We start from the raw sequence: 189,135 nt of genomic DNA on the forward strand, positions 1-189,135 counted from the left end.
AGTGTAGCTTTCTTCTTTAAAAGTATGCAAAAATAAATTGTTTTTTTAATGTTATACTTCTTCTACTGCATCATCAAGTGTGAATGTACTGATAGCATGTTTATAAATAAGATGTTGCTTTCCTTGTGTTAATAAACAAACCAAATTGTCATCATAATCTTCGATAATACCTTTCATTTGAAAACCATTCACTAAAAATACGATAACTTTCGTTTGATCAGCCTTAAATTGTCCTAGGAATTTATCTTGGATGTTTTCTGTTGTATTCATGTTATGTTCTCCTTTTCTTTATTTGGACTGAAACTTCATCTAACATCAATGAAAGTGACATTATCTCTCTATCTAACCATACTACGTCGAGCTTGTTTTTGAACCAAGTCATTTGTCTTTTAGCATAATTTCTAGAATGCTTTTTCAATTTATTTGTTGCTTCGGCTAGACTAGCCTCATTTTTAATTACAGGTAACATCTCTTTATATCCGATAGCTTGCATACTTTGACAAGTCTCAAAACCATCTTCAACGAGTTGTTTCACTTCATTTAGTAATCCGCGTTCCAACATTATATCTACACGTTTATTAATTCTTTGATATAAAGTTTCGCGTGACATTTCTATCCCTATTAATAATGTATCATAATTTTCTGTATATTGTTGATTTTTCTTGCGTGAACTTAAAAGTTTTTTTGTTTTTAAATAATATTCAATCGCTCTACGTACCCTTTTACGATTATTTGGATGAATAGTATCAGCTGAATCTTTATCTATCGAAACTAAATAATCATGCAATGCTTCATTTGATAATGAATCTAATTCATTTAGCGTATGGTCTACTTTAATTTGTTGCGCTTCAGATATCGTTTCATCTTCGAAAGCATAATTATAAATTAATGATTGGATATACAAACCTGTACCGCCTACGATGATGGGCATATGACCTCTAGCCGTAATTTCATCTATTAAATTTTGCGCTCTATTTTTAAAATCATACGCAGAAAATGTTTCATCAGGTTCAAGAATATCTATCATATGATGTGGAATATCCGCCATCTCTTTTCTATTTATTTTTGCTGTTCCAATATCCATATGTTTATAGACTTGCATAGAATCTCCGCTAATAATTTCACCATTAAATCTTTTAGCCAATTCGATGCTTAATTCTGTTTTACCAACAGCTGTTGGACCAACTAATGCAATTATAAAAGGTTTATCGCTCTGCACTTATATCAACTCTCTTTATGCTTTGTCTACTCTGTTATATTTTTTTAAAATTTGTCTTTCTATCCAATCATACATATGTTGCCACGTAGTCGTAGCATCTTTTTCAAATAATACTTCATGTCTTTTATTTTTGTATAAATGTACTGTAATATGATGAATTTTACCCTTTTTATATAGTTTTCCTAAATGTCTAATCCCTTTTCCATAATTGCCTATCGCATCATCTTTTCCAGAAATTAGTAAAATAGGAAGATCTGACTTCATTTTTTTTATGTTTTTTAATTTGCTTGTCTGTAACATATACTTTACTGTTTCAAAAATCAGTTGATTTGAGACTAAAAATCCAGTAAAAGGGTCTTTTTCAAATTTTTCAACTTCTTGGTCATCGCTGGATAACCAATCATTTTTCGATTTGTTGTTTTCTATATTTTTATTGAAAGTTTTATACATTATTTGGTTTAACCATTTCAAACGACGTCTTTTACCAGTTATTAAAGTGATAAGTTTTAAAATTATTTGTACGCATTTCCCTAAAAACTTAGGGTATTGCATTGTTCCTGATAGAATCATGCCTTGTGCAACATCTGGATATTTTTGGGTGAAAATTCTAGCAATAATAGAACCCATTGAATGCCCCAATATAATATATGGCGTATGCACAGTATCTGAATACAACGTCTGTGCAATTTCAAAAGTATCATCTGCCACTTGCTCCATACTATCAATGTGACCACGTTCATATGATGCTATATCTTTACCATGCCCTCTATGGTTGTGTCGTAGTACATCATATCCTTGTTGGTTTAATGAATCAATAAGTGCATCATATCGATCCATATGTTCTGCCATGCCATGAAGTAAGTGTATCACACCAATCGTGTCTTTTTTCGCCTTATTCAATTTCACTTCTAAAGTCGTTCCATCTGCAACAGTGATTTTAAACTCATTTCCACTCATGTTTTACCCCCAAATCACGTTTCATTTCATTCATCATACATTATACAATATACCTTCAAAATACACTGTTTTCAAATACAATGCTATTCGGCTTATCACTTGTTACAGCGCTATTATTGATAAAATTAAATGCAAAACCTCATTAAAAATATAAAAACCCCTCCAAAGTCTACATTTTTTAATGTCTACTTTGAAGGGAAAGAACTATTGTTCAAAATTTAAATCTACTAACTCATTATTGGATAAAGATCAAATGTTAGATTCGGACAATATTTAATTTATTCTTTAACTGCAGGTTGATTATTACCTGTTTGTGCTTCATCAATTGCAGTTTGAAGTTCTTTTGTAAACAAGTCTTTTTGAATATCTGTGTAACCTAGTAATTCAGCCATTACATCAATAACTTGATCTTTATAATTGAGAACGTCATCTATTTTGAAATAAAGTTTACCAGTACGACGAATAAAGAAATCTGTTGGACGATGAACCATTTCGTTTTGAATAGAATAAATCAATTCTGTATAAATATCTAATGGTAAACCAGATTCTTGATATTGTGCTGTTTGAGCAATTTTGAATAATTCTTCTACATTTGAACCATATTTCGTTGCAAAATGACGTGCTGTCGCATCATCTATTTGATAAGCTTTAGCATCTTCAACTTTTTTATCAATAAATTGATCAAAGTTTGCACTACCACCAACATCTCCACCAGAAATTGGTAAGTGTTTTGTAGCACATTTATCAAATTTCAAACCGTATTCTGATTTTAAGCGTTTAGATAAAAGGTCTACAATTTCTAATGCCATATGACGATAACCAGTTAATTTACCACCAGCAATTGTAAGTAGGCCTGATTTACCTTCCCAAACTTCATCTTTACGAGATATTTCTGATGGGTCTTTACCTTCTTCTAAAATTAATGGTCTTACGCCAGCCCATGATGACTCAATATCTTCATCAGCTACATTTACATCTGGGAACATATAGTTGATCGCATCAATTAAGTAATCTCTGTCTTCTTGTGTAGCTAATGGTGATGTTTTATCGTTATCGTAAAATGTATCTGTTGTACCTACATATGCTTTACCTTCACGAGGGATCGCAAAAATCATACGTCCATCTTTTTCAGTATCAAAGTATACTGCTTGTCCTAATGGGAATTTTGATTGATCAATAACAATATGAACACCTTTTGTTAAACGTAATTGTTTGTTATTACGTGCATAATCACCACTACGTACTTCATCTACCCATGGGCCACTTGCATTGATTACTTTTTTAGCCTTAATTGGATAAGTCTCACCAGAAATTTGGTCTTCTGCATGAATACCGTTGACCTTTTCATTTGAATCATATGTGAAATGTACTGATTTCGTATGATTGATTACTGTGGCACCTTTTTCAGCTGCACGTTTCATGACTTCAATTGTTAAACGCGCATCATCTGTACGATATTCAACATAAGATCCGCCACCTTTTAAGCCTGATTTTTTAACAAGTGGCTCTTTCGCTAACGTTTCTTTAGCATTTAACATTGTTTTACGTTCTGATTTTTTAACGCCTGCTAGTCTATCATACATTGCTAAGCCAATAGATGTAGTAAATTTACCCATAGAACCACCTTTATGCATTGGCAATAGCATACGTTCAGGTGTCGTTACATGAGGCCCATTTTCATATACAATTGCACGTTCACGTCCAGTTTCTGCTACAACGCCAACTTGCAATTGTTTCAAGTAACGCAAACCACCATGCACTAATTTTGTTGAACGTGAACTTGTACCTTGTGCAAAGTCTTGCATTTCTACTAACGCGACTTTCATACCTCTTTGTGTTGCATCTAATGCAATACCTGCACCAGTAATACCTCCACCGATAATGACAACATCAAAAGTATCATTTTTTAAATCTTGCTTAATCTGTTCTCTTTTCAAAGTTGATAAACTCATAAAATCTAGCGCCTCCTAGTAGTAATAAAAAAAGAGAGACCTATCCCATACATATATAATTGTACGAACAGTGTCTCTCAATTCTCATCTCGATAATATTAACTTACCCTTATTATAGCATAAGAAACTTAGATAAGTCTAATTCTTTTATTCTTCGTCTAGCTTAAAGACTTGAGTGGCCTCTACAGCTTTTTTCCAGCCTTTGTATAATTTATTTCTTTCTTTTTCTTCCATATCTGGATTAAATTCTTTTTCAAGTTTCCAACGGTTAGCAATTTCATCTTTACTATCCCAGAAACCTACAGCTAAACCAGCTAAATAAGCGGCACCTAAAGCTGTTGTTTCGTTAATTTCTGGACGTTCCACACTCACGTTTAATAGGTCTGATTGGAATTGCATAATAAAATTATTTTTAACAGCACCACCGTCGACACGTAGGTTATTTACTGTAATATCAGAATCTTTTTCCATTGCTTCAAGCACATCACGTGTTTGATAACACAATGATTCTAATGTAGCACGAATAAAGTGTTCTTTTTCAGTACCACGCGTTAAACCAAAGATTGCTCCACGTGCATCAGCATCCCAATATGGTGTTCCTAAACCTACGAATGCTGGCACAACATAAACACCTTCCGTAGATTCTACACGTTCCGCGTAATTTTCTGATTGTGGTGCAGAATTAATCATTCTCAATCCATCTCTCAACCATTGAATAGCTGATCCTGAAACAAAGATAGAACCTTCAAGTGCATAGTTAACTTTTCCGTCTAGTCCATAGGCAATTGTTGTTAATAATCCACTTTCAGATGCTACAGCTTCTTCACCAGTGTTCATCAGCATAAAGCCACCAGTACCGTAAGTGTTTTTTACATCTCCACGTTCAAAGCATGCTTGACCAAATAATGCTGCCTGTTGGTCACCTGCAATACCAGCAATTGGAATTTCTTGTCCGAAGAAATGATAATCAATGGTATTTGCATAAACTTCACTAGATTCTTTAACCTCAGGTAACATAGTATTTGGAATTTCTAATATATCCAATAATTCTTGGTCCCATTCTAAATCATGGATATTATAAATCAACGTACGGCTTGCATTCGTATAATCTGTAATATGTGCTTTACCACCAGATAATTTCCACACTAGCCAAGAATCAATAGTACCGAATAATAAATCTCCATTATCAGCTTTCTCTCTAGCACCTTCCACATTATCTAGAATCCATTTAACTTTTGTTCCAGCAAAATATGGATCTAGTAAAAGACCTGTTTTTTCTCTAAATTTATCTTCTAAACCTTGTTCCTTTAATTCTTGACAGATGCCTTGAGTTTGACGAGATTGCCAAACAATCGCATGATACACTGGTCTTGATGTTTTCTTATCCCATACTACCGTAGTTTCACGTTGGTTTGTAATACCAATACCAGCTATTTGATCTGCACCGATGTTTTCTTCATTTAAAACTTCCGCCATAACAGCTAAAACTGACGTCCAAATTTCATTGGCATCATGTTCTACCCAGCCTGATTTTGGAAAATATTGTTTGAATTCACGCTGTGCAACTCCTTTAATTTTTCCATCTTGATCAAATAGAATTGCTCTCGAACTCGTAGTGCCTTGGTCGATTGACAAAATATATTTTTCCATAATGATTAGCTCCCTCTTCAAATGTTCGTAATACGAATTACATATGTAATTCACATTGATATATATATTTCTCTGTACCCAATTTTTATTAGTTCACTCAACTAATAATTTTATATTAATACAATGACAATAATATCTAGTTATATTTTAACGTAAATACACTTAAATTAAACGTAATTAATATATAGTTTCTATACCTTTAGCATTTTTCGCTTTATTTAACGTTACGCCTAAAATAAGTGTGATAATTAATAATACGATAGCAACTACCGACATTGTATCAAATGCACCTTTGTAAAATAATCTGTAAATCACTGCACCAATCATACCACCAGTTACAGGTCCTAACACAGGTACAATTGCATATGACCAATTAGAATCACCTTTACCTGCGATTGGTAAAATCGCATGTGCAATACGTGGACCTAAATCACGAGCTGGGTTAATTGCATAACCTGTTGGCCCACCTAGACTTAATCCAATTGCAACGATTAAACTACCGACAATTAATGGATTTAAACCATCAGCAATTTTGTTCATACCAATGAATAAAAGCCCCATTGTTAAAATACCTGTACCAATAATTTCACTCATGAAGTTTGCAAAATAGTTTTTAATGGCAGGTGCTGTAGAAAATACAGCTAATTTTGTGCCTTGATCTTCTGTGGCTTTCCATTGTGCTAAATACATTAACCAAACTAATGCACCACCAACGATACCACCTAGAATTTGACAGATAATATAGCCTGGCACCATAGCCCAACTAATGGCACCATCCATGGCAAATGCTAAAGTAACTGCAGGATTTAAATGTGCACCTGAAATATTACCTACCGCATACACTCCCATAGTAACTGCTAATCCCCAACCTGTAGCAATAACAATCCAATCTGCGCCATTCCCATTACTTCTTTTTAAGTTGACGTTTGCAACAACGCCTCCCCCAAATAGTATAAGTATTGCTGTTCCCAAAAATTCAGCAAAATATTCACTCATAAAGACTCCTCCTAAAATAAGACAGGGAGACCCCTACAATTATATCCAGTTGTGAACCACCGGTTTAATTACTGTAGAAATCTCCCATCTCTGTTCTAAATATTAACTTGTGTACATCTTACACCGTTGTTGTAAGCGTTGTCAAATACTTTGTAAAAAAGTTGTCACAACTCAAGTTGACATCACACTATTTTCATCAATACTAAATTGACTAGTCAATGGGTCAATTTGTGCCGTTAACCCATAAGGAATCGCATGTTTGGGCTCATTATGACCAAATGATAAATTATAAAAAACTACCATTTTAGGATTATTGCTTTTTTTAATTATTTTTAATATCTCTTTTTTATAATTTTCATAATATACATTATTAAATGGCTTACCAAAAATCATACCATTCAGGTGATTTAAAATCCCTTGCTTCAGCAATTCCTCTAAATATTTAGCAAACATATCAGGTGTAGGTGTGTCTTCTGAGGTTTCTAAAAATAATATTGCACCATTAAATGCTTCAATTTCAGGAAATATTGATGTATGCATTAAATCAACAAAAGTTTCTAGATTTCCACCTAAAAGGTGTCCGCTCACTTTTTTATTTCCATTTAATATTTCGTATCCTTTTTGTTCTATTTTAGCTCTACATGTATATTTGTTTTGCTTATTCCATTTTAATCCATACGGTCTCATATAAAATGCTGGTTCTATTTTTCCTATTTTATTTGTATTAAACCAACACTTGTTAATATTCTCCACTGTATATGTATCCATTGCTATATTTTCTGCAAAGTCAGTAAGTAATGCCTGACCATAAAAACTAACTATTCCCATTTTATAAAACATCAAATGTACTGTTGTTGTATCTGAATAACCACTGAATATTTTAGGGTTGTTTGCAATTGCTTGGAAATCTACATAAGGTAAAATACGTATCGCATCTTCTCCGCCAATACAACTAATAATAGCTTTAACTTCTTGATCTTTTACTGCTTCATTTAAATCTTTAGCTCTACATTCTGGATGATTGTGAATAAACGCTACACCTTTTAAGGCATTTGGCATTACTTTGACTTTTAAGCCAAATTCATTTTCCAAACGTTGAATGCCTTGTCGAGTTCGCCATAACATATTACTTTCACCTGCTAAACCAGAAGAAAGAGACACAATTGCTACTGTGTCTCCTACTTTCAATTGCTTTGGTTTTATCATTGTCGTCATCCCCTTATACTCGTTCACAATGATTGATTACAAATAAATGAATCAATAATATGGAAATAGTTAAATTTTTATCATTTTAGTGACAATACATGATTCGATTACCATAGTGATCGGTCACTAGTTGTAATATATTTTGCACCATTTGAAACTGCAACATCTACTTCTTCTTTGCTATTTATGAGCCCACCTGCAATTACTGCAGTATTCGTTTCTTCGTTAATGATACGTATTGCTTTAGTAGCAATACCAGGTAAAACTTCCACAAAATCTGGTTCTACACGCTTAATCAATTCGATACTCCTAGATAGTGCATGACTATCTAATACAAACACTCTGAACACGGTTGTAGTATTTAATGATTTTGCTTTATTAATTACTTTTGTCTTAGTTGAAACGATGCCTTTAGGATGATAATTTTGAATGATATATTCACAAGCAAATTCATCATGGCTCATACCTTTGATTAAATCGATATGCATGTATGTTTCAATCTTATTCTTGTTTAATAGACCCATAATACTTTTAACATGTCCGATATGCGCATCTAACATGACACATGCCTTGTAATCGGTCATCGTTAATTTTTCTAAATCTTTCATTGAGCGAACTGCAGGCAAAATATGCGGTTTCAACATGAATTCCTCCTTAGACAATACGTTTAAATAGGCGTTCTAATTCATAATTTGAGAAATTAATAATAATGGGTCTACCGTGTGGACAGGTAAATGGGTCTTCAGTGTCTCTCAATTGATTAACTAAATCTGCCATCTCGTTATTTTTTAGATAGTGGTTAGCCTTGATTGATTTTTTACAGCTCATCATAATCGCAGCTTCTTCACGAATTTTTCTCACGTCAACTTTTTTATGTTCTAATACATATTCGATCATATCCTTGATGATTTCTTCAGCTTCTTCTTTAGGAAACCATACTGGATAGCTATCTACAATGTAATCATGTCCACCAAATGGTTCTAAATGCACGCCTACTTTATCTAATTCATCTTTATATTGATTAATTATCATTAATTCATCTTTTGAAAAATGGAAAGTTAATGGAATCAATAAATTTTGACTTTCATTTACAACATCACCAATTTTTTCTCTGAAATATTCATACTTTATTCTTTCTTGAGCTGCGTGTTGATCAATCATAAACATACCATTTTCATTTTGAGCGATGATGTAAGTGCCATGCACTTGTCCAACAATTTCCATATAAGGTATTCTACGTGTTGGCGAAGCACTCACGCGTCCTTTAATATCTTCTTCACCATTGTCTTGTAAAATGTTATCCGCGGTTGATACTTCGTTATCAGTAGAATCACTACTTGTCGTTTCTAAATCATAAAGCAAATCATTTTGTATTTTCTTATAATCATCATAATCATTTTGTGACTCTTGAATGCCGCTTCGTTCATTATCCGGTTGATTTATATAGGATGTTGAATTGTCTGCACTTGCGTTATTTGCATTATTCACGTTTGGTTCACTTGATTGCTCAACATTTTGCTCAAGGTTATTTTGTTGTTGCCGTTTTTCGAAGTCCATTTTCTGTTGCTCAAATTGGTCTAATACCTTGTTTTTCTTCGTCATTTTATCCATATCATTTTGAGGAATTAAAATACGATCTTTAAATGCTTCACGAATTTTTGTCACAATTAATTCAAAAAGCTGGTCTTCTTTTGATAACCTTACCTCTAGTTTGGTTGGGTGCACATTAACATCTACCAATATCGGATCCATTTCAATGTTGATATAGCATATTGGATAACGACCGACCATTAATAAAGTATGATAGCCCTCTAAAATTGCTTTATTTAATAAGAAGTTTTTAATATATCTGCCATTAATAAAGATAGAAATATAATGCTTATTACTTCTAGAATGTTCTGGCTTTGCAAAATAAGCATCTAAATGATAATCACTTGTATCACCCGTTACATGAACTAGATCTTTTGCAATTTTCATACCATAAATTTCTGCCATGACTTCATTTGTTCTACCTGATCCATTTGTTTTTAATATTGTTTTACCATCAGAAACTAGTGAAATACGAATATCAGGATGACTCATAGCCATACGGTTCACGATATCTGTAATCTTTCCAAGTTCTGTATAGAGACTTTTAATATATTTTAAACGTGCTGGCGTATTATAAAACAATGACTCTACCAAAATATCTGTGCCTCTTTTTGCTTTAGCTGGTTTTCGATTTAAAACTTCCCCATTTTCCACATAAATTTCTTGGCCTTCTTGATTATCTGTACATGTTTTCAATGTCACCTTAGAAACTGAAGAAATACTAGCTAAAGCCTCACCGCGAAATCCTAATGTGCGAATATGGAACAAATCATCATCTGCATCTAATTTACTTGTTGCATGGCGATGGAATACTAAGTCTAAATCATCGATTTCTATACCAGTACCATTGTCAACCACACGTATAGAAGCGACTCCTGATTGTTCAACCTCTATGTTTATTTCTGTCGCTTGAGCATCAATTGCATTTTCTAATAATTCTTTCACAACCGATCCAGGTCTTTCTACTACTTCGCCGGCTGCTATTTTATTTGCTAAAGATGTCTGTAATTCTTTTATTTTACCCATTGAATGACCTCACCTCTATTTTAACTGTTTTTGTAATTCACTAAGTTTTACTAGAGCTTCTATCGGTGTCATATTCGATAAATTTAATTGCTTAATTTCAGTCTCTACTTCACTTTGTACCGCAGGATAATCAAACAAATCAAAAGCTGCTTGTTCAAATTGGTGGCTACTTTGTGCTTGCTTGTCATCGTTATAGCTGTGCTCGTTTTCAGATACAAATGATTTTTCTATCGACGGTGCTTCCACGCCTGATTTAACAACGCTAATTTGTTCATTTGTCGCTTGTCCATGATTATTATTTTGTTCAAATGCATCTAGAATCACTTGTGCACGTGATATAACTGCTTCTGGTAAATGTGCTAACTTCGCAACTTGGATACCATAACTATCATCGACAGCCCCGTCTTTAACTTTGTGTAAGAAGATAAGCTCACCTTTGTATTCATTTGCTGCAACATGAACATTTTTCAACGAAGGCAACGACTGATCTAATGTTGTTAACTCGTGATAATGTGTAGAGAATAATGTCTTAGCATGAGAAGTATGTGCCACGAATTCAATCATTGCTTGTGCCAATGCTAATCCATCATAAGTAGAGGTTCCCCTACCTATTTCATCAAAAATAATCAAACTATTTTCTGTAGCGTTAGCGAGTGCTTTTTGTGCTTCCAACATCTCAACCATAAATGTACTTTTACCAGAAACTAAATCATCTGCAGCTCCAATTCTTGTAAATATTTGATCGAAAACTGGTAATACAGCTGTTTCACACGGCACATAAGCACCCATTTGTGCCATAATGCTTATGATTGCAACTTGCCTCATATAAGTAGATTTCCCAGACATATTAGGTCCAGTGATTAAATAGATAAACGTATCTTGATCTAAATTACAATCATTTGGCACATAGTCGTTGTGATCCATAACGCGTTCTACAACAGGATGTCTCGAATTTGTTAATTTAAGTGTTTTGTCTTCGCTAAATGCAGGTCTTGCATAATTATATTTTTGTGCTATCTCGGCAAAACTTTGCAAACAATCTAATTCAGAAATAACTTTTGCTTGTTTTTGTAAGCGTTCTGTATATGTCTTTATTTGTTCACGTAATTCAACAAATAATTGATATTCTAATTCAATCGCTTTATCTTCAGCGCCTAATATAATGTCTTCTTTTTCTTTTAATTCATCCGTAATAAACCGTTCTGCATTTGATAAGGTTTGTTTACGATGATAACCGTATGCAGAAGGGTCAAAACCTTGCAAGTTGGCTCTTGTAATTTCAATAAAGTATCCAAACACTTTGTTAAAGCTAATCTTCAGTGATTTAATACCAGTGCGTTGACGCTCCTTAGTCTGAAGTTCAGCCAACCAAGATTTACCATTCTTCGATGCTTCTAAATATTCATCTAGCTCCTGATTAAATCCTTTTTTGAATAATCCACCTTCTTTAACAGATATTGGCGGTTCTTCTTTCAAACTATTTTCTAATAATGCTAACAGTTCATCTAAAGGTTCAAGAGCTTTAAATTGCTCAGTAGTTTCTGTATCTAAACGATCTAATAATTGCTTAATATTGGGTATTTCAGAAATTGAATGTTTGAGTTGAATTAGATCTCTAGCATTTACATTACCATAACTCACTCGACCAACTAAGCGCTCGATATCATATACTTGATTAAGATGTTCTCTCAATGTATCTCTCTCTATAAAAAAGTCTATAAATTGCTCAACTGTATCTAGACGTGATTCAATTTGATTTTTGTGGATTAACGGTCTATCAATCCATTGTTTTAATCTTCTTGCACCCATAGGGGTCTTAGTTTCATCCATCAACCATAGCAATGTCCCTTTTTTACTTTTCAGACGAATACTTTCTGTCAATTCTAAATTTCTTTTTGCATAAAAGTCCATTTTCATAAAATCTACTGCTTCATATTTAACAACAGTTTCTATATGAGATAGATCTCGTTTTTGCGTATGAAAAATATAATCAAGTAATAACTGAGTCGCATTGTATAAAGATTGTTCATTACTAGTATTTACTGCATAATGTGCATCTGATATTTCATTCAATACTGTAATCGTTTCAGTTGTTAAACTTATTTGACGTTTTAGTTCTTCATCAATATGCTCATTTACCACGATTTCATTTGGATTAATGGTTGTTATTTCATTTATTAATGTAGCTTGATCGTTAAAGGAAGTTACTTTTAGTTCTCCCGTAGACACATCACAATAACTTAATGCATAACAGTCATTTATTTGTACAAAGCTCAAAATATAATTATTTTGTTTTTCATCTACGCCACCTTGATCCATAACCGTACCTGGCGTAACGATTCTAACAACTTCACGTTTCACCATTCCTTTTGTCTGTCTAGGATCTTCCATTTGCTCACAAATAGCTACTTTATATCCATTATTAATTAATGTTTCAATATAGCCATCTGCTGAGTGGTAAGGTACCCCACACATAGGAATAGGATTTTCTTTTTTAGCATCACGCTTTGTTAATGTAATCTCTAGAACTCTAGAAGCTTCTTTCGCATCTTCAAAAAACATTTCATAAAAGTCGCCTAATCTAAAAAATAATAAACAATCTTGATATTGTGATTTTATTTTTAAATACTGTTGCATCATTGGCGTTTGGTTAGTCATTTAATCTTTCACAATCCTTCTATTAGTTTCTTACTGTTATTTACAATACATTAAATAAACTATTATTTATGTATGTTATATCATTAAATCAGATGGTTGCTCACTTGTTTAACTGATTGCTATTTTTACTTTATAACTAGTTTCTATTCTTATATTATTTCGTACTTTTAAACCATATTTCGATATTTTTATTGTCCATTTAACTCTTAAATTTTAACATAACTTTAGTTTTTACGCTTATGCTTACAAATTAGGATTGATGTAAAATGTTGTCGTTTAACTACTTGATGAATGATATTTATAAAATAAAAAAGATTAAGCTTCATTTGCACATACAATTAGTTAATTACAAATCCACATTATAATTAAATCATTGATATGATAAAAGCAATGAAACTTAACCTTTTCATATTTATAAGAATCGTTTTAAGATGCCTTTTCTTTTCATAACCATTAAAATAACATAACTAATCATTGCACCAATCACACTTGAAGCAATAAAAGCTATCATTAAAGGCTTGACAGCAAAGTTAGCAAAACCTAATACCCAGGCTAATGGTATACACATAATACTACCAATGATGCCTGTACCTATAACTTCACCGATTGCTGCCATAAAAATATGCTTGCGATAAAAGTAAAAACCACTTGCTAATAATACACCTACCATACTTCCAGGAAATGCAAAGAAACTACCGGTACCAAACACCATTCTTAACAGCGAAGAAATAAACGCTTGTGCCAGACCAAACCAAGGCCCCACAAATACCGCACATATCACATTGATTAAATGTTGTATAGGCGCCGCTTTGATAGGCCCAAGTGGTATAACAACAATGCTACTTAACACTACATTTATTGCAATCAATATCGCAGTCAGTGTTAATTTTCTTGTTTTCATATTGCTCATTTCCTTTCTACATATGGATTATGTATTAATCTTTATCTTGTTGAATTTCATTTAAACGGTTTGACATCGTACTAATCATCATTTGCAATAAGTCATTTGCCTCTGCTTGTGATTCTCTAAATTCTTCAACAATAGGTATAATATTGAGGTTTTGCTCGATATCTTGAATTTTATCTTCAGACTGACGCAGTGCCTGCTGTTTACCATAATTTTGTAAATTAACAGACTGTTTCTGCGTTTTTTTCAAGTCTTTCATACGTGTTTCAATATTTTTATTTTGATGAATTTGCTGTTCAATCGCTTGATATTCTTTAACAGTGTCTAATGATTGAATACGTTGACTGAGTTTATCTGCCTCTGCCAATATTTCATCTTTTTCATACATTATTGTGTCACCACTGCTTTTTCACTAACGCCTAAAAACGTACCATTCAATGAAAACTGTTTAGCTTCATCAACTTTTACATCAACAATCTTTCCAATCATTTCTTTAGGTGCTTTAAAATTAACTAGTTTATTTTTATTCGTATAACCTGCAAGTACAGTATCATCTTTCTTACTAGCACCTTCACAAAGAACTTGTACTGTTTGGCCTTCATATTGTGCCATAGCTTGTTCAGAATAATAGGCTACTTTTTTATTTAACTGTTGTAATCTTGACTTTTTTTCCTCTAATGGTACATTATCTTTCATTTTAGCTGCTGGCGTGCCATCTCTTTGAGAATAAATATACGTATATGCATGTTCAAATGCTACTTCATCATATAAAGTCAATGTTTCTTCAAATTGTTCTGCTGTTTCATTTGGATAGCCTACGATAATATCTGTTGTTAAAGCAACATCAGGTATTTTTGACTTAATACGATTGACTAAATCTAGATAGCTTTCTCTCGTATATTTACGTCCCATAATTTTAAGAACAGCATTATTTCCTGATTGTACGGGCAAATGCACATGTGGAACGATGTTTCCACCGTTAGCAATCACTTCTATCATACGATCGGTGAAATCCCATGGGTGACTCGTAGTGAAACGTACTCTAGGAATATCTATTTTCGAAATATCTTCTAGCAAGTCGCCAAGTCCATATTCTAATCCATCAATATCTTTACCATATGAATTAACATTTTGACCTAATAGTGTAACTTCTTGATATCCTTGACGAGCTAAATCTCTAACTTCGTCTATAATATCTTGTGGTCTTCTACTTCGCTCTTTACCTCGTGTAAATGGCACAATACAGTATGTACAGAATTTGTCACAACCATACATGATATTAACCCATGCTTTTATATTACCTTTTCTGACTTTAGGTAAATTTTCAATTACATCGCCTTCTTTAGACCAAACTTCTACCACCATTGCTTTTGAGAGATAAGCTTCTTCGAGTATTTCAGGCAGTCTGTGTATATTATGCGTACCAAAAATCATATCCACATTTTGATATGATTTTAATATTTTATTCACGACTGATTCTTCTTGAGACATACAACCGCAAACACCAATAACTGTTTCAGGTTTTTCTTTTTTCAAGTGTTTTAAATTGCCAATCTCGCTAAACACTTTATTCTCTGCATTTTCACGAATTGCACAAGTGTTAATTAAAATAACATCCGCTTCATCGATTTCTTCTGTTGGCTGATAACCTAAAGCACTTAAAATACCTGCCATTACTTCTGTATCATGTGCATTCATTTGGCAACCATATGTTTTTATTAAAAATGTTTTACCTTTACCCATACCACGATATTTTTCATCGATTTGAAAATCACGGTTATAATGTACTTCTTCTTTACCACGTTTACGTGCTTCTTTTAAACTTGGTGGTTGGTATACATGCTCAAAATACTTACTATAATCTTTTGTCTTCTTATCGCGCTCGGCCAAAACATCTATAGAAGTTTGCTTTCTTTGTTCTTCATTCACGCTAACAAAACCCTTTCTATATCATAAAAACTATGAACAAACGCATTAAAATAGATCTTATCTCGCTGTTTTACAATCGAGTCGTTCAAAGTTCTATAACTTTATCTATAATCATTATTTCATTATATTAAATTTAGCAATAAAGTGCAAAAGTCATCTACAATAATGAATGTTGATTTCAAAAGTACATTTTACAATAAAAACCATCTTGATTAAATATACTTTGTCAAATAACAAACATTTTTAATAAAATAATGATACAAAAATAAGGCACTTACGTATCATTTAATAACATTTATTAAATAAACGATGTACCTTATAGTTACGACTTTAATTTTAATTTTACAATATCATAATGCAATACCTTACTATCAAGAAAACTACTTAGATTTCATCATATTTTCCAGTTAATGTTTCAATCGTTATACCTTCTGGAACATGATAAAATTTCACTTGACTGATAGTACTTGGTATTTCTAGTTCTACCATTCGCTCATTTAACTTTTGGATTAATATCAAACATTCATTCATCTCACCTTGTACAGTTGTTTCTAAAGGTCCAACGCGATATTCCAAACCAGAATCATCGATCACTTGAATTGCTTCATCTACGTAAAGTATAACATCTTCACCATTAGCAGTTTTAGGAATAATTTGTACACTCATTAAAGTATCATTCATACTTGTTCAACCCCTTAAATTTTACTTACCTTCAGTTTACCAAAACATTAACTAAAGGTATAGAAATCGAAAGCTTTGTTTATTTATTGATAGGTTTCGTTTATAAGTGACATCATCATATTTTTAGCAACGTTACCACCATTTGAAGCCGCATCGATTAATTGGCTAGGAAAATTGTCCTTAGTCTCTCCAGTTACATATAATCCATTAATATTTGTTTCTCCATATGGTGATGATTTGATTTTGCCCTGTTCATCACGTTCTAACAATATATTATTTAGAAAATTGAATTCGGTATCCCACCCCATTTGTGTAAATGCACCTTCTATTTTTATGACACTATCATCTTCTAATTCGACTCCTTTTAATTGTCCCTGCTCTCCTAATAGTTTTTTGATCGTTGTTGAACAGACCTCAATATGATGTTGTTCTAAAAATTTAATTGCCTCTGGCTCTAACGTTTCAATACCATTAGTAAATACAGTGATTTTTTTCGAAAAATTTCTCAATAATTTAACAATGTGTATTACATCTTTATCAGAGTAAAATACGCCTAATTGAGTATGTTTCATTTCAAAGCCATCACACCAAGGACAATAAAATACCGTTTTACCGTAAAAGGATTCAATATTATTTATTTTAGGTAAATGTTCTCTAACACCTGTAGCAACAAGTATTTGCTTGGCTGTATAGGATTTTGATGCTGTTGATACTTTAAATCCGGATTCAATTTGTATAATATCTACGACCCTTGCATTCACTATGGATACATCTTTGTATTTGGAGACATCTTCTATAGCTTGTTGTTTAAATTTTTGTGGCGAAATACCATCTTGCGTTAAATAACCATGTGATAATTGAGTAACTTTATTTCGTGGTTTATCTTCATCAATGACTAATGTATGCATCATTCCTCTACCAAAATTCAATGCAGCGCTCATACCTGCTGGGCCACCGCCTATGACAATTACTTCATATTCCATCATTCCACTCCTTTTAATTACACGTCTATTAAAGACTTTTAATATCTATAATAGTTTTAAAAAAGTGTATAGAAATAGTTTATGCTTTGCTATTTCTATACTATAAAATTATTTAACTACAGGTTTTAGCAGACTCGATAGTTTCTTTTGCTTCAAAGTTGTTACCAAAGTTGTTTCAGCATCTTCCATTATAGCTTTGATAGGGCAGCCTTCATCATGATTAAAAGTGTCTTCTAATAAACTTTGCTCCCCATCTATCGTAACAATGACTTCATAGATAGATACTGAATCCCATCCATTCTTTAATTGATATCCGCCTTTAGCACCACTACTAGCAGAAATGATATTACGCTTAACTAAACGTGTCATTACTTTTGATAAATAAGTTGTAGAAACACCTAAAACTGATGCTAAGTCTTGTACAGGAATCTTTTTTTGATCACCTTGATTATTAATCATAAATAACAGTGCATGTAAAGCATAATCAGTCGCTTTTGAAAATTTCATAAATTTATCATCTTCCTATTATAGATATAATAAATCTATAATAACTTATTTGTTTTTCTTTTTCAATATTACACTAAATTTTTAGTAGCATTAATAATTGCATCTGCAAAATCATACATAAACTGAGCCCAGTTACTACTGTTCTCTCTACTTTTTTTATTATAACGTTCATTTTCAAACAATTTCTTTCTTATTCCTGAGGTTAACTCGAGTTGGACACCTTTCTCAGTTTTACAGCAATTTACAATATTGTCATCATGCGCACCAGACATATGTGACGGGGCTTGTCTGACAATTATCCCTAATTTTTCAAATTCTGCCGTCATCTCATCCATTAATTGCTCATCCTTACCACCCATATAAACAATTTCATCTTCACCTTTACAGCCATGTATCGCGATGGCATATTGATTATTTGCAATCATTTTCATTAATTTAGGTTCATCATAATGTCTGGACGTCACATGTAATTCTGCATTACCTTTTGTTCTAATTGCTTTAAACGTAAAGTAGTCAAAACCACCTTTTTCAGCTGTTAATTCCGCCAATTCGGTAGTAGCAGGTTCTATTGCTCCGCCATGAATTGCAGTTATGATAACATTGCTATTTCGGTCAATTGAATTAATAATCCAATCCGTATTTTCCTCCGTTAGCTGCATTAATTCCGTCATAGATTTAAATCGATCAGCCATTGATTATCCCCCTCTATTTTATATGTACACTTTTTGTATACCACATTTTAGCGTCCATTATTTTAAATCACTGTTAAGTTTTTGATAATTTATTAACTCAATATTTACAGTTAACTATTGCTGATTATTGATTGCTTTAATCATTGCTTTTGAAAACGCTTCTAAATAGGTTGACCAGTTCGAACGATTTTCTCGGTCATTTAAATTAAATTTTTTATTAACAAAACAATGCTTCCTAAAGTTAACAGTCAATTCTAACTGTACCCCCATACCTTTTTGACCACAATTCACAAAGTTATCCTGTTGTTTACCAGAAATATGAGAAGGTGCATCCTTTGTAACGATTCCTGTTTCATTTAACGTTTTTTTTATCCGCGTAATTAGTGCTTTATCTCTACCACCGATATACACTTCATTTTTCTTACCCATGCAACCATGTATAGATATAACTTGAGCATGTTCAGTCACAATCTTTTGTAATTTTGGCTCATCAAAATGAATTGAAGTTACATGAAGTTCATTGTTTTTATTTTTTCTTACACCTTTAAAACTATAAAAACTATAATTACCTGTTTCACTTAAATGTTGTGCAACTTCAGTAGTTCCTCTTTCTATAGCACCGCCATGGACAGCAGTAATAAGTACTGGTGAATCTCTTTCACACGTTTGAATTTCCCAATCTTTATCTTCATTTGTGTAAGTTAATAATTCCGTCATTGTTTCAAAGTAATCAACCATATCTCTCTAACCTTCCATTTTTCGTATATAAATATAAAACTAGCTGATTCACAAATATAAAACAATGATTTTTTCTATGAAAATCATCTTTTGTGATCAGCTAGTTATTTTACGCTATTGATTCTTATTTAAGTAGATAAACGCTTATACAAACTGCTTTGTTAAGTCTTTAAATTGTTGTTCATCAAGGTGAATATCTTTATTGGCTAATGCTGTACCTTCTATTTCTTCAATTTGAGATTCATAAGAAGGTGTTTCCGTGTCTTGATATACAATGCCTTTAAGTAATGAATTATACTCTAAAACCTTTTGAGTAGCTTTTTGTTTGTCGGTCGCATCAAAATCTTCAATTTCATCAATACTTGTAAGATTTTCTTTAAACCAATCATAAGTGTTGACTTTATTATATGTTACACATGGAGAGAATACGTTAACAAATGAAAAACCGTCATGGTTAATTGCATCTTCCAACATTTTAGTTAATCCTTTAATATCACTAGAAAAACCTTGTGCAACAAATGTAGCACCTGAAGACAACGCAAGTTCTAATGGCGCAACATTTTTTTCAATATTACCTTTAGGCGTAGATTTAGTCACAAACCCTTGTGCTGATGAAGGTGATGTTTGTCCTTTAGTTAAACCATAGATTTGGTTATCCATCACTATATATGTCATGTTCATATTTCTACGCAACGCATGGATCGTATGTCCCATACCAATCGCATACCCATCACCATCACCACCAGAGGCAATTACGGTCAAGTCTTTATTAGCCATTTTCACGCCTTGTGCTAATGGTAATGAACGACCATGGATCCCATGTACACCGTATGAATTAACATAACCTGATAAGCGGCCTGAACACCCGATACCAGTTATAATTGCAACTTCTTCAGGTTCTAGCCCAACATTTGCAGCTGCTTTTTGAATAGCTGCTTGAACAGAGAAATCTCCACAACCTGGGCACCAATTGGGCTTCACATTATTTCTAAAATCTTTAAATGTTGCCACTTATACCAACTCCTTTAAATTTTTGGCAATTTCTAATCCTTTGGCTTCTATTTCATTTGGTAAGAATGGCGTACCATCATATTTCGTTTGATTAATTAATTTATCTCCAACGTTCACATTCATTTTTAATATATTAGAAAGTTGTCCTTGATAGTTATGTTCCACAACGACAACTTTTGAAGCTTTATCAACCGCTTCTTGTATCGTTTTGCTTGGGAAAGGATGTAGTTGTCTGATTTGTAAATGATTAACCTTCAATCCTTGTTGCTCTAACCTTTCTTTACCTTCTTGAATCGCACCTTTAGTAGAGATGAAACCTAAATAAAGTATGTCTGCTTCATCATGGACTGCATTATTTTCTACAGGTTGATTGATCAATAGATGTTCTGTTTTTCGCATCCGTTTATCCATTTGCTGTTGTCTGTTATCAGCTGCTTCACTTGTCTTACCTTCTTCATTATGTTCCACACCTGTGACATGGTGGATGCCCCCTTTAACTCCAGGGATTGGTCTTGGAGAGACCCCACTTTCAGTCAACGCATATCGTTTGAAGTATGTTTTATCATCTTCATCTCTTTCTATATCTGATTGAATCGTTTCTCCTCGGTTTATTTCAATTTTATTATAATCTAATGATTCTACAGTTTGTTTACCTAATGACAATTGTAAATCACTTAAAATAATGACCGGGCATTGATACATTTCAGCAAGATTGAAAGCTTCTATCGTAAGGTAAAATGCATCTTCAGCATCTGTTGGTGCTACAACTATTTTAGGTATATCGCCATGCGTACCGTAGATCATTTGCATAAGGTCTGATTGTTCTTGCTTGGTAGGCAATCCAGTGGACGGACCGCCGCGTTGTGTATTGATTACAACAAATGGCGTTTCCGTCATACCAGAAAGGCCAATTGCTTCCATCATGAGTGAAAGACCAGGACCAGCGCTCGCTGTAAATGCACGTACACCAGCATAGTTAGAGCCTATTGCCATATTTGCCGCAGCGATTTCATCTTCAGTTTGTACAACAGTACCCCCAACTTTGGGTAAATTTTCAATCATATATTCCATGATTTCAGATGCTGGTGTAATAGGATAAGCTGCCATAAATCGAGAACCAGCTGACAACGCACCTAGACCTATCGCATCGTTACCAATCATATATAGATGTGGTGTGCCTTCTGTTTTTTCTAAAACAAAATCACCATCAATATGACTTAATTGTTCGTTCATTAAACGGTAACCTTCATTCAATGCTTCAATATTCATTTCTACAACTTTATCACCTTTTTTAGTAAACATATTGGTGATAAGTGTCTCAAAATCTGAAATGTCTAAGTTCATTACTGCACATGTCGCTCCAACCGCGACCATATTTTTCATTAAAGTAGTGCCTAATTCTTTCGCAGTGGCAGTAAAAGGTAGCGCAACCAATTGTGCGTCACAATGTTCAGGTTTTTCTGGTTTAGCTTTACTATCAGCAATAATCACACTGTCTTTACGCATCTCATGGTGGTTCACTTCAATTGTTTCTTGATCAAATGCGATTAATATATCTAAATCATCACTAATTGCATGTACTGGTGATGTTGATACTCTAATTTTATTATTTGTATGACCGCCTTTGATTCTACTTGAAAAATGACGATACCCATATAAGTAGTATCCTTTACGGTTCATAGCAGTGGCAAAGATTTCACCTGTTGATTCGATACCTTCCCCTTGTTGTCCGCCCACTTTCCATGATACTTGAGATTTCATATCATCTAGCCTCCTAGTGGTTATAATAATTCATATTTCATCATACCAAAACAAACCACGCTTTTACTATGAAAAGAGCGGTTTATTTTAAAATTCATACTAATGGACGATTATTTAAAAGGATGGTCATCATTGATAAGGATACGTTCGATACGTTTTGTTTTACCATCTTTGTTTAAATCTATAATCACACCTGATAATACACTACGACCTTCGTCAGGAACAACATGTCTTTGTGGTAAGCTTGTGATAAAACGCGTAATCACCTCTTCACGATTAATACCAAGAATACCATCATAGTATCCTGTCATACCTACATCTGTTATATATCCTGTGCCTCCAGGTAATATTCTTTCATCTGAAGTTTGGATATGTGTATGCGTGCCGACAACAGCACTAACTCTATTATCTAAATACCATCCCATTGCATTTTTTTCTGAAGTCGTCTCAGCATGAAAGTCAACAAAGATATAATCTGTTTCTTTTTTTGCTTCAGTTACTAACGCATCAGCTTTTTTAAACGGATCATCAATATCTTGCATAAATGCTCGTCCCTGTAAATTAATGATAGCCAATTTGATTTCGTTAATTTGAATGTAGCGCATACCAACACCAGGTGCTTCATCTGGAAAATTGGCCGGGCGAACCATACGATTGGCATTTTCTATAAAATCATAAATTTGTCGTTGACCATATGTATGATTACCCATTGTCATAAAATCAACGCCTTCTCTTAATAAAGATTTGTATATTTTTTCAGTCAAACCTTTACCATGTGCTGCGTTTTCTGCATTTACGATTGTAACCGTAGGTTTATAAGTTTGTTTTAGCTTAGGCAAATAGTTTGAAATAGCTTCTCTACCTATTTTACCAACAATATCCCCAATAAATAAAATTCTCATTTACGTGTCATCCTCTCTTACTGTTAGTTTAATTGAAATTAGCGATGATGAAAAGGCTCTTTAATAAATATTCATAAACATTACTTTGTTTTAAATTTATGATTGGTGGTAATATTTATATTATAGTTATGTATCATTTCAAAAAAATAGGAGTTGTATGTAAGATATGTCAATTAATATTGATCCACAACATTTTGCTGATTTAGTTGTTTCTGCAAACCCTTCAAATAGTGACAATCCGGAGGAGATTGCTAAAGATAGCTTGGAGTTATATATCAATGCTTATAGACTTGCTGAAAGATATGCCAATATCTCCACGAATTGTTATGACACTGCCGAAGTAATTAAAGAATTAAGTAAAGTAGATTTAGAATTAAAATAACTTAACGTAATTCACAGTAATAAAAGAGACTGAAGTATAGTGTTTAGTTTCAAAACAAAGGAGTCTGGGGAACATTACATCCTAGACTCCTTTGTTTTTTTTTCAGATTTCTAACCTAGTCTTTTGAATTAAAGCATGTACGAGTGTGATTGTGCTGTAATATGGTTTACATAATCCGATCTTGCAATAGCTCTCACAAATAAATCATTCTATCCAATCCAAGTGTCAGCTGTTACGAGTGAAATATGTTAAATCGAAAAAGGGTGAAGTTAACCACAATGTATTTTTACTTTAACTATACTTCTTAATAATATCGGTTTTACAAACTAAAAATAACTGCTAGTAAAATTTTACATCTCTACTAGCAGTTATTCCGTAACTTAATTAAGTTCTTATTTATTATTTTGCGTATTCAATTGCTCTAGTCTCACGAACAACTGTCACTTTTATATGGCCAGGATATTGAAGTTCATCTTCAATCTGACTCTTAATATCTCTTGCTAAGCGGTGTGACTTTAAGTCGTCGATAGTTTCTGGTGATACGATAACTCGAATTTCTCTACCAGCTTGGATTGCAAATGCTTTTTCAACACCATCATAACTTTCTGAGAGTGTTTCTAGTCTTTCTAACCTTCTAATATAATTTTCTAGGGTCTCTTTACGAGCACCTGGTCTTGCAGCTGATAGTGCATCTGCTGCTGCAACTAATATAGAAATAATAGAAGTTGGTTCTACATCACCGTGATGTGAATGTATAGCATTTAATACTGTTTCACTTTCAGCGTATTTTTTAGCTAATTCTACACCAATTTCAACGTGACTGCCTTCAACTTCATGGTCGATAGCTTTACCAACATCATGAAGTAGTCCAGCACGTTTGGCTAATGTAACATCTTCTCCTAATTCAGCCGCTAACATGCCGCTTAAATGGGCAACCTCTATAGAATGTTTTAACACATTTTGACCATAGCTAGTACGATATTGTAAACGACCTAGAATTTTAACTAAATCTGGATGCATATTATGCACATTAATTTCAAATGTTGCTTGTTCACCAGCATCTCTTATAATATCGTCAACTTCTTTTCGAGCTTTTTCAACCATATCTTCAATTCTTCCAGGATGGATACGTCCATCTGAAACAAGATTTACTAATGCAGTTCTTGCAATTTCGCGTCTAATTGGGTCAAAACCTGATAGAATAACTGCTTCTGGTGTATCATCTATAATTAAATCAATACCAGTTAACGTTTCTAACGTTCTTATATTTCTACCTTCTCTACCAATAATTCGACCTTTCATTTCGTCATTTGGTAAATTAACAACTGATACTGTAGATTCTGAAGTATGCTCTGCAGCTAACCGTTGTACAGTAGTTGCTAATAATTCTTTTGCATTTTTATCGACTGCTTCTTTTGCTTCTTTCTCTTTTTCCTTAACAAGTATTGCAATATCATGTGACAATTCTTCCTCGACTCTTTGAAGTTGTTCGTTAGCAGCTTCTTCTTGAGTGAGACCAGAGATGCGTTCTAATTCTTGTTCATGCTTATTTATTAATGACTGAACACTACTCTCTTTTGCATCTACTTGTTGTTGTCGTTCTTCAAGTTTAGACTCTTTTTGCTCTAAAATCTCATCCTTTTTATCTAAAAGATCAGATTTTCGCTCTAAGTTTTCTTCTTTTTGAAGAAGTCGTGCTTCTTGCCTTTGAAGATCACCGCGTCTTTCACGAAGTTCATTTTCACTTTGCTCTTTTAAGATTTGATTCTCTTCTTTAGCTTCAAGGAGCTTTTCCTTCTTAATATTCTCTGCTTCTTTATTACCATGTTCGATAATATCTTCTGCAGTTTGTCTTGCTTGTAATTGCTTTTGATGCAATATATTTCGGGCAATAATATACCCTACAACAACTCCGAGAATAATACCTAGCAAAATGAGTAGGAGGTTTAATAAATTCACACAAACACCCCCTTTTTCTAGGATTTTGCTCTGTATATCAAATTCAATATGATTATATGAAGTTATATAAGAATCATACAATGTAATTGTACGGTTTCAAACTAAGAAGTGTCAAGGTGTGCAACTACATTAATTAAATATTTGAATAGCTTCTTTTACATTAAAATAGTTACAGTTACTGCTATTGCTTATTTCTTGTTGTTTTTTCATCATAAAAAATTTTTATTTAATAATTTTGAACCTATATGCAATCACAAAAAAATAAGTATGTATTTATAAATACATACTTATTTTATAAGGAAAACTATTATATTTTAATTTAAATTATAAGTTACTCATCTTTTTCATCAAAAAGTGTAGTTGGTGCATCTTCTTCCTCTTTTTCATCTACGTCACCATCAAAAATACCAAGTTTTTCTCGCAATTTCTGATCGATTTCTTGTTTAACTTTTGGATTTTCTTTTAAATATAATTTAACGTTTTCTTTACCTTGACCCATACGCTCACCATTATATGAATACCAAGCACCCGATTTATTAACGATTTCATTTTCTACACCAAGGTCTATGAGCTCTCCTTCTTTAGAGATACCTTTTCCGTACATCATATCAACTTCAGCCACTCTAAATGGAGGTGCTACTTTGTTTTTTACCACTTTGATTTTTGTTCTGTTACCAACAATTTCTTGACCTTGTTTCAACTGTTCAGCACGACGAACTTCTAAACGTACAGAACTATAGAATTTTAATGCACGTCCACCTGGTGTCGTTTCAGGATTACCAAACATAACGCCAACTTTTTCACGAATTTGGTTTATAAATACAGCAGTTGTATTTGATTTAGAAATAGCACCAGACAATTTACGTAATGCTTGTGACATTAAACGTGCTTGTAAACCGACATGTGTATCGCCCATTTCGCCTTCAATTTCAGCCTTCGGTGTTAACGCAGCTACTGAGTCGACAACGACGATATCAACCGCACCACTTCTAACAAATGCTTCAGCGATTTCTAAACCTTGCTCACCATGATCTGGTTGAGATAAGTATAAGTTTTGAATATCAACACCTAATGCTTCTGCATAAACAGGGTCTAAAGCATGTTCAGCATCAATAAATGCAGCGATACCACCATTTTTTTGTACCTCGGCTATGGCATGTAATGCAACTGTTGTTTTACCAGAACTTTCTGGCCCATATATTTCTATGATTCTACCTTTAGGGTAACCACCAACTCCTAATGCGTTATCTAGTGTTACCGAACCACTTGATACACTAGAAACTTTACGTGCTTTATTATCACCAAGTTTCATTACTGCACCTTTACCAAATGATTTTTCCATATTTTTAATTACTGTATCTAAAGCTTTTTGACGATCATTATCCAAAACACTGGACCTCCTAAATGAGATTTATCTCTGAAAAATATCTTAACCATACTATACATTGATTTAAAGTATTCTGCAAGCATTTTGCGAATATTTGTTCGCTACTAATAGAACAATTCTTCACAAAAAGGGAACCTACGTACTAATCATTGTTTGTTTTGAATTATTAATTTTTTTCTCTAAAGTAGTTTAATAATCTAATCAATGAATAGTTTTGTGATCTTTTTTTTATTAAATTTCTATTCTTCGTCATTTTAAATGATTTAATGGTTAGGTATTCGTTTTCTAAAATACCTAAGTATACTGTACCATTTTCATGTAATAATGAAATACCAATTTCAGCATTATACAAATCTTTGACGATACGGCATGAAATTAGTAATTGATGCTCCATATCCTCTTTAGAATTTATAAACTGTTGGTGATGGGGTAACATACCAAATAGCTTATTTGAATAATCATGATCTTTCATTCTAGAATATAATTCGCCATCTGTTACACCATCATAGATTGCAAATGATTGTTTCATATGTGCTAAAAAGGATGATTCTATGGAATTATCATCTGACCCGTAATAATATTTACCTATACGTGACAGGATTTCTTTTTTTACTGGTGCTATTAGTGCTTCACACTCTTGTTTAGAGTTACCATTCGCCGTCAGTCTTATATTAACTTCATGCGTACCAGCTAATGGTGCAATAGTAGGATTTGTTTGATTATCTATCAAATCAATTAAAATAGTTTCAACTTTAGATTCACCTATCCCTGCAAAACGCAATAATTCTGAAAAAATAATACCTTCTCCAGTTAAAAAATATGGTAATAAGCCATCTTTTGCCATCGGTTGCATTTCTTTAGGTGGACCAGGCAATAGAGCGATGTGTTTATCGTTATATTCAATCAGCATACCTGGTGCCATACCTACTTTATTTTCTAAAACTGTTGCACCTTCAATGACTAGTGCTTGTTGTTTATTGTTCGGAGTCATTTCAACATTTTGATCTTTAAAATAATGCTCAATATACATCAATGACTTTTCATCCGTTACTAAATTGCGATCTAATATTTGAGCTACCGTATGCTTTGTTAAATCATCTTTAGTAGGTCCTAATCCACCAGTAAGAATAACAGCATCATATTGTTCCAATGATGAATGTATTGCTCTTTCAAGTCTATTAGGATTATCTCCTACTACAGTGTGTTCTACAACACTATGTCCTATATCATTAAATAATTTTGATAGATATTGACCATTGGTATTTGCAATTTGACCCAGCAATAATTCAGATCCAACTGCTATAATTGATATATTCACACTTTCCCCTCCTTGTCCGAAAGAAAAATTTCGCTATTTAATTTGTTAAACTTATTATTTATATTATAAATCCAATTCTATTTAAAAACTAAAATTTCGTTTGAAGATTATTCTGTCTTAATTAATAACGATTCTGTATCAAGATATACTGTTTTAACAAAAAAACTGGAAAGGTGCTTAAAAACACTTTCCAGTTGAATTCATGTTTGTCAGAACCAAACTCATATTATTTAGCCTTAAATACATCTCTACCTTTATAAAAGTATTCAATACCAGATAGAATCGTAAAGAATACCCCTATGTATAATAGCACCTGACCTATTGGAAAACCAATCCATGTAGCTAATGGGTCGCCTAGTAAAATCCATACTAACGCAATCATCGTAACCGCCGTTTTAATTTTACCTAATTGGCCTGCTGCGCTTACAAAACCTTGTTCGATTTGTAATAAACGTAACCCTGTAACCGCAAATTCACGTGCAATAATAATAATCGCAACCCATGAGTTTGTTAACCCAATTTCAACAAGAGCAATCAAAGCACTTGAAACAAGTAATTTATCTGCTAATGGGTCTAAAAATTTACCCATATTTGTAACAAGCTGCCATTTTCTTGCTAAGTAACCATCTGCAAAGTCACTTAACGAAGCAACAATAAAGATAATACCACTAATCAATAATTCAATTCTAATTTCATATCCACCAATAAAAGTTACATTACCAAAACCAAAATCTACTAAAGCGAATAATAGAAATACTGGAATTAATATAACTCTAAAGACAGTTATCCAATTCGGAATATTCATTTCAAATCCTCATTTCTATATATATAACTTACAACAAAACTACAATAACATTTTTTATAAAAATAATACCGCTAATATCCACAGTATGGCAGTGATAATAATCACTAGACTTATTACTACTGCTAACTGCAGAGGTTCTTTGTTTTTACTACGATAAGTAGGTTGATGATCTGAAGAAAAAGCATCAATCGTTTCTTTCAAATTGTTATCATGATTAGGAATTTCATCTCTATGTGCATGAATAAGCTGTTCAGCATCAATATTTACAGCCTTTGCATATTTGCGAATAAAACCTTCTACATAATCTGCATTTTTAAGGGACTCAAAATCATTATTTTCAATGAGTGTTAAAGCTTGGCGTTTGATTTCTGTTCGGTTTTCTAATTCTGTTAATGTCATACCTAATCTTTCGCGACGTCCTTTTAAAGTTTGACCAACTAAACTCACGATGTTAGTCCTCCTCATCCATTATCTTTTACTATTCAAAAAATCCAAAACCACCACCGAAAACATCGTCACCGAAATCAAGATTATTTTTACTTTTTACGGTATGTTTTTTCATTTCTTCATAATGGATTTCTTGATTTTTATTTTCTCTTAGCTCAATGATATAATCAAAATCACTCATCTCATAATCACTAGTTTCCACAAATAAATCTGGATGTTCTACAACTTTAATCGCTGGTAAGCTCATAACTTCTTTCACTAATTCTTGATGTTTTTGGTTAGATTCTCTGGCTGTAACCGCACCATCAATAATATAGACATGATCAGAATCATACTCACCTTTGATGAGCGAACTACGAACAGTTTGTTTAATTAGCGTAGAACTAATAAATAGCCAACGCTTATGGGCACAGACACTACCAGCAACAATCGATTCAGTTTTACCTACTCTAGGCATACCTCTAATACCGATTAATTTATGCCCTTTTTCTTTAAATAATTCGGCCATAAAATCTACTAATAAACCTAAATCTTCTCTTTCAAAACGAAATGTTTTTTTATCAGCAGCATCTTGTTCTATGTATCTACCATGTCGTACAGCCAATCGATCTCGTAATTCTGGTTTACGCAATTTAGTAATAGAGATGTCATCAATTTCACTAACGATATTTTCAAATCTACTAACTTTTTCAAGGTTATCTGATTTAATTAATAGACCTCTTCTGCCTTCGTCAATGCCATTTATTGTAACAATACTAATACCCATCATACCTAATAAACTGGAAACGTCACCTAATAATCCAGCTCTGTTCATTGTAATTTCATATTCTAAATACCATTCTTTTTTTGTAGCAACTGTCATGGCATATACACCCCTTAGTTTATAAATCGCAACAATGCGCTTTGACTAAAATCTATCACATTTTCAGTTATTTATTTAATGAAAAAAGCATAGTACCACATAAATAATTTAAAAAGTAATGTAATGAATGATATTGATATTATATCATTGAATGATTCACAGGTGGTTTATTTTTTCTATTATATCAAAAATTATAAATACCAAGCACCATTCACTTTTTGTATTGTACCAGTGACACTTTTGGCTAATGGATTACAAAGATAACTACAAGTATGGGCAACTTCTTCTGGTTCAATAAATCTTTGTTGTGGTAAATCTTGAGATAAAGTTTCAAGATCATTTTCTCCCCAAGCTTTTAACATATTACCACTTACAAAACCAGGTGCGATCGCGTTCACAGTGACTGAAGTCAATGATAATTCTTGACTCAGTGCTTTTACGAAGCCAATTTGAGCTGACTTCATCGCCGAGTATACTGTTTCCATACTCGCACCTGTTTCTCCCCATATTGATGAAATAACTATAATCCGCCCATTTTGACTTTGTCGTAACTGATCTACAAAATATCTACACATTCTAATGAATTGGCGCACGTGAATTTGATAATGCTCATCAATCATTGCATCCGTCATATCTTGCAACTGACCATACAATGCAGTGCCACTCGCATAAATAAGACAATCTAAATTTTTTATAAAATGAAAATATTGGTTAAAATCATCTACGTTGCGCAAATCACATTGTACCAATTGCACTGAACTATGGTTGAACTGAAACTTTAATTTATTGATATCTGTATTATTATAATGAACGATGACTTCATACCCATCAGATAATAAGCGATTAACGATTGCAGAACCAATTGACCCTGAGCCACCTATAACTAAAGCTTTCATTGTTTATTTCATCTCCAAACGACTATCTACAATTTGGGATAAATTCAAACTCGATTGTGCCGTTTCATTTACGCTTTCCAATGTAATACTTTCAACAATATCTAATAGATCAAATAAACTTACACCTTCAAAATAAAGTTTTGTATATTGGTTCGCAATATATTCAGGCGAATTCAAACCAGATATAAACTCACCAATAAATTGCTTTTTCAATAAATTAAATGCTTCTGTATCAGTTAAATTGCCCTGTTTTGCTTCGAGTTCATCCAACAATAATTTTTTTAACTTATCTGGTTGTTGAGTCGCACTGGTAATCATGGAAAAACTATATGTAGGCTCTAATACAAATTGATACCCAAATGTTTCATCTATCAACTCTTCATTAAGTAACGTTTGATAAAAGTCAGTTTCTTCACCAAATAGTAATTCAAAAAACAAAGTCATTTCTAAATCTTTTTTTACCAATAATCTATCTGGCACATCAGTTAATGGCATATTTTTAAAGCCAAGCATAATTCGAGGTGATTGCAATTTCATCTTTTCAGTGACTACTTTTTCTTTTACACTATCCTGTTCTTTTAAAGAATCCCTAACTATTCGAGGTTGATTCGTTTTATCTCTTTGATTTTCATGGTCAGCAACAACATTGTAAATATGGTCTACATCTACATCTCCAACAACAAATAAAACCATATTAGAAGGATGATAGAATGTTTCATAGCATAGGTATAAATCTTCTTTAGTTATTTCATAAATACTTTCTACACTACCAGCTATATCTACACGAATTGGATGTGATTCATACATAGCTCTTAATGTATTAAACATTAATTTATATCCAGGTTGCTCTTGATACATTTTTATTTCTTCAGCTATAATACCTTTTTCTTTATCTACAGATGCTTCGGTAAAGTATGGTGTTTCAACCATGGTTAACAAGCGTTTTATATTGCTTTCAATATTATCTGTTGCACTAAACAAATAACTTGTTCGGTCAAAACTAGTAAAGGCATTTACTTGTGCATTATCTTCTGCAAATGCAGTAAACAAGTCTTCTTCCTCATTTTCAAATAGTTTATGTTCTAAAAAGTGCGCTACACCATCTGGTACAGTAACAAAATCTTCACTGCCATGTGGTTTAAATTTACGGTCTAAGGAACCAAATTGAGTTGTATATGTAACAAATGTTTTCTGAAAGCCAGTTTTAGGTATAACAAATAATTTCAATCCATTGTTTAACTCAGCTTCAAATACATTTTCATCTATTTGCTTATAGTATGTGCTTTGCATTAATAATTACCCCCTTTCGTTAAAACATAGATTGTATTGAGTTCTATATTTTTTGCTAAATCTATGATTTCAGCATGATCCACATCTTGAATGTGTTTAATGTACGCTTCCTCTGATATATCATGTTCTAATAGAATATTATTATTTAATATCTCTATGATACGTTTAGGACGGTCATATGACTCTTGACGCTGTGAAATAATAATCTTTTTAGCAAGTTCTAATTTTTCTTCGCTAAATTGACCTTGCTGGAACTTTTCAAATTCCGCAATAATTGTATCTTTCGCTACTTCATATTTGTCAGATGAAACACCACTAAGAACAAACATAAAACCATTTTTTGCATCTATTTGGGAATGAATTGAATATGCTAAACTTTGTTTTTCTCGTACTTCGTTAAACAAAACGGAAGATGGATCTCCGCCAAACATAGTATTAAAAACAACACTGGCATAATATTGTTTATCTCCAAATTGTACAGGCAATTTAAATCCAATATTTAATTTAGCTTGATCCACTTCATCTGTTTCAACAATTTCTTGTGGTACTTTATCTGCTTGTGGTACTGGCGTCGCATGAGATTGTTTGAATTGGAATGGTTTTATATCAAAATAAGTTTTGATTTGAGATTTTACTTCTTGTTCATCTACATTACCCACGACATAAACAGCACAATAGTCGTTGTGTAGCATAGATTGATATGTATGATATAAATTTTCAGGTGAAATATCTGCTATGTAATCTACTTGTCCTGAAGCTAGGTGACGATATGGTTGTTCACCAAACATATATTTCAATAAATTTAAAAAAGATATTTGAGATTTATTATCAACCATTGCTTCTAATTTTTTAGTTAATAAAGCTTTTTCCTGTGAAACGAAGTTTTCGTCAAAACGATCATTAACAACTAAAGGATTCCAAATCATTTCTCTCAACAAATCTAAACCTTTTTCAAATAATGGGGTTTGATCCGTAAGATAGCGTTCATTCACTAATTCCAATGATATTGTGATGACATGTTTGTCTTTAAATTTTGAGACAAAGCTATTAACATACGCGCCATACAATTCTGAAAGATGACGGTTAAACGCCTTGTCTGTTGGCCATTTTTTTGTAGCACGCACAAGTAACTTACTGAGAATCGATCGAGCTGTCATGGTTTCACTATCTAATGGTGCCATAAATTTTAAAGTAATTGTGGTCGTTTTGAACTTTGTTGTTGGTAACACATTAATATGCAAATTATTTTGTTGTTCATTAATTTTCAAATTGTCAAACCTCACTTTCATAATTTTGTTATTATATACTATTTCTAACCGTTTTAAATTTTACTAAACTACTTTTGAAATAATTAAAAGAATAAAGTATTGGTTGATCATTTTTATCATAATGAATTAATTTCAATAACATAAGTCCTTCATGCGGCGAAGCATCTAAAACATCCGAAATATGTGGTTCATAACCAATAGCTTCAATCTCAGTTTCTGCATATGCCACTTTTTTCGAAGCATAATATTCCAAAGCATTTAACAAAGATTCATCACTATTTTGATACTCTGCACATGTTAAATCTTCAGCTGGTAGCTTATCCAAACAATAAACAACTGGCATGCGGTCAGCCATTCTCACACGTTCAATAATTGTCACCAACGCCTTTTCAGGAAGATTTAATCTTTTAGCATCTAAAGAGGTCGCAGGTTTTTCGTCTAAATTTATAAATTCTGTACTCGCATGATACCCTTGATCTTCTATCATTTTACTAATACTAACCAACTCATCTAATGGATAGAAGAATGGGTGCAGCTTTTTAACACTTGCACCTTCTTCTAAATTATTAGATAGCACTTGCTCAGTAATTAGTTCATCAACTGCATCGTATACATCATCTGTTTTAACATTTAATTTTCTAGCAACCGCAAGATTACTAGGTAAAGCATCTCCCGGTTTCAATCCTCTCGTACTTATCTCTTGAATCAGCCATTCTTTTACTTTATAAACAGAAGTTAATTCCATATTTACACCTCATCACTATCTAAATCCACAAGTATTTGTCTAGGTTTACTACCTTTTTGTGGTCCAATCACTTGATTACGTTCTAAATCATCCATCAATCTAGAAGCACGGTTGTAACCAATTCTAAATTGTCTTTGCAATAACGATGTACTTGCCTTTTGTTGTTCAATTACAAATAAATACGCTTCATCATATAAGGCATCTTCACTCTTCATTTCTGATTTTTCAACTGGGGCATCAGGTTCCATTTCTTTTACATAATTCGCTTTTTGTTGCTCTACGACATAATTTACGATGTCTTGAACCTCTTGGTCACTTAAAAACGCACCTTGAACTCTTGTTCTAGTTGATCCACCATTAGCTACATAAAGCATATCACCTTTACCAAGTAATTTATCTGCTCCGCCACTATCAATGATTGTTCTAGAATCAGTTTGTGAACTCACAGCAAAGGCAATTCTAGACGGAATATTATTTTTGATTAAACCAGTAATTACATCAACGGATGGACGTTGTGTTGCGATTATTAAGTGAATACCAGCAGCACGTGCCATTTGTGTAATTCTTTGAATTGCGTTTTCTACTTCTTTACCAGCAACCATCATTAAATCTGCTAACTCATCTACAATCACGACAATGTATGGTAATTCTGATTGCTTTTCATCTAACGCTTCATTTTGTTTTCTAATCGCTTCATTATAACCTTCAATATTTCTAGTAGAAGAATGTTGAAACAAGTCATACCTTCTTTCCATTTCTGCAACTACTTTTTCCAAAGCTTGTGATGCTTTATGAGGATTGGTTACAACAGGTATGAGCAAATGAGGGATGCCATTGTATACGTTTAATTCTACCATTTTCGGATCAATTAACATAAGTTTAACTTCATGTGGCTTTGCATTTAATAGGATACTTGTAATAATACCATTGATACAAACAGATTTCCCGCTTCCTGTAGAACCTGCTACAAGTAAATGAGGCATTTTGTTAAGTTCTACTGTGATTGGGTCACCTGAAATATCTCTACCTAGTCCTACTTCTAATTTATTCGAAGCTGGAAATTTTTCATCTAACACTTCTTTTAAAGAAACAAGTGAAATCTTATCATTTGGTACTTCTATACCAACAGCAGATCGGCCAGGTATTGGTGCTTCGATACGTATGTCCTTAGCTGCTAATGCTAACGCAATATCATTATGAAGATTAACAATCTTACTTACTTTAACACCTTGAGCGGGTTGTATTTCATATTGTGTCACTGCTGGACCTATTTTAATTTGAGTGACTTTAGCATCTACACCAAAGTTTTTTAAAGTGTTTTCTAACAACTGCCCTTTTTTCTGCACTTCAGCTTTAGAAGTTGATTTCTGTTTAGCTGGCTGTTTCAATAACGTTAATGGCGGTATTTTATAGGCTTCGTTTTCTACTTCTCCTGCCTCAGATATAGAATTTGAAGCTGCATCTTCATCATATGCTTCACTTTCTTCTAATTCGTTTAATGGTTGCTCTGTAATTCCATTATCTTCTTGATTCATTTGCTGCGCCGCACTTTGATTATTTTGATCAAAAACGCGTTTAGACCTTTTATTTTGAGGTTGTGCTTGTTGAATATCTTCATCTTTATAATCGTTATGACCATAAATCGGAATTGATTGTTGCTCAGTCGTGTTGCTGCTAATCTCAGGTAAATCAGTGACATCTTTAACGTTATTTTGAGATTGTGATTGCTCAGCTGCTTTTTCAGCTTTTCTTTCTGCTTTTATACGTGCTTTAGCATCTTTCTTAATTTTATTTTCTTTGCGACGCTCTTTAAGATTTGCAGAAGCATCCTGACTTTTTATTTTCATTTTTTCAAAAGCAACTTTAGATACATCTCTATGTCTTTGTTTTGTCAATAAGATAAAACTAGAAGCGATTAATAATATCGTTACAATAATAACTCCGACAATTGAAATAAGAGGTATCAATAATGCCAATAAGTAATGTCCAAATAAGCCTCCACCAAAATTTGGAAATGTCGTATGTTCATAAGATTTATAAACATATGATAGCACAGGCTCTCTGAGCGATTGTGCTCTATGCATGAAATAGTATACTATTTGAGTCACAAGTAACAATGCAATTTGTAAAACAAATGCGCCAGTGGTACGTCTTGTCTTTGGTAACGCTTTATAATAAGTAATGAATACAGTACTAATCAAGATTAATATATAAGTTAAATACCTACTTGTACCAAATAAGTAATTGAAGAAACTATCTATCATGGTGCCTATAATACCCAATTGAAAAACACCAAGGATGATAGCAATAAAAATCACTATCGCAATAATATATCTTAAAGGACTATCACTTTTCTTCTTTTTATTATTTGCGGTTTTCTTTTTCGTATTCGATGTTTTTTTCTTTGTTGTTGAGCTCTTTCTTGTTTGTGCCAACATTCACACCTTCTTTTCAACTCTGTTTTTTCAATATGTATATGAACCATAAATGTGTATTTTAATTACAAGTGAAAATACACATAATAAATATGCTTTTAAATACTATAAAATCATTTTATTACATACTTATAATAACATAAAAGAGGTAAGACATTATTCGCTCCAGTATATTTAAAGGTTGTATATAATTTGTTTAGATATAACATATATACAATGTACTTTTAAATAACTTTACCAAAGCGTCTGTCTTAACCTCTTTATTTTAGAATAGAAATTATTAAATTTCAGAAATTACCGGAATAATCATCGGACGGCGTTTTGTATTTTCAAAAAGTAGTTTGCTTACTTGATCACGCATATTTTGCTTGATTTCTGACCATTCAATACGTTTTTCTTGTAAACCTAATTCAACGATTTCACGTACTTTTTCTTCAGCTTCATTTAATAAAGCCTCACTTTCCCTTACGTAAACAAAACCACGTGATTGAATTTCTGGACCAGCAGCAATTCTACGATTCTTAGGATCTAGCGTTACGACTGCGATAAAAATACCATCTTCAGCAAGTAAATGACGGTCACGTAATACGATGTTACCAACATCACCTACACCTATACCATCAATGAGCACATTGCCAGAATTAACTTTCTCATTTAAAATCATTTCTTCGCCATCGTAGTTTACTACATCGCCTTTTTCCACTAAGAATATTTTTTCTGGTTGGACGCCTGCCTCATTAGCTAACTTGGCATGGGCAATTTGCATTTTAAATTCACCATTTACTGGGATGAAATACTCAGGTTTCATGATATTAATCATCATTTTTAACTCTTCCATACAACCATGACTTGATGTATGAATTTTTTTACTGTTTGGAATGATTTCTGCGCCTGCTCGAACGAGTTCATTTAACGTATTTCCAACAATCACTTCCATATTAGCAGATGCAGTAATTGCTAAGAAGACGGAATCTCCTTCTTCAATATTCATGATTTTATGTTTCTTTTGAGCCATTTGACTTAAAGCTTCAACAGGTTCTCCTTGCATACCAGTAGCAATGATAATCACTTCGTTTTTGGGATAATTTTCCACTTCATTAATTGGTATTAGTAGATCCTTAGAAATATCAAAATAGCCAAGCTTTCTAGCGATATTAAACGAACTTTCTAACGAACGACCTAGGAAAGATACTTTTCTATTTAACCTTTGTGCAATGTTTAAAACTTGTTGAATGCGAATAAAATTAGATGCATAACATGAAACGATTAATCTACCTTTCACCTTTGTAAACGCATCATACATATGAGATTCTATCACGTTTTCAGGTGTATTATAACCTGGTTTTTCTGCTTCAGTAGAATCACTGATTAACGCAAACACACCATCTTGTCCAATCTCAGTCATCTTTTTCAAATCTGGTGCATAATGACCTTGTAAACTTTGATCGAATTTGAATTCTCCAGTGTAAACAATCGCACCATATGAAGTGTGTATACAAACACCTAAACTATCTGGAATACTATGAGTAGTATTAAAGAATGTGACATTAACACCCTTAAAGCGCATAATTGATTCATTATTAACAGTATAATATCTAACTTTCTTATTAACATTGCGCGCCTTCATATTTTCCTTGATTAATGCAATTGTTAATTTCGATCCATAAACAGGTGCATCAACTTGTTCAAGCACATAAGTTACAGCTCCTATCGCATGCTCATGCCCGTGCGTTAGGAATATACCTTTTAATCTCTCTTTATTTTCTATCACATATTGAATATCAGGAATAACAATATCTACACCTAACATTTCATCTTCTGGAAACATCAGTCCCGCATCTAACATAAACATTTCATCGTCTACTTCAACGATATACATATTTTTCGCAATTTCCCCAACGCCTCCGAGAGGGATAATACGAATATTTTTATTTTTTTTCTTAATTAAACTCAAAATGTTACCTCCTATTTAAATTACCCGTCCATATATAAACTCATAGTTTATTATAAGTGAAAATAGGCCTTATGTACACTATTAAAGTAGTTCTTTAGTTGTTTTAAAATATATCATTGGAGGATTTGTATTTATGTAAAAATTTTTCTCAGGAGCGTAATGTCGTATTAATCGCACTTTTTAATGTGCATTTTCAAATATATATTTAACTTTTGACTTAATATTTTTTATTAGACTAGCTCAAACATTAAAAAAAGAAACCAGTGAACTGACTTGAACTTTTCTACAATAGAATTAAAGTAATTCTATTGTAAGCAGTTCTCATCATTTTACCAGTCTCTAGCAATAAACATTATTTAGAATGATTAGATAGTAATGCTTTATGCGAAGCATTTACTCTACCTTGTTTATCAATTTCTGTAACTTTAATTTTAAATGTGTCTCCTACTTTCAACACATCTTCTACTTTATCAATGCGCTCATTAGCAATTTGCGAAATGTGTACAAGTGCGTCTTTACCTGGGAATAATTCAACAAAGGCACCATATTTTTCAATACGTTTAACTGTACCATTGTATACCTCTCCAACTACCGCTTCTCGTGTGATTTCGTCTATGATACTACGTGCTTTTTCAATCGCATCTTTATCTACTGCACCAATAAATATCGTTCCATCTTGTTCGATATCTAATTTAACACCCGTTTCATCAATGATTTCATTGATTTTTTTACCACCAGGACCAATGACATCTCTAATTTTTTCAGGTTTAATAGACATCGTAACAACCTTAGGTGCAAAAGCACTAAGTTCACTACGTGGCGTATCAATTGTTTTTAACATATGATCTAATATGGCTAAACGACCTTCTCGAGCCTGTTCAAGCGCTTCTTTAATTATTTCTTTAGTTAAACCATCAATTTTGATATCCATTTGTATAGCTGTAATACCTTCAGATGTACCTGCTACTTTAAAGTCCATGTCTCCAAGCGCATCTTCCATGCCCTGTATATCTGTTAAAATCGTATAACTATCGTCACGTGTCACTAATCCCATGGCAATACCCGCAACTGGGGCTTTGATTGGAACACCTGCGTCCATCAACGCTAGTGTGGACCCGCAAATAGAAGCTTGTGATGATGAACCGTTTGATTCTAATACTTCACTCACTATTCTCACAGTATATGGGAAATCTTTAACGTCTGGAATGATGTGGCTAAGCGCACGTTCTCCCAACGCACCATGTCCAATTTCACGTCGACCAGGTGAACGAACTGGACCAGTTTCACCAACTGAATAATTTGGGAAATTATAGTGATGCATAAAACGTTTTTGTTCTTCTTCACCAAGACCATCTAAGATTTGGTATTCACTCATTGACCCTAATGTTAATACTGAAAGTGCTTGAGTTTGTCCTCTTGTGAATAAACCTGAACCATGTGCTCTTGGTAAAATACCTACTTCAGATTCTAATGGACGAATTTCATCTGTTTTACGACCATCTGGTCTAATTTTTTCTTCTGCAATGAGACGTCTAACTTCTTCTTTAACCAAGTCATCTAATATACTGTAGACCTCTTTGATTAATGCTTCATTTTCGTCATCATTTTCATCAACAAATTCTGATGCAACCTTCTCTTTAAGTTCATCTAAATTAATATCTCTTTGTTGCTTGTCAAATGTTAATACGGCCTCTTTCAAACCATATGATTCAGTTAATGATTTTACATTGGCAACCAGTGATTCATCTTTTTCAACAGGAATAAATGCTTTTTTCTCTGGTTGAATATGGTCGATAATTTCTTCTTGGAAGCTAACTAGACGTTGAATTTCTTGATGTCCAAAGAAAATCGCTTCAAGCATTTCATTTTCTGTAATTTCACTTGCACCAGCTTCTACCATATTCACCGCATCTTTATGACCAGCTACTTCTAAATCGAGTCTAGATACTTCTTTTTGTGCAACGGTAGGGTTAATCACATATTCACCATCTATATAACCAACGTTTACACCTGCTATTGGACCTTGAAAAGGTATGTCAGAAACACTTAATGCCATTGACGAACCTATCATTGCTGCCATTTCAGGAGAGCAATCTGGATCAGCACTCAATACTGTATTCATAATTTGAACGTCATATCTGTAACCTTTAGGGAACAGTGGTCGAATGGGTCTATCAATTAAACGTGCAGTTAACGTGGCTTCATCACTTGGACGTCCTTCGCGCTTTTTAAAGCCACCAGGTATTTTACCTGCAGCATACATTTTTTCTTCATAGTTAACCATTAATGGGAAAAAGTCACCATCTCGTGGTTCTTTTGATGCTACTGCAGTAGATAAAACGACTGTATCACCATATCTAACAAGTACTGCACCGTTTGCTTGTTTGGCTAATTGTCCCGTTTCAATCGTTAAAGATCTATTTGCCCACTCGGTTTTGAAAACTTTTTTTTCTTGAGACATTACGAATCTCCTCTCATTTATCTGTTAATCCTATCATATCATTTATCAATAAAGATTTATATTAGTATATAGTTTAATGTATAATTATAAATGCAAAAATTATAAAAAAGGGAAAGACCCCAAAGGTTCTTTCCCGATAAATATACGTCTAAAGATTAACGACGGATACCTAATGATTTAATTAATTCACGGTAACGTTGAATATCTTTGCTACGTAAGTAGTTTAATAGGTGTCTACGACGACCTACCATTTTTAATAATCCACGACGTGAATGGTGGTCTTTCGTGTGTTCACGTAAGTGAGTGTTTAATGCAGTGATTTCTGCAGTTAACACAGCGATTTGTACTTCTGGAGAACCAGTGTCCGCTTCGTGTGTGCGATATTCTTTAATTAATTCATTTTTACGTTCTTGTGAAATTGCCATAGTCAATTTCCTCCTTTTTATTTTTATGCGCCTTTATCCGAGCAAAACGTCGGAGTCTCGAACTGCCAAGATAAAGGTGCCTAGTATGTGTGTTTAACACATCAGACTTAAATATTATATGATATTTCGTCACCAAAATCAACAGAAAGTAAATATTTCGCTTTTTCTTTATCTTTATTCATTTGTTCAACCAAAGGATCTATACCATCAAATTTAACTTCTGGTCTTAAATAATGATGCCAATAAACGATAACACGCTCACCATATATGTTTTCATGAAAGTCAAACAGGTTAACTTCTATTACAACTTGCGCTTTAGACGGATCATGAAATGTGGGTTTGACGCCAACATTGGCAGCTCCACGATAAACTTTATCATCTGCACCTATTTTCATACTCACAGCATAAACGCCATTTTTAGGCAAAACGTAATCTCCACTTGGCTCTACATTCGCAGTGGGAAAGCCAATTGTTCTCCCACGTTTTTCGCCTTGTACAACCATACCTTTAATTCGATATCGATATCCAAGTTCATCGTTAGCTTTTTGTAAGTCTCCTGTTTTGAGTGATTTTCTAATATCTGTTGTAGAAATTTTTTCCGATTCGAGCTCTTGTTTACTCACGATAGTCGTATTAAATTCCGTCATTTCATCTAAAATCATCATGTTTCCTTTTCCAAATTTGCCGAAAGTGAAGTCAAATCCTGCAACCACTTCTTTTACATGATTATTAATGATATATTCTCGTATAAATTCTTCGGCACTTACATCGGCGAATTTAGATGAAAAATTAATAACGATACAATAATCAATACCATATGATTCTAATATTTCTATTTTATCTTGAATCGGTGTTAAGTAATCTGTACGTTTAAGTTCAGGGTTTAAAACAACAGAAGGATGTGGATCAAATGTCATTACAGCTTTCTTTAAATTCGATGCCTCTGCCTTTTTTTCTAAAGTATCAAATACCTCTGCATGTCCCTTATGCATGCCATCAAAAAAACCAAAAGCCATTGCTACATCTTCTGATATATACTGATTTTCTTGAATCGGATGAGTTACTTCAATTACTTTCATGGTTATTTCTCCTTTAGTTAAATACCTTCTTTGGTTTTATTTCATATGGTTTATCAGGATGTGGTGTGTAAATTGCTAATGCCTTATTTTCTTTTGTGTCAAACATCACAACCAACGTGTTAATAGAATGATCAAATTCATTCTTACTAAACTTTTGACCATTCAATATTTTATTTTTCTGATTTTCGTTTGAAATATTGACTTTTTTCAAACCTCTCAAACCATATTCTATCGGAAAAAGATTTTCTTGTAATGTTTCGTGCTCATGTAGTGATTGTACATGTTCGATTGAAAGGCTATCTTCAATATCAAACCCACCGCTTTGTATTCTTGTTAACTTTGACATATGTGCTGGTATATCAAGCATCTTTCCTATATCTGTTGCCAACGTTCTAATATAAGTACCCTTACCACACTTTACTCTGATATCAAATTGACAACCTAGATTTTCAAATCTTAAATCAGACGCTCGTTTTATATCGTAAATCTCAACTTCTCTTGAAGGCCTTTCGACTGTTTCATTTTTCCTTGCATATTCATAAAGCTTTTTACCATTCACCTTTACTGATGAATACATTGGAGGAATTTGCGTAATGACACCTTCAAAACGTGCTATTGCGCTATCAATCTGCGCCTCTAAAAGTGTATTTTCCTCAATGTGCTTTTTTTCTAAAATTTCACCTGTCTGATCTTCTGTAGTTGTACTAAACCCTAAATATACAGTTGCAAAATAAGTCTTTCCCATTTCCATAATATAATCGCTTACCTTTGTTGCTGAACCTATACATATGGGTAATACACCTGATACTTCAGGATCTAATGTACCAGTGTGTCCAACCTTTTTTGTTTTTAAAATCTTCCTTAATTTAAATACAACATCATGGCTTGTTAAACCACGTTCTTTATAAACAGGTAAAATACCGTTATACATTTTAATGTCACCTTCAATCGTCCTTTTAATATCATTCCTTATTTATATTAACACGTCTCAATAAATAAATGGTTATAAAAAAGCTGAAACAAATATCTCAATAGGTATTTGTTTCAGCTTTTAAAATTAATCATTTTTGTGTAAATCTTGAATCATCTTTTCAATTTTATTACCGTAGTCTATCGATTCATCGTATTCAAATTTTAAATCTGGAACAATTCTTAAGCGCATTCTTGAACCAATTTCAGATTTTATAAAACCTTTCGCTTTCTCTAAACCTTTAAACGTATCATCAATTTGTTTATCATTTCCAAGTACAGTTAAATAAATTGTTGCAATAGATAAATCATTCGTCAATTGAACTTCTGTTATTGTTAGGAAACCAATTCTAGGGTCCTTGACTTTATTATTAACAATATCCATAATTTCTTGTTTCATTTGTTCGCCAACACGTTCAGCTCTCATATTCATATTATATTTCACCTCACAAATATCATTCATACATGTATATTTATCTTACTTAAAGATTATATGACAGTTCATTTCACAACGTCAAACAAACTTCCTTCTTTTTTACGTTTAAAAATTTAATTACAAATTCATTATAACTCAAAAAGGTAATAGCTCTGAAACAATTAAACATGATTTCATAACAGTTAGGCACAATTATATTTCCAAAGTGTTATAAAATGAAACTTTATTACATTTTTGTTTTTTAAATACAATGATCATTTATGAAAAACTAAGTTTAATTTTATAAAAAATCACTACTTTAATATCATTTAAGTTTTTAATTTATTTTATAATGTTTTACACATTATAGAAAGTATCATGCTATAATTCAAACTAATAAAAAATGAATTTTTCTATTGAAATGATAAGGAGCGTGTATACTTGGATAAATCAGAAAGACTACTTTATATTTTCACTCGTCTATTTAACGGAAAAAAATTAAGCAAAGAAGAACTTGCACAACAATTAAACGTTAATGTAAGGTCCATACAACGAGATTTTAGTGATATAAATAACTTTTTATATGAAGACCATGAATGGGAAGGGCTAAATGCAAGGATTGTTTATGAAAATAATATAGGCCGACATCGCATTAGTATAGATCGCTATAAATTTAAAAATAATCGGTTACTTAACTTGCTATTTAGGATGAAAAATTTCACACCTCACATTCATATCGATACCTACAATTTAATTAGAGGGCTAAACAGTAATTCGAATCTAGCTGAAAAATTTTTATCTAATACATTACTTAATCAATTTACAATCAATCACGAATTAACAGAATCAACACTTATTTATAAAATTCAACTTGCTATACAAAACAAACAGATTATATTGCTAAATGATGTTGACAATCAAACGTATAAAGTCGTACCGGTATACACAAGATATTTCAAAAATAAATATTGGATTACTTATATATATCAACACGAAATTTTTACACAAGATTTAAACTCAATACATGATATCGAGCAATATGATGAAGCATTTGATGAAAATATCTTTCTGCAAGTTCCAACAGTCATTATGAAATTTCTCCCTTCCATATGGGAACAAATTCAACGGCAATTTATAGTACTAAATTCACAAAATAATGAAGCATTTATTGAAGCAGAACTCATAATCTCAAAAAACGAATGCCTAAATTTAGCATATGAATATCCACAAGAAATCATTTTATTAAAACCAGATCATTATGTAGAAGATTTTAAAAATCAAATCAAATCATTATTCAAGCATTATCATATTTAACTACATATTAAAGGTAACTTTCATATCATTTGAAATGAAAGTTACCTTTTTAGTCAGTTCAATTTTACTAACGCGGTAATGCTTCTTTATATTGAATAGCTTTAAGCTTTCTTATAAAATCTGAATTCCCTAGCTCTCGCTCTTTCTTTTGTTGCTGATTCCACTTATAATAATCTATTTTATTCAATGACTCTTTCTTTTTTAAACGTCTAATATGCTCTTTATAACTCAATACATTACATGCTGTGATGTGTCTATTCTGTTTAGATGACAGCACAAACAAATTGTCAACAAGATATTGATGTAAATCACTACTAGTAAAATTTTTAAAGATTGAAATAAATAGTTCTTCTTCACTAACAATATAAATTCGACGCTTATCATCATTTATAATTTTTAGTAAGAGTTCAAAATTCATAACTTGTGACGGTAGATAATGGTTAAATGTTAAAAAATCTTTTGGTATACCTGCTGTATGACCAGTTTGATATGGGAAGAAATTCATAACCATCACTCTATTGGGATTAATATTGAATTGCTTCAAAATGGATCCGTTACTATATATATATTTCTTAAACCAACAATGATGATCTATATAAGGAATAAATACCTTATGACCGTTTAAATCCAATTTACCTTGTATGTCTTGCAATATTCTATTACGATAATGTACCACCATATCATCTGGTAAGGTAGGATCATTAATTATAAAATCATTTTCCGCCTTTTTTTTCAATATTACAATATCTGCTCTTTCAGGATTTCCAAAATACGGTCTTGCTATGGCTGGACTTAATTCTGCTTCATTTTGGACAATTCGTTGTCTATGCTTATTGATTTTTACTTTTCCATTTGCAAAATCAATCAACTTTTTAAATCTTGGTATGTTACTAAAATCTTCACCAAAATTTCTTTTTAAATATGCTAAATCTTGAGGGTGTAGAAAAGCAGTTATGTCATGTCTTTCTCTTATTTCATTTAAAGTTTCTAAGTCATAAATAGAGTTATATTGATCCAAATATTCTTGCCAAAATTCATTTATTTCTTTTAAATATTCACTCATCACTTATAACCTCCTATTTATGCTAAGTTTAATTAAGTACATAGACAGTTAGTGTCCATATTAAAATAACAAGCAATTTTACTAAAAATTTTTTAACTGGTTTACAATGCTTAATAAATAGCTAATTTTATGAGTAACTATGCACTTAAAACAAAACATTATATTAAATTATAAAAATAAACATTTTTTTCAAATGCTTCAAAGCCACACCTTCTCTTACCCAAAAGATAACATATTTAAAAGAAAAAAACCGTAAGCTAACATGATAAATTAGCCTACGGTTTAAAATTTTTGTATTTTCTTAAGATAACTGTCTTTATCTTTTAATTTCAACCATTTCGAAAGCTTCTATTATGTCGCCTTCTTTTAGGTCGTTATATTTTTCAATCGTGATACCACATTCATAGCCTTGAGCTACTTCTTTTGCATCGTCTTTATAACGTTTTAATGTGTCCAGTTCACCTTCAAATTGGACGATACCATCTCTGATAACACGGACACCCGCATTTCTCGTAATCTTACCATCTGTAACATAACTACCGGCTATTGTACCCACTTTTGAAACTTTAAATGTTTGACGCACTTCTGCTTGGCCAATCACTTGTTCTTCATATTCTGGATCTAGTAAGCCTTTCATTGCAGCTTCTATTTCTTCAATAACACTATAAATAACACGGTGTAATCTCATATCTACACCTTCTGTTTCGGCTGCACGTTTGGCACCAGTATCCGGTCTTACGTTAAAGCCAATGATGATACCATTTGACGCATTCGCTAAAGTTACATCAGATTCATTAATCGCACCTACTGCAGTATGAATTATGCGAACATTAACGCCTTCTACTTCAATTTTCATTAGTGAAGCTGCAAGTGCTTCGACAGAACCTTGAACATCACCTTTAATGATGACATTTAAATCTTTCATTTCACCTTGTTTCATTTGTTCAAATAAATTATCTAGTGAAACGCTCTTACTTTCTTGACGCTGTTGTAAAACATTAGCTTCATGACGTGCTTCACCAATACGTCTTGCTTGTTTCTCATCTTTAAACACAACAAAACGATCCCCAGCTTGTGGTACATCATGAATACCTGTGATTTCAACAGGCGTAGACGGTTCTGCAGATTTAATTCTTTGTCCTAAGTCATTAACCATTGCACGAATTCTACCATACGTATTACCAACAACCAAAGCATCTCCAACATGCAGTGTACCATTTTGCACTAGAAGTGATGCAGATGGACCACGTGACTTATCTAATTCTGCTTCTATCACTGTACCTACTGCTTTTTTAGCAGGATTTGCTTTTAGTTCTTGAATTTCAGATGTAAGCACAATCATTTCTATTAAATCTTCTATACCATCGCCACTTAAAGCAGAAAGCGGTACGAAAATTGTATCGCCACCCCAGTCTTCTGGAATTAAACCGTATTCTGTCAATTCTTGCATTACTCGATCAGGGTTAGCAGTCGGTTTATCAACTTTATTAACTGCTACAATCGTTGGTACATTCGCTTCTTTGGCATGGTTGATTGCTTCTATCGTTTGAGGCATTACACCATCATCTGCTGCTACAACTAAAATTGTAATATCAGTTACTTGCGCACCACGTGCACGCATTGTTGTGAATGCAGCATGTCCTGGTGTATCAAGGAAAGTGATTTTTTTGCCATCATTTTCAATTTGATAAGCACCGATATGTTGTGTGATACCACCAGCTTCACCTGCTGTTACTTGTGTGTGACGGATAGAATCCAATAACGTTGTTTTACCATGATCAACGTGTCCCATAATAGTAACAACTGCTGGTCTTTCTACTGCATCTTCATCTTCAGATTCATCATCAAAGTAAATTGATAAATCTTCTTCATCAACAACAACTTCTTTTTCAACTTCAACACCATAATCATCAGCAATTAATTCTAAAGTTTCATCATCTAATGCTTGATTAATATTAGCCATGATGCCTAATAAAAATAATTTTTTAATTATTTCTGAAGAATCAACATTGATTTTTTCAGCAAGTTCTCCAACTGTGATACCTTCTTGATAAGTGATGTGTGAAGGTATTTCTTTTGGTTCTTCTTGTTTAGTTTGTTTATTTTTGTTGTTATTTTTGCTGTTTTTGCTGTTTTTCTTATTTTTGTTGTTATTTTTGTTGTTATTTTTGTTGTTTTGATTATTATCTTTTTTATTAGCATTAGACTTGTTATTTGATGGTTTTTGTTGATTTTGACCTTGTTGTTTATTTTCTGATGCATTCGATTTCTCTGGTTTATAAACCTTATCTAATGCCTTGATTTGGTCATCTTCTAACGTTTGCATATGGCTCGTTACCTCAACGTCCATTTTCTTTAACTCATCTATAATATCTTTACTTTTTAATTTTAAATCTTTGGCGTATTCGTAAATTCTTATTTTACTCATATAGTCACTCCTTACGATATTCATCTATCATTGACACTAACTTTTTAGCAAAGCCTTGATCAGTGATTCCAATGTTAACTCGTTCTGCTTTACCTAAAGCTTGTCCTAATTCAGCTCTTGTTCCAAATATGCGAAATGATATATGGTAACTTTCACACTTGCTCTGAAACTTTGTCTTTGTATTTTCAGAAGCATCAGTTGCAATAATTACGAGCTTTAACCTATTTTTCTTAATGTCATTTAAAATGACCGATTCACCTGTTTTTACTTTTCCAGCACGCATTGCTAAACCTAAAAAATTTACGATTTTCTCTATAGTCATTTAGGTATCTCTTCGCGATAAATAAGACGTATAATTTCCTTGTATACAGGATCTAGAGTTTCTGCATCAACTTTAAAGTATTTTTCTAATACACCTTGTTTTTGTGCATCTTCTACTAATTTAACATCTTTTGATACATATGCACCACGACCTTGTTGTTTTCCTGTAGCATCAGCAAAAATTTCGCCTTCTTTATTAATAACAACTCGAATCATATCTTTTTTTGGATGCATTTCATTTGAAAGTATACATTTACGCATTGGAATTTTTTTCTTTTTCATAAAAGCTCACTCCAAATTATTTTTCAGCGTCATCTTCATCTATGCTATCTGTTTCATCATCCGTTTTTAAGTCATGCGTTTCAATATTCACATCTTCCAAATCAATGTTTGTATCCTGTTCAATATTTTCATCTTCTTCTATTTCTAGTGCTTCGTCTGTCGGATAAACACCTTCAGCTCTAGCATCACTTTCTGATTTAATATCAATTTTCCAACCAGTTAATTTCGCAGCTAAACGTGCGTTTTGTCCACGCTTACCAATCGCTAACGATAATTGATAATCAGGCACAACTACAATAGTTGATTGGTTTGCTTCATCAACAATCACTTGTAGTACTTGAGATGGACTTAAAGCATTTTTAACAAAGACCTTCGGATCTTCATTCCATTGAACAATGTCAATTTTTTCGCCACCTAATTCTTCTACAACCGCTTCAACACGAGAACCTTTAGCACCCACACATGCACCTACTGCATCGATATCTGGGTTATCTGAATGAACACTGATTTTAGAGCGGTCTCCTGCTTCACGTGCCACAGATTTTACAATGACTGTACCGTCAAAAATCTCTGGTACTTCTTGTTCAAATAAACGTTTGAGTAATCCTGGATGGCTACGAGAAACGTAAATTTGCGGTCCTTTTGTCGTTTGCTCTACTTTATTGACATACACTCTAATTCTTTCATTAGGAATATAACTATCATTAGGGCTTCTTTCAGCCTCAGATAATACAGCTTCTGTACGTCCTAAATTAACATAAACATAGCGGTGATCTACTCTATCAATAAGACCATTAACAATATCATCTTCTTTATCGATAAATTCATCATATAATATTTCACGTTCAGCATCACGTAAACGCTGCATTACTGCTTGTTTCGCAGCTTGTGCACCTACACGCCCAAAGTCACTTGGTGTTACATCTTCTTCGTATATATCACCAACTTCATATGCTGGGTTTTTAACTAGCGCTGTACTTAAGTCAATTTCTTCTCTATTATCCATTACTTCTTCTACAACTTGTTTACGAGCAATTACATGAAATGTACCTTCATCCATGTTTAACTCAACGCGTACACTTCTTGCACTGTCATAGTTCTTTTTATATGCAGTAATTAGCGCTGCTTCAATTGCATCAATTAATACTTCTCTTGGAATCTTTTTTTCTTTTTCTAAATATTCAGTTGCTAATAATAATTCATTACTTGACACGACTTATCATCCTCCTCATCACATTAAAGCATTACAGCATGACGTGCTTTAGCGATTTTATTTCTTGGAATTTCAACTTGTTTCTTCTTTGACTTTTCTTTTACTTCCATAATAATCGTTTCACTTGTTACTTCTTTTAAGATACCTAACCATTCTTTTCCACCTTCAATTGGCGCATATAAAGAAACGTATATTGGTTTTGTAACAGCATTTTGGAAATCTTTTTCTTTTTTTATAGGTCGTTCAGCACCTGGAGAAGCTACATCTAAATAATACATTTCTTGAATAGGATCTTCTTCATCCATAATTTCACTAATCTTTTCAGAAGCTAAGGCACAATCGTTTAAATCGACGCCACCTTCTTTATCAATGGATACTCTTAAGAAGTAATCTTTTCCTTCTTTTGTGTATTCGACTTCAACTAATTCAAAATTTAAGTCGTTAAGGACGGGTTGAATAATTGATTCAACTTGCTCAGTTACTTTACTCATACTGACCTCCTTTTTTGGCAAATAGAAAAGAGCGGGTATAACGCCCACTCTTCCTGCCTGAGTCTAATTTTTTAAGCAATATTATTATACCATATGTTCATTTCCTATACAAACAACTATATATTTTCATATAGTATGACAATAACTAATATCAAAATTTTATACATTTAACATTTTTTATTCCATACCTACTAATATATTGCTCGATTACATATCAAATATTGATAATTGTGCTTTATCTGGCAAGTTAGGTAATGAACCAAGTTCATCTAAATACTCGATGACTTTTTGTGACAATCCAGCTTTTTTATTTAAATCTTCTTTTGATAAAAACGGTCCTTCTTCACGTGCTTCAACGATACGTTGTGCAACGTTTTCGCCTAATCCAGGAACAGCAATAAATGGCGGAATCAAACTATCATCTTCAATGATAAAATCAAATGCTTTACTTTTCTCTAAACTAATTGGTTGCATACGATAACCGCGTTGCGCCATTTCGTTCATGATTTCTAATACTGTTAAAGTATCTTTTTCTTTTTTGGCTAAATCCATATAACGTGAATACATATCGTTTACTGTATTTCGAATACTTTCTTTATCCTTAATCATTGAAATTAAATCAAAATCAGATGCACGTACCGTAAAGTAACTTGCATAATAATAAAGTGGATAATGAACTTTGAAATACGCAATACGTACTGCCATCAATACATATGCTGCCGCATGGGCTTTAGGGAACATGTATTTAATTTTTCTACATGAATCTAAATACCAATCTGGCACTTCATTGTCTACCATTGCTTCAACCATATCGTCAGTTAACCCTTTACCTTTACGTACAAATTCCATTGTCTTGAAGGCGAGTGAAGGCTCTAAACCGTTATACATTAAATAAACCATAATATCATCACGACAACAAATAACACTTGATAAATCACAAGTTCCTGAGCGTATTAAATCTTGTGCGTTACCTAGCCAAACATCCGTACCATGTGATAATCCAGATATTCTAACTAACTCTGAAAATGTAGTTGGCTTGGTATCTTCTAACATTTGGCGCACAAATCCTGTACCAAATTCTGGCACACCAAATGTTCCAGTTTTACATAAAATTTGTTCTGAAGTTACACCTAAAGGTTCTGGCGAACTAAAAATACCCATAGTTTCCTTATCATCGACAGGTATCGTTTTAGGATCAATACCTGATAAATCCTGCAGCATACGAATCATCGTCGGATCATCATGTCCTAATATATCCAGTTTCAAAACGTTATCATGTATTGAATGGAAATCAAAATGAGTCGTCATCCAAGCCGATGATTGATCATCTGCCGGAAATTGAACAGGTGTAAAATCGTAGATATCCATATAATCTGGTACAACGATGATGCCTCCAGGGTGTTGTCCTGTTGTACGTTTTACACCAGTACAACCTTTTACGAGTCTATCAATTTCAGCGCCTCTTTTGTGAATACCTTGATCATTTAAAAATCCTTTCACAAAACCGAAAGCTGTTTTTTCAGCCACCGTACCAATTGTACCTGCACGAAAGACTTTATCTTCACCAAATAATTCTTTTGTATAATTATGAGCTTGTGGTTGATATTCACCACTAAAGTTCAAGTCGATATCAGGAACCTTATCACCTTTAAAACCTAAGAAAGTTTCAAAAGGAATATCCTGGCCTTCTTTAATTAAATCACATCCACATGTGGCACATTTTTTATCTGGTAAATCAAAACCAGAACCAACGGATCCATCGTTAAAGAACTCACTTTCTTTACATTCTGGACAAATATAATGTGGAGGTAATGGGTTAACTTCTGTAATTTCAGTCATTGTCGCTACAAAACTCGAACCTACAGAGCCACGTGATCCAACTAGATAACCGTCATCTAATGATTTTTTAACCAGTCTTTGTGAAATTAAATATATCACAGAAAAACCATTCCCAATGATACTTTCAAGCTCTTTCTCTAATCGGTCAATTACAATTTGTGGTAAATCTTCACCATACAATGCTCTGGCGTTAGCATAACTCATATCTCGTATTTCATCATTAGCACCTTCCATGCGGGGCGTATACAATTCATCCTTTATCGGAACTACGCGTTCAATACGGTCTGCTAAGTCATTTGTATTTTTCACAACTAATTCATGTGCTTTTGCTTCACCTAAGAAATGTAATTCATCTAACATTTCATCCGTAGTTCTAAAGTGCGCCTCAGGTAAAGTACTACGATTTAACGGGTTACCTGGCTGTGATGCTATTAAAATTTTACGTGCAATACCATCATGTTCATTTAGATAATGCGCGTTTCCTGTTGCAATAACAGGTATATCATTCACATCTCCAGCTTGGATGAGACGTTGATAAATTTCATGTAATGTTTCATTATCTCTCACCAATTCTCTATCTATTAAATCTTGGTATAATGCAGGTGGTTGTACTTCAATAAAATCATAGTATTTTGCTATTCTTTCCACTTGAGATTGGTCTTTTTGCATTACTGCAGTAAATACTTCACCTTCATCACATGCGGAACCAACAAGAATACCTTCTCGATATTCATCTAAAAGTGAACGTGGAATTCTAGGTGTTCTATAATAATATTTAACTAAAGATGCGCTGACTATTTTAAATAAGTTCTTTAAGCCCTGTTGATTTTGCACAATAAGTGTTACGTGATTTGGGCGAGCACGTTTATAAGCGTCTTCATTTGATAAAGACTTATTAATATCTTGATGATTATAAACTTCTGCTTCTTCTAATTGTTTTAACATCTTTATAAAAATATAAGCTGTTGCTTCAGTATCATAAATCGCTCTGTGATGTTGTGTTAAATCTACACCATATTTTTTAGCTAAAAAGTTCAGACCATGTTTTCCATATTCAGTGTTGATGGTTCTAGAAAGTTCAAGTGTATCTATCACACCGTTAGTTGATGCGCCTAGGCCAGTTTTTTCATAACCGGTATCAATGAACCCCATATCAAATGATGCATTATGTGCTACAAATATCGCGTCACCGACCCACGCTTTAAACTCGGTTAAAACAGTTTCAATTTCAGGTGCATTGACGAGCATATCGTCTGTGATATGCGTTAAATTCTTGATTGTTTCAGATAAACGTTCGTGTGGATTACTAAAACGTTCAAACTTATCAATAATTTCTCCTTCTTGTACTTTTACAGCTGCGAGTTCGATAATTTTATCATACTGATTAGATAGACCTGTTGTTTCAACGTCAAAAACAACATATGTTGCAGTTTTTAAATCAATGTCTTGAGGCTTATACGCTATGGGCACACCATCATCGACCAACATGCCTTCCATGCCATAAATCATTTTAATATCATTTTTTTCTGCTGCAGCATGCGCATCTGGAAATGCTTGAACCACATTATGATCAGTAATTGCAATAGCTTTGTGGCCCCATTTAGCTGCTTGTTCTACATATGCACTTATATTCGGAATGCCGTCCATCTGACTCATGGACGAATGCAAGTGAAATTCTACGCGTTTTTCGTCTGCTTTATCTTGTTTAACTGCTTTTTTTATTTCTTCTATATCAGACATCATCATGACTAAATCACGTACGAATGTATCTTCTTCTATTCTGCCTTGTGCTCGAACCCATTTACCGACACTGAGAGCTTTAAAATGAGCTAAATCATCTTTATTTTTTCTAGTGAACATTTTCAATACTAAGGAGTCTGTATAGTCTGTAACTTTTAGTTCTACTATATGGCGTCCACTTTTCAATTCTTTTAAATTAATATCAAAGATAACACCTTCAACTGCAACTTTAAATTCTTCTTCAATAATCGATTCAATAGGTTTTACATTTTCTACTTGAATTGGTTTTCCAATTTGACATTTAGCTACAGTACTTTCATTATTATCTTGTTGTTTAGCTTTTTCAGCACGCATCTTTTCTAACTTTTCAGTGGCTTCACGTGCACTTTGCTCATCTTCTTGTTGAATGTGTGCTTCTAACGATGCCAAGTCGTCTCCATTCGATGTATGGTCTGTTTCAAAAATGATACTGCTGATTGCAAAACCACATTGTTGAAATGCTTTAATCAAACTTCCATTGCACGCTTTGTCAAAATGATCTCGCTCTATATCATTCTGACACATGACTTTGAGCACATCCCCTGACATAATTAAGCGCTTTTGCTTAAGCTGACCTTTTACTTTAGGTGATAATTTTGTTTGGTCAATGCAATAACTAAAGTATTTCAATGCATATTCATCTTGATTCGCTTTATTTGTGATTGTAAAATTACAATCGACTTTAGCGATTGTTTTAAATTCTTCAGTAATTGCATTCATAAATAACAGATAATCTTCAATTGGTAAAAAATATGGAAATGTTATCTGAAATACCCAGGTACGATCAGTTGTTTTAACATCTACACGCGTTAATTCACTTTGTGCTAAAATTTCTGGATCCAAATGATCTGCAATTTTAATTTGATCAGCTAAAATCTTGAATTTTTCTTGATTTGTCATTGACATGACGATAACCACCTTACTATTAATTACACTACGTTACTATTTCATATAATTTCTTTAACTGTCGCGTTTGTATTTTGTACATTATCTATCTTATAACGTAAAACCTTTAATTTCTAATACTTAAACTTTACTATTTTTACATTATGGTTTCTTATCATAAATAAGAGCGGGAATGAAATCAAACATGATTCATTCGATTTCGCTTTCCCGCTCACTAATTAAGGATGATCAAACATTAAAGTACAGGTTAAACTAAAAGTTTCATCTAATACTTTTAGCAATGATTTGCATTTATATAAAGTATATGCGTATTAATGTTTTAACTTACATCTTAATTTTAGCAACGTATATGAGAGCAATCATTTTGTTAAAGTTGACTGTTGACTTATATACTTAGGTATAAATCATTAATAAAACTATTTAAGTTATCAATTTGAACATCTTCACTTTCACCTGTATCACGTCGTTTAACTTCTACGATACCTTCAGCAGCATTTTTACCAACTACTACTCTAATTGGTAATCCTATTAAATCGGCATCATTAAATTTAACACCTGCACGTTCTTTACGGTCATCATAAAGTACATCATATGTTTCTTTTAATTGTTTATATAATTGATCAGCCAATTCACGTTGTTCTTCTTTTTTAGGATTGATTGTAATTAAATGTAAATCAAATGGCGTTACTGATTTAGGCCATATAATACCATTTTCATCATTATTTTGCTCAACAATCGCACTTAAAGTCCTAGAAATACCTATACCATAACATCCCATTAATAAAGGTTTAGCTTTACCTTGATTATCCAGGAATGTTGCATTCATTGCTTCAGAATATTTAGTACCAAGTTTAAATACTTGCCCAACTTCAATTCCTTCGGCAAATTTAGCATCACCTGATCCATCAGCTAAAGGCTCTCCTTCTAAAATAAATCTAAAGTCTCCATAAGCTTCGATTTCAAAGTCACGCCCTACGTTTGCATTCAATAAATGGTAACCATCTTCATTAGCACCTACAACAATATTATTTAAATCTTTTATAAAATTATCAGCATATACTTTGATGTTTTTATCGAAAATAGGACCAAGTGAACCAGGAGATGCACCTAATAAATTTTTAATTTCATCTTCTGTAGCTAATTCGATGTGATCCGTACCAAAGAATGCTTTTAATTTCACATCATTAATTTCATGGTGACCACGTACAAGTACCATAATAAATTCACCATCAACATTAAATACCATGGATTTTGTAATTTCATCCAGTGGTTTTTCTAAAAATGTTGCTAATGCTTGTGCTGTGTGTACTTGAGGTGTTTCTATTTTTGTTAATGACGCTATCTCATCATGCTTTTCATTGGGATGATATACAACCTCAGCTTTTTCAATATTAGCTGCATAATCACTATTTTCACTATAAACTATTGTGTCTTCACCAATTTCACTTAAAGCCATAAATTCATGTGTATGACTGCCACCAATAGCACCTGAATCTGCAACTACTGGTCGCGCATTTATTCCGACACGTTTAAATATGCGATCATATGCGTGATACATATCTTGGTATGTTTCATCTAATGAAGCCTCATCAGCATGAAATGAATATGCATCTTTCATAATAAATTCACGACCACGTAACAATCCAAAGCGCGGGCGTTTTTCATCTCTAAATTTAGATTGTATTTGGAATAAAGTAAGTGGTAATTGTTTATATGATTTAAGTTCATCTCTGATTACAGATGTTATAAGTTCTTCATGTGTTGGTCCAAGTGCAAACTCACGACCATGTCTGTCTTTCAAACGCATCAATTCTGGACCATATGCACTCCAACGACCGGATTCTTCCCATAGTTCAGCTTTTTGTAACGCTGGCATTAAAATTTCCACAGCGTCGATACGTTCCATTTCTTGTCTTACAATACTTTCAATGTTATTCAAAACTTTAGCAGCTAACGGTAAATAGCTATAAATACCACTCGTACTTTGTTTGATTAATCCTGCTTTTAACAAAAGTCTATGACTCAAAGCTTCAGCTGCTGCAGGTACCTCTTTCATCGTTGGTATAAATACTTTAGATTGTTTCATTTACATGCTCTCCTTTTATAAGAAATAACGTTGAATGTCATTCCACGTCACTAAGACCATTACAATTAATACAAATACTGCACCAATTGCAATAATTGTCGTTTCTGCTTTTTTGTTTAATGGTTTTCTGAAAATCGCTTCATATATTACAAATAAGATTCGTCCGCCATCAAGTGCTGGGACTGGTAATAAATTCATTAAACCTAAATTGACGCTTAGTAAAGCTGTCCAAGAAATCAAATTAATAATACCTGTTTTAACAACAGAGTCAACTGTATGATAGATACCGACTGGACCATTTAACATATCAAATGAAAATTGACCGGTGAAAATGCTCGCAATCATGCTTAAAATCGCGGTAAATATCAGTTTTCCAGCTACAATTGTTTGCTTTACGCCTTCAGTAATCGGTTTAAATACCGTATGTTCTGTAGAAGCAGTATAACCTAACAAATATTTAGTTTCTGAATGTGTTTTAGTTACTTTTTGTTCATATTTTTTTGGTTTTACTTGCAAGGTTTCTGTTTTACCATCTCGTTCTACTTTAATTTGTGTCTTTTTGTCTTTAACCTGTGATATTGCTTGATCTATATCAGATTTACTATTGATAGATTTGTCAGCAATTTTCACGATAGTATCACCTGTTTTTAAGCCTGCGTGTGCTGCTGGGCTATCTTGCGCCACTTTATCAACTGTATTTGTTGGTGTACCTTGATAATAAGCTAAGCCAATAAATAATACTAATGTAAGTAAAAAGTTAAATAATGGGCCAGCAAACAGTGTTAAGAATTTTTGATAAGGCTTTTTGTGTGTGAATTGTCGGTTTTTGGGAGCTATTTGAATTAAACTACCATTCTCAACAAAATAGGCTTTGTCAGCAATTTGATAATGATGTCTTTGCTGATCATATGCAGTTACACCTTCAATGTATAAATCTTCTTTAAAATCACATTGTTTAACTTCCATTGCTTCAATTTGTTGGAACTTATGTTGATCATCTAAAATGATATGTGTGATTTCATCTTTATCATTTAATTTTATCTTTACATGCATACCTGGTTGAACGGGTGGTTCCTCCAACCCGTCACCTGCCATTCTTACATATCCTCCAACAGGCAATAAACGAATGGTATATAAAGTTTCATTTTTTCTGAAACTAAAAATTTTTGGCCCCATTCCAATTGCAAATTCTGGACACATAATGCCAGCTCTTTTTGCAAAAAACATATGACCGTATTCATGAACTGTTACAAGAACACCAAATACGATTATAAAAGAAATAATTGTCACTAGAAAACTCAAATTGATACACCTCATATTTTCCGTAAGATTGTTCCATTATTTTTTATATTGCTATAATATATAAGCTATTTTAATGCTTTTGATTATAAAATTATAACATAACAATACTAGCTGATACACGTAACTTTATGCAGTAGAAAAAATTATCATGACTTAACACTTAATTTCTCTGTAACATATTTTAAAAACTTATGAAAAGGAGTTAAAAACTTAAATGTTTCATTTGATTTCTCATCGACATTTAAATTCATAACTCCTTTTATTGTTCAATTATACAATTTTATTGGCACTTCGTTTACCTTAAAATCACTTATATTAAGAATATGTTTAATAATGGTAAGACAAACATAAAACTATCAAATCGATCTAATATACCACCGTGACCAGGTAAAATGCGTCCAGAATCCTTCACACCAAAATGACGTTTAAAGCCTGACTCTACTAAGTCTCCTAACTGACCAAACATACTTAAAATAACCGTACATAACAGTAGTAACCATATTGCAATATCAAAATCTATAAACATCATCATTACAAGCGGAACTATCAAACTACAAATAATGCCGCCAATAAACCCTTCAATTGTTTTATTGGGACTGATGACAGGCCATAATTTATGTTTACCCATTAATCTACCAAAAATATACGCCCCAGTATCTGTAGACCACACAATTAAGAAAGCTAAAAGTATGTAATGTAATCCTTCTGATCTAGTTTCATATAGATACATGAAGCCTATCCCTACATAAGCTATAGACATTAAACAAAAGGCAGCATCCATAAAACTAAATCTATTTTTAGAAAGTACTGTATAACTGAGTAAAATAAAACTCATTGCTATTAAAGATTTTAATTGTAAATCGTTTACCCATGTACCTGCTTCTTGCGGTATCATAATAATTAATATTCCTAATGCACTTATAATTCCTGGGATGGATAGGAACTTTATCATATTCATATTCAACAATTCTTTGAGACCTATAAATGCTAATAAATAAGAAAAAAGCATTAGTACAAGGCCACCCTTTAACAATACAGGTAGAAAAACAATAAGTGCTATTATTGCTGTTAAAGTTCTAACTTTCATACTATTCTCCTAACTATTTATAATCCCCCAAAACGTCTTTGACGAGATTGATAAATTTTAATACAGTTTATTAATTCTTCTTTGTCAAAATCTGGCCAAAATTTTTCATTGAATATAAATTCACTGTAAGACACTTGCCAGATAAGAAAGTTACTAATTCGTTGCTCACCTGAGGTTCTAATTAAAAGGTCTGGATCAGGATAATCGTGGGTCATTAAATGTTCGTTAATCAATTGCTCTGTAATATGATCACTGGATAAGCCTTCTGAAGATAATTTTTCATAAATTGATTTTACACTATGGACAATTTCAGCACGTCCGCCATAGTTAATTGCAAAAATCAATTTTAAACCTGTGTTTGCTTTGGTCTGTTCTTTTGCCTTATTAATCGCTTCAAGTGTTGCAGTTGGTAAATCATTTAAAAAACCAATCGTTTCTACTTTAACATTATTTTCTATTAATTCAGGTAAAAAGGTTTTTAAAAAGTTAACCGGCAAATTCATGATATAATTGACTTCATTTTTAGGTCTTGTCCAATTTTCAGTTGAAAATGCATACAACGTTAAATATTTAATACCTAAATCACTAGCTTCTTTAGTTATTTTTTTAATCGTTTGCATACCTTCATAATGGCCTTTGATTCTAGGCAATTTTCTTTGTTTAGCCCAGCGTCCATTGCCATCCATAATAATTGCTATATGATTAGGTACATTATGTAGATCCAACTCATTGTTGGATGCATTAGGCTGGTTTTTTTTCTTGTTTAGCTTTTTAAACATGGTATTTCCTCCGAGCGTTATCATCTCTGCTTATTAAATTAGCTTCTAAATGCAATTATCTATCATTTTATCATACTAGATAAGCGCAATGAATAAACAAATAAAAAAACTGTACCAAAGTCTGATTTGATACAGTTCAGATAAATTTATAATATGCTTCATTTTCAATACCAAACAACTTAATGTTGAGTATTTACTCACAAAAAACATATCATAATTACCATGTTTATACTGACATAATATCTTGTTCTTTTTCTTCTAATAATTTATCAATGTCATTTATAGAATCGTCAGTTATTTTTTGTACTTCATTCGTTTGAGTTCTTAAGTCATCTTCAGTGATGTCACCGTTTTTCTCTTGCTTTTTAAGTTCGTCATTCGAATCACGGCGTACGTTTCTAACTGCAACTTTAGAATCTTCACCAATTTTTTTAACTTCTTTTACAAGCTCTTTACGACGTTCTTCTGTTAATGCAGGCACACTTATACGAATGACCTCACCATCACTAGATGGGTTTACGCCTAAGTTTGCTGCATTAATTGCTTTTTCAATATTAGCCACTGATGTTTTGTCGTATGGTGAAATGACTAAAAGACGAGCTTCTGGTACATTGATACTCGCTAATTGTTGAATAGGTGTTGGTGCTCCATAATAATCAACAGTAACACCGTTTAAAAGGTTTGAATTTGCTCTACCAGCACTAATATTAGCTAACTCTCTTGAAAGACTATCAATTGATTTTTTCATCTTTGTTTTCGTGTCATTAATTATGTCACTCATTTTATACACCTCTAAATTATTTTGTAATTAATGTTCCTATTTTTTCACCCATAACAGCGCGTTTAATATTTCCTTCTTCTGTGATAGAGAATACATTCAACGGGATATTGTTATCCATACAGAAAGAAGATGCTGTTGAGTCCATGACTTGTAAGCCTTCTTGTAACATTTGAATATGTGTTAAATGTTCATATTTAACCGCATTTTCATCTTTTTTAGGATCTGCAGAATAGACACCATCAACATTATTTTTGCCCATTAAGATAACATCTGCTTCAACTTCAGCAGCACGTAAAGCTGCAGTTGTGTCAGTTGAGAAGTATGGATTACCTATGCCAGCAGCAAATATAACAACACGCTTTTTCTCTAAGTGTCTAATTGCGCGACGACGAATATAAGGTTCTGCAACTTGTTTCATCTCTATAGAAGTTAATACACGTGTATCACACTCTAATTGTTCCAAACTGTCTTGTAGTGCTAAAGCATTCATAACAGTAGCTAGCATGCCCATATAATCTGCTGTACCACGATCCATACCTAGATCACTACCAGTTTTACCTCTCCAGATATTACCTCCGCCAACAATCACTGCAATTTCACAATCCATTTTTGCTACCTCAGCTACTTGTTGAGCAACACTTTTAATAATTATGGGATTTATCCCGAATCCATCTTCACCTGCTAGTGCTTCACCACTTAATTTTAAAACGACACGTTTATATTTAGAAGTTTGAGCCATTGTCTTATCCTCTCTATTGTGAAAATATGTATTTGATACAAGTAAAGAAGACACAGTAGAACTTCCAATATAAAAGTAAGTCTTTCATACGGAGCACAAAAAGGTGTCTTCTTTCTTGTTCAAACTATGAAATATTATTTCATTTGTCCTTTTACTTCGTCAGCAAAGTTTTCTTCACGTTTTTCCATACCTTCGCCTACTTCATAACGTACGAAGTCAACTAGTTTTCCACCTTTTGATTTTAAGAAAGCTTCAACTGTTTGATCAGGATCTTTAACAAAGTTTTGGTCAACTGCACAAATTTCTTGTAAATATTTACGTAAACGACCTTCAACCATTTTTTCAACAATTTTTTCTGGTTTGCCTTCGTTTAAAGCTTGTTGTTTCAATACTTCTTTTTCATGAGCAATTTCATCTTCACTTACTTGTTCAGATGAAACATATTTAGGGTTAATCGCAGCAATATGCATAGCTACATCTTTAGCAGCATCGCTATCAGTAGTACCTTCAACAACTGTTAATACACCGATACGTCCACCCATGTGTAAATATGAACCAAATGCATCATTATCTGATTTTGTTCTAACAGCAAAACGACGGATACTTAATTTTTCTCCGATTGTAGAGATTGCTTCTTTCATGCGTTGGTCTACAGTTTTACCGTCAGCTAATTCAGATTCTAATAAAGCTTCAACAGTATCAGCTTTACTCTCTAACACTTGTGTAGCAATTTCTTTCACTAATTCTTGGAAACCTTCGTTACGTGCTACGAAGTCAGTTTCTGAATTAATTTCTACGATTGCCGCTTCATTTCCTTTTTCTTCTACATGTACTAGTCCTTCTGCAGCGATACGGTCAGCTTTTTTAGCTGCTTTCGCAATACCTTTTTCACGTAGGTAATCAATAGCTTTATCAATATCACCATCAGTTTCTGTCAACGCTTTTTTACAGTCCATCATACCAGCGCCAGTTTTTTCACGTAATTCTTTTACAAGTTTAGCTGAAATTGCCATTTCATATTCCTCCATTATTTAATGAATTTTAATATATTTATTTTAAAAAAAGGTGATAAGCTTAAATATCTTATCACCCATTTTACATTATTCTTAGTTTGATTCAACAGAAGTGTTTTCTTCAGTTGTTTCTGCTTCAGTAGCTTCTTCTTTTGATTCATTTAAATCAATGTTTTGTTCAGCCGCTACTTCTTCATTTGATACACCTTGTTGACCTTCTAAGATTGCATCTGCCATTTTACCTGTTAATAACTTAACGGCACGGATAGCATCATCGTTTGCAGGGATAACATAATCGATCTCATCTGGATCACAGTTAGTATCCACAATACCAACGATTGGGATGTGTAATTTACGTGCTTCAGCAATTGCGTTGCGCTCTTTACGAGGGTCAACTACAAATAATGCTTGAGGCATAGATTTCATATCACGAATTCCGCCTAAGAATTTAATTAAACGGTCATATTCTTTTCTTAGTTCTACTACTTCTTTTTTAGGTAATACTTCGAATAAGCCATCTTCTTCCATTTTTTCAATTTCAGAAATACGTTTGATACGTTTTGAAATTGTTTTATAGTTAGTTAAAATACCACCTAACCATCTTTGGTTAACGTAGAATTGACCAGCACGTTCAGCTTCAGCTTTCACTGATTCTTGTGCTTGTTTTTTCGTACCAACAAATAAAACTTTTCCGCCATCTTCTGAAATTTGTTTTATAAAGTTGTAAGCTTCTTCTACTTTCTTCACTGTTTTTTGTAAGTCGATAATGTAGATACCGTTTCTTTCAGTAAAGATGTATCTTTTCATTTTTGGGTTCCAACGGCGTGTTTGGTGACCGAAGTGAACACCTGCTTCTAGTAATTGTTTCATTGAAATTACTGCCATAAATAAAATCCTCCTATTGGTTTTTTACCTCCATAAAAAGCTCATATAAACACGATAACAATTTATCGCACCCTTTATACTTCCGCTCTCTATGTGCGTATTGGCTTAATAGCCGTGAATAAATATATCATATTCATACATATAAAGCAATAGTTCAGCTTATAATTTCTCATTTATAATAGTGAAGATTCAAGTCATATTTTTATCAATTCAAATATCACTGTAACACTTTATATAGTAAGCAGTTTCCATTATAAAATGATATTGTATTTATTTTTTACATATTCACTAAATAAACGCATAACGCATGGATATACTAAATGGTATGAAAGCGTATATAGCAATCACATTTAAAAGTGATTCTACATTTTATTTTATTCTATCTAATTCATCTAAGAATTTTTCTTTTTTAACTTTAATAAACGTACCTTTCATACCTAATGAACGTGATTCAATAACTCCTGCGCTTTCTAACTTACGCAATGCATTAACAATCACAGAACGTGTAATTCCAACCCTGTCAGCTACTTTAGAAGCAATCAACAAGCCTTCTTTACCACCTAATTCTTCAAAAATATGTTCAATCGCTTCACTTTCTGAGTATGATAATGAATTGATTGCCATATTAATCGCAGCTTTATCTCTAGCTTCTTGTTCAACTTCATTATGTTTTTCACGCAGAATTTCCATACCAATAACTGTAGCCGCATACTCACCTAAAACAAGATCATTTTCAGAAAAGTCGTCTTGTACACGTCCTAGCACTAACGTACCTAGTCTTTCTCCGCCACCTAATATTGGAAAGATAGTTGACTTACTATCTTTAAATACATCTTCGTTTTCAGGTGGAAAAACTGAAAGATCACTTTCGATTCCAATATTGGATTCTGTTTCTTTTACATCCATTAACTTATCTGTATATTCCACAGGTATGTGTCTATTTTCTAGCATTTGAATAATACGTTCATTTTTTAACAATTCATTTAAACTTGATCCTAAAATTTTACCTTTTCTTGACACAATGAAAACATTTGTCACTGTTACACTACTTATCGTTTGTGCGACGTCTTTAAAGTCTACAGCGATTCCTTTGTGCTTTTGCAAAAGTGTATTTAATTCTCTTGTTTTTGATAATAAGCTCATATTACTTCTCCTTTTTGTTTATATTATAAAATAAATGCACTTAAATCTTTATTTGTTGAAATTGATTTCAACTTATCATCAACATATTGAGGTGTGATATCTACAACAGCATGTGGCATGCTCGGTGCTTCGAACGATAAATCTTCTAACATTTTTTCAAGTATTGTATGCAATCTACGCGCACCAATATTATCTGTATCTTGGTTAACTTGAAAGGCAATCTCTGCCAAACGTTTAATCGCTTCTTCAGTGAAATTCACCGTTACTTGTTCCGTTTGGAGTAGCGCTTCATACTGTTTAATCAATGATAATTTGGGTTCAGTTAAAATGCTTACAAAGTCTTCCACAGACAGGCTTTCTAATTCAACACGAATTGGGAATCGACCTTGTAATTCAGGTATTAAATCACTTGGTTTTGAAACATGGAATGCACCAGCACCAATGAATAGCATATGTTCAGTATTAACAGTACCATATTTAGTTTGAACCATGCTACCTTCAAGTATAGGTAAAATATCTCTTTGTACACCTTGTCGTGAAACATCTTGACCTGAATTTTGATTGTTAGTAGCCACTTTATCTATTTCGTCAATAAAAATAATTCCCATTTGTTCGGCTAGCTCAATAGCCTCTTGATTGGCAGTTTCTTGGTCAATCAGTTCATCCGCATATTCATCAGTCAAAATATTTCGAGCAGTTTTGACAGGGACTTCTCTTTCCACTTTTTTCTTAGGCATTAGTTGGTTCATCATATCTTGCATTTGTTGGTTTTGATTTGTACCTAACATACCTAAAGCACCTGGGTCCTGTTCGACTTTTAATCTCACTTTTTCTTCTTCAAGTGAACCATTTAATAATTGTTGTTTGATTTCAGAACGCTTTGTTTTGATTTCTTCAGTTGGCGTTTCTTCATCATCGTCCTCATTATTTTGACCAAAATTAGGTATTGCTCCGCCAAAAAGAGATTCTAAAGGGTTGTTACTGTTAGTGCTATTCGCTTTCTTCTTCATGCTTGGAACTAAAAGTTTAACTAATTTTTCGTTTGCTTTACTTCGCGCTTCATCTTCAACTAACGCTTTCTTTTGCTCTTTTACCAATCTAACAGCAATATCAACTAAGTCTCTAACCATACTTTCAACGTCACGCCCAACGTAACCTACTTCTGTGAATTTCGTAGCTTCTACTTTAATAAAAGGCGCACCAACCACTTTAGCCATGCGTCGCGCAATTTCAGTTTTCCCTACGCCAGTTGGTCCAATCATTAAAATGTTTTTCGGTGCAATTTCTTGTTTCTCTTCGTCAGAAAGTAGGCTTCGTCTATATCTATTTCTTAATGCTACTGCTACCTTGCGTTTAGCGTCATCTTGACCAACTATATATTCGTTAAGTTTTGAAACGATATCTTTTGGCGTTAATTTAATACCATTCGACTCCATATGAGAAATACCTCCGTTACTTTATTTTCTTCAAAAATCCATTATTTATTATACATTTATTTCATAAATTTTTACTTTTTGTTATTACAACATATTTTAAAATATAAGTTTTTTAAAGTTCTTCCACAACGATTTGGTCATTCGTAAACACGCAAATATCAGAGGCAACCTTTAAACTTTCATATGCCATCTCACGCGCACTTAAATCAGTAGCATGACGTTTTAATGCTCTACCTGCACTTAAGGCATAATTGCCACCGGATCCAATTGCAATTAAATCATCATCTGGCGCAATAACTTCTCCAGTACCACTTACGACTAGTATTGAATCTTTATCCATCACAATAAGCATCGCTTCTAGCTGTCTTAACTGTTTATCGCCTCTCCATTCTTGCGCTAACTCAACAGCGGCTCTTTCTAAATTACCGCTAAACTGTTGTAATTTTGTCTCGAACTTTTCAAATAGTGTAAAAGCATCTGCCACACTACCTGCGAATCCAGCTAACACTTTATCATTATATAAGCGTCGAACTTTTCTAGCGGTTTTTTTCATAATAACTTGTTCGCCAAGTGTTACTTGTCCGTCACCAGCCATTGCCGAATGTCCATTATGTTGTACTGCGTAAATAGTTGTCGCATGAATAGATGTACTCATATTTTAATTCTCCTTTTTTGCACGAGGATGTGCATTTAAATATACTTTTTTTAATTGATCATTCGTAACATGTGTATAACGACCTGTCGTCGATAAATTGACATGTCCTAGTAATGATTGCACTGTTCTTAAGTCAGCACCCTGATTTAACATATGTGTAGCAAATGTATGTCTTAATTTATGCGGATGTATATCTGTTACACCTGCAGTTCGTTTCACTACATCATTTAACACATAACGAATGCCACGCTCAGTGATAGGCGCACCGTTCATGTTAACTAACAAATAGTCGTGTTCAGTACCTTTTTTAGGACTAAATGCTTCTAAGTAATGTTCAATACTTTGTTTACAAAATTCACCGAAAGGGATAAACCTTTCTTTACCACCCTTACCTAAAACTTTAACACCTGGTAAATTCATATCCAAATCTTGCTCTTTGATATTTACTAACTCTGATACCCTGATACCAGTAGCATATAAAAGCTCCAAAATAACACGATCTCTTAATCCTTTTTTTAAATCTTTATCTACTGTTTTAAATAATGCTTCCATTTCTTCTTCATAAAAAAAGTGCGGTAAATATTGTTCTTTTTTCGGATGAACTAATTGTATAAATGGATTTATGACACTTTCGTCTTGTACCATCCAATACTCATAAAAACTTCTCAGCGTAGAAATTTTACGAGAAACCGATGTTCTTTTCAAGTTTTTTGAATATAAAAAACTTAGGTAATTTCTAGCATCTTTATATTCAAAATTAGCTAAGCTTAAATGCTCTTGATTTAAAAAATCATTAAATTGCTCTAAATCATCATGATATGATTTCAATGTATGTTCAGAAAAATGTCGTTCTACTTTAAGCATGTATAAATAAGCTTGTTGGATTTCTTCCAATAAAAACCCCTCCATCGATATAAATTGTAGCATATCGATAGAGGGAACTGCGAAACATAACTATTAAATTGAGAAAAACTTTTTTTAATTTTCTGAATCAATATTTCACTATATTAACATCATAATGTTTCTTTAAAGTTGTCCAAATATGTCAAAGCTCTATGAGCAAGTTGTTCATATCTTATTTTTTTATCTTTAATTTTTTCATCTAAATCCGGTAGCAAACCAAAATTGGCATTCATCGGCTGGAAGTTTTTTTCATTTTTCGCATGAGCAATATAATAAGCCATGCTACCCAGCATCGTTTCTCTAGGGAAAATAACCCTTCCTTTATTTTCAACTTTATGAGCTACGTTGATACCAGCAATCAAGCCGCTTGCTGCACTTTCTACATAACCTTCTACACCAGTCATTTGACCAGCAAAATGAAGAGATTCTCTTCCTTTTAATTCATAAGTTTCAGTGAGTACATCAGGGGAGTTAATAAATGTGTTTCTATGCATGACACCATATCGAACAATTTCAACATTCTCTAAACCTGGTATCAATCTAAGTACTTCTTTTTGTGCACCCCACTTTAGATGTGTTTGAAACCCTACTAAATTATACAAAGTACCAGCAGCATCGTCTTGACGTAACTGTACAACTGCATATGGTATTTCGCCAGTCTTGGGATCTTCTAAGCCAACTGGTTTCATCGGACCAAACAATAACGTTTTACGTCCACGTGCTGCCATTACTTCAAATGGCATACAACCTTCGAAATATTTTTCTTTTTCAAATTCATTCACTGGTGCGACCTCTGCTTCTAATAAAGCATCATAAAATCTGTTAAACTCTTTTTCCGTCATCGGACAATTTAAATAAGCAGCTTCACCTTTATCATAACGTGACTTTAAATAAACTTTATTCATATCAATACTATCTTTTTCAATAATCGGTGCTGCAGCATCATAAAAATATAGTTGATCTTTACCTGTTGCGTCAACAATTTCTTGAGCTAATTGATCTGTTGTTAATGGACCAGTAGCAATGATTGTATATCCATCAGGTATAGTGTTAATTTCTTCATTAATTACAGTTACATTCGGATGGTTTTTCAATGTTTCAGTAATATACCCTGCAAAATCATGTCTATCTACAGCTAACGCACCACCAGCAGGAACACGCGCTTTGTCTGCTGCAGTTATAACCAATGAATCCATTCGACGCATTTCTTCTTTCAATACACCCACGGCATTCGTAAGCGCATTGCCACGTAATGAATTGGAACAAACTAATTCAGCAAATTTATCTGTATGATGTGCCGGCGTTTGTTTAACTGGCCTCATTTCAATTAAATTTACATGAATGCCTCTTTGCGCTAATTGATAAGCGGCTTCTGAGCCAGCTAAGCCAGCCCCTACAACATTGACAATTTGAGTCATATATATATCCTCCTATACAAAAAAATAGCAACTACGACACTATTTTATAAGCTAAATAACATATCTCTACATTATAAATATGAATCGTAAGTTGCTAAATATTATTAAAAAATACAGTTTCCTTTTCTAATAATCAATTTATATATTTGTTATTTTTGTTCTTCTTCTTTGTAATCACAATTTGAGCAAACAACCTGACTTTTACGTCCTTGTTTTTTCTCAACTAAATAATGTTCACATTTTGGACAATCACGTCCAATAGGTTTATCCCAAGTTACAAAATCACATTCGGGATATTTAGAACAACCATAGAAGATACGATTTTTCTTAGACTTACGTTCAACGACATCGCCCTCTTTACATTTAGGGCAAGTCACACCAATTGTTTTGACGATTGCTTTAGTGTTTCTACAATCAGGGAAGTTTGAACATGCCATAAATTTACCATATCGACCCATTTTTATAACCATTGGTGCACCGCAAACTTCACAATCTTCTCCTGCAGGTTCATCTTTAATTTCTATTTTTTCCATTTCTTCTTCTGCACGTTCAACATCTTGCTTAAAACTATTATAGAAATCTGAAATAACTTTTTTCCAAGCAATTTCACCTTCTGCAACTTTATCGAGTAATGTCTCCATATTAACTGTAAAATCTACATCTATAATTTCTGGGAAATATTCTTTTACTTGTTCATGAACAATTTCGCCTAATTCGGTAGGAACAAACCGTTTACTTTCATTTTTAACATAGTTCCTTTTTTGTATAGTATCAATTGTCGGTGCATAAGTTGAAGGACGACCAATTTTCATTTCTTCTAAAGTTTTTACCAATCTTGCTTCTGTATAACGTGGTGGAGGTTGAGTGAAATGTTGTGAAGGTTCAATATTGGTTGCTGTAACCATTTCACCTTCATTGATATTAGGTAATTTATTTTCTTTACCTTCATCTCCATCATCTTTTGTTTCAACGTATAAAGTCATAAAACCTTTGAATTTAATTGTTTGCCCATTTGCTCTGAATTTCAAATCATTTTGTGTTAAATCTAATGCTACTGTATCCAAAATAGCAGGTGCCATTTGACTAGCTACAAAACGCTCCCAAATTAATTTATACAGTCTATGTTGGTCTCTAGTTAAATAATTTTTCATTTCGCTAGGTGTACGTAAAGTACTTGATGGTCTTATAGCTTCGTGTGCATCTTGATCCCCTTGACCTTTAGACTTACGATTCGAAGTATATTCATTACCATAAGTGTCTTTAATATAATCCTTGGCTTCACTTTTAGCTTGTTCAGAAATTCTAGTAGAATCTGTACGCATATAAGTGATTAAACCAACTGTACCTTGTCTTTTCAAGTCAATACCTTCATATAATTGTTGGGCAAGCATCATTGTTTTACGCGCTTTGAAATTCAATTTTCTTGCAGCTTCTTGTTGAAGTGTTGAAGTCGTAAATGGATTGGCAGGATAACGCGTCTTTTCTTTTTTTGTTACCTTTGTAACTTCAAATTGATCCCCATCAAGCTGTGATGTAATCGTCTCAACATCATTTTTATTAGTTAATTTGTATGGCTTGTTTTTATAATGTAAGAATTTAGCACTAAATTTAGATTTTTTATATCTAAATTCTCCTTCTATTTTCCAATATTCTTCTGGTTTAAAATTTCTAATTTCATTTTCACGATCAATGACTAATCTTAATGCGACAGATTGTACGCGACCAGCAGAAAGTCCTTTTTTAACTTTCTTCCATAAAACAGGAGAAATATTATAACCAACTAAACGGTCTAAAATTCTTCTAGCTTGTTGTGCATCCACAAGTTCCATTTCTATGCCTCTAGGATGTTTAAAACTTTGTTTCACTGCATCTTTGGTTATTTCATTAAATACTACTCTATTTTCAGTAGCGTCTTCTAAATTCAATATATTCGCTAAATGCCAAGCAATTGCCTCACCTTCACGGTCGGGGTCACTTGCTAAGAATATATTTTTTGCTTTCTTAGCATGTTTTTTTAATTCCTTAACAACAGGGCCCTTACCGCGTATAGTAATATATTTGGGTTCATAGTCATTTTCTACATCTACGCCCATTTGGCTTCTTGGCAAATCTCTTACATGCCCCATAGATGCGATAACTTTATATTTTTTACCTAAATATTTTTCAATGGTTTTAGCTTTTGCAGGCGATTCAACTATGACTAAATTTTCTGCCAAAGTAGTTACCCCCTTGCATTTCTAATTACAAAGATAAATGATAAACGGTCTATTTTGATTTTGTCAATGTTTTTAATTTTAAATTTATTTAATCAAAGGCGTATTTAGAATTAAATAAAGGAAAAGACACTGTTTATACACATCTTTTTCAACTATAAAACAATTGTTCAAATAAATACATTGATCTAAATTTTAGTTAAAATCATCTATGATGTCTTTCGCAGATATAACAATTTTCGCCCCTTCTTGCGCACTTATTAAGTTCCCCATTGTCATATCATTGAACATCGAACCTGGCAAAACATATACTTCTCTATTTTGTTCTAATGCACAATTAGTCGTAATAGAAGTACCACTTTTAATTGTAGATTCTGTAATCAAAACCCCTTTTGATAAACCACTAATTAATCTATTTCTTTCTGGAAAATGATGTTTAAGCGGCTTTTGATATGGTAAATATTCACTTATGACTAAGCCAGTGCGCTCAAGTTGATTTCTAATATTTTGCGTTGATTTGGGATAATGATTAAGATGGCCAAATCCTAACACCGCAATCGCTGACATTTGATTGTCTAATGCATGTTGATGTGCTGCTTGGTCTGCACCTTCTGCTAATCCAGAGACTATGGTTAGATCTTTCTTTTTAAATGAAGGGAAAAGGAATTTCAATGCATCCCCTGTATATCGAGTAGCATGTCTAGATCCAACGATTGCAAGGGTTTGATCACGCGTTGTTAACGTGATATCTCCTTTATAAAAAAGTATAAGTGGAGGATCATGTATTTCGCGAAGCAATTTCGGATATGATGGATGGTTAATACCAATAAAATTAATGTTCCATTTATGTAATTGAATAAGAATGTCATCAATGGGATTGTTTACAAAATCTTGATATATTTGATCTTTCTTTTTAGATTTAATTGTTGATAAATATAGTTGTAATATTGCTTGCTGCTCGTGTTTATTGTAAAACATAAAATCATTCTTATATTTCAGCAATCGATGTATTTGATGTGTGGACAATCCTGAGAAACGCAATTTTAAAAATAAATAATCTATGTTCATATATCGTACTCCTTTATAAAATAATTATAAAGTAAAACGATATAAAGTTTGTTTACAAATTAAATTCATTTAGACTATATTTGTAATCTAGTTTTAAGAAGAAATTTAAATACGTACCCCACACTACTTCAACACCATACAAAATTCAAAAACTGAAAATAGCACAAACTCCAACATATTTTAGGAGTTTGTGCTCATTTTTAAGCTATTCTATTATTAAATTGCTTTATTTAATAGTAAGTAACTGTTCATAGATACCAGCTTCTTTTGCAGCATCAATTAATGTTGTTCCAATTTCTGATGGTGTATCAGCAGTTTTCACACCACAACTGTTTAGTGTTTTAATTTTCTCTTCTGCTGTACCTTTACCGCCAGAAACAATTGCGCCAGCATGACCCATACGTTTTCCTGGAGGAGCTGTTTGTCCACCAACGAAACCTACAACAGGTTTATTCATGTTAGCTTTAATCCATTCGGCAGCTTCTTCTTCAGCAGTACCACCGATTTCACCAATCATAACAACTGCTTTCGTTTCATCATCTTCATTAAATTGTTTTAATACATCAATAAAGTTAGTACCGTTAACTGGATCTCCTCCGATACCTACTGCAGTAGTTTGACCAATGCCTTCTTCAGTCAACTGATGTACAGCTTCATAAGTTAATGTACCTGAACGTGAAACGACGCCCACATGGCCTTTTTTGTGTATATAACCAGGCATGATACCAATCTTACATTCATCTGCAGTAATAACACCTGGACAGTTTGGTCCAATCACACGTGTTTTCTTGCCTTCTGAATAACGTTTTACTTTAACCATATCGATAACTGGAATATGCTCCGTGATACATATAGCTAAATCTAACTCAGCTTCAATACATTCTAAAATAGCATCTGCTGCAAATGGAGCAGGTACATAGATTACTGAAACAGTTGCACCAGTTTCTTCTTTAGCTTCTTCAACAGTATTGAAAACTGGTACGCCTTCTACTACTTGTCCACCTTTACCTGGAGTTACCCCTGCAACAATTTGCGTACCATATTCAAGCATTTGTTTTGTATGGAAAAGTGCAGTAGACCCTGTGATACCTTGTACAATTACTTTTGTATTTTTATCTATCATTACGCTCATCTTAGCGTTCCCATCCTTTCCTTACGCTTCTTTTACAAGTTTTACGATTTTTTGTGCGCCTTCTGCCATTGTTGCAGCTGGTTCAATAGCTAATCCTGATTCATTCAGAATTTCTTTACCTCTTTCAACATTTGTACCTTCTAAACGTACAACTAACGGTAAAGTTAGTTCAACTTCTTTAACTGCAGCAACAATACCTTCAGCAATGATATCGCATTTCATAATACCACCAAAGATATTAACAAAGATACCTTTTACGTTTTCATCACCTAATATGATTTTAAACGCTTCAGTAACTTTTTCTTTCGTTGCGCCGCCCCCTACGTCAAGGAAGTTCGCTGGATTACCACCAAAGTGATTAATTGTATCCATTGTCGCCATTGCAAGACCAGCACCATTTACCATACAACCAATGTCGCCATCTAATGCAATGTATGATAAATCATATTTAGAAGCTTCGATTTCTTTTGGATCTTCTTCTTCTAAATCGCGTAATTCTTGGATATCTTTATGTTTAAATAACGCATTATCATCAAAATTAAGTTTTGCATCTAATGCAAGTACTTGTCCATCACCTGTAGTTACAAGTGGGTTGATTTCGACAATTGAACAATCTTTTTCAATAAATACATTATAAAGTGATACTAAAAATTTAGCTGCTTTATTAATTGATTCTTTAGGAATATTAATATTGAAAGCAATTCTTCTTGCTTGATAAGGCGCTAATCCAACAACTGGATCGATTGTTTCTTTGAAGATTTTTTCAGGTGTCTCAGCAGCAACCTTTTCGATTTCAGTACCGCCTTCTTCTGATGCCATCAAAGTTACTCTGTCAGTTGCACGATCGATTACAAATCCAACATAATATTCTTTTTGAATGTCGCAGCCTTCTTCTATGTAAAGGCGCTTAATTTCTTTACCTTCTGGCCCTGTTTGATGTGTTACTAATGTTTTACCTAATAATTCTTTCGCATATGTTTCCACTTCAGATAGTGATTTTGCAATTTTAACGCCGCCTGCATTACCTCTACCCCCGGCGTGAATTTGCGCTTTTACAACATATACATTTGAATCTAATTCTTTTGCCTTTTCAACTGCTTCTTCAACAGTAAATGCTACACGTCCTTCTGGGACAGCAACGCCCATTGAACGAAATATTGCTTTACCTTGATACTCGTGGATATTCATTCTCCATCCTCCTGTTTCTTAGGTTAAGTTCATATTTAATTATAGGAAATGAAAGCGCTATTGTAAACTGATTTAAACTACTTATTTCAATTCTTTTAATTTTTAGATTATTTATAAAGCGATTTAATTGGTTGAAATGTTTTTCTGTGGGCATTTAAAATGCCGTGATTTTTAATTGCATCTAAATGTTGTTGAGTTCCGTAACCAACGTTTTTTTCAAACCCATACTCCGGAAACTTTTGTGCAAGCTGCGTCATATATCTGTCCCTATTTTCTTTAGCTAGGACACTTGCTGCAGCAATTGATACACTTTTAGCATCACCTTTCACAAGTGATGTTTGATCGATATCTGTTTCTAGTGTCATCGCATCAATGAGTAAATGGGTTGGCTGAACAGGCAATCCGTTGATCGCACGTTTCATAGCTAATTTTGTCGCTTCATAAATGTTGATTTCATCAATTTCTTCTACAGTGGCATAGCCGAATGCATAAGCATGTAATTCATCTAATAATTGGCACTCTAATACTTTTCTTTTTTTGGCGGTCAGTTGCTTCGAATCATTGAGGCCTGTAAAGTGATGATCATGATTTAATATCACCGCACATGCAACAACTGGTCCAGCGAGTGGGCCTCTGCCTACTTCATCGATACCACAAATCATCGCATTTCCATCATTTGCTAATATTTGATTTTCATAAAAAGTCATAGCTTGATATTGATTTAATAATTGTTGTTCCTTATCTAGTTGCTTGATTCGTGTTGCTATGGCTTTTTGGACACCTTTACGGTCATCTTTATAAAATGGTTGAAGCTGGATTTCATTAACTGAGTGTAAGGTGGCTAAGTGGTCTTTAATATCTTTTATCGTTTGCTTCATAAATTCACGTTACACTTCCATTTCTTTAATAACATCAAACGTATATGTTCCTATTTTCGCATTTCTAATTTCATGTATGATTAATTCAATGACCGCTTCATAGTCAACTTCATTACCACTACGCAACAATCCTCTACGACGTCCAATAGCATCAAACCATTCTATATTTTCTGCTTCTATCGGTACATCTATTTTATAATGATTTTTCAATCCTTCATAATCATGCGTTTTTAAAAATTCAAGACCGTAAATGGCAACTTCATCTAAATGAACGATACTATCTTTAATCGCACCTGTAATACTTAGTTTTTTTCCTACGAGTTGGTCTTCAAATTTGGGCCAAAGTATACCTGGTGTATCTAATAATTGGAGCGAATTGCCAACTTTGATCCATTGTTGTTGCTTTGTAACACCAGGTGTATTTCCAGTTTTAGCAATAGATTTGTGGGCTAACTTATTAATAAGTGTAGATTTCCCAACATTAGGAATGCCAACGATCATCGCACGAATCGCACGTGGTTTTAATCCTTTTTTCTTTTCACGATCAAATTTTTCTTGTGTTGCTTTAATAGCTGCTTGTTCTACTAATTTTAGTCCTTTTCCATGTTTAGCATCAATCGCCACAGGATAATAGCCTTTTTCTTTAAAATAAGACTCCCATTTTTCTAATTCTTTTAAATTCGCCATGTCTTTTTTATTCAGAATAACTACTCTCGGTTTTTGCTGTATAACATCATCAATCATTGGGTTTCTTGAACTATAAGGAATACGAGCATCTACTAGTTCAAAAACGACATCTACTTTCTTTAATTGTTCTGCAACTTCGCGTTTTGCTTTCGCCATATGCCCTGGATACCATTGAATTACCATGTACATCACCTTTCTCATACGTTTATGTTTCAAAATTATATATTTTATTCATACCATTCATTGACCTTAAAATCATAACATGAGGGGTGAATAGTTATAAATAAAAATTTGTATTTACTTTATTAAAAAAACTCATTCACACTATTTTCCTATAATAATTACCAAATTGTCTAGAATTGTAGTGAAACTAACCAACTGAGTATCTTATCAATACTAAATTTCAAAATAAGTATAATATTTAAATTAATTTTCTTAAATTAAATAATGGTAATTTTTATCAATAAATCTAAAAAATCGTTACAATAGAATTAATAATAATTCGATTACAGGAGACTACTCATGAAAAGGATGCTTTTTTACATATTATTATGCTTTATATTAGCAATCATTGGACATGGCTATGTTATCTATAGATTTATAAATGAGGGTGTTTTATTTACGGGGCCCAATGATGGCATGGAACAAATGATACCGATGCAAATGTATTTGTATGATAAATGGAGTCAAGGTCAATGGTTTTACGCCACTGATTTCGGATTAGGTGGAGATTTTTTCACTGACCTAAGTTACTATTTTTCAACCAATATTTTGTTTATACTTAATGTAATTTTCATCTTTCTCATAAAGTTAGCGATTGATTGGGACACGCAAGACATTATGTTTTGGATGACAAATGCTATTGTATTGTCCATTTTTAAATCAACATTAGCGATGTTAGCAACTTTTGGTTTTGTACGCTATATTACTCAAAATAAAAGCATCGCAGTACTAACGTCATATCTTTTTGTCATATCACCACTCTATTTTAGATTTACTGTATATTGGCCATTTTTCAGTGATATTTTTATATTATTACCGCTACTCTTATGGTCTATTGAATTATTTTTACAAAAAGAAAAAAAAGCCATGTTTATCATCGTAGTCACAGTTTCCTTAATAAATAACTTTTATTTTGCGTATTATCAACTCATCGTAGGTCTAATCTATTTTACAGTTAGACTAATATTTAAACATAGACATGATATCGTTCCTAGGTTTAAAGCAATATATACCATCTTCATTGCTGCAATTTTAGCACTTGGTTGCAGTCTTTTCTTTTTTTATCACGGTTTACGTGCTTATACCAATAACAGACGTATACCTTTTAATGGAGACGTAGATTTTTTAGAACCTTTCAACCAAAACACGAATGTATTTTATGACAATTACTTAATAGTCATTTTATTTATAGTAATACAAGCACTGTTATCATTTAAACTATACAAGCATTTTTATTTTAAGTTATTTGCAATTTTTATGATACTTACTATAGGCGCTAATTATTTGCCATTTGTCGACCAGCTCTTTAATGGTTTTTCTGCTCCCCAAAAAAGATGGCATTACCTAATTGCTTTTAACGCTGCATTACTCATTGGGTTATATGTAAAATACTTTAGCACGTTAACAATTAAAAACTATATTTTTTCTTCAATCATCAGTTTAAGTTTTATTTATGTGAGCGCGTGGATTTATGATGATTTTGTTTCATGGCTCTGGTTTACACCTATTGTTTGTTTGATAGGCTTGCTAGTACTGTGTCTTAAAGCTCCAGCTTATCGTAAACGTTTCATTTATTTTTATTATACTGCCATACTGATATTAGCAACACTTGTTGTAGCCGTTTTTATACGCAATCAAATTTATTTTGAAGACCATGTTGAACGAGCAAATCGCTATTATGTCAATGCAAGTCTGTTTAACACACCGTTACAAAGACAATTAGTCTCTGAAATGAGTCATTCAAAAACGGAAGACGAACGTATCGATTGGCGTGTTAATGAACAAGATAACACACCGATGTATCAATTCTTTAAAGGTTCAAGTTTATATTCAAGTATTTTTCATCATAACATTTTAGACTATTACTATGATGATTTGAAAATTAACCTTCAATCTGAATCAGTGAGTAGATACCAAAGTACTAATGGACGACAAAATATTAGCAGTTTATTTTCAATGAAATATTTAATGTTAAAAGATTACGAAGACAATGTGCCTAGTTATTTTAAAAATGTAAAAAGTGAGGGACAATACCACATTTATGAGAATACTTTAAACTTGCCTACTGTAAAAGTGACTAATCAAATATATAATTCCGACACTTTAAAAACGCCTATCGATCGAGAACATGCGATGTTGGATGGTGTTGTTATAAAAAATTCAGGTAAACCTTACACGGATAACGCACAAAACCTTATCGATGCGACTAAAATATCTTACCAAAATATAAAAGTGAAAAATAATCAACAAATCTATCTGACCAAAAACCAAGGTCAGATTAAAATTCACGTCCCAAATCATATAAGAAAACGTTATTCAGACTTTTATTTAAATTTAAAAGTTCGACGTGGTCAACCCGACAGTAATTATACAATTAATATAAATAATTATGCTAACCACCGGTTGTATAACAATTCGACCTATAAAACTGGTGTTGAAAACCAACTATATAGGACACAACCAGACAAAGATGGTAATATTAACATAGCTATTAACCCTAGAGGTAGTTATTATTTTGATATTCAAAGTCTTCATGGTGAAAATTATAGCAAACTCAAAAAAGCCTATAATAAGAAACAAAATCATTATTATAATGATATTAAAAATGGAGTAAAAGTGAAGTTAGCACCACATACAAAGGGAATCGCAACGATTAACATTCCATATCGTGACGGTATGGTGGCTTATGTAGATCATAAAAAAGTAAATTATATGATGACTGGCGTACCAGTCACTAAACAAGATAGTGAAATTATCATTAAATACCGCCCTAAATATTGGTTTACGATGATTATAATTTCAGTTATAAGTATCTTAATAAGTATTTTTTGGTGTCTAAAGAAAAAATCTAAACTTAAATAAAGGAGTTTATCTGAGATGAGGTATGACCGTGTTTCATAGAATTTGGTCCCACAAACTAACAAGATTTTTAACAATTCTTTTAATGGGCGTCGGCGTAGCTTTATTAACGTTCACACCGTATATTTATCGCTATTTAACTGACGGTACTGTATTTAGTGGTCATGGTGATGGTTTTAGGCAAATGATGCCTTTCCAAATGTATCTTTACGAACACCTTAGCCAATTCAAAAGTTTTTATGACCATTCTTTTGGTTTAGGTGGAGATTATGTTAAAGATTTATCCTATTACTACGCAACCTCACCTTTTGTACTAATTAATTTTTTATTCGTATGGTTATCTGAAGTAATATTTAATAGCAACCCTAGCGACATCACGTATTGGGCAAGCAATCAATTAATAGTAGCTTTTTTCAAATGCATCGCTACATTTATCGTTGCGTTCTATTTCTTTAATTATATCAAGCTCAAAAAACACATAGTATTTTTGGCTTCAATGTTATATGCAGCTTCAACAACCGTTATTTATTTTAATTTTACTTGGTCATATTATGGAGATTTATTAATTTTTCTTCCCCTATCTTTGCTCGGTATTGAACGGTTTTACAAAGAAAGAAAAATAGGATTATTTATTTTTTCTATTGCTTTAACATTATTTTCTAATTTTTATTTTAGTTATTACGAAGCCATTGTAATTTTGACTTACTTTATCTATAGATGTGTATTTCCTCATGCAAAAGATATTGTTACTAGGAAACAACAACTTTGGATGATTCCTACAGCTGTTATATTAAGTTCTTTAATTGCTATTTGGGGCTTTTATACTGGCGTTTCTTCTTTTTTAAACAATGATAGAGTAAGTAATCCTAATTTTAATTTTGGTGTCATTACAGATTTCGCACGACAAAAACATTTTTTTACAAACGGATTTTATATCACTGTGACTATCATCGCACTCATTGCCTTACTATCTTTTAAACTATATCGACATTATTATTATAAACTTTTTGCGATTGCAACTTGGATCATGCTTATAGGGTCACTAACCCCTCTTTTCGATAGTATGTTTAATGGGTTCTCAACGCCTGAACGCCGTTGGGTTTATATATTTGCACTTACTACTGCTGGATTAATAGCATTGTTCATTCATTATTTATCTGAATTATCTTTGAAGTCGTATATATTCGCTTCCCTTCCAGTATTAATGATTATGGGAATCATGCAAATGATCGTTAAAGTCCAGAAAATGACATGGATGGGCATCTGTCTCGTAATTATGATTTTTATCGGCATATTGCTTTATAAAAAATCACTATTCAAATTAAAATGGCCGTCTATTGTGCTAATCATATTATTCATTATTCAACAAGCGATTATTTTAGATAACGACCATTTCAATAATGTTCAAAAATACGAATCAACTGTTTTATCAATGCATGATTCAAAATATAAAAGTCCTGCATTAGCGAATAAAATAGATAAAATTAAACAGCATCAAGACGATCCATTCAGTAGAATTGATTACATGTCACAATACGGCTTGAATTCACCAATGATATATCATTTTAACGGTATTGCATTATATTCAAGCATTTTCGATGGCGACATTTTAAAGTATTATGATAAAACATTACAAATCAATATGCATACGGATAAAAACAGCACTTATCGTCTACTTTCAAATAGAGCAAATTTGATGGCACTTTGGGATGTCAATGATCGTATACGTCGCCCAGAAGACAAGAATATCCCCTATGGCTTTTCTAAGCAAAGTACAATCAAACATTCTGATGAGGAATCCTTTATACATTCAACAAATAAAGCCAATTATCCAAGTGCGCACATTACAAATAAAGTATTCGATAAAAAAGATCTCAAATCGCCTATGGATAAAGAACAAGCTATGTTACAGGGGGTAGTTTTTGATCAAGCAGATGAATATTCTACAAATCAACAGTTCACACCAAATAAAAACTTACTATCAGAAACTTCTACCAATTTAATTAATGCAAAGCGTACACAAAAAAATAAATTAACCGTTTCTAAGGATGGTGGAGGTGTCCATTATCAGTTACCAGCATCTATTGCAAATCAGTATGAAGATCTCTATGTAGAGATGGATGTTGAATTGTTAGGGCCAGACAAGGCTCACAATGTTGGTGTGAATGAATATAATCAACATCGTAATAACCTATCTTATAAATATAGACGTTTTGTCACTCCAGTAACGATGCGAGTAAAATCTGTGCAAGACTTGAATATAAAATTATCTAAAGGTAATTATCGCTTTAATGTTAAAGGAATTTATGGAGAAAACTACGATGTATTAAAGAAAGCACATAAACAACTACATTCTGTGAAAGTTTCACAAAATCCACGTCATTATACAATTAAAAAAAATAAAAATGATGAAGGCTACCTCGTATTGCCAATGCCTTATAGAGATGGAATGAAAGCTTATACAGACAAAGGCAAAACATTACCAGTTAAAAAAGGTAATGGTATCATGACAGTAATTCCTGTAGAGCAAGGACAAAAGACAATTACACTTAAATATACACCGCCCCATACATGGTTATTAGTAATAATAAGTATTATTGGAATCATTTTAAGTTTCGTTTATACAAAATGGATTTATATTAAAAAATAATATCATCTTCAAATTGATTACAAAATATAAAAAAGAAGCAGTTCCGATTAGGAACCGCTTCTTTTTTATGACTTTTATGCTGATTAACGAATTTCTTTAATTCTAGCAGCTTTACCACGTAATTCACGTAAGTAATATAATTTAGCACGACGTACTTTACCGCGACGTTTAACTTCAATTTTTTCGATTTTTGGAGTGTGTAATGGGAATGTACGTTCCACACCTACACCTGAAGAAATCTTACGTACTGTGAAAGTTTCTGAAATACCTCCACCGCGACGTTTGATTACAACACCTTCGAATACTTGGATACGTTCGCGAGTACCTTCAATAATACGTACGTGAACTCTTAAAGTGTCACCTGGACGGAATGAAGGTAAGTCTGTGCGTAATTGTGATTGTGTTACTGCTTCGATTAATTTGTGATTACTCATTATTTTTTCTCTCCTTCAACCTATGTTCTTGCCTAGACAAATATATAGCAGCGGATCATAGTGATTTTCGTGTGTCGCACACTTAAATTATGTTAGCACACTGTTATTCATTTTTCAATTGCTTTTTGTATCTTTCTAAAATATCTTTGTCTTTATCCGTAAGTGGATAATTTTCTAATAAATCTGGACGCTTTTCCCATGTACGTATCAGTTTTTGCTCATGACGCCATTGATCAATATGTGCATGATTTCCTGACAATAATACCTCTGGTACGTTCATATCTTGATATGAACGTGGTCTAGTATATTGTGGAAATTCTAATAATCCATCCTGAAAAGAATCATCTTCATGTGATTGTTGATTACCTAAAACACCTGGAATTAATCTTACTATTGCATCGGTCATTACCATCGCAGGTAATTCTCCACCTGTTAAAACATAATCTCCCATAGAAATCTCATCCGTAACTAAATGCTGGCGAATGCGTTCATCATATCCTTCATAATGCCCACAAATAAAAACTAAATGCTCTGAATGACTGAGTTCCTGTGCAATTTCCTGATTAAATGGTCGACCTTGTGGGCACATTAAAATCACGCGTGTATTTTCTGTTTTTTCAATATTCTTCATCGCATTAAATATAGGTTCTGGTTTAAGCACCATACCTTGCCCTCCACCGAATGGATAATCATCTACTTGATTATGCTTATTTTCAGCAAAATCTCTAAAATCGACAGTATTAATTTGTAGCATTTCCTTATCTTGCGCTCTTTTTAAAATCGATTGATTTAATACACCGTCAAACATTTGAGGGAACAAAGTTAAATAATCTATCTTCATTACTCCAACAGTCCTTCCATAGGCGTAATATCAATTCGTCTACCTTCAATATCTATATGTTTAACAACATCTTCTATATATGGTATAAGATATTCTTTATCACCTTTGACAACCCAAACATCATTGGCACCCGTTTCAAAAATTTCTATCACTCTTCCAATAGGTGTTTCATTATCATCGAATACGGTACAGCCAATAATATCTGAGTAATAGTATTCATGCTCCCCTAATTCAATTTCTTCGTGGTCTCTATCTTGTAAAAGGATTTCACCTTTTAAGTGCTCAATATCATTAATATTGTTGATACCTTCAAAGGTCAACATGTGCAACCCTTTATGCATACGATATGTCGCAATTTTCAATTCTAATGTTGGTTCGTTTTGACGTTCTATCATCACAGTTTCACCTGGTTGAAAGCGTACATCTGTAAAATCTGAGTGAGATTGGACTTTAATTTCGCCTTTTATACCATGTGTATTGATAATTTTGCCTATTTCTACTTTCATATAAGCTCCTCCGATAATGTATATGTATCATTGAAATTCGTTATTTTTTATTTTTCGACTAAAATAATTATAACATGAATTGTTAGTATTATTTTAAACCTTCTCTATATGTTATGAGCTAAAATATTGCATAAATCATCTTAAGTCATTCTTGATCAATGTATTCACTCATATAAGCCTATTAAATTGTTGATGTTGCTTTATATAAATGATTACCGGTATGCTAATTTAAAAGGCTGGGACAAACGAATTGTCTCAGCCTTTTATGATTATATTGGCATGCACAATGGTTAACATTCAACCATAGTCATCCATACCGAGATGAGTCGTCGAAATCATTTTAAATGACTAAGATTTCCACGACGCTCTCTTTTTTTAAAATTTTTATGTGCTAATAATGACGATTATTTTTGATCGTCAAATTTTTTCAAGATACCTTCTCTTGATAAGATGTTGTGTACAGTATCTGTTGGTTTAGCACCATTTTTCAACCATTTTAATGCTAACTCTTCGTCAATTTTAACTTCTGGAGCATTTACATTATTTGGATTATAAGTTCCGATTTGTTCGATGTTACGACCATCACGTGGCGCACGAGCATCTGCTGCTACGATACGATAGAATGGATTTCTTTTTGAGCCTAAACGTGTTAAACGTAATTTAACTGCCATTTATATTCTCTCCTTTGATTGTTCTAATTTTTATTTTCTACAAGAAATAATATTAACAGTTATCTAGAAGTTTGTAAAGAGTTTCTTCTTTACCATTTTATACTTTTAATCACTTCATTGTACCAATATTATTTTCGATATCATCGTAAACTTGACATTAACTATTAAACACTATAAATTGAAAATAAATTAAATATTAAATGCACTAGGGGTGTTTTTTAACTGAGATGAGATTTACTCAAACCCTTTGAACCTGATCTAGTCCATACTAGCGGAGGGAAGTGTTACAAAAATAACAAAGCTATATCAGCATATTAACTATAGATTGTAGATTTTTAGTACACAACTTCTCTTATGGAGGTTGTGTATTTTTTTATTTAATAAATGATTCTAGGAGTGAAATGATGAGTAAAACAATACTTATAACTGGTAGCAGTAGAGGATTAGGAGCATCCATAGCAAAAACTTTAGGTCGCCAAGGACATCATGTAATTATCAATTATTTTCAGAATAAGGCGTTAGCAGAAAAGGTTGTAGATGAAATTGGTCACGAACAAGCAATTGCAATACGTGCTGATGTCACAGACAGAGCACAAGTAGATCAATTAATTGCAGAAGCCACCAATCATTTTGGAAAAATAGATGCTGTTGTGAATAATGCGCTTATAGGGTTTAAATTTGATCCTTCTCGCCAAAAATCATTTAAAGACTTAAATTGGTCAGATTACCAACAACAAATTGACGGCACTCTAAAAGGCGCTTTTAATGTAAGCCAAAGTGTTATCGACCAATTTATTGAGCATAAATCAGGTACTATTATATCTATCGGAACGAATTTATACCAAAATCCTGTCGTTCCCTATCATGAATATACTACCGCTAAATCAAGTTTAATCGGTTTTACAAGAAATATTGCTGCTGAACTTGGTCAATATGGCATCAAAGCTAATGTCGTTTCTGGTGGTTTATTAAAAACTACAGACGCCAGTGCTGCCACTTCAGATGAAGTATTTGATTTAATTGAACAGACTACACCATTACATAAAGTAACAACACCACAAGATGTAGCAAATATGGTGGCATTTCTAGTTAGCGATCAAGCTAATGGTATCACTGGTCAAAATATTACCGTAGATGGCGGTTTAACAATGAACTAAAATATGGAGGGCATCAATTATGACGCACGATCAACATCTCAATATAGGTGTATTAATTTACGGTTGTGGCCATCACCAAGCTGCATGGCGTATGCAAGATTCTAGTATTGAACGAATCGGTGATATCAATTATTATCAATCGTTAGCTCGACTTTCAGAACGAGGCTTGCTAGATGCTATATTTTTTGCTGATAATCAATCTTTTCCTGCAAAAACGGATAATGACATGCCTGCTTTTTGGTTTGACCCTTTAATGAATTTAGCAGCAATTGCGCAAGTAACTCATCATATAGGTCTTGTTGCGACTATCTCAAGTACATTTTCGAATCCTTTTACTGCTGCAAGACAATTATTGAGTCTTGATCATATGAGCCAAGGACGTGCAGGTTGGAATTTAGTAACATCTATGACGGATTTAGAAGCTGCAAATCATAGCATGTCTAGTTTACCCGCACATCACGAACGCTACAAAAAAGCAGATGAATTTGCATGTGTTATGAATCAACTATTAACATCTTGGAGCTTAGAAGATTTTGTACATGACAAGACACAAGATATTCTAATCAATGCAAATCATATCCATGCCATTAGTCATACTGGAGAACACTTTAAAGTACAAGGACCTTTAACAACACCAAGTAGCCTACAAGGAAAACCTGTTGCTATGCAAGCTGGTGCATCCGACCCTGGTATTGCACTAGCTACGAAATACGCAGATGCCGTTTATGCAGTAGCTTGGAATATACAACAAGCTACTACATTTAGAAAAAGATTAAATCATCAACTGGAATTAGCAGGTAAATCAAAGAACAGTTTAAAAGTCTTTCCAGGACTAGTCACATATGTCGCACCAACATACGAAGAAGCTTATGCTAAAAAGCAAAAACTAGACACACATTTAGCAACTGAAACAGCATTAAATCAATTAGAATTTTTCATTCATCAAGATTGTCATAATTGGGATTTGGATGAACCGGTCCCACCTTTACCACCATTGGAATCTTTTAATGGCCCTAAAGGTCGTTACCAAACTGTATTGGAAATTATAAAAGATAAAAACCCAACTTTACGACAATTGTTAGGCTATCTCAGTGCAGGTGGTGGACACTTGACACTCATCGGAACGCCTGAACAGATTGTTGACGAAATGGAACGTTGGTTCAATGCAGGGGTAGCTGATGGATTTAATTTAATGCCACCAACTTTACCAAATAGCTTAGAAGATTTTGTAGATTACATCATTCCTGAATTACAAAAAAGAAATCTTTTTAGAATACAATATGAGGGTAAGACATTTAGGGAAAATATGAATTTACCTAAATCAAATTAAATAACTTCCCACCTACACATAAAATTTCATCACTTAATATTTTCCATGATTTTGTAACGCGCTGACGCCTAGGGTTATGATATGAGCGAGAGACTACTGGCTCGAGCCATATCCCCAGGCAAGCATGCACGAGCAAAATCACTTATGATTCATATAAAAAGGACCAATCCATTTTCATACGGATTGGTCCTTTACTTTGTAATATGCCTTATGTTCTACTCACTGCTTTTACAACTATTTTATAGACAAAATTGTTAAAATGGTAAATTCATACCATTTAACATATTCTCCATTTGCTTACGTTTACCTTTTTTACCTTTGCCGCCACCAGAAAATTGCTTCATCATTTTCTTCATTTCATTAAATTGTTTCATCAATCTGTTAACTTCTTGAACAGTACGTCCTGAACCCTTAGCTATTCGTTTTTTACGTGATACATTTAATGTTTCTGGATTATTTCGTTCATTAGGTGTCATAGATTGAATAATAGCTTTAATATGGTCAATTTGTTTATCATCCATATTAAGATTATTCATCCCTTTCATTTTGTTCATGCCAGGAATCATTTTCATAATGTCATCTAATGGGCCAAGGTTTTTAACTTGATCTAATTGTTCTAAGAAATCTTCCAAAGTAAATGAGGACGTACGCATTTTCTTTTCTAAATCTTTCGCTTTATCTTCATCTACATCTTGTTGTGCTTTTTCTATTAAACTTAACACATCACCCATACCTAATATTCGAGAAGCCATACGTTCTGGATGAAATGGTTCTAAACCATCTAATTTTTCACTCATACCAACAAATTTAATTGGCTTTTGTGTCACTGATCTAATTGATAAAGCAGCACCACCACGTGTATCACCATCTAGTTTAGTCAAGGTTACACCTGAAACTTCTAGCTGTTCATCAAACGATTGCGCTACATTTACTGCGTCTTGACCAGTCATCGCATCAACAACAAGCATAATCTCATCTGGTTTAGTAATTTCTTTTACATCACTTAATTCTTCCATTAATGCTTCATCAACATGCAAACGACCTGCCGTATCAATAATAACAAAATCTAAATGTTCTTCCTTTGCGTGTTTAATGGCATTTTCTACAATTTGTTGAGGTTTTACTTGATCCCCTTCACTATAAACAGGAATATCAATTTGCTTACCAACAGTTTGTAATTGGTCAATCGCAGCTGGTCTATAAATATCGGCTGCTACTAATAATGGTTTTTTGTTGTATTTTTTACGCATGAGTAATGCTAATTTACCTGCAGTTGTAGTTTTACCTGCACCTTGTAAACCAACCATCATCACAACTGTTGGCGGTTTATTGGCCATCTTGATGGTTGCATTTTCGCCACCCATCAGTTGTGTAAGTTCTTCTTGTACTATCTTAATGACTTGTTGTCCAGGTGTTAATGACTTCATTACATCTGAACCTAAAGCTCGTTCTGATACGGTTTTGACAAAATCCTTTACGACTTTAAAGTTAACGTCTGCTTCAAGTAATGCTAGTCGGACTTCTCGCATCATTAATTTAATATCTGCTTCTGTAACTTTTCCTTTGCCACGGATCTTTTGCATCGTCCCTTGAAGACGATCGGATAATCCTTCAAATGCCATATCATTACCCTCCTTTATACTCTCAATTATTCCAAATCTTCAAGCGTTTGAAGATACTGTTTAATTATTTCTGGCTCATCAATATGCTTTTTGATTGCTTCATATATGTTTTGTCGTTTTTCAAAATTTTGATAAAGACCTAGTTTCATTTCATAATCTTCTACTAAATCACCAGTTCTTCTTATGTTATCATACACTGCTTGGCGGCTCACATCAAACGTATCTGCAATCTCACTTAAAGAATAATCTTGTAGATAAAATAGTTCTAGATAGTTACGTTGTTTTTCCGTTAATAATGATTGATAAAAATCAAATAAATAATTCATACGTATGGTCTTAATTAAATCATTTTGTGTCATCTGTATGGCCTTCATTCTGTACATCCGTGCTATCTGTACGATCGTCCGCTGCGTTTGAATCATCAACATTTTGTTCAATCATATCAGCAAACAGTCCATATACATAGCTTTCTGGATTAAATGGTTGTAAATCATCTAATTTTTCACCTAAACCAACATATTTAACTGGTATTTTTAATTCATTACGTATCGCTAAAACGATACCACCTTTTGCAGTACCATCCAGTTTAGTTAATACAATACCAGTCACATTCGTAACCTCTTTGAATGATTTAGCTTGGGACAAGGCATTTTGTCCAGTAGTAGCATCTAAACAAAGTAGGACTTCATGAGGCGCTTCAGGTACTGCTCTACCTATCACACGTTTTACTTTTTCTAGTTCATTCATCAAATTAGATTTGTTTTGTAAACGCCCAGCAGTATCACAAATTAAAATATTTACACCCTTACTTTTAGCTGCATTAATGGCATCATACATAACTGCTGCAGGATCCGAACCTTCTTTTTGACTCATTACTTCTACGCCAACACGCTCTCCCCAAATTTTGAGTTGTTCAATAGCACCAGCTCTAAAAGTATCACCAGCTGCTAGCATCACTTTCTTACCTTCAGCTTGGTAGCGATGTGCTAATTTACCAATTGTTGTCGTTTTGCCCACACCATTGACACCTACCATTAAAATGACATTTAACCCTTCATTTTCAATGTTCATAATTTCTGAGTGTTCATCGTCTTGATGATAGATTTCTACAATTTTTTCTACGATAACTTCTCGCAAATCTTCAGTTTCTGAAATATTACGACGTTGTGCTTCGGTACGTAATTCTTCTACGAGTTCCATCACTGTGTTAAAACCAACATCTGCAGTTATTAACATTTCTTCCAGTGCTTCAAAGAAATCTTCATCAACTTTACGATAACGTGCAATTAAATTGTTTAACTGTTCTTGGAAATTTTCACGCGACTTTTCTAATCCAGCTCTAAATTTTGCACCAAGTTGTTGCGCTTCAATTTCTTCAAAGTCCTCAATTGAAATTAATCCGTCGTCATCAAAATCAGCTTCTTTTAATTTTTTTGGCTGCTTTGTTTTTTCCTTAGGCGCTTCGGATGATTGAGGTTGATCTACATCTAATTCAGATTGTTGTTCTTGTTCTAATTCGTCTGGTTTTTGATTTTCTGCAGACGTTGTGAATTTATCTTTTAGTCGTTTGAAAAAGCTCATACTTGTTCCTCCTTAATGACTTCATCAATCGTATTTAAATTGACACTTACTAATTTTGATACACCTGACTCTTGCATCGTTACACCGTATAAGCGATCAGAAAATTCCATTGTACCCTTACGATGTGTAATGACTATAAACTGAGTTTGGTTTGATAATGCTTTTAAATATTGTGCATAACGTATAACATTGGCTTCATCTAAGGCTGCTTCTACTTCATCTAAAATGACAAATGGTGCCGATCTCACTTTTAAAATAGCGAACAACAAAGCAATTGCACTCAAAGCACGTTCCCCACCACTTAATAGTGATAGGTTTTGCAGTTTCTTACCTGGTGGTTGAACAATAATATCTACCCCTGCTGATAAATAATCATCATCTGTCAAACGCAACTCTGCTTGTCCTCCACCGAATAGTGATTTAAATACTTCAGAAAAATGACCTTGTACAGCGTGAAAAGTTTCTTTAAATCGTTCTTTCACTTCATTATCCATTTCTTCTATTAATTGTTCTAACGTCGCTTTGGCTGCTCTTAAATCAGCACGTTGTTCATTCAAGAATGTATAGCGTTCGTTGATTTCTTCAAATTGTTCAATTGCATTTAAATTTACGGGGCCTAATTCTTCTATAGACATTTTGGTTAATTTTACTTTTTTTCGTAAACTGTCAATATCCTCTTCTAGTGTATATAATTCACTTGCCCGTTCATAAGTAAGATGATACTGCTCGCTCAAATGGTCTATCGCATGATTGATTAGCACATCTAAACGAGATTGTTCTGCTTTAATATCTTGGTAACGATTTTCAATCGATAAAATATCTTGATTTGCTTCTTCCAACTTACGCTCTGTTGTCTCAATTGTATCATTCAAAGTTTGGCGTTGTGATTTAATAGTAGCCAAGTCTTCTGTTAATTGCGCTTTATTACTTTTACTTTGTTCAATATTATTTTGAATCGTTTCGAAAGCTTTTTCACCAGTTATCTCATCCGAATTAAATAATTCAATTTGCTCACTCAATTTTTGTTTTTGCTCTTTTAATTGTTTAAGTTGATGCGTTAACCTTGTTTCCGTTTGCTTTTGAGTACTTAATCTTTCTTTAACTACTGCTAAATCAGATTGTTTTTGATGTAATTTTTGTTGTATTAACGTTGTACTCTCTTTACCTTCTTTTGATAATTTTGTATAGATATTAATATCTTCTTCTAATTTTTGCAATTGCGTTTGGATTGTTGCCAATTGCGCTTTTTTTTCATTTAAGGTTTGCTTACTTGTTTCACTTTGGTAACCATCATTTTTCTCAAATTCAAATTCTTCATGCTCATTTTTTAAATGTGTTTCTTGTTTACGTAATCTATCTAATTCTAAGTCAAATTTATGTACGTTTTGTTTTATCGTATTATAACTTTGACTCGTATCGAAATAAGTATTACTTAACGCATCGGCTTCTTCTTTAATTGCTTGAAATTGTTTTTCAAATGAAGCAGTTTGTTGCTGATAATCTTCTAATTGCGCACGCATTGTTGAGAGCTCATCTTTTTGAGATAAAATGCTCTTAGTTTTACGATCACCACCACCAGTCATGGAACCTCCTGGATTTACAATATCTCCCTCTAACGTTACGATACGTGTTCGATACCGAATTTTTCTAGCTAATTCGTTAGCATTTTTTAAGTTGTCTACAATTATTGTATTGCCTAATAAATTTTGAATCACATGTTTATAATCATTTTCAACTTGTATCGCACTTGAAGCAACGTTCACAAAACCAATTGAACTATTAGCTATCTTCAAAATATCGCTGGCAATATTACGAGGTTGAATGACGTTTAATGGTAAAAATGTAGCTCTTCCTAGACCATTTTGTTTTAAATATTGTATTGCTTGACGACCATCTTTTTCAGAATCCACGATGATATGTTGTAGCGAAGCACCTAATGCAGTTTCAATCGCTTTCGTTAAATTCGAAGGTACTTGGATAACTTCTGCTACTGCACCACGGATGCCAGAAAGTTTATTATCTTTCATTTTCAATATGTGTTTTACACCATTGAAAAAATAACTATATTCTTCTTGTTGTGTTGCTAAACTATCAATACGTGATTTTAATTTTTCATTAAATCTGTATGCTTGATGTAATTTCTCTTCGTATTCATTTTGTTGATTTTTAAGTTGCGTTAGTTTTTTTTCATAAGATGCTAAATCACTTTCTGCTTTTTTCAACTCTTTTTTTGCGATTGAACTTTGTTTCTCTGTTTCAGTGATTTGAGTTTGAATATTTTTTAATTCCTTATAGGCATCAAGCAAGCGTGAATCTAAACGTGATTGCTTCGTTTCATTTTCTTGAATTGTATGCTCTAAAAAGCGTATATCATTATTGACATCTGATTGTTCTGACATGAGTTGATAGTATTCATCTTTTATTGATTCTAACTTTTCATCATGTTGTTCATCGGACACATAAAGTTGTGATTCATATTGTTGTATCTCTTCATTTAGATCATTTTGTTTCGTTTTTAACTGTTTGATTTGTTCTTTTACTTCTGATTGCTCTTGCTTTAAATTTGTCACTTGTGTCTCTATGCTTTCTTGTTCTTCTTCAAATCGTGCATTGGTTTGCGATTGATTCTTCTTACGTTCTTCCAACACATTCAATTGTCCAGCAAATTTTTCAACTTCTTCAGTCGCTTTAACAAGTTTAAAATTTAAAGATTCTATCGTTTCATCTAATTGTTGCCGTTCAGATTTATATTGATTTAATGATTGTGTATGCTGTGCCTTTTCCGCATCTTTTGAAGCTTGTTGACTTTTTAAGCGATTGAGATTTTCGTCTAGTTCATAAATATTTTGATTATATTGTCCAATATCATAAACAGTGACCAACACATCACTTTTTTCCATTTCACTAGACAGATGTTTATATTCTTTTGCTATTGCAGCTTCTTCACGTAATGGTTCGACTCGACCTTCTAAATCAAATAAGATATCTTCTACACGCGTCAGGTTATCTTCTGTTTGATCTAATTTTTGCACAGAAGTTGCCTTTCTTTTTTTATATTTTAGTACACCTGCAGATTCTTCCAATATTTGCCTTCTATCAATTGGCTTTGCATTAAGAATTTCATCTACGCGACCTTGAGATATTATACTGAATGCTTCTTTTCCTAATCCTGAATCTAAAAATAGTTCTATAATATCTTTAAGTCGTGATCGGTCATTATTTAAATAATATTCACTTTCCCCGCTTCTATATAAACGACGTGTGACTACGAGTTCTTCTGTATCAACATTTAATTTACCTGAACTATTATCTAATTTTAATTTTACTTCAGCAAAATTTTGAGCTTTTCTATGTTCTGCACCAGAAAAAATAATATCTTCCATTTTTGCGCCACGTAATGATTTAGCAGATTGTTCACCCAAAACCCACTTAATTGCATCTGTAATATTACTCTTACCACTACCATTAGGTCCTACTATTGCCGTGACACCTTCATCAAACTGTACATTTGTATGTTCAGCAAATGATTTAAATCCAAAGGCATCAATAGATTTCAAATATACCATGCTATTCTCCTTTAAAGTGTTTCTCAGATGCGAGATAAAAACAACGTAATGCAAATACGTTCATGCTCTCGCTTCTATATGATTAGTGCATCAATAAATTTGTCACAGCGACTTGCAATGATTACATGCTTTATTAACTCATCTATTAGAAATGCTTTCACATCATTCATTAACGCATCTTAAATTATTTACATTTTCGTCCAACATGCGCTAAATCGTCTGTAAGCTACACCACAATATACGATGGAACTGACATTAAACCTCTTTATTTTTCAAGAGTTTATAAGCACTTTCTGCTGCTTGTTGCTCTGATTCTTTTTTCGTTTTGCCTTTGCCTATCGCAACCGGCTTGTTTTCTAAAATCACTTCCGATGTAAATAAACGATGATGTGCAGGACCTTCTTCATTGATTAAACGATAAGTAACGTCACCTTTGTTTTGCTGATGCACATATTCTTGAAACTGTGTTTTAAAGTCGACGACACCATCCAGTTTATCGTCTTCCACAAATGGAAAAATCACATTTTCAGCAAATTTCCAAACAGCGGTTAGGCCTTGGTCCAAATACAGTGCACCTACAAAAGCTTCAAATGCATCTGATACAAGTGAGGGTCTTGTTCTACCACCTGTTTTTTCTTCTCCTTTACCTAACAAGATAAGTTCGTGTAATGCAATTTTATTCGCGAATATTACAAGTGAAGGCTCACAAACAATTGTCGCACGCATTTTCGTTAAATTACCTTCTGGTAACTCTGGATATTTGTCAAACAAATAGCGTGAAACCGTCAATTCTAATACCGCATCTCCTAAAAACTCTAAACGTTCATTATGATCTAATCTATCCATATTGAAATCATTGATAAAGCTCGAATGTGAAAATGCTTGTTGATATAAATTCACTTTATTAAAATTCAAATTTAATTCTTGCATTTTTTTTGAAAACTTTTCTTGGAATACATTAACCATTTCTTTTTTTTTATGATTCGTCAATACTTTTCCACCTCAATTTAAAGTAATTTTGTATATACTTATGCCTTTATATTTTACGTGAATTTATTATAAAACTAAAGGGAAAACTGCTAATCATACATTCATTTTATCATTTATAGAACATTAATCCTCTTTAACGATTACTATTGATATGATTACTAAAGTTAACTGCTTTTTAATAGAAAAAATCTGAGCCGTAAAATCCACGACTCAGATATTTGTTTATTATTTTTCCATACTATTGATAAAGTTAACTGCATCACCAACAGTGTTGATTTTTTCAGCTTCTTCATCTGGAATTTCAGTACCAAATTCGTCTTCTAATTCCATAACTAATTCAGCAATATCAAGTGAGTCAGCGCCTAAATCATCTTTGAAAGATGCATCTTGAGTTACTTTTTCAGCGTCAACACCTAAACGGTCAACGATGATATCTTTTACTTTGTCGAAGTTTTCCACGTCGATTCACCTCCTTTTAAAAGCCTATGATAGACTTTTATATTTTCCCATTTTATCGATTGAAATACAAGTAGTATTTCAATGAATTACATACTTAGAGCATGACATACATCCATAAGTCATATCAAGTCATTTTCAAAATGGTATGTCCGTACAGTTACACTATTCCATAAACATACCACCATTGACATGTATTGTTTGACCAGTAATATATTTTGCTTTGTCTGAAGCTAAAAATGCTACTGTATTTGCAATATCAGTGTCTTCTCCAAATCTTGCTAATGGAATTTGTTGCAACATTTGATCTTTTAAATCATCTGATAATGCATCTGTCATGTCAGATACAATAAATCCTGGTGCAACGGCATTAACTGTGATATTTCTTGAAGCTAATTCTTTCGCAGCAGATTTAGTCAATCCAATAACGCCTGCTTTTGTTGCAACATAATTAGCTTGGCCTGGATTTCCTACTGCACCAACTACACTAGATAAATTGATGATTGACCCACTTTTTTGTCTTAACATTTGTGGTGTAACCTTTTGAATACAGTTAAACACACCTTTTAAATTAGTGTCGATAACGTCATCCCATTCACTTTCTTTCATACGCATCAATAAATTATCTCTAGTAATACCTGCATTATTGACTAATACATCGACTGTACCAAATTGGTTTACTACTTCTTTAATCATTGCTTTTACTTCATCGCCATTGGCAACATTAGCTTGAATTGCTAAGCTTTCTACACCTTTAGCTTTCACTTCTTCTACTACAGCCTCTGCTTTTTCTCTATTACCTGCATAGTTTACTGCTACGTTATAACCTTCTTCAGCTAACTGAATTGCTATACTACGACCAATACCTCTAGATGCTCCAGTTACTAATGCATTTTTAGTCATTTTCATTCCACCCTTTTACGTCTTCTAATGTTTGAATTGAAGTAAGCTTAACATCTCTATTTATTTTTTTTATTAATCCTGAAAGTACTTTACCTGGCCCAATTTCAATAAAATGGTCGACACCTTGATCAAGTAGCCATGTCACAGAATCTATAAATTGAACCGGAGAGTATAATTGTTTAATCATATTCTCTTTAATTTCTTTAGCATCTGTTTCACCTTTAGCATTTACATTTTGTACCACTGGATAATTGGCGTCGTTCCATTCAAATTGTTCGATATAATTTGCAAAGTCCGATTCAATAACTTGCATCATGGATGAATGGAAAGGACCAGAAACGGCTAAAGACATGACGCGTTTAGCACCCAAAGATTTTCCTTCAGCAACAAGTTGATCTATTAATGTTTTATGCCCTGAAACCACAATTTGTCCAGGTGCATTGATATTAGCAGGTTCTATGACTTCGTCTTCTGTTGAAAGTTGTTTGCAAATGTCATCAACTTCACTGTAATTTAAACCTAGGACAGCTGCCATGCTACCAACACCATCAGGAAAAGCTGCTGCCATCAATTGTCCACGTTTACGAACTATTTTTACCGCGTCCTCAAACTTTAATACGCCACTCGCTACTAGACTCGCGTACTCTCCTAAGCTATGACCCATTGTATAATCTGCATCAATTTGTTTTAATGCCATTAATAAAGCGGTACTATGTGTAAGTAATGCTGGTTGTGTATTTTCAGTTTGGCCTAATTTACCTTCGGCATCTTCAAACATTGTTTCTAAGATATCAAAATCCAATTGTGCTTGTGCTTCATTTAGAATTGATGTTGCGGCATCACTTTCATTAAACAAATCACTAGCCATGCCTACTTTTTGTGACCCTTGTCCAGGAAAAATAATCGCTGTTTTACCCATTTTTTGACCCCACCGTTTCTCTCATTGTATCTACTATATTTAATTCTCCAGCAACCTTAGCTTGACGAATTGCTGAATAAAATGCCTTGGCATTAGAACTACCATGTGCTTTTACAACGATACCATTCAATCCTAGTAAAACTGAACCACCATATTCTGCATAGTCCATTTTTGTAGTTAACTCATTTAAATCTTTGCGTAAGACTAACGCTGCTAATTTATTTTTTAAACTACTTAAAAGTGTAGATTTCAACATTTTTCCTATAGATTTTGCTACACCTTCTAGATTTTTTAGGATCATGTTACCAGTATAGCCATCTGTGACAACGACATCTGCAGCATCATCCATTAATACTTTCGCTTCTACATTACCAGCAAAATGAAATTCTTGTTGTTCATCCATTAAATTAAACGCTTTTTTAGTTAATGTATTTCCTTTAGCTGCTTCAGTTCCTATATTAAGCAATGCTACAGAAGGTTGTTCAATATTACGTATTTTTTGTGCGTAAATATTGCCTAATTGTGCATATTGCAATAAGTGTTCTGCTTTAGCATCCGCATTTGCACCGACATCCATAAATACAAAACCTTTACCTGATACAGTAGGTAAAGTAAGCACTAATGCTGGTCTTTCTACACCTTTAATTCTACCAACAATAAATAGTCCTGCAGACATTAATGCACCTGTATTACCGGCTGATACACATCCATCCGCTTCACCAGATTTTACTGCTTCAGCCATGCGCACCATCGAACTATTTTTTTTCCGTTTAATTGCTCTTACAGGTTCATCTTCCATCGTTATCGCTTCTGTACAGTGACGTACTTCCACTCTTTCGTGATTAATATTACATTTATTTTGGTCTCCAAATAATATAATTTCTAAATCATTAAAATCATTGACCGCTTTTTCAACAGCTTCTAAAACGATGCCAGGTGCGTCATCGCCACCCATCATGTCGATAGCTATTTTAACCATTTTGTTCATCCTCACTTGTATAATACATTTTGAATGTACCTCTAAATACTAAAGTATCTTTGACATACGAATTTACTTTTATCTTAAAATATTTATTCGTTATTTCGACAGCTTGTGCTTCAGCACGTACTGTATCGTTTAATTTAACTTGTTTTAAAAATGAAACATTACTTTCTTTAGTTAAAACGACTGGTTTATGTATAAGTGCCACACATAATGAATTGGCCTGTGCAAACAACACATGACCTCTGGCAATCTTATTTCTTGTAAATACTGAATCTTCATCAATATTAATCAGAGATGTTGCTTGATGATCTGGTTCAACGTTAATCACATCACCTATGATTTCACTTCCATCAATAGATCGAATACTTTCGTGATTTTTTCTCGCAACGGATTTTATTCTTTTTCTCAATTCAGGAATATTTAAGTGTGTACGATCCAACCTTATTGTTTGGATACTGACTGAAAAAAGACTGCTTAAATCAAGATCAGTAATAAAGGGATTTTTTTCTATTTCTTTTTTTATCGCTTCACGACGTTCTTGTTTTTTTAGCTTCATAGTTTACTACTCCCTAATTTTAGTACCAAGTCTTAAACATTCCTAACATATCATAACACTTTCTATTTCAATTGCTCAACTAAAAACATAAGACTTTCTCCATTATATTGAGTTAAAGCTGAACACTTTTATAACCAAAGCAAAAAAAGTTTTTAAAGTTAATATATAACTTTTAATAATAATATGTTAAATTATATAAAAATAAAATTTATCGTTTTTAAAACGCTTAACTATTCAAATATTTTCAGAAATACATAGATTATTCATTCCAATTCAAAGGGGTTGTAAACATTGAAAAAAGTAGTGACCAATGCATTGCTATCTGCAACATTTTTTGCAGCTTTTTCCACTCAGAGTAACGCAAAAGAAATCAATAGTATCGTTCCTGAAAACTTAGAAAGTTCAACTAAAACAAAAATTTCCAATAAAATAGATGTAGAACATTTCCTACAAAACAACGCTACATCTGTGCTCAATACAAATAAAACTAAAACAGAATCTATTAATAAAAATGCATTTAAACAATACAAAGTAATCAATAGTAGTGTTGATTCAACTGGCGTTAAACATTATGAATTAAAACCAAAAATCAATCATATTTTAGCTAATGATAGCACAATTAAAGTCCATGTGAACTCTGATGGAAACGTATCACTTATCAATGGTCATATACACAGACAACATATCGACGTTAATAATACGGTGAAACTATCTTCTTCCCAAGCAGAAAAATTAGCCTTTAAAGCAATTGGTAAAAAAAGCAATGACGTTACAAACATCGATGGCTTTAAAGTAGTGTCTAAAAACAAACTAGATGTTAATAGTAAAAAAGAAAGATATATATATAATATAGAATTAAATTACATATCTCCTAAGCCTGCACATTGGCAAATACAAGTTGATGCTAGCACTGGGGAAATATTAAAAAAACAAAATGTGATTGAACACGCTTTAGAAAAAGGCTCTGGTATCGGAGTGAATGGTGATAAAAAATCACCACTTAATGTATCTAGCAACAATGGACAATATACTTTAAATGATACTACGACAGATGCACATATTAATACTGAAAGTGCCAATGGAACCACTGATCAATTTTCTCCTATCATAAATGATTCAAAATATTTTGATGAAAAACAACAACGTCCTGGCGTCGATGCACACTATTACGCAAAAGCAGTTTATGATTATTATTTAAATACACACGATAGAAATAGTTACGACGATAATGCTGCTGATATTAATTCAGTTGTCCATTTTGATAAGAACTATAATAATGCAGCATGGACCGGACAATATATGGTTTACGGTGACGGTGATGGTCAAACATTTAATCCCTTATCAGGCGCTAAAGATATTGTTGCTCATGAATTAACACATGCGGTAACTGAAAGAACTGCTAATTTAGAATATGTAAATCAATCGGGTGCACTCAACGAATCTTTCTCAGATGTATTTGGGTATTTTATTGACCCTGATAACTGGCTGATGGGTGAAGATGTATATACTCCCAATCAAGATGGTGACGCTTTAAGAAGCTTAAAAGATCCAGAAAAATACGATCAACCAGCACATATGGATCAATTTTATACTGGCGCTGAAGATAATGGTGGTGTCCATATTAATAGTGGTATTCCAAACAAAGCTGCATATCTAACGATACAATCAATTGGTAAAGAAAAAGCTGAGCAAATATACTATCTCGCATTAACTCAATATTTGACGTCCAATGCTGAATTTTCTGATGCCAAAATTGCCTTAAAACAAGCAGCAGATGAATTATATGGCCATAATAGTAACGAATCACAATCTGTAGCACAAGCATGGACTAAAGTAGGTGTAGGCTCTTAAATATTAAAAAACAGCAGTTTAGCAAATGACACGCTAAATTGCTGTTTTTGTTAATCAAAACTAGTATATAGTAAATTATCTTCTACAAATGTTCTTAATCTTTGATACTCATCTTCAAAAAATGCACCGGATTGAATTAATTCTGCTGCCTCATCTCTCGCTACTTCTAACATTTTATAATCTTCAACAACATTCGCTACTAAAAAGTCAGGTAACCCACTTTGTTTCACACCAAAGAAATCACCAGGTCCTCTCATTTCTAAATCACGTTCACTTAATTCAAAACCATCTGTTGTTTGTGTCATTACATTCATACGTTCTATCCCTGTTTCAGTTTTAGGTGAAGCAATTAATACACAATAGCTTTGGTGTTCACTTCTACCAACACGTCCTCTTAATTGATGTAAAGTCGATAATCCAAATCGATCCGCATCATATATCATCATAAATGTTGCATTTGGGACGTTAACTCCTACTTCTACCACTGTCGTTGACACTAATATATCAATTTCATGATTACTAAATTGTTGCATCACTTGATCTTTTTCTTCTGAGGTTAATTTACCATGAAGTAGTCCAACTTTTCCTTTACCATAATAGGCTTGTAAAGATTCGAACAATTCAACTACATTTTGTACATCTTCTAAATGCTCTGAACTTTCTATCAATGGACAAATCACATATGCTTGTCTACCTTTTTTTAATTCAGCAGACATTTGTTGTAATACACTTTCATATGCTTCATGTTTAGACCAAGAGGTTATAATAGGTTTCCTACCCTTTGGTAACTGTTTGATTGAGGATACATCCATTTCTCCAAAAACAGAAATTGCTAATGTGCGTGGAATAGGTGTCGCTGTCATAAACAAAACGTTTGTCATCGCGCCTTTTTCTCTCAGCAATTGTCGTTGATTGACACCAAAACGATGCTGTTCATCTGTAATTACAAGGCCCACATTATTAAAGACAACATCATCTTGAATAAGCGCATGTGTACCAATAATACAATCTATCTCATTTTGCTCGAGCTGTTCCAACAAAATTTTGCGTTTTTTCCCTTTTACTGAACCTGTAAGTAAAGCAATGTTCATTCTGTCACCAAAGATTTCTGCAAGACTTTCAGCATGCTGTTCTGCAAGTATTTCCGTAGGTACCATTAAAGCAGATTGATAACCTGCTGTTTTTAATGCATACATACAAATTGCAGCTACGACTGTTTTTCCTGATCCAACATCACCTTGTAACAATCTATGCATGCGAATAGGCGCTTTTAAATCTCTAAATATTTCGTTTACACTTTGCTTTTGTGCATCAGTTAATTCAAATGGTAAACATGATATAAAATTTCTTACTAATTGAATATCATAATCAATTTCGATTGCGTCATCTGATATTTTTTCCAACCTATTTAGCCATTGCATTCTAAGTTCAAACATAAATAATTCAATAAATGCGTAAGTTCTTCTCGCTTTGAGCAATGAAGTTTTGTCCGGTGCAAGGTGTAATGTTTTGATTGTATCTTCTAGTGTTTCTAATTTATATTTTTCTCTCAATGAATCTGATATCCACTCATGAATCGTAACATGTTCTAAAACTTGTCTAATCATATCACGTAATGGTTTTTGCTTTATCCCTTCTTTAATTCGATAAATGGGTTCAAATTGTACATCTTCCATTGCTGGTTGATTAAAAAACATTCGATTTCCGTTAATTTCTTGCTTATTTCTATTCCATTTTCCTTTAATCGTAACCGTTTGGTGTAGTTCTAGTTTCTTTTTCAAGTAGGGTTGATTAAAAAATACACATTTTACTGCAATATTGTTAACCATTAAATGAACTGTCAACTTAGATTTATTCCTACCAAAAAAAGCGACAGTGGGTGTTGAGTATACTTCCCCAACAACAGTCACCATCGCTTGATCCTCTGCTTCATTCAAGTCAACTACAGTATTGTCTTCATAACGCGTTGGTAAATATAAGATTAAATCTTCTACTGTATAAATGTTCAATTCATTTAATACCGCTAACCGCTTAGGACCTAAACCCTTGATTTGTGATAATGGAAATGGGCTTTCTATTAAATTGACTTTTGACATTTTAATCACCAAATATTTCTTGTTTTAAACGCTGTCCTGTCGGTGTGCCTGCTAAACCTCCACGACCAGTTTCACGCAACGCTGAAGGCATCGTTTGCCCTATTTTATACATTGCTTCTATTACTTCGTCTGTCGGGATTCTGGAAGTTACACCTGCTAATGCCATATCGGCTGAGACGATTGCATTAGATGCCCCAGCTGCATTTCTTTTTACACAAGGTACTTCTACTAATCCAGCTACAGGGTCACATACTAAACCTAGCATATTTTTCAAACAAATTGCAAAAGCTTCCGAAGATTGTTGTGGTGTACCACCTGCAAGCTCAACTGTCGCACCTGCAGCCATAGCTGCGGCCGATCCAACTTCTGCCTGACAACCACCTGCTGCACCAGATATCGATGCATTATTTGCTACAACAAATCCAAATGCGCCTGAAGTTAATAAGAAATTCAACATATCTTTACGTGTAGGTTCTAATCGTGGTTTCAAACCAAACAGAACCCCAGGAACGACTCCAGCTGAACCAGCCGTTGGTGTAGCACAAATTTTACCCATTGCTGCATTTACTTCATTTGTTGCTACTGCTTTGCTCACAGCATCTAATAATGTTGCACCAGATAAAGATTTACCTGTTTTTAAATATTCTTTTATTAAAACAGCGTCTCCACCTGTTAGACCAGTCGTTGAAGTTACGCCTTCTAAGCCTTCATCTAATGCATTTTCCATAGTTTGTAAATTTTTATCCATATGTGCATATACTTCTTCTTCTGATAAACCAGTAACTTCCATTTCTTGCTCAAGCATCACTTCATATATTTTTTTATCTTCTGTCTCACATTTTTCAATGAGTTCTTTTACACTTTTAAACATTGATATCCCTCCATTAGGCGTCTCCCATGAGTGAGACTGTCACTACACCATCGACGTTTTTTATTTTTTCTATTATTTCATCATTGATAGCATCATCTAATTCACAAGTCATTAATGCTTGGTCACCTTTTTCTTTTCTTGAAACTTGCATGCTGCCAACATTAATACTGGAATCACCTAATATATTAGCTACACGGCCGATCGTACCAAATGTATCTTTATGGAACACTAAAAGTGCTGGATAGTTACCACTAATCGCAATACTAAAACCATTGATTGCAACAACTTCTATCTTACCGCCACCAATAGACACACCTTCAACAGAAATTTCTTTTTCTCCGTCTCTCATATTAATAATTGCAGTGTTTGGGTGAGAGCGTTCTTCTGCCATTTCAATAAAATTCACTTTCATGCCAATTTCTTCAGCAGTCTCTAAACTTTTTTGGATTCGATCATCGTCTGTATCATATCCTAATAAGCCACCCACAAGTGCTACATCTGTACCATGGCCCTTATATGTTTCCATAAATGACCCATACAAATATATATCAACTTGTTTTGGTATTTGATTAAATAAATCTTTAGCTACTAAGCCAATTCTGACTGCACCTGCTGTATGTGAAGATGATGGACCAACCATTGTTGGACCAATTATATCGAAAACTGTTTTATATTTCATAATGGATACCCCACCCTTATTTTTAATCATTCTAAAGTGTTGCGCTTACATTTTATTTGCACCTATATTATTATAACAATTTAAGTTAACATTATAAACTAATTTTAGTTGTACTGCTTTTAATTCAAAATTATTACAAATTGCACACTATTGTGAATTGAATACACATATAAACATAATGAAAATAATTATTCTTTACCGTGAATATTATTACGATATTTACATCTATTTAGTATATACTTCTTTAAACATTAACTTCACCCATTTTTTTGCGTCAAAATAAATATACGTAACCAGATATGACACATACCTAATTACGTATATTGATAGAAATTTTTGTCGTTATCAACAAACTAACATTATTCCACAGAAAACAGATATTGATATACAGGCTGATCACCTTGATGTTGATCTATTTCAATATCTGGATACGTTGTTTCAATCCAGGATTCAATATTAGATGTTATATCACTATTGGCATCTTCACCGATAATCATAGTGATTATTTCACTTTCGTCCGTAATCATTTGAGACAATAACTGTTTAACAGTCTCAAATTCATCTTCATTGCTTGTGACAATTTTATCCTCGACTAGTCCCATAAATGCATCTTTTTTTATTTCTACACCATCGACTTTGGTATCTCTAACAGCGTAAGTAACAGAGCCAGAAGTTATCACTTCTAATGATTCAATCATGCGTGCTTTATTATCAATTAATTCGTCTGATTCATCATAATTAAATAATGCAGCTATTCCTTGTGGTATAGATTTCGAAGGAATCACAATAGCTTCAGCATCTACAATTGATGCAGCTTGTTCACTCGCCATCATAATATTTTTATTATTTGGCAAGATGATTGCACGTTTACATTGGGATTGTTCAATCACTTTCACAATATCTTCAGTAGACGGGTTCATTGTCTGGCCACCACTTATTAAATGTGTCGCACCCATGGATTTAAACAATTCTGATATGCCTTCTCCCATAGAAATAGCGATGACAGCAGTGTCTACTGTTGAAGTTTCTTGATTAGATTGTTGTGTATTTGCACCTTTTTGTTCTTTTTTTACAACTTCACGATGTTGTTCTCGCATATTCTCAACTTTTAATTTAATTAATTCACCGTATTGTTGTCCGTAATTAAAAACATCGCCAGGTTTTTCTGTATGTACATGAACTTTTACAATTTCATCATCATTAATAACTAATAATGAATCCCCAAATTGACTCATTTCTTCTCTAAAAGTATCTTCATCGAATACTTTTTTATTTACCCCAAAACGAACCATCATTTCGGTACAATATCCATAAACAATATCTTCAGTATTAATCACACCGTGGAAGTCATGTTCTTCATTCACTAAAGTTTCTGTATCTAATTTCGGAGTTTCTGCAGTTACAGTTTCACCTTTTAAAGCTTTTAGAAAACCTTCATAAACGATAACTAATCCTTTACCACCACTATCAACTACACCAACTTCTTTTAATACAGGTAATAAATTAGGCGTATTCTCTAAAGAAATTTGGGCTTGTTCTATAATATATGTCACAAGTTCAATGCAATCTTCTGTTTCTTGTGCCTTTAGTATACCTGCATCCGCAGCATCTCTAGCAACAGTTAAAATTGTGCCTTCTACGGGTTTCATAATTGCTTTATATGCAGTGTTAACACCAGCTTTAAAACTTTCTGCTAATTGCTCTGCATTAATTTCGCTAAAACTTTCTAAATTTTTGCTAAATCCTCTAAAAAGCTGTGATAAGATAACGCCAGAATTTCCACGTGCCCCCATTAATAAGCCTTTTGAAAATGTTTTACCTAACTCGCCAATATGCTGTGATAAATTCTCTTCTACTGCTTCTCTGCCTGATGTCATTGTTAAGTTCATATTTGTCCCTGTATCCCCATCTGGCACCGGGTATACATTTAATGAATCTACTAAATCTGAATGATTAGATAAATTTTGTGCCCCTTGAATAATCATTTCGGCAAATAATTTACCATTTATTTTACTAACCATCTCGTTATGTCCTCCTAGTTTTTCTTGCCATTATCCACTCGTACGCCTTGTACAAATATATTAATTGAATTTACTTTAACTTTTAATGTTTGTTCTAATGTATATTTGACAGTTGATTGAACATTGCTTGCAACTTCTGATATCTTTGTACCGTAACTTACAATGATATACATATCAACATCCAACACACTATTTTCTTCTCTCACAACAATGCCTTTTGCATAATTTTCATAACCTAAAATTTCAGCAATTCCGTCTCTTACTTGTTGTCTAGAAGCCATTCCTACAATGCCATAACATTCTACCGCTTTACTACCCACAACTGAAGCTATTACTTCGTTTGAAATGTCTATGCTACCATAATCATTTGTAATTTCTAATGTCATTTTATTGGGCCTCCTAGTTTATGGTTCTCACTTTATTTTGATACTTTAAAACTTTATATTAAGATTAAAAAATACAATATTATCCATAGTTTACAATTATATCATAAAATGAGTGTAACAAAAGTAGAAGCTATGTAAAGAAATTTTTTTCATTTTATTGCCATTATTTTTTTTATGTGGTACATTATTCAAGTATGTAGTAGATATGTGTATTTATATTTATTAAAGGAGGTACTTTCATGGGCAAACAATGTTTCGTAACAGGTCGCAAAGCTTCAACTGGAAACAATCGTTCACACGCTTTAAATTCTTCTAAAAGAAGATGGAATGCTAACCTTCAAAAAGTTAGAATTCTTGTAGACGGAAAACCTAAAAAAGTTTGGGTTTCTGCACGTGCTTTAAAATCTGGTAAAGTAACTAGAGTTTAATAAATATAATGCACGAAAAAGACCAATCCTTATGTGGAGGATTGGTCTTTTTTTGTTTATAATTAATTTTGCTACGATTTATCAATCTTTACTTTTAATCATTAATACGCTACCTGAATAAATAGAAACAGTACCTCGTGGTTTTATTAATTCATTAGATATTGTCAGCGTAGAACCGAGCTGTAAAGATGCTTGCTTCAATTCATATTTAAAATTGGCTAATGAAATAACTGTAGGATATGTAATTGGGATGAATGATATATATGGATAATTGAAGTCTCTTTCAACACAATGATCTTTAGCAGATAAATATGAAATTTCATTTTGTTGATCAATGATTTTAATATTAATTTTCTTTTTTGTATATTCTGGCTTCTCTAAAATTTGCAATGCACCCATAAAATGGTCTAAACGCCCACCGGTTGCTCCATAAACACATATTTCACTATAGCCTGAATGGATTGCTTGATCGATACCCAATGCTAAATCAGTGTCATCTTTTTCAGAATGATATGGATTAATTGCTAGTTTTTCAGCCAAATAATCCTTTTCTTCTTTAGTTATTGAATCAAAATCACCGACTGCAAATTGAGGCATAATACCTGATTCAATCAAAATTAATGCACCTCGGTCAATCCCTATCCATGACTCATTTGCCTTATTTTGTAAAATATTTTCTGGTAAATTTCTTGCACCACATAATAAATTGACTTTCATTGACTTCAACCTTTCAATGTTTGCGTCACTTGTTTATAATCTTTTTGTTTAAAGAAATATGAACCAGCTACCAACATAGTGGCACCATGTTCGATAACAGTTGCAACTGTTTCATCGTTAATGCCACCATCAACTTCGATTTCAAATGATAAGTTTAATGCTTTTTTTATCTTAACTAGTTCGTCCAATTTACTAATGCTATCTTGAATGAATGTTTGACCGCCAAATCCAGGATTAACTGTCATGACAAGTACATAATCCACCATTTTTAGCACTGGCATAATCGTATTCACCGATGTACCTGGGTTAATGACTACACCAGCTTTTACATTAGTATTTTTAATTTGTTGTATTACTCTATGAATATGCGGTGTTGCTTCCACATGTACTGAAATCATGTCTGCACCCTGTGCTGCAAAAAGCTCCACATATTTTTCTGGTTCTTCTATCATTAAATGCACATCTATTGGTAAATCAGTACCCTTTCTAACGGCTTCTAATATAGGCAATCCAATTGAAATATTTGGAACAAATTGACCGTCCATCACATCAAAGTGCACACCATCAACACCTGCATCTTCTAATGCTTTTAATTCCTTTTGTAATTGTAAAAAATCAGCTGATAATAATGATGGATATAATTTTGCCACTTAATATCTTTCCTTTCTGTTTGCAATTTCATTAAATAATTGTAAATAATGTTCATATCTAAAGTGAGCTATATTCCCTTTTTCTATTTCATGCTTAACGTTACACTTGGGTTCGTTTATATGGTTGCAATCTCTAAATTTACAAAGTTCACCATATTCATTGATTTCCATGAAATAATGTTTCACTTCATCTTTTTGAATATGATTAAAATCTAATGCGCTAAATCCAGGTGTGTCAGCTATAAAGCCATTATTCCGTTCAAATAATTCAACATGCCTTGTAGTATGTCTCCCTCTATTTAACGCTCTAGATATATGTTGTGTTTCAATATTCAATTCAGGAAAATATCGATTTAATAACGTAGATTTCCCAACACCTGATTGACCGCTTAATACTACTAGTCCTTCTCCCCATTGCATGAAAACTTCATCGATATGATCTTCAACACTTATAAATTGTGTATAATATCCCATATCTTCATAAACTTTTAGTGTCTGTAATATTTTGTTTTCCATGCTAGGTGGAGTAATATCACGTTTAGTTACTAATATGCGAGGTCTCATATGATACGAGTGTGCTATGACTAAAAATCTATCCAATAACTGAGTTGAAAATTCAGGTTCTACCGCACTCATCACTAATACTAGATGATCAACATTGCTAACTGGTGGTCTTTTTAATTCATTTTTTCGTTCGTGAACATGGTGAATATAACCTTCTGTAATATTTTCAACTTCAAAATCTACAACATCACCAACAATAGGTGAAAATTTATTTTTTCTAAATAATCCACGTGGTTTTGTGTCGTACATTTCGCCATTTACATCTACGCGATATACACCACTTAATGATTTTATGATGCGTCCTGTTTTCACTTAGGCACCCCTCTTTTAAAAGCTTTACATACTATATTATAGCAAAGGCTTTTTAATTTAAATACGATTTGAGACTATTTCAGTTAAAAATAAATAACAGAGCATTATTACTACATGGAATGATAGCAATAATACTCTGTTATAGTCATTTTTTATAAGCAGTTCGCAGAAGCCTTTGGCTTCTGCATAAGCGCAACTAAACTCCCTTCACTTTGTTCGTTAAGTTGCGCTAAAAATCATAAGGAATATCTTTATCAGCTACAATCTTGCCATCAACTCGAATCGTATAACCCGCCGTCTCTCCTTTTTCAATCGTCATTGGAATAGTAACGGTTTTATCATCTTTAATTTTGAAGCTTTGTGCAGCTGATGATCCTTTGTCATCCTTGTCTCTCACATATACTTTCACTTCTTGGCTTTCATCATCATCACCCGTATAGGGAACTTGATAGGTTTCTGTATATGTTTTAGTTTGAGGTTTATCATCTTCTTTAGATGACTTATCTTCTTGCTCCTCAGAATCTTTATCTTCTTTTTTCTCTGATGCTTTCGGTTTACCTGTAGATACTACGAATTCTACGGTAGAACCTTCATCTACTTCTTCGTCTTTAGGTGATTGACTAATGACATTGTCCTTTTTAACTGTTTTATCAGAGCGTTTTTCTACAGTAACTACTTTAAATCCTTTAGATTCTAGTTCAGATTTAGCTGTCTTGAATGATTTTTTCTCATAATCATCCACATAAACTTGTTTAACACCTAATGATTCAGTCAATTTAATGTCACTATCATTTATTTTCACTCTATCACCTGGCGAAACACTCTGTGCTTCAATTAAGCCTTTAGCTACATTTTGTTTCGTATAAGATTGATCTACTTTTGCATCATCAATTCCTAATTTTTTTAATTTATTTAATGCTTCTGCTTTTGGTAATCCATATAAATTTGGCATTTCTGCAGTTTTAGGTCCTTTTGATAATACAATGTCTACTTTACTTTGTTGTTCTAAACGTTCACCTTTACCAGGTGATGTTTTAATAATTTTATTCTCAGGATATTTATCACTATAAGCTCTTGTAGTTTTGCCTAATTCTAGTTTGTTATCCTTTAAAATACCTTCAGCTTCTTTTTCAGTCTTACCTATTAAATTAGGTGTTTCCAAATATTTATTACCAAACATTCCCATGGCCATAAAACCAAATAATCCAAACAACAGTAATACAATGATTAAACCATAGAAAAACTTTTTCTTTTTTGATCTTTTTTTCGGAGGCATTGTATATAATTGTTCCTCATTTGATTGAAAATATTGTTGATTAACAATTGGAATTTGCATGGTTTGATTCATGCTTTTTGCTTTATCTTCATCACGAGTCTGATTAGCAATCTCTGCTTTATCAATAGGCACTGTTTTAGTGTCAGCGTCAACAGAATGATAGGGTGATTCATTTTCACGCTCTTTTGTCAGGACAGTAGACAAGTCATCTTGCATTTCCTGAACCGATTGATAGCGATCTTTCTTATCTTTTTCAGTCGCTTTAAGCACGACGTTGCTCAATGATTGTGGTACTTCAGAACGTTTGCTAGAAACATTAGGCATCGGATCTTGGATATGTTTTATAGCGATGCTTACTGCTGTTTCACCGGAAAAAGGAGGTTGTCCTACTAACATTTCATACAGTACAACACCAATAGAATATATATCAGTGCCGTTATCTGTTACATCACCGCGCGCTTGTTCAGGAGAAAGGTATTGAACCGTCCCTAAAACATGATTTGTTTGGGTCATCGTCGTTTCGCTTAATGCTTTTGCAATACCAAAATCTAATATTTTTAGTGTTTGATCACGATTCACCAAAATATTTTGAGGTTTTACATCACGATGAACAATCTTTGTATCATGTGCATGCTTTATTCCTTCAATAATTTGTTCAGTAAATTTGATTACGGTTTTGATGTCTAGAGGTCGATGTTGTTGAATATATTCTGATAAAGTGGGACCTTCTATGTACTCCATCACTAAAAAGAAATTTTCATCATTTTCAGTGACATCAAAAACATTAACGATATTTTTATGTGAAAGTTGTGTTAAATTGTGGACTTCACGTTCAAAACGCTTAATTGTTTCTTCTTTTTCACCAGAAGGTATCCTAATAGCTTTAATTGCTACATTGCGATTTAAAATTGTGTCATCAGCCAAATATACCGTGCTCATGCCACCGCCGCCAAGCTTTTTTATCACTTTATAACGTTCGCTTATTAATTTTCCAATCATACCTTATCTCCTTCAATTTCTGCTAAAACAATACTCACATTATCATTCGTTTCTTGAGATATTGCTAATTCAATAAGATTCCGGCCGTGTGTTTCTAAATCATTTTCTTGCATTAATTCTTCTTGAATCATATGATTTCTCGCAAAATCTGTTAATCCATCCGAGTTAAGTAATAGAAAATCATAAAAATTAGTTCTTTTTACAAAAATATCTGGTGTTACTACCTTATCCGTACCCATAACTTTTGTAATAATATTTTTTTGCGGATGATTGAATGCTTCTTCAGCACTAATTTGACCAATCATCACTAAATGATTAACGAAAGAATGATCGTTTGTAATTTGTTCAATCTCTCTACTATTAACCAAATATCCTCTTGAATCACCAATATTTGCCACCACTACATAATCATCAAATACTAACGCACAAACACAAGTTGTTCCCATGCCATAATAGTCTGTATTATCAACAGAGAGTTGATATAATTCACGATTAATCGCTTTTAGTGTAGTTCTCAGCCAATCCTCGGCTTGGTTAGGTTCAATTAAATTTTCTTCTTCAAAACGACGTTGCAATTCATCTGTTACAAATTGACTTGCTACTTCTCCTGCTAAATGTCCACCCATACCATCACAGAGTACAAGTAATTGTTGTTCTGTTTTATTATAGAACACACCACCTGCATCTTCGTTCTTATCACGATATTGACCTGTGTCAGTAAAAAATTGTGCTTTTAGCATACTATTACCTCGTTTCTACTTTTCGTTCCTTAGCTCTTAATTGACCACATGCTGCATCTATATCAGCACCTTGTTCTCTTCTTATAGTTGCATTAATACCTAGTCTCTTTAATTCTTTTTCAAATTTAAAGATATCTTCTTTAGGCGTCTTGACGTAATTTCTTTCTGGTACATGGTTCACAGGTATTAAATTTACATGACAGTTTAATTTTTGAATTAAATGTGCTAACTCTCTCGCATGCTCAACTTGGTCGTTGACGCCTCCAAATAGACCATATTCAAATGTAACACGTCTATTTGTTGTTTCTTGATAATATTTAATGGCTTCCATTATTTTTCAACATTATACGCTCGGTTAATAGGCATTAATCGAGAACGAATTTCGTCATTAGCCCCATGTAAGCTTACTGCAAAATTGATTTGAATATCTTCGTCAGCAAAATCATAAATTCTAGGTATAATACCAGAAGTAGAAACAGTAATATGACGCGCACCTATATTTAAACCATTGTCATGATTAACAATCTTCAAAAAGTCCATCATTTCATCATAGTTTTCAAATGGCTCACCAATACCCATGATGACGATTTGAGATACACGTTCTTCGGTTTCATCTAATGCTTTTTGGACAGTAAGCACTTGAGATACAATTTCTCCCGCTTCTAAATTACGCTTTAAGCCACCTAGTGTAGATGCACAGAATGTACAACCTATACGGCAACCCACTTGAGTAGTAACACATACGGAATTACCATATTCATGTCTCATTAATACTGTTTCGATTGTGTACCCATCTTGTAATTCAAATAAGAATTTGATTGTACCATCTTTGCTTTCTTGTTTAACTACTGTCGTCATCACTGTCATTGCAAAATGATCTTTCAATAGTGCTCTTAACTCTTTAGACAAATTTGTCATTTCATCAATGCTGTCTACTCGTTTTTCATATAACCATTCAAAGATTTGTTTCGCTCTGAATTTTTGTTGCCCATTATCCTTTAACCAATTTTCCATTTCATCATATCTTAAAGAGTATATAGATTGCTTTTCAAAATTGGGAAGAAATTTATTCTTTTTCTTCTTTTCTGCAGTTATCATTATTTATTGGTCCTTTCTTTTTATCCTAGTAATGAAAAAGCCATCAGAATTAAAATGCTGAGGTAACACTTGTAAAGTTTTTACCTTTTCTCCACTGATTGGATGTTCAAATAAATCAAATTCAAAATCTTTATTTTCTTTTAAAAATGTATATATTACATTTTCATTTTCTAACTGTTCTATTGTACAAGTTGAATAAACTAAAGTGCCTCCTGGACGTAAATGATGTTTCACATTATTTAAAATTTCTAGTTGAATATTCACTAAAGATTGAATACTTTGCTGACTTTGTTCGTATTTGATTTCTGGCTTATGTCTAAGTACACCTAAGCCACTACAAGGTGCATCTACTAAAATCTTATCATACACTTTATCATAATTTTCCGTCGCATCGTGACTAAAAGCGGAAATGTTAGATAATCGTAATTTTCGAATGTTAAAATCAATCAAATCAATTTTATGTTCATGGATGTCTGTCGCATCTACATGTCCAGTACCATGTAGCCTTTCTGCTATATGACATGCTTTTCCGCCAGGTGCACTACAAGCATCTAATACAAGGTCGCCATCTTGAAGATTCATCACGTCAGCTACAAACATAGAACTTTTATCTTGGATAGATACTAAACCATCTTTAAATACGCGTGACTCTATAATCGGTTTACCACTAATATGTAAACAAATTGTAATGTCATTATCTTGCGTTACAGTGTAACCTTCTTCTTCTAAACGTTGCATCACATGTTCAACTGAAATTCTTGTCAAATTAACCCTTACAGTTGTTGTCACTTTTGTTAAAAATGATTGTGCAATTGCTTCAGTTTCTTCTATTCCAAAGTGTGTCACCCAGTGATCAACAAGCCATTTAGGCAAACTATACTGAATAGCAATTCGCTTCTTATCGTCCGAAATTTCATTGAAATTTGGTAACTCACTGCGCATAAGGGTTCTCAAGATTCCATTAACCACATTACCGTTATGTGGGCCGCCTTTATATTTTGCTATATTAACAGCTTCATTAATAATCGCATGTTCAGGAACTTTATCCAAATACATATACTGATAGATACTCATCCATAGTAACTGTCTGACCCAACCTTTAAGTTTAGTTTGTACAAATGGTTTCAAATAATAATCTAGTGTATATTTTCTTTTTAACGTACCATATACTAATTCGGTTAATAAATTCTTATCAGCTCGATTTAACTCATTATTTGTTAATACCTCATTAATAATAATATTACTATAAGCTTTATCATTAATAATATCTTGTAGTGTTTCAAAAGCTAATAACCTTACATTAGTTTCAATTGTCATTTTAATACCTTCCCAACGAGTGTTGATTGTACACCACTTAAGTAATTAGCTGTAGGCATTCTCTTTTTACCAGCAACTTGAATCTCTGTTAATGCAATCGCATCACTAGAACCTGTAGCCACAATAATTGCTTTCTTAGTTGTCTCTATTATTGTACCTGGCTCACCGTCTTTATCTTTTTCAATGCGTGAAGCATAGACTTTTAAGTTTTCTCCATCCATAATTGTGTAGGCAACCGGCCATGGAGATAGACCTCTAATATGGTTATAAACTACTTCAGCAGGTTCTGACCAATCAATTTTTTCATCTTCTCGACGAATGTTAGATGCAAATGTTGCTTCGTCTTCATTTTGAACAATGCTTTCATTCGTACCATTAATGATAGAAGGAAGCGTTTCTTTTAATAATTCAGCACCTAAAAAGCTTAATTTATCATGCATTACACCAACGTCATCTTGTGGTTCAATATCGATTGCTTTTTGAGCTATAATATTTCCAGCATCCAATTTCTTAGCCATATACATGATAGAAATACCAGTTTGTGTTTCTCCATCTATAATCGCTTGATGTATCGGGGCTCCACCTCTATATTTAGGTAATAATGATGCATGTACATTGATAGCACCTAACTTTGGTGAATCCAATAAACGTTGTGGTAATAATTGGCCAAATGCCGCAGTAACAATTAAATCCGCGTTTAAATCAATCAACATCTCTAATTCTTCAGATTTTGACAGTTTTTCAGGCTGATATACAGGAATCGCATGTTCTATTGCAACTTGTTTCACTGGTGGTGGTGTTAATTTTCGTTTTCTGCCAACTGGTCGATCAGGTTGAGTAACGACTGCGATCACGTTATGTTCTGCAATTAACATTTCTAACACTTTTGTTGAAAAATCTGGTGTCCCCATAAAAATAATTTTACTCATTTTCAAAATACGCCTCCACTTCTGCTTCAGTCAAAATTTTATCTGCACGTTCTGTAAAAATTTTACCTTCAAAATGATCAATCATATGCAATATCATGCGTGCAATATCATCATATGCAGTCATTTCTACTTCGTTTCCATTTTTATCGTTACTTTTAACAACAATCATTTTACTTCTTTCAACTTCACCATAAATGTCAGGTAATGAAATAGAGCCCTCTAACTCAGTTACTTTTTGGTCAGATTCTCGAATGATTTTTGGATTAATAAGTTGTAACAATCCATCTATTTCCATATCTATAATAGCTACCTTTTGTAAAATGCCAATTTGCGGGGCACATATAGCAGAAGCCTCAACTTCATACATTGTGTCTTCTAAATCGAGCAATAATTGAGCTAAGTTTTCGTCAAATCGTGATACATCCGGCACGTGCTTTTGCAAAATTGGATTTTCTGCTGTAACAAGTTGCTTTATTGTCATACAAATTACTCCTAATAAAAATTCATCATATCATTATAACTTATTTTAGTTAAATTTGCACCAAGCTTTGATGAAATACACGAACTGAAATCACATATATTTTCACTTTAATTTTATTCCGTCATCACAAATATAACCGTAAGCCTCCTATACAAGCTTACGGTTTACAAAATATTTATTATCCAGTTAATGTTGTAATATCATAATGATAACTTATTTATTTGATTGCCAGATTCATCAAAATTATATTCGTTCAACCAATTCTCAAACTTAGTTTTATATACTGACCACTCATCATCTAACATAGCGAGCCAGTATGTATCTCTACTTCTTTGTTTATAAATAGTATGATTTTTAAACAAACCTTCATATTTAAAGCCAAGTCGTTTGGCTGCTTTTATAGAAGGCTCATTTAATGCATCACATTTCCATTCATACCTTCTATATCCCAAAGTGTCAAAGATATATTTTGCTAATAAGTAGTGTGTTTCTGTAGCAATACGTGTTCGTTTCATTTTATTAGCATAATGAATATGACCAACTTCAATTGTTGCATTTGGTTCATTTATTCTAAGTAATGATAAAATACCTACTACATCATTATCAAATTGATCTATTATAGCAAAAAAATATGGATCCTTTGTTTGTACTTTATTTTTTATATAGGTTGCAAAATCATCATAACTTTTAGGCTGCGCGTCTGGTAAATACGTCCAATTAGGTGCATCTTCTTGCTCCTTAAAATGAGTGAATAAAGGGTTAATATGTTTTGAAGCTAATTTTTCTAATCTACAATACTTCCCTTCTAACACATCAGCCGTTGGTGTTTTGGGTTGAGAGAAATCGATTAATGACTTACCGATAGGTTGTTCAAACTGATTATATTCCATTTATATCCCCCCTTTTAATCAATGACTAGAGAACTTTATCGCATAATTTATCACGCGAAATATTAATCATTAAAATGTTTAGCAATTGCGTATAATACATCTATACCAATTTTTATAAATTAATATTATGTTATCATTGTAACTTATAATGCGAAAGCATTTTTATTAATCAGTTTATATTCTTTTTAATATTTTATAATATGAATTAATTAAAAAGTAGAAGTAAAAAGAAATAAATACTAGCTGAATGACATTCTTCTTACTTCTACTTTTTCATTTTATATTTATATTTATTTTAACTATAGCAAGACATTACTTTATTATTTCTTCAATAAAATAAACCTTAAATTTATACCTTATATTAAAATTTAGTTTATTTAGAAACATCCAAAACGTTAAACTAAATAAACGATATAATAATAATTAGCTTTATATATATTACTGTTTCGCTTCACTATTTGCTAAGTCAATGGTCATGGATGATACATTTTTTATAAAACCAATTTTAGAATATAATGGCTCTGCTTGAGTCGAAGCTTTTAAATTAACGATATTCACCTGTTCTGTTTTACACTTTAATAAAAGCTCTTCTAGAATTTGTTTACTCAAACCTAATCCTCTATATAATTTAGTTGTATAAACATTAGTAATATAACCTTCTACACCATAATGATTATCATATGCAGGTGGTATCTGTTGGAAGACAACAGCTCCTGTTGCTACAACTTGATGATTATCTATCATAAATACTTGGTAGATGTTTCCTTTATCGAAAACATCTTTAAAATATGCTCTCATATTATCATCAATATCTTCAGTACCATGCATGCCTTGATCAAGTAATTGTTCTTTTCTTAATTTTATAATTGTTTCAATATCATTTTTATTTGCAATTCTCAGCTCCATATCTAGTACTCCTTTAAAAAAATATGAGCAAATAAATTTACTATATCTATCAATCATATTCAACCATTAATATTTAATATTCAATAAAAAGAGAGCCTTAAAACCAATAAAATACTGATTTTAAGACTCCCCTTTTATACACTGCAATTAATCCATTTACAACAACAACCTACATCATCATTTGTGGATTGATGTCTATCTTCAGTGATAATTTGTCTTTTAAATACTGATCATGATAAAAATCATCTAAATACTTTAATGCTTCGTGCAATGAAGGTTCGCTTTTATATTTTATTAATATTTGGAAGCGATATTCATTATTAATCCGTGATAAAGCTGCTGGAGAAGGGCCTAGAACTAATGCCTTATCTGATAAATGCTGTAACAATATTTTGTGTATATGTTTAGAAGCTTCCATTACTTTTTTCATATTATTATGCGCAATCGTAAAATTAATTAAAAAGAAATATGGTGGATATTTACCTAACTTTCTATAATTCATTTCTTTTTCGAAAAAGGAATGATAGTCATTATCTTGAACATCTTTAATAGCATAATGATCAGGATTATATGTTTGTATAATCACCTGTCCCTCTTTTTCATGACGGCCTGCACGTCCTGAAACTTGCGTCAACAATTGATATGTACGCTCACTAGCTCTAAAGTCAGGCAAGTTTAACATCGTATCAGCATTTAATACGCCAACCAAAGTAATATTTGGAAAGTCCAAACCTTTCGCTATCATCTGTGTCCCCAGTAAAATATCCCCTTTACCTGAACCAAAGTCATCTAATAATTGTTCGTGTGCACCTTTTCGAGAAGTGGTATCAACATCCATACGAATAATTTTTGCTTCCTGAAAATTTTCTTGTAATAGTTCTTCAACTCTTTGTGTACCTGTGCCTACCTGTCTGATATGTTCACTTTCACAGTTGGGACACTTATTAGGTGGTACTTCTTGATGACCACAATAATGGCATTTCAATTGATCCGTAGACTTATGATATGTGAGAGAAATATCACAGTTAGGACATTGAGGGACATGGCCACAATCTCGACACAACATAAATGACGCATATCCACGTCTATTTAAAAATAAAACAACTTGTTCTTTTTTATCTAAACGCTCTTGAATCGCACTACGCAAATCTTCTGAAAACATAGAACGATTGCCAGAAGCAAGTTCAGCACGCATATCTACGATATTCACGTCTGGCAAAGCTTGCTGATTCACTCTATGAGGTAATGATAATAGTTCATAAACACCTTTAGTTGCACGTGCATATGTCTCTAAACTTGGTGTAGCACTGCCTAATACTAAAGGGCAATGATGATATTGACTGCGCCATTGTGCAATATCTCTAGCATGGTATATAGGATAATCCTCTTGTTTATAGGAAGACTCATGTTCTTCATCAATAATGATCATACCTAAATCTTTGAAAGGTGCAAATACACTTGAGCGAGCTCCTACACTCACACTCGCTTTTCCATCTCTAATTTTTTGCCATTCATCATAACGTTCCCCTTTAGATAATCCTGAGTGTAAAACTGCTACTTCGTCTCCAAATCTTCGTTTAAATCTTAATACCATTTGAGGAGTGAGTGCAATTTCTGGCACTAACATCATCGCTTGTTTACCTTGATTGAGTACATTTTCTATAGTTTGCAAGTAAACTTCCGTCTTACCAGAACCCGTTACGCCATGTAATAAAAATGTACGTTGTTCACCTTTATTAATCGTCTCGAGTATCGCATCATATGCATCTTGTTGTTCTTGTGTAAGTTGTTGCTTTTGATCTTGTTCAAATACCCGTGTTGCAAAAGGATCTCGCTCTACAGTTGTATCATATTTCTCAATAAAGCCTTTACGGACTAACGTCTCAATGCTAGATTTTGAAAAACCCATTTCTTCCAACTGTTTTAAAAAAACTACGTGATGATTTTCATCAATTAAATAAGCATATAATTCATATTGCTTTTTTGATTTTTCCAAAGATTCTAATACTGTATCATCATTAAAGCCTTCGACAATGCGCACTGCGCGTTGTTTCTTTTTCTTTAAACTTTGAGACAAAATCGTATCTTCAAGAATTGCACCTTGCTTTAAAAATGGTGCAATGAGCGTTAAGTCTTCATTTTTTTGTGCTACTTTATATGCATAATGTCCTTCCGAATCAAATCGTTTCAACAATTTTTCTGGTATGGCTTCAGTATCTTTAACTGCAAATACTTTAGTATATTTGGCTTTGATTGCGCTTGGAAGCATAACCTCTAACATAGAAATTCGTTTTGTAACAAAATACGTATGATACCAATCTGTAAGTTGTATTAATTCTTTCGTTAATTCAGGTTTAATATCTTGTATTTCTTTTATTGCTTTTAATTTTGATATGTCCATACTAGTGTCGGTTTGCTGAGTGATGTCCATAACATAACCTTGAATCGTTCTCGGTCCAAAAGGTACAATCACGCGCATACCAACTTCAACCATCGCTTGAAATTTTTGTGGAATTAAATAATCAAACGTAAAGTCAACACTTTTAGATGGTATATCTACGATTACTTTTGCTATCATTTTATTTCCACCTTGTTTCTAAACTGTCTAATATATGCTCCGCTAATATGACTTTTTTATGTTTCCCTAATGATATTGTTTCACCGTTTTTATAGTACATAGTATATGCATTATCATCAGAGCTAAACCCAATGGTACGATCGCCAACATTATTCGCTATGATGACATCTGCGTTTTTACTTTTTAGTTTTTTTTGAGCATATGATTCAATATTTTGTGTTTCTGCTGCAAAACCAACTAAAAATTGTTTATCTTTATGCTCACCCAAGTATTTTAAAATATCGGGTGTGCGTTTAAAAGTAACAGTCAAATCACCTTGTCGTTTTTTAAGTTTATGTTCTAATAATTCAGTTGGAGCATAATCTGATACCGCTGCAGATTTAAAGACAATATCCATCTTATCGAATCGCGTTTTAACCGCTTCAAACATCTGTTGTGCACTTTCTACTTGAATGACTTCTACATTCTTAGGTGGTGTTAGATGAGTTGGACCAGATATAAGTGTCACGGTCGCCCCTCTTTGAGCTAAAGATTCTGCGAGTGCATATCCCATTTTACCTGATGAGCGGTTGGATAAATAACGAACAGGGTCTAGCTCTTCTATGGTTGGCCCTGCTGTCACCAATGCTTGCATACCGTTAAATCTACTGTTTTTTGTCGCTGACGTGTTGTTTTTAAAATACTGATTTAATCTTTCTACAATTTGTAAAGGCTCTTCCATTCTTCCTTTTGCTACATAACCACAAGCTAGGAATCCTTCACCAGGTTCTAAGAAATAATAACCGTCCGAACTTAATGTTGCTAAGTTATGTTGCGTTCTTTTGTTCTCATACATATGTACATTCATTGCAGGAGCGATAAATTTGGGTGTTTCTGTAGCTAATAATGTTGATGTAACCATGTCATCAGCAATACCATTTGCTAGTTTAGCGATGGTATTTGCAGTTGCCGGTGCTACAACAATCGCATCTGCCCAATCTCCTAAAGCAACATGCTGAATTTCTTCTGGATTGTGTTCTCTAAAAGTACTCGTATAAACAGGATTTCTACCAATAGCCTGAAAAGCTAAAGGAGTTACAAACTCTTGTGCATGATCTGTTAACATCACTCTCACGTTATAATCAGCCTGTGTGAGTTTACTCGTTAAATCTATTGCTTTATACGCAGCGATACCACCAGTGACAGCAAGTAAAATATTTTTCATCGTAGTTTTCCTCCAAATCGTTAATATCTTTCTATTAATTGTTCAACTTTGTAATTTATATATTGAATTTTTCAATATACCTAAATATAAACAAATGTTTTAATTCTGTATCAAGGTCGTACAAATAACTACACAATGTATTTTATGTTACTCAGCCAATGAATTATTTTATGCAATACCTTATTTTAGCTTCATTGCTTTAAATATAAATATGATTACTGCTTATTATACACAAATTATTGCCCAAATTAAAAAAGCACACCTTGGCTATGAAACCTCAAAGTCATCACATGCGTCTGACTTTTGAAGTGCACATCATTAACCTGGTGTACTTTTCAAAAATATAAAATTATATGATTTAATATTCGCTTAGAAAGTGTTATTTTGTAGTTTCAGGATAAACTTCGCCGCCAGCTATTTCTTCCAAAGCTTTTCCTACTGCTTTTTCTGAATTATATTTGTTTAATAGTGTACTATTTGGATGCTCGTCCAACTCACGTGCACGTTTAGCTGCAGTTGTAGCGATTAAATATTTTGATGTGATTTTAGATGTTAAATCATTTAATGGTGGATATAACATTATTTTTTTGCCTCCAATATCATTTTTCTATATTTTGCTTCAATTCTTTCCCTTTTCAAATGCTCAGCTTCAACAATGGATTGAATACGTTGCTTAGCTAATTCTACTTCATCGTTAACGACAACATAATCGTATAAATTCATCATTTCAACTTCTTTACGAGCTTCAAGTACTCTGCTTTGAATTTTTTCGTCTGACTCAGTACCACGCCCTACTAAGCGCTCACGTAAATGATCTAAACTTGGTGGAGCTAGAAAAATAAATAATGCATCAGGAAATTTCTTTCGAACCTGTTTGGCACCTTCAACTTCAATTTCTAAAAATACATCATGTCCTTGGTCCATAGTATCTTTTACGTATTGCACTGGTGTACCGTAATAATTTCCCACATATTCTGCATATTCTATAAATTGATCTTGTTTAATTAACGCTTCAAACTCTGCCTTTGTTTTGAAGAAATAATCTACACCATCGACTTCACCTTCACGCATATTACGTGTCGTCATCGAGATAGAATATTTATAAGATGTGGTTGGGTCATCAAATATTTTTTTTCTAACTGTACCTTTTCCTACACCAGATGGTCCAGAAAGTACAATCAACAAACCTTTCTCATTATCCATGCCTTACTACCTCTCTAAGCTATTCTTCTATTATTAAACTATGATACCATAATGAGCGTTTGGTTGTATAGCATACGTTCAAACAAACTTTGCTCATGACCAAATCTTTTCACCATGTTACAATATGATGAATGACTAAAAATAAGGTGGCTGATAGTAATGGCATACGATGGTTTATTTACACGAAAAATGGTAGAATCTTTACAATTTCTCGTTGATGGTAGGATTCATAAAATCAATCAACCTGAAAACGATACAATCATCATGGTAATACGTCAAAATCGTAAAAACCATCAACTTCTACTCTCGATCCATCCTAGTTTTGCTAGAATGCATTTAACGAATAAAAAATATGATAATCCATTTGAACCACCAATGTTTGCAAGAGTATTCCGTAAACATTTAGAGGGTGGTTTCATTAAAGCTATAAGACAAATCGGAAACGATAGACGTGTAGAAATAGATATTCACAGTAAAGATGAAATCGGTGATACCACATACCGCACAGTTATTTTAGAAATAATGGGTAAACACAGTAATTTAATGTTAGTAGATGATCAACGCAAGATTATAGAAGGTTTTAAACATTTAACTCCAAATACAAATCAATATCGTACAGTTATGCCTGGGTTTCAATATGAAGCGCCCCCTACCCAAAATAAAACAAATCCATATAGTATTACGGGTACAGAAGTTTTAAAATTCATCGATTTCAATAGTGGAAAAATCGCTAGGCAACTGCTAAATCAATTTGAAGGCTTTAGTCCTTTAATTACGAATGAAATTGTCAATCGTAAACAATTTATGACGACCGACACGTTACCAGAGGCATTTAATTCAGTTATGAATGAGACAATGGAATTACCTACTCCTGTTTTTCATAAGAATCATGAAACAGGAAAAGAAGATTTCTATTTTATGCACTTAAATCAATTTTACGATGATATGGTTGAATATGATTCTCTACATGATTTATTAGATAGATATTACGATGCTAGAGGAGAAAGAGAACGCGTTAAACAACGTGCAAATGATTTAGTCAAATTTGTACAGCAACAACTGCATAAATATCAAAATAAACTCAGTAAATTAATCGACGAACAAGAAGGTACTAAGGATAAAGAAATACAACAATTATACGGTGAATTAATCACTGCAAATATTTATAGAATTAAACAAGGTGATAAGTATCTGACGACTACCAATTATTATGATGGTCAGGAAGTAACCATTCCCTTAGATACAACAAAGTCACCAGCTACAAACGCTCAAATGTATTATAAAAAATATAATAAATTGAAAACACGTGCACATGAATTAACGCGACAAATCGATTTAACAAAAGAAAACATCACATATTTTGAAAATATAGAACAACAACTCGCACACATATCTGTGGATGACATTGATGATATTAGAGAAGAGCTTGCTGAACAAGGTTATATGAAACAGCGGAAGCAAAAAAATAAGAAAAAGAAACCGACCATTCAATTGCAATCGTATGTTTCAACTGATGGAGATACCATACTTGTAGGAAAAAATAATAAGCAAAATGATTATTTAACGAATAAAAAAGCAAGCAAACAGCATCTTTGGTTTCATACGAAAGAGATCCCAGGGTCTCATGTGGTTATCTTAAATGATGCGCCAAGTGAAAATACTATTAAAGAAGCGGCTATGCTAGCCGGTTATTTTTCAAAAGCTGGTAATTCTGGTCAAATACCAGTTGATTACACTGAAATTAGACACGTTCACAAACCTTCTGGCGCAAAACCAGGATTTGTAACATATGATCACCAAAAAACACTCTATGCTACACCTGATTACGATCACATTCAAAAAATGAAGGTGACATGATAACACCAAATACTTTAAAGCATTAGTAACATATTTCAATCTAAAAAAGGCTAAGATTATGAGTAAGCAGCACATGTAACACGTGCATGATACTTTATCTTAGCCTTTTTAATATTTATTTTTTATCTGGTAATGCAAGCTGAAAATTAACGCCAAATCTATCTACAATCCATGTAAATTCTCTGAATGGTGGCATTTCCGTTTTAGGCATTAAAATTGCTCCACCACTTTTCAATTTACTGAATAATCTTTCCATTTCTAACGGACTATCTACAGTGACATATAAAGACATTGCTGGATTCATGTCTACATCGACACCATTCATATTATCAATCGCCATAAAAACTTGATCTTTTAAGCGAAAGATAGCATGTTGTACGGCACCAGTGGGTTCTTTATCATCTTCTTCATATTTGACCATCGCTAATATTTCTGCATCTTCAAATGCATCTACATATAAATTGATTGCTTCTTCTGCTTGTCCATTGAACATTAGAAATGTCGTTATTTTGGGAATTGCCATTTAACTGCCTCCTTAAAACATCTTAATTCTAGAATAAAACAAATGCTTAAAAAAATCGAACGAATAAAATTTGCAATTAACTACACGTCACATGAAGTGCTCCTTTGCCAATCTATCATTAAGATAAATTTATAAATCCATTACCTAATACATCTCTCACATCATGAATGACTAAAAAGGCATTTTCATCTACCTCATTTACAAGCTTTTTAACTCTAGTTACTTGTGATTGTGGAACTACAACATACAACATGCTTGTTTCATGTTTACCATAACCACCTTTACCCTTTAAAAGTGTTGAACCTCTACCTGTAAAGCTATTGATTTCATCACTTATAATCTCATTTCTACTTGATATCACAGTCACCGCTTTTTTAGGATGGAACCCTTCTATAATGAATGCAGTAGCACGTTCAGTTATAAATATCATAATTACAGTAAATAAGACGTTTTCTAAAGGTAAGACAAATAAAAAAGACAAGACAACTAATCCATCTAAAACAAAAATGCCTTGCGATGTTTTGATGTCAAAATATTTATTTAGCATCTTAGCAATGACTGATGTCCCACCTATCACACCACCAGAAGCAATTACTAATCCAATACCTACACCTACTAAAACGCCACCAAACGAAGCATTTATTACAAAATTATCAATACCTGTCTTAAAATTTTCAGTTAAATCTAAAAAGATTGAAATCGCTGTATTAGCAATAAACGTATATACTGCTGTTCTGGTACTTAAAAAACGCCAGCCTACAATAATGACCAATGTATTAATAATTAATGAGGATATCGCTGGTGAAAAACCAAAGGCATATTTTAATGCTAATGACATACCCACAGTACCCCCATCACCTAAATTAGACTCTAATATAAATGAATTTACAGCAATCGCACTTACAAATGCGCCAATTAAGCATACAATAATATTTTTAGTATGGTTTTTTAAAAGTTGCTTCATACGTTTCATATCATATCCCCTTACATTTGATAATATAAAATTAAATAAGGTAAGCTAAAAAAGTGTATTCAAATCATGCCTCATTTTAATTTTACAAATTTGTTTTTTATACTCACAAATCTATTTAAAACCAAAATAAATGAAAATATAACATTTGTTACAGTTACATAGTATAATTGCAAATGTAACACAACCCATTTCAATATACCACTTCATGTAGTTTGCAACATTAATTTGTAAAGTGTGTAATATTGAAAGCTTTGACGGCTTAAAACCATAAAATCACTTTACTTTTAAATATTTATAGTTAAAATAAATACAAATATAATTGGAGGTATTTCATGTTTTATTACATTATTCCATTACTGATTGCCGCTTTAGTGATACTCATTGGCTTTATCATCATTAAAATTATGATTCGTTAATCCATTTTATATCATAACTTTATAACGATACTTTTTAATCATTTTAATAACATTAATCATTTCAATCATTTTTGTATTATATTAAACAAAACACGCAGTAAAGTAGACATTAAAACCTTGTCTACCATACTGCGTTGCTGTTTTTTACGTTACTTTCTACAATTAATCTTTTTTTAATCTTTCTTTACGATTTCACCAGTTTATCAAATTTTTATTTAAATTCTTTACTAAAAAGCGTTACAAGTAGCAAAATAATAAAAGCTGCAATAACTGCAGTTAAAAATATAGGCATATACGCTAGGTGTGTAGCATCCTCAATGCCATTTGTAATTGCATGTCTTAATGTATCATTAGAAATTTGATTCACTTGTTCTAATATTTTAGTAAGATTGCCTGAATTATGTTCCATCGTTTTCATTAACGAAACGGGTATATCTTTAAAACCAAAATGGGCTGAATTTATACTTTCTTTAATTTTACTACCCATTTGGCTATATCCGAATTGAATGAATGTCGTAAACATAGTCGGTGCAATTGTTATGCCGACTTGTCTAGAAACGGATAATGTTCCAATTACAGTACTATTATTTTTATCTGAATGTGCTGATCTAGTTGCTAATACAGTCATTGGTGCACCAATAGTAAAACCAAAACCTAAACCTGCGATAATTGAAAATATTAAAAATGGCGTAATTGAATAAGTTAAAAAGGCTAAGCCTCCATACCCAATCATGCTAATGATACTCGCAATCACTAATGCAAATATCGGGCCTTTTTTATCAACAATCTTCCCGCCCATTGACGCGCCAATACCTGAAGCTAACGCTAAGGGTGTCATCCAATAGCCACTGTTCTCAGCTTTAACATGCAATACATTTTCAACAAAGGAAGGAATGAAAATAATGGAACCAATTAACATCCCTGATAAAACGCCCATAATCAATACTACTGAAAAAGCTGGTTTTTTTAATAAATAGAAAGGTAAGAATGCATCTATATCAGTTGCTTCGTTTTTATATTCTACTAAAATCAAAATACCATAACCAATGATTGCCAATATAAATAAACCAATCACTGAAAAGCTAAGTATACTACTAGCAATGTTATTCGTTTGTATATTATTAATCGCAAACATCATCAGCAACGTTGAAAATGAAAATATAATGATGGCGTACTTATCAATTTTAGTTTTAACTTTTTCTTGTGTTTCTGGCATTTTAAGAATCATAAAAATAACAATCATTACTGCCACTGGCACATTGATCAGGAATAGCCAATGCCGTGTTCCACTTACGTTAATTAATAAACTTCCTATATTTGGACCTAATACCGAAGCAATACCATTCATTGCACCTAACCCACCAAGCATGCTACCTTGTTTTTCCTTGGTGTAAGTAGCTATAATATGTGAACTAGCGATTACAAATAAACCGCCTCCACCAAATGATTGAATTAATCGTGCAATAATAAATATTGTATAATTTGGACTTAAAGCAACTAACAATGATCCTAAACCAAATAAAATGACTTCAATAACAAATATTTTTTTACGACCATACATATCAGCAAGTTTACCCGCTATAGGTGTAGTTACAGCCATACCTAATGTGTAAATCGTTATGCCCCATGACCCCATTTGTGCTGAAATTTCAAAAGATTGATTTATAGTGGTTAACGCTGCACTAATAATGCCGTTGTCTAAAGCTGCCATAAACACACCAATGAGTAAAAATAGTGCAACAATATCAAATTTTTTTTGATTCAAGTTCATTCATTCCTTTCTATCTTGGAATTTCATATGATACTCATTATTTAAAACCTATTTTGTGAACTAAATATGAACAAAATATATTTATATATTAAAAAATGCCTAAAAGACCTTTTATCAATATATAAAAGTCTTTTAAGCATTTTTCAAGCAATTTAATTAAATAAATTTTTAATGTTGTCTCAAATTCTCATAATATATTTACATAAATTGTTTATTTAATATGTCCTTTTTGCTTTAGATTTAATTTTGATTTTTTATAAATATTTGATTCTGTAGCGTTAAACAACCATTTATTTTCATCTTCTGAAGTTGTTTGTGCTCTATAGTCTTCTGATTTTTTGAGGAATTTATTTAAATGAGCAAAATGATTATAAGCTACATTTGAGTCTTTTGTCATAACATCCCCTCCATCTAACATTTTATGACAAGTTATCTCTCCAATCAACTAATGTAGTAATATCATTTTCAGAAATTTCTCCATTTTCTCTAGCAACCTCAATTAGTTCATTATAATTGCTTAATGTATAGAAGGGTATATCAGCTCGTGCAAATTGGTCATCTGCTTTTTTCAAACCATAAGTAAAGATTGCTACTACACCTAATACATTTGCACCTGCAGCTTTTAGTGCATCTACTGCAGTTATTGAAGAGCCACCTGTAGATATTAAATCTTCTATAACTACTACATTTTTACCTTCACTTGATGCACCTTCAATTTGATTCTGTTTACCATGACTTTTGCTTTTTGATCTAACGTAATTCATCGGTAAGTTCATCACTTCTGAGACATATGCTGCATGTGGAATCCCGGCTGTTGCAGTACCTGATATAACTTCAATATCTTTAAAATGTGTTTCAATCAATGCTTGCAGGCCATCTCTAATATGAGTACGTACATCAGGAAAACCTAGTGTGATGCGATTATCACAGTATATTGGCGATTTAATACCTGAACTCCAAGTAAACGGATCATTGGGAGATAATGATACAGCTTTTATATCTAACAATGCTTGTGCAATTGATTTAGTCATGTGATTTTCAACCAACTTTCTTTAATTTTTTGATAACTCGTTACCGGATTTTCACTTTGTGTAATCGGTCGTCCTACAACAATGTGTGTAGCGCCTAAAACACTTGCTTTTTCTGGTGTCGTAATACGTTGTTGATCATCTGAAGAAGTGTTTTCTGGTCTGATGCCTGGTGTCACTTTCAAGAAAGATTCACCTAATTCCTGTTTTACTAAATTTGCTTCAAGTGGTGAACATACAACGCCATCTAATCCTGATAATTGAGCTAGACGAGCATAATTCAACACTGCTTCATCCATTGTACTTTGGATATTTTGTTCATCACGCAACATTGTTTCTGTAGTCGACGTTAATTGTGTAACCGCAATAATTTTAATATTACTGTTATATTTTCTAATACCTTCTACAGCACGTTTCATCATTTCTGAACCACCAGCTGCGTGTACATTTACTAAATCGACATCTAATTTGCTTAAGCCTTCCATTGCTTTACCAACAGTGTTAGGAATATCATGCAATTTTAAATCTAAGAATATGCTATGACCACGTTTCTTAATATCAGTGATTAATGAAGGCCCAGTTTGATAAAAAAGTTCCATTCCAACTTTGACAAATAAAGGTTCATCAAATTGATTTAAAAATTGTGTAACCGCTTCTGCTGATTCAAAATCTAAAGCAATGATAGGTAGATTATTTTGCATATATATCGCCTCTCATCTATAGCTATTTTATTATATTTGCCAAGCGTGTATGGACATATGACAGCAATAATATTTTGGAATTTTTTTCATACTGACAAGGACGACTAAGAGAAAAATTTCATAAATATATTTTTATCCTAGCCGTCTATTGCCAATAGCATTTCTTTGCATTAAAGCATAAAAATTATTTCAGTTTTTTAATTATATTTTACATATTTTTCATCGTGAAAGTCATGCTTTCTATAACGGATGTTAATGCTTCTGCAGTATCTAATGAAGTTAGACATGGTACGCCATTTTCAACAGAGGCACGTCTAATTTGAAAACCATCACGTTCAACTTCTTTTCCTTTTGTCATCGTATTGATCACAATTTGAACATCATTCGTTTGTATACGTGATAATAAATCGTTTTCTCCACCAATTTTACCTACAGTTTCTGCAGTGATATGGTTATTTTCTAATTTTTTAGCAGTACCTTCAGTAGCTAATATTTTATAGCCGACTTCATTTAAGCGAGCCGCGATATTCACAATTTCATCTTTGTCTTTATCACTTACGGTCATCAATACCGTACCATAATCTTTTACTTCCATACCACTTGCTGTCAAACCTTTATATAATGCTTTTTCCATGGTTAAATCTTTCCCCATGACTTCCCCAGTTGATTTCATTTCAGGTCCTAAGGTAATATCTACATTTTTCAATTTGTTAAAGCTAAATACCGGAGCTTTAACAAAGACACCTTCACTATATGGTTGAACGCCCTCGTTATAACCTAAATCCTTAATTTTCTCACCTACAATAGCGCGCATGGCCAACTGTGCCATTTGAATATGCGTAATTTTACTTAAGAAAGGAACTGTACGACTTGCACGAGGATTCACTTCTAAAACATAAACACCATCATGTGCAATGACAAATTGTATATTGATTAGACCTATGATATTTAGCCCTTTCGCTAAGCGAATTGTATAATCTTCTAATGTTTTAAGTTCATTTGGTGTCAAAGATTGTGGAGGATATACCGCAATCGAATCACCTGAATGGACACCAGCGCGTTCAATATGTTCCATAATCCCTGGAATAATTACCGTTTCACCATCAGAAATAGCATCGACTTCAATTTCTTTACCTGTGAGATATCTATCAACTAATACTGGATGATCCGGACTCGCTTTCACTGCTTGATTCATATAATTGATTAACTCTTCATCGTTATACACGATTTCCATTGCACGTCCACCTAATACATACGAAGGTCTAACTACTACAGGATAACCGATTGCACGTGCATTATTGAGCGCTTCATCAGTTGACGTTGCTGTCTTGCCTTTAGGTTGAGGCACATCAATTTTATGTAACAGTGCCTCAAATTCTTTACGATCTTCCGCACGATTCAAATCTTCGAGTGACGTTCCTAAAATTTTCACACCATACTTTTCAATTTTATCTGCTAAATTAATCGCAGTTTGACCACCAAACTGTACTACTACACCTTTTGGCTGTTCAATATTTATAATATTCATGACATCTTCTTCTGTTAATGGCTCAAAATATAATTTGTCTGAAATTGAAAAGTCTGTAGATACTGTTTCAGGGTTATTATTGACGATAATAGCTTCATAACCAGCTTGTTGAATAGCCCACACAGCATGCACAGTTGCATAATCAAATTCGACACCTTGACCGATTCTTATTGGCCCTGATCCCAAGACTAATATTTTTTCTTTTTCAGTGATAATGGATTCATTTTCTTGTTCATACGTGCCATAGTAATATGGTGTAGCTGATTCAAATTCTGCTGCGCATGTATCTACCATTTTATATACTGGTGAAATATTATGTTGTTTTCTTAAGTTATAAACTTCTGATTCTGACATATCAAAACGATGTGCAATAACGCGATCACTAAACCCATAACTCTTAGCAAATTTTAAATAATCTATATCTCCTTTGTGTACTTTTAAGTCATGTTCTATATCAATGATGTGCAAGAATTTATTTAAGAAAAAGTAATCAATCTTAGTCATTTCGTGTATTTCTTCTAAAGATGTACCTCTTCTTATCGCTTCTCCTATAAAGAATAAGCGCTCATCATCTTGGTCTTGTATACGCGCTTTTATATAATCTAAATCGTATGTTTCGCCATTTGGTAATCCCAAATGATGCACGCCATATTCGAGTGAGCGAATTGCTTTTAATAAAGACTCTTCATATGTTCGGCCAATCGCCATTACCTCACCAGTTGCTTTCATTTGTGTACCGAGCACACGTTCACCCTTTTCAAATTTATCGAAAGGAAAACGTGGGATTTTTGAAATAACATAGTCCAACGTCGGTTCAAATGCAGCATAAGAAGTTTTAGTGATTGGATTCAACATTTCATCTAATGATAAACCTATCGCTATTTTTGCAGCTAATTTTGCAATCGGATAGCCTGTAGCCTTAGAAGCTAAAGCTGATGAACGTGACACACGTGGGTTCACTTCAATTATATAATATTTCATTGAGTGTGGGTCTAATGCCAGTTGTACATTACAACCACCTTCAATGCCTAAAGCACGAATAACTTTTAACGACACATCACGTAACATTTGATATTCAACATCTGATAAAGTTTGACTAGGTGCTACTACAATTGAATCGCCAGTATGTATGCCGACTGGGTCTATATTTTCCATGTTACATACAACGATGGCATTATCATTTTTATCTCGCATCACTTCATATTCAATCTCTTTAAAACCTGCGATTGATTTTTCAATTAAGCATTGTGTTGCCGGACTGTAATGTAAGCCATTCGTTACCACTTGTTTAAACTCTTCATCATTATGGCAAATACCACCACCAGTACCGCCCATCGTGAAAGCCGGTCTCACAATTAATGGGTACCCTACCGCTTCTTTAAATTCAAACGCCTGTTCTAGAGTATTGACGATATCGCTTTCTGGAACTGGAACATCTAGCTCATTCATTAAGTCTCTAAATAATTCTCTATCTTCCGCTTGTTGAATAGAAGCCAATTTAGTACCTAGTAATTGTACGTTGTTCGCTTCTAATACACCGCTATCATGTAATTGAATCGCCATATTAAGCCCTGTTTGACCACCTAATGTTGGTAACAACGCATCAGGTTGTTCTTTACGAATAATACGTGCAATAAAGTCATGCGTTAAAGGTTCAATGTAGACTTTGTCAGCAATTTCATTATCTGTCATGATTGTAGCTGGATTTGAATTTACTAATATAACGCGATAACCTTCTTCTCGTAATGCTAAGCATGCTTGTGTCCCCGCATAATCAAATTCTGCAGCTTGGCCTATAATAATGGGTCCAGATCCTATAACTAAAATCGTTTTAATATCGTTACGTTTAGGCATTTGTCAAAATCTCCTTTTCTTTAAAGTCATGCATCATTTTAATAAATTCATCAAACAAATAATTTGAATCTGTAGGTCCAGGACTTGCTTCAGGATGATATTGTACTGAAAACGCAGGTAATGATTGGTGTCTTAAACCTTCAACTGTACCATCATTAATCGCTATATGTGTTATTTCTAAAGGTGTACTGGCTAATGAATCTTTATCGATCGCATAACCATGATTTTGGCTAGTTAATGCTATTTTCCCACTCTTTAAATCTTTCACAGGATGGTTTGCCCCTCTATGTCCAAATTTCATTTTAAACGATCTAGCGCCTTGTGAAAGTGCAAATAATTGATGGCCTAAACAGATACCAAAGAAAGGAATTTTTCCTAAAATACCATTAATCATATTAATTGCAACTTTGACTTCTTCTGGATCACCAGGTCCATTAGACAACATGACTCCATCTGGTGACATTCTAATAATTTCTTCTGCTGTCGAATCATAAGATACAACTGTAACATTACAACCACGTAAATTAAGTTCTCTCACAATATTTTGTTTTTTACCAAAATCTACAAGTACAACACTTAAATCATAACCCGTAGAGACATATGGTGTTTTGGTAGACACTGTTTTCACTTCATCTCTAGGTAATTCAATTACTTTCAACTCTTCTATTAATTGTGGAATATCTGCCTTGTCATCTGTAAAAGCTGCTTTTAAAACGCCATAGTTTCTAATTTTTCGAGTAATACTACGTGTATCCACACCTGAAATACCTGGGATATCATAATCTTTTAACACTTCGTGGAATGTTTTTTGCATGCGAAAATGACTCGGATATGTGCTTGCTTCTTTGACAACAACACCATTCAATGTTGGTATCAAAGATTCAAAATCATCTCGATTAATTCCGTAGTTTCCTATTAATGGATAAGTAAACGTAATAATTTGCCCTGTATAAGATGGATCTGATATCGTTTCTTGATACCCAGTCATAGCCGTATTAAATACTATTTCGCCTTTCGTTAAATGGTCCGATCCTAATGGATAACCTTCATAATATGTTCCATCTTCTAAAACTAAATAGCGTTTTTGCAACATTACTTTTCCTCCTTAAATTTAACTTCACCTTCTACCAATGTTAATACTGGAGTTCCGTATACTTTTTCACCTATAAATGGTGTGTTTGACCCTTTTGACGCAAAATCTTCTGCCCTAATCTCTTTCTCGTCTTCTAAATTAATGGCAGTAAGGTCAGCTAAACCGCCCTCTTCTAATCTTCCATAAGGTAAATCAAATATTTGAGATGGTTTAATCGTTAAATAGTCAACCAATTGTTGCAATGACCAGTTACCATTTTTTACAAAGTGTGTATACAATAATGGAAATGCTGTTTCACTACCAACAATGCCGAAAGGCGCTTTTGTCATTGGTTGTGCTTTTTCTTCTTTCGCATGTGGCGCATGGTCTGTAGCAATACAATCAATTGTCCCATCTAATAATCCTTCGATTAGTGCAGCTCGATCTGCTTTACTTCTTAAAGGTGGATTCATTTTATAAATTGCATCATCACCAGGCACATCATCTTCTGTTAATAATAAATGATGCGGTGTCACTTCTGCTGTTACATGAATTCCTGCCTTTTTAGCATCTCTTATAGCTCGTACACTTTCTTTTGTAGATACGTGACAGACATGGTAATGTGCACCTGCTGCTTCAGCTAGCAAAACATCTCTCGCAATTTGTACCGCTTCACAAATATTAGGTATCCCCGGTATGCCTAATGCTTTACTACGTTCCCCTTCATGCATAGCGCCGCCATATATCAAGCTATTATCCTCACAATGAGCAACGACTGCTTTATTCACTTTAGCTGCTTGTTGCATAGCTTCATACATCATATTTGCTTGTTGTACACCTACGCCATCATCAGTAAAAGCAAATGTGCCTAACTGGGCTAAAGCTTCAAAATCAACATGTTCAGTACCTGCTTGCCTAACTGTGATTGCACTATATGGTAAAACTCTGACGTGTGCATTTTCGTCGATTAATTTGTTTAAACGTTCTAAATTTTCAACAGAGTCAGGTACAGGTCGTGTATTTGGCATTGGACAAACTGTCGTAAAACCGCCTCTTGCAGCTGCTTGTGTTCCCGTTGCAATTGTTTCTTTATGTTCACCGCCTGGTTCACGCAAATGTACATGAACATCAACTAAACCTGGAGCAACAAAGTGTCCTTTTAAATCAATGATTTCAACATCGGCATCAACCTCTATGTCTGACGCAATTTTTTTTATGGTTTTACCTTCTATTAAAATTGAAGTGGTTTTAAGTTCACCATTTTCTAAGATTTTCGCATTAGTTAGCAATTTCATTTATTGCTGCCTCCTTTGTTTGTAATATATACTCAATTACTGCCATACGTGTATACATACCATTTTCCATCTGTTTAAAGATGCGAGATTTTTCTGCTTCTACTAAGCAATCATCTATTTCAACACCGCGATTGACAGGCGCGGGATGCATAACAATTGCAGATGACTTCAATCGATTATAACGCGCTTTTGTCAAACCAAAATTTTCATGATAATTTTGATTTTCAAAATTCATTGTTTCTTCATCACCATGTCTTTCATGCTGTACTCTAAGTAGCATGACAATGTCTATGTCCTCTATGACTTTATCTATATCAACATAAGGTGCTTCTAAAGTGTCATCTCTCCACGCTTCTGGACTTGAGAACATCACATTTGCACCGAGTGCGGTTAAACTTTGAAAGTTACTTCTCGCTACACGGGAGTTTTTAATATCTCCACATATTAATATATTTAAATCTTTAAAGGTTTCATACTCTTCGTATATTGTCATTAGGTCTAATAAACTTTGTGTTGGATGCTGTCCACTACCATCACCTGCATTAATAATCGGTAACTTAAGTGAATTTAAATCATTATAGTATGTTGTATCTGAATGTCTAATTACTAGAACATCTGCACCTACTTGTTCTAATGTTTTACACGTATCGTATAAGCTCTCACCTTTTTGAACAGAAGAAGTGCTCGTTTCGAAATCAATCAGTTTTAATCCTAATTTTTGCTCTGCTACTAAAAAGCTACTTTTCGTACGGGTAGAATTTTCAAAAAATAAGTTTGCTACAAATTTGTCTTCATAATTATGTGGTTTAAATGATCCATTTTTAATACCACTTGCAATTTCTATTAGTTCATAAATCTCATTTGTAGTTAGATGTTCCATTGATAGTAAGTTATCCATTTTTTCAGCCTCCTAGTATTGAAATAGACGTTTATTTATTTGACTCAATCTCTTGCGGTAAAATTAAGTTTAGTAGAATACCTGCCAATGCTGCTAATGCCATCCCTTCAATTTCTAAATTTATACCTATACCATTCAGATTGAAGACTAGGTTGCCAATACCTATAACTAATATGACTGATGCGATGACTAGATTTCGGTTACTTGCAAAATCAACTTCACTTTCTACAAGCATTCGCAGACCACTTGCTGCAATAATTCCGAAAAGTAATATCGATACACCTCCCATAACAGGGGTTGGTATAGATGAAACTAATGCTGTGAATTTGCCTACAAAACCTAATATTATAGCGATGACTGCAGCACCTCCAATAACATATATACTATAAATTTTCGTGATAGCTAAAACACCTATATTTTCTCCGTATGTTGTACTTGGTGGGCCACCTATAATACTTGCAAACATCGTTGACACTCCGTCACCAATAATTGATTTGTCTAATCCTGGATCCTTAAAGAAATTTCTTCCTACGATTTTGTTAATCACCATTTGATGTCCAATGTGCTCACTAACTGTCACAAAAACGATTGGTATTAAGACAAGTACTAAACCTAGATGAAATGATGGTGTGTAATCTTTAAATGGTAGGTACACTTCTGGAAGTTGCAGCCATTTTGCTTCAGCTACAGGTTTAAAATTAACAAGCCCCATAAATATTGACACAATGTACCCCGTTATAATGCCGATTAATACAGGTATAAGGGACAAGAAACCTTTAAAGTATCCTTGAACTATAATCGTCACCAGCAGCGTAATCATTGCTACTACTAAATAACTTAAGTTATAGCCTTTCATATCTCCTGAATTTTCAAACATCGCCATATTGACTGCAGTAGGAGCCAGACTCAAACCAATCACCATAATAACTGGTCCAACAACAACCGGGGGAAGTAAGTGCATAAGCCACCCTGTTCCACTTAACCTAATAGCTAATCCAATAAGCACATACATCACTCCGCTCATAAACAATGCTACTAACATGTCACCTAAGCTATGTGAATTCAATCCAGTTATGATTGGTGTGATAAATGCGAAACTTGAACCTAAATATGCGGGTATTTTCGCTTGTGTAATTAATATATATAATAATGTCCCTATCCCTGATGCTAGTAAAGCAGATGATATCGGTAATCCAGTTAAAAATGGTACGAGGACAGTCGATCCAAACATTGCAAATAAATGTTGAGTGCTTAGAAATGCCCATTGTCCTAACTTAGGTTTATCTCGTACATCTAATACTGGTTTAGCTGTCCGTTCAAACATTGTTTCATTTTCCATGACTTTCCGCTTCCTCTCATAAAAAAAGTCCCTTTACATTGTTTTCATGTAAAGAGACTTAAAAAGTAACTATCCTCAAATCAAAATTCAGCTTGTCCAAACAACATTACGACTTAAATCGTTAGCATTGCTGTTTGAATACTTAGCTTAAATTAAGTTCAGATGATATGGAGAGAATCTATAGTATATGTTTTTATAATATAACTATATTTTGAAGTGTGGCTTCCTAGAAACTTGCCTTTGACTTCCACATGATTCTCTTCCCTTTTTCAGTCTCTCGTACTGAATTAAAAGGTGTTGATTTATTCAATTACAACTGCATTTCTACTATCTATTTCACTAAGAAAAACCGAGACAGCTTCTTCTCTAGCGGTCGGTATATTTTTACCAACAAAGTCTGCGCGTATTGGAAGCTCCCTATGTCCACGATCAATAAGCGTTGCTAATCCTATTTTACTAGGTCTTGCATATTGAAGTACTGCATCAAGCGATGCTCTAACTGTACGCCCAGTATATAGAACATCATCCACAATAATCACGACTTGATTTGTTATATTGACATCAATTTCATACGTCTGTTCTGCAACTTGATCTATTGTCTGTTCTAAATCATCTCTAAATTGTGTAATATCAATCGTACCTGTTGGGACAGTTATTTCCTCAATTTGTTCAATTTTTTGTTGGATACGTCGTGCTAAAAATGCCCCTCTTGTTTTAATGCCTAATAAAATTAATTCATCAGTACCTTTGTTGTATTCTAAGATTTCGTGTGCAATACGTGTAACGGTTCTTTGTATTGCTGCTTCATCCATAATTACGCGTTCTGACATTTTGGGCACCTACCTTAATCTTAATGATATTAAAAAACCTCACATCTTCAGAAGACATGAGGTAGCGTAATAAAATATTACAAACAAAATGTAGAGACATATCTAAAACTTAGATGATTTCTCCATCATAACCATTTTTGTACTTGTGATTATGACTTTTATCGCGTTTTACGAAAAACTACGATGGCTTTAGCTATTGTTATAACTTAAATACTTTGTTTGTATATTCTATTTTCATTACATGTCTTCGAAGCCTCTCTGGACTTTCAATTAAAGACGTTCGTTCTTTATTAAACTGTCATTATATTATCATGAATAACATATCGTTGCAAGTCTATATTAGAATATCGTTCGTTTTATAAAAGCGATCGTTTGCCTTTAAATCATTTTTTCACTTCTAGTCATCCTTGTTGGGGTGAGATAACGAAATCTAATTAATAAAATTAGATTTCTGTTCCAATCCCATTTATATATCATGGTATTATCTAAAATTCACGATATAACTTAGCAAAGCATTATTAATTATCAGATTTACGAATATCATTTAAGAGTTGCTCAAATTCCTCTGGTAAAGGTGCTGTCTTTTCAATATACGCTTGTGTAACTGGATGTTCAAAACCGATTACTGCAGCATGCAATGCTTGACCACCAATATCTAATGTTTTTTTCTGACCATATTTGGGATCTCCTACTAAAGGGTAACCAATGTATTTCATATGCACACGAATTTGGTGAGTACGGCCTGTTTCTAACTGACATTCTATTAACGTATATTTATTAAAATGTTCTAATACATTAAAGTGAGTAATCGCGTCTTTACCATCATCAACTACAGCCATAGATTGGCGGTCATTCTTATTTCTACCAATAGGTGCATCAACAGTACCATAATCATGTGGAATGTTACCATGTACCAATGCAATATATTTACGCGTTACTGATTTATCTATCAACTGTTCTACTAAACTACGATGTGCAACATCATTTTTTGCAATCATTAATAACCCGGAAGTGTCTTTGTCAATACGATGTACAATTCCTGGACGTATCTCTCCGTTTATACCAGATAAGTCTTTCATTTGATACATTAGTCCATTTACTAATGTACCCGTATAATGACCTGCTGATGGATGTACTACCATACCTTTAGGTTTATATACAATTGCGACATCATCGTCTTCATAATAAAAATTCAGATTAAGATTTTCTGGTTTAATATCTGCCTCAACAATTTCTTTCTCAGTTACTATAATTTTATCATTTGACTTAGTTTTATAATTGGATTTTATCACTTTACCATTGACTTTAACCAGGCCTTCTTTAATCCAATCTTGCATTTGAGTACGTGACCATTCAGTATTAAATTCAGGCAATAATTTATCTATTCGTTGTCCTACATTAGCTGGGTCATCTATATTAAACTCATGAAATTCCATACACTATCTCTCCTATTCTTCTGTCCTCATATCCCTTAATAATGCGATTATTACTAAAACGACGCCTATAGTTAAACTAGAATCAGCTACGTTAAATATTGGAAAATTATAACTAAATATATAAGTATCAACAAAGTCTACAACTTCACCATTTAATACACGATCAATAAAGTTACCTAAAGCACCAGCAAACAATAAACTTATAGCAATTTGCATTAACAAATTATGCTTCGCTTCTTTTATAAAAAAGACAATGAGTATGATCAGAATAATGACAGTTATAATATAGAAAAAAGCCATCTTTCCACTTAAAATCCCCCATGCTGCACCATTATTTCTATGTGAAGTGATACTCAAAAAATTAGGGATTACTTCAAATGAGTCACCAATTTGCATTGTTTTAGTTATTATAAATTTTGTGATTTGATCTAATATAAGTATAACAATTGTTATAAATATAGAAATACCAATATAGTACTGACGTTTCATGTCTGTACCTCCTATTTGTTCTTCGTGCGGTCGCTTTTTACAACAACTCTCATTATATCCTAATCAAACTTATAAAAAAAGTTACAGTTCAAATAATAAGTTGATTTTTTAAAATGTTATTAAAATAGACATTATTCTAGAGTACGGAATAATAATTAAACCTAAATTGAATACCATCAGGTCCAGCTAATAATTTATGTGTTGTTTCTGGAAAATGAAAATCTACACACGCTAAACCATAAGTTCTATGATTTTCTATACGTTTTACACTTGATAACCAATTATTCACTACGAGATGTTGGTGATAACCATTTGAAGCTAAATAAACCGCACTGTCAGTTTCTATAGAAGAAGGTACCAAACCAAAGTAATTTTTATAATATTGCTTAACTCTATTTAATCGAATTGTTTTTAAATTTATATATCCAATAATACTTTCATCAGGAATACCTTGCCACTTCTTATCTGAGACATAAGTTAGTAATTTAGGTACATTTAATGGTTTTGTTTCTAAAACTGCTTTTTCATTTTCAATAGACCATTCATCAATGGGATTATCTACATAAAACTCCAAGCCGTTTCCTTCCGTATCTTCTAAATATAATGAAGTTGAAATGTCGTGTTCGCCACCATTGATAGGTATTTTATATTCACTGAATTGCACAAGCAAGTCTGCTAAGTCTGTTTTAGATGGTAATTTTATCGCTAAGTGAAATAAACCTGCTTCTGAAACAAGAGGTTCTCTTCCCATATTGATTTGATTAAGTGTCATGAAGTGATTCAGATTACCAACCTCATATTGAATTGTAGAATATGATTCATTTACTACATTTAATCCAATAATATCTCCATAAAATTTTTTCATTTCATCTTTATCTCTTACATTTAATATAATGCCATTTACAAAATGGGCACTTTCGTTATGGAACATATTTAACACCTTTCTAATTGCTTATTGCATCCATTATATCTGATTTATTTAATTTTAAATTTTAATATGCTCATTTTAATCTTACTTTTGGATTCGTGAAATAACTCGTTTCATTTTTATATTAGCGAAAAGAAAACCTGGGACATCGTACTGATGTCTCAGGTTTTTCAAAAATATTAGTCATAACTTGTTTTAATGTAAAAATACATATCGCACTTTTTATAATTCTATTTAAATACATCAGAACAAAACCGTTTAATATTTTATGAATAACGTATTTGCCATGTTCTTACTTTAACATTTATCAATATTTAAACAAGTGTTTTAACTACTGCTTGACAACGTGGACATAGGTTATCTAATTCACCTACTGAACCCAATGATTCACTATAGTTCCAACAACGTTCACACTTTTCTCCGTGAGCATGTTCAATGTGGATATCACCATATTGATATGATTCTCCATTTTCAACTTTATCAACTACCTCCGCTTGTGAAGTAATAAATAATTGTTGTAGGTCAGAGAATTGTTGTAAAAATGTAGTCGCATCAAAGTTATCATTGCTACCGATTACCACTTTGGCTTCTAATGATTTACCAATTACTTTTTCATTACGCGCAACTTCTAAAGCACGGTTCACATCGTCACGCAATTTCATAAATGTATTCCATTTTTCCATGAATTCAGCATCAACTGCTACACGTTCAGGCATACGTGTTAAATGAACACTTTCTTCCTCTACATGTGGGATATGTGACCACACTTCTTCAGACGTATGCGCTAGGATAGGCGCTAATAATTTTGTCATGTCTACTACAATTTGGTACAACACTGTTTGCATACTGCGACGTTTATGTGCATTCTGCTCTTCAATGTACAAGATATCTTTACCGTAATCTAAATAGAAATTACTTAATTCAACGTTAATGAAATTTTGTAATTCTTGATATATATCTAAATAATCATAATTATCGTAATTGTCTAGCGTATTCGCAGTAAATTCACGTAATCTATTTAATAAATATTTATCTACTTCTAATAGCTCAGATTCTGCAATTGCATCTGTTGAAGGATTATAATCATTTAAATTACCTAACATAAATCTTAAGGTATTTCTAATTTTACGATATACATCAGAAGTTTGTTTTAAAATTTCATCAGAAATACGCACATCTGATAAATAATCTACACTACTTACCCAAAGACGCGCAATATCTGCACCTTTTTGTTTGACGATTTGATCAGGTACAATGACATTACCTAATGATTTACTCATCTTTTTACCTTCACCATCCATCACAAATCCATGTGAAAGTAACATTTTATATGGTGAAATTCCTCTCGTAGCAACAGAAGTTGTAATTGAAGAGTTAAACCAACCACGGTACTGGTCACTACCTTCTAGATATAAATCAGCAGGATATGAAAGTTCCGGACGTTCTTCTAATACACCACGGTGTGATGATCCAGAATCGAACCAAACGTCCATGATATCTGTTTCTTTTGTAAACACACCATTTGGACTGCTTGGATGTGTGAACCCTTCAGGTAGTAACTCTGCAGCTTCTCGCTCAAACCATACATTTGAACCATGTTCTTGGAATAAATCTGCAACATGATTAACAGTTTCCTTAGTCATAATAATATCGCCATTTTCCGCATAAAATACTGGTAATGGTACACCCCAAACACGTTGACGTGATATAACCCATTCGCCACGATCTCTTACCATGTTATAAATACGAGTTCTACCCCAATCAACCTTGAAGTGTGTATCTTCGATTGCATCTAAAATATCTTGACGTACTTTATCAATAGAGGCAAACCATTGTGGTGTTGCACGGAAAATAACAGGTTTTTTAGTACGCCAATCATGTGGGTAACTATGAGTAATAAATTCTAATTTTAATAATGAACCATTTTCTTTTAATAAATCTGTAATTTCTTTGTTCGCTTTATCGTAGAACATACCTTCAAATTGACCGGCTTCTTCTGTAAATACACCTTTATCATCTACAGGGCTAATAACAGGCAAGTTATATTTTTGACCTACTACAAAGTCGTCTTCCCCATGTCCAGGTGCCGTATGAACACACCCTGTACCAGCATCTGTTGTCACATGTAATCCATTAATCACGAGTGACACACGATCAACAAAAGGATGTTGTGTTTCGATATACTCTAAGTCACTACCTTTGAATTCTTTTTCTAATTCAATGGCATCTTCGTTCCATCCTAATGCTTCAGCAACATTAGCAACTAAGTCTTTACCGATGATATATTTGTCACCATTCACATTATATTGACCATAAATTAAATCTGGGTGTACTGTGATCGCAACATTCGATGGTAATGTCCAAGGTGTAGTAGTCCAAATAACGAATTTTGCATCTTCATCAACAATACCTTTGCTATCTTTAACATCAAATGCTACATAAATAGATGGCGAACGCTTATCTTGATATTCAATTTCTGCTTCAGCAAGCGATGATTCACTAGATGGTGACCAATAAACTGGTTTTTTACCTTTGTAAATAAGACCTTTATCAGCCATTTCACCAAATAAACGAATTTGTGCAGCTTCATATTCCGGTTTTAATGTAATATATGGATCAGCAAAATCTCCTTTAACACCAAGGCGTTTAAAATCTTTTTTTTGATTTTCTATTTGTTCTAACGCAAATGCTTCACATTTTCTTCTAAATTCAGCAATTGATAATTCTTTACGCTTAACACCTTTTTTAGTAAGCGCTTGTTCAATTGGTAACCCATGTGTATCCCAACCAGGAACATATGGTGTATAGAAACCTTGCATTGTTTTATAACGCGTAATAAAATCCTTCAAAATTTTATTTAACGCATGTCCCATATGTAAGTTACCATTTGCATATGGTGGACCATCATGTAAAATATAATGTTCGTTATCTTTATTTTTGTCTAATGCTTTTTGATAAATATCATTAGCATCCCATTCTTCTTGGATTTTTGGCTCTTTATTCGGTAATCCTCCACGCATTGGAAAATTCGTTTTCGGCATTAATAACGTATCTTTGTAGTCCATTTCCTACACTCCTTATTACAATATTCTGACTTGTTTAGTATTTAACAATAAAAAGAACTCTAAGTTCAATTAACAGGGACGATATATACCGCGTTACCACCCTGATTAACTCAACTTAGAGTTCTCTCATTGCATGTTATTCAGTTAAAACTACAGTGATATAAGAAACAAATATATATTAGGCTCACACTATCCCTAACTCGCTTGAATATATCGACTGTTTCTTACGCGTCTGCTGTTTATTGTTTATTATTCTCATTATCTGTTGAACCGCTGTTATCTGTTGCTTCTGCATCCGCCTCTACCGTACTATCTGCTTCAGCTTTTGCTTTCATCGCTTTTTCTTCTTCAGTTAATTCATTTTCATTTAAATGATTAATATTCTCTTGTGTTACTTGTTCAGAATCAAGGTCATAATTTAATAAATAATCCCAATCATCATTTTTAAGTAAATCTAACTGTGCTTCTACTAACATACGGAAACGAGATCTAAATATTTTAGATTGGCGTTTCATATCTTCTGTTTGGAAAGAAAGGCGGCGAGCTTTTTCAACTGCATCATTGACAATACGATCTGCTTCGCTTTTTGCTTTAGCAATTGTTGCCTCTGCATCTTTATTGGCTGCTGCTTTCGTCTCTTCTCCAGCTTGTTTCGCTTGAACTAATGCATCGCTCACAGATTGATGCACATCTTTATAAGATTGAATATTTGTTTCTTTATCTTCGACAACTTTTTCTAGTTGTGCTTTATCTTCTTTTAAACGTTCAATTTCATTACTGAGCTGTTCTAGATAACTTTCAACTTCAGTTGGTTCAAAACCCGTTTTCACACGAGTAAAGGATTTGTTTTTTATTTCACTTGGTGTAAAAGCCATGCGTCATTATCCTCCTTCTATCATACACTATTTTGTAATTTCATTAAATATCATAAATAAAATTTCATCTTATATGGTATCATTGCTTATTTTAGTCGTTAAAATTCGGTTGTTCTACACTTTATAAGTATAACTTATTTAAATAAAGTTTTGTAGGAAATTCGTACTTTATCTTTTTTTGTTTTTCCACCAATATCAGTAATCATTGCTCTGCCATAACCTTGAATAGATAGTAAGTCTCCTTTATCCAGTTGGAAATCTGCAGAATCAATAATCGTATGATTAACTTTAACACGTTTCTTTTCGATTAACTGTTTGCTAATGGAACGAGATTTACGAATCATTTCTTTTAGAACGACATCTAAACGTAAACCAGTTACGGTTGTTTCGGATGAGTGCCAGTTCTCTACTGATTGTATCATATCTTTTATTGGTAGCGCATTTAGTTTAACTGTCGCGCCTTTAATTTTATTTAATTCCAATATAATATATGATTCTAATTGCTTTGTCAAAGTAAATTGTATGCGATTATCTACAACAATATCACCTAATTGGTCTCTTTCGATTCCCAATGACATAATTGTGCCCAAGACATGTTGGTGTTGAAGTGTGACAAATTTTTGAGGATAATCGATTTCAAAAAGAATGATTTCAAAATCTTCCACCTCAGGTTGAAAGTAATCTGGTGCTATGATGGCTCTTTGTCTCTCAGCATATGGCCCACCATAAAAAGTAACTTCTAAATCTTGAAAACTACCAACTACAACATTTAATATATATTGGCCTCTGGGATCTAAAAAGGAAGTTAATACTGGTGCAAACTGGTCGTTGGCACGATAACACTTATCGATGAGTTGATCGATTAATTCATGTTCTTCTTTTCTAAAATGTTGATAAATATCGATGTGATTTCACTCCAAATATAAGTTAAAGCACCTCGCGTTTTTAACGTTAGGTGCTTAACATTTATTTTATAATTTATTCAAATATCATTTTATCCTCAATACAAAACTTACACTAAATAATTTAAAATTAAATTAAAAATATTTTCTAAACCAGTTCGGAATAATACAAGTACAATTATTGCAACAATGGATGAAATATCAATCATGCCAATAGGTGGAATAATTTTACGGAATGGTTCTAAAAACGGTTCATACAATTTTGATAAAAATTGACCGAATTTATTTTCACGTGCGCCTGGAAGCCATGACATAAAGAAATATACAATCATCCCAAAGTAATAAATTTGAACCAAGAATAAAATAAATTGAAATATATTTGCTAATAAACCTATATCCATGAATGTTTACCTCTATTCACCTTGGTATTCCATATTTTCGATTTGGTCTGTTATGCTTCCTGCAACTTCAACATTATCTGGCGTACATAAGAATATGTCAGAACCTACACGTTGAATGTCTCCACCAATTGCATAAACGGTACCACTTAGAAAATCGATAATTCTTTTTGCAGATACTTTATCAATACGTTGTAAGTTCACTAAAGTTGCTCTGCGATTTTTTAATTCGTCCGCAATGTCTTGAGTATCTGAAAAGACGCGTGGTTCAAATAAACACATTTTAGAACTTTCTTGCGTAAAACCATAATTGTTTTGATCTTGATTATTCATGTTCACAACGTTCCTATTATTATTTTTAGGTGCACTGTTATTCATTTGATACTTCCTTTCCCCGGTTGATTGTTGTAATCTTGTTGGTTGTTTTTTGGGTACGGACTGTATGCGTTGTCTTTCTGTATTGTCATTTTGTTGATTATTATAATTTGTTTGAGACTGCGCTTGTTGTCTATCTTGTTCTTCTTCAGGTGGCGCTTGTAAATCATCGTCTTCCTCTTCAACTACGAAAAAACCACTAAATAAATCTTTTAAAGCCACGGGGCTCACTCCTCTTTTCCTACAAGTTTAGTCCCAATTCTCACAAATGATGCACCTTCTTCGGCTGCTAAATGGTAATCATTACTCATTCCCATTGACAATTCTGTGCATGGTGCATAATTTAAATTGAGCGCTTTAATTTCATCTCTCTTTGCTCTTAATGATTTGAATAAATTTTTAATATACGGTTCATCATCCGTATAAGGTGCCATCGTCATAAGACCAATTATTTCTATGTTTTCATATTGCTCTAAATCCTTAATAAACGTATCTACCTCATCTAAAGCGATACCTTGTTTTGACGTTTCTCCAGAAACGTTGACTTGAACAAAACATTTCACTTTATGTTCAGCTCTTTTATTAATCTCTTTTGCTAATTTCAGACGATCTAAAGCATGAAAATAGTCGATATCGTTAATGACCTCTTTAACTTTTCTTGTTTGTAAAGAACCGATAAAATGCATGACTACATCGTCTGGTAAAGCTGCTTTCTTTTGTTGAAAACCTTCTAAACGATTCTCACCAAAATGTCTAATACCTGCTTGATAAGCATCATTAGCTCGCTCTATTGTAACATATTTTGTCACTGCTATCACGTGCGGGACTGTTGTAATATTACCTTTTTCGCAATGTATTTTCAATTGTTCATTTATTTGCGCTAAACTTTGTTGTACATCCAATTTTTATACACCTCTTAGTTATTGACCAATATAAGCTAACATACGACCTGTATCGCCTTTCTCTACTCTATATGAAAAGAACAAATTTAAATCTTCCGATGTCGCATAATTCGTTATATAAATATTATTTTTCGGAACACCATCATACTCTAACAACATAGCATTCGCCTTTTTTAGGTCTATGCCATGACGATTGTCACCTCTTGTTTCGATATATTGATGAGCATCTATAGGTAATTGCTCAAACTTGCTTTTAATATCATCATTAATTTCATATGAATTTGCAGTTGCTGGTCCAATAACAACGCTTAAGTCGTTCCAATCAAATGGTATACATTTTAACATTTGATTGACAATTTGACCTACTGTGCCACGCCAACCTGCATGAGCTAAGCCTACAAAGTGATGTTTTTCGCTATAAAAATAAATTGGTACACAATCTGCATAACACATAGTTAATAAAATGTCATTTTCAAATGTATACATACCATCTATACCATGTAATCCATTAGAAAGACTATCAATATTAGTACCTTTATCTTTGTTTGTAATTTCAACTACCTTATTTTCATGTGTTTGAATCGGGAAAACCCATTGATTTCTCGGAAACTGAATTACAGAAGCAAGTAACGCTTGGTGCCTCGTTACATTATCTTGATCATCATTAATGTATCTAGCCATATTAAATGCATCTTTCGGGTAATGGCTGTATCCTTCTTCTCTTGTTGTTATACCCAATTTCACATTCTTTAATTGATTATCGTCATATTTTAAAATATGACGATCTTTGATAAATTTCTCTTGCATGCTATAAACCTCCAGCTATTCAACATTTATAAACTATCTAAAGACATTCGGGAGATTCTAAATAATTGAAAACTATATTTTTCTACATAATAATGTAGTTCACAACAAATGATATGCCAACTTCTAAATTCAAAAAAGTCATCAGATCTTTGGACCTGATGACATTTATATATTTTATATTGTCTAAATTATTATTAATTATTATGAAAAACTAACAGAAGAAGAAGTCCATTCGAGATTAACGTCTAGTTCTTCTAGAACGTCTTTCTTCACGATTTCTGATAAAGCTAGGAATATCATCTTCATTTGTAGTATGTGTTCTACCTTCATTTGCACTGTCTGTCGTTTGTGATGCACTAGAAGAGAATGAATCTTCTTTTGCAGTTGTACTTCCAGATGATGCACTGTTGCCAAATCCAGTATTTGAAGCTTTGCGACCTTGAGATGAAGGTTTATCTTCAAATCCAGTAGCAATGACTGTTACTACGATTTCATCTTGTAATTCTGGGTTAATCACAGTACCGAAAATCATATTAACATCTTCATCAGCTGCATCTTGAACAATGTCTGCTGCTTCTTGTGCTTCAAATAATGATAATGACTCTCCACCAGTAATGTTCATTAGCACACCTTGTGCACCTACAATAGAAGTTTCTAATAATGGAGAAGAAATAGCTTTTTTAGCAGCTTCTACAGCACGGTTTTCACCAGAAGATACACCGATACCCATTAATGCAGAACCTTGGTTAGACATAATTGTTTTAACGTCTGCAAAGTCAAGGTTAACTTCACCTGAAACAGCGATTAAGTCTGAAATACCTTGAACACCTTGACGTAATACATTGTCTGCTTCTTTAAATGCTTCCATCATTGGTGTTGACTTATCAACAATATCTAATAAACGGTCGTTAGGGATGACGATTAATGTATCAACAGCAGCTTTCATTGATTCTACACCAGCAGCTGCTTGTGTTTGACGCTTACGGCCTTCAAACCCGAATGGACGTGTAACAACACCAACTGTTAACGCTCCCATTTCTTTTGCAATTTTTGCTACAACTGGAGCAGCACCTGTACCAGTACCGCCGCCCATTCCTGCTGTTACGAATACCATATCAGCACCTTGGATTGCATCTTCAATTTGCTCACGAGATTCTTCGGCAGCTTTTTTACCAATTTCAGGGTTTGCACCAGCGCCTAAACCACGTGTTAATTTTTCACCAATTTGGATTTTAGACTCAGCTTTAGATAAGTTTAAAGCTTGTCCATCCGTATTGATTGAAATAAATTCAACATTATTCATACCATGATCAATCATTCGGTTAACAGCGTTATTTCCGCCGCCCCCTACACCGATGACTTTTAACGTCGCTAAATGATTAAATCCTTGTTCAAATTCTAACATTTAAATTTCCTCCTAGTTTTAGTGGCCAATCAATCGAATAGAGATTTCATAAGTTTCTTGAACTTACTTTCTTCTTTGTCTTGAGGTTTACTTTCTTCTTGTTCTATGTTGTCTTCATGTTCGTATGCCTCAGACGCTTCTGGTTCTTCTATATCAGAAGTTGATGTATGTGGCTCTTCTTGTTTGTTTGATTTCTTTTTGAACCAATCAAATCCGCTTGACTTCGTACTATTTTCTCGATCATTTGATTCTATGACTTCTTCTTCAAATTCTTCACTGTCATGATTATTTATTGTAACATAATCTAGTAATTCGTCGAAAGTAATGCTACTAGAAATCGTTGAAATCGCTGAAGAAAACTCTGGTTTTCTTATGCCCATTTGGGATGGTGTATGAATTCTTACTTTTTCACTTACCATGTCTTGCAGCAATTCTTTAACGCCTAGTAAATTGGCCGAACCACCTGTTACAACGAAACCACCATTTACTTTTGTAAGACCTAACTCTTGTAATACATCAAACACATTAAAGAATATATCTTCCACACGTGCTTCTATCACATCTGCCAAATCTTTTTGAGTAAATTGTGCTTCTTCTTCGCTATTTATTTGATCAATAGTAAACACATCATGATCCGACGCTGAATCAAAGAAAGCGTGACCATATTGATGTTTGATTTTTTCAGCCGTTTCATAAGAAGTATTTAAACCTTTTGCAATATCTTCCGTTATATCTCTACCAGCCATTTCTATAGCATCAGCATCTACAAGCTCTCCTCTTTCGTAAAATGCCAATTGTGTTATATCCTCACCAATGTCAATAATGCATGCGCCAAGTTCTTTCTCAGTTGCCGAAAGTACTGAGCCATAGTTATATGCATCAGAGTATACATCTAATACATCTACACCACAAGATTCTACACATTTAATCATGTTTATTAAAATTGATTTTTGAATCGCAATAACACCAGCTTCAACTTTCAAACTATGTCTTGCAATGAGTTCTTTAGGATCTGACACTTCATTATCGCCATCCACAACAAATTTAATTGGGAAAGCGTTTATTATTTCTGTTTCGGGTACATCATTTTTTTCACGAATACCTTCAAGTACACGCTCAATGTGTGTACCATCTAGTTCAGTATCTTCATAAAATTCAATTTCATTTGACTCATCAAATACCTCAGTTCCGATAATTGGAAGTTTTAAAAATACTTCTTTAACATCGACGCCTGATGCAATAGAGGCTTTTTTGATTGTATCTTTAACCGCTTGTTTTGCGATGTCGAAATCATCAATAAGACCATTTTTTATACCACTTGTGTAGGTCTGTCCTGTACCTATCACATTTATTCCATTGTGAAATTTTTCGCCCACTATCGCTTTAACACTTGACGAACCGATATCTATACTTACATAATAATGCTCTTCCATAGATAGGCACCTCCTGACAATAACTTATTCATGTTCACACTATTAACAGTTTACAATACGTTTTGACGCTTGTGAACTATAAACACATGTATTTGTCTAAATTTTTTAATTATTTTTGTCTGATTCTTTATTTATCTTGTTTAAGGCACTTTGTAACTCGTCTTTCGCCTTATCTTCTTCTGTGTTTCCTTTGTCAACATTTTGATCACTTGTTGATTTAGTAGTACTTCCACCACTATAAGGAATAAAAGAAGCACCAACTGACAAATCAATGTAGCCTGATTTTTTTAAGCTTCCTGATTCATCACGTTCTAACGACTGTGACATTTGCGGATAATACTTCATTTTATTTGCAATAGTATTCAAATTACCCACAATTTGAATCTCATCTGTCGTATATAACTTGATTTGGTTTTGCAAATTTTCTTGCGGGTCATATTGCACTTCGGCGATCATGCTACGCACTTTTGTAGGCATTTTTGCTAATTCTTGTATTATTTTTTCTTTTTTCTCTTTTTTGAATCCTTCAAGGACGGGACCGTCATCTGTTACATTACTTTCTTCATAATTTTCTAATTCTGTTCCATCTTCAAGAATCGGTACATAATTATCTTTCTTTTTAACTAAACCAACGATTTGGCTTTCTGTCACTTTAACCTTCACCTTATTCGGCAATACTTTAGTTACTTCTGCATGCTTTATTAATTTATTCTTTTTTAAATTATTAACAGCTGATGAAGTACTATAGGTATACATTCTAGAGTCATCTTTTACATCTATCGCTTTTTTTATAGAAGCTTTAGATACATTGTCATTACCTTCAATTGTCACCGAGTTGATTTTACTCAATGGCGTGAACATATAAATAAGAATCAGTAAAATAATAAATAGCAAAATACCGAAGATTGCGTATTGGATTTGTTTTTGTTTTTTACGTCGTTTTGCACGTTTCTCTTTTAAATATTCAGAATCAAATTCACTAACTTTATCTGACATTTATTTCACAACCTTTAAAGTGAAGGTAAGTGCGCTTGGAAGCTCTTAATAAACTTATTTCCGCGCTCTTCAAATGTATTGTATTGATCCCAACTTGCACAAGCTGGTGATAATAATACAACGTCATTAGGCTCAATAACTGATTGTACTTTATCGACTGCATCTTCTACATCTGTGGCCTTTATTACATATTTACCTTGATTCTCGCCTAATTTCACAAATTTTTCTTGCGTCTCACCAAAGGTCACCATCACTCTGACGTTATTCATATATGGAATCAATTCATCAAATCCATTGCCTCTGTCTAAACCACCACACAACCAAATAATGGGTTGTTCAAATGAATTTAGAGCAAACTGTGTCGCTAAAGTATTGGTAGCCTTAGAATCATTATAATATTTATTGGTTTTGTTTGAACCTACATATTGAAGTCTATGCTCTATACCAGAAAAAGTTGTCAAACTATCTATTATGGCTCTTACTGAAACCCCTGCTAACAGTGCCGCTAACACAGCTGCGAGTATATTTTCTAAATTGTGTTCACCAGGTAATACTAAGTCATCTTTATGAATAAGTCGGAAACCTTTAAATGTAATATAACCATCTTTTACGTATATACCATCAACCTCTTGTTGTGTAGAAAAGTAATACACTTTTGCTTTTAAGGATTCTGATTCAATCAGGTGACGTTGATGATAATTACATATTAAATAATCCTCTTCAGTTTGATTTTTATATATTTGTTTTTTTGCATTTTGATAATTCTCTAAATTCTCATGATAATCCAAATGTGCAGAATAAATATTTGTAATAATCGATATATGCGGCTTATATTGATCGATACCTAGTAATTGAAATGAAGAGAGTTCAGTTATAAGGTAATCCTCTTCTTCTACTTCTTGTGCCACTTTTGAAGCTACATAACCTATATTGCCAGATAATTTACCAGTAATTCTACTTTTTTTAAACATATCACCTATTAAAGAAGTGACCGTTGTTTTTCCATTTGTTCCAGTCACGCCAATAATGGGCGCTTTGGAAACTAAATAACTTAGTTCTACTTCAGTAAGTATGTGTAATCCTCGACGTTCCGCTTCTTGAATTAACGGAACCGTGTATGGAATACCTGGATTTTTAAAAATGAGGGGTTCATTATCAAGTAAGGAAAATGGATGCGCTCCACCAACAACTTTGACACCCATATTTTCTAAATCGATTGCATGTGCATCTTGGCTTAAATCTTTGCCATCGTTAACAACGACATTTGCACCAAGTTTTTGTAACAATTTCGCAGCTTCATACCCACTTTTTGCTAATCCTATTACTAATACATTTTTATTTTCTAAACCTGTATATTTCAGCAATTTAATTCACTCCAATCCATAAGCCAATAAGACCTGAAATAATACCAACTGTCCAAAATACAGTAACAACTTTTCTCTCATTCCAACCTACTAGCTCAAAGTGGTGATGTAGTGGTGACATTTTGAAAACTCTTTTTCCTGTAAGCTTATATGATGTGACTTGAATCATAACTGATAATGTTTCAGCTACAAATACAAAACCGATAAAAATAAGTGACAATTCTTGATTTAGCATAATTGAAATTGTAGCAAAAATACCGCCTAGAGCTAAACTACCTGTATCTCCCATAAATACCTTAGCGGGATTTAAATTAAAAGGTAAGAATCCAAGTAATGCGAAAATCATGATAATACAAAACAAGCCAATAGAATTTGCACCTTGGATATATGCCATAAGCGCATACATAATAAATCCAATAATAGAAAGCCCAGTAGAAAGTCCATCTAATCCATCTGTTAAATTGACCGCATTAGAAAAACCAACCTGCCAAAATACAATGAAAATTACATATGCAATTGATAATGGTACTTCTAAACCTGTAAATGGAATATGAATTCCCGTTGAAAAGTCTGTTAGATTAAACACTTGGCTTAATATGAAGAAAACAACTGCAATAGCGATTTGAGCAAGGAATTTTTGTTTACTCGTTAATCCTTGATTGTTCTTTTTAACAACAATGATATAGTCATCAATAAAACCAATTAATCCAAAACCAATCGTCACAAACAACAACAATATAATCGGATTTGCATTATCCATAAAAATAATAGCTAATATTGATGTGACAATGATACTAAGTAGGAAAGTTAATCCTCCCATCGTCGGTGTACCTGTTTTTTTCATATGGCTTTGAGGGCCTTCTTCTCTTATACTTTGTCCAAATTTCATTCGCTTTAGTGTTGGTATCAATACAGGGACTAATATAAATGTTATTAGTAGTGCAATGATCGCTAGTAAATAAACCATATTATGCTCCTTTAATATTAAATTGGATTGATATCGTTAATGCTAAGTGCGACTTATAAATTATATGTAACGAGGCAGTAAGTATGTTTCAAATTTCAAAATTATATTTTGTATTCAACATTTAAATTACTACCTCGCATCAATTTTCAAATGATACATTTTAACATGTTTTACCAGTGACGTCAGAAATACAATAAATTTTTATTCACTTTGTTTGTCACTGTTTGAATCTGAGTTATTATCATCTTTTTTATTAGAATCATCTTTGGATGATTCTTTTTCTTTGGATGATGTCGTCGAAGCCTCACCATTAACCGCTTCTGCAGATAACGTCACTTCTACTTTATCTTTTTTATCAACTTTTTGTCCTTTACTAACAGATTGATTAGAAACGAAGCCACTACCTTTTGTAGTTACTTTTGTTTGCGTCAAGGTTTCAAAAGCAATCACTTCTTCTTTAGTCCAACCTGTCATGTCTGGCATAGTTATATCCCCATCTGTCAGTAATAATACCTTACTATTCGGTAGCACTTCTTTATCTGGTGATACTGATTGTTTAACAACTTTATCTCCACTTCCTATGACAATTGGTTCGAGAGACTTACCATTCACCTTATCTTGTGCTTTTTGCGTTTCCTGACCTTGAACATCTGGCACTTTACTATACTTCACATCAGATTTATCTTTAGAGTTTTTATCTCCTACGTTTAAGTATTTCAATGTGTTTTCCATAATAGGTTTAAACGCTTTACTTACACCCATTTCATAAGCTTCTTGGTCATTTTTTTGTGCTAAACTCATACCAGCATACACTATTACTTCTGGATCATCTTTAGGTGCATCACCAATAAAACTTACAAAGTATGGATTTTCCCCTTGAACATAACCACCATTATCAGAGTCAGCAACTTGTGCTGTACCTGTTTTACCTGCTACGTCATAACCATCAATTTGATAGTTTTTAGCATGACTATCTTCACTGTTTACAACTTTGTCTAATTCAGTACGCACTTTCTTAGCAGTGTCTTTCGTAATTGGTTTTCCTGCAAACTCTTTTTTACCCTTATAAAAAGTATCATCAGTAACAGGATTGCTCACGCTATCTACAAACCATGGTTGCAGCATTTTACCTTCATTATTAAAAGCGGATTGCGCTCTTAACATTTGGACTGGTGTTACGGTTGTAGATTGACCAAATGAGGATGTTTTTTGCTGTGCTTCATTATCCCAAGCTATACCGCCCGTAGATTCACCATCAAACATACTCTTAGTAGATTTACCAAAACCAAATTTTTCATACCATTCTTTCATCTTATCTGAGCCAACTAAATCTTGTAAGTGCATCATTAAAGTGTTTGAAGAATACGTGAAACCAGTAGACATTGAGATTTTTCCCCAACCTACTTTATTCCAGTCAGATATTTTAGAGCCCATTACTTCTCTAGGTTCAGCAGTATATTTTTTATCAGGTTTAAATTTACCTTCTTGAATTGCTGCCGCTAGACCATAAGATTTAAAAGTTGACCCTGGTTCATATGTGTTTTGATATAAATCATTTGCCCATTTTTTTCCAAAATCTTTACCAGTTTCTGGATTAAAAGTTGGTCTTTGACTAAATGCCAAGATTTCTCCTGTTTTCGCATCCATCACTACGGCAAACAAATCTTTTGGCTTATAATGTTCAACCATGCCATCTAGCGCTTCTTCAACGAAAACCTGTATATTTGAATCAAGTGTTAAATGTACGTCATCTCCACGTTTAGGCACTTTTTCTTTTTTGGTGTTTGGTGCAATATACCCCCAAATATCATGAATATACGATAAAGCACCTTTTTGTCCTGAAAGATAGCTATCAAATATTTTTTCAACACCTAAAGCACCTTTTAATTCTCCACTATCTGGATCTTTTTGAGCTATACCTATCAAGTGAGATGCAAAGTTTCCATTAGGATAAAATCTTTCAGTTTCTGGATATAACGTCACACCAGGAAGTTTCATTTTTTCAATTTTTTCTTTCTCTTGATACGTTAAATCTGTGCCTTTTTGACCAAATTCAACTTGAAAGGCTTTTTTATTATCTAGTTTTTTCTCAATTTCTTTTGCTGACATACCAATCACTGTCGCAAGTTTTTTTGCAGTTTCTTTTTTGTCTTTTACATGCTTAGGTTTATCGCTGCCTTCGCTTGCTTTTTTATCAACAACTGCCACAACTTTATACCGTTCCACATCTTCCGCTAACACTTTGCCATTTCTGTCATAAATCTTACCTCGTTCTGGTTGCTGCTGACTATTTACTAAGTATTTTTCGTTCGCTTTCATAATTAAATCTTCACCAGAAGAGTGTCCTGTCAACATAATATATGAGTATCTTAAAACCAACGTAAAAAAGAGCAGTCCAAATCCAAGAATGAGTAGGACTGCCCCTATTTTACTTTTTTTAATTGAAAACTTCGGTTTCTTTAATTTAATTCTTCGCTTCGCCATTATTACGCACTACCTTTACATTATCGTTCTTAAGGCTCATTCCATCTTTTTTGGCCTTATCGTAAATGCGTTCATATGAGGAGTTCTTTTTAATTTCAGATTTTATTGCGCTGTTTTCACTAGATTGTTTTTCAATTTTTGTATCTAAATCTGCAATTTTTTCTCGAGTTTCATACGCATCCATTTTTAAAGATAGCATATAAATACTTATTAAAGCAATCACTGTTATAAGTCCTATGTATAACATCTTTTCAAACTTAGTTAGCTTGACAATTACTTTACGCTTAACTGTCTGGGGTTGACTCTGGGGATGAGGCGACGGTTGCGTTTGTGGTATTTGTTGTTCTGCTCCACTATACGGTTGGTATATCTTCTCTACTGCCACTCAAAAATCACTCCTTATTTTAGTATTTCAGCTATACGTAACTTGGCACTACGCGCTCGATTATTTTTTTCTAAATCTTCATCTGTAGCAATAATTGGTTTTCGATTAACTCTTTTCAATTTTGGTGTATAAGCTTCTGGAATAACTGGTAAGCCTCTTGGCACTTCGGGGCCTTTTTCATATTCTTGGAACATTTGTTTACAAAGGCGATCTTCTAACGAGTGGAACGTAATCACAGATATTCTTCCGTTCACTTTCACAAGCTCGATTGCTTGTTCTAATGAATTTTCAAATGCAGACAATTCATCATTAACTGCAATTCTAATTGCTTGGAAAATCCTTTTAGCAGGATGCCCGCCTTTTCGTCTTGCCTTAGCAGGTATTCCTTCTTTAATAACATCCACCAGTTCTAAAGTTGTTTCAATTGGCTTTTGTGCTCTATTTTGTTCTATTCGTCTAGCAATTTGTTTCGAAAATTTTTCTTCGCCATAACGATGAAAAATTCTCACTAATTTTTCAAATGACCAATCATTAACTACTTCATACGCTGATAATGATTGGGTTTGATCCATACGCATATCTAATTTCGCATCATTATGATAACTAAAACCTCTTTCAGGTACGTCTAATTGGGGGCTAGACACACCCAAGTCATAATAAATGCCATCTACTTTTTCAATATTTAAATCATCTAAAATTTCAGTTAATTTTCTAAAGTTGCTATGGACGAAGGTAACTTTATGTATATGGTCTTTCAATACTTCTTTTGCATTTTCAAGGGCTGTTGTATCTTGATCAATTGCAATAAGTCTACCTTCGTCTCCAATTTGATTTAATAAATAGAGGGCATGGCCTGCTCCACCTAATGTACAGTCGACATATATGCCATCTTCTTTAATATCTAAATAATCTATAGTTTCTTTTAGCATAACGCTGACATGATGAAACAATTTAACGCCTCCATTTAAAAATCAAAGTCAATTAAGTCTTCGGCAATATCTTCAAAACTATCTTCTGATTCATCATAAAAATCATTCCAAGTTTCTCTATCCCAAATTTCAATACGGTTTGAGACACCTATTACCGTACATTCCTTACTCAAATTGGCATATTTCCTCAAATTTTGAGGAATATTTATACGCCCTTGCTTATCTAATTCCACTTCAACAGCACCTGAAAAGAACATACGCATGAATTTACGCGCATCTTTTTTTGTCATTGGTAAGGTTTTCATTTTCTCTTCAATTACTTGCCATTCTTCTAAAGTGTAACCAAATAAGCATTTATCAAGGCCACGGGTAATTATAAAACGCTCATTTAGGTCATAACGAAATTTGGACGGAACAATCATACGTCCCTTAGTATCCAATTGATGCTCGTATTCACCCATGAACATTTATAATCACCTCACCTTCTTATATATATAATTTACCACATCTCACCACTATCCTCCACTAATTATACAAATTTCACCAAAATTTCTTGAAACATAGAAAAAAACACCCGATTCATCTTTTAAATGAACCGGGTGCTTCCCTTGATACTCTAAGGTTTTATCAATATATGATCAAATGTGTATGAAAGTGGTGGATAAGTGGAGGGACTAAACACATCTATCCCAAAATCATTCATAATTTGAAGTGGATTCCAAATTCTTTCTTGTAATCCACCCATTGGATGGAGTGTTTGACTTATGAGCTCAAAATGTTTCATGCTAATGTCATTTTCTCTTTCAACATTCAATAAATACCGTTTTATTAAATAATCAAATTGCTTTTGGTGAATTTCGTTATTTTTGTTCAACAATACCTTATTATCATGATTGTCTTTAACTTCTGCCTGAAGAGATTGAAACAAATCATTTTGCTGTTCTTTTAAAGCTTCAATCTGTTCTATAAAAGATTGCGAAGCTTTAGATCTAATAAACTTTGTTTTATCTGCTTCAATTCCTTTTTCAATGATATTATTACAATTCAATCGATATTGTGCTACTAATTTTTCTATTCTGGTATTTAAATACGTAATCCTTAATCGTGGTAAAACGATAGGCATATCTACTTGTAATGTTCGAAAAACTTCACTTAATTCTGTCCAATATTTAATTTCACTAGGGCCGCCTATGAATGCTACTGTATTAAATAGCCATTCTTCCATTACTGGTCTCGTAACGACATTATTAGAAAATTTTTCTGGGTCTGTTTCTACCATATTAAGAAGTTCTTGTTCCGAAAACGATTTCTCTGATTTATTTAAATAGAAACGTCCATTTTCAAAAGTTAATAGTTGTCTTACACCACCATCATCCATAAACAAATGTACATTCGTCTCTGTCTGTATCATTTGATCTAAACCGTCAGTGATAGTTTGAGCCTGTGTTTGCCTAAAGGCATCGTCAACTAAATTATGATTTTTAATAATGTCCTTGAACATTGGCTTTTCTAAACGGCGCAATGCTTTATCATTTGCATCTATCAGTAATAATCCGTAATGTTTGAAAACTTCGTGTAATAACGCTTTAAACATGTCAGTCCAACCATCATAGTTATCGATAATCTTTCTACACATGTTTAGTAGTTTTGGAGAAGCCTCAGTTTCTTTTAATTCTTTGAAAAATTCATTTAATGCTTTATGTAACGCTTCTTTATCTGGCGTATACTTTGAAACACTAGATTCTGGAGGCGTCATAGTACTATATTTTATTTTTTGTAACGTTGCCGTATGTTCATTAAAAACATAAGTATGATTTACTTCATCAAAATCATGATCTTCACCTGCAATCCAAAAAACAGGGACAACATGTGTATCGTAATCTTTCGATAGTTTTTCACTTAATGTAATAATCGAAAATATTTTATGAAACGTATATAAAGGTCCACCAAACAAACCAGCTTGTTGACCACCGATTACAACTTTCGCACCTTTACTAAGCGCTTTTAAATTTTTATTTTGTTGATAATCTAATGTTAAATCATCCATATATGCTTCAATGATTTTGGCTAGAGACGCTTCTCTTCCGTTATTTTCTGAAAGTAGTCTTTTTTTATAATTTTGTTCATCCATTGCATCAAGATGATAATACTTAGCTAAAGTTGAATCACTATTTTTAATATTCGCTATAAATTGATCTTTTTCATTAAGTTTCGTTGTCATACAATCCATTCGTAATTCTCCTTACGTTACTCTATTCCTATTTAGTATAAAGTTTATATTCAACATTGACAATTTTACGGCTTATAAATTTATTAGAAAATATACATACTCTCTTTCAACATTGTAATCCAATGCTTATACATACGATCAGTACCTTTAAATATATTAAAACAAAGCACAAATTAATATTGATTTTACATAAAATGTTTTAAGCATTCATTTTTGTGAAATATCCAATAAAATAAGGTATAATAGTTAGTAATAAAGCAAAGGGGGAAGCTAAAGTGAGTAATGTTAAACGACTAGATATTAATTACAAAACAGATGAATTATTTGAAGATTTTAGGAACTTCGGAAATGAAGATTTATATTTAGTAGATGAATTACGCGGTGAAATGATAGACGCTAGTTCGGACTCACCATTTTATGGCATATATGTCGGTGATAGGTTAGGTGCTCGTATGGCTTTATACCGTAAAGGAGAAGTTGAAGAAGTATACTTCTCAGATTTTGATGATTATAATATTTTATGGAAATTAGAAGTTTTACGTGATTTCCAAGGTCGTGGTTACGGCGAAGCACTGCTAGATTTTGCTAAGGAACAAGGTCAACCTATTAAAGTCATTGCTCGTAATCAATCAAAAAATTTCTTCATTAAACATGGCTTTAAAGATATCGAACAACAAAATAAAGACGGTCACGATATACTTATTTGGACACCATGATTTTCCTGTCCAATACCACTAAATAATGATACACGCATTTTTAATATATAGTATATGTTTTTTATAAAGTAAACTTTTTCATTTCTTAAATTATCATTAACATAATATGAAGCGTGAATTACAATCAATTTTTCTGATTATAATTCACGCTTCTTTTATTTTGCTATATCTAACAATTGATCAAGCGATTCGATAGTATAATCTGGATTAATTTCTGTATCATTTATTTTATTTCTTGGATTAAACCAACATGTTTTTATTGCCGCATTTTTTCCACCTAAAATATCTGATGTTATTGAATCGCCAACAATCATTGCATGAGCTCTTTTGTCATGACCGATTTTATTAAAAACAAAATCAAAAAATTCTGGCATAGGTTTTTGATATCCAGTTTGCTCAGATACAAACACACCTTTAAACCAATCTCCCATTTCTGTTTTTGCTATACGTCTTTGTTGTGTTTCCAAAACTCCATTGGTAACAATATATAGATCGTGAGTGTTTTTGAGCATGCTCAATGTTTCCACCGTATTCATAAAATACTTTATTGGGGCATTTGCGAGTTCATCCCGAAAGATTACATCCGCTTCTTGCCCATTCACATTGATTTGATGTAAATCAAAATACACTTCAAACCTTTTACATAACACTTCAGTTTTTGTTAATTGATTTTGTTGAAACGCTTCCCAATGTGCTTGGTTTACAGTTATAAATTGATTTAAATCATTTTGATCTGTTTCTAAATTATATTTTTTTGTAAGTTGATGAAATGCATATGCTTCAGCATCATGAAAATCTACAATTGTATCGTCAAAATCGATAAGCAAACATCTTTTATTCATAGTATTTTCTAACCCCTTAATGAATTCACTTAATAAAGTCAATTAATTATGTCATCGTTAATGTATAAACATAGTCGAATTTTATTTCATCATACCATATTTCATATATTAGCAAACAAAAAAGGCCAAGGTTATTACCTTGGCCAGTCCGTCATAGAAATTCAAATTAAAATCCGAATAATTTACTTGCTAAACCTACACCATTTTCTACGATATCTACAATACTAGTACCTAATTTAGCACCGTCTCCTGCTATGCCAGCTTGTACTGTATCTTTAATTGCATTAAATAAACCTTCCATTATAAACACTCCTCATTACATTATTTAGAATAAATAATCTGCTATTTTTTAAAATCCGAAAAGTTTTCCTAGTAAACCTGCACCACTTGAAACGATATCTACAATACTTGTACCTAATTCTGAACCGTTACCTGATTTTGCTGCTTCTACTGTGTTTGCAATTGCTTCTGCTAATTTAGTCATAATTTATTTCTCCTTTATTATTTATATATTTATATTAGAATCCAAATAATTTACTTGCTAAACCTACTCCGTTTTCTACGATACTTACGATACTTGTACCTAATTTAGCACCGTCTCCTGCTATGCCAGCTTGTACTGTATCTTTGATTGCATTAAATAAACCTTCCATTATAAACACTCCTTATTATAAGATAAATGCTTATGACTGCTTTTTATGTTTTAAACGATACTGTTAATTTGTTATTTAATTAAGTATCGTTTGTTATCTATAACTATAAGACATTTGCATATAAATTTGTGTTTTATTTCATACTTCGTTAAATAGTAGTAAAAACTGTAGCAAAAGATACATTGGTTTACAGTTTTGAATGCCCAACTGTATTTTACGCAATTCCATGTCATACAATTTACAAAATAGAATTTATTTATAAAATTTATATATAAATAAAATTAACAAATGCTTTAACGATGATTATATTTGTTGTGGTATTTCTCAATATTTTTATCTGACAGTTTATACATGCATTTATTGATTCGATACAAACATCAAAAAAGCGCCACTTCAAATTGAAGTAGCGCAAACGCAAATAATCATTAAATTATATTACCTTATAGTTATATATTCAATACCACTTAGCATTAGCCTAAAACATATTTATTGTCTTAATCGTCTATATACAATTTAAGCAACTAATAAATTTAAATGATTACAACAATATATAATAATAATTGTTATGCCATAACTATATGATCAAAGCCGCGTTTAAATTTACTAGCTAAAGCATTACTTTCTGACAAAACTTTCATATATTTTGAGTATAATTTACTTGATTCAATAACAAATTTCATAAGTAACCCTATTTTGCAATTAGCAGTTTAACTTTATTAAGCCATAAATTAACAGTATATGTTGTTCACTGCGCATGTAAAAAAACAAAAAAAGACCGCTAATATATTAGCGATCTAGTCAGTAAACACATAATTTATTATGTATTTTACGTTATTAGCGTCCTGGGAGATGTTTATACACATTTACTTGATGAACATAAAAAAGAGCAGGGCCAACGTGTCAGAGAAATTTTCTCTTGACACATATTTGACACCTGCACGATTGAAACGTTGTCATAGCAACGGGTTATAGCGTCCTGGGAGGGATTCGAACCCCCGACCGATGGCTTAGAAGGCCATTGCTCTATCCAGCTGAGCTACCAGGACATTATCTTTTGAACACAAGAATAATTATATCTAATTTACACTGATAAAGCAATACTCTATCCCTTAAAAATAAATATGATTTTTCACTATTGTAAACTTTTTATCATAATATTGCTAATTTATTTAAATTCTTTAAATAGTACAATCCATTAACGTGAGCACTATTTTTACAACACTGAAATGTAAAATGTTTCTTACATTCAACGCTTTACAGTAATACGAAGATGAACCTACGATTCAATCATTTCTAGACGTAGATTCACCCCACTTATTTAGAGTACAAAATTTTCACTACTGATGATTTCATGATTTCGATTACGGAAATTTAAAGTTGCTTCTAATCTCGTATCATCAATAAGCAATTCTGCATATGTTTCTTCAATATTACTTCTCGACTGTGAAATACTACCTGGATTTATGACATGCACACCATTTATTGTTTCATGTTTAGCAACATGTGTATGACCATAAAAAGCAAATTTACAGTCTGCTGCTTTTGCTTGTTCTGCTAAAGGCATTCTTGTACGATTCACTTGATATAAATGACCGTGAGTTAAAAATGCCTTAATACCATTTATATCGATTGTTTGCTCATTTGGAAACTCAGGATAAAAGTCAGTATTCCCTTTTACTCTATAAAAGTAACTGAGTTCACTATCATCATAAGCGAATTCAGAGTCACCTAAGTGAATGGCAGCATCTATATCCTCATGCTGATTTATAATATCAAATAGCACACCTTGTTCAGTATGATTGTCACTAACTATAATCCATTTCGACATTATTGATCACCTTCTAGATATTCTTGTAGCTGTTCTATTGCTTTACCTCTATGACTAATTTGTCCTTTTTCTTCTGCAGTTAGCTGAGCCATTGTTTTATTTTTGTCTTCTACAAAAAAGATAGGATCATATCCAAAGCCATGTTCACCAATTTTATTTAGTGTGATTTCTCCTTGTACAGTTCCTTTAAATTGTACTGTATCTTCACCCGGTGCGCTCATGCTAATAACACAAACAAATTGTGCACTACGGTCTGTTTCATCACCTAACTGAGTTAGGAGTTTTTCAATATTTGCATTATCATCTTTTGTTTCTCCAGCATAACGCGCTGAATATATACCTGGCTCTCCATTTAAAGCAAAAACTTCCAATCCACTATCATCAGCAATAACACGCTTATTTAATGCTTCTGCAGCTGCTTCAGATTTTAGTCTTGCATTTTCTTCAAACGTGTCACCTGTTTCCTCAACGTCAAAATCTTCGATGAGTTCTGAAATGCCTATAACATTATAATCAGGGAAAATAACTCTAAAATCATTTATTTTCCCTTTATTATTTGATGCAATAACAATATCTTCCATTTTTTACGCCTCACTTTAAACTTCTATTTTTTCAACTGTTGCTTTCATATTTAACCATTCTTCAATAATACGTTCGATATGTTCTGTTTCTCCTGTCGCAAAAAATTTATGTGCGGGCTGTTTCTTATAACCTGCGTGTTCATTACTGAATGTTAATAATGCACTCACTTCTCTGGCTGTTTCTAGTCCAGATGAAATAACTACTTTTTCTCCGTGAAAATAATCATTAATCGGCTGATAAAGTAAAGGATAATGTGTACATCCTAAAATAACTGTATCTGCTTTGCTATTTCTCCACTGTTTTAACGTTTGATGTATAACGATACTCGTAATCGTTGGATCCTTGTATCTCATTTGTTCTACGAGAGGTACAAAGCCTGGGCATGCCACACCAGATACTTCTACATTTGGATTTATTTGTTTAATGTGATGTCGATATGCCTCTGATTTAATCGTACCTTCTGTACCTAATATTAAAACATTTTGATTTTTTGTTGTCATAATCGCTGTTCTAGCACCTGGTTCAATTACGCCAATAACAGGTATTGCCAATAAGTTTTGTAAATGTTTTAATGCCACTGCCGTTGCAGTATTACATGCAATCACTAACATCTTGATATCAAACGTCATGAGTTTTTCAGCTAATTCTGTAGTAAATTGTCTTACCTCAGAAGCTTCTCTTGGTCCATATGGACAGCGTTTTATATCTCCTAAATAATAAATGGTTTCATTTGGTAATTGGCGCATGATTTCTTTAGCAACTGTTAAACCTCCAACGCCAGAGTCAATAACTCCAATTGGTTTCTCCATATCTTGTTCATCCTTATATATTTACTTGTCTTTTATTGTAGCATAGCTGCGTTTTCAAAATCATTTTCCAAGACCTAAAATACAAAATAGCAGACAATTCAAATGTTATACTTATCAATAGGTTAGCATCATTGAATCATAGAGTCACATCAGTGCTTCGCTATTTAACAAAATTTACAATATTTCTAATGGAAAATTTTTATATAATCAGATAATCTATATATCAATATTTTAATACACTAATAAATTAAAATTTTTATTATAGTATATATACTTTTTTAAAGCTTAATCACTGTATTAAATTTGTATCTATAAAATATTTCATAAAAAAATGCCAACAAAGTTTAAACTTTGTTGGCATTTTCATTATATATTAGTTTACTTGGTGGTCTGAACCAAAGAATGATTTGAACATATGGAAAGAAGTTTCACGGTTTAATGCAGCAATTGATGTCGTTAAAGGAATGCCTTTCGGACATGCGTTAACACAGTTTTGTGAGTTACCACACTCTTGTAACCCACCTGCACCCATCAATGCATTTAAACGTTCATCTTTAGTCATTGAACCTGTTGGGTGTAAGTTAAACAATCTAACTTGTGAAATAGCTTGCGCACCAACAAAATCGTTGTTTCTTGTAACGTTTGGACAAACTTCTAAACATACACCACACGTCATACATTTAGATAATTCATATGCAGTTTGACGTTTTTTCTCTGGCATACGAGGACCTGGTCCAAGGTCATACGTACCGTCAATCGGTACCCACGCTTTCATACGTTTCAAATTATCAAACATTCTACTACGATCAACTTGTAAGTCACGAATAACTGGGAATGTACTCATTGGTTCTAACTTTATTGGTTGTTCTAATTGATCAACAATTGCTGTACAAGATTGTCTTGCTTTACCATTGATAACCATAGAACAAGCACCACAAACCTCTTCTAAACAGTTCATATCCCAAATAACAGGTGTTGTTTTCTCACCTTTACTATTGACTGGATTACGTCTAATTTCCATTAAACAAGCAATAACATTTAAATTCTCTTTGTAAGGAATTTCAAATTCTTCTTCATAAGGATTAGACTCTGCATCATCTTGTCGTTTAATGATGAGCTTAATTGTATTTTGTTTTTGTTGTAGGCTTTGTTGTTCGTCTTGCGCTTGAGTTTCATTTACTTCTTTAGTATCTGCCATTTTATTTACCTCCTTTAGAACTACTTGAATAGTCACGTTTACGAGGTGGGATTAAACTTACATCTACTGGCTCGTATGTAAATTTAGGCGCTTCTGTTTTTCCTTGATATGATGCTAAAGTCGTTTTTAACCATTCTTCGTCGTTTCTTTCAGGGAATTCAGGTTTATAATGTGCCCCACGAGACTCATTTCGGTTATATGCACCGATTGTAATTACACGTGCTAATACTAACATATTCCATAACTGACGCGTAAAGAATACCGCTTGGTTACTCCAAGTTTGAGTATCTTCAATATCAATATTTTGGTAACGTTCCATCAATTCTACGATTTTCTTGTCTGTTTCCAATAATGCTTTATTATCACGTACAACAGTAACGTTTGCTGTCATGACTTCACCAAGTTCTCTATGAAGTTTATACGCATTTTCTGTACCGTTCATTTTCAATAAATTATCGAATTTATCTTGTTCTTCTTTAACACGTTTTTCATAAATACTATCATCTAAATCAGTATATGATTTTTCAATATTAGCGACATATTCAATCGCATTTGGTCCTGCAACTGTTCCACCGTATATGGCAGATAACAATGAATTAGCACCTAAACGGTTACCACCATGTTGTGAGAAATCACATTCACCAGCTGCAAATAAACCTTTGATATTTGTCATTTGATCATAATCTACATAAAGTCCACCCATTGAATAGTGCACCGCTGGGAAGATTTTCATCGGTACTTTTCTTGGATCGTCACCAGTGAATTTTTCATAAATTTCAATGATTCCGCCCAATTTTACATCCAACTCATGCGGATCTTTATGTGAAAGGTCAAGGTAGACCATGTTTTCACCATTAATACCTAATTTTTGATTCACACATACATCAAAAATTTCACGTGTAGCTATATCACGAGGTACTAAATTACCATAATCTGGATATTTTTCTTCTAAGAAGTACCATGGTTTACCATCTTTATATGTCCAAATTCGGCCACCTTCACCACGAGCTGATTCACTCATCAATCGTAGTTTGTCATCGCCAGGAATTGCTGTTGGATGAATTTGAATAAACTCACCATTTGCATAAATCGCACCTTGTTGATAGACGATTGACGCAGCAGAACCAGTATTAATCATTGAGTTAGTTGTTTTACCAAATATGATACCTGGACCACCAGTAGCCATAATAACTGCATCTGAACCGAATGATTTTATTTCAGAAGATGTCATGTCTTGAGCCACAATACCTCTAGCCATATTGTCATCATCTTTGACAATGCCCAAGAATTCCCATCCTTCATATTTTGTAACTAAACCATCCACTTCATAGCTACGTACTTGTTCATCTAAGGCATACATTAATTGTTGACCAGTTGTTGCTCCAGCATATGCCGTTCTATGATACATGGTACCACCGAAGCGACGGAAATCTAGCAAGCCTTCATTTGTTCTATTGAACATTACACCCATACGATCAAGTAAATGTATAATGTTTGGCGCTTCCTCTGCCATTGCTTTTACTGGTGGTTGATTCGCTAAGAAATCTCCACCGTAAACTGTATCATCAAAGTGAACAGCAGGTGAGTCACCCTCACCTTTTGTATTCACTGCTCCGTTTATGCCACCTTGTGCACATACAGAGTGTGAACGTTTAACAGGCACTAATGAGAACAAGTCAACATGTGCGCCTTGTTCTGCTGCTTTAATTGTTGACATCAGACCGGCAAGTCCTCCACCGACAACAATAATTTTCTTCTCTGCCATAAATAGTCACTCCCCTAAATATATCTGAAACATTTTTAAATTATACGAAAGCAAGGATAGCACTTATTCCGATATATGAAACTACGATAAATACAACAAGTGATACCCATGTAAAGATTTGTTGTGATCTTTTAGATTGTAAAACACCCCATGTAACTAAAAATGACCATAAGCCATTTGCAAAGTGGAATGTTACAGCAAGTAAACAGATGATATAGAAAATTAACCAAATTGGATTAGATACAATATCATGTACCATATCGAAGTTAACTTCTTCACCTAATGCACGCTGAATACGTGTTTGCCACAAATGTATTCCGATGAAAATAAACGTTATAATACCAGTCAAACGTTGTAATAAAAACATCCAATTTCTAAATTGAGAATAATGTCCTACGTTTTCTTTTGCCGTAAAGGCAATATGTACACCATATACCGCATGATAAAGAATTGGAATATAAATCACGATAAACTCCAATGCAATCAAGAATGGTAAAGATTCCATAAATCCAGCAGCCTTGTTAAACGCTTCAACGCCTTTTGTAGCTTGATGGTTAACAAGTAGATGCACTAATAAGAATCCACCTATCGGTATTACGCCTAACAAAGAATGTAAGCGTCTTAAATAGAATTGATTTTTCGAATATGCCAAAAGGAAGTCCCCCCTGTGAAACAATTAATTTTTTGGTATCTTTTTTTAAAGTATAAATGTGATGATACTTATCAACTAAAACTAAACAACAACATGTTATGCAATCGCTTTATATTTATAGCAATATAAACTTCAACATGTATGTATAAAACAATGAAGTAATACCCCTAGTTGAATTTGACAATTGTTTTATTATATAGATTTAAGTGATAACTTTTCTCAATTAGTAAACGCTTCCATATACTTTTAAAAAAAGAATTCCTGTTATTTGCTATTGTAACACTAATTCATAAAATTTTGGGCATGAGAATGATTCTCATGCCATATTCTTTTTTATCTATTTGTTATATAGTGCGTGATGAAGATTCTCAGCAACTTTTTGAGGTAAACCAGAAGATTTTAAATCCTCAATGCTTGCCTCTTTCATTTTCTTTATGGAACCAAAAGTTCGTAATAATTTAGTTTTTCGTTTAGAACCAATACCATCGACGGTATCTAATACTGATTGCAAGCCAGTTTTTTGGCGAGTTTGTCTATGAAATGTAATTGCAAATCTATGAACTTCGTCTTGTATTCTTTGAAGTAAATAAAATGCTTGGCTATTTTTTTTCAAAGGTACAATCTCTGCACTTTCACCGTATAAAATCTCTGAAGTTTGGTGTTTATCATTTTTACGCAACCCAGCGACTGGTATATCCAAACCTAATTCGTTTTCAAGCACATCGATAACCCCGCTCATATGACCTTTACCACCATCAACGATGATTAAATCTGGTAATGGAGTACCTTCATTTAAAACACGAGTATAACGTCTACGCACAACTTCTCTCATAGATTTATAATCATCTGGGCCATCTACCGTTTTGATTTTATATTTGCGGTATCCTTTTTTATTTGGTTTACCATCAATAAACGACACCATGGCTGAAACTGGGTGTACACCTTGGATGTTTGAATTATCAAAAGCTTCTATACGAATAGGTGTCTGAATTCCCATGCGGTCACCTAATTCTTCAATCGCCTTCACGGTACGTGATTCATCTTTAGCAATGAGTTCAAATTTATTCTCTAAAGTAACTTCAGCATTATGATTTGCTAAATCAATCATTTCTTTTTTCTTGCCCTTAATCGGCTGAACTATTTTTGTATCTACAACCGATTGGATAATATCTTTGTTTAAATTTTTAGGAATATGCACTTCTTTAGGGAGAATATGTTGATTTAAATCATAAAACTGACCTATAAAAGTATAAAATTCTTCTTCTTCTGTTTGCTGCAGCGGAATCATAGTAGCATCTCGTTTAATCATATTCCCTTGTCTTATGAAAAACACTTGAATACACATCCAACCTTTTGACACACTGTAGCCAAATACGTCTCTTATAGTATTATCTGAAGTAGTGATTTTTTGTTTCTTAGTTAAATTGTGAATATGTTGGATTAAATCTCGATACTCTTTTGCTCTTTCAAAGTCTAACGATTCACTCGCTTCGTTCATTTTCTGTTCTAAGTTATTCAGTATTGTTTTATCTTCACCATTTAAAAAATCAGTGATTTCTTTAGTCATTTCCGCATATTTATTTAAATCTACCGGGTAAACACAAGGTCCTAAACACTGACCAATATGGTAATATAAACACAATTTGTCGGGCATTTTATCACATTTTCTAAATGGATAAATTCTATCTAATAACTTTTTTGTTTCTTGAGCTGAATAAGCATTAGGATAAGGTCCAAAATATTTTCCTGTGCCTTTTTTAACTGTGCGTGTCACGATTAAACGAGGATACTTTTCTTTTGTAATTTTGATAAAAGGATAACTTTTATCGTCTTTCAACAAAATGTTATATCTCGGTTGATATTGTTTAATCAAATTAAGTTCGAGTAGTAAAGATTCTGTTTCACTCGAAGTTACAATATATTCAAAGTTTCTAATTTCTGAAACAAGTCGTGTCGTTTTAGCATCATGTGCACCTGTAAAATAAGACCTTAATCTATTTCTTAATTTTTTAGCCTTGCCGACATAAATGACTTGATCATTTCGATCTTTCATTAAATAGCAACCTGGTTCAGTGGGGACTACCGTTAATTTTTGTTTAATATCTTCTTGGTATTTTTCCATTTAAGTTCCCCTCCTTTCTTAATAAAAGTACATTGTTAAAATAGTAATTATAAAAATTTGCATAACAGTTATATAGAGATTAACGCTTGTTTGCAAATAAAACTTTTCAACTCTTACCTACATTATAGAATATACATTAGCATTAAACCAAAGTATTCATTTCCATATCAAAAATCTAACAACTAGATATTTTAATTGTTATTCATAAAATGCTTTCATCCTCAAAATGGAAGTGTGGCTCTGAAAAAAGACACTTTAAACAACTTTGGCTTCAGTTGGAATAACAAAAAGTCACAGAAAAAACCTGAGACATTCATAGATGCCCCAGGTCGTTGCGTTGTACTTTTATAAATGTTTCTCAATAACTTCTGCTAAGTTTTCTTTAGGTTGGAAACCTACAACTTTATCGACAGGCTCGCCATCTTTAAATAAGATTAAAGTTGGGATACTCATTACTTCAAATTTAGCAGCTGTTGATGGATTTTCATCTACATCAAGTTTTAAAATATTAGCTTTTCCATCATAATCACCAGCTAATTCTTCTAATACTGGAGCAATCATCTTACATGGGCCACACCAAGTTGCCCAAAAATCTACTAAATTGACACCTGATTGAATATTTTCATCAAAGTTTGAATCTGTTACTTTTACGATTGCCATAACTGCCAATCCTCCTTAAATTTCAAATGATGAAGAAATTATAACAGACTTTAAGCAAATCTGCATACCTCTTGCTCACATTTATTTCAATTCTGCGACGGTCACGCCAAATCCACCTTCACTTGGCATGCCGTTCCTATATGATGACACATTTTTATGTTGTTTTAAATGTTTTTGCACACCTTTTTGCAACGCACCAGTTCCTTTACCGTGAATAATATATACTTGTTCGTAATTACTTAACACTGCTTGATCTAAATACTGATCAACGGCAACCATTGCTTCATCATAACGGTAGCCACGTAAGTCTAGTTCCATTTTAATACTTTGACGATTTTCACGTTTAACCATTTTAGAAGGTGCTTCTTTTGTCTTTTTTGTTTTTTCTAAATCGCTGGTAGGTAATTTCATTTTAATGATGCCCATTTGAACAACTGCTTCATTATCATCTAGTAACTCTAATATTTCACCTTTTTGCCCATATGTTAGAACTTTTACTTCATCGCCAACTTTAATTTCATCCCATTTTTTCTTTTCAACATTTTGTTTCAATGATTTGGCTTCATATTGATCATCTAACTGTTTCTTTTTATTGATGAGCTCATGTTCTTTTACATCGGCACCTTTTTTGTCTCTAAGTTCACGTAATTCTTTAATAATCTCATCAGCTTCTTTAGTAGCGGCTTTCACACGCTGATTGGCTTTGTCTTTCGCCTCGCTCATTAATTGTTTCTCATGATTACGATATTTATCGTATTCTTTTTCAAGTTCATCATGTGTTTCTTGAGCTTCTCTCAGTAAGCTATCTAATTCAATTCTCTGTTCGTCTACACGTTTAGAATTTTTCTCTAATGAAGCAATCATTTCATTTATTTCTTGTTCATCTTGTCCAATCATTGCTTTCGCATTTTGAATCACTTTCATATTAAGGCCTAATTTTTTTGAAATATCGAAAGCATTAGAACGGCCCGGCACGCCCATGAGCAACTTATATGTTGGGCTTAATGTATTTACATCAAACTCTACACTGGCATTCATTACTCCTGATCTGTTGTAACTATATGCTTTAAGTTCAGGATAATGCGTTGTCGCCATAACTAATGAGCCTATTTCATGAACATAATCTAGGATACTCATCGCTAAAGCAGCACCTTCACTTGGATCTGTTCCAGCACCAAGTTCATCAAAAAGTATCAAACTATTTCTGCTTGTATGCTGTAAAATTTCAACAATATTTTTCATGTGTGATGAAAATGTTGATAGTGATTGTTCAATAGATTGTTCGTCTCCGATATCACAATAAACATTTTCAAAAATGCTTAATTTACTCCCGTCTAAGGTAGGTATCAACATCCCTGATTGTGCCATCAAAATTATAAGTCCCAGTGTTTTTAACGTTACTGTTTTACCACCTGTGTTAGGTCCAGTGATGATTACCGTTTCAATATCGTCGGCAAATTCAATCGTATTAGCTACAACCGTGTCTCGATCTAATAAAGGATGAAATGCTTTAGGTAAATAAACAGTTCGTTCACTTGTAAATTCAGGTTTCGTGCCTTTGATTGAACGTGCATAGCGCGCTTTAGCAGTTAAAAAGTCAATTTGTCCCATAATATTTTCCGAAATTAAGCAGGCATTTGCTTCAGCGGCTACATAACCTGTTAACTCAGTTAAAATTCGTTCACTTTCAGCCGCTTCATCATTGCGCAGACGACTAATCTGATTATTCATTTCAACAATAGACGAAGGTTCAATATAGAGTGTTTGACCAGAAGCTGATTGGTCATGAACGATACCATTAAAATCTTGACGATATTCTGCTTTTACAGGAATAACATTGCGGTCATTACGTACCGTTATAATAGCATCTGACAATTTTTTCTGATTTGCTTGACGTTTTACGATTTTATCTAAGTTTTGTTTTATCCGTTGCGTCGTACCAGAAATTTTACTCCGGATACCTTGTAGTTCATAACTCGCATTATCGAATAAATCATTAGCATCACATTTTTGATGAATATGTTGATACAACTCTGAAAGTACAGGCAATTGTTCCATCCTATCATGTAGAATAGCATAATTCACTGCTTCCTCTTCTTCCAATAAATTATTATAAAATGTTTTATATTGATTTTGAATTTGAATTAATCTTTTAATTGTATTAAGTTCTTTAACACTTAATACACCACCAATTGTAGCCCTATGAATCAGTGATGAAACCTTTGATAATCCACTCAAACTAGGTAAACGGTGTTTATTGTATATTTGAGCAATTTCATCTGTTTCATTCATTTGAAATTCGACTGTTTGAATATCAGTTGCTGGTTCCATTTCAACAACTTTCTCTCTCCCTAAATCACTCATTGTTTCTTTTTCAACAAGTGTTTTAATTTTATCGAACTCTAGGACATTTAATGATTTTTGTCTCATACAATCCCTCTATTTCTTCAATTTTATATTATTGTCAATAAATGCTTTAAAAGATTCTCGATCCATTGTGTTTATAACTCTCTCTTTGTTTACAAATCCTTTTTGTGCAGTAGCTATACCGTATTTCATAAACTCTAAATGGTCTACGTGATGCGCATCAGTATTAATCGTTAGTTTCACATTCGTATGCTTTTTAACTATATCTGAATTTAAATCTAAGCGTTTAGGATTCGCATTGATTTCTAAAATAGTATTTGTTTCTTCTGCGATTTCACATAATTTATCAATATCAGGCCCATAACCTGCACGTTTACCTATGATACGCCCCGTTGGATGTGCAATATGACGGACATAAGGATTACGACATGCTTGCTCTAGACGAAACATGATATCTTCTTGAGATTGGTTGAAACTTTGATGTATCGCTGCAATGACATAATCTAGCTGTGCTAATATTTCATCATCATAGTCTAAACGTCCATCAGGTAAAATGTCCATTTCAATGCCTGAGTATATATCAATATCATCATATTTTTCGTTTAGTGCTTTAATTTCTTCATTTTGTCGCAACAACCGTTCAACAGAAAGTCCATTTGCTACTTTTAAACTCTGAGAATGATCTGTAATAACCATAAACTGGTAACCTTTAGCGATATTAGCCTCTATCATATCTTCAATACTAAACGCGCCATCACTATATGTTGTATGCATATGAATATCACCATTGATGTCATTGATATTGATTATATCTGTTAAATCTTTGTCAAATTCACTACCATCTTCACGTATTGAAGGTGCAATCCAATTTACTCCAAAATGATTATAAATTTCTTGTTCACTGTTATATTGAATTAATGAACCATCCGCTTCTTCTATACCATACTCACTAACCTTCTCGTTTTTTTCTTTAGCCAATTGACGGATTCGAATATTATGTTCTTTTGAACCTGTAAAATGCTGTAGTGTATGGTAAAAAGCAGATGGCTCGATTAATCTAAAATCTACACCAATGGTTTCATCATCATAGGTTAACTCTAACGAAATTTTCGTTGCTCCAACTGCTACTTCTTTAACCTTGTTAGGGATTTTTAATAAAGCTTTTTGAACTTCTAATGGTTGTTCTGTGCTTATAATATAATCTAAGTCCTTACTCATTTCTTTATAGCGACGGAAACTCCCTGCAACTTCGTATTTTTCTATCGACTCGATTGAGGATAAATAATCGCTAACTTCTATATTGAGTCCTCTCATTTGATCAATTGGATAACGCTCTTTTTTCGCTCCTAACGCTTTTACTGCTTCAAGGATATTTTGTTCAGTTTTTTTAGCGAATCCACTTAGCTCACTTACTTTTCCTTCTTCACACGCTTTTTGCAATGCTTCTTTTCCATCAATATTAAGCGCTTTATATAATTTCGCTATTTTTTTGCTACCGAGTCCTTGTATTTTAAGTAGAGGAATTAATCCTTCTGGCACTTCTTCTTGTAATGTTGCTAAAGTCGTAGAATGACCTGTTTCTCTATATTCATTAATCACCTCTCCTACGCCTTTACCAATACCTTTTAACTCTGTAACATCTTCGATTTGGTCTAAAGGTCGCTCATCTATTTCCAAACTTTGAGCGGCTTTTCTATAAGCAGAAATTTTGAAAGTGTTTTCGCCTTTTATTTCCATATATACCGCAATTTTTTCTAATAATTGAATAATTTCTTTTTTAGTCATTTGTTTCACTCCATAGAAAAAGGTCAAGACAGCATCACCTAACCATTTTGGTATTTAAGTTATGCCTTGACCTCCTAGTTTTTTAAAGCTATAAATTTCACATCACTATTTTTATAGTTGTGTGATAAACATTGAGATAAACGGAATATGTAATAATATATGTTCTGTTATAATCGAATTAGATAGTTGTTGCTGTATCATCCTATTAGGATAAATGGCACAACTATACAACAAAATTATATTAATAGTTACTGATGGAATAATACTTAACATCATACCAAATAACCTGCTTGTTATATTCGGTAATTTTTGTTTAAGGGTATAATCGAATATAACGATAATGCCATAGCATATGACTTTTGTAATCAGCGCTATCGTTACAAATGCGACAATATGCTCAAATCGTTGCTGCAAATCTGCAAATTGAAATGCAAAATTCATATCGTAAGCGCGTGTCTTAGGATATGGCACAAATAACTCCAAACGCTGTGCTATCTGTAAATAATATTTTTGAGCCATCAACAAAGCAAAAATAGTTGCACTTAGATGTATCGTCGATAACCACACGCCTCTTCTAAAGCCAATGATGCCAATATATATGAAGATGACAACTATCGCTAAATCAAAAATCATTAATCTTCACTATGCTTCAATTGATTTATTTCTTGTCTTAAACGGTCATTTTCTTCTTCTACTTGCACTTTTTCATGCATGATATTAACCGCAGTAAGAATTGCTTTTCTAGTTGTATCTAAACCTGCACTTTTACTTGCTAACTCTTTGAGTCTCTCATCTACCAAATGTGCTACATAACGGATATGCTCAGGATTATCTTCTCCGACTATTGTATAATGTTGATCATTTATAGTTACGTTAATCCGATTTTTAAACTCACCCATATAATAACTCCTGACTTTTATATTTTATTTCTAATCTGAATGATTTTACTTTATTTATATTTATATGTTGGTAATTTATAATATTTATTACGAACTATTATACACGACAAGATATTTTTTTGTAAGAGGTGTGAATTGTTCTATTTGAAATATTTAATGATTATACAACAATTATTTAAATCATTTTTATTTCATATCATATTGCCATTTATATCATAAATAACTAACTTATTTAAATTTATGATATGATATGCATTATCCAATTTTAAAATAAGTTATATGAACAAAGAGAGGTCACTAAATGGCTAATATAGTACAAAAATTAACAAACCAAGAAATACAACAATTAATGACTAAAATTGATTTTAATACGACTAATCTTTCACAAGGTATGAAAGCACGGACGAAATATCGTAACACCGCTATTACGATATACAATTCTAATAAAGTAATGTTTCAAGGTAAAGATGCCGAATCTGTAGCAAACGCTATGTTGCCTAATAAATCAATACCTTCAAAAAGCAACACCAAACACAATCAAAGCAAACAAACTAAACAACACATCTCCTATAATCAATTTCAATGTATCGGCAGCGACGAAGCAGGTAGTGGTGATTATTTCGGGCCACTAACGGTTTGTGCAGCCTATGTATCCAAAAAGCACGCTCAAATTTTAAAAACACTTGGTGTAGATGATTCTAAAAGACTTACTGATACTAAAATTATAGAGATTGCCGAACAAATTATAACTTTCATCCCGCATTCTTTATTAACAATGCATAATGAAAAATACAATGAGAAACAAAAAGCCGGTTGGTCTCAAGTTAAAATGAAGGCAGTGTTACATAACGAAGCTATAAAAAATGTCGTTGCAAAAATTGACACGGATGAACTTGATTATATTGTGATTGACCAATTTGCTGAGCCTGGTGTATATAAAAGATATGCACTTAGCAATCTACCGTTTGAAAATAAGACAAAATTTGAAACAAAAGGTGAATCAAAGTCTATTGCAATTGCTGCTGCAAGTATTATTTCACGTTATGCCTTTGTGAAAAATATGGATCAACTATCAAAGCATGCAAAAGTTGAATTACCTAAAGGCGCTAGCAATAAAGTAGATTTAGCTGCTGCAAAAATAATTGATAAAAACGGTGTCCAATATTTAGACGCTATGACTAAAAAGCATTTTGCGAACAGAACAAAAGCTTTGAATTTAATAAATAAAAAACATCAATAAACTATAATTTATAACCCAAAACGTTCTTAATGTAAAAAACAAAGCCTTGAATCATCGCCACATTTGGCATAGATTCAAGGCTTTATAATATTATCTAATCGTCGCACCTTCTGCTTGTAACGCTTCTAAAATACGGTCGTGTACTTCATTTACTTTATCATCAGTGAGCGTTTGTTTTGTATCTAAATATGATAAACGAAGTGCAATTGATTTTTCATCTTCTGCCACATGTTCACCTTCATATACATCAAAGACTTCTGCATTTTGTAAAATGTCGCCACCGTTATTTTTAATCACATTAACGATTTTGGCTGATGGCATCGCGCGATTAATGACTAATGCAATATCTCTCGATACACCAGGGAATCTTGGAATTGGTTGATAATTAATATAACCAACGGAAACTGACATCAACTTATCATAATTGAGTTCAAATACATAAGTTCGTTTTAAATCATAGTCGTTTTCAGTTTGTGGATGTAATTCCCCTACAAATCCAACAATTTCATTATTCAGCTTAACCAATGCAGTTCTGCCTGGATGTAATCCACTTATTTCACCAGCTTCATATTCAAATTGAACATCTAAAATTTCAGCAATACGTTCAACAACACCTTTTGCTACAAAGAAATCAATCGCTTCTTTTTTACTTTGCCAAGTATTGACAGCATAATCTCCTGTTAGTATACCACTTAAGTATTCTACTTCGTCTGGCAATTGATCTTTTCCATTGCCAAAGAATACACGGCCCAATTCATAAAGCGCAACATGATGATTACTTCGAGCAACATTATAAGACACATCATCAATAAGATGTGGAATCAAACTCTGTCTCAAAGTGGCATGAGCTTCACTCATAGGCATCAGTAATGATATCGTTGAGCGATCCTGCAATGCAAAATCAGTTGCACGTGCTTTATCTACAAGTGAATAATTAATCGCTTGGCTTAATCCAGCACCTTCTAATGTCGCTTTTACAATTCTTGTTTTTGCTTGTCTATCATTTAGTGTGCCTGGTGTTACGTGTTCAAAAACTGGTAACGTTGATGGTATTTCATCATAACCATAGATTCGAGCAATTTCTTCGATTAGATCTTCTTTTATTGTAATATCTTTACGACGCGAAGGAACCATTACTGTCAGTGTATTACCTTCTTGTGTCGTTTCAAATCCTAATTGAACAAATATCGCTTCAATATCTTCTTTAGATAGTTCAAAACCAATTGTTTTGTTCACTTTTTCAACTGTGATTTCAATAGGTGTCACAAATTGACCTAAATCGCCTTCAGCTACACGATCTTGTAGTACTGTTCCACTTGCATATTGTTGTAGCAAATAACATGCTCTGTCCACGGCTTCGTCTACAAACTCGGTTGCAATACCTTTTTCAAATCGACTTGAAGCTTCACTACGTAAGTTTAGTCGTCGAGAAGTATGTCTAATTGAAACTGGGTCGAAAATCGCACCTTCAATAATGACATTTGTAGTATTTTCAGTCACCTCTGAGAAATCTCCGCCCATCACACCTGCAATTGCAATTGGAGTATTACCATTAGTAATAACAATATCGCTATCTTTTAATATTCTCTCTTGATCATCTAGCGTTGTCATTTTTTCCTCTGCCTTAGCTTGACGCACTTCTATTTGATCAGAACCAATTTGATCTTTATCAAACATATGCAACGGTTGACCATATTCTAATAATACATAATTTGAAATATCAACAACATTATTGATTGGTCGAATACCTGCTTTAATCAATCTCATTTGCATCCATTCTGGTGAAGGATGAATTTTAACATTTTTCACTATTCTAGCACTGTAATAAGGCACCTTGTCCTGATTTTGAACATTGATACTTAATTCATTTGTGGCTTGTTCATTCGTTAATTCACTTTGCGTTTCTGGCTTTTTCATTGGCACATTATAAAGTGCAGCTGTTTCATAAGCAGTACCTATCATACTTAACGCATCTGCTCTATTTGGTGTTAAATCAAATTCCATAACTTGATCATTTAAATATAAAGCAGTAAGTGCATCAGTACCAGGTTTGACATCTGAAGTAAATACATATATGCCTGATTCAAATTGCTTTGGAACAAGGTTTGGCGAAATACCTATTTCTTGTAATGAACAAATCATACCTTCCGAACGTTCACCGCGTAATTTTGCTCTTTTGATTTTTATACCTCCAGGTAAACGTCCACCTACTGTAGCTACAATGACGCTCTGCCCTGCATCAACATTTGGTGCACCACAGACAATTTGTACTGGCGCTTCTTCACCAATATCAACTTGGCATAAACTTAATTTATCTGCATCTGGATGGGGTGCTTTAGATTGAACATAGCCAACCACTAAATTTTTAATGTCTTTTGTGTAATCAATAATATCATCTACTTCAATACCTGTGCGTGTTATTTTTTCTGCAAGAACATTTACAGGTTGATTAATTGCTACAAACGACTCTAACCATTCTTTTGAAATAAACATTATAATTCACCTCTATCTTCTACCGCTTTAAATTGATCTAAGAAACGCACATCATTTGTATAAAAATGTCGTATATCTTCGATACCATACTTGAGCATCGCAATTCTATCTGGTCCCATGCCAAAAGCAAAACCTGTATATTTCGATGCATCAAATCCAGCCATTTCTAAAACATTAGGGTGAACCATACCAGCACCTAAAATTTCTATCCACCCTGTCTGTTTACAGACATTACAACCTGCTCCACCACATTTGAAACATGATACGTCAACCTCTACAGATGGTTCAGTGAATGGGAAGTAGCTTGGGCGCAGACGAATTTCTCTGTCTTCACCAAATAGTTGTTTAGCTAACAATTCTAATGTACCTTTTAAATCGCTCATTTGAATATTTTCATCTACAACTAATCCTTCAATTTGCGTAAATTGGTGACTATGCGTTGCGTCATCAGAATCACGTCTGTAAACTTTACCAGGACATAAAATTTTCACTGGCCCTTGGCCATTACGTTGTTCCATTGTTCTTGCTTGAACCGGTGACGTATGCGTACGCATTAAGATATCTTCAGTAATATAAAAACTATCTTGCATATCTCTCGCCGGGTGTGATTTTGGCAAATTTAATGCTTCGAAATTGTAATAATCTTTTTCAACTTCATATCCATCTACAATTTCATAACCCAAACCTAAAAATAAATCTTCAATTTCCTCAATCGTTCTTGTTAACGGATGCTTAGCACCTATTGAAATTTTACGGCTAGGTAAAGTCACATCGATTTTTTCTTCTGTTAATTGTTGCTCTAATTTTGCATTTGCTAAAATCTCTCGACGTGATTCAATCTCACCTTCAATTGTTTGTCTCACTTCATTTACTTTTTGTCCGTATGCTGGTTTTTCTTCATTCGATAATTCTTTCATATGTTTCATCAAACCAGTCACAGAACCTTTTTTACCTAGATATTTGACTTTGACATCTTGTAGTTCTTTTTCATTTTGAGCTTCATTTATATCTACTAATGCTTGTTGTTTAATCTCAGACATTGCCTCTGTTTGCGCCATACTTTGCCTCCTATTTAAAATCTATATTTTCAAATGATCAATAATTGCATACAAAAAAGCTTTCACCCCTTAAAACTGGGACGAAAGCTTTCCGTGGTACCACCCAAATTTATGCACACGCATACACTTGTAATCTTTGATAACGGAAATGATTTCCGACTTAAATTTCTTTAAGTAACCAAAAAGATGAAAAAAACTAATCACAGTGGATTATCTTTCAGTCTATGAATAATCTCCCTTGAACAACTGCTACTATTAGTTTACGTCTTTTTATAGGTTAATATTTTTCATTGATGTGTTTATTATATACGAAATTCATTCAAAGGGTCAACCTTTCAAATGATACAATAATATACTTCCTGCAATTGCAACATTTAAACTTTCGGCTTGACCATATATAGGAATGTTTAAATTCTGAGTCGTTTGTTTTAATAAATCAGGATTGACACCTTCTCCTTCATTTCCAAGGAGCAGTGCAAAACTTTCTTGATGCTTCACTTGATTATAAGGAATCGCATGCTCTAATGCTGTACCATAAACATTTCCATTAAAACCTTCGATAAATTCACTTAAATCTCTCGTTATAATAGGTATATGAAAAACGCTACCTTGACTTGCACGGAGTACTTTGTCTTGATAAGGATCTGCGGTTCCTTTTTCTAACACGATTAAATCGATGCCTGCTGCATCTGCAGTGCGTATTAATGTTCCCATATTTCCTGGGTCTTGGATACGATCTAGTAACAGTACTTGTTGATATGTTTTTTCCTCATAATGCACTTTTTCTATAATCGCAAAGAACCCCTGCGGCGTAACCGTACCTGACAGTGATTCTGCTACTTTTAAATTGATTTCATATACTTCTTCAACATCATTTACGAGTTGTTCATCTAATCTATCGATATCAATAGCAAATAATTGAAGGATTTTGATATTACTCTTATGTGCTTCGTCAATTAAGTGTACGCCTTCGATAAGCACATGACCTGTTTTATCTCTTTCACGTTTCTTTTTCAATTTATTTGCATTTTTAATCTTATTGTTTTGTGCAGAAGTTATCATTTCCATAATATAGCCTCTTTATTTCAAATTTTAAATATATGTCTTATATTTGAACTTAATTGTTTGCATCTTCTAGCTAAGTCAAATTGATTTTCTAATATTATACTATCTCCACTATAACTTACCATATCACCTTTTTCAGGCAAAACATTATCAAGCAACTTACACTTATATGTTTTAGCAAATTGTGGATTGCTTTGATTCATAATTTGAAAATGTACGTGCGGTTCCATTGTGTTGCCCGAATTTCCTACTCGTGCAATTAATTGTCCACGTCTTATCTGCTCTCCGACACTGACTTCAAAGGAATTTGGTTTAAGATGCGCTATCATACTAAACTCTTTGTCCGTGTGTTTAATAATGATGTAATTACCTTCTGGATGTTTCATATTATTTTCTCCTGGTAGTGCATCTGCTATACCGTCTACGATATCTATTACAACACCATTTGCTGGAGCAATCACACTTTGATTATAACTATAATAACTTTCACAGCAATTAGGATTGCCATGATAAGTCAGATGATTTTTCACTAGAATCAGGTCTAATGCATAACGTTGATTTTTGTATGAGTAATGATGATTTACAAGCTCATTTTCACCACCAGCGTATACAAACCACGTGTCTAGAACTGGTATCGTATACCTTAATTTCGTTTCTTTATGTCTGTTTGACAAATTCATAGGAATAAGCACGAAACCAATAATTTCATGATACTTATTTAACGTCACACTAATACCAGATGTTTTCTTTACATCTAACCATATGTATTCTTCTTTATAATTGAGTTGTATATGTTTGTATAATTTATTTTCATGTCTAATTGTATTATATGATTTCAATAATCTTTCTAACTCGTGATAGGAGGAAATTTCTTGAAAATAATCACTAAACTGATTATACAACCATTCGCTGTCACTATTTTCTATTTTTTCTAATATTACTTGTGCATTTATTTCAATCATCATTTACACAACCCATCAATTGTATATAACATTACTATTAAAAATAAAAAATCGCTCATAAATTATTATATGAATAATTAATGAACGATTAATCTCGGCTAAACATTAGCCTTTAAATAAATGAAATTATTTAGATACAACTTCTTCACCTTTGTATGAACCACAGTTCTTACAAACACGGTGAGATAATTTGTATTCACCACAATTTGGGCATTCTGTCATACCAGGTACTGAAATTTTAAAATGCGTACGACGTTTATTTTTTCTTGTTTTTGACGTTCTTCTTTTTGGTACTGCCATGATATATCCTCCTTATATTCATACATTACTAAATTATTTTCAGACTCAATAATCTATTATACTATAAATTATTTAAATCCGCTATTGCTCTTCGTCATATAATTGTTGTAGTTTTTGAAGCCTAGGATCGATTTGCTCAGCTTCCTCTTCTTCAGCAAGCTCAACCGCTTGTTCCTCGTCAATAACTTCCCAACCATTACCTTCACGTAGCATCTGATCGCTATTATTTGCAAAAGCACGCATTGGCTTTTCTATAATAACAAGTTCTTCAGCAATATCTTTTAGATTAATCATGCCGTCTGTGGCATCATGATAATGCTCATCCTCTTCGTCATCACCTATATACGCGTTACCTTCCAAATCAAAAATTTCTTGTGATTTTATGTCAATAGGCACTTCGACTGGTACTAACGTACGCGCGCACGCCATCGTATAGGTTCCAGTTATATGCATATCTGCAATGACTTCATTTGATTTGACAGTTAGTTCACCCTCAACATCAATATCAGATAAATCTATTAAATCTAATGATTTTACTAAATGATCAAAATTCACCGTTTGATGGAACTCAAATGGTTTATCTTGGAATTTTCTTAATTGTGTTATTGACCATTTCATATGGCTTCACCTCTAACAAGCACAAAATTTATTTTAACTTTATAGACAAAAGTTGTCAAGATTTTTTCTTAACACAAATTAATCTGATACAATATCTATAATGAATTCTGAAAGGGAGAATTGCAAATGAAAAGCGTTGCACTAGTCACTGAATATAATCCTTTCCACAATGGTCACTTATACCATGCCCAGACATCAAAGTCAATAACTGCTTCTGAAATATCTATAGCCATTATGAGTGGTAATTTTGTTATGAGAGGTCAACCTGCCATATATAATAAATTTACACGTACTCGAATGGCATTGAGTGCAGTGGATTTAGTCATTGAATTACCAGCAGTAGCTGCATTATCAGCAGGCCAATATTTTGCAGAAACAGCTGTCCAAATAGCGAGTTACGTTGATGCAGATCATCTATCATTTGGTAGTGAATCAGGTGACATCGATTCATTTCATGAATTGCTACAAAATATCTCTAAAATAGAACAATCGCCTGAATTTATTAAGAAACTAAAAGAAGGCAAAAGTTATCCAAGAATATTAAGTGAACTTTTAAACAATCATACATTATTATCTTCACCCAATAATACATTAGGTATTTCTTATATGCGAGCGATTCAAAAGTTAGCACCTCATATCAAACCTTGGACGATACCAAGAGAAAGCAGTCACCACCATGATTCCAATATTTCAAATTTAGATTTCGCTAGTGGCACTTCCATTCGCAATGCAATACAAGCCCATAACGACCAATGGAAATCAGTTGTTCCCGACTCAATACAACAGCTCTATCAAGAACCACAAGCAACTGTAGAAGATACGTTTCCATATATTAAATATGCTGTTTTAAGTCATACGCCACAATCTCTGAAAAATATCTATACGATGTCCGAAGGATTAGAAAATCGCATATTAGATAAAATTAGATATGCTACATCATTTGAGCATTTCATGTCACTCATTAAAACAAAAAGGTATACTTATACACATATACAGCGTATTTTAATGAATATTTTACTAAACTTTCAACAAAACCATAAACATAACGCTGTAAATGCAGTGCACATTCTTGGTATGTCAGCAAAGGGTCAACAATATTTAAAATACTTAAAACAAAAATTTCCAGAACGTCATTTTATTACGCAAATAAATCAACAAAACGCGCATTTATTTGAACGAGAAATCCATTCAACACATATTTATAATTTGCTCACACACCATACAGAAACAGATTTCAATACACATGTCATACGTACTGAAAATGACTGAATGCTAATCAAAACAATTAAAACAAGATCCTAGTATTGGAGCCTGTAAATAATTTTTTAGAATTTTATTTATAGGCTTTATATATAGCGTTATTTTTATTATTTAGCTTAATTTTCAATAGTAGTATCCCATAGGTATTTTCAGTAATAATGGTAATTAATTACCTACAATTTGACTTTTATCAAAATAAATCCGTTTGCCTCATTTAGTTTTCGTATTTATAGCGTACGAAAATGACTGATGTCTATATTAAACAGCTCGAATCAACACTATGTATATAATTCAATTAGTTTCTGTTCATCGACATCATATGATAAATCTACAAAATAGTCGAGTTGCCACTTTTGAGTAAGTTTTGCAGTTTTGTTTAAGTCTTTTTCCCAACTTGGATAAACACGAAAAGCCATCTTCCCTTTTTGCTTTTCAGAACTTAAAATATTTTTGCGCATAAGAATTTCTTTTTGAAAAATGAATTGTCCTTTTTTCACACCATCTAATATATTAATAACTAATTTATCTTCCATCTCATCATAATTAAAAGGTACGTTGTTTCCTTGATCATTTTTACGCCATATCGCAACAAAATAGCCGTGTTTCTTTGGTGTTTTTTTAGCTAATCTACTTTTAAAAGTGACGTGATTAAACATAAAATTGATAGCTTCATATGCTTGATTCCAGTTTTCAATATTTAAGGCTTCAAACGAAAAGGCTAATTTCGTTTCTTTTAATTTATTAAATAGTGAGTTCGAATTATTATTAATGGTTATCATCCTTTTGATAGAAATTTTCATCACAGGTGTACATTGTTGACTTTCTCTCTGCTGCTCGAAAGCATAAGAATCACTAACCCAACAAGTTGGGA

At 33.0% G+C, this 189,135-nt stretch carries 164 protein-coding genes, 1 tRNA gene, 1 pseudogene and 1 riboswitch; of the genes and pseudogenes, 12 read left to right on the plus strand and 154 right to left on the minus strand.

Translation table 11 applies throughout. From position 1 onward, the window contains the following. Positions 1-51: 51 nt before the first annotated feature. From hfq to KA814_RS06185, 21 genes are all read right to left on the minus strand, one after another. Positions 52-270 carry an RNA chaperone Hfq gene (gene hfq, locus KA814_RS06085; protein WP_046208590.1) on the minus strand — a complete coding sequence of 73 codons (219 nt, stop codon included), beginning with the start codon at positions 268-270 and terminating at the stop codon, positions 52-54. Between the two features lies 1 nt (position 271). After that, entirely contained in the window at positions 272-1,219 is a 948-nt protein-coding gene (miaA, locus tag KA814_RS06090; protein WP_064209014.1) for a tRNA (adenosine(37)-N6)-dimethylallyltransferase MiaA, read from the minus strand. A 15-nt stretch (positions 1,220-1,234) separates the two neighbouring features. Next, positions 1,235-2,176 carry an alpha/beta hydrolase gene (locus tag KA814_RS06095; RefSeq protein ID WP_046208592.1) on the minus strand — a complete coding sequence of 314 codons (942 nt, stop codon included), beginning with the start codon at positions 2,174-2,176 and terminating at the stop codon, positions 1,235-1,237. A 278-nt stretch (positions 2,177-2,454) separates the two neighbouring features. After that, positions 2,455-4,128: a glycerol-3-phosphate dehydrogenase/oxidase gene (locus KA814_RS06100; protein ID WP_064209015.1), complete on the minus strand. Its 1,674-nt coding sequence runs from the start codon at positions 4,126-4,128 to the stop codon at positions 2,455-2,457. 147 nt (positions 4,129-4,275) lie between these two features. Beyond that, complete coding sequence (glpK, locus tag KA814_RS06105; protein WP_046208594.1) at positions 4,276-5,778, minus strand: glycerol kinase GlpK; 1,503 nt, start codon at positions 5,776-5,778, stop codon at positions 4,276-4,278. A 177-nt stretch (positions 5,779-5,955) separates the two neighbouring features. Beyond that, complete coding sequence (locus KA814_RS06110) at positions 5,956-6,774, minus strand: MIP/aquaporin family protein (RefSeq protein WP_064209016.1); 819 nt, start codon at positions 6,772-6,774, stop codon at positions 5,956-5,958. A 171-nt stretch (positions 6,775-6,945) separates the two neighbouring features. Continuing rightward, entirely contained in the window at positions 6,946-7,980 is a 1,035-nt protein-coding gene (locus KA814_RS06115) for a S66 family peptidase (RefSeq protein WP_064209017.1), read from the minus strand. Between the two features lie 107 nt (positions 7,981-8,087). Further along, positions 8,088-8,621 (minus strand): glycerol-3-phosphate responsive antiterminator, encoded by a 534-nt coding sequence (locus KA814_RS06120; protein WP_046208731.1) that lies wholly within the window; start codon positions 8,619-8,621, stop codon positions 8,088-8,090. Positions 8,622-8,634: 13 nt separating this feature from the next. Continuing rightward, the gene (gene mutL / locus KA814_RS06125; protein ID WP_046208597.1) at positions 8,635-10,596 is read right to left on the minus strand and encodes a DNA mismatch repair endonuclease MutL; all 1,962 of its coding nucleotides are present in this window, start codon (positions 10,594-10,596) and stop codon (positions 8,635-8,637) included. 15 nt (positions 10,597-10,611) lie between these two features. After that, positions 10,612-13,254 (minus strand): DNA mismatch repair protein MutS, encoded by a 2,643-nt coding sequence (gene mutS, locus KA814_RS06130; protein WP_064209018.1) that lies wholly within the window; start codon positions 13,252-13,254, stop codon positions 10,612-10,614. Between the two features lie 412 nt (positions 13,255-13,666). Next, positions 13,667-14,155: an energy coupling factor transporter S component ThiW gene (gene thiW, locus KA814_RS06135; protein WP_046208599.1), complete on the minus strand. Its 489-nt coding sequence runs from the start codon at positions 14,153-14,155 to the stop codon at positions 13,667-13,669. A gap of 34 nt (positions 14,156-14,189) precedes the next feature. After that, entirely contained in the window at positions 14,190-14,549 is a 360-nt protein-coding gene (locus KA814_RS06140; protein WP_046208600.1) for a YlbF/YmcA family competence regulator, read from the minus strand. Further along, the gene (gene miaB / locus KA814_RS06145; protein WP_064209019.1) at positions 14,549-16,090 is read right to left on the minus strand and encodes a tRNA (N6-isopentenyl adenosine(37)-C2)-methylthiotransferase MiaB; all 1,542 of its coding nucleotides are present in this window, start codon (positions 16,088-16,090) and stop codon (positions 14,549-14,551) included. Before miaB ends, KA814_RS06140 begins: the two co-directional genes overlap by 1 nt. Positions 16,091-16,474: 384 nt before the next feature. Further along, a complete protein-coding gene (locus KA814_RS06150; RefSeq protein ID WP_064209020.1) occupies positions 16,475-16,771 on the minus strand; it encodes a thiamine-binding protein in 297 nt (98 codons plus the stop codon). Positions 16,772-16,854: 83 nt separating this feature from the next. Beyond that, complete coding sequence (locus KA814_RS06155) at positions 16,855-17,754, minus strand: NAD(P)/FAD-dependent oxidoreductase (protein WP_064209021.1); 900 nt, start codon at positions 17,752-17,754, stop codon at positions 16,855-16,857. A 108-nt stretch (positions 17,755-17,862) separates the two neighbouring features. Next, positions 17,863-18,261: an RrF2 family transcriptional regulator gene (locus KA814_RS06160; protein WP_064209022.1), complete on the minus strand. Its 399-nt coding sequence runs from the start codon at positions 18,259-18,261 to the stop codon at positions 17,863-17,865. Positions 18,262-18,329: 68 nt separating this feature from the next. Further along, positions 18,330-18,953 (minus strand): poly-gamma-glutamate hydrolase family protein, encoded by a 624-nt coding sequence (locus KA814_RS06165; RefSeq protein WP_046208605.1) that lies wholly within the window; start codon positions 18,951-18,953, stop codon positions 18,330-18,332. Positions 18,954-19,067: 114 nt separating this feature from the next. Next, the gene (locus KA814_RS06170; RefSeq protein ID WP_064209023.1) at positions 19,068-19,691 is read right to left on the minus strand and encodes a poly-gamma-glutamate hydrolase family protein; all 624 of its coding nucleotides are present in this window, start codon (positions 19,689-19,691) and stop codon (positions 19,068-19,070) included. Positions 19,692-19,835: 144 nt separating this feature from the next. Further along, on the minus strand, positions 19,836-20,702 hold the full coding sequence (locus KA814_RS06175) for a 2-oxoacid:ferredoxin oxidoreductase subunit beta (protein ID WP_064209024.1): 867 nt from the start codon (positions 20,700-20,702) through the stop codon (positions 19,836-19,838). Continuing rightward, the gene (locus KA814_RS06180) at positions 20,703-22,463 is read right to left on the minus strand and encodes a 2-oxoacid:acceptor oxidoreductase subunit alpha (protein WP_046208608.1); all 1,761 of its coding nucleotides are present in this window, start codon (positions 22,461-22,463) and stop codon (positions 20,703-20,705) included. Positions 22,464-22,573: 110 nt separating this feature from the next. After that, on the minus strand, positions 22,574-23,365 hold the full coding sequence (locus KA814_RS06185) for a TIGR00282 family metallophosphoesterase (protein ID WP_046208609.1): 792 nt from the start codon (positions 23,363-23,365) through the stop codon (positions 22,574-22,576). A 166-nt stretch (positions 23,366-23,531) separates the two neighbouring features. On the opposite strand from KA814_RS06185, the gene KA814_RS06190 reads away from it, so the two are divergent. Then, positions 23,532-23,747, plus strand: coding sequence for a hypothetical protein (locus KA814_RS06190; RefSeq protein ID WP_046208610.1), 216 nt, complete (start codon positions 23,532-23,534; stop codon positions 23,745-23,747). 399 nt (positions 23,748-24,146) lie between these two features. Here KA814_RS06190 and rny read toward each other — a convergent pair whose 3' ends face one another. The 17 genes from rny to rbfA all read right to left on the minus strand — a co-directional run bounded on the left by rny (position 24,147) and on the right by rbfA (position 44,480). Further along, the gene (rny, locus tag KA814_RS06195) at positions 24,147-25,706 is read right to left on the minus strand and encodes a ribonuclease Y (RefSeq protein WP_019468711.1); all 1,560 of its coding nucleotides are present in this window, start codon (positions 25,704-25,706) and stop codon (positions 24,147-24,149) included. Positions 25,707-26,037: 331 nt separating this feature from the next. Further along, positions 26,038-27,093 (minus strand): recombinase RecA, encoded by a 1,056-nt coding sequence (gene recA / locus KA814_RS06200; protein ID WP_064209025.1) that lies wholly within the window; start codon positions 27,091-27,093, stop codon positions 26,038-26,040. Positions 27,094-27,259: 166 nt separating this feature from the next. After that, positions 27,260-28,411 (minus strand): CinA family nicotinamide mononucleotide deamidase-related protein, encoded by a 1,152-nt coding sequence (locus tag KA814_RS06205; RefSeq protein ID WP_064209026.1) that lies wholly within the window; start codon positions 28,409-28,411, stop codon positions 27,260-27,262. A gap of 226 nt (positions 28,412-28,637) precedes the next feature. Beyond that, positions 28,638-29,216: a CDP-diacylglycerol--glycerol-3-phosphate 3-phosphatidyltransferase gene (gene pgsA, locus KA814_RS06210; protein WP_046208613.1), complete on the minus strand. Its 579-nt coding sequence runs from the start codon at positions 29,214-29,216 to the stop codon at positions 28,638-28,640. A 54-nt stretch (positions 29,217-29,270) separates the two neighbouring features. Then, complete coding sequence (locus KA814_RS06215) at positions 29,271-29,663, minus strand: helix-turn-helix domain-containing protein (protein WP_080937823.1); 393 nt, start codon at positions 29,661-29,663, stop codon at positions 29,271-29,273. A gap of 31 nt (positions 29,664-29,694) precedes the next feature. After that, positions 29,695-30,525, minus strand: coding sequence for a DUF3388 domain-containing protein (locus tag KA814_RS06220; protein ID WP_046208615.1), 831 nt, complete (start codon positions 30,523-30,525; stop codon positions 29,695-29,697). Positions 30,526-30,716: 191 nt separating this feature from the next. Beyond that, positions 30,717-31,421, minus strand: a complete 705-nt coding sequence (gene ymfI, locus KA814_RS06225) for an elongation factor P 5-aminopentanone reductase (protein ID WP_046208616.1) — start codon at positions 31,419-31,421, stop codon at positions 30,717-30,719. A gap of 3 nt (positions 31,422-31,424) precedes the next feature. Next, complete coding sequence (yfmH, locus tag KA814_RS06230; RefSeq protein WP_064209027.1) at positions 31,425-32,711, minus strand: EF-P 5-aminopentanol modification-associated protein YfmH; 1,287 nt, start codon at positions 32,709-32,711, stop codon at positions 31,425-31,427. Then, a complete protein-coding gene (yfmF, locus tag KA814_RS06235; RefSeq protein WP_064209028.1) occupies positions 32,711-34,000 on the minus strand; it encodes an EF-P 5-aminopentanol modification-associated protein YfmF in 1,290 nt (429 codons plus the stop codon). The genes yfmH and yfmF overlap by 1 nt, the downstream gene beginning before the upstream one ends. A gap of 10 nt (positions 34,001-34,010) precedes the next feature. Continuing rightward, on the minus strand, positions 34,011-34,724 hold the full coding sequence (locus KA814_RS06240; protein WP_046208619.1) for a GntR family transcriptional regulator: 714 nt from the start codon (positions 34,722-34,724) through the stop codon (positions 34,011-34,013). Between the two features lie 2 nt (positions 34,725-34,726). Continuing rightward, positions 34,727-37,159, minus strand: a complete 2,433-nt coding sequence (locus KA814_RS06245; RefSeq protein WP_046208732.1) for an FtsK/SpoIIIE family DNA translocase — start codon at positions 37,157-37,159, stop codon at positions 34,727-34,729. Positions 37,160-37,439: 280 nt separating this feature from the next. Further along, on the minus strand, positions 37,440-39,113 hold the full coding sequence (gene rnjB / locus KA814_RS06250) for a ribonuclease J2 (protein WP_046208620.1): 1,674 nt from the start codon (positions 39,111-39,113) through the stop codon (positions 37,440-37,442). 352 nt (positions 39,114-39,465) lie between these two features. Then, complete coding sequence (gene pnp, locus KA814_RS06255) at positions 39,466-41,574, minus strand: polyribonucleotide nucleotidyltransferase (RefSeq protein ID WP_046208621.1); 2,109 nt, start codon at positions 41,572-41,574, stop codon at positions 39,466-39,468. Between the two features lie 155 nt (positions 41,575-41,729). After that, a complete protein-coding gene (gene rpsO / locus KA814_RS06260) occupies positions 41,730-41,999 on the minus strand; it encodes a 30S ribosomal protein S15 (protein WP_019468698.1) in 270 nt (89 codons plus the stop codon). A 107-nt stretch (positions 42,000-42,106) separates the two neighbouring features. Next, a complete protein-coding gene (locus KA814_RS06265) occupies positions 42,107-43,078 on the minus strand; it encodes a bifunctional riboflavin kinase/FAD synthetase (RefSeq protein ID WP_210122697.1) in 972 nt (323 codons plus the stop codon). A 13-nt stretch (positions 43,079-43,091) separates the two neighbouring features. Then, positions 43,092-44,009 (minus strand): tRNA pseudouridine(55) synthase TruB, encoded by a 918-nt coding sequence (gene truB / locus KA814_RS06270; RefSeq protein ID WP_064209029.1) that lies wholly within the window; start codon positions 44,007-44,009, stop codon positions 43,092-43,094. 126 nt (positions 44,010-44,135) lie between these two features. Continuing rightward, complete coding sequence (gene rbfA / locus KA814_RS06275) at positions 44,136-44,480, minus strand: 30S ribosome-binding factor RbfA (RefSeq protein ID WP_019468695.1); 345 nt, start codon at positions 44,478-44,480, stop codon at positions 44,136-44,138. Positions 44,481-44,903: 423 nt separating this feature from the next. On the opposite strand from rbfA, the gene KA814_RS06280 reads away from it, so the two are divergent. Further along, complete coding sequence (locus KA814_RS06280) at positions 44,904-45,776, plus strand: HTH domain-containing protein (RefSeq protein ID WP_064209030.1); 873 nt, start codon at positions 44,904-44,906, stop codon at positions 45,774-45,776. Positions 45,777-45,843: 67 nt separating this feature from the next. On the opposite strand, the gene KA814_RS06285 is transcribed toward KA814_RS06280, so the two are convergent. From KA814_RS06285 to ylqF, 26 genes are all read right to left on the minus strand, one after another. Further along, positions 45,844-46,839: a hypothetical protein gene (locus KA814_RS06285; RefSeq protein ID WP_226857760.1), complete on the minus strand. Its 996-nt coding sequence runs from the start codon at positions 46,837-46,839 to the stop codon at positions 45,844-45,846. A gap of 316 nt (positions 46,840-47,155) precedes the next feature. Next, positions 47,156-49,267 (minus strand): translation initiation factor IF-2, encoded by a 2,112-nt coding sequence (infB, locus tag KA814_RS06290; RefSeq protein ID WP_064209031.1) that lies wholly within the window; start codon positions 49,265-49,267, stop codon positions 47,156-47,158. A gap of 4 nt (positions 49,268-49,271) precedes the next feature. Further along, positions 49,272-49,589, minus strand: coding sequence for a L7Ae/L30e/S12e/Gadd45 family ribosomal protein (locus KA814_RS06295; RefSeq protein WP_046208627.1), 318 nt, complete (start codon positions 49,587-49,589; stop codon positions 49,272-49,274). Then, complete coding sequence (rnpM, locus tag KA814_RS06300) at positions 49,586-49,870, minus strand: RNase P modulator RnpM (RefSeq protein WP_046208628.1); 285 nt, start codon at positions 49,868-49,870, stop codon at positions 49,586-49,588. Before rnpM ends, KA814_RS06295 begins: the two co-directional genes overlap by 4 nt. A 16-nt stretch (positions 49,871-49,886) precedes the next feature. After that, the gene (gene nusA / locus KA814_RS06305; protein ID WP_046208629.1) at positions 49,887-51,083 is read right to left on the minus strand and encodes a transcription termination factor NusA; all 1,197 of its coding nucleotides are present in this window, start codon (positions 51,081-51,083) and stop codon (positions 49,887-49,889) included. Positions 51,084-51,106: 23 nt separating this feature from the next. Beyond that, positions 51,107-51,574, minus strand: a complete 468-nt coding sequence (rimP, locus tag KA814_RS06310) for a ribosome maturation factor RimP (protein WP_046208630.1) — start codon at positions 51,572-51,574, stop codon at positions 51,107-51,109. A gap of 207 nt (positions 51,575-51,781) precedes the next feature. Then, on the minus strand, positions 51,782-56,098 hold the full coding sequence (locus KA814_RS06315) for a PolC-type DNA polymerase III (protein WP_064209032.1): 4,317 nt from the start codon (positions 56,096-56,098) through the stop codon (positions 51,782-51,784). A gap of 385 nt (positions 56,099-56,483) precedes the next feature. Beyond that, positions 56,484-58,184: a proline--tRNA ligase gene (locus KA814_RS06320; RefSeq protein ID WP_064209033.1), complete on the minus strand. Its 1,701-nt coding sequence runs from the start codon at positions 58,182-58,184 to the stop codon at positions 56,484-56,486. 15 nt (positions 58,185-58,199) lie between these two features. Beyond that, positions 58,200-59,486, minus strand: a complete 1,287-nt coding sequence (gene rseP / locus KA814_RS06325) for an RIP metalloprotease RseP (RefSeq protein ID WP_046208633.1) — start codon at positions 59,484-59,486, stop codon at positions 58,200-58,202. A 310-nt stretch (positions 59,487-59,796) separates the two neighbouring features. Further along, positions 59,797-60,573: a phosphatidate cytidylyltransferase gene (locus KA814_RS06330; protein ID WP_064209034.1), complete on the minus strand. Its 777-nt coding sequence runs from the start codon at positions 60,571-60,573 to the stop codon at positions 59,797-59,799. A gap of 17 nt (positions 60,574-60,590) precedes the next feature. After that, positions 60,591-61,352: an isoprenyl transferase gene (locus KA814_RS06335; RefSeq protein WP_046208635.1), complete on the minus strand. Its 762-nt coding sequence runs from the start codon at positions 61,350-61,352 to the stop codon at positions 60,591-60,593. A gap of 226 nt (positions 61,353-61,578) precedes the next feature. Continuing rightward, the gene (frr, locus tag KA814_RS06340) at positions 61,579-62,133 is read right to left on the minus strand and encodes a ribosome recycling factor (protein WP_046208636.1); all 555 of its coding nucleotides are present in this window, start codon (positions 62,131-62,133) and stop codon (positions 61,579-61,581) included. A 16-nt stretch (positions 62,134-62,149) separates the two neighbouring features. After that, positions 62,150-62,872 (minus strand): UMP kinase, encoded by a 723-nt coding sequence (pyrH, locus tag KA814_RS06345; protein ID WP_019468449.1) that lies wholly within the window; start codon positions 62,870-62,872, stop codon positions 62,150-62,152. Between the two features lie 134 nt (positions 62,873-63,006). After that, positions 63,007-63,885: a translation elongation factor Ts gene (gene tsf, locus KA814_RS06350; RefSeq protein WP_046208638.1), complete on the minus strand. Its 879-nt coding sequence runs from the start codon at positions 63,883-63,885 to the stop codon at positions 63,007-63,009. A 93-nt stretch (positions 63,886-63,978) separates the two neighbouring features. Next, a complete protein-coding gene (gene rpsB, locus KA814_RS06355; RefSeq protein ID WP_040030607.1) occupies positions 63,979-64,770 on the minus strand; it encodes a 30S ribosomal protein S2 in 792 nt (263 codons plus the stop codon). 369 nt (positions 64,771-65,139) lie between these two features. Continuing rightward, a complete protein-coding gene (gene codY / locus KA814_RS06360; protein WP_046208639.1) occupies positions 65,140-65,913 on the minus strand; it encodes a GTP-sensing pleiotropic transcriptional regulator CodY in 774 nt (257 codons plus the stop codon). Positions 65,914-65,936: 23 nt separating this feature from the next. Next, positions 65,937-67,349: an ATP-dependent protease ATPase subunit HslU gene (gene hslU / locus KA814_RS06365; RefSeq protein ID WP_046208640.1), complete on the minus strand. Its 1,413-nt coding sequence runs from the start codon at positions 67,347-67,349 to the stop codon at positions 65,937-65,939. A 112-nt stretch (positions 67,350-67,461) separates the two neighbouring features. Next, a complete protein-coding gene (gene hslV / locus KA814_RS06370) occupies positions 67,462-68,004 on the minus strand; it encodes an ATP-dependent protease subunit HslV (RefSeq protein WP_046208641.1) in 543 nt (180 codons plus the stop codon). A 3-nt stretch (positions 68,005-68,007) separates the two neighbouring features. After that, the gene (xerC, locus tag KA814_RS06375; protein WP_046208642.1) at positions 68,008-68,898 is read right to left on the minus strand and encodes a tyrosine recombinase XerC; all 891 of its coding nucleotides are present in this window, start codon (positions 68,896-68,898) and stop codon (positions 68,008-68,010) included. Positions 68,899-69,017: 119 nt separating this feature from the next. Continuing rightward, a complete protein-coding gene (gene trmFO / locus KA814_RS06380; RefSeq protein ID WP_046208643.1) occupies positions 69,018-70,325 on the minus strand; it encodes an FADH(2)-oxidizing methylenetetrahydrofolate--tRNA-(uracil(54)-C(5))-methyltransferase TrmFO in 1,308 nt (435 codons plus the stop codon). 149 nt (positions 70,326-70,474) lie between these two features. Beyond that, positions 70,475-72,541, minus strand: a complete 2,067-nt coding sequence (gene topA / locus KA814_RS06385) for a type I DNA topoisomerase (protein ID WP_046208644.1) — start codon at positions 72,539-72,541, stop codon at positions 70,475-70,477. A gap of 192 nt (positions 72,542-72,733) precedes the next feature. Continuing rightward, positions 72,734-73,606 (minus strand): DNA-processing protein DprA, encoded by an 873-nt coding sequence (dprA, locus tag KA814_RS06390; protein ID WP_064209035.1) that lies wholly within the window; start codon positions 73,604-73,606, stop codon positions 72,734-72,736. A 226-nt stretch (positions 73,607-73,832) separates the two neighbouring features. Then, positions 73,833-74,738, minus strand: coding sequence for a succinate--CoA ligase subunit alpha (gene sucD, locus KA814_RS06395; protein ID WP_046208646.1), 906 nt, complete (start codon positions 74,736-74,738; stop codon positions 73,833-73,835). Between the two features lie 21 nt (positions 74,739-74,759). After that, positions 74,760-75,926: an ADP-forming succinate--CoA ligase subunit beta gene (sucC, locus tag KA814_RS06400; protein WP_046208647.1), complete on the minus strand. Its 1,167-nt coding sequence runs from the start codon at positions 75,924-75,926 to the stop codon at positions 74,760-74,762. Positions 75,927-76,033: 107 nt separating this feature from the next. Then, the gene (locus KA814_RS06405; RefSeq protein ID WP_064209036.1) at positions 76,034-76,804 is read right to left on the minus strand and encodes a ribonuclease HII; all 771 of its coding nucleotides are present in this window, start codon (positions 76,802-76,804) and stop codon (positions 76,034-76,036) included. Between the two features lie 9 nt (positions 76,805-76,813). After that, the gene (gene ylqF, locus KA814_RS06410; protein WP_046208649.1) at positions 76,814-77,674 is read right to left on the minus strand and encodes a ribosome biogenesis GTPase YlqF; all 861 of its coding nucleotides are present in this window, start codon (positions 77,672-77,674) and stop codon (positions 76,814-76,816) included. A gap of 339 nt (positions 77,675-78,013) precedes the next feature. Here ylqF and KA814_RS06415 point away from each other — a divergent pair, with 339 nt between their 5' ends. After that, positions 78,014-80,575, plus strand: a complete 2,562-nt coding sequence (locus KA814_RS06415; RefSeq protein ID WP_210122698.1) for a YfhO family protein — start codon at positions 78,014-78,016, stop codon at positions 80,573-80,575. 28 nt (positions 80,576-80,603) lie between these two features. Then, positions 80,604-83,222 carry a YfhO family protein gene (locus tag KA814_RS06420; RefSeq protein WP_081254264.1) on the plus strand — a complete coding sequence of 873 codons (2,619 nt, stop codon included), beginning with the start codon at positions 80,604-80,606 and terminating at the stop codon, positions 83,220-83,222. A gap of 83 nt (positions 83,223-83,305) precedes the next feature. Here KA814_RS06420 and rplS read toward each other — a convergent pair whose 3' ends face one another. From rplS to rpsP, 4 genes are all read right to left on the minus strand, one after another. Further along, positions 83,306-83,656, minus strand: a complete 351-nt coding sequence (gene rplS, locus KA814_RS06425; RefSeq protein WP_019468465.1) for a 50S ribosomal protein L19 — start codon at positions 83,654-83,656, stop codon at positions 83,306-83,308. 103 nt (positions 83,657-83,759) lie between these two features. Further along, complete coding sequence (gene trmD / locus KA814_RS06430) at positions 83,760-84,497, minus strand: tRNA (guanosine(37)-N1)-methyltransferase TrmD (protein WP_064209039.1); 738 nt, start codon at positions 84,495-84,497, stop codon at positions 83,760-83,762. Beyond that, complete coding sequence (rimM, locus tag KA814_RS06435; RefSeq protein WP_064209040.1) at positions 84,497-85,003, minus strand: ribosome maturation factor RimM; 507 nt, start codon at positions 85,001-85,003, stop codon at positions 84,497-84,499. Before rimM ends, trmD begins: the two co-directional genes overlap by 1 nt. 404 nt (positions 85,004-85,407) lie before the next feature. Beyond that, a complete protein-coding gene (gene rpsP, locus KA814_RS06440; RefSeq protein ID WP_019468468.1) occupies positions 85,408-85,674 on the minus strand; it encodes a 30S ribosomal protein S16 in 267 nt (88 codons plus the stop codon). A 197-nt stretch (positions 85,675-85,871) separates the two neighbouring features. Next, positions 85,872-85,971, plus strand: a riboswitch (TPP riboswitch). Positions 85,972-86,078: 107 nt separating this feature from the next. Here rpsP and KA814_RS06445 point away from each other — a divergent pair. Further along, positions 86,079-86,831 carry a 3-oxoacyl-ACP reductase gene (locus tag KA814_RS06445; protein ID WP_064209041.1) on the plus strand — a complete coding sequence of 251 codons (753 nt, stop codon included), beginning with the start codon at positions 86,079-86,081 and terminating at the stop codon, positions 86,829-86,831. A 19-nt stretch (positions 86,832-86,850) separates the two neighbouring features. Next, the gene (locus tag KA814_RS06450; protein WP_064209042.1) at positions 86,851-88,161 is read left to right on the plus strand and encodes an LLM class flavin-dependent oxidoreductase; all 1,311 of its coding nucleotides are present in this window, start codon (positions 86,851-86,853) and stop codon (positions 88,159-88,161) included. Positions 88,162-88,415: 254 nt separating this feature from the next. On the opposite strand, the gene ffh is transcribed toward KA814_RS06450, so the two are convergent. From ffh to fapR, 10 genes are all read right to left on the minus strand, one after another. Continuing rightward, positions 88,416-89,783 (minus strand): signal recognition particle protein, encoded by a 1,368-nt coding sequence (gene ffh, locus KA814_RS06455; RefSeq protein ID WP_046208656.1) that lies wholly within the window; start codon positions 89,781-89,783, stop codon positions 88,416-88,418. A gap of 26 nt (positions 89,784-89,809) precedes the next feature. Continuing rightward, entirely contained in the window at positions 89,810-90,142 is a 333-nt protein-coding gene (locus KA814_RS06460; RefSeq protein ID WP_046208657.1) for a putative DNA-binding protein, read from the minus strand. After that, positions 90,129-91,364: a signal recognition particle-docking protein FtsY gene (ftsY, locus tag KA814_RS06465; protein WP_210122699.1), complete on the minus strand. Its 1,236-nt coding sequence runs from the start codon at positions 91,362-91,364 to the stop codon at positions 90,129-90,131. Before ftsY ends, KA814_RS06460 begins: the two co-directional genes overlap by 14 nt. Beyond that, complete coding sequence (gene smc, locus KA814_RS06470; RefSeq protein WP_064209043.1) at positions 91,361-94,930, minus strand: chromosome segregation protein SMC; 3,570 nt, start codon at positions 94,928-94,930, stop codon at positions 91,361-91,363. The genes ftsY and smc overlap by 4 nt, the downstream gene beginning before the upstream one ends. 255 nt (positions 94,931-95,185) lie before the next feature. Further along, on the minus strand, positions 95,186-95,896 hold the full coding sequence (gene rnc / locus KA814_RS06475; protein ID WP_151362707.1) for a ribonuclease III: 711 nt from the start codon (positions 95,894-95,896) through the stop codon (positions 95,186-95,188). Positions 95,897-96,145: 249 nt separating this feature from the next. Then, positions 96,146-96,379, minus strand: a complete 234-nt coding sequence (locus KA814_RS06480) for an acyl carrier protein (protein ID WP_019467939.1) — start codon at positions 96,377-96,379, stop codon at positions 96,146-96,148. Positions 96,380-96,541: 162 nt separating this feature from the next. Beyond that, positions 96,542-97,279, minus strand: a complete 738-nt coding sequence (fabG, locus tag KA814_RS06485; RefSeq protein WP_046208661.1) for a 3-oxoacyl-[acyl-carrier-protein] reductase — start codon at positions 97,277-97,279, stop codon at positions 96,542-96,544. After that, positions 97,272-98,198, minus strand: coding sequence for an ACP S-malonyltransferase (fabD, locus tag KA814_RS06490; protein ID WP_064209045.1), 927 nt, complete (start codon positions 98,196-98,198; stop codon positions 97,272-97,274). The genes fabG and fabD overlap by 8 nt, the downstream gene beginning before the upstream one ends. Next, positions 98,191-99,177: a phosphate acyltransferase PlsX gene (plsX, locus tag KA814_RS06495; protein WP_064209046.1), complete on the minus strand. Its 987-nt coding sequence runs from the start codon at positions 99,175-99,177 to the stop codon at positions 98,191-98,193. Before plsX ends, fabD begins: the two co-directional genes overlap by 8 nt. Beyond that, entirely contained in the window at positions 99,170-99,739 is a 570-nt protein-coding gene (gene fapR, locus KA814_RS06500; RefSeq protein ID WP_046208664.1) for a transcription factor FapR, read from the minus strand. Before fapR ends, plsX begins: the two co-directional genes overlap by 8 nt. A 291-nt stretch (positions 99,740-100,030) precedes the next feature. Here fapR and KA814_RS06505 point away from each other — a divergent pair, with 291 nt between their 5' ends. Continuing rightward, positions 100,031-101,590, plus strand: coding sequence for a M4 family metallopeptidase (locus KA814_RS06505; RefSeq protein ID WP_064209047.1), 1,560 nt, complete (start codon positions 100,031-100,033; stop codon positions 101,588-101,590). Between the two features lie 50 nt (positions 101,591-101,640). On the opposite strand, the gene recG is transcribed toward KA814_RS06505, so the two are convergent. The 5 genes from recG to KA814_RS06530 form a co-directional block, all read right to left on the minus strand. Further along, positions 101,641-103,686: an ATP-dependent DNA helicase RecG gene (gene recG / locus KA814_RS06510; protein ID WP_064209048.1), complete on the minus strand. Its 2,046-nt coding sequence runs from the start codon at positions 103,684-103,686 to the stop codon at positions 101,641-101,643. A gap of 1 nt (position 103,687) precedes the next feature. Then, positions 103,688-104,557 (minus strand): L-serine ammonia-lyase, iron-sulfur-dependent, subunit alpha, encoded by an 870-nt coding sequence (gene sdaAA / locus KA814_RS06515; RefSeq protein ID WP_046208667.1) that lies wholly within the window; start codon positions 104,555-104,557, stop codon positions 103,688-103,690. 13 nt (positions 104,558-104,570) lie between these two features. Continuing rightward, positions 104,571-105,236, minus strand: a complete 666-nt coding sequence (gene sdaAB, locus KA814_RS06520) for an L-serine ammonia-lyase, iron-sulfur-dependent subunit beta (RefSeq protein ID WP_046208668.1) — start codon at positions 105,234-105,236, stop codon at positions 104,571-104,573. Between the two features lie 359 nt (positions 105,237-105,595). Beyond that, positions 105,596-107,257, minus strand: coding sequence for a fatty acid kinase catalytic subunit FakA (gene fakA, locus KA814_RS06525; protein WP_064209049.1), 1,662 nt, complete (start codon positions 107,255-107,257; stop codon positions 105,596-105,598). A 14-nt stretch (positions 107,258-107,271) separates the two neighbouring features. Beyond that, a complete protein-coding gene (locus tag KA814_RS06530) occupies positions 107,272-107,643 on the minus strand; it encodes an Asp23/Gls24 family envelope stress response protein (protein WP_019467949.1) in 372 nt (123 codons plus the stop codon). Between the two features lie 239 nt (positions 107,644-107,882). Between KA814_RS06530 and rpmB the strand changes: the two genes are divergently transcribed. After that, the gene (gene rpmB / locus KA814_RS06535; RefSeq protein ID WP_002483503.1) at positions 107,883-108,071 is read left to right on the plus strand and encodes a 50S ribosomal protein L28; all 189 of its coding nucleotides are present in this window, start codon (positions 107,883-107,885) and stop codon (positions 108,069-108,071) included. Between the two features lie 81 nt (positions 108,072-108,152). Here the strand turns inward: rpmB and KA814_RS06540 are convergent, their stop codons facing one another. The 15 genes and pseudogenes from KA814_RS06540 to gmk all read right to left on the minus strand — a co-directional run bounded on the left by KA814_RS06540 (position 108,153) and on the right by gmk (position 123,935). After that, positions 108,153-108,788 carry a thiamine diphosphokinase gene (locus tag KA814_RS06540; protein ID WP_064209050.1) on the minus strand — a complete coding sequence of 212 codons (636 nt, stop codon included), beginning with the start codon at positions 108,786-108,788 and terminating at the stop codon, positions 108,153-108,155. Positions 108,789-108,793: 5 nt separating this feature from the next. After that, positions 108,794-109,438: a ribulose-phosphate 3-epimerase gene (rpe, locus tag KA814_RS06545; protein WP_046208671.1), complete on the minus strand. Its 645-nt coding sequence runs from the start codon at positions 109,436-109,438 to the stop codon at positions 108,794-108,796. Next, positions 109,439-110,314 (minus strand): ribosome small subunit-dependent GTPase A, encoded by an 876-nt coding sequence (gene rsgA / locus KA814_RS06550; RefSeq protein ID WP_064209051.1) that lies wholly within the window; start codon positions 110,312-110,314, stop codon positions 109,439-109,441. 229 nt (positions 110,315-110,543) lie between these two features. Beyond that, positions 110,544-112,589 (minus strand): Stk1 family PASTA domain-containing Ser/Thr kinase, encoded by a 2,046-nt coding sequence (gene pknB / locus KA814_RS06555; RefSeq protein ID WP_064209052.1) that lies wholly within the window; start codon positions 112,587-112,589, stop codon positions 110,544-110,546. Then, positions 112,586-113,329 carry a Stp1/IreP family PP2C-type Ser/Thr phosphatase gene (locus tag KA814_RS06560; protein ID WP_046208674.1) on the minus strand — a complete coding sequence of 248 codons (744 nt, stop codon included), beginning with the start codon at positions 113,327-113,329 and terminating at the stop codon, positions 112,586-112,588. The genes pknB and KA814_RS06560 overlap by 4 nt, the downstream gene beginning before the upstream one ends. A gap of 4 nt (positions 113,330-113,333) precedes the next feature. Beyond that, a pseudogene (gene rlmN / locus KA814_RS06565) lies at positions 113,334-114,427 on the minus strand (dual-specificity RNA methyltransferase RlmN). Positions 114,428-114,430: 3 nt separating this feature from the next. After that, positions 114,431-115,738 carry a 16S rRNA (cytosine(967)-C(5))-methyltransferase RsmB gene (gene rsmB, locus KA814_RS06570; RefSeq protein ID WP_225792175.1) on the minus strand — a complete coding sequence of 436 codons (1,308 nt, stop codon included), beginning with the start codon at positions 115,736-115,738 and terminating at the stop codon, positions 114,431-114,433. A 2-nt stretch (positions 115,739-115,740) separates the two neighbouring features. Beyond that, positions 115,741-116,673: a methionyl-tRNA formyltransferase gene (fmt, locus tag KA814_RS06575; protein ID WP_064209127.1), complete on the minus strand. Its 933-nt coding sequence runs from the start codon at positions 116,671-116,673 to the stop codon at positions 115,741-115,743. Next, positions 116,666-117,154: a peptide deformylase gene (locus tag KA814_RS06580; RefSeq protein ID WP_064209054.1), complete on the minus strand. Its 489-nt coding sequence runs from the start codon at positions 117,152-117,154 to the stop codon at positions 116,666-116,668. Before KA814_RS06580 ends, fmt begins: the two co-directional genes overlap by 8 nt. Positions 117,155-117,354: 200 nt before the next feature. Beyond that, positions 117,355-118,044, minus strand: coding sequence for a GNAT family N-acetyltransferase (locus KA814_RS06585; RefSeq protein WP_064209055.1), 690 nt, complete (start codon positions 118,042-118,044; stop codon positions 117,355-117,357). 438 nt (positions 118,045-118,482) lie between these two features. Then, on the minus strand, positions 118,483-118,950 hold the full coding sequence (locus tag KA814_RS06590) for a GNAT family N-acetyltransferase (protein ID WP_210122700.1): 468 nt from the start codon (positions 118,948-118,950) through the stop codon (positions 118,483-118,485). 169 nt (positions 118,951-119,119) lie between these two features. Next, positions 119,120-121,528 (minus strand): primosomal protein N', encoded by a 2,409-nt coding sequence (gene priA, locus KA814_RS06595; RefSeq protein WP_210122701.1) that lies wholly within the window; start codon positions 121,526-121,528, stop codon positions 119,120-119,122. A 1-nt stretch (position 121,529) separates the two neighbouring features. After that, complete coding sequence (gene coaBC / locus KA814_RS06600; RefSeq protein WP_064209058.1) at positions 121,530-122,732, minus strand: bifunctional phosphopantothenoylcysteine decarboxylase/phosphopantothenate--cysteine ligase CoaBC; 1,203 nt, start codon at positions 122,730-122,732, stop codon at positions 121,530-121,532. 379 nt (positions 122,733-123,111) lie between these two features. Further along, positions 123,112-123,312, minus strand: coding sequence for a DNA-directed RNA polymerase subunit omega (gene rpoZ / locus KA814_RS06605; protein ID WP_046208682.1), 201 nt, complete (start codon positions 123,310-123,312; stop codon positions 123,112-123,114). After that, entirely contained in the window at positions 123,312-123,935 is a 624-nt protein-coding gene (gene gmk / locus KA814_RS06610; protein WP_046208683.1) for a guanylate kinase, read from the minus strand. The genes rpoZ and gmk overlap by 1 nt, the downstream gene beginning before the upstream one ends. A 159-nt stretch (positions 123,936-124,094) precedes the next feature. On the opposite strand from gmk, the gene KA814_RS06615 reads away from it, so the two are divergent. Then, positions 124,095-125,792, plus strand: coding sequence for an Rqc2 family fibronectin-binding protein (locus KA814_RS06615; RefSeq protein ID WP_064209059.1), 1,698 nt, complete (start codon positions 124,095-124,097; stop codon positions 125,790-125,792). 115 nt (positions 125,793-125,907) lie between these two features. Here KA814_RS06615 and KA814_RS06620 read toward each other — a convergent pair whose 3' ends face one another. From KA814_RS06620 to bshC, 32 genes are all read right to left on the minus strand, one after another. After that, entirely contained in the window at positions 125,908-126,315 is a 408-nt protein-coding gene (locus tag KA814_RS06620) for a VOC family protein (RefSeq protein WP_046208685.1), read from the minus strand. 118 nt (positions 126,316-126,433) lie between these two features. After that, positions 126,434-127,288, minus strand: coding sequence for a YitT family protein (locus KA814_RS06625; RefSeq protein WP_046208686.1), 855 nt, complete (start codon positions 127,286-127,288; stop codon positions 126,434-126,436). A gap of 627 nt (positions 127,289-127,915) precedes the next feature. Beyond that, positions 127,916-129,469 carry an MFS transporter gene (locus KA814_RS06630; protein WP_210122702.1) on the minus strand — a complete coding sequence of 518 codons (1,554 nt, stop codon included), beginning with the start codon at positions 129,467-129,469 and terminating at the stop codon, positions 127,916-127,918. A gap of 217 nt (positions 129,470-129,686) precedes the next feature. Next, complete coding sequence (locus KA814_RS06635) at positions 129,687-129,872, minus strand: hypothetical protein (RefSeq protein WP_046208688.1); 186 nt, start codon at positions 129,870-129,872, stop codon at positions 129,687-129,689. A gap of 22 nt (positions 129,873-129,894) precedes the next feature. Further along, positions 129,895-130,506 (minus strand): orotate phosphoribosyltransferase, encoded by a 612-nt coding sequence (pyrE, locus tag KA814_RS06640; RefSeq protein WP_046208689.1) that lies wholly within the window; start codon positions 130,504-130,506, stop codon positions 129,895-129,897. Continuing rightward, positions 130,503-131,204 (minus strand): orotidine-5'-phosphate decarboxylase, encoded by a 702-nt coding sequence (gene pyrF, locus KA814_RS06645; RefSeq protein ID WP_064209061.1) that lies wholly within the window; start codon positions 131,202-131,204, stop codon positions 130,503-130,505. The genes pyrE and pyrF overlap by 4 nt, the downstream gene beginning before the upstream one ends. 208 nt (positions 131,205-131,412) lie before the next feature. Further along, positions 131,413-134,586, minus strand: a complete 3,174-nt coding sequence (gene carB, locus KA814_RS06650; protein ID WP_064209062.1) for a carbamoyl-phosphate synthase large subunit — start codon at positions 134,584-134,586, stop codon at positions 131,413-131,415. Beyond that, entirely contained in the window at positions 134,579-135,679 is a 1,101-nt protein-coding gene (locus KA814_RS06655; protein WP_064209063.1) for a carbamoyl phosphate synthase small subunit, read from the minus strand. Before KA814_RS06655 ends, carB begins: the two co-directional genes overlap by 8 nt. Then, positions 135,679-136,953, minus strand: a complete 1,275-nt coding sequence (locus tag KA814_RS06660) for a dihydroorotase (RefSeq protein WP_046208693.1) — start codon at positions 136,951-136,953, stop codon at positions 135,679-135,681. The genes KA814_RS06655 and KA814_RS06660 overlap by 1 nt, the downstream gene beginning before the upstream one ends. Further along, complete coding sequence (locus tag KA814_RS06665) at positions 136,937-137,851, minus strand: aspartate carbamoyltransferase catalytic subunit (protein WP_046208694.1); 915 nt, start codon at positions 137,849-137,851, stop codon at positions 136,937-136,939. Before KA814_RS06665 ends, KA814_RS06660 begins: the two co-directional genes overlap by 17 nt. Positions 137,852-137,882: 31 nt before the next feature. Further along, positions 137,883-139,190 carry a uracil-xanthine permease family protein gene (locus tag KA814_RS06670; protein ID WP_046208695.1) on the minus strand — a complete coding sequence of 436 codons (1,308 nt, stop codon included), beginning with the start codon at positions 139,188-139,190 and terminating at the stop codon, positions 137,883-137,885. 302 nt (positions 139,191-139,492) lie between these two features. Then, positions 139,493-140,020 carry a bifunctional pyr operon transcriptional regulator/uracil phosphoribosyltransferase PyrR gene (pyrR, locus tag KA814_RS06675; protein ID WP_064209064.1) on the minus strand — a complete coding sequence of 176 codons (528 nt, stop codon included), beginning with the start codon at positions 140,018-140,020 and terminating at the stop codon, positions 139,493-139,495. A gap of 518 nt (positions 140,021-140,538) precedes the next feature. Further along, positions 140,539-141,456, minus strand: coding sequence for an RluA family pseudouridine synthase (locus KA814_RS06680; protein WP_064209065.1), 918 nt, complete (start codon positions 141,454-141,456; stop codon positions 140,539-140,541). A 12-nt stretch (positions 141,457-141,468) separates the two neighbouring features. Further along, positions 141,469-141,945 carry a signal peptidase II gene (gene lspA, locus KA814_RS06685; RefSeq protein WP_064209066.1) on the minus strand — a complete coding sequence of 159 codons (477 nt, stop codon included), beginning with the start codon at positions 141,943-141,945 and terminating at the stop codon, positions 141,469-141,471. Between the two features lie 136 nt (positions 141,946-142,081). Further along, positions 142,082-142,876: a VOC family protein gene (locus tag KA814_RS06690; protein ID WP_064209067.1), complete on the minus strand. Its 795-nt coding sequence runs from the start codon at positions 142,874-142,876 to the stop codon at positions 142,082-142,084. Between the two features lie 311 nt (positions 142,877-143,187). Then, positions 143,188-145,938: an isoleucine--tRNA ligase gene (gene ileS, locus KA814_RS06695; protein ID WP_046208700.1), complete on the minus strand. Its 2,751-nt coding sequence runs from the start codon at positions 145,936-145,938 to the stop codon at positions 143,188-143,190. Between the two features lie 239 nt (positions 145,939-146,177). Continuing rightward, the gene (locus KA814_RS06700; protein ID WP_064209068.1) at positions 146,178-146,813 is read right to left on the minus strand and encodes a DivIVA domain-containing protein; all 636 of its coding nucleotides are present in this window, start codon (positions 146,811-146,813) and stop codon (positions 146,178-146,180) included. A 134-nt stretch (positions 146,814-146,947) separates the two neighbouring features. Then, positions 146,948-147,718 (minus strand): YlmH family RNA-binding protein, encoded by a 771-nt coding sequence (locus KA814_RS06705; RefSeq protein WP_064209069.1) that lies wholly within the window; start codon positions 147,716-147,718, stop codon positions 146,948-146,950. A gap of 107 nt (positions 147,719-147,825) precedes the next feature. Beyond that, on the minus strand, positions 147,826-148,116 hold the full coding sequence (locus KA814_RS06710; RefSeq protein WP_046208703.1) for a YggT family protein: 291 nt from the start codon (positions 148,114-148,116) through the stop codon (positions 147,826-147,828). Between the two features lie 12 nt (positions 148,117-148,128). Beyond that, the gene (locus KA814_RS06715) at positions 148,129-148,710 is read right to left on the minus strand and encodes a cell division protein SepF (RefSeq protein WP_064209070.1); all 582 of its coding nucleotides are present in this window, start codon (positions 148,708-148,710) and stop codon (positions 148,129-148,131) included. A gap of 5 nt (positions 148,711-148,715) precedes the next feature. Continuing rightward, positions 148,716-149,390, minus strand: a complete 675-nt coding sequence (locus KA814_RS06720) for a YggS family pyridoxal phosphate-dependent enzyme (RefSeq protein WP_064209071.1) — start codon at positions 149,388-149,390, stop codon at positions 148,716-148,718. Between the two features lie 18 nt (positions 149,391-149,408). Further along, positions 149,409-150,197 carry a peptidoglycan editing factor PgeF gene (gene pgeF, locus KA814_RS06725; RefSeq protein ID WP_064209072.1) on the minus strand — a complete coding sequence of 263 codons (789 nt, stop codon included), beginning with the start codon at positions 150,195-150,197 and terminating at the stop codon, positions 149,409-149,411. A 238-nt stretch (positions 150,198-150,435) separates the two neighbouring features. Then, positions 150,436-151,602, minus strand: coding sequence for a cell division protein FtsZ (ftsZ, locus tag KA814_RS06730; protein WP_046208707.1), 1,167 nt, complete (start codon positions 151,600-151,602; stop codon positions 150,436-150,438). Between the two features lie 29 nt (positions 151,603-151,631). Beyond that, positions 151,632-153,035, minus strand: coding sequence for a cell division protein FtsA (ftsA, locus tag KA814_RS06735; protein ID WP_064209074.1), 1,404 nt, complete (start codon positions 153,033-153,035; stop codon positions 151,632-151,634). Between the two features lie 105 nt (positions 153,036-153,140). Next, positions 153,141-154,031 (minus strand): cell division protein FtsQ/DivIB, encoded by an 891-nt coding sequence (locus tag KA814_RS06740; protein WP_064209075.1) that lies wholly within the window; start codon positions 154,029-154,031, stop codon positions 153,141-153,143. Between the two features lie 14 nt (positions 154,032-154,045). Continuing rightward, on the minus strand, positions 154,046-155,395 hold the full coding sequence (gene murD / locus KA814_RS06745) for a UDP-N-acetylmuramoyl-L-alanine--D-glutamate ligase (RefSeq protein ID WP_064209076.1): 1,350 nt from the start codon (positions 155,393-155,395) through the stop codon (positions 154,046-154,048). A 1-nt stretch (position 155,396) separates the two neighbouring features. Continuing rightward, positions 155,397-156,362, minus strand: a complete 966-nt coding sequence (gene mraY, locus KA814_RS06750) for a phospho-N-acetylmuramoyl-pentapeptide-transferase (protein ID WP_046208710.1) — start codon at positions 156,360-156,362, stop codon at positions 155,397-155,399. Positions 156,363-156,563: 201 nt separating this feature from the next. Continuing rightward, positions 156,564-158,846 (minus strand): penicillin-binding protein, encoded by a 2,283-nt coding sequence (locus KA814_RS06755; RefSeq protein ID WP_064209077.1) that lies wholly within the window; start codon positions 158,844-158,846, stop codon positions 156,564-156,566. Beyond that, entirely contained in the window at positions 158,827-159,231 is a 405-nt protein-coding gene (ftsL, locus tag KA814_RS06760; RefSeq protein ID WP_046208712.1) for a cell division protein FtsL, read from the minus strand. Before ftsL ends, KA814_RS06755 begins: the two co-directional genes overlap by 20 nt. 14 nt (positions 159,232-159,245) lie before the next feature. Next, positions 159,246-160,181, minus strand: a complete 936-nt coding sequence (rsmH, locus tag KA814_RS06765) for a 16S rRNA (cytosine(1402)-N(4))-methyltransferase RsmH (protein ID WP_046208713.1) — start codon at positions 160,179-160,181, stop codon at positions 159,246-159,248. 14 nt (positions 160,182-160,195) lie between these two features. Beyond that, on the minus strand, positions 160,196-160,627 hold the full coding sequence (gene mraZ, locus KA814_RS06770; RefSeq protein ID WP_046208714.1) for a division/cell wall cluster transcriptional repressor MraZ: 432 nt from the start codon (positions 160,625-160,627) through the stop codon (positions 160,196-160,198). Between the two features lie 149 nt (positions 160,628-160,776). After that, entirely contained in the window at positions 160,777-162,390 is a 1,614-nt protein-coding gene (gene bshC / locus KA814_RS06775) for a bacillithiol biosynthesis cysteine-adding enzyme BshC (RefSeq protein WP_046208715.1), read from the minus strand. Between the two features lie 275 nt (positions 162,391-162,665). On the opposite strand from bshC, the gene KA814_RS06780 reads away from it, so the two are divergent. Next, positions 162,666-163,106 carry an N-acetyltransferase gene (locus tag KA814_RS06780; protein WP_046208716.1) on the plus strand — a complete coding sequence of 147 codons (441 nt, stop codon included), beginning with the start codon at positions 162,666-162,668 and terminating at the stop codon, positions 163,104-163,106. A 155-nt stretch (positions 163,107-163,261) separates the two neighbouring features. Here KA814_RS06780 and KA814_RS06785 read toward each other — a convergent pair whose 3' ends face one another. The 17 genes from KA814_RS06785 to zapA form a co-directional block, all read right to left on the minus strand. After that, entirely contained in the window at positions 163,262-163,948 is a 687-nt protein-coding gene (locus KA814_RS06785; protein ID WP_064209078.1) for a YjjG family noncanonical pyrimidine nucleotidase, read from the minus strand. A gap of 166 nt (positions 163,949-164,114) precedes the next feature. Next, positions 164,115-164,249, minus strand: coding sequence for a beta-class phenol-soluble modulin (locus KA814_RS06790; RefSeq protein ID WP_019469303.1), 135 nt, complete (start codon positions 164,247-164,249; stop codon positions 164,115-164,117). Positions 164,250-164,297: 48 nt separating this feature from the next. Beyond that, on the minus strand, positions 164,298-164,432 hold the full coding sequence (locus KA814_RS06795) for a beta-class phenol-soluble modulin (RefSeq protein WP_046208718.1): 135 nt from the start codon (positions 164,430-164,432) through the stop codon (positions 164,298-164,300). Positions 164,433-164,466: 34 nt separating this feature from the next. Then, positions 164,467-164,601 carry a beta-class phenol-soluble modulin gene (locus KA814_RS06800; protein WP_019469301.1) on the minus strand — a complete coding sequence of 45 codons (135 nt, stop codon included), beginning with the start codon at positions 164,599-164,601 and terminating at the stop codon, positions 164,467-164,469. Between the two features lie 972 nt (positions 164,602-165,573). Further along, positions 165,574-165,647 (minus strand) — tRNA-Arg (locus tag KA814_RS06805). Between the two features lie 272 nt (positions 165,648-165,919). Beyond that, positions 165,920-166,429, minus strand: a complete 510-nt coding sequence (locus KA814_RS06810) for a YfcE family phosphodiesterase (RefSeq protein ID WP_064209079.1) — start codon at positions 166,427-166,429, stop codon at positions 165,920-165,922. Beyond that, positions 166,429-167,010, minus strand: coding sequence for an XTP/dITP diphosphatase (locus KA814_RS06815; RefSeq protein WP_046207830.1), 582 nt, complete (start codon positions 167,008-167,010; stop codon positions 166,429-166,431). Before KA814_RS06815 ends, KA814_RS06810 begins: the two co-directional genes overlap by 1 nt. Before the next feature lie 15 nt (positions 167,011-167,025). Next, positions 167,026-167,820 carry a glutamate racemase gene (racE, locus tag KA814_RS06820; RefSeq protein ID WP_046207831.1) on the minus strand — a complete coding sequence of 265 codons (795 nt, stop codon included), beginning with the start codon at positions 167,818-167,820 and terminating at the stop codon, positions 167,026-167,028. Between the two features lie 373 nt (positions 167,821-168,193). Further along, entirely contained in the window at positions 168,194-169,018 is an 825-nt protein-coding gene (sdhB, locus tag KA814_RS06825) for a succinate dehydrogenase iron-sulfur subunit (protein ID WP_064209080.1), read from the minus strand. Position 169,019: 1 nt separating this feature from the next. Continuing rightward, positions 169,020-170,783, minus strand: coding sequence for a succinate dehydrogenase flavoprotein subunit (gene sdhA, locus KA814_RS06830; RefSeq protein ID WP_046207833.1), 1,764 nt, complete (start codon positions 170,781-170,783; stop codon positions 169,020-169,022). Positions 170,784-170,823: 40 nt separating this feature from the next. Continuing rightward, the gene (gene sdhC / locus KA814_RS06835; RefSeq protein WP_046207834.1) at positions 170,824-171,435 is read right to left on the minus strand and encodes a succinate dehydrogenase, cytochrome b556 subunit; all 612 of its coding nucleotides are present in this window, start codon (positions 171,433-171,435) and stop codon (positions 170,824-170,826) included. A 337-nt stretch (positions 171,436-171,772) separates the two neighbouring features. Beyond that, entirely contained in the window at positions 171,773-173,557 is a 1,785-nt protein-coding gene (gene uvrC / locus KA814_RS06840) for an excinuclease ABC subunit UvrC (RefSeq protein ID WP_046207835.1), read from the minus strand. Positions 173,558-173,902: 345 nt separating this feature from the next. Next, positions 173,903-174,217, minus strand: coding sequence for a thioredoxin (trxA, locus tag KA814_RS06845; RefSeq protein ID WP_019469293.1), 315 nt, complete (start codon positions 174,215-174,217; stop codon positions 173,903-173,905). A gap of 81 nt (positions 174,218-174,298) precedes the next feature. Next, positions 174,299-176,647: an endonuclease MutS2 gene (locus KA814_RS06850; protein WP_064209082.1), complete on the minus strand. Its 2,349-nt coding sequence runs from the start codon at positions 176,645-176,647 to the stop codon at positions 174,299-174,301. Between the two features lie 9 nt (positions 176,648-176,656). After that, complete coding sequence (polX, locus tag KA814_RS06855) at positions 176,657-178,369, minus strand: DNA polymerase/3'-5' exonuclease PolX (protein ID WP_064209083.1); 1,713 nt, start codon at positions 178,367-178,369, stop codon at positions 176,657-176,659. A 111-nt stretch (positions 178,370-178,480) separates the two neighbouring features. Next, positions 178,481-179,002 (minus strand): CvpA family protein, encoded by a 522-nt coding sequence (locus tag KA814_RS06860; RefSeq protein ID WP_064209084.1) that lies wholly within the window; start codon positions 179,000-179,002, stop codon positions 178,481-178,483. Further along, positions 179,002-179,268, minus strand: coding sequence for a cell division protein ZapA (zapA, locus tag KA814_RS06865; protein WP_019469289.1), 267 nt, complete (start codon positions 179,266-179,268; stop codon positions 179,002-179,004). Before zapA ends, KA814_RS06860 begins: the two co-directional genes overlap by 1 nt. A 301-nt stretch (positions 179,269-179,569) precedes the next feature. Between zapA and rnhC the strand changes: the two genes are divergently transcribed. Then, positions 179,570-180,508 carry a ribonuclease HIII gene (rnhC, locus tag KA814_RS06870; RefSeq protein ID WP_064209085.1) on the plus strand — a complete coding sequence of 313 codons (939 nt, stop codon included), beginning with the start codon at positions 179,570-179,572 and terminating at the stop codon, positions 180,506-180,508. A gap of 90 nt (positions 180,509-180,598) precedes the next feature. Here the strand turns inward: rnhC and pheT are convergent, their stop codons facing one another. The 6 genes from pheT to KA814_RS06900 form a co-directional block, all read right to left on the minus strand. Next, positions 180,599-183,001 (minus strand): phenylalanine--tRNA ligase subunit beta, encoded by a 2,403-nt coding sequence (gene pheT / locus KA814_RS06875; RefSeq protein ID WP_064209086.1) that lies wholly within the window; start codon positions 182,999-183,001, stop codon positions 180,599-180,601. Then, the gene (gene pheS / locus KA814_RS06880; RefSeq protein ID WP_064209087.1) at positions 183,001-184,059 is read right to left on the minus strand and encodes a phenylalanine--tRNA ligase subunit alpha; all 1,059 of its coding nucleotides are present in this window, start codon (positions 184,057-184,059) and stop codon (positions 183,001-183,003) included. Before pheS ends, pheT begins: the two co-directional genes overlap by 1 nt. Before the next feature lie 327 nt (positions 184,060-184,386). Then, positions 184,387-185,127 carry a TrmH family RNA methyltransferase gene (locus KA814_RS06885; RefSeq protein ID WP_064209088.1) on the minus strand — a complete coding sequence of 247 codons (741 nt, stop codon included), beginning with the start codon at positions 185,125-185,127 and terminating at the stop codon, positions 184,387-184,389. 17 nt (positions 185,128-185,144) lie between these two features. After that, positions 185,145-186,089, minus strand: coding sequence for a M23 family metallopeptidase (locus KA814_RS06890; RefSeq protein ID WP_081254265.1), 945 nt, complete (start codon positions 186,087-186,089; stop codon positions 185,145-185,147). A 123-nt stretch (positions 186,090-186,212) separates the two neighbouring features. Beyond that, positions 186,213-186,386 (minus strand): 50S ribosomal protein L32, encoded by a 174-nt coding sequence (gene rpmF / locus KA814_RS06895; RefSeq protein ID WP_019469283.1) that lies wholly within the window; start codon positions 186,384-186,386, stop codon positions 186,213-186,215. 81 nt (positions 186,387-186,467) lie between these two features. Further along, positions 186,468-187,004: a YceD family protein gene (locus KA814_RS06900; protein WP_046207843.1), complete on the minus strand. Its 537-nt coding sequence runs from the start codon at positions 187,002-187,004 to the stop codon at positions 186,468-186,470. Between the two features lie 126 nt (positions 187,005-187,130). Between KA814_RS06900 and KA814_RS06905 the strand changes: the two genes are divergently transcribed. Next, positions 187,131-188,273, plus strand: a complete 1,143-nt coding sequence (locus tag KA814_RS06905; RefSeq protein WP_064209089.1) for a nucleotidyltransferase — start codon at positions 187,131-187,133, stop codon at positions 188,271-188,273. A 269-nt stretch (positions 188,274-188,542) separates the two neighbouring features. Here KA814_RS06905 and KA814_RS06910 read toward each other — a convergent pair. Further along, positions 188,543-189,135 (minus strand): MepB family protein (locus KA814_RS06910; protein WP_348633951.1); only part of this gene is annotated, 593 nt, incomplete at its 5' end.

This window comes from Staphylococcus sp. GDY8P196P (assembly GCF_017891705.1).
Classification (GTDB): Bacteria; Bacillota; Bacilli; order Staphylococcales; family Staphylococcaceae; genus Staphylococcus; species Staphylococcus ureilyticus.

What these genes read in the sequence shown, in the direction of transcription:
- KA814_RS06905 (WP_064209089.1), top strand. Translation starts at nt 187,131, where the DNA reads ATGAAAAGCGTTGCACTAGTCACTGAATATAATCCTTTCCACAATGGT.
- zapA (WP_019469289.1), bottom strand. Translation starts at nt 179,268, where the DNA reads ATGGGTGAGTTTAAAAATCGGATTAACGTAACTATAAATGATCAACAT.
- KA814_RS06240 (WP_046208619.1), bottom strand. Translation starts at nt 34,724, where the DNA reads ATGGAATTAACTTCTGTTTATAAAGTAAAAGAATGGCTGATTCAAGAG.
- KA814_RS06445 (WP_064209041.1), top strand. Translation starts at nt 86,079, where the DNA reads ATGAGTAAAACAATACTTATAACTGGTAGCAGTAGAGGATTAGGAGCA.
- recG (WP_064209048.1), bottom strand. Translation starts at nt 103,686, where the DNA reads ATGTCAAAAGTCAATTTAATAGAAAGCCCATTTCCATTATCACAAATC.
- sdhB (WP_064209080.1), bottom strand. Translation starts at nt 169,018, where the DNA reads ATGGCAGATACTAAAGAAGTAAATGAAACTCAAGCGCAAGACGAACAA.
- KA814_RS06415 (WP_210122698.1), top strand. Translation starts at nt 78,014, where the DNA reads ATGAAAAGGATGCTTTTTTACATATTATTATGCTTTATATTAGCAATC.
- rnhC (WP_064209085.1), top strand. Translation starts at nt 179,570, where the DNA reads ATGGCTAATATAGTACAAAAATTAACAAACCAAGAAATACAACAATTA.
- KA814_RS06620 (WP_046208685.1), bottom strand. Translation starts at nt 126,315, where the DNA reads ATGGCAATTCCCAAAATAACGACATTTCTAATGTTCAATGGACAAGCA.
- KA814_RS06160 (WP_064209022.1), bottom strand. Translation starts at nt 18,261, where the DNA reads ATGAAATTTTCAAAAGCGACTGATTATGCTTTACATGCACTGTTATTT.
- KA814_RS06755 (WP_064209077.1), bottom strand. Translation starts at nt 158,846, where the DNA reads ATGGCGAAGCGAAGAATTAAATTAAAGAAACCGAAGTTTTCAATTAAA.
- KA814_RS06330 (WP_064209034.1), bottom strand. Translation starts at nt 60,573, where the DNA reads ATGAAAGTTAGAACTTTAACAGCAATAATAGCACTTATTGTTTTTCTA.
- KA814_RS06115 (WP_064209017.1), bottom strand. Translation starts at nt 7,980, where the DNA reads ATGATAAAACCAAAGCAATTGAAAGTAGGAGACACAGTAGCAATTGTG.
- trmFO (WP_046208643.1), bottom strand. Translation starts at nt 70,325, where the DNA reads ATGACTCAAATTGTCAATGTTGTAGGGGCTGGCTTAGCTGGCTCAGAA.
- rpmF (WP_019469283.1), bottom strand. Translation starts at nt 186,386, where the DNA reads ATGGCAGTACCAAAAAGAAGAACGTCAAAAACAAGAAAAAATAAACGT.
- KA814_RS06285 (WP_226857760.1), bottom strand. Translation starts at nt 46,839, where the DNA reads ATGAGTGAATATTTAAAAGAAATAAATGAATTTTGGCAAGAATATTTG.
- KA814_RS06560 (WP_046208674.1), bottom strand. Translation starts at nt 113,329, where the DNA reads ATGCTAAAAGCACAATTTTTTACTGACACAGGTCAATATCGTGATAAG.
- pyrR (WP_064209064.1), bottom strand. Translation starts at nt 140,020, where the DNA reads ATGTCAGAACGCGTAATTATGGATGAAGCAGCAATACAAAGAACCGTT.
- pnp (WP_046208621.1), bottom strand. Translation starts at nt 41,574, where the DNA reads ATGTCTCAAGAAAAAAAAGTTTTCAAAACCGAGTGGGCAAATAGATCT.
- KA814_RS06800 (WP_019469301.1), bottom strand. Translation starts at nt 164,601, where the DNA reads ATGGAAGGTTTATTTAATGCAATCAAAGATACAGTACAAGCTGGCATA.
- KA814_RS06815 (WP_046207830.1), bottom strand. Translation starts at nt 167,010, where the DNA reads ATGGAAGATATTGTTATTGCATCAAATAATAAAGGGAAAATAAATGAT.
- frr (WP_046208636.1), bottom strand. Translation starts at nt 62,133, where the DNA reads ATGAGTGACATAATTAATGACACGAAAACAAAGATGAAAAAATCAATT.
- KA814_RS06690 (WP_064209067.1), bottom strand. Translation starts at nt 142,876, where the DNA reads ATGTTCCATAACGAAAGTGCCCATTTTGTAAATGGCATTATATTAAAT.
- gmk (WP_046208683.1), bottom strand. Translation starts at nt 123,935, where the DNA reads ATGGATAATGAGAAAGGTTTGTTGATTGTACTTTCTGGACCATCTGGT.
- trmD (WP_064209039.1), bottom strand. Translation starts at nt 84,497, where the DNA reads ATGAAGATAGATTATTTAACTTTGTTCCCTCAAATGTTTGACGGTGTA.
- ftsA (WP_064209074.1), bottom strand. Translation starts at nt 153,035, where the DNA reads ATGGAAGAGCATTATTATGTAAGTATAGATATCGGTTCGTCAAGTGTT.
- rpoZ (WP_046208682.1), bottom strand. Translation starts at nt 123,312, where the DNA reads ATGTTATATCCACCATTAAATGATTTAACATCTAAAATCACATCAAAA.
- KA814_RS06615 (WP_064209059.1), top strand. Translation starts at nt 124,095, where the DNA reads ATGGCATACGATGGTTTATTTACACGAAAAATGGTAGAATCTTTACAA.
- fakA (WP_064209049.1), bottom strand. Translation starts at nt 107,257, where the DNA reads ATGGTTAGTAAAATAAATGGTAAATTATTTGCCGAAATGATTATTCAA.
- yfmF (WP_064209028.1), bottom strand. Translation starts at nt 34,000, where the DNA reads ATGAAAGTGAGGTTTGACAATTTGAAAATTAATGAACAACAAAATAAT.
- KA814_RS06850 (WP_064209082.1), bottom strand. Translation starts at nt 176,647, where the DNA reads ATGAGACAAAAATCATTAAATGTCCTAGAGTTCGATAAAATTAAAACA.
- lspA (WP_064209066.1), bottom strand. Translation starts at nt 141,945, where the DNA reads ATGAAACGTCAGTACTATATTGGTATTTCTATATTTATAACAATTGTT.
- fapR (WP_046208664.1), bottom strand. Translation starts at nt 99,739, where the DNA reads ATGAAGCTAAAAAAACAAGAACGTCGTGAAGCGATAAAAAAAGAAATA.
- KA814_RS06265 (WP_210122697.1), bottom strand. Translation starts at nt 43,078, where the DNA reads ATGAAAGTAATTGAAGTAACTCATCCGATTCAAGAAAATCAGTATATA.
- rimP (WP_046208630.1), bottom strand. Translation starts at nt 51,574, where the DNA reads ATGAGTAAAGTAACTGAGCAAGTTGAATCAATTATTCAACCCGTCCTT.
- thiW (WP_046208599.1), bottom strand. Translation starts at nt 14,155, where the DNA reads ATGAAAACAAGAAAATTAACACTGACTGCGATATTGATTGCAATAAAT.
- KA814_RS06320 (WP_064209033.1), bottom strand. Translation starts at nt 58,184, where the DNA reads ATGAAACAATCTAAAGTATTTATACCAACGATGAAAGAGGTACCTGCA.
- sdaAB (WP_046208668.1), bottom strand. Translation starts at nt 105,236, where the DNA reads ATGAAATATAAAACAGTTTTCGATATAATTGGTCCAACAATGGTTGGT.
- pgeF (WP_064209072.1), bottom strand. Translation starts at nt 150,197, where the DNA reads ATGCAAGAGAAATTTATCAAAGATCGTCATATTTTAAAATATGACGAT.
- smc (WP_064209043.1), bottom strand. Translation starts at nt 94,930, where the DNA reads ATGGTATATTTGAAATCTATTGATGCCTTTGGATTTAAATCATTTGCT.
- KA814_RS06530 (WP_019467949.1), bottom strand. Translation starts at nt 107,643, where the DNA reads ATGACATTAGAAATTACAAATGATTATGGTAGCATAGACATTTCAAAC.
- carB (WP_064209062.1), bottom strand. Translation starts at nt 134,586, where the DNA reads ATGCCTAAACGTAACGATATTAAAACGATTTTAGTTATAGGATCTGGA.
- hfq (WP_046208590.1), bottom strand. Translation starts at nt 270, where the DNA reads ATGAATACAACAGAAAACATCCAAGATAAATTCCTAGGACAATTTAAG.
- coaBC (WP_064209058.1), bottom strand. Translation starts at nt 122,732, where the DNA reads ATGAAAAATATTTTACTTGCTGTCACTGGTGGTATCGCTGCGTATAAA.
- KA814_RS06590 (WP_210122700.1), bottom strand. Translation starts at nt 118,950, where the DNA reads ATGGAGCTGAGAATTGCAAATAAAAATGATATTGAAACAATTATAAAA.
- fmt (WP_064209127.1), bottom strand. Translation starts at nt 116,673, where the DNA reads ATGAGTAAAATTATTTTTATGGGGACACCAGATTTTTCAACAAAAGTG.
- KA814_RS06165 (WP_046208605.1), bottom strand. Translation starts at nt 18,953, where the DNA reads ATGGCTGATCGATTTAAATCTATGACGGAATTAATGCAGCTAACGGAG.
- KA814_RS06100 (WP_064209015.1), bottom strand. Translation starts at nt 4,128, where the DNA reads ATGAGTTTATCAACTTTGAAAAGAGAACAGATTAAGCAAGATTTAAAA.
- sucD (WP_046208646.1), bottom strand. Translation starts at nt 74,738, where the DNA reads ATGAGCGTAATGATAGATAAAAATACAAAAGTAATTGTACAAGGTATC.
- rpsO (WP_019468698.1), bottom strand. Translation starts at nt 41,999, where the DNA reads ATGGCAATTTCACAAGAACGTAAAAATGAATTAATTAAAGAATATCGC.
- KA814_RS06185 (WP_046208609.1), bottom strand. Translation starts at nt 23,365, where the DNA reads ATGAGAATTTTATTTATTGGGGATATTGTTGGTAAAATAGGTAGAGAA.
- glpK (WP_046208594.1), bottom strand. Translation starts at nt 5,778, where the DNA reads ATGGAAAAATATATTTTGTCAATCGACCAAGGCACTACGAGTTCGAGA.
- codY (WP_046208639.1), bottom strand. Translation starts at nt 65,913, where the DNA reads ATGAGCTTATTATCAAAAACAAGAGAATTAAATACACTTTTGCAAAAG.
- KA814_RS06580 (WP_064209054.1), bottom strand. Translation starts at nt 117,154, where the DNA reads ATGACAATAAAGCAACTTGTTACAGCAGAAAATCCAATTTTGCAAAAG.
- KA814_RS06790 (WP_019469303.1), bottom strand. Translation starts at nt 164,249, where the DNA reads ATGGAAGGTTTATTTAATGCAATTAAAGATACAGTACAAGCTGGCATA.
- mraZ (WP_046208714.1), bottom strand. Translation starts at nt 160,627, where the DNA reads ATGTTCATGGGTGAATACGAGCATCAATTGGATACTAAGGGACGTATG.
- priA (WP_210122701.1), bottom strand. Translation starts at nt 121,528, where the DNA reads ATGATAGCAAAAGTAATCGTAGATATACCATCTAAAAGTGTTGACTTT.
- rimM (WP_064209040.1), bottom strand. Translation starts at nt 85,003, where the DNA reads ATGAAAGTAGAAATAGGCAAAATTATCAATACACATGGTATAAAAGGC.
- KA814_RS06700 (WP_064209068.1), bottom strand. Translation starts at nt 146,813, where the DNA reads ATGGCTTTTACACCAAGTGAAATAAAAAACAAATCCTTTACTCGTGTG.
- bshC (WP_046208715.1), bottom strand. Translation starts at nt 162,390, where the DNA reads ATGGATTGTATGACAACGAAACTTAATGAAAAAGATCAATTTATAGCG.
- KA814_RS06885 (WP_064209088.1), bottom strand. Translation starts at nt 185,127, where the DNA reads ATGGAAATGATAACTTCTGCACAAAACAATAAGATTAAAAATGCAAAT.
- pyrF (WP_064209061.1), bottom strand. Translation starts at nt 131,204, where the DNA reads ATGCAAAATAATCTACCTATCATTGCTTTAGATTTTGAATCAGCAGAA.
- dprA (WP_064209035.1), bottom strand. Translation starts at nt 73,606, where the DNA reads ATGAACATAGATTATTTATTTTTAAAATTGCGTTTCTCAGGATTGTCC.
- KA814_RS06680 (WP_064209065.1), bottom strand. Translation starts at nt 141,456, where the DNA reads ATGGAATTTCATGAGTTTAATATAGATGACCCAGCTAATGTAGGACAA.
- KA814_RS06190 (WP_046208610.1), top strand. Translation starts at nt 23,532, where the DNA reads ATGTCAATTAATATTGATCCACAACATTTTGCTGATTTAGTTGTTTCT.
- KA814_RS06890 (WP_081254265.1), bottom strand. Translation starts at nt 186,089, where the DNA reads ATGATGATTGAAATAAATGCACAAGTAATATTAGAAAAAATAGAAAAT.
- rpsP (WP_019468468.1), bottom strand. Translation starts at nt 85,674, where the DNA reads ATGGCAGTTAAATTACGTTTAACACGTTTAGGCTCAAAAAGAAATCCA.
- KA814_RS06295 (WP_046208627.1), bottom strand. Translation starts at nt 49,589, where the DNA reads ATGACTATAGAGAAAATCGTAAATTTTTTAGGTTTAGCAATGCGTGCT.
- pknB (WP_064209052.1), bottom strand. Translation starts at nt 112,589, where the DNA reads ATGATTGGAAAATTAATAAGCGAACGTTATAAAGTGATAAAAAAGCTT.
- KA814_RS06460 (WP_046208657.1), bottom strand. Translation starts at nt 90,142, where the DNA reads ATGACACAAAATGATTTAATTAAGACCATACGTATGAATTATTTATTT.
- sdaAA (WP_046208667.1), bottom strand. Translation starts at nt 104,557, where the DNA reads ATGTTTAAAAGTGTAAAAGAACTCATTGAAAAATGTGAGACAGAAGAT.
- fabG (WP_046208661.1), bottom strand. Translation starts at nt 97,279, where the DNA reads ATGACTAAAAATGCATTAGTAACTGGAGCATCTAGAGGTATTGGTCGT.
- rpmB (WP_002483503.1), top strand. Translation starts at nt 107,883, where the DNA reads ATGGGCAAACAATGTTTCGTAACAGGTCGCAAAGCTTCAACTGGAAAC.
- KA814_RS06900 (WP_046207843.1), bottom strand. Translation starts at nt 187,004, where the DNA reads ATGAAATGGTCAATAACACAATTAAGAAAATTCCAAGATAAACCATTT.
- polX (WP_064209083.1), bottom strand. Translation starts at nt 178,369, where the DNA reads ATGACTAAAAAAGAAATTATTCAATTATTAGAAAAAATTGCGGTATAT.
- KA814_RS06315 (WP_064209032.1), bottom strand. Translation starts at nt 56,098, where the DNA reads ATGTCAATGACAAATCAAGAAAAATTCAAGATTTTAGCTGATCAAATT.
- KA814_RS06095 (WP_046208592.1), bottom strand. Translation starts at nt 2,176, where the DNA reads ATGAGTGGAAATGAGTTTAAAATCACTGTTGCAGATGGAACGACTTTA.
- ftsY (WP_210122699.1), bottom strand. Translation starts at nt 91,364, where the DNA reads ATGAGCTTTTTCAAACGACTAAAAGATAAATTCACAACGTCTGCAGAA.
- KA814_RS06660 (WP_046208693.1), bottom strand. Translation starts at nt 136,953, where the DNA reads ATGAAATTGCTAACTAATGCGAAAATCTTAGAAAATGGTGAACTTAAA.
- rpsB (WP_040030607.1), bottom strand. Translation starts at nt 64,770, where the DNA reads ATGGCAGTAATTTCAATGAAACAATTACTAGAAGCAGGTGTTCACTTC.
- KA814_RS06405 (WP_064209036.1), bottom strand. Translation starts at nt 76,804, where the DNA reads ATGAAGCAAACGATAAAAGATATTAAAGACCACTTAGCCACCTTACAC.
- KA814_RS06665 (WP_046208694.1), bottom strand. Translation starts at nt 137,851, where the DNA reads ATGGATAACTTACTATCAATGGAACATCTAACTACAAATGAGATTTAT.
- KA814_RS06860 (WP_064209084.1), bottom strand. Translation starts at nt 179,002, where the DNA reads ATGATTTTTGATTTAGCGATAGTTGTCATCTTCATATATATTGGCATC.
- KA814_RS06220 (WP_046208615.1), bottom strand. Translation starts at nt 30,525, where the DNA reads ATGACAGTTGCTACAAAAAAAGAATGGTATTTAGAATATGAAATTACA.
- pyrE (WP_046208689.1), bottom strand. Translation starts at nt 130,506, where the DNA reads ATGACTAAATCAATTGCACAAGCATTGTTAGATATAAAAGCTGTATCA.
- rnpM (WP_046208628.1), bottom strand. Translation starts at nt 49,870, where the DNA reads ATGAAAAAGAAAAAAATTCCAATGCGTAAATGTATACTTTCAAATGAA.
- KA814_RS06150 (WP_064209020.1), bottom strand. Translation starts at nt 16,771, where the DNA reads ATGAATGATACTTTAATGAGTGTACAAATTATTCCTAAAACTGCTAAT.
- plsX (WP_064209046.1), bottom strand. Translation starts at nt 99,177, where the DNA reads ATGGTTAAAATAGCTATCGACATGATGGGTGGCGATGACGCACCTGGC.
- sucC (WP_046208647.1), bottom strand. Translation starts at nt 75,926, where the DNA reads ATGAATATCCACGAGTATCAAGGTAAAGCAATATTTCGTTCAATGGGC.
- truB (WP_064209029.1), bottom strand. Translation starts at nt 44,009, where the DNA reads ATGTATAACGGTATTTTACCTGTTTATAAAGAACGTGGTTTAACAAGC.
- rbfA (WP_019468695.1), bottom strand. Translation starts at nt 44,480, where the DNA reads ATGAATATGAGAGCTGAACGTGTTGGCGAACAAATGAAACAAGAAATT.
- KA814_RS06710 (WP_046208703.1), bottom strand. Translation starts at nt 148,116, where the DNA reads ATGGATATAGGTTTATTAGCAAATATATTTCAATTTATTTTATTCTTG.
- mraY (WP_046208710.1), bottom strand. Translation starts at nt 156,362, where the DNA reads ATGGTTTATTTACTAGCGATCATTGCACTACTAATAACATTTATATTA.
- KA814_RS06335 (WP_046208635.1), bottom strand. Translation starts at nt 61,352, where the DNA reads ATGTTTAAAAAGCTAAACAAGAAAAAAAACCAGCCTAATGCATCCAAC.
- ftsZ (WP_046208707.1), bottom strand. Translation starts at nt 151,602, where the DNA reads ATGTTAGAATTTGAACAAGGATTTAATCATTTAGCGACGTTAAAAGTC.
- fabD (WP_064209045.1), bottom strand. Translation starts at nt 98,198, where the DNA reads ATGGGTAAAACAGCGATTATTTTTCCTGGACAAGGGTCACAAAAAGTA.
- tsf (WP_046208638.1), bottom strand. Translation starts at nt 63,885, where the DNA reads ATGGCAATTTCAGCTAAACTTGTAAAAGAATTACGTGAAAAAACTGGC.
- KA814_RS06670 (WP_046208695.1), bottom strand. Translation starts at nt 139,190, where the DNA reads ATGGAAAATGAAACAATGTTTGAACGGACAGCTAAACCAGTATTAGAT.
- KA814_RS06795 (WP_046208718.1), bottom strand. Translation starts at nt 164,432, where the DNA reads ATGACTAAATTAGCAGAAGCAATTGCAAACACAGTAGAAGCAGCAAAA.
- KA814_RS06810 (WP_064209079.1), bottom strand. Translation starts at nt 166,429, where the DNA reads ATGTCGAAATGGATTATAGTTAGTGACAATCATACTGAACAAGGTGTG.
- ylqF (WP_046208649.1), bottom strand. Translation starts at nt 77,674, where the DNA reads ATGGTAATTCAATGGTATCCAGGGCATATGGCGAAAGCAAAACGCGAA.
- pgsA (WP_046208613.1), bottom strand. Translation starts at nt 29,216, where the DNA reads ATGAATATTCCGAATTGGATAACTGTCTTTAGAGTTATATTAATTCCA.
- infB (WP_064209031.1), bottom strand. Translation starts at nt 49,267, where the DNA reads ATGAGTAAAATAAGAATTTACGAATACGCCAAAGATTTAAAATTAAAA.
- KA814_RS06785 (WP_064209078.1), bottom strand. Translation starts at nt 163,948, where the DNA reads ATGAATAAAAGATGTTTGCTTATCGATTTTGACGATACAATTGTAGAT.
- KA814_RS06140 (WP_046208600.1), bottom strand. Translation starts at nt 14,549, where the DNA reads ATGTATGAAAAAGATGAAATATTGGCAGAGGCAGATAAACTCAGTCAA.
- pyrH (WP_019468449.1), bottom strand. Translation starts at nt 62,872, where the DNA reads ATGGCTCAAACTTCTAAATATAAACGTGTCGTTTTAAAATTAAGTGGT.
- KA814_RS06655 (WP_064209063.1), bottom strand. Translation starts at nt 135,679, where the DNA reads ATGTTGCAAAAACGCTATTTAGTTTTAGAAGATGGAACATATTATGAA.
- yfmH (WP_064209027.1), bottom strand. Translation starts at nt 32,711, where the DNA reads ATGCAAAGCACATACTATAAGCAAATAGATGAAAATGTATTTGAAGCT.
- ffh (WP_046208656.1), bottom strand. Translation starts at nt 89,783, where the DNA reads ATGGCATTTGAAGGATTATCCGATCGTCTTCAAGGGACGATGCAAAAG.
- sdhA (WP_046207833.1), bottom strand. Translation starts at nt 170,783, where the DNA reads ATGGCAGAGAAGAAAATTATTGTTGTCGGTGGAGGACTTGCCGGTCTG.
- KA814_RS06740 (WP_064209075.1), bottom strand. Translation starts at nt 154,031, where the DNA reads ATGTCAGATAAAGTTAGTGAATTTGATTCTGAATATTTAAAAGAGAAA.
- ileS (WP_046208700.1), bottom strand. Translation starts at nt 145,938, where the DNA reads ATGGACTACAAAGATACGTTATTAATGCCGAAAACGAATTTTCCAATG.
- KA814_RS06540 (WP_064209050.1), bottom strand. Translation starts at nt 108,788, where the DNA reads ATGAAAGTCAATTTATTATGTGGTGCAAGAAATTTACCAGAAAATATT.
- KA814_RS06170 (WP_064209023.1), bottom strand. Translation starts at nt 19,691, where the DNA reads ATGGTTGATTACTTTGAAACAATGACGGAATTATTAACTTACACAAAT.
- KA814_RS06635 (WP_046208688.1), bottom strand. Translation starts at nt 129,872, where the DNA reads ATGACAAAAGACTCAAATGTAGCTTATAATCATTTTGCTCATTTAAAT.
- KA814_RS06450 (WP_064209042.1), top strand. Translation starts at nt 86,851, where the DNA reads ATGACGCACGATCAACATCTCAATATAGGTGTATTAATTTACGGTTGT.
- trxA (WP_019469293.1), bottom strand. Translation starts at nt 174,217, where the DNA reads ATGGCAATCGTAAAAGTAACAGATTCAAACTTTGATGAAAATATTCAA.
- hslU (WP_046208640.1), bottom strand. Translation starts at nt 67,349, where the DNA reads ATGGAGTCGAATGGTATTAAATTAACGCCAAAAGATATCGTTTCAAAA.
- mutL (WP_046208597.1), bottom strand. Translation starts at nt 10,596, where the DNA reads ATGGGTAAAATAAAAGAATTACAGACATCTTTAGCAAATAAAATAGCA.
- rnc (WP_151362707.1), bottom strand. Translation starts at nt 95,896, where the DNA reads ATGGTTAATGTATTCCAAGAAAAGTTTTCAAAAAAAATGCAAGAATTA.
- pheS (WP_064209087.1), bottom strand. Translation starts at nt 184,059, where the DNA reads ATGGCGCAAACAGAGGCAATGTCTGAGATTAAACAACAAGCATTAGTA.
- KA814_RS06180 (WP_046208608.1), bottom strand. Translation starts at nt 22,463, where the DNA reads ATGAAATCTCAAGTATCATGGAAAGTGGGCGGACAACAAGGGGAAGGT.
- KA814_RS06110 (WP_064209016.1), bottom strand. Translation starts at nt 6,774, where the DNA reads ATGAGTGAATATTTTGCTGAATTTTTGGGAACAGCAATACTTATACTA.
- KA814_RS06585 (WP_064209055.1), bottom strand. Translation starts at nt 118,044, where the DNA reads ATGGAATATAATCAGTTTGAACAACCTATCGGTAAGTCATTAATCGAT.
- racE (WP_046207831.1), bottom strand. Translation starts at nt 167,820, where the DNA reads ATGGAGAAACCAATTGGAGTTATTGACTCTGGCGTTGGAGGTTTAACA.
- ymfI (WP_046208616.1), bottom strand. Translation starts at nt 31,421, where the DNA reads ATGAAAGCTTTAGTTATAGGTGGCTCAGGGTCAATTGGTTCTGCAATC.
- KA814_RS06625 (WP_046208686.1), bottom strand. Translation starts at nt 127,288, where the DNA reads ATGAAACGTATGAAGCAACTTTTAAAAAACCATACTAAAAATATTATT.
- rplS (WP_019468465.1), bottom strand. Translation starts at nt 83,656, where the DNA reads ATGAGTAATCACAAATTAATCGAAGCAGTAACACAATCACAATTACGC.
- KA814_RS06155 (WP_064209021.1), bottom strand. Translation starts at nt 17,754, where the DNA reads ATGGAATATGAAGTAATTGTCATAGGCGGTGGCCCAGCAGGTATGAGC.
- uvrC (WP_046207835.1), bottom strand. Translation starts at nt 173,557, where the DNA reads ATGGAAAAATACCAAGAAGATATTAAACAAAAATTAACGGTAGTCCCC.
- pheT (WP_064209086.1), bottom strand. Translation starts at nt 183,001, where the DNA reads ATGTTTATTTCAAAAGAATGGTTAGAGTCGTTTGTAGCAATTAATCAA.
- mutS (WP_064209018.1), bottom strand. Translation starts at nt 13,254, where the DNA reads ATGACTAACCAAACGCCAATGATGCAACAGTATTTAAAAATAAAATCA.
- hslV (WP_046208641.1), bottom strand. Translation starts at nt 68,004, where the DNA reads ATGAGTACATCTATTCATGCGACAACTATTTACGCAGTACAACATAAT.